This is a genomic window from Pseudomonas sp. KBN10P06128 (assembly GCF_037574945.1).
Lineage (GTDB): Bacteria > Pseudomonadota > Gammaproteobacteria > Pseudomonadales > Pseudomonadaceae > Pseudomonas > Pseudomonas aeruginosa.
This window is the reverse complement of sequence record NZ_JBBELR010000001.1, coordinates 6,377,337-6,590,000: the sequence shown is the minus strand read 5'-3', so window position 1 is coordinate 6,590,000 and position 212,664 is coordinate 6,377,337. Positions and strand designations below refer to the sequence as shown.

At 66.4% G+C, this 212,664-nt stretch carries 198 protein-coding genes, 2 rRNA genes and 1 other RNA gene (2 of these 201 running past the window's edge); 116 read left to right on the top strand and 85 right to left on the bottom strand.

The window, feature by feature from the left end:
- From VQ065_RS30735 to VQ065_RS30695, 9 genes are all read left to right on the top strand, one after another.
- Positions 1-1,890 (top strand): 23S ribosomal RNA (locus VQ065_RS30735); it begins 1,001 nt to the left of the window's first position.
- A gap of 143 nt (positions 1,891-2,033) precedes the next feature.
- Positions 2,034-2,149 (top strand): 5S ribosomal RNA (gene rrf, locus VQ065_RS30730).
- 403 nt (positions 2,150-2,552) lie between these two features.
- Positions 2,553-3,524, top strand: a complete 972-nt coding sequence (pstS, locus tag VQ065_RS30725; protein ID WP_003096673.1) for a phosphate ABC transporter substrate-binding protein PstS — start codon at positions 2,553-2,555, stop codon at positions 3,522-3,524.
- A gap of 422 nt (positions 3,525-3,946) precedes the next feature.
- The gene (locus VQ065_RS30720) at positions 3,947-5,980 is read left to right on the top strand and encodes an ABC transporter permease subunit (RefSeq protein ID WP_003123734.1); all 2,034 of its coding nucleotides are present in this window, start codon (positions 3,947-3,949) and stop codon (positions 5,978-5,980) included.
- Positions 5,981-5,999: 19 nt separating this feature from the next.
- A complete protein-coding gene (gene pstA / locus VQ065_RS30715) occupies positions 6,000-7,676 on the top strand; it encodes a phosphate ABC transporter permease PstA (protein ID WP_003096667.1) in 1,677 nt (558 codons plus the stop codon).
- A gap of 15 nt (positions 7,677-7,691) precedes the next feature.
- Positions 7,692-8,525, top strand: a complete 834-nt coding sequence (gene pstB / locus VQ065_RS30710; RefSeq protein WP_003096663.1) for a phosphate ABC transporter ATP-binding protein PstB — start codon at positions 7,692-7,694, stop codon at positions 8,523-8,525.
- Positions 8,526-8,620: 95 nt separating this feature from the next.
- Complete coding sequence (gene phoU / locus VQ065_RS30705; RefSeq protein ID WP_003096661.1) at positions 8,621-9,349, top strand: phosphate signaling complex protein PhoU; 729 nt, start codon at positions 8,621-8,623, stop codon at positions 9,347-9,349.
- Positions 9,350-9,467: 118 nt separating this feature from the next.
- On the top strand, positions 9,468-10,370 hold the full coding sequence (locus VQ065_RS30700; RefSeq protein WP_003096657.1) for a response regulator: 903 nt from the start codon (positions 9,468-9,470) through the stop codon (positions 10,368-10,370).
- Between the two features lie 116 nt (positions 10,371-10,486).
- Positions 10,487-11,386, top strand: a complete 900-nt coding sequence (locus VQ065_RS30695) for a peptidoglycan DD-metalloendopeptidase family protein (protein ID WP_003096656.1) — start codon at positions 10,487-10,489, stop codon at positions 11,384-11,386.
- A gap of 34 nt (positions 11,387-11,420) precedes the next feature.
- Here VQ065_RS30695 and VQ065_RS30690 read toward each other — a convergent pair whose 3' ends face one another.
- From VQ065_RS30690 to phoB, 3 genes are all read right to left on the bottom strand, one after another.
- Positions 11,421-12,761, bottom strand: a complete 1,341-nt coding sequence (locus VQ065_RS30690) for a hemolysin family protein (RefSeq protein ID WP_003096655.1) — start codon at positions 12,759-12,761, stop codon at positions 11,421-11,423.
- Positions 12,762-12,863: 102 nt separating this feature from the next.
- Positions 12,864-14,195, bottom strand: coding sequence for a phosphate regulon sensor histidine kinase PhoR (gene phoR / locus VQ065_RS30685; RefSeq protein WP_003121316.1), 1,332 nt, complete (start codon positions 14,193-14,195; stop codon positions 12,864-12,866).
- 72 nt (positions 14,196-14,267) lie between these two features.
- Positions 14,268-14,957 (bottom strand): phosphate regulon transcriptional regulator PhoB, encoded by a 690-nt coding sequence (gene phoB / locus VQ065_RS30680; RefSeq protein ID WP_003096653.1) that lies wholly within the window; start codon positions 14,955-14,957, stop codon positions 14,268-14,270.
- Between the two features lie 176 nt (positions 14,958-15,133).
- Between phoB and VQ065_RS30675 the strand changes: the two genes are divergently transcribed.
- A complete protein-coding gene (locus VQ065_RS30675; RefSeq protein ID WP_003096652.1) occupies positions 15,134-15,517 on the top strand; it encodes a COG4315 family predicted lipoprotein in 384 nt (127 codons plus the stop codon).
- Between the two features lie 23 nt (positions 15,518-15,540).
- Here the strand turns inward: VQ065_RS30675 and ubiA are convergent, their stop codons facing one another.
- From ubiA to glcC, 3 genes are all read right to left on the bottom strand, one after another.
- A complete protein-coding gene (gene ubiA, locus VQ065_RS30670; RefSeq protein ID WP_003096650.1) occupies positions 15,541-16,431 on the bottom strand; it encodes a 4-hydroxybenzoate octaprenyltransferase in 891 nt (296 codons plus the stop codon).
- Positions 16,432-16,457: 26 nt separating this feature from the next.
- Positions 16,458-16,994, bottom strand: coding sequence for a chorismate lyase (locus tag VQ065_RS30665; RefSeq protein WP_003096645.1), 537 nt, complete (start codon positions 16,992-16,994; stop codon positions 16,458-16,460).
- A 79-nt stretch (positions 16,995-17,073) separates the two neighbouring features.
- On the bottom strand, positions 17,074-17,829 hold the full coding sequence (gene glcC, locus VQ065_RS30660; RefSeq protein WP_003096643.1) for a transcriptional regulator GlcC: 756 nt from the start codon (positions 17,827-17,829) through the stop codon (positions 17,074-17,076).
- 204 nt (positions 17,830-18,033) lie between these two features.
- Between glcC and glcD the strand changes: the two genes are divergently transcribed.
- From glcD to VQ065_RS30615, 9 genes are all read left to right on the top strand, one after another.
- Positions 18,034-19,533: a glycolate oxidase subunit GlcD gene (gene glcD / locus VQ065_RS30655; protein ID WP_003096641.1), complete on the top strand. Its 1,500-nt coding sequence runs from the start codon at positions 18,034-18,036 to the stop codon at positions 19,531-19,533.
- On the top strand, positions 19,533-20,612 hold the full coding sequence (glcE, locus tag VQ065_RS30650) for a glycolate oxidase subunit GlcE (protein ID WP_003136272.1): 1,080 nt from the start codon (positions 19,533-19,535) through the stop codon (positions 20,610-20,612). Before glcD ends, glcE begins: the two co-directional genes overlap by 1 nt.
- 9 nt (positions 20,613-20,621) lie before the next feature.
- The gene (gene glcF, locus VQ065_RS30645; RefSeq protein ID WP_014604123.1) at positions 20,622-21,848 is read left to right on the top strand and encodes a glycolate oxidase subunit GlcF; all 1,227 of its coding nucleotides are present in this window, start codon (positions 20,622-20,624) and stop codon (positions 21,846-21,848) included.
- Between the two features lie 4 nt (positions 21,849-21,852).
- The gene (locus tag VQ065_RS30640; protein WP_003096637.1) at positions 21,853-22,254 is read left to right on the top strand and encodes a heme-binding protein; all 402 of its coding nucleotides are present in this window, start codon (positions 21,853-21,855) and stop codon (positions 22,252-22,254) included.
- A gap of 133 nt (positions 22,255-22,387) precedes the next feature.
- On the top strand, positions 22,388-22,555 hold the full coding sequence (locus VQ065_RS30635; RefSeq protein WP_003098330.1) for a rubredoxin: 168 nt from the start codon (positions 22,388-22,390) through the stop codon (positions 22,553-22,555).
- Between the two features lie 183 nt (positions 22,556-22,738).
- A complete protein-coding gene (locus VQ065_RS30630; RefSeq protein WP_003098329.1) occupies positions 22,739-22,906 on the top strand; it encodes a rubredoxin in 168 nt (55 codons plus the stop codon).
- A gap of 51 nt (positions 22,907-22,957) precedes the next feature.
- Positions 22,958-24,112 carry a rubredoxin-NAD(+) reductase AlkT gene (gene alkT, locus VQ065_RS30625; RefSeq protein WP_003096635.1) on the top strand — a complete coding sequence of 385 codons (1,155 nt, stop codon included), beginning with the start codon at positions 22,958-22,960 and terminating at the stop codon, positions 24,110-24,112.
- A 201-nt stretch (positions 24,113-24,313) separates the two neighbouring features.
- Positions 24,314-24,586 carry an HU family DNA-binding protein gene (locus VQ065_RS30620; RefSeq protein WP_003096630.1) on the top strand — a complete coding sequence of 91 codons (273 nt, stop codon included), beginning with the start codon at positions 24,314-24,316 and terminating at the stop codon, positions 24,584-24,586.
- 135 nt (positions 24,587-24,721) lie between these two features.
- Complete coding sequence (locus VQ065_RS30615; protein ID WP_003096629.1) at positions 24,722-25,114, top strand: hypothetical protein; 393 nt, start codon at positions 24,722-24,724, stop codon at positions 25,112-25,114.
- A 71-nt stretch (positions 25,115-25,185) separates the two neighbouring features.
- Here the strand turns inward: VQ065_RS30615 and VQ065_RS30610 are convergent, their stop codons facing one another.
- From VQ065_RS30610 to oxyR, 3 genes are all read right to left on the bottom strand, one after another.
- A complete protein-coding gene (locus VQ065_RS30610; RefSeq protein WP_003096626.1) occupies positions 25,186-26,595 on the bottom strand; it encodes an aminoacyl-tRNA deacylase and HDOD domain-containing protein in 1,410 nt (469 codons plus the stop codon).
- A gap of 89 nt (positions 26,596-26,684) precedes the next feature.
- Positions 26,685-28,760 carry an ATP-dependent DNA helicase RecG gene (gene recG / locus VQ065_RS30605; RefSeq protein WP_003096624.1) on the bottom strand — a complete coding sequence of 692 codons (2,076 nt, stop codon included), beginning with the start codon at positions 28,758-28,760 and terminating at the stop codon, positions 26,685-26,687.
- The gene (oxyR, locus tag VQ065_RS30600; RefSeq protein WP_003096622.1) at positions 28,757-29,689 is read right to left on the bottom strand and encodes an oxidative stress transcriptional regulator OxyR; all 933 of its coding nucleotides are present in this window, start codon (positions 29,687-29,689) and stop codon (positions 28,757-28,759) included. Before oxyR ends, recG begins: the two co-directional genes overlap by 4 nt.
- 137 nt (positions 29,690-29,826) lie before the next feature.
- On the opposite strand from oxyR, the gene VQ065_RS30595 reads away from it, so the two are divergent.
- The 3 genes from VQ065_RS30595 to VQ065_RS30585 all read left to right on the top strand — a co-directional run bounded on the left by VQ065_RS30595 (position 29,827) and on the right by VQ065_RS30585 (position 32,165).
- Entirely contained in the window at positions 29,827-30,678 is an 852-nt protein-coding gene (locus VQ065_RS30595) for an NAD-dependent epimerase/dehydratase family protein (protein WP_340080516.1), read from the top strand.
- The gene (locus tag VQ065_RS30590) at positions 30,678-31,478 is read left to right on the top strand and encodes an AraC family transcriptional regulator (RefSeq protein ID WP_003096615.1); all 801 of its coding nucleotides are present in this window, start codon (positions 30,678-30,680) and stop codon (positions 31,476-31,478) included. Before VQ065_RS30595 ends, VQ065_RS30590 begins: the two co-directional genes overlap by 1 nt.
- 66 nt (positions 31,479-31,544) lie before the next feature.
- Entirely contained in the window at positions 31,545-32,165 is a 621-nt protein-coding gene (locus tag VQ065_RS30585) for a LysE family translocator (protein ID WP_003096613.1), read from the top strand.
- A 6-nt stretch (positions 32,166-32,171) separates the two neighbouring features.
- On the opposite strand, the gene VQ065_RS30580 is transcribed toward VQ065_RS30585, so the two are convergent.
- The 6 genes from VQ065_RS30580 to VQ065_RS30555 all read right to left on the bottom strand — a co-directional run bounded on the left by VQ065_RS30580 (position 32,172) and on the right by VQ065_RS30555 (position 37,459).
- Positions 32,172-32,903, bottom strand: coding sequence for a hypothetical protein (locus VQ065_RS30580; protein ID WP_003096611.1), 732 nt, complete (start codon positions 32,901-32,903; stop codon positions 32,172-32,174).
- Between the two features lie 54 nt (positions 32,904-32,957).
- Positions 32,958-33,338 (bottom strand): RidA family protein, encoded by a 381-nt coding sequence (locus VQ065_RS30575; protein WP_003096609.1) that lies wholly within the window; start codon positions 33,336-33,338, stop codon positions 32,958-32,960.
- Positions 33,339-33,399: 61 nt separating this feature from the next.
- Positions 33,400-35,505, bottom strand: coding sequence for a bifunctional GTP diphosphokinase/guanosine-3',5'-bis pyrophosphate 3'-pyrophosphohydrolase (spoT, locus tag VQ065_RS30570; RefSeq protein WP_340080514.1), 2,106 nt, complete (start codon positions 35,503-35,505; stop codon positions 33,400-33,402).
- A gap of 65 nt (positions 35,506-35,570) precedes the next feature.
- Positions 35,571-35,837, bottom strand: coding sequence for a DNA-directed RNA polymerase subunit omega (rpoZ, locus tag VQ065_RS30565; protein WP_003096602.1), 267 nt, complete (start codon positions 35,835-35,837; stop codon positions 35,571-35,573).
- 88 nt (positions 35,838-35,925) lie between these two features.
- Positions 35,926-36,537 carry a guanylate kinase gene (gene gmk / locus VQ065_RS30560; RefSeq protein WP_003096601.1) on the bottom strand — a complete coding sequence of 204 codons (612 nt, stop codon included), beginning with the start codon at positions 36,535-36,537 and terminating at the stop codon, positions 35,926-35,928.
- Positions 36,538-36,595: 58 nt separating this feature from the next.
- Positions 36,596-37,459 (bottom strand): YicC/YloC family endoribonuclease, encoded by an 864-nt coding sequence (locus VQ065_RS30555; RefSeq protein ID WP_003096599.1) that lies wholly within the window; start codon positions 37,457-37,459, stop codon positions 36,596-36,598.
- Between the two features lie 180 nt (positions 37,460-37,639).
- Between VQ065_RS30555 and rph the strand changes: the two genes are divergently transcribed.
- Both rph and VQ065_RS30545 read left to right on the top strand, forming a co-directional pair.
- Complete coding sequence (rph, locus tag VQ065_RS30550; protein WP_003096595.1) at positions 37,640-38,359, top strand: ribonuclease PH; 720 nt, start codon at positions 37,640-37,642, stop codon at positions 38,357-38,359.
- Between the two features lie 46 nt (positions 38,360-38,405).
- A complete protein-coding gene (locus tag VQ065_RS30545; RefSeq protein ID WP_003096590.1) occupies positions 38,406-38,777 on the top strand; it encodes a DUF4870 domain-containing protein in 372 nt (123 codons plus the stop codon).
- A gap of 58 nt (positions 38,778-38,835) precedes the next feature.
- Here VQ065_RS30545 and VQ065_RS30540 read toward each other — a convergent pair whose 3' ends face one another.
- A complete protein-coding gene (locus tag VQ065_RS30540) occupies positions 38,836-39,615 on the bottom strand; it encodes an exodeoxyribonuclease III (RefSeq protein WP_003098313.1) in 780 nt (259 codons plus the stop codon).
- An 80-nt stretch (positions 39,616-39,695) separates the two neighbouring features.
- Here VQ065_RS30540 and pyrE point away from each other — a divergent pair, with 80 nt between their 5' ends.
- Both pyrE and VQ065_RS30530 read left to right on the top strand, forming a co-directional pair.
- On the top strand, positions 39,696-40,337 hold the full coding sequence (pyrE, locus tag VQ065_RS30535; RefSeq protein WP_003096586.1) for an orotate phosphoribosyltransferase: 642 nt from the start codon (positions 39,696-39,698) through the stop codon (positions 40,335-40,337).
- A 20-nt stretch (positions 40,338-40,357) separates the two neighbouring features.
- Entirely contained in the window at positions 40,358-40,975 is a 618-nt protein-coding gene (locus VQ065_RS30530) for a hypothetical protein (protein WP_003136264.1), read from the top strand.
- Here VQ065_RS30530 and VQ065_RS30525 read toward each other — a convergent pair.
- On the bottom strand, positions 40,955-41,419 hold the full coding sequence (locus VQ065_RS30525) for an acyl-CoA thioesterase (RefSeq protein WP_003096582.1): 465 nt from the start codon (positions 41,417-41,419) through the stop codon (positions 40,955-40,957). The two genes, VQ065_RS30530 and VQ065_RS30525, sit on opposite strands and share 21 nt — an antisense overlap.
- Before the next feature lie 173 nt (positions 41,420-41,592).
- Between VQ065_RS30525 and VQ065_RS30520 the strand changes: the two genes are divergently transcribed.
- The 3 genes from VQ065_RS30520 to VQ065_RS30510 all read left to right on the top strand — a co-directional run bounded on the left by VQ065_RS30520 (position 41,593) and on the right by VQ065_RS30510 (position 44,679).
- Entirely contained in the window at positions 41,593-41,982 is a 390-nt protein-coding gene (locus VQ065_RS30520; protein WP_003142009.1) for a c-type cytochrome, read from the top strand.
- A 77-nt stretch (positions 41,983-42,059) separates the two neighbouring features.
- Entirely contained in the window at positions 42,060-43,388 is a 1,329-nt protein-coding gene (locus tag VQ065_RS30515) for a D-arabinono-1,4-lactone oxidase (protein WP_003142007.1), read from the top strand.
- Between the two features lie 82 nt (positions 43,389-43,470).
- Positions 43,471-44,679 (top strand): DSD1 family PLP-dependent enzyme, encoded by a 1,209-nt coding sequence (locus VQ065_RS30510; protein WP_003125846.1) that lies wholly within the window; start codon positions 43,471-43,473, stop codon positions 44,677-44,679.
- A gap of 70 nt (positions 44,680-44,749) precedes the next feature.
- On the opposite strand, the gene VQ065_RS30505 is transcribed toward VQ065_RS30510, so the two are convergent.
- Positions 44,750-45,700: a SphA family protein gene (locus VQ065_RS30505; protein ID WP_003096575.1), complete on the bottom strand. Its 951-nt coding sequence runs from the start codon at positions 45,698-45,700 to the stop codon at positions 44,750-44,752.
- A gap of 225 nt (positions 45,701-45,925) precedes the next feature.
- On the opposite strand from VQ065_RS30505, the gene sphR reads away from it, so the two are divergent.
- Positions 45,926-46,996, top strand: a complete 1,071-nt coding sequence (sphR, locus tag VQ065_RS30500) for an AraC family transcriptional regulator SphR (RefSeq protein WP_003096573.1) — start codon at positions 45,926-45,928, stop codon at positions 46,994-46,996.
- A gap of 44 nt (positions 46,997-47,040) precedes the next feature.
- Here sphR and argB read toward each other — a convergent pair whose 3' ends face one another.
- Genes argB through coaBC form a run of 4 tightly spaced genes read right to left on the bottom strand, consistent with a single transcriptional unit; the run spans position 47,041 to position 52,277 of the window.
- Positions 47,041-47,946: an acetylglutamate kinase gene (argB, locus tag VQ065_RS30495; RefSeq protein WP_003096572.1), complete on the bottom strand. Its 906-nt coding sequence runs from the start codon at positions 47,944-47,946 to the stop codon at positions 47,041-47,043.
- A 16-nt stretch (positions 47,947-47,962) separates the two neighbouring features.
- Entirely contained in the window at positions 47,963-50,569 is a 2,607-nt protein-coding gene (locus tag VQ065_RS30490; protein ID WP_003114359.1) for a phosphomannomutase/phosphoglucomutase, read from the bottom strand.
- A gap of 36 nt (positions 50,570-50,605) precedes the next feature.
- Positions 50,606-51,061 carry a dUTP diphosphatase gene (gene dut, locus VQ065_RS30485; protein WP_003096567.1) on the bottom strand — a complete coding sequence of 152 codons (456 nt, stop codon included), beginning with the start codon at positions 51,059-51,061 and terminating at the stop codon, positions 50,606-50,608.
- A gap of 7 nt (positions 51,062-51,068) precedes the next feature.
- Complete coding sequence (coaBC, locus tag VQ065_RS30480) at positions 51,069-52,277, bottom strand: bifunctional phosphopantothenoylcysteine decarboxylase/phosphopantothenate--cysteine ligase CoaBC (protein WP_003096565.1); 1,209 nt, start codon at positions 52,275-52,277, stop codon at positions 51,069-51,071.
- A 139-nt stretch (positions 52,278-52,416) separates the two neighbouring features.
- Here coaBC and radC point away from each other — a divergent pair, with 139 nt between their 5' ends.
- The gene (radC, locus tag VQ065_RS30475; RefSeq protein ID WP_003096559.1) at positions 52,417-53,091 is read left to right on the top strand and encodes a RadC family protein; all 675 of its coding nucleotides are present in this window, start codon (positions 52,417-52,419) and stop codon (positions 53,089-53,091) included.
- Between the two features lie 262 nt (positions 53,092-53,353).
- Here the strand turns inward: radC and VQ065_RS30470 are convergent, their stop codons facing one another.
- Positions 53,354-54,934: an ABC transporter substrate-binding protein gene (locus VQ065_RS30470; protein WP_003096557.1), complete on the bottom strand. Its 1,581-nt coding sequence runs from the start codon at positions 54,932-54,934 to the stop codon at positions 53,354-53,356.
- A gap of 355 nt (positions 54,935-55,289) precedes the next feature.
- On the opposite strand from VQ065_RS30470, the gene rpmB reads away from it, so the two are divergent.
- A complete protein-coding gene (gene rpmB / locus VQ065_RS30465; RefSeq protein WP_003096556.1) occupies positions 55,290-55,526 on the top strand; it encodes a 50S ribosomal protein L28 in 237 nt (78 codons plus the stop codon).
- Positions 55,527-55,537: 11 nt separating this feature from the next.
- The gene (rpmG, locus tag VQ065_RS30460) at positions 55,538-55,693 is read left to right on the top strand and encodes a 50S ribosomal protein L33 (protein WP_003096555.1); all 156 of its coding nucleotides are present in this window, start codon (positions 55,538-55,540) and stop codon (positions 55,691-55,693) included.
- A gap of 136 nt (positions 55,694-55,829) precedes the next feature.
- Here the strand turns inward: rpmG and VQ065_RS30455 are convergent, their stop codons facing one another.
- Both VQ065_RS30455 and VQ065_RS30450 read right to left on the bottom strand, forming a co-directional pair.
- Positions 55,830-56,192, bottom strand: a complete 363-nt coding sequence (locus VQ065_RS30455; RefSeq protein WP_003096551.1) for a cupin domain-containing protein — start codon at positions 56,190-56,192, stop codon at positions 55,830-55,832.
- 65 nt (positions 56,193-56,257) lie between these two features.
- Positions 56,258-57,592, bottom strand: a complete 1,335-nt coding sequence (locus VQ065_RS30450) for an aspartate aminotransferase family protein (protein ID WP_003096546.1) — start codon at positions 57,590-57,592, stop codon at positions 56,258-56,260.
- A gap of 229 nt (positions 57,593-57,821) precedes the next feature.
- Between VQ065_RS30450 and VQ065_RS30445 the strand changes: the two genes are divergently transcribed.
- Positions 57,822-59,315, top strand: a complete 1,494-nt coding sequence (locus VQ065_RS30445; RefSeq protein ID WP_003096543.1) for an aldehyde dehydrogenase — start codon at positions 57,822-57,824, stop codon at positions 59,313-59,315.
- Positions 59,316-59,461: 146 nt separating this feature from the next.
- Positions 59,462-60,625, top strand: a complete 1,164-nt coding sequence (locus VQ065_RS30440) for an MFS transporter (protein WP_003096541.1) — start codon at positions 59,462-59,464, stop codon at positions 60,623-60,625.
- 3 nt (positions 60,626-60,628) lie between these two features.
- Here VQ065_RS30440 and VQ065_RS30435 read toward each other — a convergent pair whose 3' ends face one another.
- The 3 genes from VQ065_RS30435 to dadR all read right to left on the bottom strand — a co-directional run bounded on the left by VQ065_RS30435 (position 60,629) and on the right by dadR (position 64,289).
- Positions 60,629-62,218: a phospholipase D family protein gene (locus VQ065_RS30435; protein WP_023098909.1), complete on the bottom strand. Its 1,590-nt coding sequence runs from the start codon at positions 62,216-62,218 to the stop codon at positions 60,629-60,631.
- Between the two features lie 85 nt (positions 62,219-62,303).
- A complete protein-coding gene (locus VQ065_RS30430; protein ID WP_003096537.1) occupies positions 62,304-63,623 on the bottom strand; it encodes an NAD(P)/FAD-dependent oxidoreductase in 1,320 nt (439 codons plus the stop codon).
- A 177-nt stretch (positions 63,624-63,800) separates the two neighbouring features.
- Positions 63,801-64,289: a transcriptional regulator DadR gene (gene dadR / locus VQ065_RS30425; RefSeq protein WP_003096535.1), complete on the bottom strand. Its 489-nt coding sequence runs from the start codon at positions 64,287-64,289 to the stop codon at positions 63,801-63,803.
- Positions 64,290-64,442: 153 nt separating this feature from the next.
- Here dadR and VQ065_RS30420 point away from each other — a divergent pair, with 153 nt between their 5' ends.
- The 9 genes from VQ065_RS30420 (at position 64,443) to VQ065_RS30380 (ending at position 74,126) form a co-directional block, all read left to right on the top strand.
- Positions 64,443-67,010, top strand: a complete 2,568-nt coding sequence (locus VQ065_RS30420) for a YdbH domain-containing protein (protein ID WP_023098908.1) — start codon at positions 64,443-64,445, stop codon at positions 67,008-67,010.
- Between the two features lie 20 nt (positions 67,011-67,030).
- On the top strand, positions 67,031-67,222 hold the full coding sequence (locus tag VQ065_RS30415) for a YnbE family lipoprotein (RefSeq protein ID WP_003096523.1): 192 nt from the start codon (positions 67,031-67,033) through the stop codon (positions 67,220-67,222).
- A 12-nt stretch (positions 67,223-67,234) separates the two neighbouring features.
- Positions 67,235-67,579 carry a YdbL family protein gene (locus VQ065_RS30410; RefSeq protein WP_003096521.1) on the top strand — a complete coding sequence of 115 codons (345 nt, stop codon included), beginning with the start codon at positions 67,235-67,237 and terminating at the stop codon, positions 67,577-67,579.
- A 356-nt stretch (positions 67,580-67,935) separates the two neighbouring features.
- Complete coding sequence (gene dadA, locus VQ065_RS30405) at positions 67,936-69,234, top strand: D-amino acid dehydrogenase (RefSeq protein WP_003096519.1); 1,299 nt, start codon at positions 67,936-67,938, stop codon at positions 69,232-69,234.
- The gene (locus tag VQ065_RS30400) at positions 69,209-69,562 is read left to right on the top strand and encodes a RidA family protein (RefSeq protein WP_023098907.1); all 354 of its coding nucleotides are present in this window, start codon (positions 69,209-69,211) and stop codon (positions 69,560-69,562) included. The genes dadA and VQ065_RS30400 overlap by 26 nt, the downstream gene beginning before the upstream one ends.
- A 90-nt stretch (positions 69,563-69,652) precedes the next feature.
- The gene (alr, locus tag VQ065_RS30395) at positions 69,653-70,726 is read left to right on the top strand and encodes an alanine racemase (protein WP_003096515.1); all 1,074 of its coding nucleotides are present in this window, start codon (positions 69,653-69,655) and stop codon (positions 70,724-70,726) included.
- 150 nt (positions 70,727-70,876) lie between these two features.
- Positions 70,877-71,425: a cupin domain-containing protein gene (locus tag VQ065_RS30390; protein ID WP_003096513.1), complete on the top strand. Its 549-nt coding sequence runs from the start codon at positions 70,877-70,879 to the stop codon at positions 71,423-71,425.
- Between the two features lie 203 nt (positions 71,426-71,628).
- Positions 71,629-72,057, top strand: coding sequence for a c-type cytochrome (locus tag VQ065_RS30385; RefSeq protein ID WP_003096511.1), 429 nt, complete (start codon positions 71,629-71,631; stop codon positions 72,055-72,057).
- A gap of 209 nt (positions 72,058-72,266) precedes the next feature.
- The gene (locus VQ065_RS30380; protein WP_073660206.1) at positions 72,267-74,126 is read left to right on the top strand and encodes an acetyl-CoA hydrolase/transferase C-terminal domain-containing protein; all 1,860 of its coding nucleotides are present in this window, start codon (positions 72,267-72,269) and stop codon (positions 74,124-74,126) included.
- A gap of 7 nt (positions 74,127-74,133) precedes the next feature.
- Here the strand turns inward: VQ065_RS30380 and VQ065_RS30375 are convergent, their stop codons facing one another.
- From VQ065_RS30375 to rep, 3 genes are all read right to left on the bottom strand, one after another.
- Positions 74,134-74,706 (bottom strand): xanthine phosphoribosyltransferase, encoded by a 573-nt coding sequence (locus tag VQ065_RS30375; RefSeq protein ID WP_003096508.1) that lies wholly within the window; start codon positions 74,704-74,706, stop codon positions 74,134-74,136.
- A gap of 163 nt (positions 74,707-74,869) precedes the next feature.
- Entirely contained in the window at positions 74,870-76,588 is a 1,719-nt protein-coding gene (locus VQ065_RS30370; RefSeq protein ID WP_003096506.1) for a ubiquinone-dependent pyruvate dehydrogenase, read from the bottom strand.
- Positions 76,589-76,721: 133 nt separating this feature from the next.
- Positions 76,722-78,731 carry a DNA helicase Rep gene (gene rep / locus VQ065_RS30365; RefSeq protein ID WP_003110454.1) on the bottom strand — a complete coding sequence of 670 codons (2,010 nt, stop codon included), beginning with the start codon at positions 78,729-78,731 and terminating at the stop codon, positions 76,722-76,724.
- 187 nt (positions 78,732-78,918) lie between these two features.
- On the opposite strand from rep, the gene VQ065_RS30360 reads away from it, so the two are divergent.
- Positions 78,919-80,595 (top strand): putative bifunctional diguanylate cyclase/phosphodiesterase, encoded by a 1,677-nt coding sequence (locus VQ065_RS30360; protein WP_003121292.1) that lies wholly within the window; start codon positions 78,919-78,921, stop codon positions 80,593-80,595.
- On the opposite strand, the gene VQ065_RS30355 is transcribed toward VQ065_RS30360, so the two are convergent.
- On the bottom strand, positions 80,507-81,973 hold the full coding sequence (locus VQ065_RS30355) for a NorM family multidrug efflux MATE transporter (protein ID WP_003096500.1): 1,467 nt from the start codon (positions 81,971-81,973) through the stop codon (positions 80,507-80,509). The genes VQ065_RS30360 and VQ065_RS30355 overlap by 89 nt on opposite strands.
- A 148-nt stretch (positions 81,974-82,121) precedes the next feature.
- Between VQ065_RS30355 and VQ065_RS30350 the strand changes: the two genes are divergently transcribed.
- Together VQ065_RS30350 and pchP are read left to right on the top strand one after the other, a co-directional pair.
- Entirely contained in the window at positions 82,122-83,039 is a 918-nt protein-coding gene (locus tag VQ065_RS30350) for a LysR substrate-binding domain-containing protein (RefSeq protein WP_014604122.1), read from the top strand.
- 150 nt (positions 83,040-83,189) lie between these two features.
- On the top strand, positions 83,190-84,239 hold the full coding sequence (gene pchP / locus VQ065_RS30345; RefSeq protein WP_003096497.1) for a phosphorylcholine phosphatase: 1,050 nt from the start codon (positions 83,190-83,192) through the stop codon (positions 84,237-84,239).
- A 42-nt stretch (positions 84,240-84,281) separates the two neighbouring features.
- Here the strand turns inward: pchP and betT are convergent, their stop codons facing one another.
- The 3 genes from betT to VQ065_RS30330 form a co-directional block, all read right to left on the bottom strand.
- Positions 84,282-86,267 carry a choline BCCT transporter BetT gene (betT, locus tag VQ065_RS30340; protein WP_003096496.1) on the bottom strand — a complete coding sequence of 662 codons (1,986 nt, stop codon included), beginning with the start codon at positions 86,265-86,267 and terminating at the stop codon, positions 84,282-84,284.
- A gap of 124 nt (positions 86,268-86,391) precedes the next feature.
- Complete coding sequence (locus VQ065_RS30335) at positions 86,392-87,885, bottom strand: YifB family Mg chelatase-like AAA ATPase (protein WP_014604121.1); 1,494 nt, start codon at positions 87,883-87,885, stop codon at positions 86,392-86,394.
- Between the two features lie 40 nt (positions 87,886-87,925).
- Positions 87,926-88,186 carry an accessory factor UbiK family protein gene (locus VQ065_RS30330; protein WP_003096478.1) on the bottom strand — a complete coding sequence of 87 codons (261 nt, stop codon included), beginning with the start codon at positions 88,184-88,186 and terminating at the stop codon, positions 87,926-87,928.
- A 439-nt stretch (positions 88,187-88,625) separates the two neighbouring features.
- Here VQ065_RS30330 and glnK point away from each other — a divergent pair, with 439 nt between their 5' ends.
- The 5 genes from glnK (at position 88,626) to VQ065_RS30305 (ending at position 92,764) form a co-directional block, all read left to right on the top strand.
- Positions 88,626-88,964 (top strand): P-II family nitrogen regulator, encoded by a 339-nt coding sequence (gene glnK / locus VQ065_RS30325; protein WP_003096476.1) that lies wholly within the window; start codon positions 88,626-88,628, stop codon positions 88,962-88,964.
- A 39-nt stretch (positions 88,965-89,003) separates the two neighbouring features.
- On the top strand, positions 89,004-90,332 hold the full coding sequence (locus VQ065_RS30320; protein WP_003109815.1) for an ammonium transporter: 1,329 nt from the start codon (positions 89,004-89,006) through the stop codon (positions 90,330-90,332).
- Between the two features lie 260 nt (positions 90,333-90,592).
- Positions 90,593-91,018: a secondary thiamine-phosphate synthase enzyme YjbQ gene (locus VQ065_RS30315; RefSeq protein WP_003096441.1), complete on the top strand. Its 426-nt coding sequence runs from the start codon at positions 90,593-90,595 to the stop codon at positions 91,016-91,018.
- A gap of 77 nt (positions 91,019-91,095) precedes the next feature.
- Entirely contained in the window at positions 91,096-91,413 is a 318-nt protein-coding gene (gene sutA, locus VQ065_RS30310; protein WP_003096440.1) for a transcriptional regulator SutA, read from the top strand.
- 436 nt (positions 91,414-91,849) lie between these two features.
- Positions 91,850-92,764 (top strand): fimbrial protein, encoded by a 915-nt coding sequence (locus VQ065_RS30305; protein WP_003096438.1) that lies wholly within the window; start codon positions 91,850-91,852, stop codon positions 92,762-92,764.
- 24 nt (positions 92,765-92,788) lie between these two features.
- On the opposite strand, the gene VQ065_RS30300 is transcribed toward VQ065_RS30305, so the two are convergent.
- Positions 92,789-94,165: an aminotransferase-like domain-containing protein gene (locus VQ065_RS30300; RefSeq protein WP_003096437.1), complete on the bottom strand. Its 1,377-nt coding sequence runs from the start codon at positions 94,163-94,165 to the stop codon at positions 92,789-92,791.
- Positions 94,166-94,327: 162 nt separating this feature from the next.
- Between VQ065_RS30300 and VQ065_RS30295 the strand changes: the two genes are divergently transcribed.
- Positions 94,328-95,497 carry an MFS transporter gene (locus tag VQ065_RS30295; RefSeq protein WP_003096436.1) on the top strand — a complete coding sequence of 390 codons (1,170 nt, stop codon included), beginning with the start codon at positions 94,328-94,330 and terminating at the stop codon, positions 95,495-95,497.
- A gap of 30 nt (positions 95,498-95,527) precedes the next feature.
- Here VQ065_RS30295 and VQ065_RS30290 read toward each other — a convergent pair whose 3' ends face one another.
- Genes VQ065_RS30290 through lptM form a run of 6 tightly spaced genes read right to left on the bottom strand, consistent with a single transcriptional unit; the run spans position 95,528 to position 100,125 of the window.
- Positions 95,528-96,226, bottom strand: coding sequence for an HAD family hydrolase (locus VQ065_RS30290; RefSeq protein ID WP_003096435.1), 699 nt, complete (start codon positions 96,224-96,226; stop codon positions 95,528-95,530).
- Positions 96,223-97,134 carry a tyrosine recombinase XerC gene (gene xerC / locus VQ065_RS30285; protein ID WP_003096434.1) on the bottom strand — a complete coding sequence of 304 codons (912 nt, stop codon included), beginning with the start codon at positions 97,132-97,134 and terminating at the stop codon, positions 96,223-96,225. The genes VQ065_RS30290 and xerC overlap by 4 nt, the downstream gene beginning before the upstream one ends.
- A gap of 19 nt (positions 97,135-97,153) precedes the next feature.
- Positions 97,154-97,855: a DUF484 family protein gene (locus VQ065_RS30280; RefSeq protein ID WP_003096433.1), complete on the bottom strand. Its 702-nt coding sequence runs from the start codon at positions 97,853-97,855 to the stop codon at positions 97,154-97,156.
- 30 nt (positions 97,856-97,885) lie between these two features.
- On the bottom strand, positions 97,886-98,716 hold the full coding sequence (gene dapF / locus VQ065_RS30275; protein WP_003096432.1) for a diaminopimelate epimerase: 831 nt from the start codon (positions 98,714-98,716) through the stop codon (positions 97,886-97,888).
- A 10-nt stretch (positions 98,717-98,726) separates the two neighbouring features.
- Entirely contained in the window at positions 98,727-99,974 is a 1,248-nt protein-coding gene (gene lysA / locus VQ065_RS30270) for a diaminopimelate decarboxylase (protein WP_003096431.1), read from the bottom strand.
- Positions 99,975-99,984: 10 nt separating this feature from the next.
- Positions 99,985-100,125 carry an LPS translocon maturation chaperone LptM gene (lptM, locus tag VQ065_RS30265; RefSeq protein ID WP_003096430.1) on the bottom strand — a complete coding sequence of 47 codons (141 nt, stop codon included), beginning with the start codon at positions 100,123-100,125 and terminating at the stop codon, positions 99,985-99,987.
- A 253-nt stretch (positions 100,126-100,378) separates the two neighbouring features.
- On the opposite strand from lptM, the gene cyaY reads away from it, so the two are divergent.
- From cyaY to rnk, 3 genes are all read left to right on the top strand, one after another.
- On the top strand, positions 100,379-100,714 hold the full coding sequence (gene cyaY, locus VQ065_RS30260; protein ID WP_003121284.1) for an iron donor protein CyaY: 336 nt from the start codon (positions 100,379-100,381) through the stop codon (positions 100,712-100,714).
- Entirely contained in the window at positions 100,692-100,901 is a 210-nt protein-coding gene (locus tag VQ065_RS30255; protein ID WP_023443579.1) for a DUF1289 domain-containing protein, read from the top strand. Before cyaY ends, VQ065_RS30255 begins: the two co-directional genes overlap by 23 nt.
- Before the next feature lie 135 nt (positions 100,902-101,036).
- Complete coding sequence (rnk, locus tag VQ065_RS30250; protein WP_003096424.1) at positions 101,037-101,441, top strand: nucleoside diphosphate kinase regulator; 405 nt, start codon at positions 101,037-101,039, stop codon at positions 101,439-101,441.
- 43 nt (positions 101,442-101,484) lie between these two features.
- On the opposite strand, the gene VQ065_RS30245 is transcribed toward rnk, so the two are convergent.
- The 5 genes from VQ065_RS30245 to VQ065_RS30225 all read right to left on the bottom strand — a co-directional run bounded on the left by VQ065_RS30245 (position 101,485) and on the right by VQ065_RS30225 (position 106,676).
- Entirely contained in the window at positions 101,485-102,183 is a 699-nt protein-coding gene (locus VQ065_RS30245; protein ID WP_003096422.1) for a glycine-rich domain-containing protein, read from the bottom strand.
- A gap of 40 nt (positions 102,184-102,223) precedes the next feature.
- Positions 102,224-105,076 carry a class I adenylate cyclase gene (locus VQ065_RS30240; protein WP_003096420.1) on the bottom strand — a complete coding sequence of 951 codons (2,853 nt, stop codon included), beginning with the start codon at positions 105,074-105,076 and terminating at the stop codon, positions 102,224-102,226.
- Between the two features lie 148 nt (positions 105,077-105,224).
- On the bottom strand, positions 105,225-105,458 hold the full coding sequence (locus tag VQ065_RS30235) for a TIGR02647 family protein (RefSeq protein ID WP_003096418.1): 234 nt from the start codon (positions 105,456-105,458) through the stop codon (positions 105,225-105,227).
- A gap of 42 nt (positions 105,459-105,500) precedes the next feature.
- A complete protein-coding gene (locus tag VQ065_RS30230) occupies positions 105,501-106,268 on the bottom strand; it encodes a substrate-binding periplasmic protein (RefSeq protein WP_003096415.1) in 768 nt (255 codons plus the stop codon).
- Between the two features lie 132 nt (positions 106,269-106,400).
- Complete coding sequence (locus VQ065_RS30225; RefSeq protein ID WP_003096413.1) at positions 106,401-106,676, bottom strand: hypothetical protein; 276 nt, start codon at positions 106,674-106,676, stop codon at positions 106,401-106,403.
- A 101-nt stretch (positions 106,677-106,777) separates the two neighbouring features.
- Between VQ065_RS30225 and VQ065_RS30220 the strand changes: the two genes are divergently transcribed.
- The 6 genes from VQ065_RS30220 to VQ065_RS30195 all read left to right on the top strand — a co-directional run bounded on the left by VQ065_RS30220 (position 106,778) and on the right by VQ065_RS30195 (position 115,308).
- The gene (locus tag VQ065_RS30220; RefSeq protein ID WP_003096411.1) at positions 106,778-107,758 is read left to right on the top strand and encodes a magnesium transporter CorA family protein; all 981 of its coding nucleotides are present in this window, start codon (positions 106,778-106,780) and stop codon (positions 107,756-107,758) included.
- A gap of 49 nt (positions 107,759-107,807) precedes the next feature.
- Positions 107,808-107,999, top strand: coding sequence for a hypothetical protein (locus tag VQ065_RS30215; protein WP_123788632.1), 192 nt, complete (start codon positions 107,808-107,810; stop codon positions 107,997-107,999).
- Positions 108,000-108,050: 51 nt separating this feature from the next.
- Positions 108,051-108,569, top strand: coding sequence for an Hcp family type VI secretion system effector (locus VQ065_RS30210; RefSeq protein ID WP_003083317.1), 519 nt, complete (start codon positions 108,051-108,053; stop codon positions 108,567-108,569).
- A gap of 195 nt (positions 108,570-108,764) precedes the next feature.
- Positions 108,765-110,840, top strand: a complete 2,076-nt coding sequence (locus VQ065_RS30205; protein ID WP_003096409.1) for a type VI secretion system Vgr family protein — start codon at positions 108,765-108,767, stop codon at positions 110,838-110,840.
- Complete coding sequence (locus tag VQ065_RS30200) at positions 110,837-114,106, top strand: hypothetical protein (protein ID WP_003096407.1); 3,270 nt, start codon at positions 110,837-110,839, stop codon at positions 114,104-114,106. Before VQ065_RS30205 ends, VQ065_RS30200 begins: the two co-directional genes overlap by 4 nt.
- A 578-nt stretch (positions 114,107-114,684) precedes the next feature.
- The gene (locus VQ065_RS30195) at positions 114,685-115,308 is read left to right on the top strand and encodes a hypothetical protein (protein ID WP_019485038.1); all 624 of its coding nucleotides are present in this window, start codon (positions 114,685-114,687) and stop codon (positions 115,306-115,308) included.
- 143 nt (positions 115,309-115,451) lie between these two features.
- Here the strand turns inward: VQ065_RS30195 and argH are convergent, their stop codons facing one another.
- Positions 115,452-116,846 (bottom strand): argininosuccinate lyase, encoded by a 1,395-nt coding sequence (argH, locus tag VQ065_RS30190; protein WP_003096405.1) that lies wholly within the window; start codon positions 116,844-116,846, stop codon positions 115,452-115,454.
- 224 nt (positions 116,847-117,070) lie between these two features.
- Here argH and algZ point away from each other — a divergent pair, with 224 nt between their 5' ends.
- The 8 genes from algZ to rsd all read left to right on the top strand — a co-directional run bounded on the left by algZ (position 117,071) and on the right by rsd (position 124,524).
- Positions 117,071-118,147, top strand: a complete 1,077-nt coding sequence (algZ, locus tag VQ065_RS30185) for an alginate biosynthesis two-component system sensor histidine kinase AlgZ (protein WP_003096404.1) — start codon at positions 117,071-117,073, stop codon at positions 118,145-118,147.
- 4 nt (positions 118,148-118,151) lie between these two features.
- Positions 118,152-118,898: an alginate biosynthesis regulator AlgR gene (algR, locus tag VQ065_RS30180; RefSeq protein ID WP_003096397.1), complete on the top strand. Its 747-nt coding sequence runs from the start codon at positions 118,152-118,154 to the stop codon at positions 118,896-118,898.
- Positions 118,899-119,006: 108 nt separating this feature from the next.
- Entirely contained in the window at positions 119,007-119,948 is a 942-nt protein-coding gene (hemC, locus tag VQ065_RS30175) for a hydroxymethylbilane synthase (protein ID WP_003096396.1), read from the top strand.
- Positions 119,945-120,700, top strand: a complete 756-nt coding sequence (locus VQ065_RS30170) for a uroporphyrinogen-III synthase (protein WP_003096395.1) — start codon at positions 119,945-119,947, stop codon at positions 120,698-120,700. The genes hemC and VQ065_RS30170 overlap by 4 nt, the downstream gene beginning before the upstream one ends.
- 26 nt (positions 120,701-120,726) lie before the next feature.
- Positions 120,727-121,857, top strand: a complete 1,131-nt coding sequence (locus tag VQ065_RS30165) for a uroporphyrinogen-III C-methyltransferase (RefSeq protein WP_003096392.1) — start codon at positions 120,727-120,729, stop codon at positions 121,855-121,857.
- The gene (locus VQ065_RS30160; protein WP_003096390.1) at positions 121,854-123,092 is read left to right on the top strand and encodes a heme biosynthesis protein HemY; all 1,239 of its coding nucleotides are present in this window, start codon (positions 121,854-121,856) and stop codon (positions 123,090-123,092) included. Before VQ065_RS30165 ends, VQ065_RS30160 begins: the two co-directional genes overlap by 4 nt.
- A gap of 178 nt (positions 123,093-123,270) precedes the next feature.
- Complete coding sequence (locus VQ065_RS30155) at positions 123,271-123,762, top strand: disulfide bond formation protein B (protein WP_003096387.1); 492 nt, start codon at positions 123,271-123,273, stop codon at positions 123,760-123,762.
- Between the two features lie 279 nt (positions 123,763-124,041).
- Complete coding sequence (gene rsd / locus VQ065_RS30150) at positions 124,042-124,524, top strand: sigma D regulator (RefSeq protein WP_003120370.1); 483 nt, start codon at positions 124,042-124,044, stop codon at positions 124,522-124,524.
- A gap of 61 nt (positions 124,525-124,585) precedes the next feature.
- Here the strand turns inward: rsd and VQ065_RS30145 are convergent, their stop codons facing one another.
- Positions 124,586-125,215: an FKBP-type peptidyl-prolyl cis-trans isomerase gene (locus VQ065_RS30145; RefSeq protein ID WP_003096380.1), complete on the bottom strand. Its 630-nt coding sequence runs from the start codon at positions 125,213-125,215 to the stop codon at positions 124,586-124,588.
- A gap of 125 nt (positions 125,216-125,340) precedes the next feature.
- On the opposite strand from VQ065_RS30145, the gene algP reads away from it, so the two are divergent.
- Positions 125,341-126,387 carry an alginate regulator AlgP gene (gene algP, locus VQ065_RS30140; RefSeq protein WP_014604118.1) on the top strand — a complete coding sequence of 349 codons (1,047 nt, stop codon included), beginning with the start codon at positions 125,341-125,343 and terminating at the stop codon, positions 126,385-126,387.
- On the opposite strand, the gene VQ065_RS30135 is transcribed toward algP, so the two are convergent.
- Positions 126,384-126,863, bottom strand: a complete 480-nt coding sequence (locus VQ065_RS30135; RefSeq protein ID WP_003096377.1) for a TIGR02444 family protein — start codon at positions 126,861-126,863, stop codon at positions 126,384-126,386. The two genes, algP and VQ065_RS30135, sit on opposite strands and share 4 nt — an antisense overlap.
- 45 nt (positions 126,864-126,908) lie before the next feature.
- Between VQ065_RS30135 and VQ065_RS30130 the strand changes: the two genes are divergently transcribed.
- From VQ065_RS30130 to VQ065_RS30105, 6 genes are all read left to right on the top strand, one after another.
- The gene (locus tag VQ065_RS30130) at positions 126,909-128,825 is read left to right on the top strand and encodes an ATP-binding cassette domain-containing protein (protein WP_009314490.1); all 1,917 of its coding nucleotides are present in this window, start codon (positions 126,909-126,911) and stop codon (positions 128,823-128,825) included.
- Positions 128,825-129,403 carry a mechanosensitive ion channel family protein gene (locus tag VQ065_RS30125; protein ID WP_003123700.1) on the top strand — a complete coding sequence of 193 codons (579 nt, stop codon included), beginning with the start codon at positions 128,825-128,827 and terminating at the stop codon, positions 129,401-129,403. The genes VQ065_RS30130 and VQ065_RS30125 overlap by 1 nt, the downstream gene beginning before the upstream one ends.
- A 6-nt stretch (positions 129,404-129,409) precedes the next feature.
- Positions 129,410-130,168: a TerC family protein gene (locus tag VQ065_RS30120; protein ID WP_003096367.1), complete on the top strand. Its 759-nt coding sequence runs from the start codon at positions 129,410-129,412 to the stop codon at positions 130,166-130,168.
- 229 nt (positions 130,169-130,397) lie between these two features.
- Entirely contained in the window at positions 130,398-131,027 is a 630-nt protein-coding gene (locus tag VQ065_RS30115; protein WP_003096365.1) for a LysE family transporter, read from the top strand.
- A gap of 104 nt (positions 131,028-131,131) precedes the next feature.
- Positions 131,132-133,033, top strand: a complete 1,902-nt coding sequence (locus VQ065_RS30110; protein WP_023980291.1) for a cytochrome c/FTR1 family iron permease — start codon at positions 131,132-131,134, stop codon at positions 133,031-133,033.
- A 66-nt stretch (positions 133,034-133,099) separates the two neighbouring features.
- Positions 133,100-133,582, top strand: coding sequence for a YaiI/YqxD family protein (locus tag VQ065_RS30105; protein WP_003096362.1), 483 nt, complete (start codon positions 133,100-133,102; stop codon positions 133,580-133,582).
- Here the strand turns inward: VQ065_RS30105 and VQ065_RS30100 are convergent.
- The 3 genes from VQ065_RS30100 to VQ065_RS30090 all read right to left on the bottom strand — a co-directional run bounded on the left by VQ065_RS30100 (position 133,567) and on the right by VQ065_RS30090 (position 135,559).
- The gene (locus tag VQ065_RS30100) at positions 133,567-134,040 is read right to left on the bottom strand and encodes a thioesterase family protein (RefSeq protein WP_003096359.1); all 474 of its coding nucleotides are present in this window, start codon (positions 134,038-134,040) and stop codon (positions 133,567-133,569) included. The genes VQ065_RS30105 and VQ065_RS30100 overlap by 16 nt on opposite strands.
- 95 nt (positions 134,041-134,135) lie before the next feature.
- Positions 134,136-134,804 (bottom strand): isoprenoid biosynthesis glyoxalase ElbB, encoded by a 669-nt coding sequence (gene elbB / locus VQ065_RS30095; RefSeq protein ID WP_003096356.1) that lies wholly within the window; start codon positions 134,802-134,804, stop codon positions 134,136-134,138.
- Positions 134,805-134,968: 164 nt separating this feature from the next.
- Entirely contained in the window at positions 134,969-135,559 is a 591-nt protein-coding gene (locus VQ065_RS30090; RefSeq protein WP_003096354.1) for a DedA family protein, read from the bottom strand.
- A 243-nt stretch (positions 135,560-135,802) separates the two neighbouring features.
- Between VQ065_RS30090 and hemB the strand changes: the two genes are divergently transcribed.
- Both hemB and ppk1 read left to right on the top strand, forming a co-directional pair.
- Positions 135,803-136,816 carry a porphobilinogen synthase gene (hemB, locus tag VQ065_RS30085; RefSeq protein ID WP_003096352.1) on the top strand — a complete coding sequence of 338 codons (1,014 nt, stop codon included), beginning with the start codon at positions 135,803-135,805 and terminating at the stop codon, positions 136,814-136,816.
- 17 nt (positions 136,817-136,833) lie between these two features.
- On the top strand, positions 136,834-139,044 hold the full coding sequence (gene ppk1, locus VQ065_RS30080) for a polyphosphate kinase 1 (protein WP_003096343.1): 2,211 nt from the start codon (positions 136,834-136,836) through the stop codon (positions 139,042-139,044).
- On the opposite strand, the gene ppx is transcribed toward ppk1, so the two are convergent.
- The gene (ppx, locus tag VQ065_RS30075) at positions 139,031-140,536 is read right to left on the bottom strand and encodes an exopolyphosphatase (RefSeq protein ID WP_003099207.1); all 1,506 of its coding nucleotides are present in this window, start codon (positions 140,534-140,536) and stop codon (positions 139,031-139,033) included. The genes ppk1 and ppx overlap by 14 nt on opposite strands.
- Positions 140,537-140,734: 198 nt before the next feature.
- On the opposite strand from ppx, the gene trxA reads away from it, so the two are divergent.
- The 5 genes from trxA (at position 140,735) to VQ065_RS30050 (ending at position 147,136) form a co-directional block, all read left to right on the top strand.
- A complete protein-coding gene (gene trxA, locus VQ065_RS30070; protein WP_003096336.1) occupies positions 140,735-141,061 on the top strand; it encodes a thioredoxin TrxA in 327 nt (108 codons plus the stop codon).
- A 244-nt stretch (positions 141,062-141,305) separates the two neighbouring features.
- A complete protein-coding gene (rho, locus tag VQ065_RS30065; RefSeq protein ID WP_003096334.1) occupies positions 141,306-142,565 on the top strand; it encodes a transcription termination factor Rho in 1,260 nt (419 codons plus the stop codon).
- 69 nt (positions 142,566-142,634) lie between these two features.
- Positions 142,635-144,623: an acyltransferase family protein gene (locus tag VQ065_RS30060; protein ID WP_003096333.1), complete on the top strand. Its 1,989-nt coding sequence runs from the start codon at positions 142,635-142,637 to the stop codon at positions 144,621-144,623.
- A gap of 78 nt (positions 144,624-144,701) precedes the next feature.
- Positions 144,702-146,168, top strand: a complete 1,467-nt coding sequence (gene ubiD / locus VQ065_RS30055) for a 4-hydroxy-3-polyprenylbenzoate decarboxylase (RefSeq protein ID WP_003096332.1) — start codon at positions 144,702-144,704, stop codon at positions 146,166-146,168.
- A complete protein-coding gene (locus VQ065_RS30050; RefSeq protein ID WP_003096331.1) occupies positions 146,168-147,136 on the top strand; it encodes a CDP-6-deoxy-delta-3,4-glucoseen reductase in 969 nt (322 codons plus the stop codon). The genes ubiD and VQ065_RS30050 overlap by 1 nt, the downstream gene beginning before the upstream one ends.
- Positions 147,137-147,172: 36 nt before the next feature.
- Here the strand turns inward: VQ065_RS30050 and glpT are convergent, their stop codons facing one another.
- Together glpT and VQ065_RS30040 are read right to left on the bottom strand one after the other, a co-directional pair.
- Positions 147,173-148,519 carry a glycerol-3-phosphate transporter gene (gene glpT / locus VQ065_RS30045; RefSeq protein ID WP_003096330.1) on the bottom strand — a complete coding sequence of 449 codons (1,347 nt, stop codon included), beginning with the start codon at positions 148,517-148,519 and terminating at the stop codon, positions 147,173-147,175.
- 249 nt (positions 148,520-148,768) lie between these two features.
- Positions 148,769-149,746 carry an NADPH:quinone oxidoreductase family protein gene (locus VQ065_RS30040; RefSeq protein WP_003096329.1) on the bottom strand — a complete coding sequence of 326 codons (978 nt, stop codon included), beginning with the start codon at positions 149,744-149,746 and terminating at the stop codon, positions 148,769-148,771.
- 154 nt (positions 149,747-149,900) lie between these two features.
- Here VQ065_RS30040 and VQ065_RS30035 point away from each other — a divergent pair, with 154 nt between their 5' ends.
- From VQ065_RS30035 to VQ065_RS30020, 4 genes are all read left to right on the top strand, one after another.
- Entirely contained in the window at positions 149,901-150,320 is a 420-nt protein-coding gene (locus VQ065_RS30035; protein WP_003096328.1) for a flagellar basal body-associated protein FliL, read from the top strand.
- A 206-nt stretch (positions 150,321-150,526) separates the two neighbouring features.
- Positions 150,527-151,600 (top strand): HlyD family secretion protein, encoded by a 1,074-nt coding sequence (locus VQ065_RS30030; RefSeq protein WP_003136086.1) that lies wholly within the window; start codon positions 150,527-150,529, stop codon positions 151,598-151,600.
- Complete coding sequence (gene rbbA, locus VQ065_RS30025) at positions 151,597-154,347, top strand: ribosome-associated ATPase/putative transporter RbbA (protein WP_003110670.1); 2,751 nt, start codon at positions 151,597-151,599, stop codon at positions 154,345-154,347. Before VQ065_RS30030 ends, rbbA begins: the two co-directional genes overlap by 4 nt.
- Before the next feature lie 3 nt (positions 154,348-154,350).
- Positions 154,351-155,475, top strand: coding sequence for an ABC transporter permease (locus VQ065_RS30020; RefSeq protein WP_003110669.1), 1,125 nt, complete (start codon positions 154,351-154,353; stop codon positions 155,473-155,475).
- 9 nt (positions 155,476-155,484) lie between these two features.
- On the opposite strand, the gene VQ065_RS30015 is transcribed toward VQ065_RS30020, so the two are convergent.
- Positions 155,485-155,943: an EVE domain-containing protein gene (locus tag VQ065_RS30015; RefSeq protein ID WP_003096326.1), complete on the bottom strand. Its 459-nt coding sequence runs from the start codon at positions 155,941-155,943 to the stop codon at positions 155,485-155,487.
- A 184-nt stretch (positions 155,944-156,127) separates the two neighbouring features.
- Between VQ065_RS30015 and VQ065_RS30010 the strand changes: the two genes are divergently transcribed.
- Positions 156,128-156,259: a hypothetical protein gene (locus tag VQ065_RS30010; RefSeq protein ID WP_003096323.1), complete on the top strand. Its 132-nt coding sequence runs from the start codon at positions 156,128-156,130 to the stop codon at positions 156,257-156,259.
- Positions 156,260-156,309: 50 nt separating this feature from the next.
- Here the strand turns inward: VQ065_RS30010 and VQ065_RS30005 are convergent, their stop codons facing one another.
- From VQ065_RS30005 to VQ065_RS29990, 4 genes are all read right to left on the bottom strand, one after another.
- Positions 156,310-156,921: a 5-formyltetrahydrofolate cyclo-ligase gene (locus VQ065_RS30005; RefSeq protein ID WP_003096321.1), complete on the bottom strand. Its 612-nt coding sequence runs from the start codon at positions 156,919-156,921 to the stop codon at positions 156,310-156,312.
- Positions 156,922-156,930: 9 nt separating this feature from the next.
- Positions 156,931-157,109, bottom strand: a non-coding RNA gene (gene ssrS, locus VQ065_RS30000) — 6S RNA.
- A 33-nt stretch (positions 157,110-157,142) separates the two neighbouring features.
- Complete coding sequence (locus VQ065_RS29995; protein WP_003096316.1) at positions 157,143-157,457, bottom strand: cell division protein ZapA; 315 nt, start codon at positions 157,455-157,457, stop codon at positions 157,143-157,145.
- Entirely contained in the window at positions 157,454-157,663 is a 210-nt protein-coding gene (locus VQ065_RS29990) for a TIGR02449 family protein (protein ID WP_003096314.1), read from the bottom strand. Before VQ065_RS29990 ends, VQ065_RS29995 begins: the two co-directional genes overlap by 4 nt.
- A gap of 188 nt (positions 157,664-157,851) precedes the next feature.
- Here VQ065_RS29990 and VQ065_RS29985 point away from each other — a divergent pair, with 188 nt between their 5' ends.
- From VQ065_RS29985 to VQ065_RS29965, 5 genes are read left to right on the top strand one after another with little or no spacing between them, the layout of a single operon-like run.
- Positions 157,852-158,406, top strand: a complete 555-nt coding sequence (locus VQ065_RS29985) for a YecA/YgfB family protein (RefSeq protein WP_003099193.1) — start codon at positions 157,852-157,854, stop codon at positions 158,404-158,406.
- Between the two features lie 9 nt (positions 158,407-158,415).
- Positions 158,416-159,750 (top strand): Xaa-Pro aminopeptidase, encoded by a 1,335-nt coding sequence (pepP, locus tag VQ065_RS29980; protein ID WP_003096308.1) that lies wholly within the window; start codon positions 158,416-158,418, stop codon positions 159,748-159,750.
- 7 nt (positions 159,751-159,757) lie between these two features.
- Entirely contained in the window at positions 159,758-160,942 is a 1,185-nt protein-coding gene (gene ubiH / locus VQ065_RS29975; protein ID WP_003096305.1) for a 2-octaprenyl-6-methoxyphenyl hydroxylase, read from the top strand.
- A gap of 4 nt (positions 160,943-160,946) precedes the next feature.
- Complete coding sequence (locus VQ065_RS29970) at positions 160,947-161,429, top strand: hotdog fold domain-containing protein (protein WP_003096300.1); 483 nt, start codon at positions 160,947-160,949, stop codon at positions 161,427-161,429.
- Between the two features lie 28 nt (positions 161,430-161,457).
- Positions 161,458-162,675, top strand: coding sequence for a 2-octaprenyl-3-methyl-6-methoxy-1,4-benzoquinol hydroxylase (locus VQ065_RS29965; protein ID WP_003110667.1), 1,218 nt, complete (start codon positions 161,458-161,460; stop codon positions 162,673-162,675).
- 36 nt (positions 162,676-162,711) lie between these two features.
- Here VQ065_RS29965 and VQ065_RS29960 read toward each other — a convergent pair whose 3' ends face one another.
- Both VQ065_RS29960 and VQ065_RS29955 read right to left on the bottom strand, forming a co-directional pair.
- Positions 162,712-163,533: a hypothetical protein gene (locus VQ065_RS29960; RefSeq protein WP_003096295.1), complete on the bottom strand. Its 822-nt coding sequence runs from the start codon at positions 163,531-163,533 to the stop codon at positions 162,712-162,714.
- Positions 163,534-163,571: 38 nt separating this feature from the next.
- On the bottom strand, positions 163,572-164,765 hold the full coding sequence (locus tag VQ065_RS29955) for an MFS transporter (RefSeq protein WP_003096293.1): 1,194 nt from the start codon (positions 164,763-164,765) through the stop codon (positions 163,572-163,574).
- A gap of 96 nt (positions 164,766-164,861) precedes the next feature.
- Between VQ065_RS29955 and VQ065_RS29950 the strand changes: the two genes are divergently transcribed.
- The 6 genes from VQ065_RS29950 to gcvP all read left to right on the top strand — a co-directional run bounded on the left by VQ065_RS29950 (position 164,862) and on the right by gcvP (position 173,248).
- A complete protein-coding gene (locus VQ065_RS29950) occupies positions 164,862-165,776 on the top strand; it encodes a LysR family transcriptional regulator (RefSeq protein ID WP_003096291.1) in 915 nt (304 codons plus the stop codon).
- 67 nt (positions 165,777-165,843) lie between these two features.
- Complete coding sequence (locus tag VQ065_RS29945) at positions 165,844-166,842, top strand: extracellular solute-binding protein (protein ID WP_003096289.1); 999 nt, start codon at positions 165,844-165,846, stop codon at positions 166,840-166,842.
- A 67-nt stretch (positions 166,843-166,909) separates the two neighbouring features.
- Entirely contained in the window at positions 166,910-168,529 is a 1,620-nt protein-coding gene (locus tag VQ065_RS29940) for an ABC transporter permease (protein WP_014604115.1), read from the top strand.
- Between the two features lie 150 nt (positions 168,530-168,679).
- Entirely contained in the window at positions 168,680-169,762 is a 1,083-nt protein-coding gene (gene gcvT, locus VQ065_RS29935; protein WP_003096286.1) for a glycine cleavage system aminomethyltransferase GcvT, read from the top strand.
- A gap of 46 nt (positions 169,763-169,808) precedes the next feature.
- A complete protein-coding gene (gene gcvH / locus VQ065_RS29930) occupies positions 169,809-170,198 on the top strand; it encodes a glycine cleavage system protein GcvH (RefSeq protein WP_003107397.1) in 390 nt (129 codons plus the stop codon).
- 173 nt (positions 170,199-170,371) lie between these two features.
- Positions 170,372-173,248, top strand: a complete 2,877-nt coding sequence (gene gcvP, locus VQ065_RS29925) for an aminomethyl-transferring glycine dehydrogenase (RefSeq protein ID WP_023098871.1) — start codon at positions 170,372-170,374, stop codon at positions 173,246-173,248.
- A gap of 34 nt (positions 173,249-173,282) precedes the next feature.
- Here the strand turns inward: gcvP and VQ065_RS29920 are convergent, their stop codons facing one another.
- The 4 genes from VQ065_RS29920 to VQ065_RS29905 form a co-directional block, all read right to left on the bottom strand.
- Complete coding sequence (locus tag VQ065_RS29920; RefSeq protein WP_003096280.1) at positions 173,283-173,612, bottom strand: DUF2388 domain-containing protein; 330 nt, start codon at positions 173,610-173,612, stop codon at positions 173,283-173,285.
- Between the two features lie 131 nt (positions 173,613-173,743).
- Positions 173,744-174,196, bottom strand: a complete 453-nt coding sequence (locus VQ065_RS29915; RefSeq protein WP_003096278.1) for an NfeD family protein — start codon at positions 174,194-174,196, stop codon at positions 173,744-173,746.
- A 221-nt stretch (positions 174,197-174,417) separates the two neighbouring features.
- Positions 174,418-176,202, bottom strand: coding sequence for a GspE/PulE family protein (locus VQ065_RS29910; protein WP_003096276.1), 1,785 nt, complete (start codon positions 176,200-176,202; stop codon positions 174,418-174,420).
- Between the two features lie 37 nt (positions 176,203-176,239).
- On the bottom strand, positions 176,240-177,604 hold the full coding sequence (locus tag VQ065_RS29905) for a CYTH domain-containing protein (protein WP_003096273.1): 1,365 nt from the start codon (positions 177,602-177,604) through the stop codon (positions 176,240-176,242).
- A gap of 113 nt (positions 177,605-177,717) precedes the next feature.
- On the opposite strand from VQ065_RS29905, the gene VQ065_RS29900 reads away from it, so the two are divergent.
- The 3 genes from VQ065_RS29900 (at position 177,718) to argE (ending at position 180,964) form a co-directional block, all read left to right on the top strand.
- Positions 177,718-178,395: a TIGR00153 family protein gene (locus VQ065_RS29900; protein ID WP_003096272.1), complete on the top strand. Its 678-nt coding sequence runs from the start codon at positions 177,718-177,720 to the stop codon at positions 178,393-178,395.
- A 46-nt stretch (positions 178,396-178,441) separates the two neighbouring features.
- Positions 178,442-179,710 carry an inorganic phosphate transporter gene (locus tag VQ065_RS29895; protein ID WP_003096269.1) on the top strand — a complete coding sequence of 423 codons (1,269 nt, stop codon included), beginning with the start codon at positions 178,442-178,444 and terminating at the stop codon, positions 179,708-179,710.
- 99 nt (positions 179,711-179,809) lie between these two features.
- The gene (gene argE / locus VQ065_RS29890) at positions 179,810-180,964 is read left to right on the top strand and encodes an acetylornithine deacetylase (RefSeq protein ID WP_003096268.1); all 1,155 of its coding nucleotides are present in this window, start codon (positions 179,810-179,812) and stop codon (positions 180,962-180,964) included.
- On the opposite strand, the gene VQ065_RS29885 is transcribed toward argE, so the two are convergent.
- On the bottom strand, positions 180,937-181,638 hold the full coding sequence (locus tag VQ065_RS29885; protein ID WP_003096266.1) for a MarC family NAAT transporter: 702 nt from the start codon (positions 181,636-181,638) through the stop codon (positions 180,937-180,939). The two genes, argE and VQ065_RS29885, sit on opposite strands and share 28 nt — an antisense overlap.
- Before the next feature lie 336 nt (positions 181,639-181,974).
- Here VQ065_RS29885 and argA point away from each other — a divergent pair, with 336 nt between their 5' ends.
- Positions 181,975-183,273 (top strand): amino-acid N-acetyltransferase, encoded by a 1,299-nt coding sequence (gene argA / locus VQ065_RS29880; RefSeq protein WP_003096265.1) that lies wholly within the window; start codon positions 181,975-181,977, stop codon positions 183,271-183,273.
- A 42-nt stretch (positions 183,274-183,315) separates the two neighbouring features.
- On the opposite strand, the gene gshA is transcribed toward argA, so the two are convergent.
- The 3 genes from gshA to VQ065_RS29865 all read right to left on the bottom strand — a co-directional run bounded on the left by gshA (position 183,316) and on the right by VQ065_RS29865 (position 187,846).
- Positions 183,316-184,899, bottom strand: coding sequence for a glutamate--cysteine ligase (gene gshA, locus VQ065_RS29875; protein ID WP_003096264.1), 1,584 nt, complete (start codon positions 184,897-184,899; stop codon positions 183,316-183,318).
- A 206-nt stretch (positions 184,900-185,105) separates the two neighbouring features.
- Positions 185,106-185,468: a PaaI family thioesterase gene (locus VQ065_RS29870; RefSeq protein WP_042115369.1), complete on the bottom strand. Its 363-nt coding sequence runs from the start codon at positions 185,466-185,468 to the stop codon at positions 185,106-185,108.
- Between the two features lie 38 nt (positions 185,469-185,506).
- The gene (locus VQ065_RS29865) at positions 185,507-187,846 is read right to left on the bottom strand and encodes a Tex family protein (RefSeq protein ID WP_003109989.1); all 2,340 of its coding nucleotides are present in this window, start codon (positions 187,844-187,846) and stop codon (positions 185,507-185,509) included.
- Between the two features lie 188 nt (positions 187,847-188,034).
- Here VQ065_RS29865 and amgR point away from each other — a divergent pair, with 188 nt between their 5' ends.
- Entirely contained in the window at positions 188,035-188,778 is a 744-nt protein-coding gene (gene amgR / locus VQ065_RS29860) for a two-component system response regulator AmgR (protein WP_003096259.1), read from the top strand.
- Between the two features lie 94 nt (positions 188,779-188,872).
- The gene (gene amgS / locus VQ065_RS29855; RefSeq protein ID WP_003096258.1) at positions 188,873-190,192 is read left to right on the top strand and encodes a two-component system sensor histidine kinase AmgS; all 1,320 of its coding nucleotides are present in this window, start codon (positions 188,873-188,875) and stop codon (positions 190,190-190,192) included.
- 75 nt (positions 190,193-190,267) lie between these two features.
- Here the strand turns inward: amgS and VQ065_RS29850 are convergent, their stop codons facing one another.
- The 3 genes from VQ065_RS29850 to rimB all read right to left on the bottom strand — a co-directional run bounded on the left by VQ065_RS29850 (position 190,268) and on the right by rimB (position 192,919).
- Entirely contained in the window at positions 190,268-191,191 is a 924-nt protein-coding gene (locus VQ065_RS29850; protein ID WP_003096257.1) for an LD-carboxypeptidase, read from the bottom strand.
- A gap of 190 nt (positions 191,192-191,381) precedes the next feature.
- A complete protein-coding gene (gene rimK, locus VQ065_RS29845; protein ID WP_003096254.1) occupies positions 191,382-192,287 on the bottom strand; it encodes a 30S ribosomal protein S6--L-glutamate ligase in 906 nt (301 codons plus the stop codon).
- Between the two features lie 131 nt (positions 192,288-192,418).
- The gene (rimB, locus tag VQ065_RS29840) at positions 192,419-192,919 is read right to left on the bottom strand and encodes a retropepsin-like aspartic endopeptidase RimB (protein ID WP_003096250.1); all 501 of its coding nucleotides are present in this window, start codon (positions 192,917-192,919) and stop codon (positions 192,419-192,421) included.
- A 143-nt stretch (positions 192,920-193,062) separates the two neighbouring features.
- Between rimB and VQ065_RS29835 the strand changes: the two genes are divergently transcribed.
- A complete protein-coding gene (locus VQ065_RS29835) occupies positions 193,063-193,458 on the top strand; it encodes an RNA-binding S4 domain-containing protein (RefSeq protein ID WP_003120401.1) in 396 nt (131 codons plus the stop codon).
- A gap of 37 nt (positions 193,459-193,495) precedes the next feature.
- Here VQ065_RS29835 and VQ065_RS29830 read toward each other — a convergent pair whose 3' ends face one another.
- Positions 193,496-194,299 (bottom strand): phosphatase PAP2 family protein, encoded by an 804-nt coding sequence (locus tag VQ065_RS29830; protein WP_003096247.1) that lies wholly within the window; start codon positions 194,297-194,299, stop codon positions 193,496-193,498.
- A gap of 112 nt (positions 194,300-194,411) precedes the next feature.
- Between VQ065_RS29830 and hslO the strand changes: the two genes are divergently transcribed.
- Together hslO and VQ065_RS29820 are read left to right on the top strand one after the other, a co-directional pair.
- Positions 194,412-195,305, top strand: coding sequence for an Hsp33 family molecular chaperone HslO (hslO, locus tag VQ065_RS29825; protein WP_003096245.1), 894 nt, complete (start codon positions 194,412-194,414; stop codon positions 195,303-195,305).
- 115 nt (positions 195,306-195,420) lie between these two features.
- Positions 195,421-196,962 (top strand): phosphoenolpyruvate carboxykinase, encoded by a 1,542-nt coding sequence (locus VQ065_RS29820; RefSeq protein ID WP_003096242.1) that lies wholly within the window; start codon positions 195,421-195,423, stop codon positions 196,960-196,962.
- 106 nt (positions 196,963-197,068) lie between these two features.
- On the opposite strand, the gene VQ065_RS29815 is transcribed toward VQ065_RS29820, so the two are convergent.
- Positions 197,069-198,231 (bottom strand): IS3-like element IS222 family transposase gene (locus VQ065_RS29815; RefSeq protein ID WP_086937300.1). Its coding sequence is split into 2 segments (ribosomal slippage): positions 197,069-197,976 and positions 197,976-198,231, totalling 1,164 coding nucleotides; the frame shifts between segments, so codons are not numbered across the junction.
- Positions 198,232-198,291: 60 nt separating this feature from the next.
- Positions 198,292-198,615 (bottom strand): hypothetical protein, encoded by a 324-nt coding sequence (locus tag VQ065_RS29810; RefSeq protein ID WP_014604114.1) that lies wholly within the window; start codon positions 198,613-198,615, stop codon positions 198,292-198,294.
- A gap of 252 nt (positions 198,616-198,867) precedes the next feature.
- On the opposite strand from VQ065_RS29810, the gene VQ065_RS29805 reads away from it, so the two are divergent.
- Complete coding sequence (locus VQ065_RS29805; RefSeq protein ID WP_003096241.1) at positions 198,868-199,470, top strand: nitroreductase family protein; 603 nt, start codon at positions 198,868-198,870, stop codon at positions 199,468-199,470.
- Positions 199,471-199,484: 14 nt separating this feature from the next.
- Here the strand turns inward: VQ065_RS29805 and VQ065_RS29800 are convergent, their stop codons facing one another.
- Positions 199,485-200,393, bottom strand: a complete 909-nt coding sequence (locus tag VQ065_RS29800; RefSeq protein ID WP_003096239.1) for a LysR family transcriptional regulator — start codon at positions 200,391-200,393, stop codon at positions 199,485-199,487.
- A 142-nt stretch (positions 200,394-200,535) separates the two neighbouring features.
- Here VQ065_RS29800 and VQ065_RS29795 point away from each other — a divergent pair, with 142 nt between their 5' ends.
- Genes VQ065_RS29795 through VQ065_RS29780 form a run of 4 tightly spaced genes read left to right on the top strand, consistent with a single transcriptional unit; the run spans position 200,536 to position 205,219 of the window.
- Complete coding sequence (locus tag VQ065_RS29795; RefSeq protein ID WP_023098870.1) at positions 200,536-201,771, top strand: 3-hydroxyacyl-CoA dehydrogenase; 1,236 nt, start codon at positions 200,536-200,538, stop codon at positions 201,769-201,771.
- 1 nt (position 201,772) lies between these two features.
- The gene (locus VQ065_RS29790) at positions 201,773-203,563 is read left to right on the top strand and encodes an acyl-CoA dehydrogenase C-terminal domain-containing protein (protein ID WP_003096235.1); all 1,791 of its coding nucleotides are present in this window, start codon (positions 201,773-201,775) and stop codon (positions 203,561-203,563) included.
- A gap of 26 nt (positions 203,564-203,589) precedes the next feature.
- Complete coding sequence (locus VQ065_RS29785; RefSeq protein WP_003096233.1) at positions 203,590-204,753, top strand: iron-containing alcohol dehydrogenase; 1,164 nt, start codon at positions 203,590-203,592, stop codon at positions 204,751-204,753.
- Between the two features lie 22 nt (positions 204,754-204,775).
- Positions 204,776-205,219: an acyl-CoA thioesterase gene (locus VQ065_RS29780; protein WP_003096230.1), complete on the top strand. Its 444-nt coding sequence runs from the start codon at positions 204,776-204,778 to the stop codon at positions 205,217-205,219.
- Here the strand turns inward: VQ065_RS29780 and VQ065_RS29775 are convergent.
- A complete protein-coding gene (locus VQ065_RS29775; RefSeq protein ID WP_003096224.1) occupies positions 205,201-205,758 on the bottom strand; it encodes a chorismate mutase in 558 nt (185 codons plus the stop codon). The two genes, VQ065_RS29780 and VQ065_RS29775, sit on opposite strands and share 19 nt — an antisense overlap.
- A gap of 223 nt (positions 205,759-205,981) precedes the next feature.
- Between VQ065_RS29775 and VQ065_RS29770 the strand changes: the two genes are divergently transcribed.
- Positions 205,982-206,197, top strand: a complete 216-nt coding sequence (locus tag VQ065_RS29770) for a carbon storage regulator (RefSeq protein ID WP_003096222.1) — start codon at positions 205,982-205,984, stop codon at positions 206,195-206,197.
- A gap of 68 nt (positions 206,198-206,265) precedes the next feature.
- Here the strand turns inward: VQ065_RS29770 and VQ065_RS29765 are convergent, their stop codons facing one another.
- The 5 genes from VQ065_RS29765 to VQ065_RS29745 form a co-directional block, all read right to left on the bottom strand.
- Positions 206,266-206,673 (bottom strand): glycine zipper domain-containing protein, encoded by a 408-nt coding sequence (locus tag VQ065_RS29765; RefSeq protein ID WP_003096219.1) that lies wholly within the window; start codon positions 206,671-206,673, stop codon positions 206,266-206,268.
- Positions 206,674-206,770: 97 nt separating this feature from the next.
- Entirely contained in the window at positions 206,771-207,286 is a 516-nt protein-coding gene (locus VQ065_RS29760; RefSeq protein WP_003096217.1) for a hypothetical protein, read from the bottom strand.
- 309 nt (positions 207,287-207,595) lie between these two features.
- Entirely contained in the window at positions 207,596-209,917 is a 2,322-nt protein-coding gene (locus VQ065_RS29755) for an FdhF/YdeP family oxidoreductase (RefSeq protein ID WP_003096215.1), read from the bottom strand.
- Positions 209,918-209,924: 7 nt separating this feature from the next.
- On the bottom strand, positions 209,925-210,764 hold the full coding sequence (fdhD, locus tag VQ065_RS29750) for a formate dehydrogenase accessory sulfurtransferase FdhD (RefSeq protein ID WP_003096213.1): 840 nt from the start codon (positions 210,762-210,764) through the stop codon (positions 209,925-209,927).
- Positions 210,765-210,822: 58 nt separating this feature from the next.
- On the bottom strand, positions 210,823-211,743 hold the full coding sequence (locus VQ065_RS29745; RefSeq protein ID WP_003096212.1) for a LysR family transcriptional regulator: 921 nt from the start codon (positions 211,741-211,743) through the stop codon (positions 210,823-210,825).
- 173 nt (positions 211,744-211,916) lie between these two features.
- On the opposite strand from VQ065_RS29745, the gene lysM reads away from it, so the two are divergent.
- Positions 211,917-212,354: a peptidoglycan-binding protein LysM gene (gene lysM / locus VQ065_RS29740; RefSeq protein ID WP_003096210.1), complete on the top strand. Its 438-nt coding sequence runs from the start codon at positions 211,917-211,919 to the stop codon at positions 212,352-212,354.
- Between the two features lie 51 nt (positions 212,355-212,405).
- Here the strand turns inward: lysM and yrfG are convergent, their stop codons facing one another.
- On the bottom strand, positions 212,406-212,664 hold the final stretch of the coding sequence (yrfG, locus tag VQ065_RS29735) for a GMP/IMP nucleotidase (protein ID WP_003096208.1). Its footprint extends 407 nt past the window's final position; the window shows 259 of its 666 coding nt (coding positions 408-666); the start codon falls outside the window, past its right edge — the gene reads right to left on this strand; its stop codon occupies positions 212,406-212,408.

The following is a 212,664-nucleotide window of genomic DNA, read 5'->3' as shown; positions in this document are numbered from 1 at the left end:
TTGTGGTTAAGTGGTAAACGATGTGGGAAGGCTTAGACAGCTAGGAGGTTGGCTTAGAAGCAGCCACCCTTTAAAGAAAGCGTAATAGCTCACTAGTCGAGTCGGCCTGCGCGGAAGATGTAACGGGGCTCAAACCACACACCGAAGCTGCGGGTGTCACGTAAGTGACGCGGTAGAGGAGCGTTCTGTAAGCCTGTGAAGGTGAGTTGAGAAGCTTGCTGGAGGTATCAGAAGTGCGAATGCTGACATGAGTAACGACAATGGGTGTGAAAAACACCCACGCCGAAAGACCAAGGGTTCCTGCGCAACGTTAATCGACGCAGGGTTAGTCGGTTCCTAAGGCGAGGCTGAAAAGCGTAGTCGATGGGAAACAGGTTAATATTCCTGTACTTCTGGTTACTGCGATGGAGGGACGGAGAAGGCTAGGCCAGCTTGGCGTTGGTTGTCCAAGTTTAAGGTGGTAGGCTGAAATCTTAGGTAAATCCGGGGTTTCAAGGCCGAGAGCTGATGACGAGTCGTCTTTTAGATGACGAAGTGGTTGATGCCATGCTTCCAAGAAAAGCTTCTAAGCTTCAGGTAACCAGGAACCGTACCCCAAACCGACACAGGTGGTCGGGTAGAGAATACCAAGGCGCTTGAGAGAACTCGGGTGAAGGAACTAGGCAAAATGGCACCGTAACTTCGGGAGAAGGTGCGCCGGCTAGGGTGAAGGATTTACTCCGTAAGCTCTGGCTGGTCGAAGATACCAGGCCGCTGCGACTGTTTATTAAAAACACAGCACTCTGCAAACACGAAAGTGGACGTATAGGGTGTGACGCCTGCCCGGTGCCGGAAGGTTAATTGATGGGGTTAGCGCAAGCGAAGCTCTTGATCGAAGCCCCGGTAAACGGCGGCCGTAACTATAACGGTCCTAAGGTAGCGAAATTCCTTGTCGGGTAAGTTCCGACCTGCACGAATGGCGTAACGATGGCGGCGCTGTCTCCACCCGAGACTCAGTGAAATTGAAATCGCTGTGAAGATGCAGTGTATCCGCGGCTAGACGGAAAGACCCCGTGAACCTTTACTGTAGCTTTGCACTGGACTTTGAGCCTGCTTGTGTAGGATAGGTGGGAGGCTTTGAAGCGTGGACGCCAGTTCGCGTGGAGCCATCCTTGAAATACCACCCTGGCATGCTTGAGGTTCTAACTCTGGTCCGTAATCCGGATCGAGGACAGTGTATGGTGGGCAGTTTGACTGGGGCGGTCTCCTCCTAAAGAGTAACGGAGGAGTACGAAGGTGCGCTCAGACCGGTCGGAAATCGGTCGTAGAGTATAAAGGCAAAAGCGCGCTTGACTGCGAGACAGACACGTCGAGCAGGTACGAAAGTAGGTCTTAGTGATCCGGTGGTTCTGTATGGAAGGGCCATCGCTCAACGGATAAAAGGTACTCCGGGGATAACAGGCTGATACCGCCCAAGAGTTCATATCGACGGCGGTGTTTGGCACCTCGATGTCGGCTCATCACATCCTGGGGCTGAAGCCGGTCCCAAGGGTATGGCTGTTCGCCATTTAAAGTGGTACGCGAGCTGGGTTTAGAACGTCGTGAGACAGTTCGGTCCCTATCTGCCGTGGACGTTTGAGATTTGAGAGGGGCTGCTCCTAGTACGAGAGGACCGGAGTGGACGAACCTCTGGTGTTCCGGTTGTCACGCCAGTGGCATTGCCGGGTAGCTATGTTCGGAAAAGATAACCGCTGAAAGCATCTAAGCGGGAAACTTGCCTCAAGATGAGATCTCACTGGGAACTTGATTCCCCTGAAGGGCCGTCGAAGACTACGACGTTGATAGGCTGGGTGTGTAAGCGTTGTGAGGCGTTGAGCTAACCAGTACTAATTGCCCGTGAGGCTTGACCATATAACACCCAAACAATCTGATGATTGTGTGTTGTAAGGTGAAGTCGACGAACCGAAAGTTCGCATGAACCGCAAACACCTTGAAATCACATACCTGAATTCGGATAAACGTAAGCCCAAGCGAACGGATATCCAACCGAATTGCTTGACGATCATAGAGCGTTGGAACCACCTGATCCCTTCCCGAACTCAGAAGTGAAACGACGCATCGCCGATGGTAGTGTGGGGTCTCCCCATGTGAGAGTAGGTCATCGTCAAGCTCCTATCCCAAAACTCCTGGTTAGCGATGACCAGGGGTTTTGCTTTTGCGCGCGGAAAAAGGCGTGCTTCCTCGCTTCTTTTCTCGACTGCGAATGCCGGCGGCGACTGTCACAATTGCCCTGGAAACTACCCATCCTGCATGAGACGGATGGACGGCTACCTCCCCCAGGCGGATCGAAAACGCGCTCCAGAGGGCCTCCCGGGCCCCTCCGTGAAAGGCTGGAGCCCTTGTGTTTCCAGGCTTTTAGGGGTGTGGCAGGGCTTCTCCCAAGGCTTGCGGAAAAATGTCGGAAGGCTGATGGCATTTCATCCAACTGTCACATTCCTTTCATAGAGTCTTCATGCGGCCTGACGATACTGGCCCCCGTTCCATCCAACCCCATCCTGTCCAAGGAGCAAGGCATGAAACTCAAGCGTTTGATGGCGGCCCTGACGTTCGTCGCCGCAGGCGTAGGCGCCGCTTCCGCGGTAGCCGCGATCGACCCGGCGCTGCCGGAATATCAGAAAGCCAGCGGTGTGTCGGGCAACCTGTCGAGCGTCGGCTCCGACACTCTGGCCAACCTGATGACCATGTGGGCCGAGGAGTACAAGCGCCTCTATCCGAACGTGAACATCCAGATCCAGGCTGCCGGCTCTTCTACCGCGCCGCCGGCCCTGACCGAAGGCACCGCCAACCTGGGCCCGATGAGCCGCAAGATGAAGGACGTCGAGCTGCAGGCTTTCGAGCAGAAGTACGGCTATAAGCCGACCGCCGTCCCGGTCGCTGTCGACGCCCTGGCGATCTTCGTGCACAAGGACAACCCGATCAAAGGCCTGACCATGCAGCAGGTCGATGCGATCTTCTCCGCTACCCGCCTGTGCGGCAGCAAGCAGGACGTGAAGACCTGGGGCGACCTGGGCCTGACCGGTGACTGGGCGAAGAAGCCGGTGCAACTGTTCGGCCGCAACTCGGTTTCCGGCACCTACGGCTACTTCAAGGAAGAAGCCCTGTGCAAAGGCGACTTCCGTCCGAACGTCAACGAGCAGCCGGGTTCGGCTTCCGTGGTGCAGTCGGTCAGCCAGTCGCTGAACGGCATCGGCTACTCCGGTATCGGCTACAAGACCGCCAGCGTGAAGACCGTGGCCCTGGCCAAGAAGGAAGGCGCTGCCTTCGTCGAGGACAACGAGCAGAACGCCCTGAACGGCACCTACCCGCTGTCGCGCTTCCTCTACGTCTACGTGAACAAGGCGCCGAACAAGCCGCTGGATCCGCTGGAGGCTCAGTTCCTCAAGCTGGTTCTGTCCAAGACCGGCCAGCAGGTCGTGGTCAAGGACGGCTACATCCCGCTGCCGGCCAAGGTGGCCGAGAAGGCGATCAAGGAACTGGGCCTGTAATCCAGTGACTTGAGCGGATGGCCCAGCGATGGGCCGTCCAGGCATGAAGGCTCTGCCGGCGGGCGCTAGGACCCGCCGGCCTTTCCCGCCAGCGAGGCTCTGCTGGCGGGCTTTGTTGCGTCATGTTGCTGTCATCTGTCTGTCATACAGAGCCTTTAGGGTGTCACCCCATGAACGACATGGCCAACTCCCCGATGAACTCCTCCCTTGCTCCCGAGCGGATTGACTTCAATACGCCAGCCCTGCAACGCAAGCGCCGCATCCGTGCCCTCAAGGACCGCCTGACCCGCTGGTACGTGCTGGTCGGCGGCCTGGCCGTGCTGGCGGCGATCACCCTGATCTTCTTCTACCTGGCCTACGTCGTGCTCCCGCTGTTCCGCGGCGCCGACCTGGAGACCCGCGAAGCGCTGACTCCGGCCTGGATGCAGCAGGCGCAGGTGCCCCTGCTGCTCAGCATCGAGGAGCAGAACCAGGTGGCCATGCGCGTTGGCGGCCAGGGCGAGATCCTCTTCTTCAACGCCAAGACCGGCGTCGAACTGAAGCGTGTCGCTCTGCCGCTTCCGGCGGGCAGCGAGATCCGCTCGATCGCCCAGGACCAGCCGGGCAGCCCGACGGTCGCCCTGGGCCTGTCCAACGGACAGGTGCTGGTGTTCCAGCACACCTACAAGGTCACCTACCCGGACAACAAGAAGACCATCACCCCGGAGATCGCCTTCCCCTACGGCGAGACCCCGATCGGTCTCGATCCGCAGGGCCGCCCGCTGGAGCATGTGAGCATCAATGCCGGCGACGACAGCCTGCTGCTGGCTGGCTCCGTCGACAAGCAACTGCTGCTGTTGAGCATGACTCGCGAAGAGAACATGCTGACCGGCGAAAGCACGCTGGACGAGGAGCGCATCGAACTCCCGCAGATCGCCGAACCGGTGAAAGCCATCTACCTCGACCCGCGCAAGCAGTGGCTGTACGTGATCAACGGACGTGCCACCGCCGATGTGTTCGACCTGCACAGCCGCCAGTTGAACGGTCGCTACAAGCTGCTGGAAGACCCCAACGCCGAGGTCACCGCGAGCACCCAGCTGTTGGGCGGCATCTCGCTGCTGGTGGGCGATTCCAAGGGTGGCATCGCCCAGTGGTTCATGGCTCGCGATACCGACGGCGAACCGCGCCTGTCGCACGTTCGCGACTTCAACCTGGATGGCGCGCCGATCAGCGCCATCGCTCCGGAACAACGGCGCAAGGGCTTCATCGCCCTGGACGAGAAGGGCAACCTCGGCGTCTTCCACAGCACGGCGCACCGTACCCTGCTGGTCCAGCCGGTCGCCGACTCTTCCGGGGTCATCACCCTGTCGCCGCGGGCCAACCGCCTGCTGCTGGAGCAGGGTGGCAAGATCCACCGCTTCGCCCTGAGCAACCCGCACCCGGAAATCTCCTGGAGCGCGCTCTGGGGCAAGGTCTGGTACGAGAGCTACGACAAGCCGGCCTACGTCTGGCAGTCCACCGCCGCGACCACCGACTTCGAACCGAAGCTGAGCCTCTCGCCGCTGACCTTCGGCACGCTCAAGGCCGCCTTCTACGCGATGATCCTGGCAGCTCCGCTGGCCATCGCGGCCGCCGTCTACACCGCCTATTTCATGGCTCCGGCGATGCGCCGCAAGGTCAAGCCGGTGATCGAGCTGATGGAGGCGCTGCCGACGGTGATCCTCGGCTTCTTCGCCGGCCTGTTCCTGGCACCCTACGTCGAAGGCCACCTGCCGGGAGTATTCAGCCTGCTGTTGCTGACGCCGCTGGGCATCCTTCTCGCCGGCCTGCTCTGGAGCCGCCTGCCCGAGCGTATCCGCCTGAGCCTGCCGGCCGGCTGGGAAGCCGCGCTGCTGATCCCGGTGGTGCTCGCCGTCGGCGCCTTCGCCCTGTGGCTGAGCCCGCACCTGGAGACCACCTTCTTCGGCGGCGACATGCGCCTCTGGTTGAGCCACGACCTGGGCATCACCTACGACCAGCGAAATGCCCTGATCGTCGGGCTGGCAATGGGCTTCGCGGTGATCCCGAATATCTTCTCGATCGCCGAAGACGCCATCTTCAGCGTGCCGCGCAGCCTTACCTACGGCTCCCTGGCCCTGGGCGCCACGCCCTGGCAGACGCTGACCCGCGTGGTGATCCTGACCGCCAGCCCAGGCATCTTCTCGGCGCTGATGATCGGCATGGGCCGCGCCGTCGGCGAGACCATGATCGTGCTGATGGCGACCGGCAATACCCCGGTGATGGAACTGAACATCTTCGAAGGCATGCGCACCCTGGCAGCCAACGTCGCGGTGGAGATGCCCGAGTCGGAGGTCGGCGGCAGCCACTACCGCGTGCTGTTCCTCTCGGCGCTGGTACTGCTGACGTTCACCTTCGTGATGAACACCCTGGCAGAGCTGATCCGTCAGCGTCTGCGCAAGAAATACGCGTCGTTGTAAGCGGCGGAGGTATAGCTCTGTGAAACAGAAACAGGAAACCGTCAAAGCCTGGTTCGGCAGCGGCTCGCCCTGGGTGTGGATGAACGCCGGCGCGGTGTCGATCGCGGTGATCATGACCATCGGCCTGCTGGCGGTGATCGCGGTACGCGGCCTCGGCCACTTCTGGCCGGCGAACGTCATCGAGGCGACTTACCAGATCCCTGGCGAAGCCGCCAAGACCGTGATCGGCGAGGTGGTCCAGGCCGAGGAAGTGCCGCGCGCGCGCCTGCGCAGCGCCGGCATGCCGGTCCCGGAGGCCGGCCCCGAATTCATGACCCGCGAGCTGCTCAAGCTGGGCAACCGCGAGCTTTACGGCAGCGATTTCTCCTGGGTCGTCGGCGAGTGGCTGCAGGACATCAAGCGTCCCGAAGCGCTGATGGTTCTCGAACGCCGCGAGTGGGGCAACTTCTACGGCTACCTGCTGAGCGTCAAGGAGAACGGCCAGGTGGTCGCCGAAGGCGACGCCGCGGTAGGCGAACTGCAAAAGCGCATGCAGCGGGTGGATGACCTCTACGCCAAGCTCTACAAGCTGGAGAAGGGCGACATCGGCGGGATCAACCACGGTCTTGAGCGCCTGCGCCTGAAAGAGCGCAAGTTGCAGTTGGACGGCAAGCTGGACGCCGCCGCCCAGGCCGACCTGGCCGCCGAGCGCAGCGAGTTGCAGGCGCGCTACAAGGTCCTGGAAGAGCAGCTCAACGGCCTGCACCAGGAGTTCAACCGCGACAGCGTGGTAATGCGCGACGCCAGCGGCCGCGAGAGCGAAATCACCCTTGGCAAGCTGGTGCATGCCTACCAGCCCAACGCCATGGGCCTGGGCACCAAGATGACGGTGTACTTCAAGAAGCTCTGGGAGTTCCTCAGCGACGATCCGCGCGAGGCCAATACCGAGGGCGGTATCTTCCCGGCGATCTTCGGCACCGTGATGATGACCCTGGTGATGGCGCTGATCGTCACCCCGTTCGGCGTGATCGCTGCGGTCTACCTGCGCGAGTACGCCAAGCAGGGGCCGCTGACCCGCGTGATCCGCATCGCCGTGAACAACCTCGCCGGCGTACCGGCGATCGTCTACGGCGTGTTCGGCCTGGGCTTCTTCGTCTACGTGCTGGGCGGTTCCATCGACCGGCTGTTCTTCCCCGAGGCCCTGCCGGCGCCGACCTTCGGTACCCCCGGACTGTTCTGGGCCTCGCTGACCCTGGCGATCCTCGCCGTGCCGGTGGTGATCGTCGCCACCGAGGAAGGCCTGGCGCGGATTCCGCGCGCGGTCCGCGAAGGCTCCCTGGCGCTCGGCGCGACCAAGGCGGAAACGCTGTGGAAGATCGTCCTGCCGATGGCCAGCCCGGCGATGATGACCGGCCTGATCCTCGCCGTGGCTCGTGCCGCCGGCGAAGTGGCGCCGCTGATGCTGGTCGGCGTGGTGAAACTGGCACCGTCGCTGCCGGTCGACGGTAACTATCCGTACGTGCATCTCGACCAGAAGATCATGCACCTCGGTTTCCATATCTACGACGTCGGTTTCCAGAGCCCCAACGTCGAGGCCGCACGGCCGCTGGTATACGCTACGGCGTTGCTGCTGGTCGTGGTGATCGCCCTGCTGAACTTCTCCGCCATCGCGATCCGCAATCGCCTGCGCGAGAAGTACAAGGCCCTGGAAAACTGATTGAGGGAGCTTCCCATGCAAAACGAGACCGCCAGCCACGGCATCAACTTCGATGCGCTCGGCCGCGACCGCCAGAGCCTCGACCTGGCTTCCGAAAGTGTCGAACTGGAAGTGCCCGGGCTGAACCTGTTCTACGGCGCCAAGCAGGCCCTGTTCGACGTCCGGATGAACATTCCGAAGCAGCGCGTGACCGCCTTCATCGGCCCGTCCGGCTGCGGCAAGTCGACCCTGCTGCGCTGCTTCAACCGGATGAACGACCTGGTGGACGGCTGCCGCGTCGAAGGCGAGATCCGCCTCGATGGCCACAACATCTTCGCCAAGGGCGTCGACGTCGCCGAGCTGCGCCGTCGCGTCGGCATGGTGTTCCAGAAGCCCAACCCGTTCCCCAAGAGCATCTACGAGAACGTGGTCTACGGCCTGCGTATCCAGGGCATCAACAAGAAGCGCGTACTTGACGAGGCCGTCGAGTGGGCGCTGAAGGGGGCTGCGCTGTGGGAGGAGGTGAAGGATCGCCTGCACGAGTCCGCCCTCGGCCTGTCCGGTGGCCAGCAGCAGCGCCTGGTGATCGCCCGGACCATCGCGGTGGAACCGGAAGTGCTGCTGCTCGACGAGCCGTGCTCGGCGCTGGACCCGATCTCCACGCTGAAGATCGAAGAGCTGATCTACGAGTTGAAGTCGAAGTTCACCATCGTCATCGTTACCCACAACATGCAGCAGGCCGCGCGGGTTTCCGACTATACGGCGTTCATGTACATGGGCAAGCTGATCGAGTTCGGCGACACCGATACGCTGTTCACCAACCCGGCGAAGAAGCAGACCGAAGACTACATCACCGGCCGCTACGGCTAGCGGCGCGTCCGGAGGCGCGGCGATACCGCTGCCTCCGGCGCTCTCCGTAGCTCGTTGATGTCACCGGTCGCAGCGGCTCCAGAAGGATTCCCCACATGATCAACAAAGACAGTCTCACCCATCACATCTCCCAGCAGTTCAACGCCGAGCTGGAGGATGTGCGCAGCCACCTCCTGGCCATGGGCGGGCTGGTGGAAAAGCAGGTCAACGACGCGGTCAACGCGCTGATCGACGCCGACTCCGGCCTCGCCCAGCAGGTCCGCGAGATCGACGACCAGATCAACCAGATGGAGCGCAACATCGACGAGGAGTGCGTGCGTATCCTCGCCCGGCGTCAGCCGGCGGCCTCCGACCTGCGCCTGATCATCAGCATCTCGAAGTCGGTGATCGACCTCGAGCGGATCGGCGACGAGGCCTCCAAGGTCGCCCGCCGCGCCATCCAGCTGTGCGAGGAAGGCGAGTCGCCGCGCGGCTACGTCGAGGTTCGGCACATCGGCAGCCAGGTACAGAAGATGGTGCAGGAGGCACTGGACGCCTTCGCCCGCTTCGATGCCGACCTGGCGCTGTCCGTGGCGCAGTACGACAAGACCGTCGATCGCGAATACAAGACCGCCCTGCGCGAGCTGGTCACCTACATGATGGAAGACCCGCGGGCGATATCCCGCGTGCTCAACATCATCTGGGCCCTGCGCTCGCTGGAGCGCATCGGCGACCATGCGCGCAACATCGCCGAGCTGGTGATCTACCTGGTTCGCGGCACCGACGTTCGTCACATCGGCCTGACCCGCATGAAGGAAGAGGTCGAGAACAACCGCGGCGAGTGATCTTCCGCAGGCAAGGCTCCCTTGACCTGGAGCCTTGTTTCTTCGCGCGACTGCAGCAAGGCTTGGCATCCTGCCAGCAGGGGAGGCTATCCTAGGCGAACCTGTCCAGGAGAAGTCGATGAGCAAAGTCAGCGCGCTAGTGGTGGATGACGCCCCCTTCATCCGAGATCTGATGAAGAAAGGGTTGCGCGACAACTTCCCCGGCCTTCATATCGAGGAGGCCGTGAACGGCCGCAAGGCCCAGCAATTGCTCAGTCGGCAGAACGTCGACCTGATCCTCTGCGACTGGGAGATGCCGGAGATGTCCGGCCTCGAACTGCTGACCTGGTGCCGTGCCCAGGAAAACCTCAAGACTACCCCGTTCATCATGGTCACCAGTCGCGGCGACAAGGAGAACGTGGTCCAGGCGATCCAGGCCGGGGTGTCGGACTACATCGGCAAGCCATTCTCCAATGACCAGTTGGTGGCCAAGATCAAGAAGGCCCTGAGCCGCAGCGGCAAGCTGGAAGCCCTGGCGGCCCACGCGCCGCGCCGGGAGATCGCCAGCGGCATGGCCAACGATTCGCTGGCCGCCCTGACCGGCGGTCGCGCCGAGGTGATCAAGCCCGCCGCCAGTCCGGCAAAACCGGCTCCCGCGCCGAAGCCGGCTTCGGCTCCCCAGGCCAGCGCGCGTCCCGCCGGCAGCGGCAACCCGCTGGGCCAGGCGCAATTGCGCCTGCCGCAGAGCAGCATGCCCTGCGTGATCAAGGCGGTCAGCCTGAAGGAAGCGCAACTGGTGGTGAAGCGCGCCGACCCGCTGCCGCAGGTGCTGGAAAGCGCGGTGCTGGACCTCGAGGAAAACAGCGACGTGGCGCGCCTGAACGGCTACCTGCACGCCATCGCCGCGCTGGAGCCGAAGCCGGATAGCGATTGGCTGCTGCTGACCCTGCGTTTCGTCGACCGCGACCCGCAGAAGCTCGACTACCTGTCGCGCCTGATCGCCCGCGGAAGTACCCAGAAGCACTACGTTCCCGGCGCCTGAGCGGGTTTTTTCCCGACGATCCGTTCACAGCCCGCTCGCTGTCGTCTCGCCCTGGCAATAAAGCGCTGCTAGTCTTGCCGATTCGGGATAACCAGAACGACACGATCCGTGCAGTCATGCTAGGGCGCCTTCTCCTTCTCTGTGGCCTGTTCGCCGCGGCAGCTCCGGCTGCGGCCCTGACCATCTACAAGTACACCGACGCCAATGGCGTGGTGACCTACTCCGACCGCGCCGTGGCCGGGGCGCAGGTGTTCGTCTTCCGCGACCGGATGGTCGAGCACCTGGAACGGGAAGTGAAGCTGGAGACGAAGAAGCACGCGGGTGGCGAGACCCTGCAGGTGCGCAACGACCTCTACGCGCCGGTCGAGGTCGAGTTGCGGATCCGCAACCCGCGCAATGCCGTTGGGGTGCCCGACGGGCCGATTCGCTGGGTGGTCCCGGCGCGCAGCCAGGTGCGCCTGGCGACCCTGGCGCCGCGCAAGGCCGGCAAGCCGATGAGCTACACGCCGAAGCTGCGCTATGCGCTCGGCGACCCGCGCCAGCAGCCGCTGCTCTATCGCTATCCGCTGCCCTGGCGCGGCGGGCCGTTCCGCCTGTCCCAGGGCGCCAATGGCAAGTACAGCCACTTCACCCCCAAGGGCCGCTACGCGATGGACATCGCCATGCCCGAGGGCACGCCGATCATCGCCGCCCGCGGCGGCACCGTGGTGAAGATCGAGAACAACCAGAGCGGGCGCGGCAACAATCCCTCGGGCAACTTCGTCCGCATCCTGCACGACGACGGCACCATGGGCGTCTACCTGCACCTGATGCGCCATTCGGTGCTGGTCGCCGAGGGCCAGCGGGTCCAGGTCGGCACGCCGCTGGCGCGCTCCGGCAACACCGGCAACAGCAGCGGGCCGCACCTGCACTTCGTGATCCAGCGCAACGTCGGCCTGGCGCTGGAGTCGATTCCCTACGACTTCGCCCAGCCGGTCGACAGCCTGCCGAACTTCGCTATCGTCCGCGAGCCTTGAAAAGTCACCGGCGCCGTGGCGGCGCCGGCTCGTCTCAGTCGAGCTTGACCACCTTGGCCAGGACGATCTTCGGACCGCGCATCTTCTTCACGATGATCCGCAGGCCCTCGGTGTCGAGGACTTCCTCTTCCTCCGGCACCCGCTTCAGGGTGTCGTAGACCAGCCCGGCGAGAGTGTCCGCCTCGACATGATCGAGGTCGATGCCGAGCAGGCGCTCGAGCTTGAACAGCGGTGTGTCGCCGCGCACCAGCAGCTTGCCCGGCTGGTAGGCGAGGATGCCGCGCTCGGTCTTGCGGTGTTCGTCCTGGATGTCGCCGACCAGCACTTCCAGCACGTCCTCCATGGTCAGGAAGCCGACCACCTTGTGATCGGCCTCTTCCACCACGGCGAAGTGCGCGCCGCCCTTGCGGAACTGCTCCAGCAGGCGCGACAGCGGGGTGTGCTTGGTGACGATCTCCAGCGGGCGCACCAGTTCGTCGAGGTCGAAGGTCTCCGGCAGGCTGTCCAGGGCGGACAGCGCCAGCAGCAGGTCCTTGATGTGCAGCAGGCCGATGAACTCGCCCTTGTGGCTGTCCCAGACCGGGTAGCGGCTGTACTTATGGCGGCGGATCACCGCGAGGATGTCCGCCAGCGGCGCGTCGTGCTCGAGGTAGACCAGGTCTTCGCGGGAGTTGGCCCAGTCGACCACCTCCAGCTCGCCCAGCTCCACCGCCGAGGCCAGCACGCGCATGCCCTGGTCGCTGGGGTCCTGGGCGCGGCTGGAGTGGAGGATCAGCTTCAGTTCGTCGCGGCTGTAGTGATGCTCGTGGTGCGGGCCGGGCTCGCCCTGGCCGGCGATCTTGAGGATGGCGTTGGCGCTGGCGTTGAGCAGCCAGATCGCCGGGTACATCAGCCAGTAGAAGAGGTACAGCGGCACCGCCGTCCACAGCGACAGCAGTTCCGGTTTGCGGATCGCCCAGGACTTGGGCGCCAGCTCGCCGACCACGATGTGCAGGTAGGAAATGATGAAGAACGCGGTGAAGAAGGAGATCCCGCGGATCAGTTCGTCGGAATGCACGCCGATCATCGCCAGCAGCGGTTCCAGGAGTTCGGCGAAGGCCGGCTCGCCGACCCAGCCCAGGCCCAGGGAGGCCAGGGTGATGCCCAGCTGGCAGGCGGACAGGTAGGCGTCCAGCTGGTTGTGAACCTTGCGCAGGATGGCGCCGCGCCAGCCGTGCTGCTTGGCGATGGTTTCCACGCGGGTGGCGCGGAGCTTGACCATGGCGAACTCGGCGGCGACGAAGAAGCCATTGAGCAGGACGAGGAAAAGCGCGAAGAGGATCAGGCCGGCATCGGCGAAATAGGTGGCGATGCTGGTACTAGGAGAAGGGTCCATGGGGGTGTGCGGTAGCCAAAAGGCCCTTAAGAATGAGGGGCTGTGTCGTCGCTTGCAAGCCTTGGCCGTGCCGACGCCGGCGGCGCGGCACTGCGACGATGTTCACTTCGGCGCCTTGCGCTCGGCCTCGGCGACCTGCGCCGGGGCGAAATGGCAGGTGAAGGTGCTGCCCTTGCCGGGCACGCTGCTGATTTCCAGGCGCGCGCGGTGGCGGATCAGCACGTGCTTGACGATGGCCAGGCCGAGGCCGGTGCCGCCGGTGTTGGAGGCGCGGCTGGAGTCCACCCGGTAGAAGCGCTCGGTCAGGCGCGGCAGGTGCTTGGGGTCGACGCCGATACCTGTGTCCTGCACCGACAGGTGCGCGCCCTGTTCGTCGGCCCACCAGCGGATGCGGATCTCGCCTTCGTCGGGGGTGTACTTCACCGCGTTGAATACCAGGTTGGAGAAGGCGCTGCGCAGTTCCGCCTCGCTGCCCTTGAGCTGCACAGCGGGGGCGGCGTCCAGGCTGATGCGGTGGTTGCGCCCGGCGGACAGGGCCTGGGCGTCGTTACGGATGCTGGCGAGGAGAGCGTCCACCGCCACCGGCTTGTTGTCGCCGGGGTAGTCGGTGGCCTCCAGCTTGGCCAGCAGGAGCAGGTCGTTGAGCAGGTTCTGCATGCGTCCGGCCTGCTGCTGCATCTGCTGCAGGGCGCGCAGCCAGCGCGGGTTCACATCCTCGACGTTGTCGAGGAGGGTCTCCAGGTAGCCGGCGATCACCGTCAGCGGCGTGCGCAGCTCGTGGGAGACGTTGGCCACGAAATCCTTGCGCATCTGCTCCAGCTGGTGGACGCGGGTGACGTCGCGGACCAGCATCAGGTGCTCGCGGTTGCCGTAGAGGGTGATGTGGAATTGCAGGCGCAGGCGCTCGTTGATCGGCGAGGGGATTTCCAGCGGCTCGCGGTAATCCTCCTGGTCGAAGTATTCCTTGAAGCGCGGATGGCGGATCAGGTTGCTCACCGGCTGGCCACCGTCCTGCGGGGTCTTCAGGCCGAGCAGGTTTTCCGCGGCGAGGTTCCACCATTCCAGGTTGCCGTCGCTGTCGAGCATGATCACCGCGTCACGCAGGGCCGCGGTGGACTCCTGGATCCGGTCGATCACCGCCTGCAGGCGGCCACGGGCGCGCTGGTTGCGGCGTTGCAGGTGGTAGATATTGTCGAAGACTTCGCCCCAGAGGCCGTAGCTGTCCGGCGGTGGCTCGTCTGGCTGGTGGTTGCGCAGCCACTGGTGCAGGCGCAGTAGCTGCCAGAGGGTCCAGCCGAGGTAGAGAGCCAGGCCGAGGGCCAGGGCCCAGCCGTAATGGCCGCTGACCACGCCGAGCACGAGGCTGGCGGCCAGCACGAGAAGCAGGTGGCGGATCAGCGCTCCACGCCAGTCTTGGTTCACGACGGATTGCATCCTGTCCAGTGGCGGTCCGTCACGGACCGTCCAGGGGAAACGACTCCGGCCGCCGGGCGGCCGGGCGCGGGGTCAGCTCTTGGTGGAGAAACGATAGCCGGTCCCGCGGACAGTCTGAACCAGATTTTCGTAGACCTCGCCGAGCGCCTTGCGCAGGCGGCGGATATGCACGTCGACGGTGCGCTCCTCGACATAGACGTTGCCGCCCCAGACCTGGTCCAGCAGTTGGCCGCGGGTATAGGCGCGTTCCTGGTGAGTCATGAAGAACTGCAGCAGGCGGTACTCGGTGGGGCCCATCTCGGCCGGCTTGCCGTCGATGGTCACGCGGTGGCTGATCGGGTCCAGCAGCAGGCCGCCAACCTCGATCGGCGCCTCGCTGTCGCCAGGCCCGGTGCGGCGCAGCACGGCCTTCAGGCGGGCGACCAGCTCGCGGGGCGAGAACGGCTTGGTGATGTAGTCGTCGGCGCCGACCTCCAGGCCCTGGATCTTGTTGTCCTCCTCGCCCTTGGCGGTGAGCATGATGATCGGGATGTCGACGGTCAGTTCGTCACGCTTCAGGCGTCGCGCCAGTTCGATGCCGGAAGTGCCGGGGAGCATCCAGTCGAGCAGGATCAGGTCCGGCTTGCGGTCGACGATCACCGCGTGCGCCTGCTGGGTATTTTCCGCCTCCAGGCACTCGTAGCCGGCCATCTCCAGGGCCACGGCGATCATCTCGCGAATCGGTGCTTCGTCATCAACGATGAGGATTGTCTTGCCAACCATGGTCTTGCCTCGGGTCGATCTGTCTTGCGCCGCATTAGATAACGAAATTGTGTCAGGTATGTGACACAACGGCGTAGTTTCCGCCGACTGCCCGCGGCGGGGCTATGCTCAACAGGTTCCGGTGCCGTCCCTGCGGGCGGCGAACGCTCCACCTGAAGACACAGGAGAGAGACGCGATGAACAGAATCCACCTGGCGCTGGGTCTGGCGCTGGCCCTGCCGGCGTTCGCCGCGCTGGCCCAGGAAACGGTGGCGCCGGCCACCGAGAAGGACGGCGTGCTGGTCGATGGCAAGGGCATGACGCTCTATACCTACGACAAGGACAGCGAAGGGCAATCCGCCTGTTCCGGGCAGTGCGCGAAGAACTGGCCGCCGCTGGCAGCGGCCCAGGGAGCGCAGGCCAGCGGCGACTGGAGCCTGGTCGCTCGCGAGGACGGCACCCAGCAGTGGGCCTACTACGGCAAGCCCCTTTATACCTTCATCCAGGACAAGAAGCCTGGCGACAAGAACGGTGACGGCAAGATGGGCGCCTGGCACGTCGCCCAGCCGGACATGGACTAGACGGTCGCCGGCCTGCGCGCCGCTCAACGCAGCGCGTAGTCGGCGACCGTGCCGAGGAAGATCGCCAGGCCAGCCCAGTGGTTGTGCAGGAAGGCGCGGAAGCAGGCCTGCGGGTCGCGGTCGCGGGTCGACCAGGCTTCCCAGACGAAGCAGGCCGCCGCCACCGCCAGGCCGAGGTAGAAGCACAGGCCCAGTTCGAAGCGGTTGCCGGCCAGCGCCAGCAGGAGCAAGGTCAGGCCCTGCAGGCTGCCGATGATCAGGCGGTCGGCATCGCCGAAGAGGATTGCGGTGGACTTGATGCCGATCTTCAGGTCGTCCTCGCGGTCGGTCATCGCGTAGTAGGAGTCATAGGCGACCGTCCACAGCACGTTGGCCAGGAACAGCAGCCAGGCGCTGGCCGGCAGTTCGCCGCGCTCGGCGGTGAAGGCCATCAGGATGCCCCAGGAATAGGCGGCGCCCAGCACCACCTGCGGATAGTAGGTGTAGCGCTTCATGAAGGGGTAGAGCGAGGCCACGGCTACCGCGCCGAACGACAGCCAGACGGTCGTTGCGTTGGTCAGCAGGACCAGGCCGAAGCTCAGCGCGACCAGGACGGCGAAGGTGATCCAGGCCTCGCGCACGCTGATCTTGCCGGTGGCCAGCGGGCGCGCCTTGGTGCGTGCGACGTGGCCGTCGAAATTGCGGTCGGCGAAATCGTTGATCACGCAGCCGGCGGCGCGCATCAGGATGACGCCGAGGACGAAGATCAGCAGGTTCTTCAGCTCCGGCACGCCGTCCGCGGCGATCCACAGCGACCAGAGGGTCGGCCAGAGCAGCAGGTAGATGCCGATCGGCCGGTCCAGCCGCACCAGTTGGACGAAGTCCCAGGCGCGGGGGTGCAGGCGGGCCAGCGGCTTGATCAGGGTGACGAACATGGGGACCTCCGGAGTCGACCGGGGGATTATACGTCGGCGATTCCCGCCTGGTCCCACAGGCTCGGTAGGAACACCTCCGCCACCAGCACCCCGAGCGCGCCGCGGGAAAACCGTGAGCGACGGCCCCAGAGACCCTCGGCGCGGACCTCGGCGGGCAGACCGGCCGCCGGATAGCGGCAGACTTCGATGGGCCCGCGCTCGAAGGCGCTGTCGCTGAACAGCAACTCGCCCAGCGAGCGGGTGCCGAGCAGCGCCAGGTCGAAGCCCGAGCCTTCCAGGGCGCTGCGCGCCGCCACGCTGCGGGCGAACACCCAGGGACGGTCGTGGCCATGCAGGTAGACCTCGCGGACCCAGCCGCTACTGCCGGGAGGGACGTCGAGCCCCTGGCATTCGTCGTCGCGCAGGGTCTGCCAGCCTTCCAGCAGGGGTTCGACGCGGAACGCGCCGTCGGCGAGGGCGGTCAGGCGCCGGGTCAGCGACCCTTCGTCGAACAGCCAGTCGAGGACGGTGGGGGAGACGCTGGACAGTTGGTCGGCGCGAAGCCAGAGCGCATTGCTGGGCATGACGGGACTACGAGACGGCGGCAGAAGGCGGCGAGGGTAGCACGTTCGGTCGGCGGCCGGTCTGCGACGCGGTGGCGCGTCACCCCCAGCCGTTCAGGCGCAGGGTGGCGCGGACCAGGCGCTGTTCTTCCTGCTCGATCTCCCGCAGGTTGTCGCGGATGCTGTGGATATGTTCACGCGCCGCCCGTTGCGCCTGGTCCGGCTGGCGCTCGCGGAGGGCCGCGTAGAGGCGCGCGTGCTGGCGGTCGATCTGGCGTTTCTGCGGCGGCCGGTGATAGAGGTTGTTCACTGAGGCGAACACCGTGCTCAGCAGCAGTTCGTTGAGCGATTGCAGGGTATGCACCAGCACCGGATTGTGCGATGCCTCGCTGATCGCCCGGTGGAACGCGTGGTCGCGGCGGGCGTGCTCGCGGGGATCGATCGGCTGGGTTTCCTCGTGGCTGGCGAGCATCTCTTCGTAGCGCCGGGCGAGCAGGACGAAGTCTGCCTCGGTGCCGCGTAGCGCTGCCAGGCGGGCCGCCTCGCCCTCCAGCAGGGCGCGGACTTCGAGCAGGTCGTAGAGGGTGCGCGGCTGGGAGCCGAACAGGTGCATCAGCGGGCTGGCGTCGGCGTTGCGGTCGAGATCGGCGACGAACGACCCACGGCCATGCTCGGTATCGATGATGCCGCGCCCGCGCAGCGCCCGCAGGCCCTCGCGCAGGGCCGAGCGCGAGCAGCCGAGCTTGGCCACCAGGCGCCGCTCGGACGGCAGTGCCTGGCCGACCTTGAGCACGCCGTCGACGATCAGCCGCTCGATACGCTCTGCGACCTGGTCGGCCACCCGCTGTTTCTGCATGGAAGCTCCCGTTGCACTGGTAGGACCAGTTGGCTGTCGTTACTCACTATAGAAGCTCAGGGACTTTCTAGCATGCGCCTCATGCCCATGGCTCCTGGTGATACTGGTAGGACCAGTTAGACGCCTGCTGGACCCCGGCGTCCGCGCGGTACAGGCTGTGGACGCTTGCTGATCCCGCCGACAACCACAACAAGGACAGCCGCCATGAACATCCTCTACGACGAGCGTCTGGACGGTCCGCTGCCGCAGGTGGACAAGGATGGCCTGCTGGCCGAGTTGCGCCTCCGCCTGCCCGACCTCGAACTGCTGCACGCCGCGGAAGACCTGCGTCCCTACGAGTGCGACGGACTCTCGGCGTATCGCTGCACGCCGTTGCTGGTGGCATTGCCGGAACGCATCGAACAGGTTCAGGGCCTGCTCGCCCTCTGCCATCGGCTGAAGGTGCCGGTCGTGGCGCGCGGTGCCGGCACCGGCCTGTCCGGCGGCGCGCTGCCGCTGGAGAACGGCGTGCTGCTGGTGATGGCGCGTTTCCGGCGGATCCTCGAGATCGATCCGCTGGGTCGTTTCGCCCGGGTCCAGCCTGGCGTGCGCAACCTGGCGATCTCCCAGGCCGCTGCCCCTCATGGTCTGTACTACGCACCGGACCCGTCCTCGCAGATCGCCTGCTCCATCGGCGGCAATGTCGCGGAGAACGCCGGCGGCGTGCATTGCCTGAAGTACGGCCTGACCGTGCACAACCTGTTGCAGGTGGACATCGTGACCCTGGAAGGCGAGCGCCTGAGCCTGGGGTCCAGCGCCCTGGACAGCGCCGGCTTCGACCTGCTGGCGCTGTTCACCGGCTCCGAAGGGCTGCTCGGCGTGGTGGTGGAGGTCACCGTCAGGCTGTTGCCGCGCCCGCCGGTGGCGAAGGTCCTGCTGGCCAGCTTCGACGATGTGGAAAGCGCCGGGCGGGCGGTGGCCGACCTGATCGGTGCCGGCATCGTCCCGGCCGGGCTGGAAATGATGGACAACCTGTCGATCCGCGCCGCCGAGGACTTCATCCATGCCGGCTATCCGGTCGACGCGGCGGCGATCCTGCTCTGCGAACTGGATGGCGTGGAAGCCGACGTGCACGAGGATTGCGAGCGGGTCCGCGAGCTGTTCGAGGCGGCTGGCTCCATCTCGGTGCGACAGGCCCAAGACGAGGCCGAGCGCCAGCGCTTCTGGGCCGGGCGCAAGAATGCGTTTCCGGCGGTCGGGCGGATTTCCCCCGATTACTACTGCATGGACGGCAGCATCCCGCGCCGCGAGCTGCCGCGGGTGCTGCATGGCATCGCCGAGCTTTCGCGCGAATACGGCCTGCGGGTGGCCAACGTATTCCACGCCGGCGACGGCAACATGCACCCGCTGATCCTCTTCGACGCCAACCTGCCGGGCGAGCTGGAGCGCGCCGAAGCGCTGGGCGGCAGGATCCTCGAGTTGTGCGTGGCGGTAGGCGGCAGCATCACCGGCGAACATGGCGTCGGCCGCGAGAAGATCAACCAGATGTGCGCTCAGTTCAATGCCGACGAGCTGACCCTGTTCCACGCCGTGAAGGCGGCGTTCGACCCGGCCGGGCTGCTCAATCCCGGCAAGAACGTGCCCACCCTGCATCGCTGCGCCGAGTTCGGCGCCATGCACGTCCACCACGGTCGACTGCCGTTCCCCGAACTGGAGCGTTTCTGATGAGCCAGCCGTATTTCGATCCGGACGCTGGCGCCGACCATGCCGGCGCGCTGCTCGAGCGGGTCCGCGACGCCCTGGCGCGGCGCGCGCCGCTGCGCATCGTCGGCGGCGATAGCAAGGCGTTCCTCGGCAGGCCGGTCGCGGGCGAACCGCTGGCGCTCGCCGAACACCGCGGGATCGTCGCCTACGATCCCTGCGAACTGGTGATCACCGCCCGTGCCGGTACGCCGCTGGACGAGCTACAGGCCGTGCTGGCGCGCGGCGGGCAGATGCTTGCCTGCGAGGCGCCGGGTTTCGGCGGCCGGGCGACGGTCGGCGGGGTGCTCGCCAGCGGCCTGTCCGGACCGCGCCGGCCCTGGGCGGGAGCGGTACGCGATTTCGTCCTCGGCACGCGGCTGATCAGTGGCCTGGGCACCCACCTGCGCTTCGGCGGCGAGGTGATGAAGAACGTCGCCGGCTACGACCTGTCGCGGTTGCTGGCGGGCAGCTTCGGTTGCCTCGGGGTGGTCACCGAAGTGTCCTTCAAGGTGCTGCCCATGCCGCGCTGCCAGGCCGGCCTGAGCCTGGACCTGCCGGTGGCGACGGCGTTGCGCAAGCTGGCCGAGTGGGGAGGCCAGCCATTGCCGATCAGTGCGGCCTGCCACGACGGCGAAGCCCTGCGCCTGCGCCTGGAGGGCGGCGAGGGCTCGGTACGCTCGGCGCGCGACCGCCTCGGTGGCGAAGCGCTCGAGGACGGCTTCTGGGCCGACCTGCGCGAGCAGCGCCTGCCGTTCTTCGACGACCCGCGACCGCTCTGGCGCCTGTCGCTGCCGGCGCTGGCGCCGGAGACGCCGTTGCCCGGTCGTCAGTTGCTGGACTGGGGCGGGGCGCTGCGCTGGCTGAAGAGCGACGCGCCGGCCGCGGACATCCGCGCGTGGGCCGCCGCCCATGGCGGTCACGCCACCTGCTACCGCGCCGGCCATCTCGATGCGCCGTTCCAGCCGCTACCGCCTGGACTGCTCGGTCTGCACCGGGCACTCAAACGCCAGCTCGACCCGCAGGGCATCTTCAATCCCGGGCGGATGTACGCCGAACTCTGAGGAGGCGCGATGCAAACCAACCTCTGCGATTCCGCCCGGCAACGCGCCGAGGCCGCCGAAGCCGAGCGCATCCTGCGCAGCTGCGTGCACTGCGGTTTCTGCAACGCCACCTGCCCGACCTACCAGGAGCTGGGCGACGAACTCGACGGCCCGCGCGGACGGATCTACCTGATCAAGCAGTTCCTCGAGCGCGACGAGGCCAGCGAGCGCACCCGCCTGCACCTCGATCGCTGCCTGAGCTGCCGCAACTGCGAAACCACCTGCCCGTCCGGAGTCGAGTACCACAAGCTGCTGGATATCGGCCGCGACCTCCTCGCCGAACGCCTGCCGCGCGGCTTCCGGCAACGCCTGCTGCGCGACGGGCTGCGCCTGCTGGCCCCGCGCCCGGGGTTGTTCGGCGTGCTGGCCGGCGCTGCCGGGCGGCTGAGGCCTCTGCTGCCTGAGGCGATGCAGGGCAAGCTGCCACGTCGGGTCGCGGCGCCGGGCAGGCGGCCGCAGCCCCGGCATGCGCGGCGCGTGCTGCTGCTCGAAGGTTGCGTGCAGCCGGCGCTGTCGCCGAATACCAACGCCGCCGCCGCGCGGGTTCTGGACCGCCTGGGAATCAGCGTGACGCCGGCGGCCGCGGCCGGCTGCTGCGGCGCGCTGGATTTCCACCTGGATGCGCAGGAGCGCGGCCGCCAGCGCGCGCGGCGCAATATCGACGCCTGGTGGCCGTTGCTGCGCGAGGGTGCCGAGGCCATCGTGCAGACCGCCAGCGGCTGCGGCGCCTTCGTCAAGGACTACGCCTACCTGCTGCGCGACGACCCACGGTACGCGGACAAGGCGCGCGAGGTCGCCGCCGCTGCCCGCGACCTGGTGGAAGTGCTTCGCGACGAGCCGCTGGAGTCCCTCGGCCTGCGCTGCGACCAGCGCCTGGCATTCCACTGCCCATGCACACTGCAGCACGCGCAACGACTGGGCGGGGCCGTGGAGGCGGTGCTGCGGCGACTGGGCTTCCATCTCACCGAGGTGGCCGACGGTCATCTCTGCTGCGGGTCCGCCGGCACCTACTCGCTGACCCAGCCGGCGCTGTCCCGGCGTCTGCGCGACAACCGCCTGGACGCCCTGGAAAGCGGCGCGCCGGATGTCATCGCCACGGCCAACGTCGGTTGCCAGGCCCATCTCGACGGGGCCGGACGGACCCCGGTACGCCACTGGATCGAGCTGCTCGACCAGGCCTTGCCCGGAGGAGAGTGAAACCATGCACAGCAAGCCGGTACTCGGCCGCGAGGAGGTCGCCCGCGTCCTTGGCGCGGCCCGCGAGGAGGCACAGCGCCAAGGCTGGGCGGTGAGCATCGCGGTGGTCGACGACGGCGGCCACCCGCTGGCGCTGGAGCGCCTCGACGGCTGCGCGCCGATCGGTGCCTACATCGCGACGGAAAAGGCCCGCAGCGCCGCCCTCGGGCGCCGGGAAACGAAGCGCTACGAGGACATGATCAACGGCGGACGCAGTGCCTTCCTCTCGGTGCCGCTGCTGCAGGCCACCCTGGAGGGCGGCGTGCCGATCCTGGTGGACGGACAGGTGGTCGGCGCGGTCGGGGTTTCCGGTGTACGCGCCGAAGAGGACGCCCAGGTGGCGCGGATCGGAGCCGAGGGGCTGTGAGGCGACCGGTGGGCACCACCCATCTTTGGTTGGCCCGTTCGGCACCACCTTGCCTTTCGGGCAGGTTGGCGGACAGGGTGGATTTGTTATAGGTTGCCGGCGCTGAACCGTGGTAACCCGCCCGAGGTAAACAATGAAGAAGTGGCAATGCGTGGTGTGTGGACTGATCTATGACGAGGCCAAAGGCTGGCCGGAAGAAGGCATCGAGGCGGGAACGCGCTGGGAAGACGTGCCTGAAGACTGGCTGTGCCCCGACTGCGGCGTCGGCAAGCTGGACTTCGAGATGATCGAAATCGGCTGAGCCCCGCTCGCCGGCGAAGAAGGCGGCCCTGGCCGCCTTTTTTCATGCCTGGCCAGCGGCCGTCCAGGGGTTATCCTTGGGGCTTGGGTCCGGTCATTGACTGTCCTGCCGGGAACGCCCGGCAGCCTTGCCGTTGGCCGGCCACCGACGCTGAGCTAGGTTCGACGAACGAGGAGGGTGGCTATGCGCAAGTGGCAATGCGTGGTCTGCGGCTTCATCTACGACGAAGCCCTGGGCCTGCCCGAAGAAGGCATTCCGGCGGGAACCCGTTGGGAGGACATCCCGGCGGACTGGGTCTGCCCGGACTGCGGTGTCGGCAAGATCGATTTCGAGATGATCGAGATCGCCTGAGCGAAATCCACAGAAGCGGCGCCCGGCGCCGGCAATCACAGAGGAACGGAAATGAGCGAGCGTGCGCCCCTGGTAATCATCGGAACCGGCCTGGCGGGCTACAACCTGGCCCGCGAGTGGCGGAAGCTGGACGGCGAGACGCCGCTGCTGATGATCACCGCCGACGACGGCCGTTCCTATTCCAAGCCGATGCTCTCCACCGGCTTCTCGAAGAACAAGGACGCCGACGGCCTGGCCATGGCCGAACCGGGCGCCATGGCCGAGCAACTGAACGCGCGCATCCTGACCCATACCCGGGTCACCGGTATCGATCCGGGCCATCAGCGGATCTGGATCGGCGAGGAAGAGGTGCGTTATCGCGACCTGGTCCTGGCCTGGGGCGCGGAGCCGATCCGGGTGCCGGTCGAGGGCGATGCCCAGGACGCGCTCTACCCGATCAACGACCTGGAAGACTACGCGCGCCTCCGCCAGGCGGCTGCCGGCAAGCGCCGGGTACTGCTGCTCGGTGCGGGGCTGATCGGTTGCGAATTCGCCAACGACCTCTCCAGCGGCGGCTACCAGCTCGACGTGGTGGCGCCTTGCGAGCAGGTCATGCCGGGCCTGCTCCACCCGGCCGCGGCAAAGGCCGTGCAGGCCGGCCTGGAAGGCCTCGGCGTGCGCTTCCACCTGGGGCCGGTGCTGGCCAGCCTGAAGAAGGCCGGCGAGGGGCTGGAAGCGCATCTTTCGGATGGCGAGGTGATTCCCTGCGACCTGGTGGTCTCCGCCGTCGGCCTGCGTCCGCGCACCGAACTGGCCTTCGCCGCCGGGCTGGCGGTCAACCGCGGGATCGTCGTCGACCGCTCGCTGCGCACCTCCCACGCCAACATCTACGCGCTGGGCGACTGCGCCGAAGTGGACGGCCTCAACCTGCTCTATGTGATGCCGCTGATGGCTTGCGCACGCGCGCTGGCGCAGACCCTCGCCGGCAACCCCAGCCAGGTGGCCTACGGTCCCATGCCGGTGACGGTGAAGACCCCGGCCTGCCCGCTGGTGGTGTCGCCGCCGCCGCGCGGAATGGATGGCCAATGGCTAGTGGAAGGCTCTGGAACGGACCTCAAGGTCCTGTGCCGGGATACCGCTGGTCGAGTGATCGGTTATGCCCTGACCGGAGCGGCGGTGAACGAAAAATTGGCCCTGAACAAAGAGTTACCCGGCCTCATGGCTTGAATGCCATTGGTTCCGGCCGTTATGCCGTCGAGACTTGCGGCAAAATTGTCGGACGATACTGGCGCAGTCCTCGGGAGCATGCCATCCTCCATCGCGTCTACCGCAGTCTAGAGCCTATGGTTCCGGTGGACTGCGGTGCCTTTGAGCGCTGCTGGGAAGACAGCACGGACACAAAAACAACAAACCGTCAAAGAGGCAACTATGCGTAAACCAGAACTAGCCGCCGCTATCGCCGAAAAGGCCGATCTCACCAAGGAACAGGCCAATCGCGTTCTCAACGCCCTGTTGGATGAAATCACCGGCGCGCTGAACCGCAAGGACAGCGTGACCCTGGTCGGTTTCGGCACCTTCCTGCAACGCCATCGCGGAGCCCGCACGGGGAAGAACCCGCAGACCGGCCAGCCGGTGAAGATCAAGGCCAGCAACACCGTCGCCTTCAAGCCGGGCAAGGCCCTGCGCGACGCGGTCAACTGACCGCCGAGAGCCCGGAGTCAGAGCGGCTCCGGGCTTCGTCGAAGACGCTTCCGCGCTCATCGAAAGGACAGCTGTAGTCCTCCTCGCGAACAGCTACAATGCGCCGCTCATCTCCCCGGATATCGAGGCGCGTGCATGAAATTTCGTCTTCTCCTGTGGATGCTTGGTCGCCTGATGGCCAAGGCCAGCCGCGACAATCCCGCTTTCCAGAAGCAGCTCGAGGGCAAGGACCTGGTGTTCCAGTTGCATACCCTCGACGGCAAGGTGGCGCGCCACTACCTGGTCAGGGACCTGCGCGTCAGCAGCAAGCGCGGTACCCATCCGCAACCGGCATTTTCCCTGGGGTTCAAGGACGGAGCCTACGGTTTCGCCGCGATGACTTCGAAGAACCCGCAGTTGGCCTTCATGCAGGGCATCCAGAACAAGGACATCCAGATACAGGGCAATCCGGCGCTGGTGATCTGGTTCCAGGGTCTGGTGAAGTACCTCAAGCCGAAGAAGAAGGCTCCGGAGAAGAAAGCCGCCTGAGGGCGGCTTTCGATCTCCTCCGGGCTGCGGCCGCAGCCTTTCGGTAGTGCGTTTCGCAGCGGACTACCCGGTCACCCCGGCAAGCGATTGAACTGGGCCGCCAGTTCGCGCAGGGCCGCTTCCGCTTCCAGCACCTTTTTCACGGCGTCCCCGGCCTTCTCCGGGGTGATCCCCAGGCGCTCGTACAATGCCGCCGGAATCGCTTGCTGGGGGCCATCGCCGATGCCGCTGTTGCGCAGCAACCGGTTGGTCAGGCAGATCAGGTTGGCGTAGACCGCGTTCGGCCCGGTGTAGCTGGGGTCCTGCTGGAAGCGCAGGGCGCAATAGAGGTCGTCAGGCATGTCCCAGACGCGCATCAGCCAGGCGCCGATCTGCTCGCGGGTGATCCCCAGCAGGTGCTGTTCGATATAGGCATGGCCGAGGTGCGGGTTGACCTCCAGGTGCCGGCAGATCAGCGAGAAATGCGGGGGGAAGACATGCGCCAGGACCAGGTAGCCGAAATTGTGCAGCAGGCCGCCCAGGTAGCTCAGGCCGGACTCCGGGCGCAGTTCGCGCGGCATGGCGCGGGTCAGGCCCTCGATCACCGCGGCGGTGTAGATCGCTTGCTGCCAGTAGGGCGTGGCCTGCTGCGGCTGGTCCTTGGGCAGGCTCAGGCTCTTGCCCAGGGCGAGGCCGAGAGCCAGGTTGATCACCAGGTCGAAACCGAGGACGCGGACGATCGCGTCTTCCACCGAGCGGATCTTGCCCGGCGCGGCGTAGTAGGGCGAGGCCGCCCAACTGACCACCTGGGCGGCGAGCGCCGGATCGGTTTCCACCAGGCCGGTGATGTCGTCGACGCTGGCGTTGGGGTCGACCCGCAGCTTGATGATCTTCTGCGCCGTCTGCGGCAGCGGTGGAATCTCGATGGTCTGCTCCAGGCGCTGCTGGATGCGCCGGGCGGTGAAGGCCTGCACGGCCTGGCTGATTTCCGCGCGGTCGTCGTCCGGGCGGTCAAGGTTCAGGTTGATGTTTTCCAGCGGTTCGCCGAAGCGCGCGGCGCTGGCCTTGCCCAGCAGGCCGCGGAAGTCGTTGCTGGCGATCTCCAGGAGGATGCCGGGCTGGCCGGACTCGATCAGCAGGCGCGGTTCCTGCAACAGGCGCTCGTCGTATAGGCAGGGCGAACTGGTCAGGGGCGGCAACGCCGGCAGGCGGTGCAACTCGTGCTTGCCGAGCATTCGTTCCAGGCGCTCGGGCTCGATCGCCAGCAGCTTGCGGCCGGTCAGTTCGGTGAGCCGGGCGAGGTCCAGCAACTGGCTCTGCGGGAACAGCACCAGCAGGGTGCCGACGGCGTCGTCCAGCAGCACCGCCTGGACCCGGCGGGCGGCAGGCAGCTCCGCGCTGTCGCTGACCTCGCGGCAGGCGATGCCTAGCTTGGCGAGCAGCTGGAGGATGACCTGGGGGGCGTGAGGAGCATCGGCGGAGGCCTGGGCGGCTTCTGTCATGACGAGACCATGCGAGCTGGATTTTCCCTCAGTATAACCAGAGCTGCTTCAAGACTGAGACCTACGCCGGTCAGCGAGAGCGAAATAGATCACACTTGACCGTATTGCTGGCCGTGGCGCAACCACCGTTCGAGCAGCGGGCTGACATGCTGCGGCCAGTGCGCCAGGAGGGATTGGGCGGCATCGCGGACCGCCGGCAGCAGGTCTGCGTCGCGCATCAGGTCGGCGACCTTGAATTGCAGCAGGCCGGTCTGGCGGGTGCCGAGCATTTCGCCGGGGCCGCGCAATTCCAGGTCCTTCTCGGCGATGACGAAGCCGTCGCTGGTTTCGCGCATGATGCCCAGCCGCTCGCGGCCGATCTGCGACAGCGGTGGGTGGTAGAGCAGCACGCAGTGGCTGGCGGCGCTGCCCCGGCCAACCCGGCCGCGCAACTGGTGCAGTTGGGCCAGGCCAAGGCGCTCAGGGTTCTCGATGATCATCAGGCTGGCGTTGGGCACGTCGACGCCGACCTCGATCACCGTGGTCGCCACCAGCAGTTGCAACATGCCTTCCTTGAAGGCCTCCATCACCACAGCCTTGTCCGCCGGCTTCATGCGCCCGTGGATCAGGCCGACGCGCAGTTCGCCCAGCGCCGAGGAAAGCTCTTCGTAGGTGGTCTCGGCGGCCTGGCAGGTAAGTTCCTCGGACTCTTCGATCAGGGTGCACACCCAGTAGGCCTGGCGCCCTTCGCGGCAAGCCGCGCGGACTCGCTCGATCACCTCGATACGGCGGCTGTCGGCCACCAGCACGGTATTCACCGGGGTACGCCCGGGCGGCAGCTCGTCGAGGATCGAGGTGTCGAGGTCGGCATAGGCGCTCATCGCCAGGGTCCGCGGGATCGGCGTGGCGGTCATGATCAACTGGTGCGGGCAGAGCCTGCCGTCCACGCCCTTCTGGCGCAGGGCCAGGCGCTGCTGCACGCCGAAGCGGTGCTGTTCGTCGATGATCGCCAGTGCAAGGCGCTTGAATTTCACTTCATCCTGGAACAGCGCGTGGGTGCCGACCACCATCGGCGCGCCGTCGCCGATGCGTTCCAGTGCCGCCGCGCGGGCCTTGCCCTTGAGCTTGCCGGCCAGCCAGGCGACTTCGATGTCCAGCGGCTGGAGCCACTTGCTGAAGTTGAGGAAATGCTGCTCGGCGAGGATCTCGGTCGGCGCCATCAGCGCCACCTGGTAGCCGGCCTCTATGGCTTGCAGGGCGGCGAGGGCGGCGACCACGGTCTTGCCGGCGCCGACGTCGCCTTGCACCAGGCGCAGCATCGGTTCGTCCTGGGCCAGGTCGTAGGCGATCTCCGCGCCGACCCGGCGTTGCGCGCCGGTCGGCTGGAAGCCGAGGTTGGCAAGGAAGCGTTTCGGCAAGCGGCTGGCCGCCGGCAAGCGCGGCGCTGCCTGCGAACGCACGGCTTCGCGCAGGCGCTGCAGGGATAACTGGTGGGTCAGCAGTTCTTCGAAGGCCAGGCGCAACTGCGCCCAGTGCCGGCCTTCGGCCAGTTCCTCGATGTCGGCATCCGGCGGCGGCCGGTGCAGGTAGCGGATCGCCTGGTCGAGCGGGCCAAGTTGGTAATCGCGGGCCAGTTCCGCCGGCAGCCAGTCGGGCAGGCTGCTGGGACCGAGCATGGCCAGGGCCTGTTGGCTCAACTGGCGCAGGCGCTGCTGGGTGAGGCCCTCGGTAGTCGGGTAGATCGGCGTCAGGGTCTGCTCCACCGGAATCGGCTCGTCGCCGTTCAGCGCGCGGTATTCCGGATGGTAGATCTCCAGGCCCGAGGCGCCCGGCCGGACTTCGCCGTAGCAGCGCAGGTGGGTGCCGCGCTTGAGACCGTCCTTCTGCGCCTGGCTGAAATGGTAGAAGCGCAGGCTCAGGGTGCCGCTGCCGTCCTGCAGGCGCACCAGCAGGCTGCGGCGGCGCCCCATCACCACGTCGGCGCCGGCCACCACGCCCTCGACCACCGCGTCGGCCCCTGGCCGCAGGGCGCCGATGGCGGTGACGCGGGTACGGTCCTGGTAGCGCAGGGGCAGGTGGAACAGGATGTCCTGCAGGGTTTCCAGGCCTACCCGAGCGAGCTTCTCCGCCAGCGCGGCGCCTACGCCCTTTAGCGCGGTGACCGGGACCCTGGACAGCTCGGTCATGCGATTTGCGGTTGTTCCTGGGTTTGCGGGCGGGCCACCGAGCACAGGCGGATCGAGTCGGCCAGCACTTCGATGGCGCGTGGACGCGGGAAGCTGGCGCGCCAGGCGATGGCAACGGTACGGAACGGCACCGGCGCGCTGAACGGGCGCACTTCGATGACGCCCGGGGCGTAGTGGTGGCTGTCCACCGCGGAGAACGGCAGCACCGAGACGCCCAGTCCGGAGGCGACCATGTGGCGGATGGTCTCCAGCGACGAGGACTCCACCGTGGTGTGCTTGTTCTCGTCGCCCTTGCGCACGGTCGGGCAGGCTTCCAGCACCTGGTCGCGGAAGCAGTGGCCTTCGCCGAGCAGGAGCAGGCTCTTGTCGTTGAGCAGCTCGGAATCGATGCTGGCCTTGGCGGTCCAGGGGTGGTCGGCCGGCATCAGCACATAGAAAGGCTCGTCGAACAGCGGCTTGGTCAGGACGTCGGCTTCCTGGAACGGCAGGGCGATGATGATCGCGTCGAGTTCGCCGGTGCGCAGCTTGTCGCGGAGGATATGGGTGAAGTTCTCCTCGATGTACAGCGGCATCTGCGGCGCGACCCGGTGCAGCTGGGGAATCAGGTGCGGGAACAGGTACGGTCCGATGGTGTAGATGGCGCCGACCTTCAGCGGCGCGGCCAGCTGGTTCTTGCCGGCCTGGGCCAGCTCGCGGATGCCCTGGGCCTGTTCGAGGACCTTCTGCGCCTGGGCGACGATGCCTTCGCCCACTGGCGTCAGGCGCACGGCGCTCTTGCTGCGCTCGAAGATCAGCACCCCCAGCTCGTCCTCGAGCTTCTTCACGCCGACCGAGAGGGTCGGTTGGCTGACGTGGCAACGCTCGGCGGCGCGGCCGAAGTGTTGTTCCTGGGCGAGGGTGACGATGTAGCGCAGTTCGGTGAGGGTCATGGCTGCTCATCCGTTAAGATCGGCCAAGCATAGCGGCTGCACCGCCGCGAACCAACCTCCGGGGGCATGATCGGGCGTGCATTGCAGACGATTCGACGCCTACACTGCCCGCCTTGTTGTAGGAAGGAGACGGCTTCATGTCGCAAACAGTGATGATCGCCGGCTGCGGCGATGTCGGCGGGCGCCTCGGCGAGGCACTGCTGGCCGATGGCTGGCGGGTCCATGGCCTGCGTCGCTCGGTGGACGCCTTGCCGCAGGGGATCCTGCCGGTGGCTGGCGATCTGCAGGCTCCGGAGTGTCCCGCGCAGTGGCCGAGCGAGCCGCTCGACTACCTGGTGTACAGCGCCGCCGCCAGTCAGCACGACGAGGCTGGCTACCGTGCCGCCTACGTCGACGGCCTGCGCCATGTGCTGGGCTGGTTGCAGGCCCACGGCCAGCGGCCCAGGCGCCTGCTGTTCGTCTCCAGCACCGGGGTCTACGCGCAGACCGATGGCGGCTGGATCGACGAGGAGTCGCCGGCGCTTTCCCAGGCCTATTCCGGACGGATCATGCTCGACGCCGAGCAGGTCGCGCTGGACAGCGGGATACCGGCTACCCGCGTGCGCCTGGCCGGCATCTACGGTCCGGGGCGGGAATGGCTGCTCAACCAGGTGCGCCAGGGTTACCGGGTGGTCAGCGAGCCGCCGCTGTATGCCAACCGGATCCGCGCCGACGATGCGGCCGGGCTGCTGGCCTTCCTGTTGCGCGCCGATGCCGGCGGCCAGGCGCTGGAGGACTGCTACATCGGTGTCGACGACGCGCCCGTGGCGATGCACGAGGTGGTCGACTACCTGCGCCAGCGCCTGGGCGTCAGCCAATGGGCCGACGAACATTCGGTACGCCGCGCCGGCAGCAAGCGTTGCAGCAACCGCCGCGCCCGGGCGCTCGGCTGGGTGCCGCGCTATCCCAGCTACCGCGAGGGCTATGCGGCGGTGCTCGGGGACGCCTGATGGCTGCCAACCGGTTGTTGGCGCGTCCCTGGCTGCCTGGCGTGGAGCTGTTCCATGCGGACTTCTCCGGCCAGGCGTTCGGCCGCCACAGCCATTCGGCCTTCGCCATCGGCTCGATCCTCCACGGCGTCGGCGGCTACCAGTGCCGCGGGCGGCGCCATGCGCTGCCGGCCGGCACCCTGTCGCTGATGAACCCGGAAGAGCCGCATACCGGGCACGCCGAATCCGAGCGGCTGGTCTACCGGATGCTCTATGTCGAGGAAACGCGCCTGCTCGGCCTGCTCGGCCGCAAACAGTTGCCGCGCGGCTTCGGCGAACTGAACCCGGCCGACGACGGCAGCGTGGCGGTTGGCCTGGCGCGACTGGCCGAGGACTTCCAGCGCAGCGACGCATTGGGGTTGGAAAGCCGCCTGCTGGCCTTGCTCGAACAGGTCTTCGTGCGCCACGGCGGCTTGCGCCCGGCGGCCGCGGCGCCCCGCGACGGCGGAACCACCGCACGCCTGCGCGATTACCTGGAAGCGCATGCCACCGAGGCACTCGGTCTGGACCAACTGGCGCAGTTGCTGCAGCGCCATCCGCGCCACCTGATCGAGGCTTTCCGGCGTGCCTACGGCGTGCCGCCGCATACCTACCAACTGCAATGCCGGGTGCGCCAGGCCAAGCGCCTGTTGCTGGAAGAACGGCCGCTGGCGGAACTCGCCCAGCACCTCGGCTTCTACGACCAGGCGCACTTCTCCACGACCTTCCGGCGTTTCACCGGGGTCACTCCGGGGCAGTTCCGGCGCAGCGCCAAGACCTGAGTTTTTTCCAATACGGCGCCCGCCGCGCTGCACAGACTGGAGGCCTTCGCGTTTCGAGGGGCCTTCATGTTCGCCGCGTTCGTCCTTGTCGCCAGTACCCATTTCGCTGCCCTGCTGTCGCCGGGGCCGGACTTCTTCCTGTTGGTGCGCGCCGCCCTGCTGCGCGGCCGGCGCCAGGCCGACGGGGTGGCCGCCGGCATCGCCCTGGCCAACCTCCTGAGCATGCTGCTGGTGCTCGGCCTGCTGGCCAGCGTGCCGGACTCGGCGCACAGCGCCTTGCGCTGGCTGCAGGCGCTCGGCGGACTGTACTTCCTCTGGCTGGCGGGCCAGGCGCTGCTTGCGCAGAGGCGACTGGAAATGCCGGCGCAGCGCGACGTCCCGTCCCGCGGCGGCTATCTGCGCGGGCTGCGCGACGGCCTGCTGGCGAGCAGCCTGAATCCCAAGCTGCCGATCTTCTATGCGGGGCTGTTCGGCGTGCTGGCGCGCTTCAGCCTGCCGGGCTGGGCGCTGGCCCTGTGCCTGGCGTGGATGAGCCTGGCGGTGCTGTGCTGGGACATGGCGCTGGTGCGCCTGCTGGACAGGCCGCGCTGGCGCGGCTGGTTGCAACGGCGGGTAGGTGCGCTGGACCGGCTGTGCGGCGTCCTGCTGCTGGCGCTGGGCGGCTGGCTGGTGCTGGCCGCCCTCTGAGAGGCGTCAGCGCTCCAGCAGCCAGACGCGCTTGCCGGGCACGTAGCTGGGCATCTCGTTGGCGCCGGCGGTATTGACCGCTTCGAACAGTTGCAGCTCGTCGTCGTCGAGGCTGAACAGCAATTCGCGGCCGCGGTTGCCTTGTTGCAGCCAGATGCTGTCGTTGTCGCCGCTCATCGCTGCGCAATCGCCGGCCAGGCACAGCGCGTAGCGTTCGGCGCCGGGCAGACCGCTGACCAGGCCATTGGCCTGGAACTCGACCTTGCCGCCCTGGCCCTGGCCTTCGCGGATCTTCCAGCTGCCCTTCAGATAGCTGCCGTACAAGGCCCGCTCGAAACCGCTGCCGGCAGGGCTGTTGGCCGCGGGTTGCGGGTCGAGACGGCGGAAACGCTGTTCCGGGCCGTTGGCGCTGGCCTGCTGGATCAGCTCCTTGCCGTCCAGTTCGAGGCTCTCCTGGTTGTCGTCGCCATAGAAGGCAACCTTCCAGTGCTCGTCATCGCTCTTGCTCAGGGTCCCTTCGCCCAGTTCGAAGCCGTTGCTGAAGGTGGCTTCGCCTGCCTTGCTGTCGAGCTTCCATTCCAGGTTCGGGCCATAGGCGAGCAGGGCCTCGCGCAGCTTGCCGTCCTTGCTCGCGGCGTCGATCGCGGCCTGGTTGATCCAGGTGCCGGACGGATCGGCCGTGCCGGCGCAGCCGGCCAGCAGGGTGGCGGCTGCGGCGAGGAAAATCACGCGGCGCATCGTGCTACTCCATGCAGAGCGACGGGGCCTTGGGCCCCGTCGCGAACATCCGGCTTACTCGAGGACGACGATGGCGTCCATTTCCACCTGTGCGCCCTTCGGCAGGGCGGCCACGCCGATGGCGGCGCGCGCCGGGTAGGGCTGGGTGAAGTAGCGGCCCATGATCTCGTTGACCTTGGCGAAGTGCGACAGGTCGGTGAGGAAGATGTTCAGCTTGGCAACGTCGTGCAGGTAGCCGCCGGAAGCCTCGATCACCGCCTTGAGGTTCTCGAACACCTGGACGGTCTGCTCCTCGAAGCCTTCCACCAGTTCCATGGTCTTCGGGTCCAGCGGGATCTGCCCGGACACGTAGACGGTATTGCCGGCCTTGATGGCCTGGGAGTAGGTGCCGATGGCGGCCGGGGCGTTGTCGGTGTGGATAACGGTCTTGGTCATGGGAACTCCTTGCTGAAATCGAGTGGGCGCGGGGGCGCCGGATGACACAGGAAAAAGCGGGTCAGCTGCGCAGGCGGGTGATCCGGATCACTCCCTTGAGGGCGCGCAGCTTCTTGATGACGCGGGCCAGGTGGACGCGATCGTGCACGCTGACGACCAGCTGGACCACGCTGATGCGACCGTCGCGCTCGTCCATGCTGATCTTCTCGATGTTGCCGTCGGCCGCGTTGACGCTGGTGGCGAGCAGGGCGATCAGGCCACGCTGGTGCTCCAGCTCGACGCGCAGTTCGACATTGAATTCGCCGGTGACATCCTTGGCCCAGCTGAGCTGGATGCATTTTTCCGGGTTGTGGCGTACTTCGCTGATGTTCTTGCAGCTTTCCAGGTGCACCACCATGCCCTTGCCGGCGGACAGGTGGCCGACGATCGGGTCGCCGGGAATCGGCGTGCAGCACTTGGCGTAGCTCAGGACCAGGCCTTCGGTGCCACGGATCGCCAGCGGACCCTCGGCGCTCGGCGCTTCCTCGCCCTCGCTGGACAGCAGGCGGCGGGCAACCACGTAGGCCATGCGGTTGCCCAGGCCGATCTCTTCCAGCAGGTCCTCGAAGACTTCCATGCGGTACTCGGCGAGCACGGCCTGGATGCGTTCCTGGGGAATCTTCTCGAGGTGGCTGTCGAAGCCGGTGAGGGTCTTGTTCAGCAGGCGCTCGCCGAGGTTGATCGACTCGGAGCGGCGTTGCAGCTTGAGCGCATGGCGGATATGGGTGCGCGCCTTGCCGGTGACCACGAAGCTCAGCCAGGCCGGGTTCGGCCGGGCGCCCGGGGCGGTGACGATTTCCACCGTCTGGCCGCTCTGCAACGGCTCGGAGAGCGGCGCCAGGCGGCGGTTGATGCGGCAGGCGATGCAACTGTTGCCGACGTCGGTGTGCACCGCGTAGGCGAAGTCGACCGCGGTGGAACCCTTGGGCAGTTCCATGATGCGGCCCTTGGGCGTGAACACGTAGACCTCGTCCGGGAACAGGTCGATCTTCACGTTCTCGATGAATTCCAGCGAGTTGCCGGCGCGCTGCTGCAGTTCCAGCACGCCCTTCACCCATTGCCGGGCGCGGGCATGGGTGCCCTTGGGCGTCTCGTCGTTGGACTTGTACAGCCAGTGCGCGGCGATCCCGTGGTTGGCCATCTCCTCCATCTCGCGGGTACGGATCTGGATCTCGATGGGCACCCCGTGCATGCCGAACAGGGTGGTATGCAGCGACTGGTAGCCGTTGGCCTTGGGAATCGCGATGTAGTCCTTGAAGCGTCCGGGGAACGGCTTGTACAGGCTGTGCACGGCGCCCAGTACGCGATAGCAGGTATCGACCTTGTCGACGATGATGCGGAAGGCGTAGACGTCCATGATCTCGTTGAACGCCTTACGCTTGCCGCGCATCTTCTGGTAGATGCTGTAGAGGTGCTTCTCGCGGCCGATCACCTGGCCTTCCATGCCTTCGCGGGCGAGGCAGTTGACCAGCGACTCCTGGATCTTGCCGACGATCTCGCGGCGGTTGCCGCGGGCCTTCTTCACCGCCTGGCGGATGCGCTCGGCGCGCATCGGGTGCATGGCCTTGAAACCGAGGTCCTCGAACTCCACGCGCATGGTGTGCATGCCCAGGCGGTTGGCGATGGGCGCGTAGATTTCCAGGGTTTCCTTGGCGATGCGCCGGCGCTTCTCGCCGGACAGCACCTCGAGGGTGCGCATGTTGTGCAGGCGGTCGGCCAGCTTGACCAGGATCACGCGGATATCGCGGGCCATGGCCATGGCCATCTTCTGGAAGTTCTCGGCCTGGGCCTCGGCCTTGGTCTCGAAGTTCATCTGGGTCAGCTTGCTGACCCCGTCGACCAGTTCCGAAACCGTCTCGCCGAACTGCGCGGTGAGCGCTTCCTTGGCGATGCCGGTGTCCTCGATCACGTCGTGCAGCATCGCGGCCATCAGGCTCTGATGGTCCATGTGCATGTCGGCGAGGATGTTGGAGACCGCCAGCGGGTGGGTCACGTACGGTTCGCCGCTGCGGCGGCGTTGCCCGTCGTGGGCCTGCTCGGCGTAGTAGTAGGCGCTGCGGACCAGGTTGACCTGGTCCGGCCCGAGGTAGCTCGACAGTCTGTCGGCGAAGGCGTCTATGCCCGGCAAGGGTTCACCCCCTGCCCGTAGGCGGGTTGCGGCGCTCGCAGGCGACGTCGAGCCGAGGCCATGGCTTACAGGGCCTCGGTGTTGGCCTCGTCGTCGAACGCTGCGAACAGCGGTTCGTCCTCGACGATGTCTTCCTGCTGGACGACGTTCTCATCGACCAGGCCGGAAGCGATCTCGCGCAGGGCGACGACGGTCGGCTTGTCGTTTTCCCAGGCCACTTTCGGCTCCTTGCCGCCGGTAGCCAGCTGACGGGCGCGCTTGGTGGCGAGCATGACCAGCTCGAAACGGTTATCGACGTTGTCCAGGCAGTCTTCAACGGTGACGCGGGCCATGGTGTTCCTCGTAACGAAAAGTGAGCCCGACGTTTGCCGGGCGGACTGAATAGTCTAAAAAATCGCCAATCTTTATGGAAGAGCCGATTTAGGCAAGCAGACGACCGAGCAGTTCGGCGTGGCGTTGCTGCTGGGCGTCCTGGCGCAACTGGCGGGCGCGGAAGATCGCCTTGAGGTCGTCCAGGGCGTGGGCGAAATCGTCGTTGATCACCAGGTGATCGTACTCCACGTAGTGGCTCATTTCGCTGACGGCTTCGCGCATGCGCCGCTCGATCACCTCGTCGCTGTCCTGGCCGCGGTTGGTCAGGCGCTGGCGCAGGGCTTCCTGGCTCGGCGGGAGGATGAAGATCGATTGGGCCTCGGGCATCAGCCGGCGCACCTGCTGGGCGCCCTGCCAGTCGATCTCGAGGATCAGGTCGAGGCCTTCGGCGAGGGCTTTCTCGACCCAGCGCTGCGAGGTGCCGTAGAGGTTGCCGAAGACTTCGGCGTGCTCGAGGAACTCGTTGCGTTCGAGCATGGCGAGGAATTCCTCGCGGCTGGTGAAGTGGTAGTTGACCCCGTCCACCTCGCCCGGACGCATGCCGCGGGTGGTATGGGAGACGGACACGCGGACCTCGGGGGCGGCGTCGAGCAGGGCCTTCACCAGGCTGGTCTTGCCGGCGCCGGAGGGAGCGGAAACGATGTACAGGGTGCCGGACATGAGGTGTTCCTGGTGCTTCGTACGGGTTGGAAAGAGATCGGGCGGAGGCGCCCGCCGGTCATTCGATGTTCTGGACCTGCTCGCGCATCTGCTCGATCAGGACCTTGAGGTTGACCGCCGCCTGGGTCGAGCGCGGGTCGAACGCCTTGGAGCCTAGAGTGTTGGCTTCCCGGTTGAGTTCCTGCATCAGGAAGTCCAGGCGCCGACCGGCGGCGCCGCCGGCCTTGAGGACCCGGCGGACCTCGCCGACGTGGGTGGCGAGGCGGTCCAGTTCCTCGGCGACATCGCTCTTCTGCGCCAGCAGGACCAGTTCCTGCTCCAGGCGCTGCGGATCGAGTTCGGCCTTGAGTTCGGCGAAGCGGTCGAGGATCTTCTGCCGCTGGTTGGCCAGCATGGTTGGCACCAGTTCGCGCAGGTTGCCGACTTCCACCAGCATCGCGTCGAGCCGATCGTTGAGCAGCTTCGCCAGCTCCTGGCCTTCGCGCGAGCGGCCGGCCTTGAGTTGCTCCAGGGCCTGGCCGAAGGCTTCCAGGGCGGCGGCGTTGAGCGCCTGCGGATCGGCCGAGTCGGCCACCAGTACGCCGGGCCAGGCCAGCACGGCGAGCGGATCGAGAGGCGCCGGCTGGCGGATCAGGGCGGCTACGCCTTCGGCGGCGGCGACCAGTTGGCGGGCGCGCTCCTGGTCGACCTGCAGGCTCTTGCCGGCGGTTTCCTCGGCGAAGCGCAGGGTGCATTCCACCTTGCCACGCGACAGGCCCTGGCGCAGCGCCTCGCGCACCGCGCCTTCGAGGTCGCGGAAGGCGTCGGGCAGGCGCAGGTGGGGCTCCAGGTAACGGTGGTTGACCGAGCGCAGCTCCCAGCTCAGGGTGCCGTGGGTACCGGCCTGCTCGACGCGGGCGAAGGCGGTCATGCTGTGCACCATGGGTCTACCTCGATAGTCGTGTGGGGAGTGCGTTCGGCGCCGGACGCGCGCGGCTGCCGTGATTCGAGCCGGGCATTGTAACCCACGTCCGGCGGGGCCCGCACGCCGACGGTGGTTGAGAGCCCGGGCTGGCCTCTATAATGGCGGCCAATTCCGCTTTCTCAGTACAGGATATCCACGATGAATCGTCCCAGTGGCCGTGCCGCCGACCAGCTGCGCCCGATCCGCATCACCCGCCATTACACCAAGCACGCAGAAGGTTCGGTGCTGGTCGAGTTCGGCGATACCAAGGTGATCTGCACCGTCAGCGCCGAGTCCGGGGTGCCGCGCTTCCTCAAGGGCCAGGGCCAGGGTTGGCTGACCGCCGAGTACGGCATGCTGCCGCGCTCCACCGGCGAGCGTAACCAGCGCGAGGCCAGCCGCGGCAAGCAGGGCGGTCGTACCCTGGAGATCCAGCGCCTGATCGGCCGTTCCCTGCGAGCGGCGCTGGACCTCAGCAAGCTCGGCGAGAACACCCTGTACATCGACTGCGACGTGATCCAGGCCGACGGCGGCACCCGCACCGCCTCGATCACCGGCGCCACCGTGGCGCTGATCGACGCCCTGGCGGTGCTGAAGAAGCGTGGCGCGCTCAAGGGCAATCCGCTGAAGCAGATGGTCGCCGCCGTTTCCGTGGGCATCTACCAGGGCGTGCCGGTCCTCGACCTGGACTACCTGGAGGATTCCGCCGCGGAAACCGACCTGAACGTAGTGATGACCGATGCCGGCGGCTTCATCGAGGTGCAGGGAACCGCCGAAGGCGCGCCGTTCCGTCCCGCCGAGCTGAACGCCATGCTCGAACTGGCCCAGCAGGGCATGCAGGAGCTGTTCGAACTTCAGCGCGCCGCGCTGGCCGAATGAGCAGACGCCCGGCACTGCCTGCCGGGCCCCGGAGAAGGAGCGCTACATGAACGATGTATCCGAAGAGGTCGCCGCGACCCCCGGCCAGGAAGCCCGGCAATGGGCGATGTTCTGCCATTTCGCGGCGTTCATCGGCCTGGTGTTTCCCTTCGGCAGCCTGCTCGGGCCGCTGATCGTCTGGCAACTCAAGCGCGAGAGCGATCCGTTCGTCGACGCCCAGGGCAAGGAAGCGCTGAACTTCCAGATCACCGTGGCGCTGGCGATGTTCGTCAGCTTCCTGCTGATGCTGGTGGTGATCGGCTTCTTCCTGCTCGGCCTGGTCTGCCTGGCGGCGCTGGTGTTGACCATCATCGCCGGCATCAAGGCCAACGAAGGCAAGGCCTATCGCTATCCGTTCTGCCTGCGGCTGATCAAGTAGGTCGCACGTGGAATAGAAAAGCCGGCGCATGCGCCGGCTTTTTCGTATCTGACAGGGCTCAGATGCTCAATTGCCAGTCGTAGTCGACGATCAGCGGCGCATGCTGGGAGAAGCGCGGCTGGCGCGGCAGCTTGGCGTTGCGCACGAAGCGGCGCAGGCCGGGGGTCAGCACCTGGTAGTCGAAGCGCCAGCCGAGGTTGAGCATCTCGGCCTGTTCGCTGTCCGGCCACCAGCTGAACTGGTCGCCTTCGCGGCTGACTTCGCGCAGGGCGTCGGCATAGCCGAGGTTGCCGAACACTTCGTCCAGCCAGGCCCGTTCGGGCGCGAGGAAGCCCGGCATCTGCTGGCATTCGCGCCAGTTCTTCACGTCCATCTTCTGATGGGCGACGTACAGCGAGCCGCAATAGATGTATTCGCGGCGCTTGCGACGCTGCTTGCTCAAGTAATGGGTGAAGTCGTCCATGAACTTGAATTTCTGGTTCAAGCTCTCGTCTCCGCTCTGCCCGGAAGGCAGCAGCAGGGTGGCGATACTCACCTTGTCGAAGTCGGCTTGCAGGTAGCGCCCGTAACGATCGGCCGTTTCGAAACCTAAGCCGCTGATCACAGCTTTGGGCTGCAAACGGCTGTAGAGTGCGACACCGCCCTGTTCGGGTAGCTCGGCATCGCAGGCATAAAGGAAGTAGCCGTCCAGTTGGAAGGACGGGTCATCCAGATCGAAGGCGGAGGCTCGGGTGTCCTGCAAGCAGATCACGTCGGCATTCTGTGCTTGCAGCCAACTGAGCAAACCGCGCTCGGCCGCAGCCTGAATACCATTCACGTTCACACTGATGATCCGCATAAATGGCCCCCAAAATCACGTGCGTGTATGATACCCGAGCTCAAACGGTTTAGCTAAATTCATGCGGCTTGGTGTCATTCATGCAGGCGTATCAGCGCGATTTCATTCGTTTCGCCATCGAGCGCGGGGTTCTGCGCTTCGGTGAGTTCACCCTCAAGTCCGGGCGCACCAGCCCCTATTTCTTCAATGCCGGCCTGTTCGACAGCGGCCTGGCTCTGGCCCGCCTGGGACGCTTCTACGCCGAGGCGGTGATCGACAGCGGAATCGACTTCGACGTCCTGTTCGGCCCGGCCTACAAGGGCATTCCCCTGGCCGCCACCACCGCGGTGGCCCTCGCCGAGCAGCACCAGCGCGACCTGCCCTGGTGCTTCAACCGCAAGGAAGCCAAGGACCACGGCGAAGGCGGCACGCTGGTCGGCGCGCCGCTGAGCGGCCGGGTGCTGATCATCGACGACGTGATCACCGCCGGCACCGCGATCCGCGAAGTGATGCAGATCATCGACGCCCAGGGCGCCAGGGCCGCGGGCGTGCTGATCGCGCTGAACCGCCAGGAGCGCGGCAAGGGCGAGCTGTCGGCGATCCAGGAGGTCGAGCGCGACTTCGGCATGCCGGTGGTGAGCATCGTTTCCCTGGAGCAGGTGCTGGAATATCTTGCCGAAGATGCTGAACTGAAGAAGCATCTGCCGGCGGTAGAGGCCTATCGCGCCCAATACGGTATCTGAACCTTTCACAAGGGACTGGCATGGTCGGACAGGATGTAATGCGTTGCCTGATGGCCCTGGGGCTGGTGCTCCAGGGGCTTTCCTTCGGCGCCCAGGCGGCGCCGGGCGGAGCGGTGGAGCTTTACCGCTACGTCAACGACAAGGGCGTGGTGGTGCTCGACCGCCAGGGTGTGCCGCCGCAGTACATCGGCAAGGGCTACCAGGTCCTCAACGACCAGGGCCGGGTGATCCGCACCGTACCGCCGGCGCCGACCGCCGAGGAGCTGCGGCAGCGCAAGGCGGCCCAGGCCCAGGCCAGTTCCGATGCGCAGTTGCTGCGCCTGTATTCCAGCCTCGAGGACGTCGACCGCGCTCGCGAACGGCGCCTGGCGGAACTGGACGGGCTGAGCAGCGTGGCGCGCGGCAACCTGCAGTCGCTCAAGCTGCAACAGGCCAACCTGCAAGGCCAGGCGGCCAACCAGGAGCGTGCCGGACGTCCGGTGGCGCAGGCGCTGGTGGACCAGCTGGACGATCTCAAGCAGGAGGAAAAGCGCCTGCAGGGTGAGATCGGGCGCTTCCAGAAGGCCCGCGAAGAGGCGGAAAGAACCTATGCCGCCGACCGCGCGCGGCTCTCCCAGCTACTCGGCGTGAGTCCCTGACTCCACTGGCGACTGTCGCTCGAACGCCCTGATCTTCTCGCGCAGCCAGTCCGGTACGGGCTGGCTCTGTCGCTCGTTCGCATCCGCATAGACGTAGACCAGCTCGCCGACGGTGAGCAGCTGCTCGTCGCGCCAGATGCCCAGCTCGAAAACCAGGCTGCTGCGCCCCAGCCGCGCCACGCGGGTGCCGATGTCCAGCCAGTCGTCGAAATGCGCCGGGGCGCGGTATTCCAGGGTGCTCTTCACCGCGAACAGGTCGCCTCCGCCGCGCAGCAGGTCGGCCGGGTAGGACATGCCGAGCTGGCGGTAGTACTCGGTGGTGGCGACGTCTAGATAGGTCAGGTAGTTGCCGTTGAAGACGATGCCCTGCGGATCGACCTCCGCCCAGCGAACCCGCAGGGAATGGAAGAAGGTGTAGTTCTGGCGCTGTGCTGCGCTGCTCATGCCGGCTCCTCGACGCTGCTGCAGACATCGACTCTAGACCGCCATCGCGCGGTGCGAAAGGGCTGGCCGCAGAACCCCCCGTCGCTGGCCCGCATTGCCCTCATCCTCGGGGCGTCGCGGCCTTAGTGTTGTTCGACGAGAACGCACGCCGTGCGCAACGAGAGAGGAACACCATGTCGTCCACGCTCCGCCCCGGACCGGACAACTCGCGCCTTTGCCGCCCGGGGTTGCTGCTTGCCCTGGGCCTGATGCTGGTGGCCTGCGGAGAATCCACGGAGCCACCGGCGCGGGCCGCCGATTCCCAGCGTGTCCCTGCGGACCCTGCGTTGGCGCAGGTGTATTCCGCCAGTTGCAAGCTCTGTCACGCCAATCCCGCCTCCGGCGCGCCGCTGACCGGCGATGCCGCTGCCTGGGCGCCACGCCTGGCGCAGGGCATCGACACCCTGCTGGACCACAGCATCAACGGCTACAAGGGCATGCCGCCCATGGGCATGTGCATGCAGTGCTCGGAAGAGCAGTTCCGGGCTTTGATCGATTTCATGTCCGCAGCGCAGGACCGATAGGGGATACCGGCATGCCAAGTCATCTGTCGCGACGCCAGCTCCTGCAACGGGCGGGAGCGCTCGGTGCGTTCGCCGCCATGGTGGGAAACCCCGCGCTGGCGGAGTTGCTCCGCGCACCGCGCCTGATTCCCTGGCGCAACTGGTCCGGCGCGCAAAGCTGCCTGCCCCTGGCGCGGGAGGCACCGAAAGACCTCGACGAACTGGTCCGGGTCATCCGCCAGGCGTCCGGCAGGATCCGCCCGGTGGGCTCCGGCCATTCGTTCAGCGCGTTGGTCCCGACCGACGGCACCCTGCTCTCACTCGCCTACTTCAGCGGCTTGCTCAGCCACGACAGCGCGACCCTCCAGGCCGAGTTCGGCGGCGGTACGCCGATGTCGCAGATGGGCGCTCCGCTCAAGGAGATCGGCCAGGCGCTGGTGAACATGGCCGATATCGATTACCAGACCCTGGCCGGCGCCATCGCTACTTCCACCCATGGCACCGGGGTCGGCTTCGGTTCCTATTCCGCCCAGGTTCGCGGTCTGCAACTGGTCACCGCGAGCGGCGAGGTGCTCGAGTGCGACGCCAAGCGCAACGTGGAGGTGTTCGATGCCGCGCGGGTCTCGCTGGGGGCGCTGGGCGTCGTGACCCGGGTGCGCCTGCAGAACCGCGCGGCCTACCGCCTGCGTGAACGGCAGTGGATCGCCCGGACCGAGGAATTGCTGGAGGACGTGGAGAAGAACACGCGCGAGAACCAGCACTGGGAGATGCTGGTGGTGACCCACTCCGACTACGCCCTGTCGATCGCCCTCAACGAGACCGACGAGCCGAAGACCCCGCCCCTGGACCCGGCGAAGGAAGGCGGCAACGAGTTCGTCGGACTGATCGAAGGTCTCGACAAGTACCTCAGCGACTTCCCGGAGACCCGCCGTACCCTGCTCAACAGCCTGCGCCACTTCGCCCGCTTCGACGAGCGGGTCGACGATTCCTATGCGGTCTACGCCAACGTGCGCAACGTGCGCTTCAACGAGATGGAGTATTCGGTCCCCGCCGAGCATGGTCCCGCCTGCCTGCGGGAGATCCTCGCGCTGATCCGCGACAAGGACCTGCGCACCTGGTTTCCCATCGAGTACCGCTACGTGAAGGCCGACGACATTCCCCTGAGCATGTTCGAGGGCCGCGACAGTTGTTCCATTTCCGTGCATCAGCACTACAGCATGGACCACCACAACTTCTTCGCCGCGGTGGAACCGATCTTCTGGAAATACGCCGGGCGTCCGCACTGGGGCAAGCTGCATGGCCTCAACGCGCACCAGTTGCAGGGGCTCTATCCGCGCTGGAAGGCGTTCGCCGAGGTGCGCCAGGCGCTGGATCCCCGCGGGCGGTTCCTCAATGCGCACCTCTCTTCCATCCTGGGCGTGACCTGAAAGGAGCGACGCCGTGAATCGACGCAAGTTCATGTTCGCCGGCCTCGGGGCCGGCGCGCTGCTGGCGGGAGCTGCCGCCTGGATGCGTCCCGCCGACCGTGGCGGGCCGTACGACGACTATTTCCGCGCGCTGAACCGCGAACTCAAGGCCAATGGCCCGATGTGCCCGGTGCTGCTCATCGACCTCGATCGCCTGGACCACAACATCGATGTGGTGATGCGTTCGGTCCGCCGCGGCGGCAAGCATCTGCGGCTGGTGGAGAAGTCGCTGCCCTCGCCCGGCCTGCTGGCGTACATCGCCAGGCGCGCCGGCACCCGGCGGCTGATGTCCTTCCACCAACCGTTCCTCAACCACGACGCGGTCGCTTTTGCGGATGCCGACATCCTCCTTGGCAAGCCGTTGCCGGTGCGTTCGGCGGAACTGTTCTACCGCGAGCACAAGGGTGCGTTCGACCCGGCGCGGCAGCTGCAATGGCTGATCGATACGCCGCAGCGCTTGCGTCAGTACCTGGCGCTGGCCCAGGGGCTGGGTACCCGGATGCGCGTCAACATCGAACTGGACGTCGGCCTGCATCGCGGCGGGGTGGCCGACCAGGCCGCGCTGGGTGAATTGCTGGCGCTGATCGCGGCGCATCCGCAGCACCTGGAGTTCGCCGGCTTCATGGGCTACGACCCCTTCGTCGGAATGGGTGTGCCGGGCATCCTCGGTTCGCCCGAAGAGCTGTTCGCCAAGGTCATGGCGCTCTACCAGGGACATGTCGACTTCGCCCGCCAGCGCTTCGCCGCGCTGTGGACGCCACAGCTGACCTTGAATACCGCCGGCAGCCCCAGCTATCGCATGCACGAGAAGGAAACGCTGAGCAGCGAGGTCTCGGTGGGCACCGCCATGCTCAAGCCGAGCCACTACGACCTGGCGTCCCTGGCCGAGCATGTGCCGGCCGTCTACATCGCCACGCCGGTACTCAAGAGCACCGGCGCGGTGCAGATCCCGGCGCTGGACGGCAAGTCGCGGCTGTTTTCCTGGTGGGACCCCAACCAGCGCGGCACCTTCTTCATCTACGGCGGCAACTGGATGGCCGACTTCGCCTCGCCCGAGGGACTGCGCAGCAACGGCATCTACGGGCGCAGCTCGAACCAGGAAATGGTCAACGGCTCGCCTTCGGTGGGCCTGGAGGTGGACGACCAGGTCTTCCTGCGGCCGACCCAGAGCGAGTCGGTGCTGCTGCAATTCGGCGACCTGCTGGCGCTGCGCGGCGGGCGGATCGTCGAGCGCTGGCCGGTTTACGCCTAGGACGCCTGGCGCTTTTCCTAGTCGATGGCGGCAGCCCGCGGATACCGGGCTGCCGCTTCGTTCCGATGCCTCAGAGTTCGAACGGAATGGTCAGCTTGGCCCAGAGCATGTCGCCTTCGGGGCGGTTCTCCACGTCGAATTCCTTGGCCCAGCGGATCTCCGCGCTGGCGTACTTGAGGAAGGTCAGGTGCACGGCCGGGCCGATGGCGAAGACCTGGCCGCGTACGCCGTCGTCGACTTCCTCGCCGAAACCGAACACCCGTACGGTCTCGCCGTTCTGTTTGTCGTCGGTGGTCTGCTTGAGGTAGTAGCCGTTCAGGCCGAGGCGCAGGTTGTCGGTCACCCGATAGCTGGCGGAATAGTCGAAATGGAAGATCTGCCCCGAGCGATAGTCGGTGTCGTGGTTTTCCATGTTGAAGCTGTAGGTGGCCTTCAGCGACAGCTCGGTGCGTTCGGTGGGCAGCCAGGTGAAGGAGAACAGCGGCTTGTAGGTGTAGAAGTTGTTGCTGGTGTTGGCCAGCCGCTCGGCATCGTACTTGCCGGTGGGCACGGTGACCTCCACGGCGGCGGCCAGGGTCAGGTCCTTGCCCATGTCCCAGAGGATGATCGGCGCGAAGGTGGTGTCACCCATGCTTTCCCGTTCGTCGCTCAGGCCGAACGCGGCCACCCGTTGGCGGATATAGGGCTGGGCGATGTAGCCGCCCAGGCGCCCGCCGAAGATCCGCAGCGGGCTCAGGTAGTCCAGGCGAGGGATGATCGCATCCGAGCTGATCTTCACGTCGGACACCTTGCCGCCGAAGGAGCTGATGTTCAGCTTCCTGGCTTCGTAGTGGTTGTAGTAGACGTTGAAGGCGAACATGTGGTCGGGGAGGTTGTCGACGTCCAGTGGCAGGGTGAAGAAACCGTCGGTTCCTGGACCTATGTTGTCCACGCCGCCTTCGCTGGCATGGGTGCAGCAGCTGAAGGCGAGGGTGACGCAGGCGGCCAGGCGCAGGGGCCTGCGGGGGTGGGTCGGATTCATGGGCGGGCTCTTATTATTGTTTGGCGTGGCTCGGGGTACGGCATAGGAATAAGCCCTATCGACAGGCCGAGGCAGGGCATTGACGGTCAGCGAGGGGGGGATTTGCGGACACCGTGCAATGCTTTGTTACATCTGTGCGGAACGCTATATGATGGGACGCTCATCCCATGTCGCGATCCACCGCCAGAACAAGAACGAAGCCGAGACCGGCTCAGGATTTCGCCCATGCACAACAATGCCGCCGATGCGCGCTACGAACTCGCCCAGGTATCCACCTTCCTGCTGCAGACGCTGGCCGAGGTGGTCGAAGGCCATGGTGTCGATCCCGCGCGGCTGTGCCGGGGCCTGGGCTTCACCGTCGAAGACCTGCAGGACCCTACCCAGCGCATCTCCTACCGCCAGGCCGTGAGCATGATCCAGCGTGCCCTCCAGGCCCTGCCGGAGCGGGGACTGGGGCTGTGGGTCGGACACCAGAACGTGCTCGGCACCCTTGGCCTGCTGGGCCATGTGCTGTCGCTGTGCCGGACCCTGCGCGACGCGTTCGACATCGGCGTGCGCTACCAGCACAGCTCGGGCGGGATCGTCACCTCCAGCGTCTACCAGCAGGGCGAAACCTTCTTCGTCGAGGTCGAATGCCACCTGCCCAGCAGTGAGGTGCAGGTGTTTGCCATCGAGGAGTTCTTCGCCAGCCTGCTGGTGTATGGGCGTGCCCTGGTCAGCCCGGCGTTCGAACCGCTGGGCATCGAACTCATCCATGCCGCTCCGCCCTACGCGGGCGAGTACCTGCGCCTGCTGGGCCCCCAGGTACGCTTCGGCTGCCTGCACAACCGCATGGCGATCGCCAGCCACTGGCTGGACATGCGCCTGCCCAACCACAACCTGCCGGCGTTGCGCCAGGCGCTGGCCCTGCTGGAGCAGGAAAGCACCCAGGTGCACCGGAAACTCGACCTGGTCCAGGCGGTGGAACGGGCCATCGCCCGCGACCTCAGCCTGGGCAGCCAGATCGAAAGGATTTCCGCCGAACTGAACATGAGCAGCCGCACCCTGCGGCGCCGGCTGGCCGAACACGGGCTGACCTTCGAGGCGTTGCTGGAGCAGGTGCGACGAGGGCGGGCGATGAGCCTGCTGGGCAACCCCGGGATGTCCATCGAACGTATCACCGAGGAAGTGGGATACCGTGACATCCGCAGTTTCAGGCGCGCTTTCAAGCGTTGGACGGGAGTGAGCCCGGCGACCTTCCGCAGCGAGGGCGCGAGCCCGCTGGAGCAGGCCTTCGCGCTGGCCGCGCGACGCTAAGGGAGAACCGCCATGGCGCGCCGGAGCGCGCCATGGCCGGACGATCAGTGACGCTTGCGGTTGCTGATCAGGGTGCCGACGCCGCTGTCGGTGAAGATTTCCAGCAGCACGGCATTCGGCACCCGGCCATCGATGATGTGCGCGCTGGTCACGCCGCCCTGTACCGCTTCCAGGGCGCAGCGGATCTTCGGCAGCATGCCGCCGTAGATGGTGCCGTCGGCGATCAGCTCGTTGACCTGTTCGGTGGACAGCCCAGTCAGCACCTGGCCCTGCTTGTCCATCAGGCCGGCGATGTTGGTCAGCAGCATCAGTTTCTCGGCCTTCAGCGCTTCCGCCACCTTGCCGGCCACCAGGTCGGCGTTGATGTTGTAGGACTCGCCGTTGCTGCCCACGCCGATCGGCGCGATCACCGGAATGAAGTCGCCCTTGACCAGCATGTTCAGCAGCCCGACGTTGACCCCGGTGACTTCGCCCACATGGCCGATGTCGATGATCTCCGGCTTGGTCATCTCCGGGGTCTGGCGGGTCACGGTGAGCTTCTTCGCACGGATCAGCTCGGCGTCCTTGCCGGTCAGGCCGATGGCGCTGCCGCCGTGGCGGTTGATCAGGTTGACGATGTCCTTGTTCACCTGGCCGCCGAGGACCATCTCCACCACGTCCATGGTCGCCGCATCGGTGACGCGCATGCCGTCGATGAAGTGGCTCTCGATCGACAGGCGCTTGAGCAGGTCGCCGATCTGCGGGCCGCCGCCATGCACCACCACCGGGTTGATGCCGACCGCTTTCATCAGCACCACGTCGCGGGCGAAGCCGGCCTTCAGCTCCTCGCTCTCCATGGCGTTGCCGCCGTACTTGATCACCAGCGTCTTGCCGACGAAGCGGCGGATGTAGGGCAGGGCCTCGGAAAGGACCTTGGCAACCTGGGCGGCGTCATCGCGACTCAGGGTCATGGGGAGCTCCGACATGTCAGAAGGGCACGGGCAGCGAGGAATCCACTGCCTTCAGTTGGTTACGGAAGACGGTCTTGATGCGCTCCAGCTCTTCCTCGGTGTCCGCTTCGAAGCGCAGGACCAGCACGGGAGTGGTGTTGGAGGCGCGTACCAGGCCCCAGCCTTTGGGGTAGTCGACCCGCACGCCGTCGAGGGTGGTGATGTTGCCTTCGCCCCATTGGGCGTCGCGTTGCAGCGCCTCGATGATGGCGAACTTGCTGTCCTCGGTGACGGTGATGTTGATTTCCGGGGTGGAAATGTCGCTCGGGAAGGCCGAGAACACGTGCTCGCTGTCACGCTGATCCTGGCTGAGGATTTCCAGCAGGCGGGCGGCGCTGTAGATGCCATCGTCGAAGCCGAACCAGCGCTCCTTGAAGAACACGTGGCCGCTCATCTCGCCAGCCAGCAGGGCGCCGGTTTCCTTCATCTTCTTCTTGATCAGCGAGTGGCCGGTCTTCCACATCACCGGACGGCCGCCGTAGCCGCTGATCAGGGCGATCAGACGGCGGGTGCACTTGACGTCGAAGATGATGTCGGCCCCCGGGTTGCGCGAGACCACGTCCTTGGCGAACAGCATCAGCAGACGGTCCGGATAGATGATGGTACCGGTATTGGTGACCACGCCGACGCGATCGCCGTCGCCGTCGAAGGCCAGGCCCAGGTCGGCGTTCTCGGCCTTGACCTTGGCGATCAGGTCCTTCAGGTTCTCCGGCTTGCCCGGGTCCGGATGGTGGTTCGGGAAGTTGCCGTCGACCTCGCAGTACAGCGGGATCACGCTGCAGCCCAGGGCCTCGATCAACTGCGGGGCGATCACCCCGGCCACGCCGTTGCCGCAGTCGACCACCACCTTCATCGGCTTGGCCATGGCGATGTCGTCGCGGATCTGCTTGAAGTAGCGCGGCAGGATGTCGACCTGCTCTACGCTGCCGACGCCGGATGCCAGGTCGTTTTTCTCGATGCGCTCGCGCAGGGCCTGGATCTGCTCGTTGGCCAGGGTCTCGCCGGCGACCACGATCTTGAAGCCGTTGTAGTCCGGCGGGTTGTGGCTGCCGGTCAGCATCACCCCGGACTTGCCCTCGAGCACGTTGGCCGCGTAGTACAGCACCGGGGTAGGCACCATGCCCACGTCGCTGACCTGGCAACCGCAGTCCACCAGGCCCTGGATCAGCTGCTTGACCAGCTCGGGACCGGACAGGCGGCCATCGCGGCCGACAGCGACGCACGGTTCGCCGCGGGCGAGGCTTTCCGAGCCGATGGCGCGACCGATCCAGTAGGCGGTCTCGGCGGTGAGGGTATCGCCTACCACGCCACGGATGTCGTAGGCGCGGAAGATGCTGGCGGGCAGCGTCGGTGCTTTTGCAGTGCTCATGATGGGGGTTTGCTCCAATCCCAGGAGGTCCTGGTCTTCATCGAGAATGTCGATATCCAGAATGTCGGTGTTCTGGAACAACGGATCTGCCAATGCCGGCTCCTCGCGAGGAGGCGCTTTCGCCACCGCCACCGGCGCCACCGGCGCTGCCTTGGCAGGGCTGGGCACGCTGGTCGGCTCCGGCTTGCGCCGCGGCTGGCGGGCCAATGCCTGGATCAGCGGGGCGAAGCCCGGCAGGCTAGGCACAGGGGGTTTGGCAGTGCGTTGCCCGCCGAGTTCCTGAAGATACTGACCGAGGGTCAGGACATCCTGATGCAGGCGGCGCAACAGCGACGAACGGGTGAGGTAGGTGCCGAGGATGCCGCCGAGCAGCGCCAGCAGCGCCGCGAGTGCCAGCAGCAGCGGCGAGGCCTGGGTCGAAGCGACGCTGCCGGGCGTGTAGTTCAGTTTCCAGTTCGGATTGCCGCTGTCCAGCGCTTGCGCACCCTTGCCCGGCGCCGGCGTACCGCGTTGCAGCAGCACCTGGGCCGGTGCGCCGGAGAACTGCTGGACCAGTTGTACCTGGCCGGCATCGCCCGGCAAGGGCGGCAGGGCGCGCAGCAGCCGTTGCAGGTCGACCGCCAGCAGCAGCGTGCCTTGCAGGCTCTGGTCGGCGCCGCGCACCGGCGCGGCGCTGTACAGCAACCAGCGCTGGCCGACCTTGTAGGCTTCGGCGGCGACGTTCTGGCCACTTTCCACCCGGTGCAGGATATCCAGGGCGGCGAAGCTGACCGGGCCGGGGCTGTCGTTGTCCTGGGCGGCCTGGCCGGGCGCGTTCAGGTGGGCATCGACCACGCCGTCCCAGGCCAGCAGGCTGCGCTGGGCGGCCTCGATGCGGGTGGCGTCGCCGCTTTGCAGGGCTTCGAGGGCGAGGGGGCTGGCCGCGGCGGCGCGGGTGTCGGCGGCGAGTTGCTGCAAGGCCTGGCGCAAGGCGCCGGCCTGGCCTTCGGCCCAGGCCGCGTCCAACTGGCGCTGCTGCGCCTCACCGGCGCCGCCGAAGACGCCGAACCAGAGCAGGGCGCCGGCGGCCGCCACGCCCAGCAGGCTGGCGCCTATGCCGGGCAGCAGGTCCTTGCCGTCAGCGCGTTCGGACGCTGCCTTGCGCGGCTTCTTTTCCGGTTCGAGCAGGTCGCCCAACTCGTTCCCATCCTTGGCGGTGCGCTGGAAAAGCTTCATGCCGCGTCTCCTCGGCGTCTCGTCCTGTGTTCGGGGTCAGTGGCTGCCGGAATGGCCGAAGCCGCCGGCGCCGCGCTGGCTTTCGTCGAACTGCTCGACCAGCTCGAAATGCGCCTGCACCACCGGCACCAGTACCAACTGCGCGATGCGCTCGCCGACGGCGATGGTGAACGGCGACTCGCCGCGGTTCCAGCAGGACACCATCAGCTCGCCCTGGTAGTCCGAGTCGATCAGGCCGACCAGGTTGCCCAGCACGATGCCGTGCTTGTGGCCCAGACCGGAGCGCGGCAGGACCAGGGCGGCGAGGCCGGGATCGGCGATGTAGATGGACAGGCCGGTGGGAATCAGCAGGGTCTGGCCCGGGCCGAGGACGGTGTCTTCCTTGAGCATGGCGCGCAGGTCGAGGCCGGCCGAGCCCGGCGTGGCGTACTGCGGGAGCGGGAAGTCGGAGCCCAGGCGGGGGTCGAGGATCTTGGCTTGGAGAGAGTGCATCAGTAACTCATTGCTGGTTGAGGCGGTCGGCGATGAAGGCGATCAGCTGGCGAGCGATCTTGCCCTTGCTGGTCTGGGCGAAGGTGCTCGGATGCAGGTCGCGGTCGATCACCGTGATCGCGTTCTCGTCGCTGTTGAAGCCGATCGAGGGGTTGGCCACGTCGTTGGCGACGATCAGGTCGAGGTTCTTGTCCTTCAGCTTGCGTGCAGCATAGTCCAGCAGGTTTTCGGTTTCTGCGGCGAAGCCCACGCTGAAGGGACGATCCTCGCGCTGTGCGAGGGTGGCGAGAATGTCGGGATTGCGCACCAGCTGCAAGAGCAAGCCCTCGCCGCTGGTAGGGTCTTTCTTCAGTTTGTGCGCGGCGACCACTTCCGGGCGGTAGTCGGCGACCGCCGCGGAGGCGATCAGCAGGTCGCAGGGCATTGCCGCCTCGCAGGCGGCCAGCATGTCGCGGGCGCTGACCACGTCGACGCGCTGCACCCGGTCGGGCGTCGGCAGGTGCACCGGGCCGGTGACCAGGGTCACCCGTGCGCCGGCTTCCACCGCCGCCTCGGCGAGGGCGAAGCCCATCTTTCCGGAACTGTGGTTGGTGATGTAGCGCACCGGATCGATGTTTTCCTGGGTCGGGCCGGCGGTGATCAGCACATGCACGCCGGTCAGCGCCTGGCGCTGGAAGCAGTCGGCGGTGCGCTGCGCCAGTTCCTCGGCTTCGAGCATGCGCCCGAGGCCGACGTCGCCGCAGGCCTGGCTGCCCGCTGCCGGACCGAACAGGTGGAAGCCGCGCTGGCGCAGCAGCTCGGCGTTGGCCTGGGTGGCGGTGTCGCGCCACATGGCCTGGTTCATCGCCGGTGCCAGGGCGATTTGCGCGTCGGTGGCCAGCACCAGGGTGGTCAGCAGGTCGTTGGCCACGCCCTGGACCAGGCGCGCCATGAGGTCGGCGGTGGCCGGTGCGATCAGCACCAGATCGGCCCAGCGGGCTAGTTCGATGTGGCCCATCGCGGCTTCCGCCGCCGGGTCCAGCAGATCGGTGTGCACCGGATGGCCGGACAACGCCTGGAGGGTCAGGGGCGTGATGAACTCGCGGCCGCCCTGGGTCATCACCACTCGGACTTCAGCGCCCTGGTCGCGCAGGCGGCGGACCAGTTCGGCGCTCTTGTAGGCGGCAATGCCGCCGCCCACGCCGAGGACGATGCGTTTCCGATAGAGCCGCTGCATAGGCTTGCCTTAATAAGGAAATGGATGACATGCGCTTCGGCAAACGCGCCTCCCCAGGTCGTCTGCCGCGCAAAAAGGATGGGCTAAGATAGCACAGCGTCCGCACGGGAACAGCGGGCGGGCTCGATGGGGAAAGCGAATGAGCATCCGCGATTGGCCCGAAGCCGAACGGCCTCGGGAGAAGCTTCTGGAGCAGGGCGCGGCGGCCCTTTCCGATGCCGAGCTGTTGGCGATCTTCCTGCGCACGGGAGTGACCGGTTGCAGTGCGGTCGAGCTGTCGCGGCGGCTGTTGAGCGAGTTCGGCGGGCTGCGTGCCCTGCTCGAGGCGGACCTCGCCTCGTTCTGCGGCCATCTCGGGCTCGGCGTGGCCAAGTATGCGCAATTGCAGGCCGTGCTGGAGATGGGCCGGCGCCACCTGGCCGAGCGCCTGCGTCGCGATTCGATACTGGAGAGCCCGCAGGCGGTGCGCGACTATCTCAAGGCGCGCCTGCGCCACGAGCAGCACGAGGTGTTCGCCTGCCTGTTCCTCGACACGAGGCACCGGGTCCTGGCGTTCGAGGTGCTGTTCCAGGGCAGCATCGATGGCGCCAGCGTCTACCCGCGCCAGGTGGTCAAGCGCACCCTGGCGCACAACGCGGCGGCGCTGATCCTGACCCATAACCACCCTTCCGGCGACGCCCGTCCGAGTCTCGCCGACCGCCAGCTCACTGCGCGCCTCAAGGAAGCCCTGGCGCTCATCGACGTGCGGGTGCTCGACCACTTCATCATCGGCGACGGCGAGCCGCTGTCGCTGGCCGAATACGGTTGGCTGTGAGCGTTCGACGAAGGGCTCAGCCCAGGCGCCGCTCGATGCCCGCCAGCAGGCGCCGGCGGATCAGTCCGCTGACCGGGCGGATCGCCAACCAGTAGGGGGTGAAGCGCAGGCGGCTGGCGCGATCGGGGCAGAACACCCGGGTTTCCGTGTGCAGCAGGGTAGCGCCGGCGCGTCGATCAGCCGCTGATGGCGCTCGCTGAACTGCCAATGCGGCAGGTAGAGACGGTCGAGATCCATCGCTGGGTTCTCCCGGGCGTGGCCTTCAGCGTTTCACGGCGACCCGCGAGAAATCCTGGCGACCGAACGGATTGACCTGGTAGCCCTGCACCTCCTGGCGGGTCAGGGCGAAGGCGGTCGGGTGGGCCAGGGGCAGCCAGAGCGCCTGTTCGTGGATCAGTTTCTGCGCCTGGTGGTACAGGCCGGTGCGTTGTTCCTGGCTGCTGGCGGCCTTGCCGTCGGCAATCAGCTTGTCCAGGCCGGGGTCGCAATAGCGCGCGAAGTTGAGCCCCGACTTGACGCTGGCGCAGCTGAATTGCGGAGTGAGGAAGTTGTCCGGATCGCCGTTGTCGCCGGCCCAACCCATGAACAGCAGGTCGTGTTCGCCGTTCTTGGCGCGACGGATCAACTCGCCCCATTCGATGACGCGGATGTTGGCCTTGATCCCGGCCTCCGCCAGGTCGGCCTGGAGCAGTTGGGCGCCGAGGCTCGGGTTGGGGTTGAGCAGGCTGCCGGACGGGCGGGTCCAGATGTTCAGCTCGGGAAGCTGCTTGCCAGCCAGCAGCTTGCGCGCCTGTTCGGGGTCGTGCGGGTAGGCGGGAATATCCCTGGCATAGCTCCAGGTGTTTGGCGGATAGATGCCGGTGGCGGCACTGGCGCTGCCTTCGAATACCGCCTGCAGGTAGCTGGTGCGGTCGAAGGCCAGGTTGATCGCCTGGCGCACCTTGGGATCGTCCAGCGGCGGATGCTGGGTATTGAGGGCGACGAAGGCGGTCATGAAGGCCGGCGTCTGCTCGACCTTCAGGCTGGCGTCCTTGCGCGCGCTCTCCACGTCCAGCGGCTTCGGCGACAGGGCGATCTGGCATTCGCCGCGGCGCAACTTCTGCAGGCGCACGTTGGCGTCCGGGGTAATGGCGAAGATCAGCGCGTCGACCGCCGGCTTGCCGGCGAAGTACTCGGGGTTGGCGGCGTAGCGCACCACCGCGTCCTTCTGGAAGCGCTTGAACACGAACGGCCCGCTGCCGATCGGCGCGGTGTTGAGCTTTTCCGGGGTTCCGGCCTTCATCAACTGGTCGGCGTACTCCGCCGAATAGATGGAGGCGAAGCCCATGCTCAGCATCGGCAGGAAGGTCGCGTCGGGGTGGTCGAGAACGATCAGCACCTGGTGGTCGCCGCTTTTCTCCACCCGCTTGATCAGCTCCGGCAGTTGCATCGACTGGGCGTGCGGGAAGCCGTTCTGCGCCACCTTGTGCCAGGGATTGGCCGGATCGAGCATGCGCTGGAAGCTGAACACCACGTCGTCGGCGTCGAGCGTACGGCTCGGCTTGAAGTAGGCGGTGCTGTGGAAGTGCACGCCCTGGCGCAGGTCGAAGCGATAGCTCAGGCCGTCGTCGGACACCGACCAGCGCTCGGCCAGCGAGGGCACCACCGTCCCCTTGCCGGCGTCGAACTCGACCAGGCGATTCATCAGCACATCGGCCGAGGCGTTGGTGGTGGTCAGCGAGTTGTACTGGACCACGTCGAAGCCCTCGGGGCTGGCCTCGGTACACACACTCAAGGTGGCAGCGGCGGCGGGCTGGGCGAGCAGCAGAGGGGCGAGGAACAGGGAGAAAGCGGCGAGGCGCATGACGGGCTCCATTCGAACGGTTAACATGCCCATCCGCAGCGGTTGGGCGCAGTCATGCAAGGCCGTTGGCGACCTTGAATCGCTACCCTAGACCATGCGGCGGGCAGCGACAACGAGGCAAGGCGACGAACGGCCACGGTGCGAAGCCCGCAGCGAGGCGGGCCGCGGCTGCGCCATGGGCCTTCGCCCTTGCGGCGCGGGGCGCCTTTCTGATATAAAGCTGCGCTCTTTTCTGGGGCCACGCTCTCCTTCGTCGGGATGCAGCGGGTAAGACCCCGGTGAAACTGAGTATCGAACTTGAGTTAAAGCAGCCAACCCATGCCGGGTTGGGCATGAGGTTATAGAGGGCTGAGGCATGTCTAGAGTCTGTCAAGTAACCGGTAAGGGTCCGGTTACCGGGAATAACATTTCCCACGCACACAACAAAACCCGCCGCCGTTTCCTGCCGAACCTGCAGCACCACCGTTTCTGGGTCGAGTCCGAGAAGCGCTTCGTACGTCTGCGCGTTTCCGCCAAGGGCATGCGTATCATCGACAAGCGTGGCATCGAGGCCGTCCTGGCTGACCTGCGTGCCCGCGGCGAAAAATTCTAAGGAGCTGAATCATGCGTGAATTGATTCGTCTGGTGTCCAGCGCCGGTACCGGCCACTTCTACACCACCGACAAGAACAAGCGTACCAAGCCTGAGAAGATCGAGATCAAGAAGTACGATCCGGTCGTTCGTCAGCACGTGATCTACAAGGAAGCCAAGATCAAGTAATTGATCCGGCACCTTGCGAAAAGCCCGCCATCCGGCGGGCTTTTTCATTTCCGGCGTACGAACTCCCGGGCTGGCGCACAAAAAAGCCCGCCAGGTGGCGGGCAAGGGTAACAAGCATTCGGGATGAAGCCGGGGCTCAGGCCTTGGCTTCGAAGATCACATAGACCTTGCGACAGGCTTCGAGCACTTCCCAGGTGCCCTGGAAGCCGGCGGGGATCACGAAGCGGTCGCCGGCGCGCACGGTCTTGGCGTTGCCGTGCCGGTCGCGCAGCACCGAGACGCCCTGGATGATCTCGCAGTACTCGTGTTCGGTGTAGTTCACCGTCCACTGGCCCACGGCGCCTTCCCAGATACCGGCGTTGAACTGCCCGCAGGGGCTGCCGTAGTGGTTGCGCACGCTCTGTTTCGGGTCGCCCTTGAGGATTTTCTCCGGCGCCGGGCTGTAGTGTTCCGGAGCGCTGTTGGCCTGGGCGAAGTCGACGATCTGTTCGATGTTCATGCTGACTCTCGGTTCTTGTGGTTCTGGCCAGTTGGAGGCAGGGCGGCGCCAGCCGCCCGCCTGGATCAGACGCTGGCGCGGATGGCCTGGGCCAGGCGCTCGACGATCTGGTCGATGTGGGGCTTGTCGATGATCAGCGGCGGCGACATGGCGATGATGTCGCCGGTCACCCGGACCATCAGGTCGTGCTCCCAGAAGCAGCGCTCGAAGACGTCGTAGCCGCGCTTGCCGGGGCCGTCCGCGTGCGGCGCCAGTTGCACGCCGCCGACCAGGCCGACGGCGCGGATGTCGACCACGTTGGGCAGGTCGCGCAGGCTGAACAGCGCGTCCTGCCAGTAGCCTTCCAGTTCGACGGCCCGCTGGAACAGGTCGTCGCGACGGTAGATGTCCAGGGTCGCCAGGGCGGCGGCGCAGGCTACCGGATGGCCGGAATAGGTATAGCCGTGGAAGAACTCGATGGCGCCCTGCGGGCCTTGCATGAAGGCGGCGTGGATCTTCTCGTCGACGAATACGGCGCCCATCGGGATGCTGCCGTTGGTCAGCCCCTTGGCGCAGGTCAGCAGGTCCGGGACGACGCCCCAGCGCTGCGCGGCGAAGGCTTCGCCGACGCGGCCGAAACCGGTGATCACTTCGTCGAAGATCAGCAGGATGCCATGCTTGCGGGTGATCTCGCGCAGCCGCTGAAGGTAGCCCTTGGGCGGCAGCACCACGCCGGCCGAGCCGGACATCGGCTCGACGATCACCGCGGCGATATTCTCGGCGCCGTGCAGGGTCACCAGGCGTTCCAGCTCCTCGGCCTTTTCCGCGCCATGCTCGGGCAGGCCGACAGTGAAGGCGTTGCGGGCGACGTCCAGGGTGTGCGGCAGGTGGTCGACCCCCGGCAGCAGGTTGGCGGAGAAGGCCTTGCGGTTGTTGACCATGCCGCCTACCGACAGGCCGCCGAAGCCGACCCCGTGGTAGCCCAGTTCGCGGCCGATCAGGCGGGTGCGGGTGCCCTGGCCGATGGCGCGCTGGTAGGCAAGGGCGATCTTCAGCGCGGTGTCCGCCGATTCCGAGCCGGAGTTGGTGAAGAACACTTTGTTCAGGCCCGGCGGGGCGATTTCCGCCAGCCGCGCGGCGAGTTCGAACGGCAGCGGGTGACCCATCTGGAACGGCGGGGCGTAGTCGAGGGTGGCGATCTGCCGGGCCACCGCTTCGCTGATCTCGCGCCGGCCGTGGCCGGCATTGCAGCACCAGAGGCCGGCGGTGCCGTCGAGGATGCGGCGCCCGCCCTGGGCGATATAGTGGATACCTTCGGCGCTTTCCAGCAGGCGCGGCCGCGCCTTGAACTGGCGGTTGGCGGTGAAGGGCATCCAGAAGTTGTCGAGGCTGCTCGACTGCGGCTCGTTATTCATTGTCATAGGGCCACCCAGGTTGCACGCGAGGGATGAAGACGCTAGTCCGGGCGAGTCTATGTTTAAAATAATGAACGTGACAAGGGAGTTAGAGGGGTTCCTGTCAAATATATTGAAAACAGGCGCTGCTCTGGTTTAGGGTGGCGGACACCACGGGCCGCGCGCCCGCCTTGCAGAATCTGACAGCGCGCCTGTCTCCCAGGCGCCCAGAACACCAATAAGAGGACACGTTGTCATGACCACCCTGACCCGCGCCGACTGGGAAGCCCGCGCCAAAGACCTGAAGATCGAAGGCCGCGCCTTCGTCAACGGCGAATACAGCAACGCCGCCTCCGGCGAGACCTTCGATTGCCTGAGCCCGGTGGATGGCCGCTTCCTGGCCAAGGTCGCCAGTTGCGACCTGGCCGATGCCGAGCAGGCGGTCAAGGTCGCTCGCAATGCCTTCGATTCCGGCGCCTGGTCGCGCCTGTCGCCGGCCAAGCGCAAGCAGACGATGATCCGCTTCGCCGATCTGCTGCTGGAGAACGCCGAGGAGCTGGCCCTGCTGGAAACCCTGGACATGGGCAAGCCGATCAGCGACTCGCTGCACATCGATGTCGCCAGCGCCGCCAACAGCCTGCGCTGGAGCGCCGAGGCGATCGACAAGATCTATGACGAAGTCGCCGCCACTCCCCATGCCGAGCTGGGCCTGGTGACCCGCGAGCCGGTCGGCGTGGTCGCCGCCATCGTGCCGTGGAACTTCCCGCTGCTGATGTCCTGCTGGAAACTCGGTCCGGCCCTGGCCACCGGCAACTCGGTGATCCTCAAGCCCTCCGAGAAGTCGCCGCTGACCGCCATCCGCATCGCCCAGCTGGCCGTCGAGGCCGGCATTCCGAAAGGCGTGTTCAACGTGCTGCCGGGCTACGGCCATACGGTAGGCAAGGCGCTGGCACTGCACATGGATGTCGACACCCTGGTGTTCACCGGTTCGACCAAGATCGCCAAGCAACTGATGGTCTATGCCGGCGAGTCGAACATGAAACGCGTCTGGCTGGAGGCCGGCGGCAAGAGCCCGAACATCGTCTTCGCCGACGCCCCGGACCTGAAGGCCGCCGCCGAAGCCGCTGCCGGCGCCATCGCCTTCAACCAGGGCGAAGTCTGCACCGCCGGTTCGCGCCTGCTGGTGGAGCGCTCCATCAAGGACAAGTTCCTGCCCCTGGTGATCGAGGCCCTCAAGGGCTGGAAGCCGGGCAACCCGCTGGATCCGGAAACCAACGTCGGCGCGCTGGTGGACACCCAGCAGATGAACACCGTGCTGTCCTACATCGAGGCCGGTCACAACGACGGTGCCAAGCTGGTTGCCGGCGGCAAGCGGACCCTGGAAGAAACCGGCGGCACCTACGTCGAGCCGACCATCTTCGACGGCGTGACCAATGCGATGAAGATCGCCCGTGAGGAAATCTTCGGCCCGGTGCTCTCGGTGATCGAGTTCGAGGATGCCGAGGAGGCCGTGCGCATCGCCAACGACACGCCCTATGGGCTGGCGGCGGCGGTCTGGACCAGCAACCTGTCCAAGGCGCACCTGACTGCCAAGGCCCTGCGCGCCGGCAGCGTCTGGGTCAACCAGTACGACGGCGGCGACATGACCGCTCCGTTCGGCGGCTTCAAGCAGTCGGGCAACGGTCGCGACAAGTCGCTGCACGCCTTCGACAAGTACACCGAGCTGAAGGCGACCTGGATCAAGCTCTGATCGCCTAGGTCGGCCCTTCCGGGCCGGCTCTCTCGAGCCACACCCGCGGCCGGGTTTCCTTCTGGAAGCCCGGCCGCTGTGCTTCGTGCGCCGGATATATCCGCTCGCCCCGGCAAGGCTTCCGGGGTGCCAACGGGAGAATCGCAATGCGTTGGGGAAGCTATTTCGCCGTCTGTTCCGCAGTCATCAGCATCGGCCTCGCCCTTGGCCTGACCATGCCGCTGGTCTCGTTGCGCCTGGAGAGCTGGGGCTACGGCAGTTTCGCCATCGGCGTGATGGCCAGCACGCCGGCAGTGGGCGTGCTGCTCGGCGCGATGATCGCCGGGCGCCTCGCCGCGCGCGTCGGTACGCCGCGGCTGATGCAGTTGTGCCTGCTCACCGGGGCAGCCTCCATCGGCCTGCTGGCACTGCTGCAGAGCTACCCGGTATGGCTGTTGCTGCGCCTTCTGATCGGCGTGCAGCTCACCGTGGTGTTCATCCTCGGGGAAAGCTGGATCAACCAGTTGGCGGTGGAGAAGTGGCGTGGCCGGCTGGTCGCGCTGTACGGCACCGGCTACGCCCTCAGCCAACTGTCCGGGCCGGTACTGCTGACCTTCATCGGTACCGCCGACGACCGTGGCTTCTGGTTCGGCGTCTGCCTGCTGATTGCTGGCTCGTTGCTGCTGCTGGGCCGCGGCGGTGCGCCCAGGGTCGATCCGCACAGCGCCTCCGGGCGCGGTTTGTGGGCCTTCTGCCGGGGCCTGCCGGCGATCGCCTGGGCGGTGGTGTTGTTCGCTGCCTTCGAGGCGATGATCCTCACCCTGCTGCCGGTCTACGGGTTGCGCCAGGGCTTTCCGCAAGCGGTGGCGCTGGCCATGGTCAGTACCGTGGTGGTGGGCGATGCATTGTTGCAGCTGCCGATCGGCTGGCTCGCCGACCGGGTCTCGCGCAGCGGCCTGTTCGGCGGCTGCGGCCTGGTGCTGCTGCTGAGCAGCCTGGCGATTCCCCTGCTGCTGCAGACGCCGTTGATCTGGCCGCTGCTGGTGCTGTTCGGGGCCAGCGCCGGCGGGTTGTTCACCCTGGCGCTGATCCTGATCGGCGAGCGCTACCGAGACGATGCCCTGGTCCGGGCCAATGCCCATGTCGCGCAGCTATGGGGGATCGGCTGCCTGCTCGGCCCGCTGGCCACCGGCGCCGCCAGCCAGTGGATCAGCGGTCACGCCCTGCCGTTGATGATGGCGCTCGGCGCGGCGGGCTTCGTGGTGCTGGTGCGGCTGCGCGGGGCGATTCCGGCGGACGAGGAGGCGACCGGCCTGGAAGCCTCCGAGTGACCCTCAGAGCATCTTTTCCAGTCCGATCATTCCCGCGACCCAGGCGTTCAGGCGTCGCCACAGGCTACCCGGCTCGTGGCGCAGGACCTGGGCCCGGCCGTCGCGTTCGTCGATCCAGACCAGCTTCGGCCGGCTGCCGCTGCGGTCGATGCGAACCTGGTAGCTGACGCTCGGCGCCATGCCCTCCAGCGCCAGTTGGCGGACCTGCTCGGCCAGCAGCGGACTGTCGACGATGACCCCGACTTCGGTGTTCCACAGGATCGAGCGCGGATCGAAGTTGAACGAACCGATGAATACCTTGCGCCGGTCGAAGACCATCGCCTTGCTGTGCAGGCTGGCGCTGCTCGATCCGTGCAGGCGCCAGGGCGCGCCGCTCAGCGGCTGGTCGGGATTGGCGCGCAGCTCGTAGAGCTTCACGCCATGTTCCAGCAGCGCCATCCGATAGGGTGCGTAGCCGGCATGCACGGCGGGCACGTCGGTGGCTTCCAGGGAGTTGGTCAGCAGGCGCACGTGGACGCCGCTGTCGGCCTTGCCGGTGAGATAGTTGAGACCGTCCTTGGCCGGAACGAAATACGCCGAGACCAGGATCAGTTCCTTCTGCACGCCCTTGAACAGGCCCGCCAGGTGCGGACTGAGCAATAGGTGCGGGTCGGGCTCGCCGCGGCTCAATACCTTCAGCGGCGCATCCCAGATCGCCTCGGCGCGTGCCCAGGTGAGATTCTCCAGCCAGTTGCCCAGGCGTGGCTGGTCGCCGCGGTCGAACAGGTGGCGGATGTAGCCGGACTCCTTCACCGACTCCTTGCGCAGGTAGCGCTGCAACTTACGTCGGGCCGACTCCAGTTCGCCGGGATAGGGCGCGCGCCAGAGGAAATCCTCGATCGGCCGGCTGATGGCGCTGTTCCAGTACTGGTCGAAGCTGTGCGAGAGCTGGTTGGCGATGGGGCCGACGCCGAGCAGGTCGAGGTCGGTGAAGTTCATCTCCGGCTTGGCGTTGAAATACTCGTCGCCGAGGTTGCGTCCGCCGACGATGGCCGCCGTGCCGTCGGCCAGCCACAGCTTGTTGTGCATGCGCCGGTGCTGCTGGGACAGGTTGAACAGGCGGCCGACGCCTCGCGTGATGCCGGTGGCGCGGCCCAGGTGCAACGGGTTGAACAGGCGCACCTGGATGTTCGGATGGGCGGAGAGCACACCGATCTCGTAGTCCCAGCCATCGCTGGCGGTGTCGTCGATGAGGATGCGTACCCGCACGCCACGGTCGGCTGCCTTGAGCAACTCGTAGGCGAGGGCGCGCGTGGTCAGTCCGTCGTGGACGATGTAGTACTGGATGTCGAGGCTGCGCTGGGCTGCGCGAATCAGCGCCGCGCGGGCGACGAAGGCATCCTCGCTGGCGCCCAGGAGGTGGAAGCCGGACTGGCCGGGGTGGTCGCGTCCCTGGATTTCGGCCTGCCTGGCCAGCCAGGTACCCTCGGCGGGCAGTGCCGACGACGGTTGCGGCGGAGGAGTGCTGGCGCAGCCGGAGAGGGCCAGGAGGGCCAGCAGGAGGAATCGGCGAAGCAAGGACATCTCCCGTGGAAACTCGAACGACCGGCTCATCCCGGTCGTGCGAATTCTAGGAGTTTTCCTCGGAAGAGCGATGCCCCGCCTGATTTTTTCAGAATCCGCCGAGCCTCGGATGGGCTCAGCTACCGAGTTTTTCCTTCAGCCGGTACCAGGCCATGCCCAGCGCCAGCAGTGGCGAGCGCAGCAGCTTGCCGCCGGGGAAGGTGATGTGCGGCACCTTGGCGAACAGGTCGAAGCCGTCGCTCTGCTGGCCGCCGATGGCTTCGGCGAGCAACTGCCCGGCGAGGTGCGTGGCGTTCACCCCGTGTCCGGAATAGGCCTGGGCGAAGTACACGTTGGGCTGCCCCGGCAGGCGGCCGATCTGTGGCAGGCGATTGGCGCCGATGCCGATCATGCCGCCCCATTGGTAGTCGATGCGGACGTTCGCCAGTTGCGGGAATACCTCCAGCATCTTCGGCCGCATGTAGGCGGCGATGTCGCTGGGGTCGCGGCCGGAATAATGGCAGGCGCCACCGAACAGCAGGCGGTTGTCGGCGGAGAGCCGGTAGTAGTCGAGGGCCACGCGCTGGTCGCACACCGCCATGTTCTGCGGCAGCAGTTGGCGGGCCAGTTGCTCGTCCAGCGGTTCGGTGGCGATCACGTAGCTGCCGGCCGGCAGTACCTTGCCGCCGAGCAGCGGGTTGAGGTCGTTCATGTAGGCGTTGCAGCCCAGCACCAGGGTCTTCGCCCGCACCTTGCCGGTGGCGGTATGCACCTGGACTTCCGCGCCGTAGTCGATGCGCGTCACCGGCGAGCGCTCGAACAGGCGGACGCCCAGCGACTGGGCAGCGGCGGCTTCGCCGAGGACCAGGTTGAGCGGATGCAGGTGGCCGGAGCCCATGTCCACCAGGCCGCCGACGTAGCGATCGGAGCCGACCACGCTGCGCATCTCCGCGGCCGGCACCAGGCGCATCTCGTGGCGATAGCCGAGGGCCTGGAGTTCCTCCATGTCCTCGCGGAAGCCCTGGTAGTCGCCGGGCTTGTTCGCCAGGTCGCAGTAGCCCCAGCGCAGATCGCAGTCGATGGCGTACTGCTCGACCCGGCGACGGACGATCTCCACCGCCTCCAGGCCCATCAGCTTGAGTGCCTTCACGCCGTCGGCGCCGATCACCGGGAGGAACTGCTCGACGTCATGGCCGACGCCGCGGATCAACTGGCCGCCATTGCGTCCACTGGCGCCCCAGCCGATCCGGTGCGCTTCCAGCAGGACCACGGAGAAGCCGCGCTGCGCCAGTTCCAACGCCGTGTTCACTCCCGAGAAGCCGCCGCCGACGACGCACACGTCGGCCTGTTCTTCGCCGGCCAGGGGAGGGCACTCGATGCGTCGGTTGAGCGTGGCGGCGTAGTAGGAGGGGGCGTGTTGGGCGGTATGCACCGGCTGGTGAACGCGGGCGTTCATGTGTGAAATCCTGATTATTATGTGTGGAAAATTTGACGGAGCATAAACGTCAGTCGAGGCGCTCGCCAAGGGCGAAAAAGGAAAAAACTGCGAGGTGTTGCGGGGATCGTGTACAGAAAAGACGGTGTTTCCCGTCTATGCCGGGAGTCCTGGCGGACTCCCGGAGCGCGTCATGGGTCAATCCGGAACCGGTAGGTCGAGCGACTCCTTGACCTCTTCCATGACGATATAGCTCTTCGACTCGCGTACGTGCGGCAGTTTCAGCAGGATGTCGCCGAGCAGCTTGCGGTAGGACGCCATTTCCGAGATGCGAGCCTTCACCAGGTAGTCGAAGTGGCCGGACACCAGGTGGCATTCCAGCACATGGGGCAGCTTGAGCACCGCCCGGCGAAACTCTTCGAAGGTATCGCCGGACTTGTAGTCCAGGCTGATCTCGACGAACACCAGCAGGCTGGCCTTCAGATGCTGCGGATTGAGCCGGGCGTGATAGCCCATGATCAGGCCTTCGCGCTCCAGGCGGCGCACGCGTTCGGTGCAGGGTGTGGTCGAGAGGCCGACGCGTTCGCCCAGCTCGGTGAAGGAAATGCGACCTTCCTCCTGCAGGATGCGGAGGATGTTGCGGTCGATCTTGTCCAGCTCGCGCTTGCTCTGATGCTGGGTACGCATGGATGGAGGCTCCCCGTCTGGCTCGGAAAATCCGGAAATTTTCCGCCAATATAACGTCGAAAGCAGGGAAAAACACTGGCCAGGGAAAACGCCTTGATCTTGCACGAGGGCCCCGCCACCCTTGGCCGGGTCGGCAACGGACAGAGGTAGGACATGCGTTTGCGCAGAAGGACGACGTTGCTGCTGGTATTTGCAGTGCTGTTGCTGCTGGCGTTCGGCTACGGCTGGCATGCCTGGCGCAGCCTGTTGCGCGAGCAGGGTGTCGAGCGCCTGGAGTGGCAAGGCCTGGGCCTGTCCGCCGAAGGCATCGGGCTGCGACGGCTGGCGCTGGAGCGGCGCGGCGCGGATGGCGCCAGCCTGCGACTGGACGTGGAACACGCGCTGCTGCGCTGGCCCGGGCTGTCGGGCTGGCGTCCGCGTCTACCCGGCCTGCGCGTGGAGCAAGTGGCGCTCGCCTGGCAACCGGCTGCCGCGAGTTCCGACGACGACTCCGCTGCGCTGGACTGGACGTCCCTGCGCGAGACCCTCGCCTGGCTGCCGGAACAGATCCACCTCGAACGCTTCCATCTCGACCTGCCTTGTCCCGCCGGCCGCTGCGAGCAGGAAGGCGGACTGGACATCGGCCGCCCGTCGGGAGCGCTGTTTCCGCTGGCTGCGCAACTGCGCCTGCAACAGGAGGCGCAGCAGGCCCAGCTCGACGCCCAGCTCTTCGAGGAGCCTACCGGCTGGCGCCTGCGTGCGCGCGCGCAACTCGACCGGCAGGCGCTGCTGACGCTGGACAGCCAGCTCGCGCCGTCCGATGGCGACGGCCTCTGGCAGGGGCGCCTGGAGGCGCCCGGCCTGCCGGACACCCGTGGCCTGGTGGTCTGGCTCAATCGCTGGCTGCCGGAAGCGCAGCGCCTGCCCGACGCACCGCAAGCCCTGCGTCTGCAAGCGGACTGGACGATCCGCCTGGCGCCTGGCCGCGACTGGCTGGAGCCGCGCCGGGTGCTCGACGGCGGTGGCTCGGCGGCGCTGCTGGTGCAGGCTCCGCAAGCCTGGCCGCTGCCCGGTCTGGGTAATGTACAGGGCGAACTGCAAGTCCAACTGGATGGAGACGAGGGCGCCTGGTTGCCACGCCAGCTGCGCAGCGACTTGCGCCTGAGCCAGTTGCACGGCGAGTGGTTGCAGGCGCTGCCGGCCGAGTTGCGGCCGAGCGCGCTGGGCTTGCGCAGCGAGCCGCTGGAGCGCGATGCCGATAGCGTCACCGCGTTGCGCCTGGCGTTCACCAGTGAGGGCGCGAGTACGCTGAAGCTGGAGACGCGGCTCGACCTGCTGGGCATCTCGCCGTGGGCCGCGAGGCTGGTGGAGGGTCGCTTGCAGGTGGACGCGCCGCGCCTGCAATACCTGGGCTGGAAAGCCGAGCGACTGGTCGCGGAGATTCCCCTGGAGGGCCGGCTGGACGGGCAGCGCGCCAACCTCTCCTTCGGCAGGGGCGCGCGGTTGCAGGCGGCGTCCCTGGCCGAGCCGTCGACGCTGCACCTTGGCCAGCCCCGCCTCAATCTCGCCGGGACCGCTCTCGAACTGGCCTACCAGCCGCTGGCGCTGCATTTCGCCGGGCCGCTGCAGGCGCAGGTCGGACAACTCCGCCAGGCCAACCTCAAGCCGTTGGCCTGGACCTTCGAGGGGCCGCTCGACACCACCCTCGAGCGCACCAGCCTGAAGGGACGGCTGAGCAACGGTGCGGGGCTGGCGGCGGACATCCAGCTGCAGCGCGATGCGAAGACGCCCCTGGCACTCTCCGCCAAGCTGGCCGAGGTGTTCTTCCGTACCGGCAATCCGCTGGCCGCGACCCTCGCCGACTGGCCGGGGCTGCTCGAACTGGGCAATGGGCGCGCGACCGCCGCGGCCGGCTGGAAGCTCGACGCGGCGGGTGGCTCGTCCCTCGACCTGGACCTGACCCTGAAAGGCCTCGACGGTATCTACGACCGCAGCGAGCTGAAGGGGCTGGGCGGCAGCCTGGCCTTGCGCCTGCGCGGCGGTCAGTTGAGCCTGGACAGCCCCGGCCTGAGCCTGGCCGAGGCCAATCCCGGCCTGCCGCTGGGGCCGGTGAGTTTCCGCGGGCGCTACGAGGCCCCGCTTTCCGCGCCGGGCAGCGGCCGCCTGAGCTGGCAGACGTTGCAGAGCGGCCTGTTCGGCGGGCAGGCCTCGGTCCCCGCGGGGAGCATCCGCCTGGGTCAGGCCGAGCAGAAGTTCGCCTTGCGTATCCAGGGCATACAACTTGGCGAGATTTTCCGGGTCTATCCGGCGGAGGGCCTGGCCGGCGAAGGCACCCTGGACGGCGAGCTGCCGCTGATGCTGAACCGCTGGAAGCCCAGCGTCTCCGGCGGCCAGGTCAAGGCCCGCGAGCCCGGCTACCTGCGCTTCCGCTCGGCGAAAATCGAGGCGCTGGGGCGCAGTAACCCGGGGATGAAGCTGGTCGCCGATGCCCTCGACGATTTCCACTACGACGTCCTGCAAAGCAGCGTCGATTATCATGAGAACGGCAAGCTGTTGCTCGGCCTGCGCTTGCAGGGCAGCAACCCGGACCTGGAGAAGGGGCGCCCGGTCAACCTCAACGTCAACCTGGAGGAGGATATCCCGGCACTGCTGACCAGCCTGCAACTGAGCGACCGGGTCAGCGAAACCATTCGCCAACGTGTGCAGGAGCGCATGCAGAAACGCAAGGCTTCGGCGCCATGAGCCATACAGGAGAACCCCCGATGCGCCTCTGCGCTCTATTCGCTGTCCTGCTGCTGGGCAGCCTGACGATGGCCTGCACGCCCACCGTGCAACTGGCGGCTCCCAGCGAGCCGATCAACATCAATCTCAACGTGAAAATCGAGCACGAGATCTACATCAAGGTCGACAAGGCTCTGGACGGCATCATCAACGAGAACAGCGGCCTGTTCTAAAGGAGCGGATCCATGACAACCCGTAGCAAACTCGGTATCGCCCTGCTGGCCCTCGGCATCAGCCTTTCCGCCATGGCGATGGACCTCGGCCAGGCCATGTCGGCCCTTGGCGGCGCCAAGGCCCAGGGCCTGGTCGGCGAGCAGGCGGACGGTTACCTTGGCGTGGTCAGCAACAGCGGCCAGGCGGCGGACATCGCCGCGCAGATCAATGCCGCGCGGCGCGCCGAATACCAGAAGGTGGCCAACAGCAGCGGCGCTTCGCTGGCCGACGTGGAGGCCATGGCCGGCAAGAAGGCGATGGAGAAAACCCCTGCCGGGCAGTACGTCCAGGTCGGCGGCAAGTGGGTGAAGAAATAGCGCGAAGGCTCCGCGAGCGCTCTGGGACGCTGCTCCGGTCGCAAGGGCCGGGCAGTGTCCGCGGAATTTTTCCTGTCGTGAGCGGTTCCTTCAGGGACTCCTGCCGTTTTCCATGGGTTCTGCGACAGGCTTTCCCGAAAAAGCGGCTCCCGGCCTGAGTTCGATCATTTAAATATGCGGTATTTTTCCAGTTTTATGGTGGATGCGCCTCGGTAAAACCCCTACTTGTCCGGTTTTTTACCTGAGTAACCGCCTAAAATTGGTGATTATTTCTGCCTGCCTCTTCCTATACTGCGCGCATCTACACGCTCAAAATAACAAACGTCCGCGGTTCCTCCGCGACGTGGGAGGCGACAATGCGAGTTCTGGTCCTTGGCAGCGGTGTCATCGGTACCGCCAGTGCGTATTACCTGGCCCGTGCCGGGTTCGAGGTGGTGGTGGTCGACCGTCAGGACGGTCCCGCGCTGGAAACCAGCTTCGCCAACGCCGGCCAGGTGTCTCCCGGCTACGCTTCGCCCTGGGCAGCCCCGGGCATTCCTCTGAAGGCCATGAAGTGGCTGCTGGAAAAGCACGCGCCGCTGGCCATCAAGCTCACCTCCGATCCCAGCCAGTACGCCTGGATGCTGCAGATGCTGCGCAACTGCACCGCCGAGCGCTACGCGGTGAACAAGGAGCGCATGGTCCGCCTGTCCGAGTACAGCCGCGATTGCCTCGACGAACTGCGCGCCGAGACCGGCATCGCCTACGAGGGCCGCACCCTCGGCACCACCCAACTGTTCCGCACCCAGGCGCAGCTGGACGCCGCCGGCAAGGACATCGCCGTGCTCGAGCGCTCCGGCGTGCCCTACGAGGTTCTCGACCGCGACGGCATCGCCCGCGTCGAGCCGGCCCTGGCCAAGGTCGCCGACAAGCTGGTCGGTGCCCTGCGCCTGCCCAACGACCAGACTGGCGACTGCCAGCTGTTCACCACCCGCCTGGCGGAAATGGCCAAGGGCCTGGGCGTGGAGTTCCGCTTCGGCCAGAACATCGAACGCCTGGACTTCGCCGGCGACCGCATCAACGGCGTGCTGATCAACGGCGAATTGCTCACCGCCGACCACTACGTGCTGGCCCTGGGCAGCTACTCGCCGCAACTGCTCAAGCCGCTGGGTATCAAGGCTCCGGTCTATCCGCTGAAGGGCTACTCGCTGACCGTGCCGATCACCAACCCGGAGATGGCGCCGACCTCGACCATCCTCGACGAGACCTACAAGGTGGCGATCACCCGCTTCGACCAGCGCATCCGCGTCGGCGGCATGGCGGAAATCGCCGGCTTCGACCTGTCGCTGAACCCGCGTCGCCGCGAAACCCTGGAAATGATCACCACCGACCTCTATCCCGAGGGCGGCGACATCAGCCAGGCGACCTTCTGGACCGGCCTGCGCCCGGCGACCCCGGATGGCACCCCGATCGTCGGCGCCACCCGCTACCGCAACCTGTTCCTCAATACCGGCCACGGCACCCTGGGTTGGACCATGGCCTGCGGGTCGGGTCGCTACCTGGCCGACCTGATGGCGAAGAAGCGCCCGCAGATCAGCACCGAAGGCCTGGATATTTCCCGCTACAGCAATTCCCCGGAGAACGCCAAGAATGCCCATCCAGCGCCAGCACACTAACGAGCGTATGAGCCAGATCGTCGTCCACAACGGCACCGTCTACCTGGCGGGCCAGGTGGGCGAGGACATGTCCGCGGGCGTCGAGCAGCAGACCCGCGAGACCCTGGCGGCCATCGAGCATCTGCTGGAAGAGGCCGGCACCGACAAGACCCGGATCCTCTCGGTGACCATCTACCTGAAGGACATCGACGCCGACTTCGAAGGCATGAACCGCGTCTGGGACCAGTGGCTGCCGCGCGGCGTCGCGCCGGCGCGCGCCACCGTCGAAGCCAAGCTCTGCGAGCCGGAGATCCTGGTAGAGATGTCGGTGGTCGCTGCGCTGCCCTGAGTTTTGTCTGGCCCGGCCGGAGAGCCGGGCTTTTTTTCGCCTGATGAAAGGTGCGCGATGCCGCACCTCGCTGAAGAGAGACCCGTCGCCATGCGCCCCGCCCGTGCCCTGATCGACCTGCAAGCCCTTCGTCACAACTATCGGCTGGCCCGCGAGGCCACCGGCGCCCGTGCGCTCGCGGTGATCAAGGCGGACGCATACGGCCACGGCGCGGTGCGCTGTGCCGAAGCGCTGGCGGCCGAGGCCGATGGCTTCGCCGTGGCCTGCATCGAGGAGGGCCTGGAGCTGCGCGAGGCCGGTATCCGCCAGCCGATCCTGCTGCTGGAGGGCTTCTTCGAGGCGTCCGAGCTGGAGCTGATCGTTGCCCACGACTTCTGGTGCGTGGTGCATTGCGCCTGGCAATTGGAGGCGATCGAACGCGCCAGCCTGGCCCGCCCGCTGAACGTCTGGCTGAAGATGGATTCGGGCATGCACCGCGTCGGCTTCTTCCCCGAGGACTTCCGCGCCGCCCACGAGCGCCTGCGGGCCAGCGGCAAGGTGGCGAAGATCGTGATGATGAGTCACTTCTCCCGCGCCGACGAACTGGATTGCCCGCGCACCGAGGAACAGCTCGCCGCCTTCGCGGCCGCGAGCCAGGGCCTGGAAGGCGAGATCAGCCTGCGCAATTCGCCAGCCGTGCTCGGCTGGCCGAAGGTGCCCAGCGATTGGGTACGTCCGGGCATCCTGCTCTACGGAGCCACGCCGTTCGAGCGCGCACATCCGCTGGCCGACCGCTTGCGCCCGGTGATGACCCTGGAATCGAAGGTGATCAGCGTCCGCGACCTGCCGGCCGGCGAACCGGTCGGCTACGGCGCGCGCTACAGCACCGAGCGTAGCCAGCGCATCGGCGTGGTCGCCATGGGCTACGCCGATGGCTATCCGCGGCACGCCGCCGACGGCACCCTGGTGTTCATCGACGGCAAGCCGGGGCGCCTGGTTGGCCGGGTATCGATGGACATGCTCACCGTCGACCTTACCGACCATCCCCAGGCCGGGCTGGGCAGCCGGGTCGAACTATGGGGCCCGAACGTGCCGGTCGGCGCCCTGGCGGCGCAGTTCGGCAGCATTCCCTACCAACTGCTGTGCAACCTGAAAAGGGTGCCGCGCGTCTATTCCGGGGCTTGAGAAAAACTTTCCGAATTCTTTGCGCAGGCATGTCGACCGATCTGTTGTAAATACTGAACAGTGTTGCCATGATACGGCCGACTTGAGGTCGCCAGCCGTGTGCGGCCTCGTTTTGCCTTGCCTGCCAGAAGAATAAGGAGGACTCCACCCTTGGACGTCGGTGCTCGTCTGCAAACCATCCGAAAGCTCAAAGGTCTTTCCCAGCGCGAACTCGCCAAACGGGCGGGTGTCACCAACAGCACTATCTCGATGATCGAGAAAAACAGCGTGAGCCCTTCCATCAGTTCGCTGAAGAAGGTGCTGGGCGGTATCCCCATGTCCCTGGTGGAGTTCTTCTCCCTGGACCTGGAGCAGGACAGCCATACCCAGGTTGTCTACAAGGCAGACGAACTGATCGACATTTCCAGCGGCGCGGTGTCCATGCGCCTGGTGGGCAAGGCGCACCCGAGCCGGGCGATCGCCTTCCTCGACGAAACCTACCCGCCGGGCTCCGACACCGGCGAGGAAATGCTCAACCACGAAGGCGAGGAGGCCGGCGTGCTGGTCGACGGGCGCCTGGAACTGACCGTCGGCAGCGAGACCTATGTGCTCGAGCGCGGCGACAGCTACTATTTCGAGAGCAACAAGCCGCACCGTTTTCGCAATCCCTACGATGTGCCGGCACGCTTGATCAGCGCCACCACGCCCGCAAATTTCTGACCTGAAGCACAAGACCCCGCCGGGCCCGAAGGGCGCCGGCCGACAAGGGGCATGCGGGGCTGCGACCTAATGCCGCAAGGCTTTGCGAGGGTGTGCAATTGTTTCTGCCGGGCTTTCTTTGCCGTTATACTTGCGCCCGCCCGCGCGGCCCGCAGTGATCGGTATCGTGCCCGGGTGTGATAAGCCACGATGAGGGTGTAAGGGTGAACCTGATTAAAAAAATGCTGGCGGCCCAAGCTGCCGTGTTGGCCCTGTGGGCTGTAAGCGCTCAGGCTACGACCACTGACGATGCGATCGCCAAGCGCCTCGAGCCGGTAGGCAAGGTCTGCGTACAAGGCAAGGAATGCGAAGGCGTCGGCGCCGTCGCGGCAGCCGCCGGTGGCGGCGGTGCGCGTTCCGGCGAAGACATCGTCGGCAAGACCTGCAACACCTGCCACGGCACTGGCCTGCTGGGCGCGCCGAAGGTTGGCGACAAGGCCGAGTGGGGCAAGCGCGCCAAGGAGCAGGGCGGCCTCGATGGCCTGCTGGCCAAGGCGATTTCCGGTATCAACGCCATGCCGCCGAAAGGCACCTGCGCCGATTGCTCGGACGACGAGCTGAAAGCCGCGATCAAGCATATGTCCGGTCTGTAACAACGCCGGGACAGTGTCGCGAAAAGCCGCCTCCTGGCGGCTTTTTCGTATCCGCGGTGCGGGTTTTTCCCGCTGGCGGATCGTCCCGCCGGCAAACAGGGTCCAAACTTCCGGCTACCCATTCGCCGGAGGGCATCGTCTTGAGCCGAACCTGTTCCATCGACGCCGCAGTCGATCACTTGCTGCAGACCATTGAGGGCCCGATCCGCATGGGCCTGCCCCTCGGGCTGGGTAAGCCCAACCGACTGGTCAATGCGTTGTACCAGCGCCTGCGGACCCTGCCGGAGCGCCAGCTGACGCTGTATACCGCGCTTTCCCTGGGGCGTCCCGCCGCTGGCGGCGACCTGCAACGGCGTTTCCTCGAGCCTTTCGCCGAACGGGTCTTCGCCGACTACCCGGAGCTGGATTACCTGCACGCCCTGCGCCGCGACGAACTGCCGGCGAACATCCGCGTCGAGGAGTTCTACCTGCAGCCCGGCAGCCTGCTGGACAGTGCGCCGGCGCAGCAGCACTACATCAGTTGCAACTACAGCCACGTCGCCCGCGACATCAACGCCAAGGGCGTCAACGCGGTGGCCCAACTGGTGGCGCGGCATCCCGAGCGGCCGGGCAAGCTGAGCCTGGCCTGCAACCCGGATATCACCCTGGACCTCCTGCCGATGCTGGAGAAGCGTCGCGCCGCCGGCGAGACCATCGTCGCCATCGGCATGGTCCACGATGACCTGCCCTACCTGCCGGGCGACGCCGAGGTCGAGGAGTCGGTATTTGACCTGCTGATCGACGCGCCGGCGGAAAGCAGCCGGCTGTTCTCCACGCCGAACATGCCGGTCAACCTGCAGGATCACTGCATCGGTCTCCACGCCAGCGCGCTGGTGCGCGACGGCGGCACCCTGCAGATCGGCATCGGCTCGATGGGCGACGCGCTGACCGCCGCCCTGCTGCTGCGCCAGCGCGACAACGCCACCTACCGGGCGTTGATCGACGAGCTGGGGGTGCGTGCGCGCTGGGCCGAGACGGTCGAGCGCGACGGCGGCCTGGAGCCGTTCCGCCGGGGGCTCTACGGTTGCAGCGAGATGTTCGTGCCGGGTCTGCTGGCGCTGGCCGAGGCCGGCGTGCTGAGCCGCCGGGTCTACCCCGACGAAGCGCGACAGCGTGCCGCCGAGCGCGGTGAGGCGCCGGTGGAGGGCGGGGTGTGGTTGCACGGCGGCTTCTTCCTCGGTCCGTTGGCGTTCTACCGGCGCCTGCGCGAGATGTCGCTGGAAGAGCGCGCCGGGATCGGCATGACCGGCATCGGCTTCGTCAACAACCTGTACCGCCAGGAAGAGCTGAAGCGCCTGCAGCGGCGCGACGCGCGCTTCATCAACAGCGCCTTCACCGTGACCTTGCTCGGCGCCGGGGTCGCCGACCAGCTGGAGGACGGCCGGGTGCTCAGTGGCGTCGGCGGGCAGTACAACTTCGTCGCCCAGGCCCACGAGCTGGAGGGCGCACGTTCGATCCTGATGCTGCGTAGCTGGCGCGAATCCGGCGGGGAAGTCAGTTCGAACATCGTCTGGCAGTACGCCCACACCACCATTCCCCGGCACTTGCGTGACATGGTGGTGACCGAGTATGGGATCGCCGACCTGCGCGGCAAGAACGACGCGGAAGTGATCGCCGCGCTGCTGGCCATCGCCGACTCGCGTTTCCAGCAGGCGCTGGCCGAGCAGGCCCGGGCGGCCGGCAAGCTGCCGAAGGATTTCGTCCTGCCCGAACGCTATCGCAACAATACCCCGGAGCGCCTGCAGGCCTTGCACCAGGCCCACGCAGCGGCGCTGCCGGAGTTTCCCCTGGGCAGCGATTTCGACGAGGTCGAGCAGGACCTGCTGCGGGCGTTGGGTTGGCTCAAGCGCAAGCTGAAGCTGAGCGAGATCCTCGAACTGGGCAAGGCGACCCTGGACGCGCCGGAGCCAGAAGCCTACCCGGCGCATCTGCGGCGCATGGACCTGGACGATCCGCAGGGGCTTCGCGAGGAACTCTACCAGCGCTTGTTGCTGGCCGGCCTGCGGGCCAGCCAGGAAGAGCGGGGCTGAGTGGCGCTCAGTCGAGGAACTCGACCTGGCCGCCGGCCAGCGATTTCACCCGGGCCAGGGACTCGACCCGGTAGCCTTCGCTTTCCAGCAGGGCGCGGCCATCCTGGAAGGATTTCTCGATGACGATGCCGAGCCCGGCGATGCTCGCGCCGGCCTGGCCGATCAGGTCGATCAGCGCCTTGGCGGCATGGCCGTTGGCGAGGAAGTCGTCGATCACCAGCACGTGGTCGTGGGCGTTCAGGTGCTTGGCCGAGATGGCGATGGTGCTCTCGGTCTGCTTGGTGAAGGAGAACACCTTGGAGATGTACAGGTTGTCCTTCAGGGTCAGCGACTGGTACTTGCGGGCGAAGATCACCGGGACGCCCAGCTCCAGGCCGGCCATGACCGCCGGGGCGATGCCGGAAGCCTCGATGGTGACGATCTTGGTGATGCCCTGGTCGCGGAAGCGCATGGCGAACGCGTGACCGACCTGCTGCATCAGCTGCGGGTCGATCTGGTGGTTGAGAAAGGCGTCGACCTTGAGTACATGCTCGGAAAGGACGATGCCTTCCGAGCGGATTTTGTCTTTGAGAATGTCCACGGGTGGCTTCCTGCGAAGCGGCTGTCGCTGATGAAGCGCGGCATTGTACCGCCAGCCGGCACCGCGCGCGACGTTCTCTCGGACGAGCGAACATGATCGAGCGGTCAGGAATCCGCGCCTGCCCGGCGCGGCCCCGTGGCAGGCGGGCCGCGCCGCTGCCGGCTCATTTCAGCAGGTTGTTCACCAGTAGCGTCTCGACGTCCTTGAAGCGCCCGCTGAGCACGGCCTTGGCGGCGTAGAGCGCGGTGTCGGCGACCTGGCCGAACTCGATCTTCGGCGGCATCACCAGCTCCGCAGGGTTGGTATGCACGTCCAGCAGCGCCGGACCGGGCTGGGCGAGGAACTCCTGCACCGCCGCCTCGAGATCCTCGGAGCGCGTCACCTTGCGTCCGTGGAAGCCGATCACCTCGGCGAGCCGGGCGAAGTCCGGGTTGAGCAGGTCGGTGTAGTTGTCCAGCAGGCCCTCGACCTTCTGTTCCAGCTCGACGAAGTTCAGCGAGGCATTGTTCAGCACCACTACCTTGATCGGCAGTTTTTCCTGGATGGCCGTCAGCAGGTCGCCGAGCAGCATGGCCAGACCGCCGTCGCCGGAGATCGAGATCACCTGGCGCTCGGGGTAGGCCTTCTTCAGTCCCAGCGCCTGGGGCATGGCGTTGGCCATGGTGCCGTGGACCAGGCTGGTGAGGGTGCGGCGCTTGCCGTTGCTGTGGATGTGACGCAACAGCCAGACCATCGCCGAGCCGCCGTCGGCGGTGAACAGGGCGTCCTCGCTGGCGTGCTGGTCGAGCAGGCTGACCAGGTGCTGGGGGTGGATCAGCTCGCCCTTGCCGGCTTGCTCCTCTTTTTCCAGCGTCCGCAGCGAGCGCTCGCGGTGCTCCAGGCATTCGTCGAGGAAGCTGCGTTCCTCGCGGACTTCGAGCAGCGGCAGGAGCGCCTCGAGGGTGGGGATCACGTCGCCGACCACGCCGAGATCGACGGGGTGGCGGCGACCCAGGTGGCTGCCGTCGCGGTCGACCTGGATCAGGGTGGCCTTCTGCGGATAGAACTGCGCCCAGGCGAAGTCGGCGCCGAGCAGCAGGAGGGTGTCGCACTCGGTCATCATGTGGAAGCCGGACTCGATCCCGAGCATACCGGTCATGCCCATGTTGAAGGGGTTGTCGTACTCGACGAAGTCCTTGGCCCGCGACGTGTGCGCGATGGGCGCCTTGAGGCGGTCGGCGAGGGCCACCAGCAGGTCGTGGGCGCCCTGGCAGCCGGAGCCGGCGTAGATGCCGATCTTCTTGCCGTGGGCCAGCAGGCGGGCGATGTCCTGCAGTTCGGCGTCGCTGGGGCGCAGCACCGGTTGCGGGAAATGCACCGAGAACGGCAGGTCGTCCTTCACCGTGGCCTGGCTGATGTCGGCCGGCAGGATCACCACCGCCACGCCGCGCCGGTTGAGCGCCGCCTGGCAGGCCAGGGCCACCACCCGGCGCGCCTGTTCCGGGCTGTGCACCTGCTCGCAGAACACCGAGCAACTGGCGTAGACCGCCTTGAAGTCGACCTCTTGGGGAAACTCCATGCCCAGTTGCGGGGTGACGATCTGGCTGGCGATCAGCACCATCGGCGCGCGGTTGCGCTGGGCCTCGTAGACGCCGTTGATGAAGTGCAGGCTGCCCGGTCCGCAGGAGCCGGCGCAGGCGGTCAGGCGTCCGCTGATGTAGGACTCGGCGCCCGCGGCGAAGGCCGCCGCCTCTTCGTGGCGCACGTGGACCCACTGGATCTGGCTGCGATGGATGGCGTCGGTGACATGGTTGAGGGTGTCGCCGACGATGCCATAGCAATGGCGGACGCCGGCGGCTTCCAGGGTTTCCACGACGATCTCGGCGACTTTCTTGCTCGACATGAAGCTGTCCTCGAATGGAATTCGTTAGCTAGCTAATTTTGGTCGCGCGTGGAGCGGCAAAAGTTCCTCGCCCGAGGCTAGGCATCGGGCAAGACACTTTTGTGAAAATCGAGACAGTCGAGGCGCGGCGGGCTCAGCGCTTGAGCATGGCGCGGATGTCGGCGAGGGCGGCGTTGCCCTTGGCCGCCTTGACCTCTTGCGGGGCGTCTTCCATGCCTTCCCATTCGAGGTCTTCGGGGGGCAGTTCGTCGAGGAAGCGGCTCGGCGAGCAGTCGATGATCTCGCCGTATTGCTTACGCTTGGCGGCGAAGGTCATCGCCAGGTTCTGCCGCGCGCGGGTGATGCCGACGTAGGCCAGGCGGCGCTCCTCTTCCACCGTGTCGGCCTCGATGCTGGAACGGTGGGGCAGGATCTCTTCCTCCATGCCCATGATGAACACGTAGGGGAACTCCAGCCCCTTCGACGCGTGCAGGGTCATCATCTGCACGCCTTCGGCGCCTTCCTCTTCTTCCTGCTGGCGCTCCAGCATGTCGCGCAGGACCAGCTTGGCGATGGCCTGCTCGATGGTCATGTCGCCTTCCTCGTCGCGCTCGAGGGTGTTCTTCAGTGCCTCGATGAGGAACCAGACGTTGCTCATGCGGAATTCGGCGACCTTGTCGCTGGAGGCGTTCTGCCGCAGCCAGTTCTCGTAGTCGATGTCCATCACCATGCTGCGCAGCACGGCGATCGGCTCGTTCTCCGCGCACTGTCGGCGGATACCGTCCATCCAGCGCTTGAAGCGTTGCAGGCGTTCGTGGAAACGGCTGTCGAGGTGCTCGGCCAGGCCCATCTCGTCGCAGGCGGCGTACATCGAGATCTTGCGCTGGGTGGCGTAGTTGCCGAGCTTCTCCAGGGTCGCCGAACCGATTTCCCGGCGCGGCACGTTGATCACCCTGAGGAAGGCGTTGTCGTCGTCGGGGTTCACCAGCAGGCGGAAGTAGGACATCAGGTCCTTCACTTCCTGGCGCCCGAAGAAGCTGGTGCCGCCAGAGAGCCGATAGGGAATCTGGTGGTGCTGGAGCTTCAGCTCCATCAGCTTGGCCTGGTGGTTGCCACGGTAGAGGATGGCGAACTCGCTGTACGGCCGCTCGGTGCGCAGGTGCAGGGTGAGGATCTCCATGGCGATGCGCTCGGCTTCGGCGTCCTCGTTGCGGCAGCGGATCACCCGGATCGGATCGCCGTGGCCCATCTCGCTCCACAACTGCTTCTCGAATACGTGCGGGTTGTTGGCGATGAGGACGTTCGCGCACTTGAGGATGCGGCTGGTGGAGCGGTAGTTCTGCTCCAGCATCACCACCTTCAGCGAAGGGAAGTCTTCCTTCAGCTGCATCAGGTTTTCCGGGCGCGCGCCGCGCCAGGCGTAGATCGACTGGTCGTCGTCGCCGACCACGGTGAACTGGGCGCGGTCCTTCACCAGCAGCTTGACCAGCAGGTACTGGCTGGCGTTGGTGTCCTGGTACTCGTCCACCAGCATGTAGCGCACCTTGTTCTGCCACTTCTGGAGGACGTCCGGATGTTCCTGGAACAGCTTCACCGGTTGCAGGATCAGGTCGTCGAAGTCCACCGCGTTGTAGGCACGCAGGGTGCGCTGGTAATGCAGGTAGACGATCGCGGCGGTCTGCTCCTTGGGGTTGCGGGCCTTTTCCAGCGCCTCCTCCGGAAGGATCAGGTCGTTCTTCCAGGCGCCGATGTAGTTCTTGATCTCGTCGACGCCGTCGTCCCCGGAATACTCCTTCTGCATGATGTCGGTCAGCAGCGCCTTGATGTCCGACTCGTCGAAGATCGAGAAACCGGGCTTGTAGCCGAGCCGCTCGTGTTCCTTGCGGATGATGTTCAGGCCGAGGTTGTGGAAGGTCGAGACGGTCAGGCCCTTGCCCTCGCCGCCGCGCAGCAGGGTGCCGACGCGCTCCTTCATCTCCCGCGCGGCCTTGTTGGTGAAGGTCACGGCGACGATGTACTGGGCGCGGATACCGCACTGCTGGACGAGATAGGCGATCTTGCGGGTGATCACGCTGGTCTTGCCGGAGCCGGCGCCAGCCAGGACCAGCAGGGGACCGCCGACGTAGTTCACGGCTTCTTGCTGCCGGGGATTGAGTCGGGACATAGGAACAGGCCGGAAGAGAGGGTTGAAGCGGGGGCGTATTCTAACAGGCTGGCTGGCATCCGCGAGAATTAGCGTGCAAGCTGTGACCGATCCCGAGATCGTTCACGCCATTTTGCTGTAGATTCCCTACCGCATTAGGATGATGCCGTTCGTTCTTTACGAAGATTCTTAAAACTTTGGAGGTTGCTTGTCAGCGCCCGCAGAACCCTTGCGCCTGCTCCTTCTGGCGGATACGCCGGACTGGGCGCCACTGCTAGGTGAACGCCTGAGAGCGCTGGGGCCTGCCTTTTCGCTGAGCATCGTCACCACCTGGGAGGGCGCGGCCACCCTGTTCGCCGCCGAGCCCCGCGGGCTGCTCCTGGCCACGCCGGCCTGCCTGCCGCTGGGGACTCCCTGCCCCTGGCCGGTGATCCTGCTGTTGCAGCAGGAGCCGGCGCAGGCGCCGGTCGGGGTGGTCGACTGGCTGGCCGCCGAACAGCTCTCCGAGGACAGCCTGCGCCGCTGCCTGCGCTACGCGCGCGAGCGCCTGGGTTTGCAGGCGACCCTGCAACTGCTCGCCGAGCAGGATCCGCTGACCGGCATCGCCAACCGCCAGGGCTTCCAGACCCTGCTCGCGGCGCGCCTCAGCGAATTCGACGGGCGTGGCCTGGTACTCGGCCATCTCGACCTGGACAACTTCCGTCACGTCAACGATTCCCTCGGCCACCAGGGCGGCGACCGCCTGATCCTGCAGGTGGTCAACCGCCTGCGCGGCTTCATGGAGAACGGTGACAGCCTGGCGCGCCTGGGCAGCGACGAGTTCGCCCTGCTGCTGGACACCCGTCGCGATCCGCAACGCGCCGAGCGGGTCGCCGAACGCATCGTCGAATGCCTCGGCGAGCCCTACTGGATCGATGGCGAGAGCCTGTTGCTGGGTTGCAGCCTGGGCCTCGCCCACGCCCGTGCCGACGAAGGCGCCGACCCGCTGATGTGGCATGCGCACATCGCCATGCAGCAGGCCAAGAGCCGCCAGGGTTGCACCTTCCATGTCTTCGACGAACGCATCAACCGTGGCGTGCGCAGCCTCGCCGACCTCGAAGCCGAACTGCGCCGGGCGCTGCGTCGCGACGAGCTGGAGCTGCACTACCAGCCGCGACTGTGCCTGGACAGCGGGCGTATCGTCGGCCTGGAGGCGCTGGTGCGCTGGCGCCACGGCGAGCGGGGCCTGCTCACGCCCAGCGAGTTCGTCCCGCTGGCCGAGGAAAGCGGGCTGATCGTGCCGCTCGGCTACTGGGTCATCGCCCGCGCCCTGCGCGACATGCAGTGGCTCAACGGGCGCGGCCTGGAGCCGTTGCACATGGCGGTGAACCTGTCGTTCCGCCAGTTCCAGGACAGCCAGTTGCTGCCGACCCTGCAACGGTTGATCGAAGAGCACGGCGTCGACGCGCGCTGGCTCGAGTTCGAACTGACCGAGACCGCCGTGATGCGGCGTAGCGACCAGGTGCTGCAGACCATGCAGGCGCTCGGCCAACTGGGCGTGCGCTTTTCGCTGGACGACTTCGGCACCGGTTTCTCGTCCTTCGTCCACCTCAATAGCCTGCCGATCACCCTGTTGAAGATCGACCGCAGCTTCGTCGGCGGCATGGACCAGCGGGCGGAAAACTTCCAACTGGTGCGGGCGATGATCAACCTGGCGCACAACCTCAACCTGGAAGTGGTTGCCGAAGGCGTGGAGACCCTGCGCCAGCAGGAGCAGTTGCGCGATTTCGGTTGCGACCAGGTGCAGGGCTACTGGATCAGTCCGCCGCTGCCGCTGGCGGAACTGGCGCGTTTCCTGGGCATAGGCGAGCGCTCGGCGCACCGCGGCCAGCCGCTCGGCAATTGAGCGCCGACGTCTCGCTGGCCGTGGCTTTCGGCAGCAACCGCGCGGTCTTCCACTCGAAGGCCAGGGTCAGGCCGATGGCTGCGCAGGCCAGGCCGCCGGCCAGCCCCCACCAGACGCCCGCGGCGCCCCAGCCGGCCGCGAACGCCAGCAGGCAGGCCAGCGGCACGCCGACCAGCCAGTAGCAGGCCAGGCCGACCAGGAAGGTGGTGCGGGCGTCCTTGAGACCGCGGATCGCGCCCATGGCGACGTTCTGGGTGCCGTCGAACAGCTCGAACCAGGCGGCGATCGCCAGCAGCGAGACGGCCATCGCGGCCACCTCCCGGTTGGCCGGGGCGTCGCGGTCGAGGAACAGGCCGATGATGGCCTCCGGCATCCACCAGAAGAGCCCGGCGAAGAGCAGCATGCACAGCGCGCCGAAGCCGATGCCGACACGCCCGGCGCGGCGTGCTTCGAGCAGGCGGCCGGCGCCGAAATGCTGGCCGATGCGGTAGGTGGTGGCGTACGACAACCCCACCGGCACCATGAACGCCACGTATACCGCCTGGATGGCGATCTGGTGCGCGGCCAGGGCGTGATCGCCGATGATGCCCATGCACAGGGTGGCGACCGTGAACATCCCCGACTCCACCGCGTAGGTGCCGCCGATGGGCAGCCCCAGGCGCAGGATCTCCTCGACCATCGCCCGCTGCGGCCGTCCCAGTCCGCGCAGCAGCGAGTACTCGGCATAGGCCGGCTGCAGGCGGATATACAGGGCCAGCAGCAGCGGCATGCAGTTCATGACGAGGGCGGTGACCAGGCCGATACCGGCCAGGCCCAGGCGCGGCAGGCCGAACAGGCCTTCTATGAAGGAATAGTTGAGAGCCAGGTTGGCCAGCGCGCCGAGCACGCTGATCGCCATCACCGGGCCGGCGCGGTCGATGGCGCTGGTGAAGCCGCGCAGGACCATGAAGGCCATGTAGCCGGGCAGGGCGAATGTCAGGCTGTGGAGGAACTGCATGGCGCCGTCCACCGTCTGCGGCGCCTGGCCGAAGAGCAGCAGCAGCGGCCGCAGGTTCCATAGCAGCAGGCCGGCGGCCAGGGCCAGCGCGGCGCCGACCCAGAGTCCGGAGCGAGCGGCCGCGGCGGCGCCAGCGGCGTCGTCGCAGCCGTGACGGATCGCCACCAGGTTGCCGACCGCTGCCACCACGCCGACACAGAACGTCGAGACGAAGGCGTAGCTGACCGCGCCCAGGCCGCCGGCGGCCAGCGCGTCGGGGCCGAGCTTGCCCATCATCACGGTGTCGGTGAAGACCATGGCGACATAGGCCAGCTGGGCGGCGATCAACGGGCCCGCCAGGCGCAGGATGGCTTTGAGTTCGACGAGGGATGGTGAGGACATGGATGAGTAAGGCTCAGGAGGAGATGGTTGCCGCGATGGCCTGTCGGCGTTGAGAATGCGGCTATTCTCGGTGCGGCTGGCATGGCTCCACAAAAGGAAAAACAAGATGCCAGGCATGAGTAAAAGTCATGAAAGAGGTAATTCCCCAATGACCCGTCGCCTGCCCCCGCTGTATGCCCTGCGCGCCTTCGAGGCTGCCGCCCGGCACGCCTCTTTCACCCGCGCCGGCGAGGAACTGGCGATAACCCAGAGCGCGGTGAGCCGGCACATCCGTACCCTGGAAGAGCTCTTCGGTTGTCGTCTGTTCGAGCGCCATGGCCGCCAGTTGCGGCTGACCGAGCCGGCACGCCTGCTGCTGCCCGGGCTGCGCGACGGCTTCGATGCGCTGGAACGGGCCTGCACCGCCCTGCGCGTGGACGACGCCACCCTGCGCCTGAAGGCGCCTTCCACCCTTACCCTGCGCTGGCTGCTACCGCGCCTGAGCCGCTTCCGCCACCTGAACCCGGATATCGAGGTGCAGCTCACCAGTGCCTGGATGGATGTGGACTCGGTGGATTTCCAGCGCGAGCCTTTCGACTGCGCGGTGTTGCTGGGCAGCGGCCAGTTCAGCCCGGAATGGGAAACGGCAGCGCTGTTCGCCGAATGGCTGGTACCGGTCTGCGAACCCGACGAGGCCGTGGAGCCCTGGACCCTCCAACGCCTGCGTGACAGCGAGTTGCTGCACCCCACGCCGGATCGTCGCGACTGGCGACGCTGGCTGCAGCGGACCGGGCTGGGGGACGAGGTGTCGCTCAAGGGCGGCCAGGTGTTCGACACGCTGGAGCTGGGCATCGTCGCCGCCGCGCGAGGCTATGGCGTGTCCATCGGCGACCTGGTGATGGTCGCCGAGGATGTCGCCCAGGGCCGCATCGGCCTGCCCTGGCCGGTGGCGGTGGCCAGCGGTGAAAGCTATCACCTGGTCTGGCCTCGCGCCCGCAGGGGACAGGAACGCTTCCAGCGATTGCGCGACTTCCTCCTCGCGGAGGTGGCGGCGATGCGTCTGCCCGTCGTCGAGCGGCTGGCGTGACGCCGCCGGACAACTCCTGGCGCTGACGCGACGTTACAGGTCGCTGCCGTCGCTGGGCCGGGCGCAGGGTTTGCGCTAGGGTCGTTGGTCGTTGCCTGTCGGGAGCGGCAGGGGACGGAGCTTCCTTCCAACCGCCCAAAGGAACCCGCCATGACCTTCGCCAAAGGAATACTCGCCGCGCTGGCGCTCGCCGCCGCAGTCGGCCAGGCCAGCGCCACCGAACTCGAGCACTGGCCGGCCCCCGCCGCCAGGCAACTGAATGCACTGATCGAGGCCAACGCGAACAAGGGCGCCTACGCCGTGTTCGACATGGACAACACCAGCTATCGCTACGACCTGGAAGAATCGCTGCTGCCCTATCTGGAAATGAAGGGCGTGCTGACCCGCGACAGGCTCGACCCTTCGCTGAAACTGATCCCGTTCAAGGACCAGGCCGGGCACAAGGAGAGCCTGTTCAGCTACTACTACCGGCTTTGCGAGATCGACGACATGGTCTGCTATCCCTGGGTCGCCCAGGTGTTCTCAGGCTTCACCCTCAGGGAACTGAAGGGCTATGTCGACGAACTGATGGCCTACGGCAAGCCGATCCCCGCCACCTATTACGACGGCGACAAGCTCGCCACGCTCGACGTCGAGCCGCCGCGCGTGTTCAGCGGCCAGCGCGAGCTGTACAACAAGCTGATGGAAAACGGCATCGAGGTCTACGTGATCAGCGCGGCCCACGAGGAACTGGTGCGGATGGTCGCGGCGGACCCCAGGTATGGCTACAACGCCAAGCCGGAGAACGTCATCGGCGTCACCACCCTGCTGAAGAACCGCAAGACCGGCGAGCTGAGCACCGCGCGCAAGCAGATCGCCGAGGGCAAGTACGATCCCAAGGCCAACCTCGACCTGGAGGTGACCCCCTACCTGTGGACCCCGGCGACCTGGATGGCCGGCAAGCAGGCTGCGATCCTCACCTACATCGACCGTTGGAAGCGGCCGATCCTGGTCGCCGGCGATACCCCGGACAGCGACGGTTACATGCTGTTCAACGGCACCGCGGAAAACGGCGTGCACCTGTGGGTCAACCGCAAGGCCAAGTACATGGAGCAGATCAACGGCATGATCAAGCAGCATTCCGCCGCCCAGGCCAAGGCCGGCCTGCCGGTGACGGCGGACAGGAACTGGGTGATCGTCACCCCGGAGCAGATCCAGTAGGCGAAACGGCGAGGGGCCGGCATTGGCCGGCCCCCGCATCCCTCAGCGCACCACGTGCAGGAAGTGCATGTGCCGCTCGTACTGATCGAGGATGTCGCCGATCACGCCGTCGCGGCTCCAGCCCATGATGTCGTAGTCCTGGCCGCCTTCCTGGAGATGGACCTCGGCGCGGAAATACTTGCGCGACTCGCTGCTGTCCTCGGTGTCGCGCATCACGAAGCTCGGCGTGGTGAAGGCGCGCGGACGCACCTCGTAGATGAAATCGACCTCGCCGCCGTGGCTGACTTCCAGCCGAACCCGGCCGTCCTCGCCGTCCTGCACTTGGACTTCGTAGCCCTGCTTGCGCAGTTCGGCGGCGACGTCCTCGCAGGCCGGTCGCGCCACATCGGTGATGAAGCGGTTGACGTGGCTGCGCCTCGGGAACATGGCGATGTTGCGCAGGCGGCGCTGCCAACCGTCGCCCTCGCTTGCGCCGCTGCGCGTGGTGGGGCGGGAGAAGGTCAGCGCCTGGTAGCGGATGCCGCGCTTGGTGGCATCCAGGTGCAGCGCCTTGAACAGGCCCCAGATCGACGCCAGGAGCACGATGGAGAATGGCAGCGCGCTGGCGATGGTCGCGGTTTGCAGCGCCTTGAGGCCATCGGCGAGGAGCAGGGCGATGGCCACCACGCCCATCAGCACCGACCAAAATATCCGCTGCCAGAGCGGCGAGTGGTCCTTGCCGCTGGAGGCCAGCATGTCCACCACCAGCGCGCCGGAGTCGGCCGAGGTGACGAAGAACACCACCACCATCAGCACCGCCACCAGCGAAATCACGCTGCCCAGCGGGAAGTGCTCGAGGAAGGCGAACAGCGCCACCGAACTGTCCTGGTTGACCACTTCGGCCAACTGGGTGAAGCCCTCCTGCAGGACCATGTGGATGGCGGTATCGCCGAACACCGTCATCCACAGCAGGGTGAAGCCGGCCGGGACGAACAGCACGCCGCAGACGAACTCGCGGATGGTGCGGCCGCGCGAGATACGGGCGATGAACAGGCCGACGAAGGGCGACCAGGACAGCCACCAGCCCCAGTACAGCAGGGTCCAGCCGCCGATCCAGTCGGTGGGCTCGTAGGCGTACAGGTTGAAGGTCTTGTTGACGATGTCGGACAGGTAGGCCCCGGTGTTCTGCACGTAGGTTTGCAGGAGGAACACGGTCGGCCCGAGGACCAGCACGAAGAGCAGCAGGATCACCGCCAGGCTCAGGTTCAGCTCGGACAGGATGCGGATGCCGCGGTCCAGTCCGCTGGCCACCGAGAGCGTGGCGAGGCCGCAGGTGGCGGCGATCAGGGCGATCTGCACGGTCTGGTTCACCGGCCAGCCGAACAGGTGGTGCAGGCCGCTGTTGATCTGCAGCACGCCGTAGCCGAGCGAAGTCGCCACGCCGAACACGGTGCCGATGATCGCGAAGATATCCACCGCGTGGCCGATGGGGCCGTAGATACGTTCGCCGATCAGCGGATACAGCGCCGAGCGCAGGGTCAGCGGCAGGCCGTGGCGATAGCTGAAGAAGGCCAGGATCAGCGCGACGATGGCGTAGATCGCCCAGGCATGCAGGCCCCAGTGGAAGAAGGTCAGCTTCATCGCTTCCTTCGCCGCCTGCACGGTGTTCGGCTCGCCTACCGGTGGGGTGGTGAAGTGCATCACCGGTTCGGCAACGCCGAAGAACATCAGACCGATGCCCATGCCGGCGGAGAACAGCATGGCGAACCAGGTGGTGTTGCGGTAGTCGGGACGACTGTGGTCGGGGCCGAGCTTGATGTCGCCGTAGCGGCTGACGGCGAGGAACACCACGCTGATCAGGATCAGCGCCACGGCCAGTACGTAGAACCAGCTGGCGTTGGTGATGATCCATTGCTGGACGTGGTTGAACAGCGATTGCGCTTCTTCCTGGAGGAGCACGGTGAACAGCACCAGGGCCAGGATCAGGGCGGCGGAGGTATAGAAGACCGGAGGATTCAGGGTGCTCCGGGGGGTAGTGGGTGTCTCCATGTAAGCTAGCTCTCCTTGTGATCGGATTGCCCGCCGAAGGCGGAAGACGAAACAGCCTAACACATCGTGATAGCTAATTTGATTCGAAAAGCCTTAATCGATAGCTTTGCTGAATTATTACGCTTCACGTGGAGGTCGTTGCCCGATACTGCAGGGCTTCCGCCAGGTGCCGGCGTTCGATGGCATCGATGCGCTCCAGGTCGGCCAGCGTCCGGGCCACCTTGAGTATGCGATGCAAGGCGCGCAAGGAAAGTTCCAGGCGCTCTCCGGCAGCCTCCAGCCAGCGGCGGTCCGCTTCGGCGAGTGCACAATTGCGGTGCATCGCCTGGAGGTCGAGATGGGCATTGGCGCAGCCCTGGCGGGCCAGTTGCCGTTGCCGTGCGGCGCCAACCCGTTCGCTGATCTCGGCGGTAGCGGTTTCGCCGTGTCCTGGCTGCAGGCTGGTGCTTTCGCGGAGCACGCTGACGTGCAGGTCGATGCGATCGAGCAGCGGTCCGGACAGCTTGCCCCGGTAGCGCTGGACCTGTTCCGGGGTGCAGCGGCAGCGGCCGCTGGGATCGCCGAGGTAGCCACAGGGACAGGGATTCATCGCCGCCACCAGTTGGAAGCGCGCCGGGAAACGTACCCGGCCGTTGGCCCGGGCAATGACGATCTCGCCGCTTTCCAGCGGCTCGCGCAGGACCTCCAGGACCTTGCGCTCGAACTCCGGCAGTTCGTCGAGGAACAGCACGCCCTGGTGCGCCAGGGTGATCTCGCCCGGCTGCGGGCGGCTGCCGCCGCCGACCAGGGCCGGCGCGGAGGCGGAGTGGTGCGGCTGGCGGAACGGTCGCTGCGGCCAGTGCCTGAGGGGGACGTGGCTGGCCACCGAATGGATCGCTGCGACCTCCAGGGCCTCGTCCTCGTCGAGCGCCGGCAGCAGGCCGGGCAGGCGGCTGGCCAGGAGGGTCTTGCCGGTGCCCGGCGGGCCGCTGAGCAACAGGTTGTGCGCGCCGGCGGCGGCCACCAGCAGGGCGCGCTTGGCGGCGGCCTGGCCCTGGACCTCGGCCAGGTCTGGATAAGGGAAGGGCGCGCGGAGCAGGCCGCGGGCCTGGTAGGGCAGCAGCGGGGCCTGGCCGGAGAGGTGTCCGGCGATCTCCAGCAGGTGGTCCACGGCGAACACCGTCAGCCCGCTGGCCAGGCTGGCCTCTTCGGCATTTTCCTTCGGTACCACCAGAACGCGCCTTGCGTCGCGCGCCGCCAGCGCGGCCGGCAATACGCCTCGCACTGGCCGGATCGCCCCGGACAGGGCCAGTTCGCCAAGGCACTCCAGGCCGTCGAGGGTGGTGCCGGGCAACTGGCCGCTGGCGGCGAGGATGCCGAGTGCGATGGCCAGGTCGAAGCGACCGCCGTCCTTGGGCAGGTCGGCGGGGGCGAGGTTGAGGGTGATGCGCCGCGCGGGGAAGTCGAAACCGGCATTGAGCAGGGCGCTGCGCACGCGGTCCTTGCTCTCGCGCACCGCGGTTTCCGGCAGGCCGACCAGGGTCAGCGAAGGCAGGCCGTTGGCCAGGTGCGCCTCGACGCTGACGCAGGGGGCTTCGACGCCGACCTGGGCTCGGCTGTGGACAATCGCCAGGGACATGGATCGCTCCTTGATCTCACGCCGCTCGCAGGGGGAAGGATCAGTCGGCGGGCGGCGTCAGCTTGCTTTCGAGTTCCGCCACCTTGGCCTCCAGGGCTTCCAGCCGTGCGCGGGTGCGGGCGAGGACCAGCATCTGGCTGTCGAATTCCTCGCGGCTGACCAGGTCGAGCTTGCTGAAAGCGCTCTGCATCAGGGCGCGGAACTGCGACTCCAGTTCGGCCTTGGGCAACGGCGATTCGCCGGCGAACAGGCGGCTGGCTTGTTGGCTGAGGGCTTCGAAGACGGCTTTGGGCGGCAGCATGGCGAGGGTTCCGGTAACGAGTGGGCGGCAGTCTAGCACGATGTCGGCGGCGCTCGCGGGAGGGCCATTGCACACTTTTTGCGCAACTGTCGGAGCGCGTCTGCGCCTATTTGGTGCGCCGCCCGGAGGCCGGCGTTCCGCACTATCCCCGGGTTGGCGGCTAAGGGCTTGAAATCCGGCGGATTTGCCGGAGCTGGCAAGCTTTCTGCTTTGGCCGGGGTGAGGCGTGCACTGAAGCAGTACCGGTGCGGCAGATGAGGCGGTTGCGGGAGGCCGGCAGGTTGCGGCATCGAACGGCCGCAGCAGGGCCAGGTCGGGGCGGAGGGTCCCGATCATGCTTCCCAGAGGGACCGGCGCGTTACAAAGCCAGACACTGCGCTTAGACTGTCCTCGGGTTCGTTTTCCTGGGGCGAGTCCACCAAACACGGGAGAGAGTTTCATGAAGCTAGTCACTGCCATCATCAAGCCGTTCAAGTTGGACGACGTCCGCGAGTCGTTGTCCGAGATCGGTGTGCAGGGCATCACGGTGACCGAGGTCAAGGGTTTCGGCCGGCAAAAGGGCCACACCGAGCTGTATCGCGGCGCCGAGTACGTCGTCGACTTCCTGCCCAAGGTGAAGATCGACGTGGCGATCGCCGACGACCAGCTGGACCGCGTCATCGAGGCGATCACCAAGGCGGCCAATACCGGCAAGATCGGTGACGGCAAGATCTTCGTGGTGAACCTGGAACAGGCCATCCGCATCCGTACCGGCGAAACCGATACCGACGCGATCTAAGCCCAACCGAACCCCCAAAAGCCCCAGGAGAATACCAACATGACTCTGCGTAAGATCGCAGGGCTAGGAGCCCTATTGTCCCTCGCTTTGCCGGGCGTCGCCCTGGCCGCTGAGGAACCCGTCCTGAACAGCGGCGACACCGCCTGGATGCTGATCTCCACTGCGCTCGTCCTGCTCATGACCATCCCCGGTCTGGCGCTGTTCTACGGCGGCATGGTGCGAGCGAAGAACGTGCTGTCGATCATGATGCAGTGCTTCGCCATCACCGGCCTGATCACCATTCTCTGGGTGGTCTATGGCTACAGCCTGGCGTTCGATACCGCCGGGATGGAGAAGGGCGTCCTCAACTTCAATTCCTTCGTCGGCGGGCTGGACAAGGCCTTCCTCAGCGGTCTCACCGCCGACGGCCTGACTTCCGCCACCGCGCTGTTCCCGGAAAGCGTGTTCATCACCTTCCAGATGACCTTCGCGATCATCACTCCGGCGCTGATCGTCGGCGCCTTCGCCGAGCGCATGAAGTTCTCGGCGATGCTGATCTTCATGGCGGTCTGGTTCACCGTGGTCTACGCGCCGATCGCGCACATGGTCTGGAGCGGTGACGGCGCCCTGATGTGGGACTGGGGCGTGCTGGACTTCGCCGGCGGCACCGTGGTGCACATCAACGCCGGTATCGCCGGCCTGGTCGCCTGCCTGGTGCTGGGCAAGCGCAAGGGCTACCCGACCACGCCGATGGCGCCGCACAACCTCGGCTACACCCTGGTCGGGGCGGCCATGCTGTGGATCGGCTGGTTCGGTTTCAACGCCGGTTCCGCCGCCGCCGCCAACGGCACCGCCGGGATGGCCATGCTGGTGACCCAGATCGCTACCGCCGCCGCGGCCCTGGCCTGGATGTTCGCCGAGTGGATCACCCACGGCAAGCCGAGCGCCCTGGGCATCGCGTCCGGCGTGGTCGCCGGTCTGGTGGCGATCACCCCGGCCGCCGGCACCGCCGGTCCGATGGGCGCGCTGGTGATCGGCCTGGCCTCCGGGGTGATCTGCTTCTTCGCCGCCACCAGTCTCAAGCGCGCGCTGAAATACGACGATTCCCTCGACGCCTTCGGCGTACATGCGGTCGGCGGTATCGTCGGTGCGCTGCTCACCGGGATCTTCGCGGCGCCGTCGCTGGGCGGCTTCGGCAGCGTGGAGGACATCGGCGCGCAGTTCTTCGTGCAGTTCAAGGGCGTGGCCTTCACCGTGGTCTACACCGCCGTGGTGACCTTCGTGATCCTCAAGGTGCTGGACCTGGTCATGGGCCTGCGGGTCACCGAGGAAGAGGAAGCGGTCGGCCTCGACCTGGCGCTGCACAACGAGCGCGGCTACAACCTGTAATACGTGCCGGCGCCCGGCTTTCCGCCGGGCGTCGGCTTGCCTCCCGCGCTCGCCTTCGCCGAACGCCATGCCCTTGTGCGTCGAAAGTCCTGGGCACTTCCCGCGACCGCCACGACCTCTCCGCAACCGGTCTTTCAGCGACTGCCGGCGGACTGCGCAACCCTCAGCTTTCACAGGTCTGTCTCTTACGCTCTTTGCTTTTTCAAATGCCGCGCTAGAATGCGCGGCGCGACGGATCGGAGCCGATTTGGAACAGCAGCATGTGGCAGCAGACCCTGATCACCTTGCGCCCGCGTCCGCGGGGCTTTCACCTCGTCACCGAGGAGATACTCGACGCCTTGCCGGAGCTTCGGCGGTGCCGGGTCGGCCTGCTGCACCTGCTTTTGCAACATACGTCGGCTTCACTGACCCTGAATGAAAATGCCGATCCTGCCGTACGCCGGGATTTCGAGCGTTTTTTCGAGCGGCTGGCGCCACGCGGCGAAGTCGGCTATGAACACAACGACGAAGGTCCGGACGACCTTCCGGCGCATTTCAAGGCCAGCCTGCTGGGCTGCCAACTGACCCTGCCGATACAGTCGGGAGGGTTGGCACTGGGCACCTGGCAGGGGATCTATCTCGGTGAACACCGGGACAGGGGCGGGGCACGGCGCGTGCTCGCCACCTGGCAGGGCGAGTCAGTATGAATTTTTTCCGGCGGCGCTCATCAAAACGCGCGGCTGGGCTATAACTAACCTGCTTTTGCAGCACCGAGAGGTTGACCATGAGCGAAGAAGAACTGGAACAGGACGAGCTGGACGGCGCTGACGAGGACGACGGCGAAGAGCTGGCCGCGGCCGACGACGGCGAAGCGGACAGCAGTGACGGCGACGAGGCCCCCGCCCCCGGCAAGAAGGCGAAAGCCGCCGTGGTGGAAGAGGAACTGCCCTCGGTCGAAGCCAAGCAGAAAGAGCGTGACGCCCTCGCCAAGGCGATGGAGGAATTCCTTTCCCGCGGTGGAAAGGTGCAGGAGATCGAACCCAACGTGGTGGCCGATCCGCCGAAGAAGCCGGACAGCAAGTACGGCAGCCGCCCCATCTGATTTCGCGTCATCCCAAGGCCCGCCACCCGTGAGGGAGTGGCGGGCCTTGTGCTATGGCGCCTGCTATCTTGGCGGGCATCTCGCCCCGCCGCATCCCGGTTGGCGAGCCGATCTTTCGCCTGTTCAGGCACGGCTGGCGACGGGCCAAGGCCTTTTCCTTTCCGGTGGCAGCGCTACCGTTCCACATCGTCAACCGAAGCTGCTTGCCATCCAGGCGCTCCAAGCGGCGTCCGGGGCCGATCCTGCACTTGCCGGAGAGCGAGCTGTAGAGCTTGCTTAAGAATTTTCCTAGCGATTCTTAGGTGGATTCGCGGAGCCGTGTAGGTCCTGTCTTATGGCTCTTTTCCAGGCGTTCTGAAAAGATTCGCCACCCATCAAGTTCGCGCCGGTTCCGCCGGATTTTCCCGGACATGCCGGACACATCGGTTGTCATCCCATGGAGTTCAAGACGTTCCGTCGAACCCTGCTGATCGCGGCAGTCCTGTTCGTTCCCGCCGGCACCAGCATGGCTGCCAATCTGTACGCTTTCGGCGGCCGCGATATCGCCGTCCCCTCGATCCTTCCCGAGGGAAACGTCACGTCGCGCTACACGTTCACTCCCATGCAACTGTGCGGCAAGCCCAGCTGCGATCTCATCGGCGTCTCTCTGTACAACAAGGGAAGTGTCTGGGACCCGGTCGATGGTCCGGACCTGAATACCAACGTGCCGGGCCTTTCGGTGCGCCTGCTGCTGGATGGCATACCGGCGAGCAGCCGTTTCAAGGGCACTTTCTCGCAAATCGCGGAGGTCCAGTTGTTCCGCAACTCGACGCCGCTCTCCGACGGCCAGTTCGCGAGCGGAGCGTTCAACTCGTACTTCCTCATTACCTACAAGGACGGGCTTGTCGCGTCTGGCACCTCTTCCGTCAGGTTGACCGGGAGCGTCACCACGATCAATGCGACCTGCCAGGTCGCCGACCAGACCGTGAAGCTGCAGTCGATCGCTGCCGCCCGGCTGAACGGCGTCGGCACCTACGCGGCCGTTACCCCGTTCAATCTCGTAGTGGCCGGCTGTCCTCGCGGGTACAACCGCGTCGGCTACAGCCTTCAAGCGGTGGGGGGGGCGGTGGCCGAAGGCTCGGGTGTGCTGCCGCGCCTGGCGGGCAGCACCGCGACCGGCGTATCGATCCGGGTCACCGACGAGGCCGGCGTGCCGCTACGGATGGGACTCTCGTTGCCGGTGACCGCGTACGACAAGAACACCGGCGGGGCGTACTGGATCCCGATGAAAGCGTCCTATGTGCAGACCGCCGAGAAAATCACGCCCGGCTCGGTCCTGGCCGCGATGGTGATCCTGCTCGACTACCAGTGAGGCAGGGGAGGGCAAGAGCGCGCCTCACCCGAACGCCTCGAAGAACGCCAGGGCCCGCGGGTCGCTGGCATAGGCGATGTTGATACGCAGCCAGTCGCTCTCCTCGCCTTCCGGGCTGAAGCCGCTGCCCGGCGACAGCAGCACGTCCAGGCGTGTCGCCACGGCCTGCAATTCGGCGAACGGGTAATCGCCGATACGGGCCCAGACGAACATCCCGCCGACCGGTTCGGCGAACACCTCCCAGCCGTTGTCCCCAAGCACCCGCAGGGTCGTCGCCATCTGCCGGGTCAGGCGCTGGCGCAGGCGTTGCACCAGCTTGCGGTAACTGCCGTTGGCGAGCATGGTCGAGACCACGCATTCGGCGAAGCGCTGGCTGCCGATGCTGGTGTACATCTTCACATCCGCCAGGCGCCGGATCAGCTCGGGGCCGGCGATCAGGTAGCCGACCCGTAGCGAGCAACTGAGGGTCTTCGAAAAGCTCGCCAGGTAGATCACCCGGCGCAGCGAATCGAGGGTTGCCAGGCGGGTGCTGGGGCCGTTCTGGAAGTCGGCGTAGATGTCATCCTCGACGATGTGGAAGTCATGCTGCTCGGCCAGTTGCAGCACGCGGTGGGCCACCGAGGGGCTGAGGCTGGTACCGGTGGGGTTGTGGTACATGCTGTTGGTGAAAAGGAACTTCGGCTTGTGTGCGAGGAGGATCGCCTCCAGCGCGGCGGTGTCCGGGCCGTGGCGGGTGCGCGGCACGCCGAGCATCTTCACCCCGTGGAATTTCAGCAGGTTGAACAGGTTGTAGTAGCCGGGGTTCTCCACCACTACCACGTCGCCCGGCTTGAGCAGCGTGCGTACCAACAGGTCGAGGGCATGGCTGGCGCCGGTGGTGGTGAGGATCTGCTCCGGGTCGACATGGATATCGATCAGCCGCAGACGTTTCTGGATGTGCTGGCGCAGCGCCGGCAGGCCCAGTGGAGTGCTGTAGTCGAACAGCCCGGCGAGTTCGCTGCGGGCGACCTGGCGGATCGCGTAGCTGAGTTCCTCGACTTCCCGCCAGCTGTCCGGAATCCAGCCGCAGCCGAGCTTGAGTTTCGTCGAGCTGCCGCTGAACTGGCCCCATGCGCTTTCCGCGCCTTCGTGCCATTCGCTGTCGAGGTCGGTAGTGGCGGCGGGCGCCTCGGCGACGAAGAACCCCGAGCCGTGCCGCGATTCCAGCATCCCCAGGGCGACCAGGCGGTCGTAGGCCTCGATCACGCTGGACTGGCTGAGCTGGTTTTCCCTGGCCAACTGGCGTATCGACGGAATCCGCGTGCCGGCGCGGACGCGATTGCCGCGGATCCAGCCGCTGACCCCTGCGACGATCTGCTGCACCAGCGGCTCGCTGGCATTGCGGTCGATCCGGAGATGCATGCCTGACTCACTGTTCGGTCTTTTCAGGCGAACAGTTAAGCACAAATCCGAACAGCTGTTACTTGTTCCGTAGCGCCGTCGCGCCGGATAGTCGACGCCTCTTCTCGCGGGCTAGCCAATGCCCATCGCTCTGCCGCGACAGGCCCTTGAACGGAGAACCGCATGAGCAATACCCGTCGCCACGCCGCATGCCTGGCTTTCGGCCTGTGCCTGATCACCTTGGCGGTGAACCTCCAGGCGCCGCTGTACACCGCCTACGCGGAGCTTTCCGGCTACGGCGCGGCAGCCACCGCCAGCGCTTTCTCCGGCTATGTGCTCGGCGTACTGCCGGTGCTGCTGGTACTCGGCGGATTGTCCGATCGGATCGGGCGCAAGCAGCCGATCGTCGTCGCGCTGCTGCTGTCGATGGTGGCCACCCTGGTGATGGCGCTCTGGCCGCGCCTGGAGGCGCTCGGCGTGGCGCGCCTGTTGCTCGGCGTCGGCACGGCCCTGGCATCGGCCACCGGGACGGCCTACATGAGCGAACTGATGGCAGGCGGGGATTCCCGCACCTCGGCCAACTGGGTGACCGCCAGCACCTCGCTCGGCTTCGGCCTCGGCGCGGCACTGACCAGTCTGTTCCTGCTGTTCCGGGAGAGCCTGGTGCCCGGCAGCTTCTGGGTCCAGCTGGGACTGGCCTGCATGGCCCTGGCGGCGGTGGCGGGCCTGCCGGACGAGGCGCCGCGCGGGCGCGATACGCCGATGCTGCGGCTGCCGTTCTTTCCCGCCGGCAGCCTGCCGTACGGCTTCTCGATCCTGCTGGCATGGGCCACTGTGGGCCTGGTCATCGCGGTCCTGCCTTCGCTGCTGGCGGCCCACGGGCTGGCGCGCTGGTCGGGCTTCTCGACCTTCACCGTGATCAGCTGCGGCCTGCTGTTCCAGCCGCTGGCGCGGCGGATGGCGCCGGCCTCGGCGACCTGCCTGGGGCTGGTGATCCTGCCGCCGAGCTATGCCCTGCTGGCCTGGGGCGCGATCCACGGCTCACTGGCTGCGGTGCTGTTCGGTGCGCTGGGCGCGAGCAGTTCCTGCTACGGCTTCACCTACCTGGGCGGGCTGTCGGCGGTGAATGTCCTGGCCGGTGCGGAAAAGCCGCGGGCCAGCGCGGGCTACTTCCTGTTGGCCTACCTCGGCTTCAGCCTGCCGGTGATCTTCACCGGGTTGATCGCGGATCGCTTCGGTGCGTCGACGGCGTTGCTGCTTTTCGGCGTGTCGCTGACGTTGGCTGCCGTTGCGGTGGCGTTTTCCATCTTGCGCGGGGTCGGGCGCTTCAAGGCCAGCGCTTCGCGTGCCTAGGGCGCTACCCGCGACCGGGGGCCCGGTTCGTCATTGCAGGCGGGCGAGCAGGGCCGGCAGCTCGGCGAGGCTGCGGATCTCCGCGCTCGGCTCTTCCTCCCCGGCCCAGGGCTTGCCGTTTGGGTTGAACCAGATGGCACGCATGCCGGCGCGGCGCGCTCCGGCGATGTCGTCGTTGGGGTGGTCGCCGATGTGTACCGCTGCCGAGGCCTCGACGCCGGCGCGCTTCAGGGCTTCGCGGAATGGCGTCGGGTCGGGCTTGCCGACGCCCAGTTCCTCGGCGCAGAGGGCGAACCGGAAGTAGTCGGCCAGGCCCAGGCGGCGCACGTCGGCGTTACCGTTGGTGAGCACGCCGAGGGTGAAGCGGTCGGCGAGGATCTCCAGGGTCGGGTGAACTTCGGGAAACAGGGTGACCCGGTGGCGCGCTTCGAGGAATACCTGGAAACCGGCCTCGGCCAGGCTTTCCGCCTCCGCCTGTGGATAACCGGCGTCGAGCAGGGCATGGAACAGGATGCGCCGGCGCAGCTCGCTGAGACGGTGGCGCAGCATCGGTTCGCGATCCAGCAGGCGGGTGCGGATCGCCCACAGGTGCTCGATGGGCACCGGACCCAGGCGCGCCGCGTTGCTCGCCAGCCATTCGCGGAGCAGGGCCTCGGCGTTGTTCATCACCGGGGCGACGTCCCACAGGGTGTCGTCGAGGTCGAAGGTGATCAGTCGCAGGCTGCTCATGGGTCGTTGCCTCCATCGGCGTTGCCCTTGCGCTTGGCGCGGGGATGGGCGCGGTCGTAGACCGAGGCCAGGTGCTGGAAGTCCAGGTGGGTATAGATCTGGGTCGTGGCGATGTCGGCGTGGCCGAGCAGTTCCTGCACGGCGCGCAGGTCGCCGGACGACTCCAGCAGATGGCTGGCGAAGGAGTGCCGCAGCATGTGCGGGTGCAGGTGCTGGCCCAGCTCGCGGACGCCGGCCTGGCGCACTCGCAGTTGGATCGCCCGTGGCGTCAGGCGCTTGCCGCCGCGGCCGATGAACACCGCTCCGTCTTCCGGAGCGGCCTGGGCGCGCAGCGGCAGCCAGGCTTCGAGCGCCTGGCGCGCGGCCTTGCCGACCGGCAGCTCGCGGACCTTGTTGCCCTTGCCGCGCACTCGCACCAGGCCTTCCTTGAGGTCCAGCCATTCGAGATCGAGGCCGACCAGTTCCGAGAGGCGCAGCCCGGAGGAATAGAACAGCTCCAGCAGGGCCTGGTCGCGGCGGGCGATGAAGTCATCCTCCACGGCACCGTCGAGCAATTGCAGGGCGCGGTCGGCGTCGAGGGTCCTGGGCAGCTTGCGCGGACTCTTCGGCGCGCTCAGGCCGTTGGCAGGGTCGTGCCGGCAGCGCCCTTCGCGTAGCAGGTACTGGTAGAGGCCGCGCGTCGCCGAGAGCAGCCGTGCCAGGCTGCGGCTGGATTGGCCCTGCTGGTGCAGGCGGGCGACGAAGGTGCGCAGGCTGCGGGTGTCGAGGGCGTTCCAGTCGGAGAGCCCGGCCTTTTCGGCGAGGGCGAGGATCTTCAGCAGGTCGCGGCGGTAGCCGTCGAGGGTGTGCGCGGAGACCTGGCGCTCGCTGCGCAGATGTTCGAGGAAGGCATCCAGGTCGGCGCGCATCTCGGACCGCCCGCCGCGCTCAGCGGACCGAGCGCAGCGGCGAGGAGAAGCGCGGCAGCACGCGGGCCAGGACCTCGGCGACGTAGCCGAGGAACAGGGTGCCGAGGGAACTCTTGTAATGCTGCGGATCGGGACTGCCGATGGCGAGCACGCCGTGCAGGCCCTGGAAACTCAGGGAGACCACCGCTGCGGAGCCGATCTCGTCGCGGTCGCTCTCGCCGAAGAGGAACGCCAGTTCGTGTGGACGCAGCACGCCGCAGACGGTCTTGCCGCCGGAGAGCAGGCCGCCGATGGCCTGGTGCGCCTCCGCGCTGCTCACCGAGCGGCCCACCGAGACGCTACTGTCGCTGAACAGGATCAGGCTCACGTAGGGCACCTGGAACTCGTGGCGCAGGCTGTCCTCGACGGTACTGACCACGTCTTCCAGGCTGGTGGCGTCGAGCAGGTCGAGGACCAGGCGGCGGGTCTTGTCGAACAGGCGGTCGTTCTCGCGGGCCACGTCCATCAGTTGCGAGAGCCGGTGGCGCATCTCGATGTTGCGCTCGCGCAGCAGGCGTACCTGGCGCTCTACCAGCGACACGGCGTCGCCGGGCTGGTGCGGGATGCGCAACTCGGGGATCAGCTCGTCATGCTCGACGAAGAACTCCGGGTGCTGGCTCAGATAGGCGGCCACCTGCTCGGCGTCCAGCGCTGCTGTCGGTTCCTGGCTTTTCTCGGTCATAAGCGTCTCGGTTCTCGCGGGCGACGGCCCTTACAGGCGGACCTGGCCTTCATACACGCGGACGGCAGGCCCGGTCATCATAACGGGCTGGCCGGGACCTGCCCACTCGATGTGCAGGCGGCCGCCGGGGAGGTCGATCTGCACCGGCGATTGCAGCCAGCCCTGGCGAATCCCGGCAACCGCCGCGGCGCAGGCGCCGGTGCCGCAGGCCTGGGTCTCGCCGACGCCGCGCTCCCAGACGCGCAGGCGCGCATGGTGCGGATCGAGCACCTGGAGGAAGCCGATGTTGGCCTTCTTCGGGAAGCGCGGATGGACTTCCAGTTGCGGACCGAGGCTGTGTACCGGTGCGCTGTCGACGTTCTCGACGCGCAGCACGCCATGGGGATTGCCCATGGATACCGCGGCCAGTTCGACGAGCTGGCCATTCACCTCTATCTCATAGGACAAGGCTTCGCGCTCGGCCTGGAACGGTATCTCAGCCGGGGCCAGGCGCGGCGGACCCATGTCCACCGTGACCTGGCCGTCCGGGCGGATATTCAGCTCGATGATGCCGCCCTTGGTTTCTACGCGGATGCTCTTCTTCACCGTCAGGCGCTTGTCCTGAACGAAGCGGGCGAAGCAGCGGGCGCCGTTGCCGCACTGCTCGACCTCGGAGCCGTCGGCGTTGAAGATCCGGTAGCGGAAGTCGACGTCGGGGCTGCTCGGGGCTTCGACGATCAGCAACTGGTCGAAGCCGACCCCGGTGTTGCGGTCGCCCCAGAGCTTGACGTGCTTGGGCTGCACATGGGCGTGCTGGCTGACCAGGTCGAGGACCATGAAGTCGTTGCCCAGGCCATGCATCTTGGTGAAGCGCAAAAGCATGGTCTGGGCCTCACTGCGGCAGCAGGCTTTCGCCGGCGTAGAGCTCTTGGACGGTCTCGCGGCGACGGACCTCGTGGGTCTGCTCGCCATCCACCAGCACCTCGGCGGCGCGACCGCGGGTGTTGTAGTTCGAGCTCATGACGAAGCCGTAGGCGCCGGCCGAGCGCACCGCCAGGAGGTCGCCTTCGGCGAGCGCCAGGTCGCGATCCTTGGCGAGGAAGTCGCCGGTCTCGCAGATCGGCCCGACCAGGTCGTAGCGGCGCGGCACGGCATCGCGCGGGCGTACCGCCTGCACGTCCATCCAGGCCTGGTAGAGAGCCGGGCGGATCAGGTCGTTCATCGCCGCGTCGACGATGGCGAAATCCTTGTGCTCGGTGTGCTTGAGGTACTCGACGCGGGTCAGCAGCACGCCGGCGTTAGCGACGATGGACCGGCCCGGCTCGAACACCAGGGTCAGGTCGCGGCCATGCAGGCGCTCGCGGATGGCGCGGATGTAGTCGCCGGCCAGCGGCGGCTGTTCGTCGCGGTAGCGCACCCCGAGGCCGCCGCCGAGGTCCAGGTGGCGAATGCCGATGCCTTTGCCGGCCAGGCGGTCGACCAGCCCGAGCAGGCGCTCGAGGGCGTCGAGGAAGGGCTCCAGCTGGGTCAATTGCGAGCCGATGTGGCAGTCGACGCCGATCACCTCCAGGTGGTCAAGCTCGGCGGCGCGGGCGTAGACCGCCTCGGCCTCGTCGATGGCGATGCCGAACTTGTTCTCTTTCAGGCCGGTGGAGATATAGGGGTGGGTCTGGGCATCCACGTCCGGGTTGACCCGCAGCGACACCGGCGCTTTCACGCCGAGTTCCGCGGCCACCCGTTGCAGGCGCTCCAGCTCTTCGCCGGACTCGACGTTGAAGCAGTGCACACCGACTTCCAGGGCGCGGCGCATGTCGTCGCGGGTCTTGCCGACGCCGGAGAACACCACCTTGGCCGGATCGCCGCCGGCGGCCAGGACACGCTCCAGCTCACCGCGGGAAACGATGTCGAAACCGGCGCCGAGGCGCGCCAGCACATTCAGCACCCCGAGGTTGGAGTTGGCCTTGACCGCGAAGCAGACCAGGTGCGGCATGCCGGCGAGGGCGTCGGCATAGGCGCGGTACTGGGCCTCGATGTGCGCGCGGGAGTAGACGTAGGTGGGCGTGCCGAAACGCTCGGCGATGCGGGAAAGCGCCACCCCTTCCGCGAACAGCTCACCGTCGCGGTAACTGAATGTGTCCATGGGCGCTCTCTCAGAAACCGTAGCGGTCTTTGCTGTGTTCTTTCTTGGCTTTTTCGTCGTCCGGCAGGTACAGCGGGCCTTTCTGGCCGCAGGCGGCGATGGAGCCGGCGAGGAGGGCGAGCGCGACGAAGGACAGGAACAGCCGCTTCATGACGGAATCCTTGTAGAAAACGTGAATTGTTCCGGAGTATACCGACCCCCCGGCGCCTTGCCTATGCGAGCCGGATCAGGTGTGCCGGGGCTTGCAGGGGAATGGCCTGAGGCAGAGGGGGCGCCGGCGTTTTCCGCGAGCGTCGCGGCAAAACAGCGCGGACTACGGCAATACCAGCGTAGAATTGTCGGAATAGGGCAAGACGAAGGTAGTCGCCCGCCTTTTTTCCCGTTAGCGAATGCCGAGGCAATGCATGAGTACGATGAATGAAGCGCGTTTCCACGACCTGGTCGATGCGCTCCAGCAGCAGGTGGAAGACGCCTTCGATGACAGCGACCTGGATCTCGACCTGGAGAACGCCGGCGGCGTGCTCACCGTACGCTTCGAGAACGGCTCGCAGCTGATCCTCAGCCGCCAGGCGCCGTTGCGCCAGCTGTGGGTGGCGGCGAAGTCGGGCGGCTTCCACTTCGATTACGACGAGGCCAGCGGTCTCTGGCGCCACGATGGCAGCCAGGAACCGCTGGGCGCGCTGCTCAACCGGGCGACCCTGGAGCAGGGGGGCGAGGATGTCGAGTTCCCCGGTCTCTGAGGCTTCGCCGCCGGTGGTGGCTTCGCCTTGCCGGCGCCTGTGCTGCCTCGACGATGCGGACGTTTGCGTCGGCTGCGGACGTTCCCTGGCGGAAATCCGCGAGTGGGGCAAGGCCGACGATTCCCGCCGCTTGCAGATCAGGTCACAGGCCGCTCGACGCCAGTCGCTGGCGGGCCGTCTCTCCTGATAGGGGGGATGTTGCTAATTCCTGCGACTGTGTTAGTGTCCGGGAAAACCCCGCCTTCGGGCGGGGTTTTTGCTTTTTTGCGATTCCTGCTTTTCATCGATCAACCGAACCGGACCAAGGAGCACGCCTGCGATCATGAGCACGCCGCCGATCACCATCACTCGTCTGGACCTGCAGCGCCTGGAGCGCCTGCTGGATGGCCTGGACGAATTCGGACCCGCCGCCGAGGCGCTGGAGGCCGAACTGTCGCGCGCCCAGGTGGTGGGGCATGACGAGATTCCGCCGGGCGTCGTGACCATGAACTCCACCGTGCGTTGCCGCGAGGAAAGCAGCGGCAAGGAGTACACCCTGACCCTGGTCTATCCCGAAGACGTGGCCGGCGAAGGCAAGGTCTCGATCCTCGCGCCGGTGGGCACCGCGCTGCTGGGTCTGACCATCGGCCAGACCATCGACTGGCCGGCGCCGAGCGGCAAGACGCTGAAGCTGACCCTGCTGGAAATCGAATACCAGCCGGAAGCCGCCGGCGACTACGCGCGCTGATCGGTTTTCGCCCGTCGCCTCCCGGCGACGGGCTTCGCGACCCTCAGTCGCCCCCACCGCCCCCGCAACCGCTGCCGCCGTCCCCACCGCTATCGCCGCCGCAGCCGTGGCGCGAATCCTGTCCGTCCGAACCGAAGGTACTGCCGCTATCGCTGGCGCAGCCGCTGCTGCAACCGATATGGCTGGCGCAATACACCGCTGCGCCGCCGTCTTGCCGCTGCGCGCAGTTCAGGGTGTAGCGGAAGCCGTCGGCGATCGCCAGTTCCGTGTCGAGAGCGAACAGCAGCGGTAGGCGCGTGGGGTTCTGGGGGTCGATGCCTTCGCGGCGACAAGCCAGCTTCCAGGCGCGCCGAATGCCTTCCTGGGCCTGTCGGGGGCTGCGCATCGCCTGCGCCGGCGTATGGTGGAGGAAGCGCCCGAGTCCCTTGCGGCAGACGTGCTGGTAGAGCCGGGTATGCAGGATCAACTCGTGCCAGGCGACATCCACCACCTGTGATGGCATCGCGACCATCCGCTTGCCGGCGGCGCGGCATAGCAGCAGGTATTCGCGCAGGCCGCCGAGCACCCGTTGGACCTGTTCCTCGCTGAGCTGCGGATAGCGCTCGCGGACCGCCTGGGCGACCCGCGGCGGCAGGCGGAATTGCTGGATGAAGCGGTAGCGCCGGCGATCCAGGCCGCGGCGGTAGAGATAGCCGCCCACGAATGCGGCGCCAGCGAGCAGGGTAATACCGAGGAGTGCCATCCGTACGTCCTTGTCGAGCCCCGCGCGGTGCGGCGCTGGGTCATTGTTCCAGCAGCGCCTGGTTCAGCGCCGTTTCCAGGACGCTTTTATAACGCAGATAGTGCAGCGTTTGCGGCTGTTCGTCGGCGAACAGCCGCGACAGGTCGAGGTCGGTCAGGTAGCAGGGGTAGGGTTCGCTTTCCGCGCGATGCGCCAGGATATGCCGGGCGACCGCCTTGAACAGGCCGGCGCCGTACTCCAGTTCGGAAAACTCCTGGTGGTCGCAGTACAGGGTGACCTGCACGCGCTTGCGTTCGCCGCGTTCGAGTAGCGCCTGTAGCTCGTACAACGCGGGTCCGGCCAGGGCCTCCGGCGCTTCGCGAGGCTCGACGTGCAATCTGCCGTCGTTGGAGAGCAACTCGTAGTAGCGGATATCCAGCGAGGCCGGCACCTGTTCCGCCAGCGACAGGGCGTTGCGCCGGTACAGCAGCGATTGCAGGAAGCGCTGCAGCGGTGCGAGCAGGCTGCGTTCGTCACGCAACGCCTGGCGCTGGCGCCAGAGCGCGTTGCGTTCGTCGAGCAGGCTGATCTCGGCGCTGTCGAAGTCGCGCCGGTAGAACACCTGGATGCAGTCCGGCCGCCCCATGGACAGGATCAGCCCGAGGTCCTCGCCTTCCAGGGCGTGGCGATCCAGCTTCAGGGCGCTGTAACCATCGCGCTCGCGGCCCAGGTGCTGGAGCAGGCTCGGCAGGTCGGGCAGGCTCTCGTGGCTGACCGCTTCCGGCGACATTTCCAGCAGGTGGTACTGCTGGCGGATCTGCAGCAGGTAGCGGCTCGGCTGGCCGCCAAGCAGTTGCCCGTAGGTTTCGCGGAACAGCTCTTCGACCCGCACGGCGATGGCGGCGGCCCGGTTGCGACAGAAGCAGCGCACCATCAGTTCGGGCGGCTGCGGCAGGCTTCCGGGCTTTTCGCGGACGGCGTCGAGGAACTCGGCAAGGCACTCGGGCAGCGCCTGAGGGCCTGCGTAATGGCGCACCGTCAGTTCGTTCCAGCTGTTGAGGCTGAGCTGGTCGAGGGTCAGCACCAGGTTGTCGCGCACCCCGGCATAACCGAGCACGTCGGTACGCCCGGTAGCCATGTGCAGGTTCATCTGGCTGTGGTGGCGCAGCGGGTCGACACCGACGTTGACCAGCAGCAGGACGCTCTTGAGCCGACGCGGTTGCAGCAGGTCGGCGTCGTCCACGGTCGCCAGGGGGACCGGCAGGAACTGCCGCAGGCTGCCCAGGAGATTGTCCAGTTCGGCATCGCCGAGGTCGCTCTGGCCGGGATGCAGGGACAGCCGGGTGGCGCTGTCGATGACGCCGTTGCGATGGCACCAGGCGAGCAGCTCGACCAGCCTGAGGCTGCGTTTCAGCGGCGCGTAGTCAGGCCACTGGTGAGCGCCCAGGGCACCGGGGAAGATCGCCCACTGCGCCTGCTCGCGGTCGTCGTCGGCGGGCAGCTGAACCAGGGTCAGGACGTCTTCGCCGAGATCCGGGGCGATCCCCGGGTTGATGTTCTCCACCTTGCCTGCCTTGCGCTCGAAGGCGGCATACAGGCGGCGGCCGAGCAGGCCCAGGTCGCGGCTGTCGATGCCGCTGTCAGCGCCTTGCAGGCGGGCGATCTGGAACAGCAGGCGGTAGCTGTAGGTCAGTTCGTTGACCACCGTGCGACGCTCTTCCATCACCTGGCGCATCTTCCACTGGCTGCGGCTGTCGAGCAGGGCCAAGCGGCGAGGCTCCCATTGCCATTCCGCGACGAGCCGCTCCATCGACAGGTGCTGCCAGCCCTTCTGCGCCTGGCGCTGGCGACCGCCGAGCTTGCGCCCGACCTTGAGGTACAGGCAGCGCCGCACGAGTTCCAGGCGTTCCGGCGCCTGCTGTTCCCGCAGGTAGCGTTCGAGATGGCGATAGACCAGGACGTAGGGGTCCAGTTCGTCGAGATCGAGCTGGCCGGCGAATACCTGCTCCTTGAAGCGCAGGGCGACGCAGCGGACCCGCGGGTGCTCGCTGGCGTAGGCCTCGGTGAGCAGCAGCTTGAGCAGCGACTTGTAGGGCGAATCGATGGCCTTGGACAACTGCCAGAGGCCGGCGCCGATGAACTCCCGGGCGGGGATGTGCGCCAGGTGGCCGAGGTCGAGCACCTCTTCGGCGCGGATGAAGCGTTTGCCGAGCAGGGTCCGGCAGTATTCGTCGTAGCGCCGTTCATGGGCCGGCGGCACCAGCCACCACAGAGGGGTGCGTCCGCCGAGCCAGATCGCGCTGCGGTAGAACTCGTCGAGCAGCAGGAAGTGCTGGGTATTGCCGTCGCCGCCGGGCTCCTTCCGGTCTTCGCGTTCGTCCTGGCCGAAGCGGGCGACGTCGATCAGGAAACAGTGCACCTCGCTGCCCTGGCTGCGCGCCCAGTCCTCGATCAACGCGCACTTGCGGCGCAGCTCCTGGCGCGCGCCGGGCTCCAGTTCTGGGGCATGGCAGACCCAGAGGTCGAGATCGCTCTGTTCCTCCTGGGCCAGGCTCCCCAGGCTGCCCATCAGGAACAGGCCGTGGATCGGCTGCTGTGCGGGTTCTTGCCTGCGTGGCTTGTAGACAAACGAGCGGGCCAGGCGCTGGGCTTCGGCGAGTACTTCGTCGTCCGCTTCGAAACCGCTCAGGCCCGCTGGCGTGCTGGCCGACAGGTAGCCCGGCAGCAGCGGATGGTTGATGTGGAACAGCAGCGGTAGCAGGCGCAGGACCCGCTCCTGGCGGCTGGACAACGCCTGCCGGGCGCGTTGCAGGCGACCGGCGTTGACCGCCAGGAAGCGTTGGCGCAACTGGCCGAGGACCTTGCGGTCGATGCCATCGTCGAGATCGAGGCTGAGTGCGGGGTGTCGGTTCATGGGCGTCCGGGCACAGGCAAGGCCAGGCGCCGTGCCTGGCTCCGGTCATGCCATTGTATCGCCCGGAAGCGCGGCGGCTTGAGCGCCGCACCGCGAACCGGGGCAACCGTCGCGGCCTGTCGGGAGCAGGTCGCGATGGCCGCTTCCGTCAACCCTTGAGGATGGTCAGCAGGCCCTGTGCCTGCTCCGCGGCGTCCAGCCCGAGACTAGTCAGGTAGCCGCCGTCGGGCTGGTCGATCAGCCCCTTGTCGTGCAGGCGTCGGGCGGCGGCGACGGCCTTGCCGTCGGCGGTGTGATGGACCTTGAGTCCTTCCTGGGTGTTGTTCAGGTTGAAGAGCGCCAGCAGTTCCAGTTCGTCGATCAGCTCGGGAGTGAAGGCCATGTCGGCTCCTTGCGGTGTTGAGCACCGGTGAGTGTAGTTGGACTAGGGCGTAGCGTCGGCGGCCTGGCTCCAGCCGTCGAGGATCTTCTGGTACTCGCCGCTGGCGAGGATGCGCTGCATGCCGAGGTCGAAGCGTTCGAGCAGATGCTCGGCCTGCGGGTGGCGGCGCGAGAACGACAGGTACAGCTCCGGGCGGTGGACCGTGGCCACCGGCTGGAACTGGCCTTCCAGTTCGGGATGTTCGCTGAACAACTGGCGAGCCGTATTGCGGTAGGCCAGGGCGTAGTCGACGCGGCCTCGCTGGAGCATGAGGAAACCGTAGTAGTCCTTGCGCACCGGGATGCGCACCAGGTCGTGGCGGCGATCGAAGCCGTCGCCGTATTCATAGCCGAGGGTCACCGCGACTTTCCGTCCGCTCAGCGCCTGCTCCGCATTCACCGGCCGCGCTTCGTCGCGTCGCGCCCAGAGCTGGATCTCCGCGCGGAACAACGGATGCCGGGGCAGACGGTAGTCGGCGAGGATGTGCGGGTTCGGCGAGGTGTTGAAGCAGCCGGCGATCAAGCCTTTCAGGGCCAGCTTCATGCAGCGGGAGTAGGGGTAGGGATTGAGCTGGACCGGCGTGTCCGCAGCCCTGAAGGCGGCCCGCACGATGTCCGCGCTCATGCCCTGGATGCGGCCGTCCTTGTAGGCGGTATAGGGATACCAGTCGTCTTCGGCGCCGAGCACCAGGGGTTCTGTCGGGACGGCCGCTGCCGGGCCGGAAAGGGCCAGCAGCAGGCAGATGGGCAGGAAGTGGAACCAGGATCGCATCCGGTATCGCTCCGCGAAAGCAGGTGGCACGGAGAGTGGGCGCCACCTTTCTACCAGAGCGGCAGGCGTTTGGCGAAACAAAACCGTATGGATACGAGGGGCATTCGCCGACACCAGTCGGCCCGGCTCCGCTCATTCGTCGTCCGGCAACGTCGGCAGGGCACGCAGCGCATGCTCGTAGCCGGCGCTGTCGAAAGCGCGGTCGGCGGCGAGCATGGCGTTGATCTCGTGGGCCAGCACGTAGGCCATCATGCTCAGTGCCTCGTCGCGCTCGTAGCCGACCAGGGTCAGCTTGTTGAACACGGCGCGCGCCGCCGGCGGATTCTCGCTTTCGATCTGGTTCTCGATGGCCTGGATCAGTTTTTCCTCGGCGAAGCCGTCTTCCTGGTTGTCGTCCTGTTCGCTCATCGGGCGTTCCTCGTTCTGGCGCAAAGTACCGCTTGTGCGGCGGCGGGAAGTTGTCCACCCTGCTTGGCCAACGGATGGCCGCGAAGGTAGCGATACCCGACATGATCACCTATTACATCCTTTCCGGCGACCGCCTGGAGCGACGCCAGCACGACGATGCCCAGCGGGGGTTGCCGCCGGGCACCCTGTGGATCGACCTGCATCACCCGACCCCCGAAGAGGAGCGCCTGCTCGAATCCCACCTGCAGGTGAACATCCCGACCCGCGAGGAGATGGCCGAGATCGAGGATTCGTCGCGCTTCTACGAGGACGGCAACGTCCTCTACATGACCACTTCGGTGGTCGGCGGGATCACCGAGCACCGGCCGAGCACAGAGGAAGTGACCTTCGTCCTCAGCGAGAAATGGCTGATTACCGTGCGCTACGCCGACCTGCGTTCGTTCCGCGAGTTCGAGAACCGCTGCATCCGCCAGCTCGACGCCAACCGCAGCAGCACCCAGTTATTCGCCCTGATGATGGACAGCCTGGTGGACCGCATCGCCGACGTGTTGGAGGCCGTACAGGGGCAACTGAGCAGCATGTCGCGGGAGATCTTCGCCGAGTCCACCGCCCAGACCCGCAAGCCGAAGACCGACCTGCAGCAGATCATCAAGCACCTCGGGCGCAGCAGCTCGCTGCTGTCCAAGCTCAACGACAGCCTGCTCAGCATCAATCGGATGAACAGCTATTTCCGCCAGGGTTGCAACGGCTGGCTTTCCGAGCCGGCGAAGGTGCTGGCGAAGACCGTGGAGCGCGACGTGCGCTCGCTGGACGAGTACCTGGCGAAGATGTCCACCGAGATCAACTTCCTCCTCGACGCGACCCTTGGCCTGATCAACATCGAGCAGAACAGCATCATCAAGGTGTTCTCCATCGCCGCCGTACTGTTCCTGCCGCCGACCCTGGTGGGCACCGTCTACGGCATGAACTTCAAGGACATGCCCGAGCTGGACTGGTCCATCGGCTATCCGATGGCGCTGGGGATGATGGTGGTATCGGCGATCCTTCCGTACCTCTGGTTCAAGTTCAAGAACTGGCTCTGAGGCAGTCGGCAGGTGTGCAACTTTTTGCTGGATAACTTCGGGAAAAGCTGTGGATACCACGCTGGGGCCAAGGCCTGACGGGGTCTTCGATGAAGTGAGCAAGTTCTTGCATAGCACTGTGCAACAACTTGCTCACTTTTTCGGGGTAAACCCAGGGGAAAGCGTTCGTGCGGGCCGGGAGATTCTTCAAGAGTTTGATTTAAAAGGTAAATATTTTATTGGCACGAAGCTTGTTGGGTAGCTGCCGCACCAGGACATGTCGTCCCGGCTACCACTGACAAGGAATGCATCCATGGCAACACCCGCCTATATGTCCATCACCGGCACCAAGCAGGGCCTGATCACCGCCGGCGCCTTCACCGAGGATTCGGTCGGCAACACCTACCAGGAAGGCCACGAGGACCAGGTGATGGTCCAGGGCTTCAACCACGAAGTGATCATCCCGCGCGATCCGCAGTCCGGCCAGCCGACCGGCCAGCGCGTGCACAAGCCGGTGGTCATCACCAAGGTCTTCGACAAGGCCTCGCCGCTGCTGCTGGCCGCCCTGACCTCCGGTGAGCGCCTGACCAAGGTCGAGATCCAGTGGTACCGCACCTCCGCCGCCGGCACCCAGGAGCACTACTACACCACCGTCCTGGAAGACGCGATCATCGTCGACATCAAGGACTACATGCACAACTGCCAGGACCCGGGCAACGCCCACTTCACCCACCTGGAAGACGTGCACTTCACCTACCGCAAGATCACCTGGACCCACGAAGTCTCCGGCACCTCCGGCTCCGACGACTGGCGCTCCCCGGTCGCCGGCTGAGCCGCGACCGCCGCACGCGGCCAGCCTCGCTGGCCGTCGTGCCCTCGATGACCCATAGCGCCGTGGCCAGGAAAGCCCGCGCCGGGTCGATGCCGCTTTGTTGTAGGCAGCTTCCGATCGAGCCTGCGCGCCCTTGTCTCGCCCGCGCCAGGCAGGACAATCGAATCGGTCGCTTGCGCCAGTGAGGGACAACGGATGTTCGCAGCAGCCAACCAGACCCATTTCAGCCTCGCCATCGACGGCCTCGCCCTCGACCTGCAGGTGCTCTCCTTCAGCGGCCGCGAAGCCATCAGCCAGCCGTTCGCCTTCGACCTGGAGCTGGTCGGCGAACGCCCCGTGCCGGACCTCGAAAGCCTGCTGCACAAACCCGCCTTCCTTACCCTCGGGCCCGCCGGCAACGGTATCCACGGCCTGGTGCGCAGCGCCGGACAGGGCGACTCGGGCAAGCGCCTGACCCGCTACCGCATCACCCTCGTCCCGCAACTGGCCTACCTCGCCCAACGCACCAACCAGCGCATCTTCCAGCATCTCACGGTGCCGCAGATCGTCGGCCGGGTGCTGGAGGAACACGGCATCCTCGCCGACGCCTACCGCTTCCAGCTCGGCACCCGCTACCCCGAGCGCGAATACTGCGTGCAGTACGACGAGAGCGACCTGCAGTTCGTCCAGCGCCTGTGCTGCGAGGAGGGCATCCACTTTCATTTCCAGCACAGCGCCACGGCGCACCTGCTGGTGTTCGGCGACGACCAGACGGTGTTCCCGCGGCTCGCGCCGGTGGCCTACCAGCAGGACTCCGGCCTGGTCGCCGACCGGCCGGCGGTCAAGCGCTTCGGCGTACGCCTGGAAACCCGCACCAGCCGCGTCACCCGCCGCGACTACGACTTCGAGAAACCGCGCCTGACGCTGGAAAGCGCCGCCCGCGGCGAAGCCCGGCCGGACCTCGAGGACTACGACTATCCCGGTCGCTTCGTCGACCGCGAGCGCGGCAAGCACCTGGCCAGGCGTGCCCTCGAACGGCAGCGCAGCGACTACCGCCTGGCCGAGGGCCGCAGCGACCAACCGTTGCTGCTCAGCGGCCACTTCCTGCCGCTGGCCGCCCATCCCCAGGCGGGCTGGAACGACCTCTGGCTGCTCACCGAGGTGATTCACGAGGGGCGGCAGCCGCAGGTGCTGGAAGAAAGCATCGTCTCCGACACCTCGGCGAGCCCGGACGACTTCCGGCAGGGTTACCGCAACCGCTTCCAGGCCACGCCCTGGGAGGCGTTCTTCCGTCCTCCGCTGACACCGCCGAAGCCGCGCATCCTCGGCACGCAGAGCGCGGTGGTGACCGGTCCGAAGGGCGAGGAAATCCACTGCGACCGCTACGGTCGGGTGAAGGTGCAATTCCACTGGGATCGCGAGGGCCAGGCCGACGACAGCAGCAGTTGCTGGTTACGCGTTGCCTCCGGCTGGGCGGGAAGGAACTACGGCGCCATCGCCATCCCGCGGGTCGGCATGGAGGTGCTGGTGACCTTCCTCGAAGGCGACCCCGACCAGCCGCTGGTCACCGGCTGCCTGTTCCACAGGGAACATCCGGTGCCCTACGAACTGCCGGGGCACAAGACCCGCAGCGTCTTCAAGAGCCTCAGCAGCCCTGGCGGCGGTGGCTACAACGAGCTGCGCATCGAGGACCGCAAGGGCCAGGAGCAGATCTTCGTCCATGCCCAGCGCGACTGGGACGAAAACATCGAGCACGACCAGAAGATCCGCGTCGGTCACCAACGCCACGACACCGTGAAGGCGAACAGCTACAGCGAGTTCAAGGCCGAGGAACACCGCACCACCCACGCCGAGCGCAAGGTGGAGGTCCGCGCCAGCGACCACCTCACCGTAGCCAACGACCAGCACCTGAAGATCGCCAGCGGCCAGTTTGTCGAGGCCGGCCAGGAGATCCACCTGAGCAGCGGCCTGAAGGTGGTGCTGGAGGCCGGCGCCGAACTGACCCTCAAGGGCGGTGGCAGCTTCCTCAAGCTCGACGCCAGCGGCGTGACCCTCTCCGGGGCCAACGTCCGGGTCAACTCCGGCGGCAGCCCGGGCAGCGGCAGCGGCGCGGCGCCGCTGTTGCCGGGGCCGCCGCTCGACGCGGATGCGGCGACAGTGGGCCAGGTACTGGACAACCCGGCGCGTAGCCGTTCCGAGCGGAAGGGGCCGGAACAACTGATCGTCGATGTCTGGGGAGACCCGGCGCAAGGAAGCCAGGTCGTACTGTTGCCACCGGAGAGCGAGGCATGAGCGGATTCCAGGACCAGAGTATCGACGAAGGCGTGCGCAAGCGCACCGCCTACCAGAACGATCGGCGTGCACGACTGGCATTGAACGTCGAGCGACAGGACGGCGGTATCCTGCAGATTCCGGTGGCCAGCGATATGCTCGGCCATGAGGAGCACGAGCGTATCCAGCAGAACACCTTCCTGGCCGTGATGCCGCTGGTGCGCCTGCCAACGCTGGGCAAGGCCGGTTATGGCGACCAGCTGCCCGCCGGCGCGCTACCGCGGGCGGGACGGATCTACCTGTTCCAGGACGGCAAGCTGTGGCGCGAACTGGAGTGTGATGGCAAGGGCAACCTGTTTGAAGTCGACCTCCTGCAGGGGCGCAGCCAGCGTGCGGACAAGCGTCCGGCCGTAGGCAAGACACAAGCGCTGATCCTGGTGCCGGTGCTGGTCAAGGGGCAGTTCGTGATCCCACGCTACACCATGGCCTATAGCGAAACTCCCTGGCCTTGGTCGTACATCGACTGGCTGGAGGAGGACCCGCAGCGGGTCAACCGGCGCTGCCAGCAGATGGCGTCCGCTTGGAACGCCTCGGTGGCCAACCAGCACTGGAAAGCCTCCATCCATCATCCCGCGCTGGTCATTGATCATCACGCCCAGGGTTTGCGACCTCGCGACTTCAACGTCGAGAGCGCGCTGGAAGACCCGGCGGAATTCACACCTGCGTTCGCCGCCTTTCGCGAAGAGTCGCTGGTGTGCCAGTTGCAGCGACGCCAGCAGGAATTGGCGCCCCTGCTGAAGCAGGCTCCGCCCTCTGCGCTACCTACTCTGGAGGCCGGAGAGGACGTACTGGAAACCCTCAAGCTGCGTGGCCATCCCAACCTCATCGGGCTGATGCTCGACGACTCGCTGTTCGCCTTGCGCCACGCTGCGGCGCAGGCGCGCCACTGCGCTGCCTACTTGCGCAGCCTCAATGCACTGCTGCCGCACCGTCCCAACGGACGCTATGCACAGGTGCTGAGCAACATGCTCGACGGCCCGCTCGCCAAGCTCAGGGGCGAGGTCGATCAGGCCGAACTGGACGAGGCGATCTTCGCCGAGGAGCGACAGTCTTGCCGGATCCACCTGACGCATCAGGTCGAGCATCTGGTCGCCCTGCTTGAAGGCCCCTTGCACCCGGTGTTGCAGGACTGGACCCACCAGTGCGACGAAGCCCTGCTGGAGCCCTACAGCCTGATGAGCGAGGCACTGGCTGCGCTGAACCAGCTTCCCGACCGCTGCGACGCACTGTACAGCGGTACCGCCTACCGGGCGCTGGCGGCCCATGTCGAGCGGGTGGTCAGCACGGTTCTGCAGGCCAGCCACCCGCTTGGTGCCATGCTCCTGGCCAAGGACGAAGGACAACTTCCCGAGCCGGTTCGGCGCCTGCAGGCGTTGCGCGATAGCCCACGGACACCGGACCCCGACGCGATGGGCCTCAGCACGCTGATGCTGGGAGCCAGTCTGCTGGGCGAGGTCGACCAGCCCAGCGCCGGCAAGAGCCTCGCCTACTTCCTCGGCGACCTGCTGGACGTGTTCGGCGCCAGCGTAGTCGAGCAACTCGGCCGGCTGTCCCAGGGCGCCACCCAGATCCAGCTCGACCGCTTGTTCGCACCGACCTTCAATACTCTCAGCGCCCTCTCGGTGAAGATGAAAGGTATCCGCCTGCTGCCCGACGGTCAGGTACCGCTCGACATGGTTGTCGTCGGCGTGCGCGGAGCCGGCCTGCGCAACGGTCTGACCGAGGTCGAGCGCCAGGAACTGAGGCGCAAGAGCTATCGGCGCGCCATCGTCCAGGACGGTGCCGGCAATCCCCTGGCCGGCACCAGTCCCCGCGGCACCGGCATGAGTCGCGCCAACCTGCGCAACGTCATGGTGGTGGCGGTACCCAAGGATCACCCGGACCTGCTTGCCTACACGAAATTCCGTACGCAGTTAGGCACGTTGACCCAGGTGATGGAGAACACTCGCATCGTGCCGACGATGATGCTGGGGTTTGCGATTTATAACTTGAATGTGCAGGTGCAGGCACACAGTGGCTTTATAGACAGTGGAGAAAAGCACAGAGGAACGATCGGGGCTGTCGGTGCAGTAATCGATTTAACAGCCGCTGGAGGAAGCCATGCAAAGCTGCTTTTCGGACCATCTACTGCAAAGTATCTAGAAACCCCACGTATATCGGTAGCCCAAATATCCCCTCGGTGGGCCAGGAATCTAGAAGTTCAAACCGGCAGCCCTAAGTTAGGGTTGCTACGTGGGCTTGGTGGCGCAGCCACACTATTTGGTGCAGGCATCAGTGTATGGGATGGCTACCGAGCTTTGAGGCAGGGAGATAGCGATGCGGCTGCAGCCTACGGTGTGGCCGCAGTGGGTGGGGGCCTGTGGGGTGCCTACGTCCTAGGATGGATAGTAAACCCTTATGCTTTGCTGGCTGGTGCGGTTTTGGCGATCGGAGGCACTGTGGTCGCTAATCTACTGACTGACAGCGATGCGGAAACCATCGTCAAGAAAGGCCCCTTCGGCCGGCAATTCGCCGAGGCTGGCCTGCTCGATTCGCTGATGGGCCAGGACCAGCGCTTCGTCCATCTGAAAGACCCGCAAACGGCCTATCGCCAATTGCTGGGAGTCCTCGGCCATCCGCGGGTCTTTGTCCATCGCCTGGAAGACTGGCGCAAATTGGCGCCGGCGGCGCATCGATCTGTCTTGCAGGAAGCGGAACGGGGTCGCCAAGCGGTCAGCCGCACTGCGCTATCCTGCATCGACCCCAAGTTGCAGGCGCTGGAGGCAAACGATTGGGCCGTGGTGCTGAGTTCCCCGCTCCTGGCCATGTTCGAGAATGGCCAGCAGGCGTTCCGCCTGGTGGCCCAGGAGTTTCTCAGCAGCTTGCCGATCGATCCGGGCACCCTGTTCGGCGTCAAGCGCTACCATCGGGTCCCCGCGGGCCCCGCCAAGCTCGAAGCCTTGCCGTTGGATGCTGCCAGCGTGCTCTACGTGCTGCCGGCCAGCCTACCGATTCCGCAGTTGTCTCCTCGGGCCCGCTATAGCGTGCGCATGACCCAGGGTTTGAAGATCAGCGCACAGTTCGAACTCAATGCCGACCAGCCTGAGGAGCGGCTTGTCCTGCCTCAACCCAGCCCGAAGAGTTGGAGTGCATTCACATCCGCCAATCGGTACCTTCCCCCGGATGACTTGGGCCCACATGCTGCGCCACCTTATTGGTTGATAGAGAACAGTGAGTTCAACGTATGACCGTACACATGGATGCCACGTACTCAGCCAGTGCTTATCGCAGTGAAGTCAACGACTCTTTACCGCCGCCAAGGTGGAAGGAGGAGTCTAACCGTAATGGTATTTTTGACACCCATCTTGCCTTTGGGAACTATGCCAATCTAGATCCGGAAATGGAGATTGTAGGGCAGCTTTCGATCGGGACTGAGGATAAGTCAGAGGTTGGAGGTGCTAAGGCATATTGCAACTCTATGCGTTGGCAGTTTCAGAATTCCAGCAGAATTCCTTATATAATATTCACGCTTAGGATGCTGTGCTATTTTTTTGTATGGATTGCTTTGGGGGTTGGCATAATGGGAGAAGCCACCGGAGAGTGGAGGAGGGACATGCAGCAACTCTACACCTTGGTTTGCTCATTCTTTGTGGTGGCTGTTTCAGTAATATCCATGGTCGCCTTTCTTTCGAATAAAAAGTATCTTCACGTTATTCAGATTTCGGGTTTTTTATTCTCAATCCCATTGGCTTTGTACCAGTATGGAACAATATTTGGAACCAATGGTTTGCAAATAGCAATTTGGATAGGCGTATCTACTTATTTTATGGGTGCAGTCGGCTTCAACGCCATCCTTTGGCTCTACAGCAAAGTCTTCAAGCACGATGGCAGTGAATTCAATCGCCTGGACGGCATGCTCCGCTTCAAGCGTCGCTTTCGCCGCCTGTTCGTCGCTCCCTTCGACGAGTTCGATCCGGTGCTGCAATTGCTCCCCAGTGGCTACGGCAGCCACGACTATGCGCTCTGGCTGCATCACCGCTATACCGACAACAAGGTCTGTCTGGCCACCCGCGTCCACTCCCTCGGTCTCGACAAGGCCAATGCCCTGGCCTTCTGGGACTGCCTGCAACGCTACATGGACGTGACCCAGCCGTTGCCCGACCTGCCGGTCCTGGAGCCGAGCCGCCCCTTAGATCCGGTCACCGCCGAGCATGATCGGCATACCGGACGCGATCCCCATTACTGGCGCAAGCGCACCTACCAGGGCTGGCCAGCCAAGGAGCGCAAGGAGCTGGACCGACGCCTGCATGGGTATCCCTGGCAACAGCAGCCCTGCATCGTCAGGGCGCGCATCGATCCCGGGCTAAGCATCGAAGCCTATTACCGGCGCCAGGAAGCCAAGGGCATTTTTGCCACGCCCAGGGCCGATGATTTCAATGATGAGCACTGATGCTGAGTTATTCCGCCATTGCGACCGGTTAGCGAAGAAGGACTTTCACTAGAGTGGCTGTCGACCTACAAGGGCGTTCCTGTCCCGCCGTGCGATCAAGTCTCGGGTAGGACAGGGAGGTCTGCCGGGCACTGGGCGCGACTTCAGCGCTGTGCCAGCAGTTTTCTGCCGCGGGCGACGGCGGCACGGACCTGGTTCGGCGCGGTGCCGCCGATATGGTCGCGGGCGTTGACCGAGCCTTCCAGGGTCAGCACGTCGAAGACGTCGGCGTCGATCTGCTCGCTGAAGCGGCGCAGTTCGTCGAGGCTCATCTCGGCGAGGTCCTTGCCGCTGTCCACGCCGTACTTCACTGCGTGGCCGACGATCTCGTGGCAGTCGCGGAACGGCAGGCCCTTGCGCACCAGGTAGTCGGCCAGGTCGGTGGCGGTGGAGAAACCGCGGCGTGCCGCCTCGCGCATGATCTCGCGCCGGGGCCGGATCGCCGGGACCATGTCGGCGAAGGCGCGCAGGCTGTCGCGCAGGGTGTCGGCGGCGTCGAACAGCGGTTCCTTGTCTTCCTGGTTGTCCTTGTTGTAGGCCAGCGGCTGGCCCTTCATCAGGGTCAGCAAGCCGGTGAGGGCGCCGAACACCCGGCCGGACTTGCCGCGTACCAGCTCCGGCACGTCGGGGTTCTTCTTCTGCGGCATGATCGAGGAGCCGGTGCAGAAGCGGTCGGGCAGGTCGATGAACTGGAACTGCGCGCTGGTCCACAGCACCAGCTCTTCCGAGAAGCGCGACAGGTGCATCATCGCCAGGCTGGCGGCGGCGCAGAATTCGATGGCGAAGTCGCGGTCGGAGACGCCGTCCAGGGAGTTGCCGCCAACCGCGTCGAAGCCCAGCAACTGGCAGGTGATCTCGCGCTGGATCGGGTAGGTGGTGCCGGCCAGGGCCGCCGAGCCGAGCGGCATGCGGTTGACCCGCTTGCGGCAGTCGACCAGGCGCTCGTAGTCGCGGCCGAGCATCTCGAACCAGGCCAGCAGGTGGTGGCCGAAGGTCACCGGCTGGGCGGTCTGCAGGTGGGTGAAACCGGGCATGATGGTGTCGGCTTCCGCTTCGGCCAGGCCCAGCAGGCCCTCCTGCAGGCGGGTGATCTCGGCGAGGATGATGTCGATCTCGTCGCGTAGCCAGAGGCGGATGTCGGTGGCCACCTGGTCGTTGCGCGAGCGGCCGGTGTGGAGCTTCTTGCCGGTGACGCCGATGCGGTCGGTCAGGCGCGCCTCGATGTTCATGTGCACGTCTTCCAGGTCGACGCGCCAGTCGAAGCTGCCGGCTTCGATTTCCGCCTGGATCTGTTGCAGGCCGTCGACGATCGCATCGCGCTCGGCGTCGCTCAGCACGCCGACCTTGGCCAGCATCGTGGCGTGGGCGATGGAACCCATGATGTCGTGGCGGTAGAGACGCTTGTCGAAGTCGACGGAGGCGGTGAAACGGGCGACGAAGGCGTCGACGGGCTCGCTGAAGCGGCCGCCCCAGGACTGGTTGGTCTTCTCTACGCTCATGGTATCTCTCGCTGCAACAAGAAACGGACAGGCCGCGCGGCCTGCGTGACGGGCAAAGTGCGACGATGATAGCAGGCCGGGAGGAAAAACCGGCGGCTCGTCGACGAAGCCGGAACGAGCGCTGTTTCGCGGTTTTTTGCGGCAGATGGCATTTCGGTGCTTTATTTCGCCCGTACGCCCGCGGCTGTCTTGCGGGCGCCACGGGCCTTGCGGAAACTCTGTCGATGCCTATCCGATTCAAGCCCGGCCGCTCGACCCGGCCGGCCGTCCAAGACGACTTCTTCATTCCCGAGCTCTGCGAAGCCGAAGCCCTGTTCACCCTGGTGCTGCTGGCGGAGCTGCTGGTGCTGGTGCTGGTGCTGGCGGAGCCGATGACGCCGAGCTTCAACTGGGTGCGCCTGGCCCTGGCGTCGCTGTTCGTGCAGTGGATCGTACTGCTCTCGGCGGCGCTGTTCTGCCGCCTGCGGCCATTGCTCGCGCGCCTGCCGGTGGCGCTGGCGGGGAGTGCCTGCTGCCTGTTGGTGGTGGCCCTCACCCTGGGCTGCACGGCGGTCGCCGAGCACTATCAGCTGGGCGGAGAACTGACGCGTGCCGGCGAGGTCAATCTGTATCTGCGGCACGCGCTGATCGCGCTGATCATGTCCGCCCTGGTGCTGCGCTACTTTTACCTGCAGAGCCAGTGGCGCCGGCAGCAGCAGGCCGAGTTGCAGGCGCGCCTGGAGTCGCTGCAGGCGCGGATTCGCCCGCACTTCCTGTTCAACAGCCTGAACAGCATCGCCAGCCTGATCGAGCTGGACCCGCTGAAGGCCGAGCATGCGGTGCTGGACCTGTCCGACCTGTTCCGGGCCAGCCTGGCGAAGCCCGGCACTTTAGTTTCCTGGGAGGAGGAACTGGCGCTGGCAAGGCGCTATCTTTCCATTGAGCAGTATCGTCTTGGCGATCGCCTGCAACTGGACTGGCAGGTGCACGGGGTGCCGGCCAACCTGCCGATCCCCCAACTGACCTTGCAGCCGCTGCTGGAAAATGCGCTTATCTATGGCATCCAGCCGCGGGTCGAAGGTGGCCTGGTGCAGGTCGAGGCGGTTTATCGTGAAGGAGTGTTCCAGCTATGTGTGAGCAACCCCTACGACGAGGCGCTCGAGTCGCCCCCGTCGAAAGGCACGCGACAGGCGTTACACAATATCGATGCACGACTTGGGGCACTTTTCGGGCCTAAAGCGAGTCTCAGCGTCGAGCGCCGTGACGGACGGCACTACACCTGTCTACGCTATCCATGTGCGCGACTCATGCAGGAAGCCTGAGCTTATGAATGTCCTGATTGTCGATGACGAACCTCTGGCGCGAGAGCGCCTGGCCCGATTGGTAGGGCAACTGGACGGCTATCGCGTCCTCGAGCCCTCGGCCAGCAATGGCGAAGAAGCGCTGACGCTGATCGACAGCCTCAAGCCCGATATCGTCCTGCTGGATATCCGCATGCCCGGTCTGGACGGCCTCCAGGTCGCGGCCAGACTCTGCGAGCGGGAAGCGCCGCCGGCTGTGATCTTCTGCACGGCCCATGACGAATTCGCCCTGGAAGCCTTCCAGGTCAGCGCCGTGGGCTACCTGGTCAAGCCGGTGCGCAGCGAAGACCTGGCCGAGGCGTTGAAGAAAGCCTCGCGACCGAACCGCGTGCAACTGGCCGCGCTGACCAAGCCCCCAGCCTCCGGCGGCAGCGGTCCGCGCAGCCACATCAGTGCGCGGACCCGCAAGGGGATCGAGCTGATCCCGCTGGAAGAGGTGATCTTCTTCATTGCCGACCACAAGTACGTGACCTTGCGTCATGCGCAGGGCGAGGTGCTGCTGGACGAGCCGTTGAAGGCGCTGGAAGACGAGTTCGGCGAGCGCTTCGTGCGCATCCACCGCAACGCGCTGGTCGCCCGCGAACGGATCGAACGCCTGCAGCGTACGCCGCTGGGGCATTTCCAGCTCTACCTGAAAGGCCTCGACGGCGATGCACTGACCGTCAGCCGGCGGCACGTGGCCGGGGTCAGGCGTCTGATGCATCAGCTCTGACGGCGGTCGGCGGTTCGCCAGCGACCCGGGTGCGGCTATCGGGCCCAGCGTCCGCGCACTCGGGTTCGAACTGTTATCATGGGCGCATCCCTGTGCACGGAATATCCCATGTCGTCCCGCGAAATCCGCATCGCCACTCGCCAGAGCGCCCTCGCCTTGTGGCAGGCCGAATACGTCAAGGCGCGCCTGGAGCAGGCTCATCCTGGCCTGACCGTCACCCTGCTGCCGATGACCAGTCGCGGCGACAAGCTGCTCGACGCACCGCTGGCGAAGATCGGCGGCAAGGGCCTGTTCGTCAAGGAACTGGAAACCGCCCTGCTCGAAGGCGCCGCCGACATCGCGGTGCATTCGATGAAGGACGTGCCGATGGACTTTCCCGAGGGGCTCGGCCTCTACACCATCTGCGAGCGCGAAGACCCGCGTGACGCTTTCGTCTCGAACACCTACGCCAGCCTCGAGCAACTGCCCGCCGGCAGCGTGGTCGGCACCTCCAGCCTGCGCCGCCAGGCGCAGCTGCTGGCGCGCCGGCCGGACCTGCAGATCCGTTTCCTGCGGGGCAACGTCAATACCCGCCTGGCCAAGCTGGATGCCGGCGAATACGACGCGATCATCCTCGCCGCCGCCGGCCTGATCCGCCTCGGCTTCGAGTCGCGCATCCGCTCCTCGATCAATGTCGACGACAGCCTGCCCGCCGGCGGACAAGGCGCCGTCGGCATCGAATGCCGTACTGCCGACAGCGACCTGCATGCCTTGCTGGAACCCTTGCACCATACCGACACGGCTCTGCGGGTCACTGCCGAGCGCGCGCTGAACAAGCGGCTCAACGGCGGTTGCCAGGTGCCGATCGCCTGCTACGCCATCCGCGAGGGCGACCAGCTGTGGCTGCGCGGCCTGGTCGGCCAGCCTGATGGCACCCAGTTGCTGCGCGCCGAGGGGCGGGCGCCACTGGCGGAAGCCGAGGCGCTGGGCGTGCGGGTGGCCGAGGACCTGCTGGAGCAGGGCGCCGAAGCGATTCTCGAAGCCGTCTACGGCGAGGCCGGACATCCGTGAGCGGCTGGCGGCTCCTGCTGACGCGCCCCGACGAGGAGTGCGCGGCCCTGGCCGCCAGCCTCGGCGAGGCGGGCGTCCATAGCAGTAGCCTGCCGCTGTTGGCGATCGATCCGCTGGAAGAAACCCCGGAGCAGCGTACGCTGATGCTCGACCTGGACCGCTACTGCGCGGTGGTGGTGGTCAGCAAGCCGGCGGCGCGCCTGGGGCTGGAGCGGCTCGACCGCTACTGGCCGCAGCCGCCGCAGCAGACCTGGTGCAGCGTCGGCGCGGCGACCGCGGCGATCCTCGAGGCCTACGGCCTCGACGTAACCTACCCTGAACAGGGCGACGACAGCGAAGCGTTGCTGGCGCTGCCGGCGCTCCAGGATTCCCTGCGCGTGCACGATCCGAAAGTGCTGATCATGCGCGGCGAAGGTGGCCGAGAATTCCTCGCCGAGCGCCTGCGCGGCCAAGGCGTGCAGGTGGACTACCTGCCACTCTACCGGCGCCGGGCTCCGGACTATCCGGCCGGAGAGCTGCTGGCAAGGGTGCGGGCGGAACGCCTGAACGGCCTGGTGGTCAGCAGTGGACAGGGTTTGCAAAATCTGTATCAGTTGGCGGCAGCCGATTGGCCCGAGATAGGCCGGTTGCCGCTGTTCGTACCCAGCCCGCGGGTCGCCGAGATGGCGCGCGAACTGGGTGCGCAACGGGTGATTGATTGCCGGGGCGCGAGCGCGCCGGCCTTGCTGGCGGCCCTGACGAGCGCCGCCTAGAACTTTCTTGACCAAAGGATGGACCTGTGAGCGAAGCAGTCACTCCCCAAGACGACGCAAGAACTTCCACTTCCACCCCTTCTCCCGTTGCACCCGATGCATCCAGGCGTTCCGGTACCGCCACCGGCCTGGCGTTGCTCGCCCTGCTGGTTGGCGTGGCGGGACTCGGCGCGGGTGGCTGGAGCTTCTGGCAGGTCCAGCAGTTGCAGGGCACCGAGCGTGACCAACTGGCGCAGCTGGAAGATGCCCGTGGCAAGACCGAATCCCTGGCCCAGCGCAACCAGCAACTGGCTGCCCGCCTGGACGCTTTGCCCACCGCGGACGAACTGGAGGCCCGGCGACGCCTTGTGGTGGAGCTGCAGGGCGACCAGCAGCATCTCAGCGAGCAACTGAAGAAGGTCCTCGGCCAGAGCCGCCAGCAATGGCGACTGGCCGAGGCCGAACACCTGCTGCGCCTGGCCAGCCTGCGCCTGTCCGCCTTGCAGGACGTGGGCAGCGCCACCGAACTGGTGCAGGGCGCCGATGACATCCTGCGCGCGCAGAACGATCCCGGCGCCTATGCCGCCCGCGCCAAGCTGGCGGCCAGCCTCGAGGCCCTGCGCGCGTTGCCGGAGCCGGACCGTACCGGGCTGTTCGTGCAACTGGCGGCGTTGCGCGAGCAGGTCAACCAGTTGCAACCGCTCACGCCGACCTTCAAGGAAGGCGAAAGCGGTGCCAGCAATGTCGCCTGGGGCGACGGCAACAGCACCTGGGAGCTGTGGTGGGAGAAGATCTCGCGCTACATCCGCATCGATTTCAATGCCGGCCAGGACATTCGTCCGCTGCTGGCCGGCGAGCAATTGGCGCAGGTGCGCCTGACCATCGGCCTGGCCCTGGAGCAAGCCCAGTGGGCGGCGCTGAATGGCAAGCAGGAAGTCTACGAGCAGGCGCTGAAGCAGGCCCAGGACGTGCTGGACGGCTATTTCAACGTAGAGCTGGCCGACAGCCGCGCGTTGAAGTTGCGTATCGATGAGTTGGCGAAGCAGCCGGTCACCGTGCAGGTCCCTGACCTCGCACCGGCCCTGAGCGCCTTGCAGGCCTACGTGTCGCGCCGCGAGGCCGCTGGCAACCTGGTGCCCGAGGCGCAGGCGGCTCCGGCCACGGAGGGCCGTCCATGAGACGCATCTACCTCCTGGTCCTGGCGGTGGTGCTGGTCGCCACGCTGGTTGGGCTGGCTATCTCCGAGCAGGCCGGCTATGTGCTGATCGCCTACAAGAGCTTCCGTTACGAATCCAGCCTGTGGTCGTTCCTCGCCCTGCTGGCGGTGGTCTGGCTGCTGGTGGTGCTGGTGCGCCTGGTCCTGCGCCTGCTCGGCAGCTCGGGGCGGGTGGTCAACCCCTGGTCGCGCTACAACCGCCGGCGTCGCGTGCAGATGGCCGAGCACAGCGGCCTGCGCGATCTCGGCGAAGGCAACTGGCCGCAGGCACTGCGTCACTTGCGGCGGGCGGCGGAGATGGGCGAGCGGCCGCTGATGCATTACCTCGGCGCGGCGCGGGCCGCCAACGAACTCGAACGCTACGACGAGGCCGACGACCTGCTGAACCGGGCTCGCGAGCGCGAGCCGGACGCCCAATTGCTGGTCGGCCTGACCCGTGCGCAACTGCTGATCAATCGCGGCGACTACCCGCAGGCACGCAATACCCTCGAAGAGCTGCACGGGCTCCAGCCGCAGCACCGCACGGTATTGCGGCTGATGCAGCAGCTGTACGTCACCCAGCACGACTGGCAGGCCCTTTGCGTCCTGCTGCCGGAGCTGCGCAAGGAGCGTGTGCTGAAGGATTCCGAACTGCGCGACCTCGAACGCCGTGCCTGGGTGGCTTCCTTGCAGGAAGCCGGCGAGCGTGGACTGAACGAGGGCGAGACGGCGTTGCAGCCGCTGACCCAGCGCTGGCAGAACGTGCCTTCGGCGCTGCGTGCAGACCCGGCGATCGTCGCGGGCTATGCCGCCCAACTGCTTCGCCTGGGCGCCGAGGAAGAGGCTGAAGAAGTCCTCCGCCATGCGCTCAAGCAAGGCTTCGACGCGACCCTGGTGCAACTCTACGGGCAGGTGCGCGGGCGCGATCCGGGCAAGCAATTGCAGGCCGCGGAAGGTTGGCTCAAGGAACATCCGAACGATCCCGGCCTGCTGCTGACCCTGGGGCGCCTGTGCCTGATCAACAAGCTCTGGGGCAAGGCCCGGGAATACCTGGAGGCCAGTCTGAGCTTCCAGCGCAGTGCCGAGACCTGCGCCGAGCTGGGACGCCTGCTGGCGCAGCTCGGCGAGGTCGAGCGCAGCAACCAGTTGTTCCAGGAGGGCCTGGTCCTGCTCGATCGGCGTACTCCGGGGCTGCCCGTGGTGGTGGCGGGCATTTGAGCATGGGGAACGCCCCCGGCGTTCCCCGTTCGGCTCCATCGGCAGGACTGTGGCGGCTTGTCGCGGGCGCCTGGCATGATTCGGGATGTCTTGCCGCAGAGCTGCCTTGCGGCTTGAAACGGCCGGAGGCTTTCCACTACCGTAGGCGGCCTTTCCCCTGTGTACCTGTGGATCCGCCATGCCCCTGGCCAGCCCCCATCAGCTTTTCCTTCTCGCGTTCCTGGCCTGCGTCGCCATCATGGGCGGGGCGCTGTACCTGGAACATGTGGTTGGCCTGGAGGCCTGCCCGCTGTGCGTCGTGCAGCGGATCTTCTTCATCCTGATCGGCCTGACCTGCCTCGCTGGCGCGATCCAGGGGCCCGGCCTGCGTGGGCGGCGTATCTACTCCGTGCTGGTGTTCCTGCTCGCTCTCGGCGGCGGGGCCACGGCCGCCCGCCAGGTATGGTTGCAGACCGTTCCGCTGGACCAACTGCCGGCCTGCCTGCCCAGCCTCGACTACATGATGCAGGCGCTTCCCTTCCAGGAAGTGATCCGCCTGGTTCTGCATGGCACCGCGGATTGTGCCCAGGTGAGCTGGACGCTGTTCACCCTGAGCATTCCGGAATGGAGCCTGCTGGCGTTCGTTGCCTATCTCGGTTTCTCCATCGTGCAGTTCCTCCGACGTGCCTGACGCGGGCTGTCCCGTGGCCTTTCGTCAGCTCTCGAGCGTCGGCCGTATCGATTTGGCGAAAACCAGAGCGGATGCGGGATACCGATCAAACATCCGTATGAATTTTTCTGTGCGGGCGTCTTGATGGGGTCATCCCGGGGGCATAATCTGGCTTTCCGTAGCGCCGGAGTCCGCCCCTTGCACAGGCGTTCTCCCACAGAGCGCAGAGAGTGCGTCAGCAATGCGTCTCGGAGCGGACGATGATTCTCCGGGACGTCCGAAGAGGGAAGCGAGGACAACATGCTCGAAAGCTGCCGTAATGCCCAAGAGCGGTGGGGGGGCGTGCACCAACTGATCGATCGCTGGCTGCATGAGCGCCAGCAACTGGTGCAGGCCTTCGATGCCCTGAGCGGTATTCAGGCACCGGCGCCCAACGCCGAAGAACTCCAGCATTTTTGCCAATTGCTGCTGGACTACGTATCTGCCGGACACTTCGAGGTCTACGAGCAACTGACGGCGGAAGGCAAAGCCTTCGGCGATCAGCGCGGCCTGGAGCTGGCCAAGCAGATCTTCCCCCGGCTGGAAGCCATCACCGAATCCGCGCTGAACTTCAACGATCGCTGCGACAACGGCGATTGCCGTGAAGGAGCTTGCCTCATCGCGGAGCTGAAGGTCCTGCGGCAACAGTTGCACGAACGCTTCGAGCTGGAGGACTGCCTCATCGAAGTCCTGCACAACGCCCACAGCCAGAGCGGCGCAGAGGGTTCGGCAGTACCGGTCTGATTCACCGGCGAGTCGTTACGAAACGGCGCGTCTCCATGCGGGAGAGCGCCGTTTTTGCATTTTAGCGGACGCCCAGCAGGTCGATCTCGAAGACCAGCGGAGCGTCGGGCGGGATCAGGTCGCCAGCGCCTTCGTGGCCATAGGCTTGCGCCGAAGGAATCACCACTCGCCAGCACGCGCCGACAGGCATCGCTCGCAACGCTGTGCGCCATCCCTCTATCACACTGTCCAGGGCGAACCACTCGGCGCTTTCGCTCTGGTCGAACACTTGACCGTCGGCGAGCAGGCCGCGGTAACGGACGTGTACCTGGGTTGCCGCGCCGATGCCGTTACCTTGGCCACGACGTAATTCGCTGACGAGGACGCCGCCGGTCAATTCGCGGACGCCGAAGCGGGCTTTTTCGTTGGCCAGGAAGCGGGCCTCGGCGGGTGTGATCCGCGGTGTTTCCGTCGTGGCGTTCTCGTGTTGCAGCAGAAGTTTTTCGATGCGTTCGGGGGGGATTTCAAGTGCCTCGCCGCGATAGGCCTGGCGCAGTCCGAGAAGTAGTTCGGATAGCTCTAGGTCGGGCATTTCCTGCTGTAGGCGCGTGCCCAGGCGGGCGCCTACAGCATAGGCCAGTTCGTCCTTGGGGGGCGCGGCGAAAAGCGGCAGCGGCAGTAGAAAAAGACCGATGAAAAGGCGGCGTGGCATGCGGTTTCTCCAGACGAATCGGCGGGCAATCCTGGCGCACGTCGCTTGTAGCACATCGAACCCGTTGGCGAGAGGGGGGTTGCGGGTCTAGTATGGGCGCAACCACGTCCGCCTGGAGGCACGTCATGTCGGCCAACAAGAAGCCCGTCACCACCCCCTTGCACCTGTTGCAGCAACTTTCCCACAGCCTTGTCGAGCACCTGGAAGGTGCGTGCAAACAAGCGCTGGTCGATTCGGAAAAGCTCCTGGCCAAACTTGAAAAGCAACGTGGCAAAGCCCAGGAAAAACTGCACAAGGCTCGCACCAAGCTGCAGGATGCTGCCAAGGCCGGCAAGACCAAGGCACAGGCCAAGGCGCGCGAGACCATCAGCGACCTGGAAGAAGCGTTGGATACCCTGAAGGCCCGGCAGGCGGACACCCGTACCTACATCGTCGGCCTCAAGCGTGACGTACAGGAAAGCCTCAAGCTGGCGCAGGGTGTCGGCAAGGTGAAGGAAGCTGCTGGCAAGGCTTTGGAGAGCCGCAAGGCGAAACCCGCGACCAAACCTGCTGCGAAGGCGGCAGCCAAGCCTGCGGTGAAAACCGTAGCGGCGAAGCCTGCGGCCAAGCCGGCTGCGAAACCGGCGGCCAAGCCTGCGGCGAAAACCGCGGCAGCGAAGCCCGCAGCCAAGCCGGCTGCGAAACCGGCTGCGAAACCGGCGGCCAAGCCTGCGGCGAAAACCGCAGCCGCGAAGCCCGCAGCCAAGCCGGTGGCGAAGCCTGCTGCGAAACCGGCGGCCAAGCCCGCGGCGAAAACCGCAGCCGCGAAGCCCGCAGCCAAGCCGGCGGTGAAGCCTGTGGCGAAACCGGCGGCCAAGCCCGCGGCGAAAACCGCAGCCGCGAAGCCCGCAGCCAAGCCGGCGGCGAAGCCTGTGGCGAAACCGGCGGCCAAGCCTGTGGCGAAACCCGCGGCCGCGAAGCCTGCAGCCAAGCCGGCTGCGAAGCCTGCGGCGAAACCGGTGGCCAAGCCTGCGGCGAAACCCGTAGCCGCGAAACCTGCCGCAGCCAAGCCCGCCACCGCTCCTGCTGCGAAGCCTGCGGCGACTCCCAGCGCCCCGGCAGCCGCCTCCAGCGCTGCTTCGGCAACGCCTGCCGCGGGCAGCAACGGCGCCGCCCCGACCAGCGCCTCCTAAGGCGCTGTCTGCAAAGCCGCCGAGCCAAGCACCAGCAAAGCCCGGCGCTCTGCTTCCGTGCAGATGTCCCGGCTGCAGGCTTGCAGCCAGGCATCCGCATTACGATTCGCCTCCTGGCCCTCCAGCCAGGCTGTGGCCAGGTCGGCCAGGCGTTGCAGGTGTTCCCGTTCCGCTCGTAGTTCCTGGGCCTTCATTTCCTCGCGGAGTTCGGCCAGGCAGGCATCGTGGGTTGCCGCTTCGCGCCAGGCGCAACGCAATCTGCGCAGGGGTTCGATGACCGTTTCGCGCCAGGGGCGCGCGGCGTTCTCCAGGATCTGGGCGCGTTCTTTCGAGCAGCTCACACCGCGCCTTCCAAGCCAGGCGGCGACCAGCAACAGGCAGACGTCCGCACCTTGCTCCTGAAGCGCGAGGCAAGCCGTTTCCACGCCCGGCTGGGCATAGACGTCCACCGCGAATTTCCAGACATTTCCAGTCATACAGCCTCACGCTCCGCAAGGGCGAAACTGATAAACTCCGCCGCCATGATCCGACTCCTCAATCTTACGCTACAGCGCGGGCCGCAGCGCCTCCTGGAAGCTGCTGAACTGACCCTGCACGCCGGCCAGAAAGCCGGTCTCATCGGGGCCAATGGCGCTGGCAAGTCCAGCTTGTTCGCGCTGTTGCGCGGCCAGCTCGGCCAGGATGCCGGCGACTGCCTGTTGCCCGCCGACTGGCGCATCGCGCACATGCGCCAGGAGGTCGATACCCTGGATCGCCTGGCGGTGGATTACGTGCTCGACGGCGACAGTCGCCTGCGCGAGATCCAGGCGGCACTGGCCGCCGCCGAAGCGGCGCACGACGGTTCTGCCCTGGCGCGCCTGCATACCGAACTGGACAACGCCGACGGTTACACCGCCGATGCACGGGCGCGCAAGCTGCTGGCCGGACTCGGCTTCAGCAGCGAGCAGATGGAGCGCCGGGTCGGTGATTTCTCCGGCGGTTGGAGGATGCGCCTGAACCTGGCGCAGGCGCTGATGTGCCCGTCCGACCTGCTGTTGCTCGACGAGCCGACCAACCACCTCGACCTGGACGCCATCCTCTGGCTGGAAGAGTGGCTCAAGGGTTATCCCGGCACTCTGGTGCTGATCTCCCACGACCGCGACTTCCTCGATGCGGTGGTGGACCATGTGGTGCATCTGGAAAACCGCAAGCTGACCCTCTATCGCGGCGGCTATTCCGCTTTCGAGCGGACCCGCGCCGAGCGGCTGGCTCAGCAACAGCAGGCCTACGAGAAACAGCAGGCGCAGCGTGCGCACATGGAAAGCTTCATCGCCCGCTTCAAGGCCAAGGCCACCAAGGCGCGCCAGGCGCAGAGCCGGATCAAGGCGCTGGAGCGTCTCGAGGAACTGGCGCCGGCACATGTCGATTCGCCGTTCAATTTCAGTTTCCGCGAGTCGGACAAGATCTCCCGGCCGTTGCTGGATCTCGGCGAAGGCCGTCTCGGCTATGGCGACAAGGCGGTGCTGGAGAAGGTCAAGCTGCAACTGGTGCCCGGTGCGCGGATCGGCCTGCTCGGTCCCAACGGCGCCGGCAAGTCGACCCTGATCAAGACCCTGGCCGGGGACCTGCCCGAATTGGGCGGCCGCCTGCTGCGCGGCGAGAACCTGGCCATCGGATACTTCGCCCAGCACCAGCTCGATTCGCTGGACCCACAGGCCAGCCCGTTGCTGCATCTGCAGCGTATCGCCCCCGGCGAGCGCGAACAGACCCTCAAGGACTTCCTTGGCGGCTTCGACTTCCGCGGCGTTCGGGTGGACGAGCCGGTATTGAACTTCTCCGGTGGCGAGAAAGCGCGCCTGGCCCTGGCGCTGATCGCCTGGCAGAAGCCCAACCTGCTGCTGCTCGACGAGCCGACCAACCACCTCGACCTGGAAATGCGCCTGGCCCTGACCTTGGCTCTACAGGAGTTTTCCGGGGCGGTCCTGGTGGTTTCCCACGACCGGCACCTGCTCAAAAGCACCACCGACGAATTCCTTCTGGTCGCCGATGGGCGCGTGGTGCCGTTCGATGGCGATCTCGACGATTACGCCCGCTGGCTGGTCGACTATCGCGCGCGCAAGGCGCCGCAGGCCGAGACCGCGCCGGGCGCGCCGTCCGAACGCACCGACAAGCGCGCCCAGCGCCAGGCAGCGGCCGCGCTGCGCCAGCAGCTGGCGCCGCACAAGCGCGAGGCCGACAAGCTGGAGCGCGAACTCGGCGGCCTGCACGAAAAGCTAGCCGCTATCGAGGCGCGGCTGGGCGACAGCGCCCTGTACGACGTATCACGAAAGGACGAATTGCGCGAGTTGCTGTCCGAACAATCGAGCCTGAAGGTTCGCGAAGGCGAGCTGGAGGAACGTTGGCTGGAGGCCCTGGAAACCCTCGAAGCCTTGCAGAAAGAACTGGAGGCCAGTGAGTGATGGATAACCTGCAGATGTTGACGCAGACCTGGAGCGGGCCGCTGGTGGTGGCGCTGCAGATCCTGCTCATCCTGCTGGTCGCCTGGCTGCTCCAGCGCTTGGTCCGACGCACGGTGACCCGTATCGGCGAGCGTTATCCGGTGCCGCCGGAGCTGCTCCTGCCGCTGCGTGGCGGCCTGCGCTGGCTGATCATGGTCAGCGCACTGATCATGGTGCTGGAGCGCCTGGGCGTATCCGCCGAAGTGCTGTGGACCGCGCTGACCGGTTTCGCCGCGGTGGCGGCGGTAGCCTTCTTCGCCATTTGGAGCGTGCTCTCCAACCTGTTCTGTGCGTTGCTGATCTTCACCGTCGGGCCGTTCCGCATCGGCGACCGCGTGGAGCTGATCGATAGCGCCGACAAACCGGGCGTCACCGGACGCGTGGTTGCCATCAATCTCTTGTATACGACACTGGAAGAAACCCTCGAGGATGGCTCGCCGGGCCCGCTGCTGCAGGTTCCCAACAGCCTGTTCTTCCAGAAAGCCGTGCGTCGCTGGCGTGGGCCAGGTTTTTCAACTCCAACAAAAAACGGGAAATAACCATCTATGGAATGGCTCGCCAGTCCTGAAATCTGGGTCGCGTTCCTGACCCTGACCGCCCTGGAAATCGTCCTCGGCATCGACAACATCATCTTCATCTCGATCCTGGTCGGGCGCCTGCCGCCGGCCCAGCAACCGAAGGCGCGCTTCTTCGGCCTGGCCCTGGCCATGGGCACGCGGATCCTGCTGTTGCTCTCGATCACCTGGGTCATGCGCCTGACCACCGACCTGTTCCACCTGTTCGGCCAGGGCATCTCCGGGCGTGACCTGATCCTCTTCTTCGGCGGCCTGTTCCTGCTGTTCAAGAGCACCATGGAGATCTACCACAGCCTGGAAGGCGCGGAAGAAGAGCAGAAGAGCGGCGGCAAGGCCCACGGTTTCATGGGCATCATCGTCCAGATCGCGATCATCGACATCATCTTCTCCCTGGACTCGGTGATCACCGCCGTCGGTCTGGTGCAGAACGTGCCGGTGATGGTCGCGGCGATCGTCATCTCGGTCGGCGTGATGATGCTGGCGGCAGGCACCATCAGCGACTTCATCGAGAAACACCCATCGCTGAAGATGCTCGCCCTGTCGTTCCTCATCGTGGTCGGCACCGTGCTGGTGGCCGAGTCCTTCGAAGTGCACGTGCCGAAAGGCTACGTCTACTTCGCCATGGCCTTCTCCCTGGCGGTGGAGGCGCTGAACATCCGCTTGCGCGGGGCCATGGCGCGCAAGCGCGGCGAAGAGCCGGTGAAGCTGCGCAAGGGTTCGCCGGACTGAGAGCGTTCGGGGCCAGGGCGAATAGCCGCATCGCGGTGGTCCGCCCAACATGGCTGAGCGCGTATCCTCGGGAAAGCCCGGCATCTGCCGGGTTTTTTCTGTCCGCCAGGTTGCGCCCGCAAAGGTTGGGCGAGGCGCGTGGTCGGAAAACCTGTGCGGCTGCTCCGCCTTGGTGCACACTGGCTTTTTCGTTCCCGCCGCCAGCCGCGTTCGCTTTCCGAGGTGTGCAATGCTCGTCAGTACCTGGTTCGCCTTCTTTCTCGCCTGCTGGGCCATCAGCCTGTCGCCGGGCGCCGGAGCCATCGCCTCGATGTCCTGCGGGTTGCAGTACGGCTTTGCGCGAGGCTACTGGAACGCGCTGGGCCTGCAGATCGGCCTGGCCCTGCAGATCGCCATCGTCGCCGCCGGCGTCGGTGCGTTGCTGGCGACCTCGGCATTGGCTTTCAGCCTGATCAAGTGGTTCGGCGTGGCCTACCTGGTGTACCTGGCGGTGCGCCAGTGGCAGGCGCCGCCACAGGCCTTGAGCACCGATGGCGAACGGCCTCTGGGGCGACCGTTGACCCTGGTGCTGCGTGGTTTCCTGGTCAACGCCAGCAATCCCAAGGCGGTAATCTTCATGCTCGCGGTGCTGCCGCAGTTCATCGACCCGCACCAGCCGCTGCTGGCGCAGTACCTGATCATGGGCGGCACCATGATCGTCGTCGACCTGATCGTCATGGCCGGCTACACCGGACTGGCTGCGCGCGTGCTACGCGTACTGCGTTCGCCGCGCCAGCAGAAGCTGGTGAACCGTACCTTCGCCAGCCTGTTCGTCGGCGCCGCGGGGCTGCTGGCGACGGTACGCCGAGCGCCGCTCTGAGCCGCCCGACACGCCGACGGGCGTGATTGTTACAGAGTATTTCTTGCATGGGCGGGAAGGCGAAGGGACAATTTAATCTCTTCCATTCTCACTTCGTCTTCGCCATGCACCCTCCGAAAATCCTGCTGTGGCTGCTGCCGCTGGTCTGCGTGTTCAGCCTTGGAGCTATTGCCGACACGGCCGTCGACCCCTCCCAAGCCTTGCATCTGTTGAGTTACCTGGCGGCCGACTATCCGCCGACCGTGGCTGACGGCAAGATCGTCGACCCCAGCGAATACCAGGAACAGGTGGAATTCGTCGGCAACCTGCAGGCATTGGTCCTGACCCTGCCGATGCGCCCCGAGCGCGCCGAGCTGGAGAGGGGCGTCGCCAGCCTGCGCCAGGCCATCGAGCAGCGCTTGCCGGGAAGGGACGTGGCCCTCCAGGCGCGCAACCTCGAGGCACGGGTGGCGGATATCTACCAGGTGGTGCAGACCCCCGCGATCACCCCCGACCCGAGCCGCGCAGCGCCGATCTATGCCCAGCAGTGCGCGATCTGCCATGGCGATGCGGGCAAGGGCGACGGCCCCGCCGGCATCGGCTTGGAACCGCCGCCGGCGAACCTCACCGATCGCCAGCGCCTCGACCACCTGAGCCTCTACGACCTGCGTAACGTCATCGGCCTGGGCGTGGCTGGCACTGACATGCCGGCGTTCGCCGACCAGCTCGACGAACGCCAGCGCTGGGACCTGGCCAGCTATGTGGCCGGCCTGAGCGCCGGCAGTGCGCAGCCGGACAAGGCCCATGCCTACCCGCTGGCGACCCTGGCCACGCAGACTCCGGCCGAAGTCGCCGAGCACGACGGCGAGGCCGCTGCGGAGAGCTTCCGCGCCTTGCGTGCGCATCCGCCGCTGGAGCAGCGCGGTCCTGGGCAGTTGATCGACTATACCGCCGCCACCCTGGACAAGAGTTTCGCGGTCTATCGCGAAGGTGACCGCGACCAGGCCTACGACCTGTCGGTGGCGGCCTACCTGGAAGGCTTCGAGCTGGTGGAAAGCTCGCTGGACAACGTCGACGCCGATTTGCGCCGCTCCACCGAGAAGCAACTGATGGCCTACCGCCAGGCGTTGCGCGATGGCCTTCCGGAAACTCAGGTGGCGCAACAGCTGGAGCTGGCCAAGGGCAAGCTGGCGGAGGCCGCCAAGCAGCTTGGCGGCGACTCGCTGAGTTTCTCCATCAGTTTCGTTTCCGCCCTGTTGATCCTGTTGCGCGAAGGGGTAGAGGCAATCCTGGTGCTTGCCGCCATCCTCGCCTTCCTGCGCAATACCGGGCAGGAAAGTGCCGTGCGTGGCGTGCACGTCGGCTGGGGGCTGGCCTTCGTCGCCGGCTTCGCCACCTGGGCGTTGGCCGCCTATGTGATCGATATCGGCGGTGCCCAGCGCGAGCTGATGGAGGGCTTCACCTCGCTGTTCGCCTGCGTGATGGTGCTCTGGCTCGGCGTCTGGATGCACGACCGCCGCCACGCGGCAGCCTGGCAGGACTACATCCGCAGCAGCCTGGTGGGCGGTGGTGGACGCTTCGGCTTCGCAGTGCTGGCGTTCTTCTCGGTCTACCGCGAGTTGTTCGAGGTCATCCTGTTCTACGAAACCCTCTGGTTGCAGGCCGGACCGGCCGGGCACAATGCCGTGATCGGCGGCGCGGCGACCGCCGTGGTCCTGCTGATCGGCCTGGCCTGGGTGATCCTGCGTGGCTCGGCGAAACTGCCGCTGGGGTTGTTCTTCAGCATCAACGCGGCGTTGCTCTGTGCGCTCTCGGTGGTGTTCGCCGGACATGGCGTCATCGCCTTGCAGGAAGCCGGGGTGATCGGCACCCGTCCGGTGCCGTTCTTCGACTTCGACTGGCTGGGGATCAAGGCCGACGCCTATTCGCTGTCGGCCCAGGCCATGGCGCTGGTGGCCATCGCGCTGCTCTACGGACGTAGCCGGATCGTCGAGCGCCGGCGTGCGGCGGCCAACGCGGCCGACTGAGCGGGTTCGCGCAACCACGACGGCCAGTGCGATACTGGCCGTCGTCATTTCTACGGAAGTCCGTTCATGCGTATCTGGATCGATGCCGACGCCTGCCCCAAGGCGGCCAAGGAACTGGTCTGCAAGTTCGCCCTCAAGCGCAAGCTGGAAGCCTGGATGGTCGCCGGCCAGCCGCAGGTCAAGCCGCCGTTCGCCTGCGTGCGTCTGGTGGTGGTGGAAAGCGGGATGGATGCGGCTGACGATTACCTGGTGGAGCAGGCCGAGCCGGGCGACCTGGCGATCTGCAGCGACGTACCGCTGGCCGATCGGCTGATCAAGAAACAGGTTGCCGCCCTCGATCCTCGCGGCCGCGAGTTCGACGCGCGGAACATGGGCGATAAGCTGGCCATGCGCAACCTGATGGCCGACCTGCGTGACCAGGGGCAGATGGGCGGCGGCCAGGCGCCCTACGGTGAGCGTGACCGCCAGGCGTTCGCCAACGCCCTGGACCGCCTGCTCACCCGCCTGCAGCGGGAAGCCGATCTACGCGCGAGTCAGCCGCACAGATAGGTACCGGTACCGACGGCGACCAGCGTGCCGTCGTCGCTATGCAGTTCCGAGCGCACCACTGCGACCTTGTTGCCCGAGCGAAGCGGCACCGCATGGGCGGTGAACGTCCGGCCGCGTCCCGGGCGCAGGTAGTCGACGCGCAAGTCGATGGTGCCGAGCTTCGACAGCCGCGCCATGCGCTCGTGGCCTGGCAGTTCGCGATGCCGTTCGAGGGCGCCGATCAGGGCCATCGCACCGCCGGTGACGTCGAGCAGGCTGGAGATCACCCCGCCGTGGAGAATGCCCTGGACGAAGTTGCCGATCAGTTCGTCCTTCATCGGCAGGTCGAGGACTACCCGCTCGCGGCCGAGGCTCGCCACGCGGATCCCGAGCATGCGGTTGAAGGGGATGCGCTGGAAGAAATCCGCCACCAGTTGGTGGACGTCGTCAGGCAGGGCGGGGGAGGGCGTTTCGCTCATCGCGGCGTCTCGATTCGATGGTTTCGAGACGCACGCTGGCGTAGCGGCACGGATTTGAAAAGGGCGGCGGCGCGACCGCCCTTGTGCTTGGCCGATCAGGCCTTGTCCTGGTCCACCAGTTCGAGCACCCGGTCGACCAGCTTGTTGATCCCGGAAGCGGCTTCGGCGATCGACTGGGCGAGCATGTAGGCCGGGGTGGTCACCAGCTTGCGCGCGCTGTCTTCGACGATCTCGTCCACCGGCGCGTCGATGTGCTCGGCACCCATCTGCTTCAGCGAGTCGGCGGTGTCGGCGTCGTTGCCGATGGTGCATTGGACGCCGGCACCGTAGATCTTCGCCGCCATCGCCGGAGCGATGCAGATCAGCCCGACTGGCTTGCCGGCTTCGGCGAAAGCCTTGGCCAGCGCCAGCACGTCCGGCTGCACCTGGCATTGCGCGCCGTTGATGGCAAAGTCGCTGAGGTTCTTCGCAGCGCCGAAGCCACCGGGCACGATCAGCGCGTCGTAGTCCTCGGCGCGGGCTTCGCGCAGATCCTTGACTTCGCCGCGGGCGATACGCGCGGACTCGACCAGGACATTGCGGCTTTCCGGCATTTCCTCGCCGGTCAGGTGGTTGACCACATGGTGCTGGGCGATGTTCGGCGCGAAGCATTGTGCCTCGGCGCCGCGCTGGCTGAGGCGGAGCAGGGTGATCACGCTTTCGTGGATTTCCGCGCCATCGTAGACGCCACAACCGGAGAGGATGACGGCAACTTTCTTGTGCATGAGGCTTACTCCTTGGGAACGCAGGATCCGGACCGGACGGGCCTGGCCGGGGTCGGTATCGCGCAAGCATAGCGAGCCGCCGGCCCCGGCGGCCAGCCGGAGCGGAGGGTACAAGGAGTTGGAGTGTGCGAAGGGGCCGGCTGTTCAGTCGCGCCGGCGCGGGTTCACTCGGATTTGTCGGCGTTGCCGCCCGCGCCGTTGCCGCGCGGTGTCTTGAAACGCCGCCATAGCCAGAGCAGCAGGCCCAGCACGATCAGGCCGCCGAGGACCATGAGTTCGTATTTCTTGATGTTGCCGAGCATGCCTTCCAGTACGCTGCCGAAATAGTAGGCGGCGGAGCCCAGCGCGGCGGCCCAGACGATGGCGCCGATGCCGTTGAGAAGAAGATAGCGGGCCGGTGGATAGCCGGACAGGCCGATGGCCACCGGCATCACCGTACGCAGGCCGTAGACGAAGCGGAAACTCAGCACCCACAGGTCAGGATGGCGGCGCACATGGTCCAGCGCCTTGTCGCCGAGCTTCTGCCAGCGCGGCTTGCGCGCCAGCAACCGGCGTCCGTGGCGGCGTCCGAGGAAGTACCAGAGTTGGTCACCGGCGTAGCTGCCGAGGAAGGCGGTGAGAATCACGGTATCCAGCTGCATGTAGCCGCGGAAGGCAAGGAACCCGGCCAGCACGAGAATGGTTTCGCCCTCGAAGAAAGTACCGAGAAAAAGGGCGAAATAGCCGAAGTCCTGCAGGAATTGTTGGAGCATCATCGGGGCAGCGAAGCGAAATGAACGCGCAGCCTAACTCGGTTGAGGGCGTGGGGAAAGCGCGATCGTCACGGCCCAGGTCATTGATTGTGCAATGAATGGCCTTTGCCGCTGGCTTTTTGCGATGATTGGCGGTGCGGCAGGATGCCGCGACCTTGAGTCACTGTCGTCGCTTGTTGCCAATCCGTCATAATCAGGGACTATAACTGTCACACTGTGCCCGTTATCTGGGCCCTGGAGTAAACCGTGAGCTTCACTCCCGCCAACCGCGCCTATCCCTACACCCGCCTGCGGCGCAATCGCCGCGATGACTTCTCCCGCCGCCTGGTCCGCGAGAATGTCCTCACCGTCGACGACCTGATCCTGCCGGTGTTCGTCCTCGATGGGGTCAACCAGCGTGAAAGCATTCCGTCGATGCCCGGCGTCGAGCGCCTGTCCATCGACCAGTTGCTGATCGAGGCGGAAGAGTGGGTGGCCCTGGGCATTCCGGCGCTGGCGCTGTTCCCGGTGACCCCGGTGGAGAAGAAGTCCCTGGACGCCGCCGAGGCATACAACCCGGAAGGCATCGCCCAGCGCGCCACCCGCGCCCTGCGCGAGCGCTTTCCGGAGCTGGGCATCATCACCGACGTGGCGCTCGACCCGTTCACCACCCATGGCCAGGACGGCATCCTGGATGACGACGGTTACGTCCTCAACGACGTCAGCATCGACGTGCTGGTACGGCAGGCGCTGTCCCACGCCGAGGCCGGCGCCCAGGTGGTAGCGCCCTCGGACATGATGGACGGTCGCATCGGTGCGATCCGCGAGGCCCTGGAGTCTGCCGGTCACACCAATGTGCGGATCATGGCCTACTCGGCCAAGTACGCCAGCGCCTACTACGGTCCGTTCCGCGATGCGGTCGGCTCGGCTTCGAACCTCGGCAAGGGCAACAAGGCCACCTACCAGATGGATCCGGCGAACAGCGACGAGGCACTTCACGAAGTGGCCGCCGACCTGGCCGAAGGCGCCGACATGGTGATGGTCAAGCCGGGCATGCCCTACCTCGACATCGTGCGTCGGGTGAAGGATGAATTCCGCGCCCCGACCTTTGTCTACCAGGTCAGCGGCGAGTATGCGATGCACATGGGCGCCATCCAGAACGGCTGGCTGGCCGAATCGGTGATCCTCGAATCCCTTACCGCCTTCAAACGTGCCGGCGCCGATGGCATTCTGACCTACTTCGCCAAGCAGGCCGCAGAACAATTAAGACGGGGGCGTTGACCCCCTCGGGAAGATGAATGAATACGCAGCAAGGACTTGATGAGATCGAACGTATCGCCGCCGACGAAACCGTAGTGGCGAACGTGGAAAGCGAAGCAGAAGTGAAGATGGCCGAAACGATCCCGGTGGAAACGCCACCTGCGGTGGTTCCCAGCGTGGATGACAGCAGCCTGTACATTCATCGCGAGCTCTCCCAGTTGCAGTTCAACATCCGCGTGCTGGAACAGGCGCTGGACGAGTCCTACCCGCTCCTGGAGCGGCTGAAGTTCCTCCTCATCTTCTCGAGCAACCTCGACGAATTCTTCGAGATCCGCATCGCCGGCCTGAAGAAGCAGATCACCTTCGCCCGCGAGCAGGCCGGCGCCGACGGCCTGCTGCCGCACCAGGCCCTGGCGCGGATCAGCGAGCTGGTCCACGAGCAGGTATCGCGGCAGTACCGGATCCTCAACGAGACCCTGTTGCCGGAGCTGGCCAAGCACCAGATCCGCTTCATCCGCCGGCGTCACTGGACGCTGAAGATCAAGACCTGGGTGCGGCGCTTCTTCCGCGACGAGATCGCGCCGATCATCACCCCGATCGGCCTCGACCCGACCCACCCGTTCCCGCTGCTGGTGAACAAGAGCCTCAACTTCATCGTCGAGCTGGAGGGGATGGATGCCTTCGGCCGCGACTCCGGCCTGGCGATCATCCCGGCGCCGCGCCTGCTGCCACGGATCATCAAGCTGCCGGAAGACGTTGGCGGCGAGGGCGACAACTACGTGTTCCTGTCGTCGATGATCCACGCCCACGCCGACGACCTGTTCCCCGGCATGAAGGTGAAGGGCTGCTACCAGTTCCGCCTGACCCGCAACGCCGACCTGTCGGTGGACACCGAGGATGTCGAGGACCTGGCCCGCGCGCTGCGCGGCGAGCTGTTCTCGCGTCGCTACGGGGACGCGGTACGCCTGGAGGTGGTGGATACCTGCCCGCAGAACCTGACCAACTACCTGCTCAAGCAGTTCGGCCTGTCCGAAAGCGAGTTGTACAAGGTCAGCGGCCCGGTCAACCTGACCCGCCTGTTCAGCGTCACCGGCCTGGAAAGCCATCCGGAGCTGCAGTACCCGCCCTTCACCCCGGCGATCCCGCGTCTTTTGCAGAAGAAGGAAAACCTCTTCAACGTCCTCAGCAAGCTCGATGTGTTGCTGATGCACCCGTTCGAGTCCTTCACCCCGGTGATCGACCTGCTGCGCCAGGCCGCCAAGGATCCGAACGTGCTGGCGATCAAGCAGACCCTGTACCGCAGCGGCGCCAACTCGGAGATCGTCGACGCCCTGGTCGAGGCGGCACGCAACGGCAAGGAGGTCACCGCGGTGATCGAGCTGCGCGCCCGCTTCGACGAAGAGTCCAACCTGCAACTGGCCAGCCGCCTGCAACAGGCCGGCGCGGTAGTGATCTACGGCGTGGTCGGCTTCAAGACCCACGCCAAGATGATGCTGATCCTCCGTCGCGAGGACGGCGAACTGCGCCGCTACGCGCACCTGGGCACCGGCAACTACCATGCCGGCAACGCTCGCCTGTACACCGACTACAGCCTGCTGACCGCCGACGTGGCGCTCTGCGAGGACCTGCACAAGCTGTTCAACCAACTGATCGGGATGGGCAAGACGCTGCGCATGAAGAAGCTGTTGCATGCGCCGTTCACCCTGAAGAAGAACCTGCTGGAAATGATCAACCGCGAGGCGGCCCAGGCGGCGCTCGGCCAGCCGGCGCACATCATGGCCAAGGTCAACTCGCTGACCGATCCGAAGGTCATCCGCGCCCTGTACAAGGCCAGCCAGGCCGGGGTCAGGATCGACCTGGTGGTGCGTGGCATGTGCTGCCTGCGGCCAGGCATCCCGGGGGTCTCGCACAATATCCACGTGCGCTCGATCATCGGACGCTTCCTCGAGCACAGCCGCATCTACTACTTCCTCAACGGCGGCGACGAGAAGCTCTATCTCTCCAGCGCCGACTGGATGGAGCGCAACCTCGACATGCGCGTCGAGACCTGCTTCCCGGTGGAAGGCAAGAAGCTGGTGCAGCGGGTCAAGAAGGAACTGGAAACGTACCTGACCGACAACACCCAGGCCTGGGTGTTGCAGGCCGACGGTAGCTACCAGCGGCTCAGCCCCACCGGTAACCAGAACCCCCGCAATACCCAGGCGACCCTGCTGGAGAAGCTGGCCGCGCCGGTGCTTACCGCACGTTGAGGCTGTAGCCGACCCGCTTGAGCCATTCGGCTTCCTGGGCGAAGTCGGCCTGGGTCAGCGGGTTGGCTTCCAGCCAGCCCTCGGGGAAGGTCACCGAAAGGCTCTTGGGCTCTGCCTTCAGGCGCACCGAGGGCATTTCCTGGGTGCCGCGAATGTGGTGGAAGAGGATCGCGAAGCGCAGCACGATGCACAGGCGCACCAACTTGTCGCCTTCCGCGGCGAACTCCGCCAGCTTATCCGCCGGAATGTTGCGGCGGTGGCCGCGTACCAGTAGCGACAGCATCTGCTGGTCCTGGCGCGAGAAGCCAGCCAGGTCGGAGTGCTCGATCAGGTAGGCGCCGTGCTTGTGGTAGTGGTAATGGGCGATGTCCAGGCCGATCTCGTGGACCCGTGCGCCCCAGCTCAGCAGGTCGCGGTGCAGTTCGTCGTTCAGCTCCCAGGCGTCGCCGACTTCGGCAAGCACCTTGAGGGCCTTGGCCTCCACCCGCGAAGCCTGCTCCGGATCGACGTGGTAGCGCTGCATCAGCGAACTGATGGTGCGTTCGCGCACGTCCTCGTGCTGGTGACGGCCGACCAGGTCGTAGAGAACGCCTTCGCGCAGGGCGCCCTCGGAGTGAACCATCTGTTCCAGTTCCAGCGCGTCGAAGATCGCTTCGAGAATGGCCAGTCCGGCCGGGAAGATGGTCCGGCGGTCCGGCTTGATCCCTTCCAGATCGAGCTTCTCCACGTCGCCGAGCTTGAGCACCTTGCGCTTCAGCCAGGCCAGTCCGTCCGGGCTGATCTCGCCGTTGCCGTGGCCGCCGGCCTTGATCGCCAGCGCCACTGCGCGGATGGTGCCGGAGGCGCCGACCGCCTGTTGCCAGCCGAGGCGCCGCAGGCTGTTTTCGATGCCCATCAGTTCCAGGCGTGCGGCGGTGTACGCCTGGGCGTAGCGGGCCGGGGTGATCTTGCCGTCGCGGAAGTAGCGTTGGGTGTAGCTGACGCAACCCATCTGCAGGCTTTCCCGCAGCTCGGACTCGAAACCCTGGCCGATGATGAACTCGGTGCTGCCGCCGCCGATGTCGCTGACCAGCCGGCGACCGCCGCTGTCGGGCATGCTGTTGGCGACGCCGAGGTAGATCAGGCGGGCTTCCTCGCGGCCGGAGATGACTTCCACGGGATGGCCGAGAACCTCTTCCGCACGACGGATGAAATCGCTGCGGTTGCGCGCCTCGCGCAAGGCGTTGGTCGCGACCACGCGTACGGAACCCTGGGGCATGCCGCTGATGAACTGGGCGAAGCGGCGCAGGCAGTCGAGGCCGCGCTGGGTGGCCTCCTCGCTGAGATTGCGCTCCTCGTCGAGGCCGGCGGCCAGTTGGACCTTCTCGCCCAGCCGTTCGAGGATGCGGACTTCGCCGTGGATATTGGCCTTGGCCAGACAGAGGTGGAAACTGTTGGAACCCAGGTCCAGGGCGGCAATCAGCGGGAATGCCTCGGCAGGTTTTTGCGGCATGCTTTGCAAGTCCATTGGAAAACTGCGCCATCCTGCCACGATAGGGCGAGGGTCGCCAATGCGGCAGCCGATCAATCGGGAATCAGCCGACCAACGATAGAGACTCTCAATCGGCTGCGCCTTCCGGCGAGGGTCAAGGCGGGATATGATGGTCGGCACTTTCGCGTTTCAATTCGCGTCCGACTACGGAGAGATTTCATGAGCGAACATATCGTCAACGTTACTGATGCCAGCTTCGAGCAGGACGTGCTGAAGGCCGACGGCCCTGTGCTGGTGGACTACTGGGCCGAGTGGTGCGGTCCGTGCAAGATGATCGCGCCGGTGCTGGACGAAGTCGCCAGGGACTATCAGGGCAAGCTGAAGGTCTGCAAGCTGAACATCGACGAGAACCAGGACACCCCGCCGAAGTACGGCGTGCGTGGCATCCCTACCCTGATGCTGTTCAAGGACGGCAATGTCGAGGCGACCAAGGTCGGCGCACTGTCCAAGTCGCAGCTGGCGGCCTTCCTCGACGCCAATATCTGAGCCGGGCCCAGGCCTCGCTGGAAAGCCCCGCGATTCGCGGGGCTTTTTTTTGCGTTTCTATAGACGCCACGCGGCCACGGTGTTAAATTCGGGTTCGCGACGTTTTTTCCGTCGCCTTCTGCATGCCGTCCCGGACGCACTTCCTACTCGAACTTTCTAGCGCTCCTGTCGCCCCCTTGCGACACGGCTTTCCCAAGCTCGACGCTTTCTCCAATTCCTCTTTCTGCGTACCTATCTCTTTCCTATGAATCTGACCGAACTCAAGCAAAAGCCGATTGCCGAACTGCTGGAAATGTCCGATGCCATGGGCCTGGAAAACATGGCCCGTTCGCGCAAGCAGGACATCATCTTCGCCCTGCTGAAGAAGCACGCGAAAAGTGGTGAAGAGATCTCCGGCGATGGCGTGCTGGAGATTCTTCAGGACGGCTTCGGCTTCCTGCGCTCCGCCGACTCTTCCTACCTGGCCGGCCCCGACGACATCTATGTCTCGCCGAGCCAGATCCGGCGCTTCAACCTGCGCACGGGCGACACCATCATCGGCAAGATCCGGCCGCCGAAAGAGGGCGAACGCTACTTCGCCCTGCTCAAGGTCGACTCGATCAACTTCGATCGTCCGGAGAATGCGAAGAACAAGATTCTCTTCGAGAACCTGACGCCGTTGTTCCCCAACGAGCGGATGAAGATGGAAGCCGGCAACGGCTCCACCGAAGACCTGACCGGCCGCGTCATCGACCTCTGCGCGCCGATCGGCAAGGGCCAGCGCGGCCTGATCGTGGCGCCGCCGAAGGCGGGCAAGACCATCATGCTGCAGAACATCGCCAGCAACATCACCCGCAACAACCCCGAATGCCACCTGATCGTCCTGCTGATCGACGAGCGCCCTGAGGAAGTGACCGAAATGCAGCGCACCGTGCGCGGCGAAGTGGTCGCCTCGACCTTTGACGAACCGCCGACCCGTCACGTACAGGTCGCCGAGATGGTGATCGAGAAGGCCAAGCGCCTGGTCGAGCACAAGAAGGACGTGGTCATCCTGCTCGACTCCATCACCCGTCTGGCGCGGGCCTACAACACCGTGATCCCCAGCTCCGGCAAGGTGCTCACCGGCGGTGTCGACGCCCATGCCCTGGAGAAGCCGAAGCGCTTCTTCGGCGCCGCGCGGAACATCGAAGAGGGCGGTTCTCTTACGATTCTCGCCACGGCGTTGGTGGAAACCGGCTCGAAGATGGACGAGGTGATCTACGAGGAATTCAAGGGTACCGGCAACATGGAACTCCCATTGGATCGCAAGATCGCCGAGAAGCGCGTGTTCCCGGCCATCAACATCAACCGTTCGGGTACCCGCCGCGAAGAGCTGCTGACCAGCGAGGACGAGCTCCAGCGCATGTGGATCCTGCGCAAGATCCTGCACCCGATGGACGAGATCTCCGCGATCGAATTCCTCATCGACAAGCTCAAGCAGACCAAGACCAACGATGAGTTCTTCGATTCGATGAAACGAAAGTAGTCTTCGAGAGTACCAAACAAAGGCGCTCCGGTTGACCGGGGCGCCTTTTGCATATCTGGAGGGACGTGGATGCCGAGCCTGGCCTATCGAAGGGACATCGATGGTTTGCGAGCGTTGGCCATTCTGCCGGTGGTGTTCTACCACCTTGGCTTGGGGGGCATCACCGGCGGCTATGTGGGCGTCGATGTTTTCCTGGTCATTTCCGGCTACCTGATCACTTCGATCATCCGGCGCGAGCAGCAGGCCGGACGTTTCAGCTTCGTCGACTTCTGGGCGCGCCGGGCACGCCGCATTCTCCCCGCGCTGTTCGTGATGATGGCGGCGAGCCTGGTGATCGGCTGGTTCCTCATGGCGCCGCGCGACTACGAAGAGTTAGGGCGTTCGGTTCGCTACCAGACGATGTTCGCCTCGAACATCCTGTTCTGGAAGCAGGATGGCTATTTCGACGCCGCGTCCGAATTCAAGCCGCTATTGCATACCTGGTCGTTGTCGGTGGAAGAGCAGTTCTACATTCTCTTCCCGCTACTGCTGGCCGCGATCTCCGGGCGCCTGCTGCGCTGGCGGCTCGCCATCCTCCTCGCGGTCCTGGCGCTATCGCTGGCGGCCAGCGTCTGGGCGGTGAGCCAGCGACCTGGCAGTGCATTCTTCCTCCTGCCGATGCGCGCCTGGGAACTCCTGGCGGGTGCCGCGCTGGCGTTGCTGCCGGGCGCTAGCCGCGGTCATTCGCAATGGTCCCTGCAACTGGCGGCCACCCTCGGCATAGCGGCGATTCTCCTGCCGGTGTTCTTCTACGACAGCGACACTCTTTTCCCCGGCCTCGCGGCGCTGCCGGCGGTGCTTGGCACCGCCCTGCTGATCTGGGCCAACGGCGCCGGCGACACCTGGGCTCGCCGCCTGCTGGGCTGGCAACCGCTGGTCTGGTTCGGTCTGATCTCCTATTCGCTGTACCTCTGGCACTGGCCGCTGTACGTCTTCGTCCAGTACCACGCACTGGAAACCCTGGGCCTGCCGGCACGCCTGGGGTTGCTGGCGGCGAGCATCGGCCTGGCGGCACTGTCGCTGTACTACGTCGAGGCACCGTTCCGCGAGCGCAAGCTGTTCGCCGGGCGCCAGCAGATGCTTGGCGCGGCGCTGTGCAGCTTGCTGCTGCTGGGAGTCGTCGGCCAGTTGGTGCGGCATTACGACGGCGTGCCGTCGCGTCTTTCCGAGGAAGCCTTGCGTTATGCCAAGGCGTCCAAATGGCGCGATGGGCAGACCGACTGCATGTTCGACAAGAAGGCGCTCAGTCAGGAAAGCATCTGCCGCTTCCCGGCGGAACTGGCTGCCGAACGACCGCTGCTGGTCAGTTGGGGCGACAGCCATTCCGCGGCGTTGAGCCCGCTGCTGCGCGAACTGGCTGCCAGTCGCCGGGTGCCGATCTGGCAGGCTTCGCTGGCGGGCTGTCCGCCGTTGCTGGGGATGCTGGAAAAGGACAATTGCCTGCGTTTCAACCAGCAGATGCTCGAGTTCGTCGAACAGCAGCGGCCGGGCGGGGTGATCCTCGCCGGACGCTGGGACATGTATGTCTACGGCGACTCGCAGGACGGCACCCGCAACATTCTCCGCGAGCCGGACGACACGCCGGACAGCTCGATCGCCGAGGCGCTGCTGCGGCAACGCCTGAGCGGGATGATCGAAAGGCTGAACGCGGCCGACGTACATGTCTGGCTGGTCAAGGACGTACCGCTGCTGCCATTCAAGGCACCGGCGCGGCTGGTGCGGCTGAGTCTGAGCGGGGAGGATGTCGGGCGCGCACGTTTTCCCTTCGCTGAGCACGCCGCGCGCGTCGCCTACGTGAATGCGCTGTTCGATGCGCTGGCCGAAGGCAACCCGCGGGTGAGCGTGCTCGACCCCTCCAGCGTGCTCTGCGATGGCCTGGATTGTTTCGCCGAACGTGATGGCTGGTCGCTGTACATGGATAACAACCACCTTTCGACCCAGGGGGCCCATGAACTCGGGCCTTTGTTCGAGCCGATGCTACAGAGCCTCGACGACTCGCGGATCGCCAGCCAGCAGTGACCGAATGCCGCGTTTGCCTGCTGCCGGATGGGCCGGGAGCAGGTAGGATGTGGGGTCTTGCAGTGAATGGTTAGGCCAATGACGTTCAAGGATCTCCGCGATTTCATCGCCCAGCTGGAGCAGCGCGGTGCGTTGAAGCGCATCCAGGTGCCGATTTCCCCCGTGCTCGAGATGACCGAGGTGTGCGACCGCACGTTGCGCGCCAAGGGCCCGGCATTGCTGTTCGAAAAGCCGACCGGCTTCGACATGCCGGTGCTCGGCAACCTGTTCGGTACGCCGGAGCGCGTGGCGCTGGGCATGGGCGCCGAGGACGTCGGCGCGCTGCGCGAGATCGGCAAGCTGCTGGCGCAACTCAAGGAGCCCGAGCCGCCGAAGGGCCTCAAGGACGCCTGGGCCAAGCTGCCGATGTACAGGAAGGTCCTGTCCATGGCGCCGAAGGTGCTCAAGGATGCCCCCTGCCAGGAAGTGGTCGAGGAGGGCGAGGACGTCGACCTCGGCCGGCTGCCGGTCCAGACCTGCTGGCCGGGCGATGTCGGGCCGCTGATCACCTGGGGCCTGACCGTTACCCGCGGGCCGAACAAGGAACGGCAGAACCTGGGCATCTACCGCCAGCAGGTGATCGGCCGCAACAAGGTGATCATGCGCTGGCTCAGCCATCGCGGCGGCGCACTGGACTACCGCGAGTGGTGCCAGAAGCATCCGGGCCAGCCCTATCCGGTAGCCGTGGCGCTGGGCGCCGATCCGGCGACCATCCTCGGTGCGGTGACGCCGGTGCCGGACACCCTTTCCGAATACGCTTTCGCCGGCCTGTTGCGCGGGCATCGTACCGAGCTGGTCAAGTGTCGCGGTAGCGACTTGCAGGTGCCGGCCAGCGCCGAGATCGTCCTCGAAGGGGTGATCCACCCCGGCGAGATGGCCGACGAAGGTCCCTATGGCGATCACACCGGCTACTACAACGAGGTCGATCGCTTCCCGGTGTTCACCGTCGAGCGCGTCACCCGCCGGCAGAAACCGATCTACCACAGCACCTACACCGGGCGTCCGCCGGACGAGCCGGCGATCCTCGGGGTGGCACTGAACGAAGTGTTCGTGCCGATCCTGCAGAAGCAGTTCCCGGAAATCGTCGATTTCTACCTGCCGCCGGAAGGTTGTTCCTACCGGATGGCGGTGGTGACCATGAAGAAGCAGTATCCAGGGCACGCCAAGCGCGTGATGCTCGGGGTCTGGTCGTTCCTGCGGCAGTTCATGTACACCAAGTTCGTCATCGTCACCGACGATGACATCGATGCGCGCGACTGGAACGATGTGATCTGGGCCATCACCACGCGGATGGACCCCAAGCGCGACACGGTGATGATCGACAACACGCCCATCGACTACCTCGACTTCGCCTCGCCGGTCTCCGGCCTCGGCTCGAAGATGGGGCTTGATGCCACCCACAAGTGGCCGGGCGAGACCAGCCGCGAATGGGGGCGCGCCATCGTCAAGGACGAAGCGGTGACACGGCGCATCGACGCGCTCTGGTCGAGCCTCGGGATCGACTGATGCGTATCGTCCTGCAACCGTCCGGCGCCTGCCTCGAGCTGCTGCCGGGGGAACGCATCCTCGATGGCGCCCGGCGGCTTGGCTACGACTGTCCGCAGAGCTGCCGCAACGGCAACTGCCATATCTGCGCGGCGCTGCTGGTGGAGGGGCGGGTACGCCAAAACGGCGAGGTACGCGATCATGGCGAACTCTTCACCTGCCTCGCCGAGCCGCTGGAAGACTGCGTGCTGCATTGGGACGGGGTGCTGGCGCCGGGTGAACTGCCTCTGCGCAAGCTGACCTGCCAGTTGAGCTTCTGCGAAGAGGTCGGCGGCGACGTCTACCGGGTCGGCCTGCGCGCGCCGGCCGGCAAGCCGCCACGCTATCACGCCGGGCAGTACCTGTTGCTGGAGCGTGACGGCGGCGACAGCGCGGCGTTTTCCCTGGCCTCCGCGCCGCATGCGGGACGCGACCTTGAGTTGCACATCCTGGCCAAGGAAGACAGTGCCGTCGCGCTGATCGCGCAGTTGCAGCGCGAGCGCCTGGCACGGATCCAGCTGCCGTTCGGCGACGCGCACCTGGCGGAACTGCCCGACGGTCCGCTGGTGCTGATCGCCGCGGGAACCGGCATGTCTCAGATGCACAGCCTGATCGAGCACTGCCGCGCCGCCGGCTTCGCCCATCCTGTACATCTCTACTGGGGCGTTCGGCGTCCGGAGGATTTCTACCGACTGCCGCACTGGACGGAGTGGGAAGGCCTGCCGAACCTGTTCCTGCACCGGGTGGTCAGCGACCTCTGTGGCTGGGAGGGGCGTTGCGGCTTGCTGCACGAGGCGGTGCGCGAGGATTTCGCCGACCTGTCGAGCCTGCATGTGTATGCCAGCGGCTCGCCGGCGATGGTCTACGCGACCCTGGATGCCCTGGTCGAAGCAGGGATGGACGCGCACCAGATGCGCGCCGACGTGTTCGCCTACGCGCCGCGGGACTGAACGCGGCTCCGGCCTGGCGCCGGAGCCGCCGCGTCATCAGCCGGCTTGCTGCGGCGCGGCCTGGACCGCGGGTTTGCGCAGGGTCAGGCAGAGGAACAGGATGGCCAGCAGGCAGGCGCCGATCAGCAGCTTGAAGCCACCGTCCCAGCCGAAGTGGTCCACCGTGTAGCCGACCAGGGCGTTGGCTGCCACCGAGCCGCCGAGGTAGCCGAACAGACCGGTGAAGCCGGCGGCGGTGCCGGCCGCTTTCTTCGGCGCCAGCTCCAGGGCCTGCAAGCCGATCAGCATCACCGGGCCGTAGATCAGGAAGCCGATCATGATCAGCGCGGCCATGTCGATCGCCGGGTTGCCGGCCGGGTTCAGCCAGTAGATCAGGGTGCCGACGGTCACCAGGATCATGAACACCACGCCGGTGGCGCCGCGATTGCCCTTGAACAGCTTGTCCGACAGCCAGCCGCAGAGCAGGGTGCCGGGAATCCCCGCCCATTCGTAGAAGAAGTACGCCCAGGACGACTTGTCGACGTTGAAGTGCTTGGCCTCCTTGAGGTAGGTCGGCGCCCAGTCGAGCACACCGTAGCGCAGCAGGTAGACGAACACGTTGGCCAGGGCGATGTACCAGAGCAGCTTGTTGCGCAGCACGTAGGTGACGAAGATCTCCTTGGTCGACAGCTCGCGCTCGTGGTGTTCGTCGTAGCCTTCGGGGTAGTCGTCCTTATGCTTCTCGATCGGCGGCAGGCCGCAGGATTGCGGGGTGTCGCGCATGGCGAAATAGGCGAACACGGCTACGCCCACGGCGACGATGGCCGGCACGTAGAAGGCCGAGCGCCAGTCGCCGAACAGCGCCAGGCCGAGCAGGAACAGCGGGCCGATCAGGCCGCCGCCGACATTGTGGGCGACGTTCCACACCGAGACCACGCTGCCGCGCTCCTTCTGCGACCACCAGTGGACCATGGTCCGTCCGCTCGGCGGCCAGCCCATGCCCTGGGCCCAGCCGTTGATGAAGAGCAGGACGAACATGATGGCGACGCTGGAGGTAGCCCAGTGCGCGAATCCGAAAATGAACATCACCGCCGCCGACACCAACAGGCCGAACGGCAGGAAGACCCGTGGGTTGGAACGGTCCGAGACCAGGCCCATGATGAATTTCGACAGGCCGTAGGCGATGGCGATGGCCGACATCGCGACGCCCAGCTGGCCGCGACTGTAGCCGTCCTCGATGAGGTAGGGCATGGCCAGGGAGAAGTTCTTGCGCAGCAGGTAGTAACCCGCGTAGCCGATGAAGATACCGGCGAAGATCTGCCAGCGCAGGCGCCGGTAGGTGCTGTCCACCTCGGCATCGGGCAGTGGCGCCTGGTGTGGCGCGGGACGAAAGATTCCGAACATCGCGAGCTCCGCTTGTTGTTGTGTCGCGCCTTTTTACGCGGTTGCGAACACTACATTTTTCGTAAATGAAAAAATAGCGGAAATGTTACAGGTTGAGTGCATTGGTCGGAAATAAGAAAGCCCCGGTCGGAAACCGGGGCCTTCATAGGGGAAAAACATCTGACAGCGTGGGCCTCGGCCGGTGTATCGCTCCGGCCCGCCATGCCTTTCTCCGCAGGGGCGGGAGGCAATACTCGCCGCCTTCGTGGCTCAGCGAACCTCCACCACCACCTTGCCGACCGCCTTGCGCTGGCCGAGGGCGTCGATGGCGTCACCGGCCCGTTCCAGCGGGAAGCGCTGCGACACCAGCGGTTTCAGCTTGCCTTCGGCGTGCCAGGCGAACAGCTGGCGGAAGTTGTCAGCGTTGTCCTGCGGCTGGCGTTGGGCGAACGATCCCCAGAACACGCCGACCAGCGAGGCGCCCTTGAGCAGGGTCAGGTTGGCCGGCAGCGAAGGGATGCTGCCGCTGGCGAAGCCGACCACCAGCATCCGTCCGTTCCAGGCGATGCTGCGGAAGGCCTCCTCGAACAGTTCGCCGCCCACCGGATCGTAGATCACATCGACGCCCTGGCCGCCGGTCAAGGCCTTGAGCTGCTCGCGCAGGCTACCTTCGCTGTAGTTGATCAGTTCGTCGGCGCCGGCGGCCTTGGCCACGGCGAGCTTGTCGGGGGTACTGGCGGCAGCGATCACCCGGGCGCCCATGGCCTTGCCGATCTCCACGGCAGCCAGCCCGACCCCGCCGGAAGCGCCGAGCACCAGCAGGGTCTCGCCGGGTTGCAGGTTGGCGCGCTGTTTCAGGGCGTGCATCGAGGTGCCGTAGGTCATGCCGAAGGCGGCGGCGCTGGCGAAGTCCATGCCTTCGGGTATCGGCATCACGTTATAGCCGGGCACCTTGACCTGCTCGGCGAAGCTGCCCCAGCCGGTCAGGGCCATGACCCGGTCGCCGGGCCTGACGTGGGCGACCTTTTCGCCGACCGCGGCGACCACTCCGGCCGCCTCGCCGCCCGGGGAGAAGGGGAAGGGCGGCTTGAACTGGTACTTGCCCTCGATGATCAGGGTGTCTGGGAAGTTGACCCCGGCGGCGTGCACATCGAGGAGGATTTCGTTCTTCGCCGGGCTCGGGCTGGCGATTTCTTCCAGGACCAGGCTGCTGGCCGGGCCGAAGGCTTTGCAGAGGACGGCTTTCATCGGGGACGCTCCAGTTTGCGGTCCGGCCAGTGTAGGAGGGAGACGCCGGGGGTCAATCAGCATCGCCGCAACTGATGGTTGTCCATAAACCCCGGGCTTGGGCCCGGCCGAGAGTCTGGCTATGCTTGCCGGCATTCGTCGAGGAGATGCGCCCGTGAGAACCCCCATTGCCCTGTCGCTGGCCCTGTGCCTGAGTCTGTTCCCGTCGTTCGCCTCGGCCGAGGAGGCCGCGCCGGAAGGCGAGGGCGCGAACAAGCCGGTCTACGTCGACCTGACCCCGGCGCTGGTCGGCAACTACGGCAGCGGGCCGCGCCTGCAGTACTACAAGGCCGACATCGCCCTGCAGGTGGCCGACAAGGACGCGGCGACCAAGGTCGAGCATCACGAGCCCTTGATCCGCAACCAGTTGATCATGCTGTTCGCCCAGCAGACCGACCAGAGCCTGGGTACGGTCGAGGCCAAGGAAAGCCTGCGCCAGGAGGCGCTGAAGCAGGTCCAGCAGACCCTCGAGCAGGAAGAGGGCAAGCCGCTGGTGACCGACCTGCTGTTCAACAACCTCATCGTCCAGCCCTGAGGTCAACTATCCGTTCTGTCCCGCGCTCCCGGATGCGAGGCACCGGGGATTCTGCTTTCCTGTGAGGTTCGGTCGGGCGCGTCTGACGTGCATCAACACCTGCGCGCCGCCCTGGAGGGACAATCGAGCCAGTGAAGTCCGCGGCGGCCGCGCTTTCCAGCGTGAGCGTCATCGCCGCGGCCTGGCCGAACGTGCGAGGAGAAGGGATGAAACAGGAAAGCAAACGGTGGCTGAGCCGTGCCCTGGTCGTGGCGGCGCTGCTCGGCGTAGGCGTGCTGGTCTGGCAGGTATCGCGACCGACCGGCCTGGGCGAGGGATTCGCCAGCGGCAACGGACGCATCGAGGCCACCGAGGTGGACGTGGCGGCCAAGCTTCCCGGGCGGGTCGCCGAGATCAAGGTCGACGAGGGCGACTTCGTCAAGGCCGGCGAAATCGTCGCGCGGATGGATACCCAGGTGCTCGAGGCGCAGTTGGCCCAGGCCCAGGCCCAGGTGCGCCAGGCGGAGAACGCCAAGCTCACCGCGACCTCGCTGGTGGCCCAGCGCGAGAGCGAGAAGAGCACCGCCCAGGCCGTGGTGGCGCAGCGCCAGGCCGAGCTGACAGCGGCGCAGAAGCGCTTCACCCGTACCGAGGCGCTGGTCAAGCGCAATGCCCTGCCGCAACAGCAACTCGATGACGATCGGGCGACCCTGCAGAGCGCCCAGGCGGCGTTGTCCGCGGCACGCTCGCAAGTGATTTCGGCGCAGGCGGCGATCGAGGCCGGGCGTTCCCAGGTAATCGAGGCGCAGTCGGCCATCGAGGCGGCCAAGGCCAGCGTCGCCCGGCTCCAGGCGGATATCGACGATAGCCTTCTCAAGGCGCCGCGCAACGGCCGCGTGCAGTACCGCGTGGCACAGCCGGGGGAAGTACTGCCGGCCGGTGGCAAGCTGCTCAACATGGTCGACCTGGCCGACGTCTACATGACTTTCTTCCTGCCATCCATGCAGGCCGGCAGGGTCGGACTGGGCCAGGAAGTGCGCTTGGTGATCGACGCGGTGCCGGACTACGTGATCCCGGCCAAGGTTTCCTATGTCGCCAGCGTCGCCCAGTTCACCCCGAAAACGGTGGAAACCGCCAACGAGCGGGAGAAGCTGATGTTCCGGGTCAAGGCGCGGCTCGATCCGGCGCTGCTGGAAAAATACATCACCTACGTCAAGACCGGCGTGCCCGGAATGGCCTACCTGCGACTGGACCCTGAGGTCGAGTGGCCGGCCAACCTGCAGATCAAGGTTCCGCAATGACCGCTGGCGGGAGCGGCGTGGCGAGCCTCCGGGGCGTTTCGCTGCGCTACGGCGAGACGCGCGCGGTGGACGACGTCAGCCTGGAGATCCCGGCCAACCGCATGGTCGGCCTGATCGGTCCGGACGGGGTCGGCAAGTCCAGCCTGCTGGCGCTGTTGGCCGGCGCACGGAAGATGCAGGATGGCGAGATCCGCGTGCTCGATGGCGACATGCGCGACCGCCGCCACCGCCGGGCGGTCTGCCCGCGCATCGCCTACATGCCCCAGGGGCTGGGCAAGAACCTCTACCCGACGCTCTCGGTGTTCGAGAACGTCGACTTCTTCGGTCGGCTGTTCGGCCACGACAAGGCCGAGCGCGAGCGGCGCATCGCCGATCTGCTGCAAAGCACCGGATTGGCGCCGTTCGCCGAGCGTCCTGCGGGCAAGCTGTCCGGCGGCATGAAGCAGAAGCTCGGGCTGTGCTGCGCGCTGATCCACGATCCCGACCTGCTGATCCTCGACGAGCCGACCACCGGCGTCGACCCGCTGTCGCGCAACCAGTTCTGGGAGCTGATCGGCCGTATCCGCGCGGGCCGCGAAGGCATGAGCGTGCTGGTCGCCACCGCCTACATGGAGGAAGCCGAGCGCTTCGACTGGCTGGTGGCGATGGATGACGGAAAGGTCCTGGCCACCGGTACGCCGCAGGAGCTGCGCGAGCGTACCGGGACGCAGAGCCTCGAGTCGGCGTTCATCGCCCTGCTGCCGGAAAGCAAGCGCGCCGGCCACCATCGATTGGTGATCCCGCCGCGACCGCAGAGCGAAGGCGCGCCGCGGATCGCCATCGAGGCCGAGGGCCTGACCTGTCGTTTCGGCGACTTCGTCGCGGTCGATCACGTCAGCTTCCGTATCGAGCGTGGGGAAATCTTCGGCTTCCTCGGCTCCAACGGCTGCGGCAAGTCCACCACCATGAAGATGCTCACCGGCCTGCTGCCGGCCAGCGAAGGCACGTGCGCGCTGTTCGGCCAGGCGGTGGACGCCAGCGACATGGCGACCCGTCGCCGGGTCGGCTACATGTCCCAGGCCTTTTCCCTGTATGCCGAGCTGAGCGTGCGGCAGAACCTGGTGCTGCACGCCCGGCTGTTCCACCTACCGGCGGATGGTATCCCGGCACGGGTCGGCGAAATGCTCCGGCGCTTCGACCTGGAGAAGGTGGCCGACGAGCTGCCCGACGACCTGCCGCTGGGCATCCGCCAGCGTCTGTCGCTGGCGGTGGCGGTGATCCACAAGCCGGAGATCCTGATCCTCGACGAGCCCACTTCGGGGGTCGACCCGGTGGCTCGCGACGGCTTCTGGGAACTGATGGTCGAGCTGTCGCGCCGCGACGGGGTGACCATCTTCATTTCCACCCACTTCATGAACGAGGCCCAGCGCTGCGATCGCATCTCGCTGATGCATGCCGGCAAGGTACTGGCCAGCGATACTCCCGATGAGCTGGTGCGCCAGCGTGGCCTGCCGACCCTGGAAGCGACCTTCATCGCGTACCTGGAAGAAGCCGCCGGTGCCGCCGCGCCAGCGCAACCAGCCGAGGCGCCGGCCGTCGCGGAGCAGCCCGGCGATGGCCAGGGGCGCCAGGCGCAACGCCAACGCTTCAGCCCCCTGCGGCTGTTCAGCTATGCGCGCCGCGAAGCCATGGAACTGCGCCGCGACCCGATCCGCCTGACCCTGGCCCTGCTCGGCACCGCGCTGCTGATGTTCATCATCGGCTACGGCATCAACATGGACGTCGAGGACCTCTCCTGGGCGGTCCTCGACCGTGACCAGACCACCACCAGCCAGGCCTACGCGCTGAATATCGCCGGCTCGCGCTATTTCGTCGAACATGCGCCGATCACCGACCCGGACGACCTCGACCGGCGCCTGCGCAGCGGCGAGCTGAGCCTGGCGGTGGAGATCCCGCCGAACTTCGGGCGCGATCTCAAGCGTGGCTCCGATCCGGCCATCGGCGTGTGGATCGACGGAGCGATGCCGACCCGTGCCAACACCGTGCTGGGCTACGTGCAGGGCCTGCACACCAGCTACCTGGCGGACCTCTCGCGGCAGGTGGGTGGGGCCGAGGCCAGCGCGGCGGCCAGCACCGAGGTGCGCTATCGCTACAACCCCGACGTGGAAAGCCTGAAGGCGATGGTGCCGGCGGTGATCCCGCTGCTGCTGATCATGATCCCGGCCATGCTCACCGCCCTCGGCGTGGTGCGCGAAAAGGAACTGGGTTCGATCACCAACCTCTATGTCACCCCGGTGACGCGCCTGGAGTTCCTGGTCGGCAAGCAGTTGCCTTACGTCGCCATGGGCATGATCAACTTCCTGCTGATGCTGGTCCTGGCCATCGTGGTATTTCGCGTGCCGCTCAAGGGCAGCTTCCTGGCGTTGACCATCGGCGCTTTCCTCTATGTGGTCACCAGCACCGGCCTCGGGCTGTTCCTCTCGACGTTCATGCGCAGCCAGATCGCCGCTGTATTCGGCGTGGCGATCGCCACCATGATCCCGGCGATCCAGTTCTCCGGGCTGATCCACCCGGTGTCCTCGCTGGAAGGTGCGGCGGCCTGGATCGGCAAGCTCTATCCGACCTCGCATTTCCTGGTGGTCAGCCGCGGCGCCTTTTCCAAATCGCTGGGCCTGCCCGATCTCTGGGCCTACTACCTGCCGCTTGCCGCTTCCATCGTGGTGCTGACCCTGCTCAGCGTGGCCTGCCTGAAGAAGCAGGAGGACTGAGCGATGCGCAGCCTGGCCAACATCTTCAACCTGGGCATCAAGGAGTTCCGCAGCCTCGGCCGCGACTACGCGATGCTGGCACTGATCGTCTGGGCCTTCACCCTGGGCGTCTACAGTTCCGCTACCGGTATTCCGGAAACCTTGCATCACGCGCCGATCGCGGTGGTCGACGAGGACCGCTCGCAACTCTCGTCGCGTATCGTCAATGCCTTCCAGCCCCCGTACTTCCGGCCGCCGGAAATGATCGGGCATGCCGAGATGGATCGCGGCATGGACGTCGGCCTGTATACCTTCACCCTCGATATCCCGCCGGACTTCCAGCGCGACGTGCTGGCCGGGCGCAAGCCCTCGATCCAGGTCAACGTCGACGCGACCCAGACCGGGCAGGCGTTCTCCGGCGCGGGCTACATCCAGAACATCGTCGCCACCGAGGTGCGCGAGTTCGTCAGCCGCTACCGCGCGGAGCCGAGCATGCCGGCGCAGATCGAGGTGCGCATGGAGTTCAACCCGAACCTGACCCAGGCCTGGTTCGGCGGGGTGATGGAAGTGATCAACCAGATCACCATGCTGTCGATCATCCTCACCGGCGCCGCGCTGATCCGCGAGCGCGAGCACGGCACCGTCGAGCACCTGCTGGTGATGCCGCTGTCGGCCTTCGAGATCATGATGGCCAAGGTCTGGTCGATGGGGCTGGTGGTGCTGGTGGCGGCGGGGCTCTCGTTGCAGTGGGTGGTGCGTGGCTGGCTGGACGTGCCGATCAGCGGCTCGGTGGGGCTGTTCCTGCTCGGCGCCGGATTGCATCTGTTCGCCACCACCTCCATGGGCATATTCCTCGGCACGGTGGCGCGCTCGATGCCGCAGCTCGGGCTGCTGACCATCCTCGTGCTGCTGCCGCTGAACATCCTTTCGGGCGGCAGCACGCCACGGGAAAGCATGCCGGAACTGGTGCAGAACATCATGCTGGCGGCTCCGACCACGCATTTCGTCAGCCTGGCCCAGGCGATCCTGTTCCGCGGCGCCGGTTTCGACATCGTCTGGCCGCAGTTCGCCGGCATCGTGGCGATCGGTTCGGCGTTCTTCTTCGGCGCGCTCTGGCGTTTCCGCCGGACCATCTCGCAGATGGCCTGAGCGATGGCTTCAGCGTTTCGCCAGCGGCAGGATCGCCTGCCATTCCTCGGCGCTGACCGGCATCACCGAGAGACGGCTGCCCTTCTGCACCAGGGCGAGGTTGGCCAGGGCGTCCTGCGCCTTCAGCCGGGCCAGTGGAACGACCTCGGCGAAGGCTTCGACGAAGCTGACGTCGCGGGCGCTCCAGGGATTCTTCTCGGCGCTGGCCTTGGGGTCGTGGTAAGGGCTGGCGGGATCCAGGGCCGTGGGATCGGGATAGGCTTCGCCCTCGATGCGGGCGATACCGGCGATGCCGGGCTGCGGGCAACTGGAGTGGTAGAAGAAGAACAGGTCGCCGGGGTTCATGCTGCGGATGAAGTTGCGTGCCTGGTAGTTGCGCACGCCATCCCAGCGGGCGGTTCCGAGGCGCTGCAGGTCGCGGATCGAGAGTTCGTCCGGCTCGGATTTCATCAGCCAGTAGGCAGGCATGAACTTTGCTCCTCTTTCGTAGATGTACGTAGGAAACGTCTGCGCGTGACCACCGGTCGCCGGTGTAATTGCGTATGACTTCAGCTTATCGGAAAATGCCGTTTTTCAGCGGGGCAGGGTGCTCAGGCGATAAGATAATCGCAAGGACCGGCCTCGAAAATTGCCTGGAAGGGGGAGGCAATCGATGAAGCGCAAGCCAGACTTGCTGTGGGTTTTGGTCATCATCTTCGGACTTGGGGTCGTCACCACCGGTTATACCCAGAGCCTCTGGGAACGACAGGCCAGTACGCCCGCCCAGGTGACGCAACAGCCGTAAGACTCGCCGGGTATCGCATGGAACGCGGTACCCAGGGTTCTCCCTCCTTCCTAGCGTTTCCCTGCCACGTACCAGCCCGCATCGGTCACCGTTCCCGCCAGGGGAATGTCCCAGCTGGCCAGCGCCAGTCGATCCACCTTCTGACATTCATGGGCCAGGCCGATCAGCGTCGGTTTGTGACCATTTTTGCGCCTCGCCAGGTAGGCCAGGCTGCGGTCGTAGAAGCCGCCGCCCATGCCCAGGCGCCCGCCCTGTTCGTCGAACCCCACCAGCGGCAGCAGTACCAGGTCCAGCGCCCAGGCCTTGCGCTGGCGGCCGGCGTCGGCCAGCGGTTCGCTGATGCGGAAGCGGTTGCGGGTCCAGCGTTCGCCGCTGCCGACCCGCTGGAACACCATGCGCGTCCGCGGCCAGGGCGCCAGCACCGGCAGGTAGGTGGCCTTGCCGCGCTTCTGCGCCGCACGCAGCAGCGGACGCGGGTCGATCTCGCCGTCGTTGGGCAGGTACAGGGCGATATGGCGGGCACGGCGAAAAAGGGGATGCTGCGCCAGTTGTCGATAGAGGGCGCGGGCGGCGAGGCGTTGCTGCAGGGGGGAGAGCGCGCGGCGCGCCTGGCGGAGCTTGCGGCGCAGGGCCGGGCGGCTGAGGTCTTGCGATTCGATCATGTGGAAAGGTAGCTCCCCGGTCGTGCCGCTGTCGGGTTAGCCCTTGAACCCGAAAGTTCAAGGTGGCGGTTGCAGTAGACCTTAAGGCTTTCCGTCGTGCGGACATGCACACCGGTCCAACTGGCAACCTCCGTTGTTGCAGTTATCGGCTCAGGGACATCACCGACTGGCCAACACACCAGGGAGCGGAGGCCAGTATACCCGAATTGGCCGTGCCCGGGTCAGGCTTCGCCGGCATCGGCCGGATTCGCCAGGGCGCGGTCGACGCGATCGAGCAGTTCGCGCACGCGCTCGCGGGTCGAACTGCTTTCCTGGTCCAGGCGCTCCTTGCGGTGCAGCAGGTCGTGGGTGATGTTGAGGGCGGCCATCACGGCAACCCGGTCGGCGCCGATGACTTTGCCGCTGGAGCGGATCTCGCGCATCTTGCCGTCCAGGTAACGGGCGGCGCTTTCCAGGTTGGCGCGCTCGTCGTCCGGGCAATTGATGCAGTATTCCTTGTCGAGAATCTGCACGGTGAGGGTATTCGACTGGCTCATGTGTCCTGCTCCAAGGCTTTCAGACGCAAAATCATCGCTTCGACCTTGTGTCTCGCCATTTCGTTCTTTTCGATCAGATGAGCGCGCTCTTCGCGCCAGGACTTTTCGTTCGCCCGCAGCAGCCGGTTCTCCGCCTTGAGCTGTTCCAGCTTCTGGAGCAGCTGGTCGAACTTGGCCGTCAACAATTGCAGATCGGCGTCTTCCATGGGCTCTCGCTTGGGAATTGGGGTGATTGGACAACTATATAGGATCGTCCCCGGTCGGGGCCAATGCCCCGGCCGGGCCGGCGCGCCGGCAACCGGTCGCATGGTCTTGCCGGGGCGGGCGGTGCTAGGATAACCATCTTCATTTCACGTGTAGCGCCCCAATGGCGCCCAGCCGTCAGGGTCCCGAGATGTCCACTCAGAATTCCGCCTACAGCGCCTTTTCCTCCCTTCTCGCCGAGGCGGCCATGCCGGTCTCGCCGGCCGAACTGCACGGCCATCTGCTGGGTCGGGTCTGCGCCGGCGCCGGCTTCGACGAGGCCGCCTGGCAACACGCCGCCGCCGAACTGCTCGGCGGCGCGCCGGGCGAACGACTCAAGGCCGCGTTGTCCGGCCTGCTCGGCATGGTCCGGCAGGACTTTTCCGCCGGCGAGGTCGCCGTCGTCATGCTCCTGCCCGACGACGAAACCCCGCTCGCCCAGCGCACCGAGGCGCTCGGCCAATGGTGCCAGGGTTTCCTCGCCGGCTTCGGCCTCACCGCCCGCGAAGGCAGCCTGACCGGCGAAGCCGAGGAAGTGCTGCAGGACATGGCCGCCATCGCCCAGGTCCAGGGCCAACTGGAAGACAGCGAGGACGGCGAGACGGACTATATGGAAGTCATGGAATACCTGCGGGTCGCTCCGTTGCTGCTGTTCGCCGAGTGCGGCAAGCCGCTGGAGCCCGCTCCCAAGCCTTCACTGCACTGAGGTTTCTGCATGATCCGTATCCCCAAGTCGGAGTACGCCCGTCGGCGCAAGGCGCTGATGGCGCAGATGGAACCCAACAGCATCGCTATCCTGCCGGCGGCGCCGATGTACATCCGCAATCGCGACGTCGAGCATGTCTACCGCCAGGACAGCGACTTCCAGTACCTCACCGGCTTCCCCGAGCCGGAGGCGGTGATGGCGCTGATTCCCGGCCGTGCCCACGGCGAATACGTGCTTTTCTGCCGCGAGCGGGATCCGGAGCGTGAACTGTGGGACGGCCTGCGCGCCGGCCAGGACGGTGCGATCGGCCAGTACGGCGCCGACGACGCCTTTCCCATCGGCGATATCGACGACATCCTGCCCGGCCTGATCGAAGGCCGCGACCGGGTCTACTACGCCCTTGGCGCCAATCCCGACTTCGACCGCCGGCTGATGGACTGGATCAACGTGATCCGCTCCAAGGCCCGCCAGGGCGCGCAGCCGCCGAACGAGTTCGTTGCCCTCGACCACCTGCTGCACGACCAGCGGCTGTACAAGAGCGCCAACGAAGTGAAGGTCATGCGCTACGCCGCCGAGGTCTCCGCCCGGGCGCACATCCGGGCGATGGAGGTGTGCCGGCCGGGGCTGTTCGAGTACCACCTGGAAGCCGAGCTGGAATACGAGTTCCGCAAGGGCGGGGCGAAGATGCCGGCCTACGGCTCGATCGTCGCCGCCGGACGCAACGCCTGCATCCTGCACTACCGCGAGAACGATGCGGCGATCAAGGACGGCGACCTGATCCTGATCGATGCCGGCTGCGAGATCGACTGCTACGCCAGCGACATCACCCGTACCTTCCCCGCCAATGGCCGCTTCAGCCCCGAGCAGAAGGCGATCTACGAACTGGTGCTGGAAGCCAACATGGCGGCGTTCGACTACATCGCCCCCGGTCGCCACTGGAACGAGGCCCATGAGGCCACCGTACGGGTCATCACCGCCGGGCTGGTGCGCCTGGGCCTGCTGGAGGGCGACGTCGACGAGCTGATCGCCCACGAGGCCTACAAGGCTTTCTACATGCACCGCGCCGGCCACTGGCTGGGGATGGACGTGCACGACGTCGGCGAGTACCGCGTCGGCGGCGAATGGCGGGTGCTCGAACCGGGCATGGCGATGACCGTCGAGCCGGGCATCTACATCGCCCCGGACAATACCTCGGTGGCGAAGAAGTGGCGCGGTATCGGCGTACGCATCGAGGACGACGTGGTGGTCACCCGCAATGGCTGCGAAGTGCTGACCAACGGCGTGCCGAAGACCGTCGCCGAGATCGAGGCGCTGATGGCCGCGGCCAAGAGCGAGGCAGCCTGAGGTGACGATGAGCAAGGTCAACCTGGCGATCATCGGCGGGGGCCTGGTCGGCGCCTCGCTGGCGCTGGCCCTGCAGGCCGGCGCTCGGGAGCGCGGCTGGTCGATCGTGCTGATCGAACCCTTCGCCCCCGGCAATGCCTACCAGCCCAGCTACGACGCCCGCTCTTCGGCGCTGTCTTACGGCAGCCGGCAGATCTACGAGCGACTCGGCCTGTGGCCGGCGATCGCCGAGCGCGCCGAGCCGATCCTGCATATCCATGTTTCCGACCGCGGCCGCTTCGGCGCCACCCGCCTGACCGCCATCGAGGAAGGCGTGCCGGCGCTGGGCTACGTGGTGGAGAACGCCTGGCTCGGCCAGTGCCTGTGGAAGGCGCTCGACCCCGAGGTGGTGCGCTGGCACTGCCCGGCCGAAGTGAAGACCCTGGAAGCCCGGGAGGGCGGTTACCGGCTTACCCTCGACGACGAGACGCAACTCGATTGCGAGCTGGCGATCCTCGCCGATGGCGGTCGTTCCGGGCTGCGCGAACAACTCGGCATCGCCGTGGAGCAGACGCCGTACCGGCAGACTGCGCTGATCGCCAACGTATCGCCCTCCGAGGCGCACCTCGGGCAGGCCTTCGAGCGCTTCACCCCCAGCGGTCCGATGGCCCTGCTGCCGTTGCCGGAGAACCGTTGCGCGCTGATCTGGACCCGCCCAGGCAAGGACGCCGAACGTCTGCGTGGCCTCGATGACGCGGCCTTCCTCGGCGAGCTGCAGGCTGCCTTCGGCTACCGCCTCGGCGCCTTCCGCCAGGTCGGCGCACGGCACTGCTACCCCTTGCACCTGGTCGAGGCCCGCGAGCAGGTGCGTCCGCACCTGGTGGTGCTGGGCAACGCTGCGCACAGTCTGCACCCCATCGCCGGCCAGGGCTTCAACCTGTCGTTGCGCGACACCCTGGCGCTGGTCGACGCCCTGCTCCACGACGACGCGCCGCTGGGCGAGTTCGCCGTGCTGCAGCGCTACCTCGATGGGCAGCGCCTGGACCAGCAGATGACCGTCGGCTTCTCCGACCGGGTGACCCGGCTGTTCTCCAACGACCGCGCGCTGCTCGGCGCCGGGCGCAACCTCGGCCTGCTCGGGCTCGACCTGCTGCCGCCGGCCAAGCGCTGGTTCGCCCGCCAGGCCATGGGCCTCGGCGCGCGGCCGCTGTAGCGCCATGCCGGTCTGGTCGAGGGCGCGCAAGGCCCGCCTGCTGCGCTTCGCCATGAACCTCTACCCGCCCTTCCTGGGGGCGGGCATCCGTGTGCGGCACATCGCCGGCGATTTCCGCGAGGTTCGGGTGCACATGGGCCTGAACCGGCTCAATCGCAACTATGTAGGCACCCAGTTCGGTGGCAGCCTCTACGCGATGACCGACCCGTTCTTCATGCTGATGCTGATGGAGAACCTGGGCCGCGACTACGTGGTCTGGGACAAGGCGGCCAACATCGAGTTCGTCAGCCCGGGCAAGGGCCCGGTGCATGCGCATTTCAGCATCGACCAGAAGCTGCTCGACGAGGTCCGTGAGCGGACCGCCGGCGGCGAGAAGTACCTGCCCCGGCTGCACGCCGAAGTGCGCGACGACGCCGGCACCCTGGTGGCGCGGGTTCAGAAAACCCTGTACGTGCGGCTCAAGCCGCGCCTGCGGAACGCGGCCTGAAGAGGGCCCACGAGTGGAGAACGAGGATATGCACGCGGATCTGGTCATCGTCGGCGCCGGCATGGTCGGTAGCGCCCTGGCCCTGGCCCTGGAGGGCAGCGGCCTGGAGGTGCTGCTGGTGGACGGCGGCTCGCTCGACGTGGCGCCGTTCAAGCCGGAGGCGCCCTACGAGCCGCGGGTCAGCGCGCTGTCCGAAGCCAGCCGGCGGATTCTCCAGCGCCTGCACGCCTGGGACGGCATCGTCGCGCGCCGCGCCGAGCCCTATCGCGAGATGCAGGTGTGGGATGGCTCCGGCACCGGGCGGATCGGCTTCAGCGCCGCCAGCGTGCACGCCGAGGTGCTCGGCCATATCGTCGAGAACCGGGTGGTGCAGGACGCCCTGCTGGAACGCCTGCACGATTCCACCACCGGCCTGCTGGCCAACGCGCGCCTGGAACAGATGCGCCACTCCGGTGACGACTGGCTGCTGACCCTGGCCGACGGCCGTCAGTTGCGCGCGCCGCTGGTGGTCGCCGCCGACGGCGCCAACTCGGCGGTACGCCGCCTGGCCGGCTGCGCCACCCGCGAATGGGATTACCTGCACCACGCCATCGTCACCAGCGTGCGCTGCGAGAACGCGCACCGCGCAACCGCCTGGCAGCGCTTCACCGACGACGGCCCGCTGGCCTTCCTGCCCCTGCCGGACCGCGGCGACGAACACTGGTGCTCGATCGTCTGGTCGACCACCCCGGAACAGGCAGAACGGCTGATGGCGCTGGACGAGGATGGCTTCCGCGCTGCCCTCGGCGAAGCTTTCGAACGGCGCCTGGGCGCCATCCTGCATGCCGACCGGCGCCTGTGCATCCCGCTGCGCCAGCGGCACGCCAAGCGTTACGTCGAGCCGGGCCTGGCGCTGGTCGGCGACGCTGCGCACACCATCCACCCGCTGGCCGGACAGGGCGTGAACCTGGGTTTCCTCGATGCGGCGGTGCTGTCCGAGGTCCTGTTGCATGCCCTGGAGCGCGGCGAACGGCTTGCCGACGAACGCGTGCTGAGTCGCTTCGAGCGGCGGCGGATGCCGCACAACCTGGGCATGATGACGGCGATGGAAGGCTTCGAACGCCTGTTCCAGGCCGACCGGTTGCCGCTGCGCTGGCTGCGCAACGCCGGCCTGCGCCTGGTCGACGGCCATCACGAGGCCAAGGCGCTGTTCGTCCGCCAGGCGCTTGGCCTCAGCGGCGACCTGCCGGCGCTGGCACGAGTCTGAGCGGGGCGGCTCCCCTGACGGGAGGGCCGCCAGTCCTCAGAACAGCGCCGCGCAGTCACGCATGACCTGCGCCTTGTTGCGCAGGTAGAGCCCGAACAGGTTGCGCGCGGCTTCTTCGTTCACCTCGATTTCCATCGCCTCGACGAAGGCGTTCACCGCCGCCGTGGCGTGGGCGAAGTGATTGCTCTCGGTGCCGCCGGTGTGCACCGTTACCCAGGCCACGGTGGCGCGGGCGCGTTCGGCGGGTACGCCCATGTCGCGGCTGAACCATTCCTTGTACAGCGGGTGGATGTACTCCACCTCGCCGTGGGTATAGACCTCGTGTACCAGCGTGGTCAGCAGTCCCTGCATCAGGTCGCGCTCGCGCAGGCGCTGGCGGTCGGTCCAGTCCTTGAACGCCTGCGCCGAAGGCAGGCAGTTCTCGCGCAGCAGCCAGCGGTCGTCGCCGCAAAGGGTGGTGGCCATGGTGTAGAAAAGATCGGCATGCACGGTGTTGCCGAGGGCGCCGAGGTCTTCGTCGGTGATCCGTTGCAGGCTGCCGCAGGCTCGATAGAGCTGGTCTGCCGCTGCCGAACCCTGTTCCGAACGGGCCAGTAGGGTCAGGCGATTGGCCAGCCCGGAAACGCTGGCCGCCGAGTTGTTGGTCTTCGACCAGCTGGCGAAGAACTTGCGCAGCGGCTCGACCGCCTGGCGCCGGGCGGTGACCCGGGCGAAGGCGTCCTCGATGTCCAGCAACGACGCCGTTTCGTCCCAGAAGGCCCGGAACAGCGCATGGCGCAGGGGTCCGGCGGGCATGTCGTTGAGGACTGGCTCGATGACGCCGAGCAGCTTGCTGTGGGGGGTGATGACATGGTTCATGGCTAACCTCCTGTCGGTTCTTGTTGTTCTTGCGATGGTTACGGTCTTCCTTGCGACGCGCGCAGGGCCGCGCGTTCGGCCTGTGGTGCGGACCAGCCGTAGCGGGTCAGCAGCAACGGCAGCAACTGGGCCAGGAGGATCAGGCCCAGGCAGCCCGGCCAGCCCCAGCGGTCCCAGAATGGCGCCGGCAGCACCGCGCCGAGGCTGCCGCCGGCGTAGTAGCAGGCCAGGTAGAGGCCGACGGCGCCGGCCTTGTCGGTGCCGGCGTTGCTGGCGGTGAAGGCGTTGACCGTGGACTGTGCGAGGAACACGCCGGTGGCGCTGAGAGCCAGGCCGACGAGAATCGTCGGCAGGCCCGGCGCCAGGGTCAGCAGCGAGCCGCAGACGCCCAGCAGCGATGCGCCCAGCAGCAACTGGCGGTGCGGGCGGGCGCGGGCCAGGCGGCCGCTGGCGGGAATCACCAGCAGGGCGAGGAGGAACACCGCGTAGATCGAGCCGAGCTGAGCGGTGTCCAGGCTGTACGGCGGACGGCTGAGATGGATGCCGATATAGGTGAACATGGCGACCTGGGAAAAGAGGACACAGAACCCCACCGCGTAGGACGACAGCAGCGGAGCCCGGAACAGTTCACGGGATACTAAGGGGCGTTTCCCGGGTGCGGGCGAGTGCCTGCCAGAATTGGCAGGGAGCAGCGCGCGGATGGCGACGGCGATGAGCAGGGTCAGCCCGGCGAGGATCCGGAAGGCGACGCGCCAATCCCACTCCTCGGTCAGCAGGCCGGTGAGGAAGCGTCCGGCGAAGCCGCCGAGGATGGTCCCGGCGACATAGAGGCTGGTCAGCTCGATGACCGCGCCGCCGCTCCAGCGCTCGCCGATGTAGGCCACGCTGCTGGCGAACAGCAGGGGAATCAGCATCCCCTCGGCGAAGCGCCAGAGCAGGAAGGCGGCGAAGCTGCCGGCATGGGCGGCCAGCAGCATGGGCACGCAGAGCAGGCTGGCGGCGAAGGCGATCACCCGGCTGCGCTCGCGGCCGCCGCTGAGCCGGCCGACGAAGGGCGCGGCGAGGGCCACCGCCAGGGTGGTGGCGGTGATGCTCCAGTTCGATTGATGGGCGCTGATGTGGAAGCTCGCCGCCAGTTCGTCGAAGATGCCCTGGGTGGTATAGAGATTGAGGAACGCAGCGCAACCGCAGAGAAACAGCGCGAGGCGGGGGAAACCCTGGGACGAATTCATGGAACGCTCTGCCTGGACGAGAAACCCCCTGTTATAGGGGCGCTCCCGACGGGCTGGCCAATACCGATTCAGGACCGATCGATACCGAGGAACCGCATGCTCGACCTACGCCGCCTGCGCTGCTTCGCAGCCGTTGCCGAAACCCTGCATTTCGGCCGCGCCGCCCAGCGCCTGCACATGGCGCAGCCGCCCTTGACCCGGCAGATATCCGCGCTGGAGGAAGAGCTGGGCTTTCGCCTGTTCGACCGCTCCAGCCGGGCGGTGACCCTCACCGCCGAGGGCAGCCTGTTCCTGCCTTACGCACGCGGCCTGCTGGACCAACTGGAGCGCACCGCCGGCTTCGCCCGCAAGCTGGCGCAGGGGCTGGCCGGCCACCTGACCCTCGGCTACGCCAGCTCCATCGCCCTGTCGGACCTGTTCACCGAGGCGATCCGACTGTTCCGCGAGCGCCATCCGGAGGTGCAACTGGAGCTGCTCGAAGGCGCTTCGGCAGCGCAATGGGCGCAGATCGCCGAAGGCGGCATCGATGTGGGGCTGGGGCGCCTGCCGCCGCCGGAAGGCCAGGTTGGCATCGAGGTGCTGGCCCTGGGCGGCGAGCCGCTGGTGGTGGCCGTGCCCAACGGCGATCCGCTGGCGCGGCAAGAGCGGATCGGCCTGTACGATCTGCGTGATCGGCCGCTGATCCTGTTTCCGCTGGACTACGGCTCCGGCCTCAACGAACTGATCGAGCGCCTCTACCGGAAGGCCGGGCTGGCGCTGACGAGGGGACCGGCCGGACGCCAGATCACCTCGATCATCGCCCTGGTCGCGGCCGGCCAGGGCGTTGCCCTGGTGCCGCGTTGCAGCACCGCGCTGGCCCGGGCCGGAGTCGTCTATCGCCCGCTGGCCGAGCCCGAGGCGCTGGCCGATTTCCTCGTCTTCACCCGCTGCCATGGCCGCAGCGCCGCGGTGGAGGCGTTTCTCGCCATCCTCGGCGGCCTGGACGCAGGCGAAACACCCCGACACATTTAGTCGCGCGGGTTCGCAAGCGAGATTTCTTATCATTCGTGCCTACGTTCCGCTGACGAGGCTGTTCTTCATGCAGGCAAGCAAAGCTCTACTCGCCGCCCTGGCTCTGGGCATCACCGGCCTGGCCCAGGCCGCCGACGAAGTGGTGGTGTATTCCTCGCGCATCGACGAGCTGATCAAGCCGGTGTTCGATGCCTACACCAGCAAGACCGGCGTGAAGGTCAAGTTCATCACCGACAAGGAAGCGCCGCTGATGGCGCGGATCAAGGCCGAAGGCGCGAACACCCCGGCCGACCTGCTGCTCACCGTGGACGCCGGCAACCTCTGGCAGGCCGAGCAGATGGGCCTGCTGCAACCGTTCAAGTCGGCCACCATCGAACGGAACATTCCCTCGCAGTATCGTTCCAGCACCGATAGCTGGACCGGACTGTCGCTGCGCGCGCGGACCATCGTCTACTCCACCGAGCGGGTCAAGCCGGAAGAGCTGAGCACCTACGAAGCCCTGGCCGACAAGCAATGGGAAGGCCGCCTGTGCCTGCGCACGGCGAAGAAGGTCTACAACCAGTCGCTGACCGGGACCCTGATCGAGACCCACGGGGCGCAGAAGACCGAGGAAATCCTCCAGGGCTGGGTGAACAACCTGGCCACCGACGTATTCGCCGACGACAACGCGGTGATCCAGGCGGTGGACGCCGGCCAGTGCGACGTCGGCATCGTCAATACCTACTACTACGGACGCCTGCACAAGCAGAACCCGAACCTGCGGGTCAAGCTGTTCTGGCCGAACCAGGCCGACCGCGGCGTCCACGTCAACCTGTCGGGCATCGGCCTGACTCGCCACGCGCCGCATCCCGAGGCAGCCAAGGCGCTGGTGGAATGGATGACCGGGCCCGACGCCCAGGCGCTGTTCGCCGGGATCAACCAGGAATTCCCGGCCAACCCGCAGGTCGCGCCGTCAGCCGAAGTCGCCAGCTGGGGCAGCTTCAAGGCCGACAGCATCCCGGTGGAAGTCGCCGGCAAGCGCCAGGCCGAGGCGATTCGCCTGATGGACCGCGCCGGCTGGAACTGACCGCCGGTTATACTCGGCGCCCCGGCTCGTCCGAGCGGGGCGTCGTTCGTTCCGCACCGAGGATTTCGTGGCCCATCCCGCTCCCCGCCGCTGGTACCCCATCACCTTCACCGTTGCCGCGCTGGTGCTGCTGCCGCTCAGCGTGCTGCTGCTGAGCTGGCTGGAGATCGACCGGGAAATCTGGAGCCACCTGTGGGATACCCAGTTGCCGCGCCTGCTCGGCAACACCCTGACCCTGGTGCTCGGCGTCGGCATCGGCGTGACTCTGCTCGGGGTCAGCCTGGCCTGGCTCACCAGTCTCTGCGAATTCCCCGGGCGGCGCTGGCTGGACTGGGCGCTGATGTTGCCGTTCGCGATCCCGGCCTACGTCCTGGCGTTCGTCTTCGTCGGCCTGCTGGATTTCGCCGGACCGGTGCAGAGCCTGCTGCGCGAGTGGTTCGGCAGCGGCCTGCGGTTGCCGCGCGTACGCTCCACCGGCGGGGTGATCCTGGTACTGGTGCTGGTGTTCTATCCCTATGTCTACCTGCTCGCGCGCAGCGCCTTCATCGCCCAGGGCAAGGGCCTGATGGAAGCCGCGCGGGTCCTCGGCCTGTCGCCCTGGCAGGCGTTCCTGCGGGTCGCCCTGCCGATGGCGCGGCCGGCGATCGGCGCCGGCCTGGCGCTGGCGGTGATGGAAACCCTGGCCGACTTCGGCGCGGTATCGGTGTTCAACTTCGATACCTTCACCACCGCTATCTACAAGACCTGGTACGGCTTCTACAGCCTCTCCAGCGCCGCCCAGCTGGCCAGCCTGTTGTTGCTCGGGGTATGCCTGGTGCTGCTCGGCGAGCGCCACACGCGAGGCCGGGCCAAGGCCGCCAGCGAGCGTCCGCGCGGCGCGCCGCTGTACCGCCTGCGCGGCGCCAGGGCGCTGGCGGCGAGCGCCTGGTGCGGGCTGGTGTTCCTCTGCGCCTTCGTGATTCCCGTGGCGCAACTGGTTGTCTGGTTCTGGCGCCAGGGCCGTTTCGACCTCGACGAGCGCTACTGGGACCTGATCGGCCATACCCTGACGCTGGGCGGCATCGCCGCACTGGCGACGGTCGCCGTGGCCCTGCTGCTGGCCTTCGCCGTGCGCCTGGCGCCGACCCGCGCTATCCGCGGCGCGGTGGGCCTGGGCAACCTCGGTTATGCGCTGCCGGGCTCGGTCCTGGCGGTTTCGATCATGCTGGCCTTCAGTTGGCTGGACAATCACTGGGTGATCCCGCTTTCCAGCGCCCTCGGCGGCGCCGGCAAGCCGCTGCTGCTGGGCAGTCTGTTCGCCCTGCTGCTGGCCTACCTGATCCGTTTCATGGCGGTGGCCTACGGGCCGCTGGAAAGCGGGCTGGCGCGGATCCGCCCGTCGCTGCCGGAAGCCTCGCGCAGCCTCGGCGTGGGCGGCCCGCTGCTGTTCCTGCGGGTCTACCTGCCGCTGTTGCTGCCGGCCTCGCTGAGCGCCGGGCTGCTGGTCTTCGTCGACGTGCTCAAGGAGATGCCGGCGACCCTGCTGATGCGTCCCTTCGGTTGGGACACCCTGGCCGTACGGATCTTCGAGATGACCAGCGAGGGCGAATGGGCGCGCGCCTCGCTGCCGGCCCTGACCCTGGTGCTGGTCGGCCTGCTACCGGTGGTCGGGTTGATTCGTCGTTCTGCCCATCATTCCGATCGCTGAGCCTAGTATCCATGCAGGCCGTAGGGTCTATGCACAGATCGCGGCACGCTTCCATGGTGTCCTGCTCCGGGGCTTGCGGCTACAATGCGCGCGATTTCGTGCCGGCGGTCCCTGCCGACGGCACCCGCTACGCCCGGAAGGAGAATACCCATGGGATTGCGCACCCCGCTTTACGAGCTGCACGTCGCGCTCGGCGCCAAGATGGTCGATTTCGGCGGTTGGGACATGCCGCTGCACTACGGTTCGCAGGTCGAGGAGCACCATCAGGTCCGGCGTGACTGCGGCGTCTTCGACGTGTCCCACATGACCGTGGTCGACGTCGCCGGCGAGCAGGCCACGGCCTATCTGCAGCATCTCCTGGCGAACGACGTGGCGCGCCTCGGCGAGACCGGCAAGGCGCTCTACAGCGCGATGCTCAACGAAGAGGGCGGGGTGGTCGACGACCTGATCGTCTACCTGACCGAGAACGGCTACCGGGTGGTGGTCAACGCCTCCACCCGCGACAAGGACATCGCCTGGATGCAGGCGCAGGCCGCCGGCTTCAAGGTCGACCTGCAGGAACGCGGCGACCTGGCGATGCTCGCCATCCAGGGCCCCAACGCCCGCGTGCACAGCTCCGAACTGGTATCCCCGGCACGCGCCGCGCTGATACGCGAACTCAAGCCGTTCCAGGGCCGTGCCGAGGGCGACTGGTTCATCGCCCGCACCGGCTACACCGGCGAGGACGGCCTGGAAATCATGCTGCCGGCCGCCGAGGCGCCAGGCTTCCTCAACGAGCTGGTTGGCGCCGGGATCTCCCCGGCGGGCCTGGGGGCGCGCGATACGCTGCGCCTGGAGGCCGGGCTCAATCTCTACGGCCAGGACATGGACGAAAGCGTTTCCCCGCTTGCCGCCAACATGGGCTGGACCGTAGCCTGGGAGCCGGTTGCGCGGGACTTCGTCGGCCGCCGCGCGCTGGATGCGCAGAAGGCCGCCGGCGACCAGCCGAAGCTGGTCGGCCTGGTTCTGGAGGAGCGCGGCGTGCTGCGCGCCCACCAGGTGGTGCGGGTAGCTGGCATTGGTGAGGGGGAGATCACCAGCGGCAGCTTTTCGCCTACCCTGAACAAGTCCATCGCGCTGGCCCGCGTGCCGGCCGCCACCGGCGACCGCGCCGAGGTGGAAATCCGCGGCAAGTGGTACCCGGTACGGGTGGTCCAGCCCAGTTTCGTGCGTCACGGCAAGCCCCTGATCTAACCTGGCAATGGCGACCGCCGTCGCCCCCGACTTCGAGGAAAACAAGATGAGCAATATTCCCGCCGAACTGCGTTACGCCCAGAGCCACGAATGGGCGCGTCTGGAAGCCGACGGCAGCGTTACCGTGGGCATTTCCGACCATGCCCAGGAAGCCCTTGGCGATGTGGTCTTCATCGAGCTGCCGGAGCTGGGCAAGACCCTCGCCGCCGGTCAGGAAGCGGGCGTGGTCGAGTCGGTGAAGGCCGCCTCCGACATCTATTCGCCGATCGGCGGCGAAGTCATCGCTATCAACGAAGCCCTGGCCGACACCCCGGAAGACGTCAACAACGACCCGTACGCGTCCTGGTTCTTCAAGCTCAAGCCGAGCAATCCGGCCGAGCTGGACAAGCTGCTCGACGCCGCTGGCTACCAGGCCGCCGTCGACGCGGAAGGCTGAGCCGCCGCGTAGTCGCGACAAAACCCGCTATCCTTGGACAAGGCCTCGATCATTCGAGGCTTTGTTCTTTTTGCAGCGGCGAAATGCGTTTTCGCCGTCGTTGCTTTCTCATTCGATATCCGTTCGGCGACGATCGCTGGCAGGGCGATGCCGCCCCCAACGAGACCGAAGCCATGTCGCAGACGCCGTCCCTCGCCCAGCTCCAGCCCGCCGATGCCTTCCTGCGCCGCCACCTCGGCCCCGATCCGGCGGAACAGCAGGCCATGCTGGATTTCCTCGGAGTTTCCACTCGCGCCGAACTGATCGTGCAGACGGTGCCGCCGGCGATCCGCCTCAACCGGCCGCTGGAACTGCCCGCCGCGCTCGACGAACAGGCCGCCCTGGCGCGCCTGCGCGGCTACGCCGGGCTCAACCAGCGCTGGACCAGCCTGATCGGCATGGGCTACTACGGCACCGTGACGCCGCCGGTGATCCTCCGCAACGTGCTGGAGAATCCCGGCTGGTACACCGCCTATACGCCCTACCAGCCGGAAATCGCCCAGGGCCGCCTGGAAGCGCTGCTGAATTTCCAGCAACTGACCATCGACCTCACCGGACTCGACCTGGCCAGCGCCTCGCTGCTCGACGAAGCCACCGCCGCCGCCGAGGCCATGGCCCTGGCCAGGCGGGTGGCGAAGGCCAGGAGCAACCGGTTCTTCGTCGATGCGCATTGCCATCCGCAGACCGTTTCGGTGTTGCGCACCCGCGCCGAGGCGTTCGGTTTCGAACTGGTCGTCGACGAGCCGGACAATCTTGCCGCCCACGCGGTGTTCGGCGCCTTGCTGCAATACCCGGACAGTCGTGGCGAGATCCGCGACCTGCGCCCGCTTATCGAGGCGTTGCACGGCCAACAGGCGCTGGCCTGCGTCGCCAGCGACCTGCTCGCCCTGTTGGTGCTGACCCCGCCGGGGGAACTCGGTGCCGACGTGGTGCTCGGCAGCGCCCAGCGCTTTGGCGTACCGATGGGCTACGGCGGGCCGCACGCGGCGTTCTTCGCCACCCGCGAAGGGTACAAGCGGGCAATGCCGGGGCGGATCATCGGCGTTTCCCGCGACGCCCGCGGCAACCCGGCGTTGCGCATGGCCCTGCAAACCCGCGAGCAGCACATCCGTCGGGAAAAAGCCAACTCGAACATCTGCACCGCCCAGGTGCTGCTGGCCAACATTGCTTCGCTGTATGCCGTCTACCATGGGCCGCAGGAGCTGAAACGCATCGCCCAACGCGTCCAGCGCCTGACCGCGCTGCTGGCGGCGGGCCTGGAAAGCAAGGGACTGCGGCGGCTCAACCGGCACTTCTTCGACACCCTGACCTACGAGGTCGGCGAGCGTCAGGCGGCGATCCTCGAGCGGGCGCGGGCGGCGCGGGTCAACCTGCGCGTGGTCGACGACCGGCGGCTGGCCCTGAGCCTCGACGAAACCTGTGACGCGGCGACCCTGGCGACCCTGTTCGAGATCTTCCTCGGTGCCGGCCACGGGCTGGATGTCGCGCACCTGGATGGCGGGGCGGTGGACGACGGCATTCCGGCGGTCCTGCAACGCACTTCGGCCTACCTGCAGCATCCGGTGTTCAACGCCCACCACAGCGAGACCGAGATGCTTCGCTACCTGCGCCAGCTGGAAGGCAAGGACCTGGCGCTGAACCAGGCGATGATCCCGCTCGGCTCCTGCACCATGAAGCTCAACGCCAGCAGCGAGATGATCCCCATCACCTGGCCGGAATTCGCCGAACTGCATCCGTTCGTGCCGCGCGAGCAGGCCGAGGGCTATCGCCGGATGATCGACGAACTGGAAGCCTGGCTGCGGGCGATCACCGGCTTCGACGCCATCTGCATGCAGCCGAACTCGGGAGCACAGGGCGAATATGCCGGGTTGCTGGCGATCCGCCGCTACCACCAGAGCCGCGGCGATAGCCAGCGCGACATCTGCCTGATTCCCGCATCGGCGCATGGCACCAACCCGGCCTCGGCGATCATGGCCAGCATGCGGGTGGTGATCGTCGAGTGCGATCCCCGCGGCAACGTCGACCTCGACGACCTGCGCCTCAAGGCGGCCGAGGCGGGCGACCGGCTGTCCTGCCTGATGATCACCTATCCCTCGACCCACGGCGTCTACGAGGAGGGGATAGGCGAGATCTGCGAAGTGGTCCACCGCCACGGCGGCCAGGTCTACATGGACGGCGCCAACCTCAACGCCCAGGTCGGCCTGGCGCGACCGGCGGACATCGGCGCGGACGTCTCGCACATGAACCTGCACAAGACCTTCTGCATCCCCCATGGTGGTGGCGGACCGGGCATGGGGCCGATCGGGGTCAAGCGGCACCTGGCGCCGTTCGTCGCCAACCACCCGGTGATCCGCGTCGAAGGGCCGAACCCGCTGAACGACGCGGTCAGCGCGGCGCCCTGGGGCAGCGCCAGCATCCTGCCGATCAGTTGGATGTACATCGCCATGATGGGCCCGCAGTTGGCCGACGCCAGCGAGGTGGCGATCCTCTCCGCCAACTACCTGGCGAACCGCCTGGACGGGGCGTTCCCGGTGCTCTACCGCGGGCGCAACGAGCGCGTCGCCCACGAATGCATCCTCGACCTGCGACCGCTCAAGGCGCAGACCGGGATCACCGAGGAAGACGTGGCCAAGCGCCTGATGGACTACGGCTTCCACGCCCCGACCATGTCCTTCCCGGTGCCGGGCACGCTGATGGTGGAGCCGACCGAGAGCGAGTCGAAGGCGGAGCTGGATCGCTTCGTCGAGGCGATGCTGAGCATCAGGGCCGAGATCGGCAAGGTGGAAAGCGGCGACTGGCCGGCGGAGGACAACCCGCTGAAACGGGCGCCGCATACCCTGGCCGACGTTACCGGGATCTGGCAGAGACCCTACGAGATCGCCGAGGCGGTGACCCCGAGCGAACATGCGCGGGCGTTCAAGTACTGGCCGGCGGTTAACCGGGTGGACAACGTCTACGGCGACCGCAACCTGTTCTGCGCCTGCGTGCCGCTGGACGACTACCGCGAGTGACCTCGCCTCCGGGCGGAGGCGAGGTCGCCGGGGCCTACTGCTGGACGGCGGACTGCTCGCCGCCGGCGAGGATCGCGCTGGCCAGTTCCATGTCGCTGGCCTGCAGGTCCGGGTTGTCGTTGCGCAGCTTCTGCAGGGCGGCTTCCAGGTACGGCCCGCGGATCGCGCCGTCGCTGGCGATGTAGCTGCCGGCGTCGTCCTGCGCGGCGACGATCAGCTTGTGGTCGTGGCGGAAGGTCAGGTAGGTGGAGGCCGTGGTGGCACCCGAGGAAATGATGTTGCGCCAGAAGGTATCGGCCATGGCCGAGCCCAGCGGCAGGGCGGCGATGACCAGGGTGGCGGCGGCGAGTTTGACGGAACGCATGGGGGAACTCCTGATAGGGGGCTGCGTGTTACATCAGATCGCGTTTGCCGTCGCGGAGTTCCAGCGGGGATGACCGTCCGGTCGCTTTTTCCGCTGCCGTACAGCCCCCGCCGGCCGGGAGCTACAGCGATTCAGGGCGCGGCAGGCTCGACGTGCAGCAGGGCGCCGTCCTGGCCGGTGACCCGGACCAGGGCGCCGCGCGGCAGGTCGGGACCGCTGACCAGCCATAACGCGTCCTCGACGCGCAGCTCGCCGAGCCCGCCGACGATCGCCCGGTGCAAGGGAAAGGTGCGGCCGAACAGGTCGTCGCCGCGTCGCTGCAACCCTGGCGTTTCCTCGACGCTACCGGCCTTGCGGCGACGGCGTCGATGCAAGGTGGCGACCAGCCCGGAGAGCAGGACGAACAGCCCTACCTGCCAGGGCCAGGCCAGTCCCGGCAGGAGCGCGCCGAGCGCACCGACACAAGCGGCGGTGAGGCCGACCCGCAGCAGATAGCCGCCGGCACCGAAGATTTCCAGGAGCAGGAGGACGGTACCGAAGGCCAGCCAGTCCCAGAAGTCCAGGCGTAGCAGCAGGATTTCCATCGGCCGGCCCTCAGCGCCGGCTCGGCGGCCGGCCGAGCCACATCGGGCCAGGGACGCCGCTCGCGGCTCGCCGCAGGTGCGGTGCGCCGGGGCTGGGGAGCGTCGGCGCGGGGACGGCGGGGGGAGCGCTCGTCATCGTCTACACCCTTGTCTGTGGGCCTGGCAGGCCCGTCCGGCGTTGTGCCGTGCAACCGTCGGAACTCCGCCGACGGGATGTGCCGCTACTTCTGTTCGCTCTGCGGGGTCACCCGCAGTACTTCCTCCAGCGTACTGATACCCGCGGCGACCTTCTGCGCGCCGGACAGGCGCAGGCTGCGGGTGCCTTCTTTGTACGCCTGGCGGCGCAGGGCGACCAGGTCGGTGTCGGCGGTGATCAGTTCTTTCAGGCTATCGCTGAGCAGCATGATTTCATAGACGCCGGCGCGCCCGCGATAGCCGGTGTCGCGGCACTCCAGGCAACCCACGGCCTGGTGCGCGCCGCTGGGCGGCGGGGCGCTCCAGGGGCGGGTCAGTTCGTGCCAGTCGCTGTCCGCCAGTTGCATCGGCGCCTTGCAGTGCGGGCAGAGTGTGCGCACCAGGCGCTGGGCCATGACCCCGAGCACCGTGGCGCGGATCAGGTAGTAGGGCACGCCCAGTTCGAGCAGGCGGGTGATCGCCGTGGGCGAGTCGTTGGTGTGCAGGGTGGAGAGCACCAGGTGCCCGGTGAGCGCCGCCTGGATCGCCATCTCGGCGGTCTCCAGGTCGCGGATCTCGCCGACCATGATGATGTCCGGGTCCTGCCGCAGCAGGGCGCGTACGCCGCTGGCGAAGGTCAGGTCGATGTTGTGCTGGACCTGCATCTGGTTGAACGAGGGCTCGATCATCTCGATCGGGTCCTCGATGGTGCAGACGTTCACCTCGTCGGTGGCCAGTTGCTTGAGCGTGGTGTAGAGCGTGGTGGTCTTGCCCGAGCCGGTGGGGCCGGTGACCAGGATGATGCCGTTGGGCTGGCTGGTCATGCTCTGCCAGCGGCGCAGGTCGTCGGCGGAGAAGCCGAGCTGGTCGAAGCTCTTGAGCAGCACCTCGGGGTCGAAGATGCGCATCACCATCTTCTCGCCGAAGGCGGTGGGCAGGGTCGACAGGCGCAGCTCCACCTCGGCGCCGTCCGGGGTCTTGGTCTTGACCCGGCCGTCCTGCGGCTTGCGTTTCTCCGCCACGTTCATCCGTCCCAGCGACTTCAGGCGGCTGACCACCGCCATGGTCACCTGCGGCGGGAACTGGTAGACGTTGTGCAGCACGCCGTCGATACGGAAGCGCACGGTGCCCTGCTCGCGGCGCGGCTCGATGTGGATGTCGCTGGCGCGCTGCTGGAAGGCGTACTGGAACAGCCAGTCGACGATGGTGACGATGTGCGCGTCGTTGGCGTCCGGCTCCTGGTCGGCGGCGCCGAGGTTGAGCAACTGCTCGAAGTTGCCGACGCCGCTGATCTTCTGGTCCGGCGAGGTGGCGCCGCTGACCGAGCGGGCCAGGCGGAAGAACTCGACGGTGTAGCGCTGGATGTCCGCCGGGTTCGCCACCACCCGCTTGATCGGTCGCTTGAGCACATGCACCAGGTTGCTTTCCCAGCCCTGTACGAAGGGCTGGGCGCTGGCGATGGTGACTTCCTCCGGACTCAGCGCGACGGCGAGGATGCCATGGCGCTGGGCGAAGGCGTAGGACATCAGCGGAGTCACCGCGGCGACGTCGATCTTCAGCGGGTCGATGCGCAGGTAGGGCTGGCCGGCGTACTCGGCCAGCCACTGGGTGAGGGTCTCCAGGTCGAGCTTGCGTCCGGGGCGCTTGAGATCCTCGACCTGCTGCGCGGCGAGGAACTCCAGCGGATGCTGCTGGTTGCGCACCGCGCTGCGGCGGATCGCCAGGCACTGTTCGGCCTGCTCCTGCCCGACCCGGCCCTGGGCGACCAGCTCGCGGAGCAGGTCGCCGAGGTCCAGCAGGCGGTCCTGGGCGGCGGTGGCGAACACGGACATGCAGACTCCCTTCGGATGATGGCGGTAGCGGCGAAGCTTATTTCATCAGCGCCTTCCAGGGTTTGAGCGTCAGCACAGTATGGGCCTGCGTGGCGCGGGCAGCCAGGCGCTCGGCATCGACAGGTTGCCGCAGCAGCTCCAGCAACTTGGCCAGTTCGCCGTAGAGGCGGTCGGCTTCCGGCAGGTCGAGCACGCCGCGCGCCAGGCGCAACCAGGTAAGCATGCGCTGCAGGCGCGGCGCTTGGTCGGGGAGCAGCTCGGGATGCTGATGGGCGCGCGCCAGCGGCGTGGCCTGGGCTTCTTCGGCAAGGCTGCGCAGCAGCCACTTGCCCAGCGCGGCAGAGCCCTGGCGGTTGCCGCGCTCGTTGCGCGACTCGGTCCAGGCCTTGGCCAGCAGCCAGCGCGAGGCATTCAGGGAGAACAGGCCCCAGCGGGTCTCGTCGAGTTCGCCGCGGAACAGTTGCGGCGCCTGCTGGCGTAGCATCTCGTCGTCACGGCCGCGCTCGATGCGCGGCGCCCAGTCGGCGAGGAGAGCGTCCAGCGCTTCGCGCAGCTCGCGACTGCTGGCGCGTGGCACCGCCTGGCCGAGGCTGCCGAGCAGGGTACGCAGGTCCTGCAGGTGTTGCAGCCAGTCCTCCAGCAGGCGCCAGTGGCCGTTGAAGCGATACTGTTCGGCCAGTCGCTGGCTGCTGCCGAGCAGGTACCAGGCGATGGCGGCGAAGGCACCGTCCAGCGGGGTTTCCGCCAGCAGTTTCTGCGCCGGGGGATCGACCTCGTAGCTGTTCGGGTCGAACAGGCGGTAGCCGCGCTCGGCCTTGCTGATGTCGCAGGGCATCAGCGGCAGGTCGGCGGCCAGTTCCGCGGCCAGCTCCAGCAGCGCGGCGGCATCGCCCTGGCGCAGTTCCAGCTCCAGTTCGCAGATTTCCTCCTGGTTGTCGCCGGCGACCACCTTGCCCAGGTCGAGCGCCGCCTCCACGACTACCCTGGCCTTGCCGCGGCCCCAGGCGATCTCGGCGCGCTGGCGGACGAAGTCGGTGCTGAAGATCGGCTTGAGCTGCTTCTTGTCGAGGTCCTTGAGGGCCGCCGGCCAGCACTTGTCGTCGAGTTTCTTCAGGTCGAGCTTGTTCTTTTCCAGGTACCAGTCCCACTCGTTGCGTTCGGACAGCCCGGCCACGCTCTGCCCGCGGCTCTTCAGCGTCTGGATGTACTGCTCGCCGTCGCGGCGCATGCGCAGCGCGACCTTGGCCCGGGCCAGCTCGCGGCCGGGGGTGTCGTAGTACTGGTTGTACAGTTCGCGGCGCTCCCAGCCCGATTTGTTGCGTTTCTTCAGCAACGGGTGCTCCTGCAAGGCTTCCAGGGTGGCGCGGCTGACGCGGAGTTTGATTTCGGTTTCTTTCTGCATGGGGCGATGTCCGGCTCGGGACGCCAGGCGTCCGCGGGTGAAGGTGTTCCAGATCAAAGGCGCGCGGGGTGGGTGGCCTATACTTTTCGGCATTTCCACCAGGGAGGCGTTCCATGCCGACCAATCCGTTCATCAGCCTGTTCGGCCGTTCGCCGATCGGGCCGATGCAGCAGCACATCGCCAAGGCCCACGAATGCGCGGCCGGCCTGTTGCCGTTCTTCCGCGCGGTGATCGCCGAGGACTGGGCGCAGGTCGAACAGGTTCAGCAGGACATGGTGCGACTGGAGCAGGAAGCCGATCGGCTGAAGAAGAACGTCCGGATGCACCTGCCCAAGAGCCTGTTCCTTCCGGTGCCGCGCTCCGATCTGTTGGAGCTGCTCAGTGTACAGGACAAAGTCGCCAATCGCGCCAAGGACATCGCCGGGCTGATGCTGGGCCGGCGCATGCGCATCCCGCTGCCGCTGCAGGGCCAGATGCTCGCCTACGTGCAGCGCTCGGTGGACGCCAGCGCCCAGGCGTTGCGGGTAGTCAACGAACTCAACGAACTGCTCGAGACCGGCTTCGGCGGGCGCGAGACCAGTCTGGTGGAGAGCATGGTGGAGGAACTCGAGGCGATCGAGAACGACACCGACCGCATCCAGGTCGAGGTGCGCCGCGAGCTGTTCCGCCTGGAAAGCGAGCTGCCGCCGGTGGACGTGATGTTCCTCTACCAGATCATCGAATGGATCGGCGATGTCGCCGACCGCGCCCAGCGGGTCGGCAACCGCCTGGAGCAATTGCTGGCGCGTTGAGCGCCAGGTTTCTTTCCGCCTTCTGCCCGCATACGGATCCCCGCCCATGTCCCTGATCGCCGACCACGGCTTCGCCTTCCTCGTACTCGCCTGCCTGTTCGGTTTCTTCATGGCCTGGGGCGTCGGCGCCAACGACGTCGCCAACGCCATGGGCACCTCGGTGGGCTCACGGGCGCTGACCATCCGCCAGGCGATCCTGGTGGCGATGGTCTTCGAGTTCTGCGGTGCCTACTTCGCCGGCGGCGAGGTCACCGAAACGATCAGGAGCGGCATCGTCGACCCGCAGTACATGACCCCCGACCTGCTGGTCTTCGGCATGCTCTCGGCCTTGCTGGCCGCCGGGGTCTGGCTGTTGCTGGCGACGATCAAGGGCTGGCCGGTGTCGACCACCCACTCCATCGTCGGCGCGATCATCGGCTTCGCCTCGGTCGGTGTCTCGGTGCACGCGGTGCACTGGGGCGCGATCGGCCCGATCGTCGCCAGTTGGGTGGTGACGCCGGTGCTGTCCGGGCTGCTCGCCTTCACCCTGTTCAGGAGCGTGCAGTGGCTGGTACTGCATGCCGAGGACCCGTTCCGCAGCGCGCGCCGCTACGTGCCGCTGTACATGTTCCTGGCGGGCTTCATGGTCGCGCTGATGACCGTCGGCAAGGGCCTGAAGCATGTCGGCCTGGAGCTTTCCGGCATCCAGACGCTGGGCCTGGCGTTGCTCGCCGGTGGCCTGGTAATGGGCCTGGGCATCGTCCTGCTGTTGCGCATCCGACCCACTGGCGGAGCCGATCCGCGTGGCGGCTTCGCCAGCGTCGAGCGGGTCTTCGCGGTGCTGATGATCTTCACCGCCTGCTCCATGGCTTTCGCCCATGGCGCCAACGACGTGGCCAACGCCATCGGCCCGGTGGCGGCGGTCGTCGCAGTGGTCCAGGCCGGCGGCGACCTGGAACTGGTGACCCGCTCACCGGTGCCGTCCTGGGTACTGCTGCTGGGTGCGGTGGGCATCGTCATCGGCCTGGCTACCTATGGCTACCGGGTGATCGCGACCATCGGCCGGGAGATCACCGAGCTGACCCCCAGCCGCGGCTTCGCCGCCGAGCTGGCGACCGCCTCCACGGTGGTTGGCGCCTCGGCCATCGGCCTGCCGGTGTCCACTACCCATACCCTGGTCGGCGCGGTGCTCGGCATCGGCATGGCGCGCGGTATCGGCGCGCTCAACCTGCGGGTGATCGGCTCGATCTTCCTGTCCTGGGTAGTGACCCTGCCGGCCGGCGCGGTGCTGGCGATCCTGTTCTTCCTGGTCCTGCGCGCGCTGTTCGGTGCCTGAGCGCGGTCTTCGTCGGCTGGCGCAGGCGGAACCGGAACGGACGGTTTTATCCACCGCCGCGATAGGCCATGATGGGGCTCGATCCGTGTGGAGAGTCCCATGCCGTTGCCGTCTCTGAAAGACCAGTTCGGCGCGCTGATCGCCGCGTCTTCCGTCAGTTGCACCCAGCCCGAGCTGGACCAGACCAACCGCCCGGTGGTCGACCTGCTGGCCTCCTGGTTGGGCGATCTAGGCTTCCGCTGCGAGATCCGGGAAGTCTCGCCGGGCAAGTTCAACCTGCTGGCCAGCTACGGCAGCGGTCCCGGCGGGCTGGTGCTGGCCGGCCACACCGATACCGTGCCCTACGACGAAGCGCTGTGGAGCAGCGATCCGCTGCGCCTGGACGAGCGCGACGGCCGCTGGTACGGCCTCGGCAGTTGCGACATGAAGGGCTTCTTCCCGCTGGTCATCGAGGCCCTGCTGCCGCTGCTCGACCAGCCGTTCCGCCAGCCGCTGATGATCCTCGCCACCTGCGACGAGGAAAGCTCGATGGCCGGCGCCCGTGCCCTCGCCGAAAGCGGGCGGCCGCTGGGGCGCGCCACGGTGATCGGCGAGCCGACCAACCTGCGGCCGATACGCCTGCACAAGGGGGTGATGATGGAGCGCATCGAGATTCTCGGGCAGAGCGGCCATTCGTCCGATCCGAACCTCGGGCGCAGCGCCCTGGAGGCGATGCACGCGACCATCGGTGAGCTGATGGCGCTGCGCGGGGAATGGCAGCAGGCCTGGAACAACCCGCAGTTCAGCGTGCCCCAGCCGACCCTGAACTTCGGTTGCATCCACGGCGGCGACAATCCCAACCGCATCTGCGGCCAGTGTTCGCTGGAATTCGACCTGCGCCCGCTACCCGGCATGCAGCCTGAGCAGTTGCGCGAGGCGATCCGCCAGCGCCTGCGGCCGCTGGCCGAACGGCACAAGGTGAGCATCGACTACCAGCCGCTGTTCCCTGCCGTGCCGCCGTTCGAACAGGCGCAGGACAGCGAACTGGTACGCGTCGCCGAACGCCTGACCGGGCATCGCGCCGAGGCCGTGGCGTTCGGTACCGAGGCGCCGTACTTCCAGCGCCTGGGCAGCGAGACCCTGGTCCTCGGTGCCGGCGACATCGCCTGTGCCCACCAGCCCGACGAGCACCTCGAACTGGCGCGTATCGAACCGATGGTCGGCGTGCTGCGCCGGCTGATCCAGCATTACTGCCTGACGCCCGCCGCCGACTGAAGCGCGGCGTGGCCGGCGACCAGCTCGAAGCCGCCGTTGATGACGAACTGCACGCCCATCGCCACCAGCAGGAAGCCGACCACTCGCGAGATGGCGTCGATCCCGGATTCGCCGAGGAACTTCATGATGCGCCCGGAGCTTTGCAGGGCGATCCAGAAGATCAGCGCGGTGAGCAGGGTGACGGTGATCGCCGCGAGGTGGATGAACAGCGGAATGCTTCCGTAGGTGGATTGCAGCGTCGACGCCGAGCTGACCACCAGGGCGATGGTCCCCGGCCCCGCGGTACCCGGCAGGGCCAGCGGAACGAAGGACAGGTCGCGGAAGTGCGGGGTGATCTTTTCCTCGTCCGACAGCAGGTCGTGCTGGACTTCGGTCTCGTCCGGCGTGGTGGCGGGGAACAGCATGGTGAAGCCGATATAGGCGACGATCAGCCCGCCGGCGATGCGCAGGCCGGGAATGGAGATGCCGAACACCTGCATCACCAGGCTGCCGCCGTAGAAGCTGACCAGCATGATCAGCGCCACGTAGAGGCTGGCCTTGAATATCTGCCGGTTGCGCTCCGCCGGCGGCAGGCTGCCGCCGAGGCCGAGCAGCAGCGAGACGCTGGTCAGCGGGTTGGCTACCGGGAGCACGGCGAGCAGGCCGACCAGGACGTGATGGAAGTATTCGCTCATGGATTTTCCTCGTTCGCGTGGGTGCGCGCCGGACGGCACGGCGAACGAGGCAGCCTAGCGAAAAAGCGCTGCGCGAGTTAACCGGGGTTTTCGGATAGTTTTTTTCAGAAATAGTGGTAAAACGGTTCGGTCCGGCCCCAAGCCCCGTACCATGGTCGAATCCCGCCGCTGCGGGGCCGCCGAGGGTTTAAACTCGCGCGTGATCCATCCGTCTCGTTAACCAGAAAGTGAGGAGAAGCCTGTCGATGTTGCTGCGACGACGATAACGGCGCCCTTCGGGCCGTCCCGGCCGCTCACGCTTTGCTCTCGCTCACGAAACGACAGGCTTTCCCCACCATGCCCGACTACGTCAACTGGTTACGTCACGCTTCGCCCTACATCAACTCGCACCGGGACCGCACCTTCGTGGTCATGCTCCCCGGCGAAGGGGTGGAGCATCCCAATTTCGGCAATATCGTCCACGACCTGGTCCTTCTCCACAGCCTCGGCGCGCGCCTGGTGCTGGTGCACGGTTCGCGCCCGCAGATCGAGGCGCGCCTGGCCGCGCGCGGCCTGGCTCCGCGCTATCACCGCGACCTGCGAGTGACCGATGCGCCGACCCTGGAATGCGTCATCGACGCCGTGGGTAGTCTGCGCATCGCCATCGAGGCGCGGCTGTCGATGGACATGGCCGCCTCGCCGATGCAGGGCGCGCGCCTGCGGGTCGCTGGCGGCAACCTGGTCACCGCGCGGCCGATCGGCGTGGTCGAGGGTGTCGACTACCACCATACCGGTGAGGTCCGTCGCATCGACCGCAAGGGCATTGGCCGCCTTCTCGACGAGCGCAGCATCGTCCTGCTCTCGCCGCTGGGCTACTCGCCGACCGGGGAAATCTTCAACCTGGCCTGCGAAGACGTGGCCATGCGCGCCGCCATCGACCTGGAAGCGGAAAAGCTGATTCTCTACGGCGCCGAACAGGGCCTGCTGGACGCATCCGGCAAGCTGGTCCGCGAACTGCGCCCGCAGCAGGTGCCCGCGCACCTGCAACGGCTGGGCAACAGCTACCAGGCCGAGCTGCTGGACGCCGCGGCGCAGGCCTGCCGGGCCGGGGTCAAGCGCAGCCATATCGTCAGCTACACCGAGGACGGCGCGCTGCTCAGCGAGCTGTTCACCCGCACCGGCAACGGCACCCTGGTCGCCCAGGAGCAGTTCGAGCAGTTGCGCGAGGCGGGCATCGAGGACGTTGGCGGGCTGATCGAGCTGATCCGCCCGCTGGAAGAGCAGGGCATCCTGGTACGCCGTTCCCGCGAGGTGCTGGAACGCGAGATCGAACAGTTCAGCATCGTCGAGCGCGAAGGGCTGATCATCGCCTGCGCCGCGCTCTACCCGATCGCCGATTCCGAGGCGGGCGAGCTGGCCTGTCTGGCGGTCAACCCGGAGTACCGCCACGGCGGGCGTGGCGACGAACTGCTGGAGCGGATCGAGGAGCGCGCGCGCGGACTCGGCCTGAAGACCCTGTTCGTGCTCACCACGCGGACCGCGCACTGGTTCCGCGAGCGCGGCTTCCAGCCCAGCAGCGTAGAGCGGCTACCGGCGGCGCGGGCCTCGCTGTACAACTTCCAGCGCAATTCGCAGGTATTCGAGAAGAGCCTGTGATCCGCCGGCGCGTCCCTGGGCGCAGGGGCGCGCCGGCTTCGCTCAGTTGCTGATCAGGCCGAGGATGCTCGCCTGGTAGGCGGCGACGAAGGTATCGAAGTCGCCATCCTGGTCGCGTTCCAGCTCCGTCTGTTCGGCCAGGGAGTCGCTGGCCATCTTCTCGAAGCGTGCCTGCTCTTCGGCGGCCAGCGGATGCTGGCGGAAATACTCCGCGTGTTCGCGGCTCTGGCGCAGGGAGAACGCTTCGAAGCTCTCGCCGCGCTCGCGCATGACCTTCAGCACCTGCGCCGAAGGCGTCAGTTCGGCATCGGCCACCTTAGCCCGCTGCGCTGCCAGCGCCGCCGCGTGGGCTTCGCCGCCGCGTGCGCGGTCGAGCAGCGCCGCGGTGTCGGCGATTCGTTCGAGCAGCTCGTTGGCCCAGACCTGCAATTCCACCGGTTGGCCGCGACGTTGCAATTGCAGGCCCGGCCGCCTGCCTTCCTTGACCACGGCGAGGAAGTTGTCGGTGGCGTCGCTGCACTCGCCGTTCAGCAGCGGGCTGTCGCTGAACGCGCAGAACAGCAGGAAGGCGTCGAGGAAGCGCGCCTCGTCCAGGTCGATGCCCAGCGGCAGGAACGGGTTGATGTCCAGGCAGCGCACTTCCACGTACTGCACGCCGCGAGCGGCCAGGGCCTGCACCGGACGCTCGCCGGTGTAGGTGACGCGCTTTGGCCGGATGCTCGAGTAGTACTCGTTCTCGATCTGCAGGATGTTGGTGTTCAGCTGCACCCATTCGCCATCCTGCTTGGTGCCGACCTTCTCGTAGGGCGGGTAGGGCGTGCTGACCGCCTGGCGCAGGCTGTCGATGTAGCTCTGCAGGTCGTTGTAGCAGGGCGTCAGGCCGGCCTGGGCGTTGTTCTGGTAGCCCAGGTCGCTCATCCGCAGGCTGGTGGCGTAGGGCAGGTAGAGCGTGTGTTCGTCGAGGCGCTCCAACTGGCTCGGGCGGCCACGCAGGAAGCCGGCGTCGAGGGCCGGCGAGGCGCCGAACAGGTACATCAGCAGCCAGCTGTAGCGGCGGAAATTGCGAATCAGGGCGATGTAGGCGGCGGACTGGTAGTCGCGTTCCGATAGCTCGCTGCCTTCGGCCTGGCGCAGCAGCGGCCAGAGCCTCTCCGGCAGGGAGAAGTTGTAGTGGATGCCGGCGATGCACTGCATGGTCTTGCCGTAGCGCAGCGCCAGGCCCTTGCGGTAGACGTACTTCAGGCGGCCGATCATCGAGCTGCCGTAGCGGGCGATCGGGATGCTCTCCTCGTCCGGCAGCTCGCAGGGCATCGATGGGCTCCACAGGTATTCGCCGTCCAGCTTCGAACTGGCGAAGCGGTGGATGCGCTCGAGATCGGCCAGAGTGTCGGCGACGTCGGTTTCCGTGGGCGTGATGAACTCCAGCAAGGCCTCGGAGTAGTCGGTAGTGATCTGTGGATGGGTCAGGGTCGAACCCAGGGCCCGGGGGTGGGGGGTGAGCGCCAGCTTGCCGTCGCTATCGACTCGCAGGCATTCGCGCTCGATGCCATGCAGGCACTCGGTCAGCAGGGGCAGGTTGGCTGCGGCGCCGAGCAGAGCCAGGCGGCGGGAGAGAAGATCGCTCAAGTCGGGATTCCTTGTGATCGCGTCCCAGATCGGTCGCCCCAATATGAGGGTGGACCGAGCGGTCTACAAGAGGGAGGACGTAAATGCGTTTTCGCTTCGTCCTGGGGCCGGTCGCCGCGCCTTCGGCAGGAGCCGTCGAGGCGGGCACCCGGCACGGATCGGGATCGCCGTTGCGCGCCATTCTGCCGCATGGCGGCCGCGCCGGTTTACAACTGGGCGAAGGTACCTTGTCCTTTCGCGACCAGTTTGTCGCCTTGCCGCACCTCGGCTTCCACCACCAGGCTGCGGCGCCCGGCATGGAGGACGCGGGCGACGCAGCGCACCTCGCCGTCGGCGACGGCGCGGATGTAGTTGATCTTGCATTCCAGGGTGACGCTCTGGCGGTCGAAACCATGGGAACTGGAGCAGGCCAGCCCCATGGTCACGTCCATCAGCGAGAACAGCGCGCCGCCGTGCATGACCCCGCCGCGGTTGCGCAGGTGCGCGGCCATCGGCAGGCGTACCTCGGCGACTCCGTCGCCGAGGCTGACCGGGTCCAGGCCGACCAGTTCGCTGTAGGCGCTGATCATCTGCTCGCGGGCGGGCATCTCGCTCATGGACGGCTCCGTCACTTCTTCTTCAGTTGCTTGGCGTTGGCGAACAGCGCGGCCATGGCGTTGTTCGCCGGCGGCGCGCTCTGTCCGCGCGGGGCGCCACGCTCCTGGCGCGGCTGGCCGCCGCCGGCGGGACGCCCGCCGCGCTGGCCTTCGACCTTCTCGCCGGGGGTGTCGCTCATGCGCATGGACAGGCCGACACGGTTGCGCGGAATGTCCACTTCCATGACCTTGACCTTGACGATGTCGCCGGCCTTGACCACTTCGTACGGATCCTTGACGAACTTCTCGGACAGCGCCGAGATGTGCACCAGGCCGTCCTGGTGGACGCCGATGTCGACGAATGCGCCGAAGTTGGTGACGTTGGTCACCACGCCCTCCAGGACCATGCCCGGCTTGAGGTCCTTGAGGCTCTCGACGCCTTCCTGGAACTCTGCGGTCTTGAACTCCGGACGCGGGTCGCGGCCGGGCTTGTCGAGTTCCTTGAGGATGTCGGTGACGGTCGGCAGGCCGAAGGTCTCGTCGGTGAACTTCTTCGGGTCGAGGCGCTTGAGGAACGCCGAGTCGCCGATCAGCGAGCGGATGTCGCGCTCGGTGTCGGCGGCGATGCGCTGCACCAGCGGATAGGTCTCCGGGTGCACCGCCGAGGCGTCCAGCGGGTTGTCGCCGTTCATCACGCGGAGGAAGCCGGCGGCTTGCTCGAAGGTCTTCTCGCCCAGGCGGCTGACCTTCTTCAGCTCGTCGCGGGTGCGGAACGCGCCGTTGGCGTCGCGGTGCGCGACGATGTTCTGCGCCAGCGTCGAGTTGAGGCCGGAGATGCGTGCCAGCAGGGCGGCGGAGGCGGTGTTGACGTCGACGCCGACGGCGTTCACGCAATCCTCGACCACCGCGTCCAGGCTACGCGCCAGCTTCAGCTGGGACACGTCGTGCTGGTACTGGCCGACGCCGATCGACTTGGGCTCGATCTTCACCAGCTCCGCCAGCGGGTCCTGCAGGCGGCGGGCGATGGACACGGCGCCGCGCAGGGACACGTCCAGCTCGGGGAACTCCTTCGCCGCCAGTTCGGAGGCGGAATACACCGATGCGCCGGCCTCGCTGACCATGATCTTGGTCAGCTTCATGCCCGGATACTTCTTGATCAGTTCGCCGGCCAGCTTGTCGGTCTCGCGGCTGGCGGTGCCGTTGCCGATGGCGATCAGCTCGACCTGGTGCTTGGCGCAGAGCGCGGCGAGCACGGCGAGGGTCTGGTCCCACTGGTTCTTCGGCGCATGCGGGTAGACGGTGGCGGTGTCCAGCAGCTTGCCGGTGGCGTCGACCACCGCGACCTTGACCCCGGTGCGCAGGCCCGGGTCGAGGCCGAGGGTGGCGCGCGGGCCGGCCGGGGCGGCCAGCAGCAGGTCGTGCAGGTTGCGCGCGAACACGCTGATCGCCTCGTCCTCGGCGCCGTCGCGGAGCTCGCCGAACAGGTCGGTTTCCAGGTGGGTATAGAGCTTGACCTTCCATGTCCAGCGCACCACCTCGGCCAGCCACTTGTCGGCGGCGCGGCCCTGGTTGGACAGGCCGAAGCGCTCGGCGATCATGACCTCGCATGGGTGCAGGGTGCCCGGCGCTTCCTCGCCGACCTTCAGCGAAGCGCTGAGGACGCCTTCGTTGCGTCCGCGGAAGATTGCCAGGGCGCGGTGCGACGGGGCGCTTTTCAGCGGCTCGTCGTGTTCGAAGTAGTCGCTGAACTTGGCGCCTTCCTGTTCCTTGCCGGGGACCACGCGGGCGGTCAGGGTCGCTTCGTTCTTCATGAACACGCGCAGCTTGTCGAGCAGCGTGGCGTCTTCGGCGAAGCGCTCCATGAGGATGTACTTGGCGCCTTCCAGCACCGCCTTGACGTCGGCGAAGCCTTTCTCGGCGTCGACGAAACGCGCGGCCTCGCTTTCCGGGACCAGGGTCGGGTCGTCGAACAGTGCGTCGGCCAGCGCGCCGAGGCCGGCTTCCAGGGCGATCTGGCCCTTGGTGCGGCGCTTCTGCTTATAAGGCAGGTAGAGGTCTTCGAGACGGGTCTTGGTGTCGGCAAGCTTGATGTCGCGGGCCAGTTCGGGGGTCAGCTTGCCCTGTTCCTCGATGCTGGCGAGGATCGCGCCGCGGCGTTCTTCCAGTTCGCGCAGATAGCGCAGGCGCTCTTCCAGCATGCGCAACTGGGTATCGTCGAGGCTGCCGGTGACCTCTTTGCGGTAACGGGCGATGAAGGGAACGGTGGAGCCTTCGTCGAGCAGGGCGACGGCAGCGGCGACTTGCTGCGGTTGAACGCGGCCGGAGGGCAGTGCGGAGAGCTCTTCGGCGATACGGGTGTTGATGCTGTCCATTGATCCACCTGGTAAAACGAACGAAAACGGGCCGTGTAGACAACGCCCCGCCGCAAAAGCGCCGCATTATACCTGCCAAGTTTCGCCTTGGAGGGCGGCTGGTCGGGGAAAAATCTGCTAACAATGGACAGTCCGGCCCAGCCGCTACCTGGGCGATAATGCCCGCCTGACTCATTCTGGGAGTTTCTATGTCGAACCCTGCCGCCCTGGCCGAAGGTGAAAAGATCCTCGTCGTCGACGACGACGCCCGCCTGCGCCGCCTGCTCGAACGTTTCCTCGACGAGCAGGGCTACCGCGTCCGTGCGGTGGAGAACACCGAGCAGATGGATCGCCTTCTATCCCGCGAACTGTTCCAGCTGGTTGTGCTCGACCTGATGCTTCCCGGCGAGGACGGCCTCACTGCCTGCCGCCGCCTGCGCGAACAGAACAACCAGGTGCCGATCATCATGCTCACCGCCAAGGGCGACGAGGGCAGCCGCATCCAGGGCCTGGAACTGGGCGCCGACGACTACCTGGCCAAGCCGTTCAACCCGCGCGAACTGCTGGCGCGGATCAAGGCCGTGCTGCGCCGCCAGGCACCGCTGGTGCCCGGCGCGCCTGCCGGTGCCGACGAGGTGGTGACCTTCGGCGACTACCAGCTGTTCCTCGCCACCCGCGAACTGAAGAAGGGCGACGAGGTACACATGCTGACCACCGGCGAGTTCGCCGTGCTCAAGGCCCTGGTGCAGCACGCCCGCGAACCGCTGACCCGGGACAAGCTGATGAACCTCGCCCGTGGCCGCGAGTGGGATGCCCTGGAGCGTTCCATCGACGTGCAGATCTCGCGCCTGCGCCGGCTGATCGAGCCGGACCCGTCCAAGCCGCGCTATATCCAGACGGTCTGGGGCGTCGGCTACGTGTTCGTGCCGGACGGCAACGCGCGCAAGGCCTGAGTCTCCGCGCGGCCGGTGCAGCGATGCACCGGCCGCGTCGTCTTACCCGCAACAGGCGTCGGCCCCGTCCGCCGGCGCGCAACCGGTCCGATCGATGAAAACGCCGCTCTGGTTCCCGCAAAGCTTCTTCGCCCGCACCCTCTGGCTGGTGCTGATCGTCGTGCTGTTCTCCAAGGCGCTGACCCTGGTCTACCTGCTGATGAACGAGGACGTGATCGTCGACCGCCAGTACAGCCACGGCGCGGCGCTGACCATCCGCGCGTTCTGGGCTGCCGACGAGGAGTCGCGCGCGGCCATCGCCAAGGCTTCCGGCCTGCGCTGGGTGCCGAGCAGCGCCGACCAGCCCGGCGAGCAGCACTGGCCGTACACGGAAATCTTCCAGCGGCAGATGCAGATGGAGCTGGGGCCGGATACCGAGACCCGCCTGCGTATCCACCAGCCGTCGCAGCTCTGGGTGCGCGCACCGAGCCTCGGCGAAGGCTGGCTGGCGGTGCCGCTGTATCCGCATCCCTTGCGTGGCCAACGGATCTGGAGCGTGCTCGGCTGGTTCCTCGGCATCGGCCTGCTCTCCACCGCCGCCGCCTGGATCTTCGTCCGCCAGCTCAGCCAGCCGCTCAAGCGCCTGGTGGTCGCCGCACGCCAGTTCGGCCAGGGGCGCAGCGTGCGCCTGCCGCTGGGACCGGAGACGCCGAGTGAAATGGCCGAGGTGTATCGCGCCTTCAACCAGATGGCCGAGGACATCGAGCAGGGCGGGCGCGAACGCGAATTGATGTTGGCCGGTGTCTCCCACGACCTGCGCACCCCGCTGACGCGCCTGCGCCTGTCGCTGGAGTTGCTGCCGGAGAGCGAACGGGAGATGGTCGAGGACATGATCCGCGACATCGAGGACATGGACGCGATCCTCGACCAGTTCCTCGCCTTCATCCGCGACGGCCGCGACGAGCCGGTGGAGGAGGGCGACCTGACCGACCTGGTGCGCGAGGTCGTGGCGCCGTTCAACCAGACTCGCGAGCAGGTGCGCATGGCCTTGCAACCGGTACCGGCGATGCCGTTGCGGCGTGTGTCGATGAAGCGTCTGCTGGGCAACCTGATCGACAATGCCCTGAACCACGGCGGCGGTTCGGTGGAGGTGGCCAGCTACGTGGCCGGCGAAAGCGCGGCGCCCTACGTGGTGCTGAGCGTGCTCGATCGCGGCCAGGGCATCGATCCCGCGGAAGTGGACAGCATCTTCAATCCCTTCATCCGTGGCGACAAGGCGCGTGGCGGCAAGGGCACCGGCCTCGGCCTGGCGATCGTCAAGCGCATCGCCGCCCAGCACGGCGGCAGCGTCGAACTGCGCAACCGCGATGGCGGCGGCCTGGAAGCGCGGGTCTGCCTGCCGCTGGGGTTGCTGCTGCCGCGCGGCGCGGCCTGATACCCGACGGGTTTGTGCCGTTCCAGCGGCACTTCCCGCCCCTCTCGCGCTTACGGAGAAGGGCGCGCCCCGTCCCTACCAGCGCAACCGGTTTCCCTCGAGCACCGCGGTCTTCCCGTAAGGCCAGGCTCGGTTCTGCGCACCATGCCCGCTGGGCAGGTGGTGGTAGAGCGGCACCTCGATGGCGGCGGCGTATTCGCCGAAGATCCGCTCCAGGCTGTGGGCGACTTCCTTGCGCGGGCAATCGGTGAACGAGCCCAGGCAGATCGCGCCGAGCTGGCGCGCGTCGATGCTTTCGAGCAATTGCCAGAGGCTGCGCTCCAGGCGGTAGTAGGGTTCGCCGACGTCCTCCAGGACCAGGATCGACCCCGCCGGGGCGTGCAGGCCGCCGAGTGTGCCGGCCATGCAGGCCAGGGCGGTGAGGTTGCCGCCGATCAGCGCGCCTTCGACGCGTTGCTTGTGTCCGCCGAGGTGCTGCACCGGGAGTTCATGGTCGATTCCGGCCAGCAAGCGGCTGACCGAGGCCAGAGAGGCTAGCCGCTCCTGCTGCTCGCGGGGGGCGCTCAGCGGCGACAGACCGAGTCCGGTGGCCACCGGGCCGTGGATCGCAGGCAGGCCGTGGCGGTGGAAAGCGCTGAGCAACACCGAGATGTCGGAGAAACCGATCAGTGGTCGCGGAGAGGCCGCCTGCAGGCGCCCCCAGTCCAGGCCCGGCAGCAACTGGCCGCAGCCGTAGCCGCCGCGCAGGCACCAGACCGCGGTGATGTCCGGCATGTCGAAGGCGTTGTGCAGGTCTTCCAGGCGCTGCTCGACCGTCCCGGCGAGGTAGCGGTAGCGGGCTTCGACGTGGCGGCCGAGATGGTAGTCCACGCCGTGCACTTCCAGTTGCCGCAGGGTCGCCTCCAGCACCTCGGTGGCGATGGCCGAGGCTGGCGCGATCAGCGCCACCCGGCCGTCGATGGGCTGCCAGGTCTGGTCGGAGGAAGGACGAGAGGTCATGCGGCGATTCCGTGAAGCGTCAGGAAAGGATTCGAGTGCCGGAAGAGCTCAGGGTTCGGCGGGGTTTCCGGCATCGGTTGCGGCGGTGCTTCATTCAAGCGTGGCATGGACCTTCTGTCGAGGCCGGGATCGCCAGCGTAATGCGGTGCGTCCGATGGGCTGGGACAACGCATGCGTTGTCTGGTCCGGCTCACCCCTTTCCCTTCGTCCTGGCCAGGTGGGGGCCGCCGTTCTTTTCCAGGTACTGGATGATGATCCCGGCGATGTCCTTGCCGGTGGTGGATTCGATACCTTCCAGGCCCGGCGAGGAGTTCACCTCCATTACCAGCGGACCATGGTTGGAGCGCAGGATGTCCACCCCGGCGACGTTCAGGCCCATCACGCGGGCGGCGCGGATGGCGGTCATGCGTTCTTCCGGGGTGATCTTGATCAGGCTGGCGCTGCCGCCTCGGTGCAGGTTGGAGCGGAACTCGCCGGGCGCTGCCTGGCGCTTCATCGAGGCGATCACCTTGTCGCCGACCACGAAGCAGCGGATGTCGGCGCCGCCGGCTTCCTTTATGTACTCCTGGACCATGATGTTGTGCTTGAGCCCCATGAAAGCCTCGAGCACCGATTCGGCGGCCTTCTCGGTTTCGCAGAGGACCACGCCGATGCCCTGGGTGCCCTCCAGCAGCTTGATCACCAGCGGTGCGCCACCGACCATCTCGATCAGGTCCGGGACATCGTCCGGGGAGTGGGCGAAGCCGGTCACCGGCAGGCCGATGCCCTTGCGCGAGAGCAGTTGCAGCGAGCGCAGCTTGTCCCGCGAGCGAGCGATGGCGACCGACTCGTTGAGCGGGAACACGCCCATCATCTCGAACTGGCGCAATACCGCGCAGCCGTAGAAGGTCACCGAGGCGCCGATGCGCGGGATCACCGCGTCGAAGCCTTCCAGCGGTTGTCCCCGGTAGTGGATCTGCGGCTTGTGGCTGGCGATGTTCATGTAGGCGCGCAGCGTATCGATGACCACCATTTCATGGCCGCGCTCCCGCCCGGCCTCCACCAGGCGACGGGTCGAGTAGAGCCGGGGATTGCGCGACAGCACGGCGATTTTCATTCAGCACCTGTGGATGGGTTGGACCGGCTGGCGGGCAGCGGCGGCGAGGCTGTGGGTTGTCGTCGCGGCAGGCATCGGACCGGCCGTTTCGGGAATGGATGGAGGTTGGACAGGTGCTGCCGGCGAATGGCTCAAACCGGGCTCCCGTCGAGCAGGTCGATGCTCGTCGCCGCGGGCAGGGCGGCCGGCGACTCGGGACGATCCTGGACGTAGGCCAGGGCCGGGTTGACCACCAGTTGCCCGGCGATCAGCGCCTTGGAGCCGAGCAGCACGCGATAGCGCATGGACTTGCGGCAGGCCAGGGTGAACTCTACCGGCCACATGCGATCGCCCAGCGCCAGGGTGGTGCGGATCACGTAGCGGGTCTGGGCCTGGCCGTTGGAGCTGCGAATGCTCTTGCGCGCGACCATCGGCGCTTCGCAACGGTGCCGGCGCTGCACCAGCGTGCCGAGGTGGGCGGTGAAGCGCACCCACTTCTCGCCGTCGCGCTCGAAGGGAACGATGTCCGAGGCATGCAGGCTGGAGGTGCTGGCGCCGGTGTCGATCTTCGCGCGCAGCCCGACCATGCCCAGTTCGGGAAAGGCGATCCACTCGCGCAGACCGATGACGGAAAGCTGGTCGAATGTCTTCACGGGTAGGCATTCCAGGCGTTTTGCCGGCATTCTAGCAGGGCTATGGGCGGCCGCCAGACGGCTGCCCGAGGATGCCGAAGACGAACCTAGCGGCTGTCGATGACAGTCGCGAGACAGCGGCGGAACGAATACGGGAAATGCCAGTGAGCGAGAAAGACGACGACAAGGTGCGCCTGGACAAGTGGCTCTGGGCGGCGCGCTTCTTCAAGACCCGGGCGCTGGCCAAGGCCGCGATAGAGGGCGGCAAGGTGCATTGCCGGGGCGAGCGGTGCAAGCCGAGCAAGGAACCCAGGGTAGGGGAGGAGTTGACCATTCGTACGGGCTTCGACGAGCGAACCGTGACCATTCGCGCGCTTTCCGTAGTCCGGCGTGGCGCGCCGGAGGCCCAGGCTCTCTACGAGGAAACCGCGGACAGCGTGGCAAGCCGCGAGCGCGCGGCGGCCATGCGCAAGGCCGGGGCGCTGGGCGTACAGACAGAGGGGCGGCCGAGCAAGAAGCAGCGGCGGCAGATCCACCAGTTGCGCGGCGGCCAGGACTGAGAAGCGCCGGTCTCCCGCAGGGGAGACCGGGATGGCCTCAGGCCGAGTCGCGGACCACGCCGAGGCGGCCGATCAGCGGCAATTTCGCCAGCAGGCGGAACAGCGGTTCGGTCACCTGCACCAGCCAGCCGCTGGCCTTCGCCGCCAGCGGTGTGTAGCAGCCCCAGGCGAGGGCCAGCAGGGCCATCTGCAGGCCGCCGATGTAGTCGTCCTGGCCCCAGTGCGCGCCGGCTACCAGGCGCGGCATCATGAACAGCACGGCCAGGGTCCAGATCAGCAGGAACTGCCCGGCGCGGCGAGCGAACAGCGACATGAACAGCGCCCAGACCAGCAGCACCGAGGCGTGGTCGCCGGGGAAGCTGCGCTTGGAGCGGTCCTTGATTTCCCACACGCGTTCCCAGTCCGGGAAGTGGTCGCTGAGGTGGATGGCCTTGTCCATCAGCATCGACAGGCTGGCGTGCTGCCAGTGCAGATGGTGGGCGATCTTCGCGTAGAGCACGCGGATCACCACCAGGATCAGCAGGGTCACGATGAAGCCGAAGGTCAGCCGCCGTACCTGGTTCGCCGGCAGCAGCCAGTCGCCGCGAATCAGCAGGCAGAGCAGGATCACTCCGACCACCGCGTCGAACGGTCGGGTACTGAGCAGGCCCCAGAGTTTCAGCCAGGTTTCGTTGAGGGCGAGGGAGCCGTTGAGCTTGTCGAAGAGCCAGAAGTCGAAGCCGTTCATCAGCTCGCGGGTGGGGCCCCAGAGCCACAGGATCAGCAGCAGGAGCGCCAGAAGATGACAGGTGGCGAACTTGCGCCATTGCCAGGCCGCTTGGAACGGAGAGGCATTATCCATAAAATCGTTTCCCCCTATCGGCGCCGGGTCGGCGTACGACTGTCACGAAGCGCGCTTTTATAGGCCTTTGTCACTCACTTGTCATTCCCTCATTCGTAGCGTTGTGTCCCGCATGTCCCATTCAGATCAGAGCCAGCGTTTCCTTTTCGACGATACCGACGTGCGCGGCGAGATGGTCGATCTCGAGCGCAGCTACAGCGAAGTGCTGGCCAAACATCCCTATCCGGAACCGGTCGCGCAGCTGCTCGGGGAGATGCTCGCGGCGGCCTCGCTGCTCTGCGGCACGCTCAAGTTCGACGGCCTGCTGGTATTGCAGGCGCGCTCCAGCGGCGCGGTTCCGCTGTTGATGGTGGAGTGTTCCAGCGACCGCCAGGTGCGTGGCCTGGCCCGCTATTCGGCGGAGTCCATCGGCGCCGACGCCGGCATGCAGGAACTGATGCCCGAAGGCGTGCTGACCCTCACCGTGGACCCGGTCAAGGGCCAGCGCTACCAGGGGATCGTCGCCCTGGAGGGGGTGAACCTGGCGGAATGCCTGTCCAACTACTTCGCCAGCTCGGAACAGCTGCCGACCCGTTTCTGGCTCAACGCCAACGGCCGCCGCGCCCGCGGCCTGCTGCTGCAGCAGCTTCCCGCCGACCGCCTGAAGGACCCCGAGGCCCGCGAGGCCAGTTGGCAGCACCTGACCACCCTGGCCGACACGCTGACCGCCGAAGAGCTGCTGGCGCTGGACAACGAGACCGTCCTGCACCGCCTCTACCACGAGGAAACCGTGCGCCTGTTCGAGCCGCAACCGCTGGTCTTCCATTGCAGTTGCTCGCGGGAACGTTCGGCCAACGCCCTGGTCAGTCTCGGGCAGGCCGACTGCGAGCGGCTGCTCGAGGAGGAAGAAGGCTCGATCAGCATCGACTGCCAGTTCTGCAACCAGCGCTACCTGTTCGACGCCTCCGACGTCGCCCAGTTGTTCGCTGGCGCTGGCAGCCAGGGGCCTTCCGAGACCCGCCACTGACGATTTTTCATCCAGCGGGCTTTTCTGGCATAATCCCGCCACTTTTTTCCTGTAGTGAGTTTTTTGAAGCGCTACGAAGTTTGGAGGACTCGGCCTCTGGCCGACGGGGAACCACATGACGCAAGCCAACAACGCCGTGTACACCGATATCAGCGCCGCCCAACTGGTAGAAGAAGCCATTCGCCGCGGTGAGGGCGAACTGGCCGCCAACGGCTCGCTGGTCGTACGCACCGGCCATCGTACCGGCCGTTCGCCGGTCGACCGTTTCATCGTCGAAGAGCCGAGCACCAAGGACGCGATCGCCTGGGGCAACATCAACCGTCCGTTCCCGGCCGACAAGTTCGATGCGCTGTGGGCCCGCGTGGAAGCGTTCAACAACGCCCAGGACCATTTCGTTTCCCATGTTCATGTAGGTTCCGCCGAGGCTTACTACCTGCCGGTGAAGATGACCACCGCTACCGCCTGGCAGAATCTGTTCGGCCGTTGCCTGTTCATCGAGCCGGAGCAGTACAACCCGGCCGGCAAGGACGAGTGGCAGGTCCTCAATGTCGCCAACTTCGAATGCGTGCCCGAGCGCGACGGCACCAACTCCGACGGTTGCGTGATCCTCAATTTCGCCCAGAAGAAAGTGCTGATCGCAGGCATGCGCTATGCCGGCGAGATGAAGAAAGCCATGTTCTCCGTGCAGAACTTCCTGCTGCCCGAGCGCGACGTGCTGCCGATGCACTGCGCTGCCAACATCGGCGAAGCGGGCGATGTGACCCTGTTCTTCGGCCTGTCCGGCACCGGCAAGACCACCCTGTCCGCCGATGAAAGCCGTTACCTGATCGGTGACGACGAGCACGGCTGGGGCGAGGGCGTGGTGTTCAACGTCGAAGGCGGTTGCTATGCCAAGTGCATCGACCTGTCCGAGAAGAACGAGCCGGTCATCTGGAAAGCCATCAAGTTCGGCGCCGTGCTGGAGAACGTGGTTCTCGACGAAGAGCGTGTGCCCGACTACGCCGACGACAGCCTGACCCAGAACAGCCGCGCCGCCTACCCGCTGGAGCACGTCGAGAAGCGTTCGGAGAAGAACCTCGGCGGCGAGCCCAACGCGGTGATCTTCCTGACCTGCGACCTGACCGGCGTACTGCCGCCGGTATCGATCCTGAACAACGAGCAGGCAGCCTACCACTTCCTGTCCGGCTACACCGCGCTGGTCGGCTCCACCGAGATGGGTTCCGGCGGCGGCATCAAGTCGACCTTCTCCACCTGCTTCGGCGCTCCCTTCTTCCCGCGTCCGGCCGGTGTCTACGCCGAGCTGCTGATCAAGCGTATCAAGGCCTTCGGCTCCAAGGTCTACCTGGTCAACACCGGCTGGACCGGCGGTGGCTACGGCGTCGGCAAGCGCTTCAACATCCCGACCACCCGTGGCGTGATCGCGGCGATCCAGAGCGGCGCGCTGATCGGCGCGGAAACCGAGCACCTGGACATCATCAACCTGGACGTGCCGAAGGCCGTTCCGGGCGTCGAGACCAATCTGCTCAACCCGCGCAACACCTGGGCTGACAAGGCTGCCTACGACGAGGCGGCGAAGGGCCTGGCCAAGCAGTTCATCGAAAACTTCAAGAAATTCGAGGTTTCCGATGCGATCAAGGCCGCCGGCCCGCAGCTGTAAGCACGTTTCGGCACCATGAAAAAAACCGCCTTCGGGCGGTTTTTTCATGGGCGAACGTCAGGGGTAGGTGACGGTGATCAGGTAGTTGCCGGAGCGACTGTAGTGGTCAACCCATCCCGGACAGTGGGTTGAGTTTTTCTTCGGCCACCGCAGGTGGTAACCCGTCGTTGAATTGATGCGGCCTGATCCAGTTGTAGCGGTGCATCAAGTAATGACTGATGTCCCGTTGGGCCTCCTGCGCCGTCAGGTAACCCGTTGACGGGACCCACTCCGACTTCAGACTGCGGAACAGGCGCTCCATCGGCGAGTTATCCCAGCAATTCCCTCGGCGACTCATGCTCTGCTGCATCCGATAGCGCCAGAGCCGTTGCCGAAACAGGCGGCTGGCGTACTGGCTGCCCTGGTCTGAATGGAACAGCACCTGCTGTGGCTTGCCGCGCTGTTCGTAGGCCATGTCCAGGGCCTTGATCACCAGTTCGGCATCCGGCTTGGCCGAGAACGCCCAGCCGATCACCCGCCGGGTATGCAGATCCAGCACCGCGGCCAGGTAGTGCCAACGGCCTTGCGCCCAGACGTAGGTGATGTCGCCACACCACACCTGATTGGGATGCTCGGTCGCGAATTCGCGGTTCAGCCGATTCGGGATATCCGGCCGCTCAACCGTGGCCTGTTTGTAGGCGTGCGAGCCCGGTTGCTTGCTGACCAGGCCCAGCTCACGCATCAACCGACGCACTCGGAAACGGCCGATGGTCACGCCCTCTTCGCGCAGCATGCCCAGAATGCTGCGGCTGCCGGCCGAGCCCCGACTCTGGCTGAACAACTGGTTGACTTGGCTGCGTAGCGCCACGCGGCGAGCATCGACACGCCGCCGTCGAAGACGGTGGACGTAGTAGCAAGACCGCGCCACATCGAAAGCTGAACAGACCACTTCCACCGACTCCTGCTCACTCAACTGGTCTATCAGCGCGTACGATCGAGTTCGTCCGACATCAAGAGAGCGGTAGCCTTTTTTAATATCGCTTTCTCCCGCTCCAATCGGTTGATCCGGGCTTCCAGCTCCTGGATCTTTTGCTGCTCAGGCGTCAACGCCTTGCTCTTCGGGGTCACACCCTGGCGCTCCGCCTCGAGCTGCTTCACCCAACGGCGCAAGGCCGAATCCACCACCCCCAGCGAACGGCAGGCGTCGATATGGCTGTAGCCTTGGTCCAACACCAGGGCCGCGGCCTCTCGTTTGAACTCGGCGGAAAACGTACGTCGTTGCTTGCTCATCAGACACCTCTCTCACGGCGAGGATTCTCGCCTAAATCGGTGTCCGGGATCAGTAGACCACTACAGACGACCGCTTCCGGCCAGCTCATAGCGCGCCGAGAAATCCCTTTCCCCGAGGACCAGGTCGCTGGGTTGCAGGTGTTGCACCTCGCCGGTCTTCATCGAGCGGATGCTGACTTCCGCGGTGCGCGCCTGCATGGGACAGCCACTGAGGTGGAAGCTGCCCTTGCTTTCGTCTTGGCGGGGAGCGCTCATCGAGCATGGTGGCTCGACAATGGCGCCGGTGAAGCGGATGACGCCGCTGATGCTGCCGGGGGCGGCGAACAGGTTGCTGGAGGTTCCTACAAGAAGACCGAACAAAGCCAGTTGGCCCATCCTGTTCATGAGCTTACTCCTACGTGAGTTCATCCTTATTTTTCTGCGTTCGTGCGTCCCGGGAGGGGCCCTCTCCCAGGCGCTGGCATTGGAGTGGAATATAGGACAATTCCTTAGGAAAATTCCTTCCTAGGAATAGTCCTAGTCCTGATTCTGTAAGTAGCTGCTGTGGGGCTGCGTCGGATTTATTGAAGTCTGGTTTATCTTCTCGCCAATGCCCTAGAGTGGGCGCCCCTTTGTTCCCTCGCAGTGGATCTCCCCATGCATATCGAAGACGCCGTTCGGAGTCGCCGTGCCATCAAGGGCTACGACTCATCCTTCAGCCTGACTCGCGAAGAGAAGGACCATCTCCTGGACCTGGCGCTGCATGCGCCTTCCGCCTTCAACCTGCAACACGTGCGGCTGGTCGAGGTCAGCGATCTGCAATTGCGCACGCAGTTGCGTGAAGTGGCCTGGGACCAGGCGCAGGTCACCGACGCGGCGATGCTGGTGGTGGTGTGCGCCCAGCTCGACAGTTGGGAGCGCAACGCGCAGCGGGTCTGGGACGGTGCTCCCGAGGCGGTACAGGCGTTCATGGCAGGCGCCATCGACACCTACTACCGCGGCAAGCCCCAGGTACAGCGCGACGAAGCCATGCGCAGTTGCGGCCTGCTGGCGCAGACCCTGATGCTGGTCGCCCGCGGCCAGGGCCTGGATTCGTGTCCGATGGATGGTTTCGACTTCGATGCCGTGGCCCGGCTGATCAACCTGCCGGACAACCATGTGATCGGCCTGATGGTCGCGGTCGGGAAAAAGGCCGTTGAACCCTGGCCGCGCAGCGGCAAGCTGCCGCGGGAAGAACTGGTCATCCGCGACCGCTTCTGACTGCCCGGATTCCCCTAGTCCGGTCCGGCGGCCCCGACCTGGCGGATCTGTTCGACCAGCCATTGCAGGGCGATGTCGCGTTCGCGCTGGGCCAGAAACACCAGTTCCAGGTGGAACGGGCCGAGGTCGAACGGCAGGTCGAACGATTGCAGGGGCAGCAATCGTTCGAAGTAGTGCGCCAGTTGTCGCGGCAGGACGCCGACCAGGTCGCTGTACGCGGCGATGTGCGCTGCCTGCAGGTAGTTCGGTGTGGTGTAGGCCACTTGCCGCTTGAGCCCCTGGCTGCCCAGCCACTGGTCGACCATCCCCTTGGTCTGCCCGCCGTGCACCCACAGGTGCTGTAGCTCCAGAAAGGTGGCCAGGTCGGGAGCCTGCGCCAGCAGCGGGTGCTGACGTCGGGCGACCAGTTGCAGGGTCTCGCTGGCCCAATGGCGGCGCTGGAAGCGCGCCGGGACGTTTTCGAAGCGGCCTAGCACCAGGTCCAGTTCGCCTTTGTCCAGCGCCTCGGCCGGCAAGGTCGGGGTCAGGTGCTGGATGGCGATGGAGATTCCCGGCGCCCGCTCACTCAGGCGGCGCATCAGGGCGGGCATGCAGATCAGTTCGACGTAGTCGGTCACCGCTACGGTGAAGCGCTGCCGGCTGCGCCCGGGATCGAAGCCCTCGCCGTCGCCCAGGCTCTGTTCGATCTGCCGCAGCGCCGCGCGGATCGGCGCTTCCAGCGCCAGCGCCCGGGGCGTCGGCTGCATCGCACGACCGGCGCGGACCAGCAGCGGGTCGTCGAGCAGCTCGCGCAGGCGGTTCAGTGCATTGCTCACTGCCGGCTGGCTCAGCGCCAGGCGCTCCGCCGCGCGCGAGACGTTGCGTTCGCGCAGCAGGGCGTCAAGGACGCGTAGCAGGTTGAGGTCGAAGGTTTGGATATTCACTGCCTGAATTCCAGCTATCACAAGACTAAATTTCAAAAATAGTACGACCTTCCCCTAAGGTAGTGGTCGCTTTTTGTGCGGTCGGACTGCCCCAGGTTTCGTCCACCGTTCCTACTGCGCTCGCTACAACGAGGACAAGACCATGAGCCAGAACTTTTCCTTCCGCCAGGCCGCGGTGATCGGCGCCGGCACCATGGGTCGCGGTATCGTCATGTGCCTGGCCAACGCCGGTCTCGACGTGCAGTGGCTGGACAGCAACCCGCAGATGCTCAACCAGGCGCTCGGCGCCGTGGCCGACACCTACGCGCACAACGTGCGCCAGGGGCGCATCGGCGAAGAGGAAGCGGCCGCGCGCCGCGCCCGCATCACGCCGGTCCAGCACCTCGCCGCGATGCGCGAGGCGGACCTGGTGATCGAGGCGGTCTACGAGAACCTGGAACTCAAGCAATCGATCTTCCGCGAGCTGGACGCGGCGCTGAAGCCCTCCGCGGTGCTGGCCAGCAATACTTCCTACCTGGACATCGACGCCATCGCCGCGGTTACCGCGCGTCCGGGCCAGGTGCTCGGCCTGCACTTCTTCAGCCCGGCGCACATCATGCGGCTGCTTGAGATCGTGCGCGGCGCGCAGACCGCGCCGGCGGTGCTGGGGGCGGCCCTGGCGCTGGGCGAGCGGATGGGCAAGGTCAGCGTAGTGGCCGGCAACTGCCACGGCTTCATCGGCAACCGCATGCTCGAACCCTACGCCACCGAGGCCCGCCTGATGCTGCTGGAAGGCGCCCTGCCGTACCAGGTGGACCGGGCTCTCCAGGCGTTCGGTTTCGCCATGGGGCCGTTCCGCATGTACGACGTGGTCGGTATCGACCTGGAGTGGCGCGCCCGCGAGTTGGCCGGGGTCGGCCAGGACCAGCCGGCCGTGCAGGTGGACAACCGCCTTTGCGAGCTGGGCCGCTTCGGCCAGAAGAGCGGTGCCGGTTACTACCGCTACGCGCCGGGCAGCCGCCAGGCGGAGCACGATACCGAGGTGGATGCCCTGGTGCTCCGGGTTGCCGAGACGCTGGGCTACCCGCGGCGCGATTTCGCCGACGAGGAAATCCTCGAGCGTTGCCTGCTGGCGCTGGTCAACGAGGGCGCGAAGATCCTCGACGAGGGTATCGCCGCCCGTAGCGCCGACATCGACACTGTCTACCTGAACGGCTACGGCTTCCCCGCCGCGGAGGGCGGTCCCATGGCCTGGGCCGATCGTCTCGGCGCGGCCGAGCTGCTGCAACGCCTGCGTTTCCTCGAACAGCGCCACGGCGCGCGCTGGAAGCCGGCGTCCCTGGTCGAGCGCCTGGCCGCCGAGGGCGGAGCCTTCGCCGACCTGCAGGAGGCGCGCTGAGATGGATTACCAGGCCCCCTTGCGCGACATGCGCTTCGTTCTCCATGAACTGTTCGATGTCGGCGCGCATTGCGAACTGCTGGGCAACGGCATCGATCGCGAACTGATCGACGGCGTGCTCGAGGAAGGCGCGCGCTACACCGGCCAGGTGGTGGCGCCGCTCAATCGCAACAGCGACGAGGAAGGCGCGAAGCTGAAGGATGGCGTGGTGACCACCCCCACCGGCTTTCGCGAAGCCTACCGGCAGTACAGCGAGAACGGCTGGGCGAGCATGACCGGACCCACCGAGTACGGCGGCCAGGGCTTCCCGCAGATGGTCTCCGCGTGCTTCCACGAGATGTTGATGGCCGCCAGCCTGTCCTTCCGCGTCTATTCGGGGCTGACCGAGGGCGCCGTGCTGGCCCTGTACAAGCATGGCGACGAGGCGTTGCGGCGCGACTACCTGGCCAAGCTGGTGAGCGGTGAATGGGCCGGCACCATGTGCCTGACCGAACCCCAGGCCGGCACCGACCTCGCTCTCCTGCGCACCCGCGCCGAGGCGCAGGCCGACGGCAGCTACGCGATCAGCGGCAGCAAGATCTTCATCAGCGGTGGCGAGCAGGACCTCACCGAGAACATCGTCCACCTGGTGCTGGCGCGCCTGGCGGACGCGCCGGCCGGGGTGAAGGGCATCAGTCTGTTCCTGGTGCCGAAGTTCGTCGCCAATCCCGATGGCTCCCTGGGCGAGCGCAACAGCCTGGGGTGCGGCGCCATCGAGCACAAGATGGGGATCAAGGGCGCTTCCACCTGCGTGATGAACTTCGACGGCGCCAGGGGCTGGCTGCTGGGCCAGGCGAACCAGGGCCTGGCCTGCATGTTCACGATGATGAACGATGCGCGCTTCCAGGTCGGCCTGCAGGGCCTGGGTATCGCCGAACGGGCCTTCCAGGGCGCCCTCGGCTACGCCCGCGAGCGCCTGCAGTCGCGCGCCCTGGTCGGCCCGCAGGCACCGGACAAGGCCGCCGACCCGATCATCGTGCACCCCGACGTACGGCGCATGCTGCTGACCCAGAAGACCCTGGTCGAAGGCTGCCGCATGCTGGCGGCCTGCTGTGCACGCCAGCTCGACCTGGAACACGGCCATCCGGATGCCGACGGCCGGCGCGCGGCGACGCGCCGTGCAGCGCTGCTGATCCCCATCGTCAAGGCCTTCCTTACCGATGTCGGCCAGGAAGTCGCCAGCCTCGGCGTACAGGTCTATGGCGGTCACGGCTTCATCCGCGAATGGGGCATGGAGCAATTGATGCGCGACAGTCGCATCACCCAGATCTACGAAGGCACCAATGGCATCCAGGCGCTCGATCTGATCCGCCGCAAGCTGCTCGGCGACCAGGGCGGCGAACTGCTGGCGCTGCAAGGCGAACTGGCGGTGGCCAGCGAGGCGCTGCAAGGGCGTGCTGCGCTGGCGCCGCTGGTCGAGCCGGTGCTGCAACGCCTGGAAGAGTGGCGGCAGCTCACCGGCCAGGTACTCGAGGCCTGCGCCCGCGATCCCCAGGAGATCGGCGCCACTTCCGTGGACTTCCTCCAGTACAGCGCCTACGTATTGCTCGCGGCCCTCTGGTTGCAAGCCGCGGCACGAGCCCAGGAAGCGCTGGACGGCGGCTCCGGCGAGGGCGATTTCTATCGGGCCAAGCTGCGCAGCGCCGATTTCTACCTGCGGCGCATCCTGCCGCGGGCGAGCATGCACCGCGAAGCCTTGCTCGGTGGCGCCGACTGCCTGATGGCCCTGCCCGAAGAGCATTTCTCGTTCTGACGGGCGTCTCGCCCAAGGAGACCGATATGCAAGCTTTCAGTTTCGCCACTACCGCGCAGATCCTCTGCGAGGTCGGCTCCGCCATCCGCCTGGCTGAACTCTGCCGCGAGCGAAGGGCGCGCCGCGTGTTGATCGTGACCGACCCGGGGATCACCCGGCTCGGCTTGCTGGATGCGATCCTGCCCGGCTTCCCGCGCCTGGGCCTGGCCGTCGAGGTGTACGACCAGGTGCTCGCCGATCCGCCTGAATCGGTGGTCGAGGCCGCGCTCGGGCGGGCGCGGGGCATGGCTGCCGAGCTGGTGGTCGGTTTCGGCGGTGGCAGTTCCATGGACGTGGCCAAGCTGGTCGCGCTGCTCGCCCATCCAGAGGCAGGGCAGGGGCTCGGCGAGGTCTTCGGGGTCGGCAACGCACGCGGGCCGCGCCTGCCGCTGATCCAGGTGCCGACCACCGCCGGGACCGGCTCCGAGGTGACGCCGATCGCCATCGTCACCACTGGCGAGACCACCAAGATGGGTGTGGTCTCGCCCTACCTGCTGCCCGATCTGGCGTTGCTCGATGCCGACCTGACCCTCGGGCTGCCGCCGGCGGTCACCGCGGCGACCGGTATCGACGCGATGGTGCATGCGATCGAGAGCTATACCAGCAAGCTGAAGAAGAATCCGCTGTCCGATCTGCTGGCGCGGGAGGCGTTGCGCCTGCTGGCGGCCAACCTGGAACGCGCGGTAGGCGACGGCGGCGACCGCGAGGCGCGCCAGGCCATGCTGCTGGGCGCCTGCCTGGCCGGGCAGGCCTTCGCCAATGCGCCGGTGGCGGCGGTGCATGCCCTGGCCTATCCGCTGGGAGGGCATTTCCACATTCCCCACGGCCTGAGCAATGCGCTGGTGCTACCGGAGGTGATTCGTTTCAACGCTCCCGCTGCCGCTGGACTCTATGCCGAGCTGGCGCCGCTGCTGCTGGGCGACCGCTTGCGTCCGGGCGATCGCGACGCGCTTACCGCGCAGCTGATCGACGAACTGACCCAGCTCAGTCCGCGCAACGGCCTGCCGAGCCGCTTGCGCGACGCCGGGGTGGACGAGGCGATGCTGCCGCGCCTGGCCGCCGACGCGATGCTCCAGCAGCGTCTGCTGGTCAACAACCCGCGCGAGGTCGGCGAGGCGGACGCCCTGGCGATCTATCGCGCGGCATACTGAATCCCTTCTACGAGGACCGGGCATGGCGACCGCCCCGCGACCGCTGCGCGAGCAGTACCTTCATTTCCAGCCGATCACCACGCGCTGGCACGACAACGATATCTACGGACACGTGAACAACGTGACCTACTATGCGTTCTTCGACACGGCGGTGAATACCTACCTGATCGAGCGCGGCGGCCTGGATATCCAGGGCGGCGAAGTGATCGGCCTGGTGGTCAGTTCCAGCTGCGACTATTTCGCGCCGGTGGCCTTCCCCCAGCGGATCGAGATGGGCTTGCGGGTGGCGCGCCTGGGCAACAGCTCGGTGCAGTACGAACTGGCCTTGTTCCTCGAAGGGCAGCGGGAGGCCTGCGCGGCCGGGCGTTTCGTGCATGTCTTCGTGGAGCGCCGAAGCAGCCGCCCGGTGGCCATTCCGCAGGGACTACGCGATGCGCTGGCCGCGCTTCAGAGCGCGGCCCAGTGACAGAGATCGCCCGCCGCCCGTGACAGGGCGATGGCGTGCAGTTCGTCCAGGCGATCGTCGCGTACCTGCCGTTGCAGCGCCTGGTTGAGCCTCGGCCGGCAGTCGTCGACGCGCAGTTCGGCGAGCGCCGGGGCGTAGCCGCGCAGCAGCTCCAGGTTGAGCTGATTGAGGCGGTTGCGGATGCGCTCCAGGTCGACCGCCTGGCCAGCGTCCGGTAGCGGCCGGCTGAGCAGGCGGTACTGGACCAGCTTGTTCGCCTCGATCTGCGCGGCGAACAGCAGGCGCACCTGCTCGGCGCCGACCCCGTGGCTCCCGGCTTGTCCGGCGAGCATCTGCAACTGTTGTTCTTCCCGCGGGCTGTCCTGTACCGCCTTGCCCGACTGGGCCTTGCTCTGGGCTACCTGATCGGCTAGTTGCAAACGCTGGCTGCTCAGGCTCAACAGTTGCTGGAGAGCCGGCGACAGCGGCTGGGCCTGGAGCAGCGGGCCTTGCAGGAGCAGGAGGGCAAGCAGGCCCCAACTGGCGAACGACGGGCGCATCTGGAAATCTCGATTGAATTGATGCCGGGCACGCTAGCAAAGCGAGCCCGGTGCGACAATCCATGACATGGCGTGAGGCGATGAGGAAGCGCTGGATGGGACATTTCTGATTGAACGTTTGCAGTCTCGACGCTGGAGCAATGTTCTGTGACCATCCCTCCACACCATTTCATTCACCAAAGGGGCCGGTTTGCCCCTGCTATGACTGGCAAGGACGCGGAACATGGGTTTCCTGATACTCTCCCGCCGAGAAGGCGAAGGCATCACCCTGTCCCTCAAGGCCGACTACCCGGCGGAGGAACTGATTCGGCAATTGCGCGAAGGCGGCATCCGGATCCTGGTCACCGATATCATCGGCAACCAGGCCCGGGTCGGGATCGAGGCGCCGCGTGGCGTCCTGATCGTTCGCGACGAGTTGAAGACGGCACCGAAAGGCTGACGAACGGTAGAAAGTAAAAGCCCCGCGGTCGCGGGGCTTTTCCACATCGGCTTCGGCAAGCATGCCGATCAACGATGCTTGTGCTTGCGGTGTTTCTTGCCGCGGTGACCGCTGTCGTTGTCCTTGCCCAGGTTGTTACCGACCGCGCCACCCGCTGCGCCGCCGAGGCCTGCACCTATGGTCGCGCCGGTGCTGCCGCCCAGCTTGTTGCCGATCACCGAACCGCCGGCCGCGCCTAGCCCGCCACCCAGGGCTGCTTCGGTCTTGCGCCCGTCCTTGGCGGTCATCGCGCCGCCGGCCGCGCCACCTAGGCCGGCACCTATGGCCGCACCGGTGCTACCGCCGATGGCGTTGCCCACGACGTTGCCCAGGGCGCCGCCCACGCCGCCGCCCACGGCGGTCTTGGTGGAGTCGCCGGCGAACGCGGCTTGTGCGCCCAGCAGGCCGAACGCGATTACCAGGAGAGATTTACGCATCGTGCGTGCCTCATCGTTGAATCAGGAGGGAAATACGGTCGTTCGCACAAAGGCCGGACCATCAGGCCCGGCCTTTGCGTCGTGGGGAGCGGAGGAATCAGTCGTCGTAGTAGCGACGATGATGCTTATGGCGCTTCCACTTCTTGTACCGGCCATAGTGATGGCCGTTGTCATGCCGGTAATAGCCATCGCGATAGCCGGCGCGGCGGTAGTAGCGACGGTCGCGGTAGTCGTCATCGTCGTCGTAGCGGCGGTTGCCGTCGCCATAATGGTTGCCCAGCGCGCCGCCGCCGGCGCCGCCGAGGGCCGCGCCGATCAGGCCACCGGTGCTGCCACCGATCTGCCGGCCGATGACGTTACCGCCTGCGGCACCGAGGCCGCCGCCGATCGCCGCTTCGGTCTTGTTACCGCGTCCGGCGCCGACTGCACCGCCCGCAGCGCCACCGATGCCGCTACCGATCGCGGCGCCAGTGCTGCCGCCGACCGCATCGCCGACGACCGAACCCAACACCCCGCCCAAGGCGCCGCCGATGGCCGCGCGGGTGTTGTCGCCTGCGAAGGCGGTACCACCGACCAGACTCAGGGACAACAGGAGTATCGAGGAATACTTCATAGAGAGTTTCTCTCTGTGGGGATGACGGCTGCGATGCTGGGGTTGGCCCAAACCGCTGACAAGCGTCAGCCGACGATTGGTAGAACAAACTCGAAATATTCCAAGTGCTTGTTTTTTATGGGGAACTTTCTTCGGCGGAGGCGGTCTTAAACCGAATGCGAAACGCGATTTCAGGGTCGAAATCGGTATTTTTGCTGGCGGGATGCTGGCCATTCTAACGCCGACGAGCGGCCTGCCTTCAAGGCCTTTCATCGACTTTTTCCTTAAGACGCCGCCTCCTGTTGCAGGAGGCGGCGTTTTTCGTGGGCTTCAGATAATGCGCCCGTCGCCCGTGGCCTTTTCCAGGCGTACCGCGATGAACTTCGAAGTCGGCGTATGGCTGCCGACGCCGACGCTCTCCAGCGGCACCAGGGGATTGGTTTCCGGGTAGTAGGCGGCTGCCTGGCCGGCCGGGATGTCGAAGGCGAGCAGGGTGAAGCGGCGTACCCGGCGTTCGATGCCATCGCTCCACAGCGAGATCAGGTCGACCTTGTCGCCCGGCTGGTAGCCCAGGCGGCGGATATCCGCCTCGTTGGCGAATACCACTTCGCGCTGGCCCTTCACTCCGCGATAGCGATCGTCCAGGCCGTAGATGGTGGTGTTGTACTGGTCATGGGAGCGCAGGGTCTGCAGGATCAGGTCGGGTTCGAGGCCACTGTCGCGCACCTGTGCCGGCAACAGGTCGCGGGGCAGCGGGTTGGCGACGAAGTTGGCCTTGCCGCTGGCGGTGTTCCAGCGTCGTTCGCCGGCGGCGTTGCCGAGGTAGAAGCCGCCGGGATGCCGGACGCGGCGGTTGAAGTCGGCGAAACCGGGGATGGTGTCGGCGATCAGCTCGCGGATGCGCTCGTAGTTGGCGATCAGCGCGTCCCAGTCCACCGGATGGTTGCCCAGGGTTGCCTTGGCGATGCCGGCGATGATCGCCGGTTCCGAACGCATCTGCTGCGAGAGCGGCTCCAGTTGTCCGTAGGACGCGTGGATCATGCTGAACGAGTCTTCCACCGTGACCGCCTGCGGGCCTTCGGCCTGGCGGTCGATGTCGGTGCGCCCCAGGCAGGGCAGGATCAGTGCGTCGCGGCCGGTGGTCAGGTGGCTGCGGTTGAGCTTGGTGCTGATGTGCACGGTCAGGTCGCATGACGCCAGGGCGGCGTGGGTGCGCGGACTGTCCGGGGTGGCCTGGGCGAAATTGCCGCCCAGGCCGATGAAGACCTTCGACTTGCCCGCGAGCATCGCGGCGATTGCCTCGACGGCGTTGTGCCCGTTGTGGCGTGGCACTTCGAAGCCGAAGCGCCGTTCCAGTGCGTCGAGCAGCGCCGCCGGCGGCCGCTCGTTGATGCCCATGGTGCGGTCGCCCTGCACGTTGCTGTGGCCGCGGACCGGGCAGAGACCGGCGCCCGGGCGGCCCAGGTTGCCGCGCAGGAGTTGCAGGTTGACGATTTCCTGGATGATCGCCACCGAATGATGGTGTTGGGTGATGCCCATCGCCCAGCAGACGATGACCCTGTTCGCCCGCCGGTACATCCGCGCAGCCTGTTCGATTTCCGCCAGGCTCAGCCCGGACTGGCGCTCCAGGTGTTCCCAGGGGGTGGCATCCAGTTCGGCCAGGTAGGCCTCGAGGCCGTCGGTGTGCTCGGCGATGAAGGCGTGGTCGAATACCGGCTCGCCACCCTCGGCCTGGGCTTCGCGCTCCCAGGCGAGGAGGAACTTGGCGATCCCGCGGATCGCCGCCATGTCGCCGCCCAGTGCCGGACGGAAGAACGCGGTGTTCAGCGGCGAGGACCCGTTGGTCAGCATTTCCAGCGCGTTCTGCGGATGCTGGAAACGCTCCAGGCCGCGCTCCTTGAGAGGGTTGAAGCAGACCACCTGGGCACCGCGCTTCACTGCCTCGCGCAGCGGCTCGAGCATGCGCGGGTGGTTGGTGCCGGGGTTCTGCCCAAGGATGAAGATCGCGTCGGCGTGTTCGAAGTCGTCGAAGGTCACGCTGCCCTTGCCGACCCCGACGCTGCGGCCCAGTGCCACGCCGCTGGCCTCGTGGCACATGTTCGAGCAGTCGGGGAAGTTGTTGGTGCCGAACGCGCGGACGAACAACTGGTAGAGGTAGGCCGCCTCGTTGCTGGCCCGCCCGGAGGTATAGAACTCCGCCTGGTCGGGGCTATCCAGGCGTCGCAGGTGCTCGGCGACCAGGGCGAAGGCGGCGTCCCAGGTGATCGGCTGGTAGTGGTCGCTGAGCGGGTCGTAGCGCATCGGTCCGGTGAGGCGGCCCTGGTATTCCAGCCAGTAGTCGCTCTGTTCGCGCAGGGCGCTGACGCTGTAGCGGGCGAAGAACGCCGTGTCGACGCGGCGCTTGGTGGCTTCCCAGTTGACTGCCTTGGCACCGTTCTCGCAGAACTTCACCCGGCCGTCTTCCGGCGAGTCGCCCCAGGCGCAGCCGGGGCAGTCGAAACCGCCGTTCTGGTTGGTCTTGAGCAGGGCGCGGAGGTTCTTGAACGGCTGTTTGCTGTCCAGCCAGAAGTGCGCCACGCTGCGCAGCGCGCCCCAGCCGGCGGCGGCACCGGCGTAGGGCTTGTAGCGGGGTTGGAGAGGTTGCAGGCTCATGACGGACTCACTCGGTTGCGGCCGGCGCCGGGCTGTAGACCCGCGGGGCACTGTGATGGGGCTGGTGGATCAGGTTCAGCTGGTGGCGGCGCGCCCATTGCACGGTCAGGGCGGTTGGCGCGGAGAGGCTGACCAGGGTGCCGATCCCGGCGCGTACGGCCTTGTGGATAAGCTCCAGGCTGCAGCGGCTGGTGACCACGGCGAAGCCCTGCGCAGCGTCCAGTCCCTGTCCATGCAGGGCGCCGATCAGCTTGTCGAGGGCGTTGTGGCGGCCGATGTCCTCGCGACACAGGCGCAGCTCGCCATGCCCGTCGAAATACAGCGCGGCATGCAGGGCGCCGCTATGGCGCGCCAGTCGCTGGGCCTGCTCGATACGCTGGCGCAGGGCGCCGAGATGGACGGCGGGAGGCAGCGCCTGCGACGACCGCTCCGGCAGTTGCGGCAGCGCCTGCTCCAGGGCTTCGACGCCGCACAGGCCGCAGCCTGACGTGCCGGCCAGTTGCCGGCGTTGGCGCTTGAGGTTCCAGAATGCGCGGCTGCTGATCTCGACCTCGGCGTGGAGGGATTCGCCCTGGCCGCTGACGCGGATTTCATAGATTTCGTCGATGGCCTGTACGAAGCCACTGCTGAGGCTGAAGCCGCGGACGAAATCCTCGATGTCCTCGGGCGAGGCCATCATCACCGCCTGGTTCAGTCCGTTGTAACTGATCGCCAGGGCACACTCGGCGGCAAGGGAGGCCTGGCCGATCTGCTGCGGCAGGTGCAGGTCGGCGTAGCGGTAAACGTCGGGAACGGCGGAAGGCGCCCAGGTATCGGCGGATACCGGGCATGCAGGCTGGCAAGGCATGGGCTGGGCCCTATCGTTCTAGGTGTGGAGCCAGCCTAGGCCTGTCGCGGAGCGGCGTCTAATCGGTTGTGCCGATACCCTGATCGACAGGGTCTATCAAGCCGGCGGGCGCCAGCCAGGTCCGGGCCTCCTCGAAGCAGGCTTCGGCCAGCGCCGAGCGCGGCTGTCCGCTGCGAATGATCAGGCCGAGCGCTGCCAGGGTATGGGCGTCCTCGATGGGGACCAGGCGCAACTCGTCGTCGACTTCGCTGCCCAACGGCATGATCGCGCAGCACAAGCCACGCTGCACCGCCTGCAGCAGTTGCTGCACCGAGTCGGTTTCCAGGCGCGCGATGGGGCTCAGCCCGCGGCTGCGGAAGTTGTGGTCGATGGATTGGCGGAAGTGCATGCCCGCCGAGAGCAGGCCCAGCGGCAGGCCAGCCAGCGCATCCCAGTTCAGCAGCGCGGCGTCGAGCGGGAAATGGCTGGGGTGATGGAGCAGGCCCATGCGGGTCTCCGCCAGTTCGATGCCCTCGAAATGGCTGCGGTCCAGACGGTCCAGATAAGAGACGCCGAGATCGAACTGGTTGCGCGCCAGGCCTTCGAGTACTTGTTCCGAACTCAGGGAATAGAGCTGGAAACGCAACTCCGGGTGGCGCCCGGCCATGTGCTGGACCAGGCGCATCGGGTCGAAGCTGGCCAGCGGCACCACACCCAGGCGCAGGGTCCCGACCAGTTGCCCGCGGCAAGCGGCGGCTTCCGCGTACAGCCCTTCCTGGGCCGCCAGCAGGCTGCGTGCCCAGGCCAGTACGCGCTCGCCGGCCTCGGTGAAGCCTTCGAAGCGCTGGCTGCGTCGCACCAGTTCCAGGCCGAGTTCTTCCTCCAGGCTGCGCAGGCGCATGGACAGGGTCGGCTGGGTGACGTGGCAGCGTGCGGCGGCCTGGCCGAAGTGGCGGGTTTCGTCGAGGGCGCAGAGGAATTTCAGTTGCTTGATGTCCATCGGCGCTTCCGTGGCGGGGGTGTCGCCGAATCTTAACGCGAATGGGCGCAGTGTTATGGGGTGGCGAAGGAGGCTAGGGATATTTCGCCGGTTTTTGCAGTCTAGACTTGGCTAGTCGCGGATCGGGATTGCGCCGGCCGCTTGCAACCGTAACCGTAAAGGGAGAACCAAAGATGGGTATTTTCGCGTTCGTGAAGGAAGCCGGTGAAAAGCTGTGGGATACGCTGACGGGGCATGAGGCACAGGCGGCCGAGTCGCTGAAGGAGCACGTCGCCAAGGTCGGCCTGGGCAACCCGAACATCCAGGTTTCGGTGGAAGGCGACAAGGTCATCGCCTCGGGCGAGGTGGCCAGCCAGGAGGAGAAAGAGAAGATCCTGCTGGCGCTGGGCAACGTCGCCGGCGTCTCCTCGGTGGAAGACAAGATCACCGTGGCCCAGGCCGCTCCGGAGGCGCGCTTCGTCACCGTGAAGAAAGGCGACACCCTGAGCGCCATCGCCAAGGCCGAATACGGCAATGCCAACGCCTACATGAAGATCTTCGAGGCCAACAAGCCGATGCTCAGCCATCCGGACAAGATCTACCCCGGCCAGGTCCTGCGCATTCCCGAGTGATCCCGGCGTTTCGCCAACCCCGCCCGCGTGGCGGGGTTTTCGTTTCCGCGGCTACGGCAGTCCTTCGAGCAGCCGCCGGTAGTCCTCCTGGGCAGCGAACTCCTCGGTGTCCCGGACCTGGCCACGGCTGTCCGGGTGGCGTACCGCCAACAGGTGGGCGACACCATAGGCGCGGGCGCTGCGCAGGATCGGCAGGCTGTCGTCGATGAACAGGCTGCGCTGCGGGTCGAAGCCGAAATCGGCTTGCAGGGCGCTCCAGAAGCGCGCGTCCTCCTTCGGGTAGCCGTAGTCGTGGGAGCTGATCAGTCGG

Excerpts from the sequence above, each read along its gene's own strand:
- VQ065_RS30505 (WP_003096575.1), bottom strand. The coding sequence starts at position 45,700 with ATGAATCCGACCCACCCCCGCAGGCCCCTGCGCCTGGCCGCCTGCGTC.
- VQ065_RS30540 (WP_003098313.1), bottom strand. The coding sequence starts at position 39,615 with ATGCGGATCATCAGTGTGAACGTGAATGGTATTCAGGCTGCGGCCGAG.
- VQ065_RS30585 (WP_003096613.1), top strand. The coding sequence starts at position 31,545 with ATGTTCGCCGCGTTCGTCCTTGTCGCCAGTACCCATTTCGCTGCCCTG.
- VQ065_RS30555 (WP_003096599.1), bottom strand. The coding sequence starts at position 37,459 with ATGGTGCACAGCATGACCGCCTTCGCCCGCGTCGAGCAGGCCGGTACC.
- VQ065_RS30635 (WP_003098330.1), top strand. The coding sequence starts at position 22,388 with ATGAAGAAGTGGCAATGCGTGGTGTGTGGACTGATCTATGACGAGGCC.
- elbB (WP_003096356.1), bottom strand. The coding sequence starts at position 134,804 with ATGCACAAGAAAGTTGCCGTCATCCTCTCCGGTTGTGGCGTCTACGAT.
- VQ065_RS29795 (WP_023098870.1), top strand. The coding sequence starts at position 200,536 with ATGAGCCAGAACTTTTCCTTCCGCCAGGCCGCGGTGATCGGCGCCGGC.
- betT (WP_003096496.1), bottom strand. The coding sequence starts at position 86,267 with ATGGAGACACCCACTACCCCCCGGAGCACCCTGAATCCTCCGGTCTTC.
- VQ065_RS30580 (WP_003096611.1), bottom strand. The coding sequence starts at position 32,903 with ATGCGCCGCGTGATTTTCCTCGCCGCAGCCGCCACCCTGCTGGCCGGC.
- gmk (WP_003096601.1), bottom strand. The coding sequence starts at position 36,537 with ATGTCCGGCACCCTGTACATCGTTTCCGCTCCCTCCGGCGCCGGCAAG.
- sutA (WP_003096440.1), top strand. The coding sequence starts at position 91,096 with ATGAGCGAAGAAGAACTGGAACAGGACGAGCTGGACGGCGCTGACGAG.
- fdhD (WP_003096213.1), bottom strand. The coding sequence starts at position 210,764 with ATGCCTTGCCAGCCTGCATGCCCGGTATCCGCCGATACCTGGGCGCCT.
- rph (WP_003096595.1), top strand. The coding sequence starts at position 37,640 with ATGAATCGTCCCAGTGGCCGTGCCGCCGACCAGCTGCGCCCGATCCGC.
- VQ065_RS30225 (WP_003096413.1), bottom strand. The coding sequence starts at position 106,676 with ATGAGCGAACAGGACGACAACCAGGAAGACGGCTTCGCCGAGGAAAAA.
- ubiH (WP_003096305.1), top strand. The coding sequence starts at position 159,758 with ATGAGCAAGGTCAACCTGGCGATCATCGGCGGGGGCCTGGTCGGCGCC.
- VQ065_RS29915 (WP_003096278.1), bottom strand. The coding sequence starts at position 174,196 with ATGGAAATCCTGCTGCTACGCCTGGACTTCTGGGACTGGCTGGCCTTC.
- rpoZ (WP_003096602.1), bottom strand. The coding sequence starts at position 35,837 with ATGGCCCGCGTCACCGTTGAAGACTGCCTGGACAACGTCGATAACCGT.
- VQ065_RS30590 (WP_003096615.1), top strand. The coding sequence starts at position 30,678 with ATGGCTGCCAACCGGTTGTTGGCGCGTCCCTGGCTGCCTGGCGTGGAG.
- VQ065_RS30400 (WP_023098907.1), top strand. The coding sequence starts at position 69,209 with ATGCCCATCCAGCGCCAGCACACTAACGAGCGTATGAGCCAGATCGTC.
- lysM (WP_003096210.1), top strand. The coding sequence starts at position 211,917 with ATGGGTATTTTCGCGTTCGTGAAGGAAGCCGGTGAAAAGCTGTGGGAT.
- VQ065_RS29755 (WP_003096215.1), bottom strand. The coding sequence starts at position 209,917 with ATGAGCCTGCAACCTCTCCAACCCCGCTACAAGCCCTACGCCGGTGCC.
- VQ065_RS30510 (WP_003125846.1), top strand. The coding sequence starts at position 43,471 with ATGCGTCCCGCCGACCGTGGCGGGCCGTACGACGACTATTTCCGCGCG.
- amgR (WP_003096259.1), top strand. The coding sequence starts at position 188,035 with ATGTCGAACCCTGCCGCCCTGGCCGAAGGTGAAAAGATCCTCGTCGTC.
- VQ065_RS30060 (WP_003096333.1), top strand. The coding sequence starts at position 142,635 with ATGCCGAGCCTGGCCTATCGAAGGGACATCGATGGTTTGCGAGCGTTG.
- VQ065_RS30440 (WP_003096541.1), top strand. The coding sequence starts at position 59,462 with ATGCGTTGGGGAAGCTATTTCGCCGTCTGTTCCGCAGTCATCAGCATC.
- sphR (WP_003096573.1), top strand. The coding sequence starts at position 45,926 with ATGCACAACAATGCCGCCGATGCGCGCTACGAACTCGCCCAGGTATCC.
- VQ065_RS30115 (WP_003096365.1), top strand. The coding sequence starts at position 130,398 with ATGCTCGTCAGTACCTGGTTCGCCTTCTTTCTCGCCTGCTGGGCCATC.
- algR (WP_003096397.1), top strand. The coding sequence starts at position 118,152 with ATGAATGTCCTGATTGTCGATGACGAACCTCTGGCGCGAGAGCGCCTG.
- recG (WP_003096624.1), bottom strand. The coding sequence starts at position 28,760 with ATGACCGAGCTGTCCAGGGTCCCGGTCACCGCGCTAAAGGGCGTAGGC.
- VQ065_RS30700 (WP_003096657.1), top strand. The coding sequence starts at position 9,468 with ATGAGCAAAGTCAGCGCGCTAGTGGTGGATGACGCCCCCTTCATCCGA.
- VQ065_RS30335 (WP_014604121.1), bottom strand. The coding sequence starts at position 87,885 with ATGTCCCTGGCGATTGTCCACAGCCGAGCCCAGGTCGGCGTCGAAGCC.
- argB (WP_003096572.1), bottom strand. The coding sequence starts at position 47,946 with ATGACCCTGAGTCGCGATGACGCCGCCCAGGTTGCCAAGGTCCTTTCC.
- VQ065_RS30315 (WP_003096441.1), top strand. The coding sequence starts at position 90,593 with ATGTGGCAGCAGACCCTGATCACCTTGCGCCCGCGTCCGCGGGGCTTT.
- hemC (WP_003096396.1), top strand. The coding sequence starts at position 119,007 with ATGTCGTCCCGCGAAATCCGCATCGCCACTCGCCAGAGCGCCCTCGCC.
- trxA (WP_003096336.1), top strand. The coding sequence starts at position 140,735 with ATGAGCGAACATATCGTCAACGTTACTGATGCCAGCTTCGAGCAGGAC.
- oxyR (WP_003096622.1), bottom strand. The coding sequence starts at position 29,689 with ATGACCCTCACCGAACTGCGCTACATCGTCACCCTCGCCCAGGAACAA.
- VQ065_RS29805 (WP_003096241.1), top strand. The coding sequence starts at position 198,868 with ATGCATATCGAAGACGCCGTTCGGAGTCGCCGTGCCATCAAGGGCTAC.
- VQ065_RS30155 (WP_003096387.1), top strand. The coding sequence starts at position 123,271 with ATGCCCCTGGCCAGCCCCCATCAGCTTTTCCTTCTCGCGTTCCTGGCC.
- VQ065_RS30195 (WP_019485038.1), top strand. The coding sequence starts at position 114,685 with ATGGGTGCAGTCGGCTTCAACGCCATCCTTTGGCTCTACAGCAAAGTC.
- VQ065_RS29765 (WP_003096219.1), bottom strand. The coding sequence starts at position 206,673 with ATGCGTAAATCTCTCCTGGTAATCGCGTTCGGCCTGCTGGGCGCACAA.
- VQ065_RS29920 (WP_003096280.1), bottom strand. The coding sequence starts at position 173,612 with ATGCGTTCCGTCAAACTCGCCGCCGCCACCCTGGTCATCGCCGCCCTG.
- argH (WP_003096405.1), bottom strand. The coding sequence starts at position 116,846 with ATGAGCGTAGAGAAGACCAACCAGTCCTGGGGCGGCCGCTTCAGCGAG.
- VQ065_RS30210 (WP_003083317.1), top strand. The coding sequence starts at position 108,051 with ATGGCAACACCCGCCTATATGTCCATCACCGGCACCAAGCAGGGCCTG.
- VQ065_RS30610 (WP_003096626.1), bottom strand. The coding sequence starts at position 26,595 with ATGACAGAAGCCGCCCAGGCCTCCGCCGATGCTCCTCACGCCCCCCAG.
- gcvT (WP_003096286.1), top strand. The coding sequence starts at position 168,680 with ATGGGATTGCGCACCCCGCTTTACGAGCTGCACGTCGCGCTCGGCGCC.
- dadA (WP_003096519.1), top strand. The coding sequence starts at position 67,936 with ATGCGAGTTCTGGTCCTTGGCAGCGGTGTCATCGGTACCGCCAGTGCG.
- VQ065_RS30030 (WP_003136086.1), top strand. The coding sequence starts at position 150,527 with ATGAAACAGGAAAGCAAACGGTGGCTGAGCCGTGCCCTGGTCGTGGCG.
- VQ065_RS30120 (WP_003096367.1), top strand. The coding sequence starts at position 129,410 with ATGGAATGGCTCGCCAGTCCTGAAATCTGGGTCGCGTTCCTGACCCTG.
- VQ065_RS29830 (WP_003096247.1), bottom strand. The coding sequence starts at position 194,299 with ATGGATAATGCCTCTCCGTTCCAAGCGGCCTGGCAATGGCGCAAGTTC.
- VQ065_RS29910 (WP_003096276.1), bottom strand. The coding sequence starts at position 176,202 with ATGTCCGTGTTCGCCACCGCCGCCCAGGACCGCCTGCTGGACCTCGGC.
- VQ065_RS29810 (WP_014604114.1), bottom strand. The coding sequence starts at position 198,615 with ATGAACAGGATGGGCCAACTGGCTTTGTTCGGTCTTCTTGTAGGAACC.
- VQ065_RS30005 (WP_003096321.1), bottom strand. The coding sequence starts at position 156,921 with ATGATCGAATCGCAAGACCTCAGCCGCCCGGCCCTGCGCCGCAAGCTC.
- argE (WP_003096268.1), top strand. The coding sequence starts at position 179,810 with ATGCCGTTGCCGTCTCTGAAAGACCAGTTCGGCGCGCTGATCGCCGCG.
- VQ065_RS29870 (WP_042115369.1), bottom strand. The coding sequence starts at position 185,468 with ATGATCAGCGCCTACAGCGAACTGGTCGGCCTGGACCCGGTCAGCCTC.
- VQ065_RS30255 (WP_023443579.1), top strand. The coding sequence starts at position 100,692 with ATGTCGAGTTCCCCGGTCTCTGAGGCTTCGCCGCCGGTGGTGGCTTCG.
- VQ065_RS30220 (WP_003096411.1), top strand. The coding sequence starts at position 106,778 with ATGATCACCTATTACATCCTTTCCGGCGACCGCCTGGAGCGACGCCAG.
- alr (WP_003096515.1), top strand. The coding sequence starts at position 69,653 with ATGCGCCCCGCCCGTGCCCTGATCGACCTGCAAGCCCTTCGTCACAAC.
- dapF (WP_003096432.1), bottom strand. The coding sequence starts at position 98,716 with ATGCTTTTGCGCTTCACCAAGATGCATGGCCTGGGCAACGACTTCATG.
- lptM (WP_003096430.1), bottom strand. The coding sequence starts at position 100,125 with ATGAAGCGGCTGTTCCTGTCCTTCGTCGCGCTCGCCCTCCTCGCCGGC.
- VQ065_RS30040 (WP_003096329.1), bottom strand. The coding sequence starts at position 149,746 with ATGAAAGCCGTCCTCTGCAAAGCCTTCGGCCCGGCCAGCAGCCTGGTC.
- VQ065_RS30455 (WP_003096551.1), bottom strand. The coding sequence starts at position 56,192 with ATGAACATCGAACAGATCGTCGACTTCGCCCAGGCCAACAGCGCTCCG.
- VQ065_RS30100 (WP_003096359.1), bottom strand. The coding sequence starts at position 134,040 with ATGAGCGAAACGCCCTCCCCCGCCCTGCCTGACGACGTCCACCAACTG.
- dadR (WP_003096535.1), bottom strand. The coding sequence starts at position 64,289 with ATGCGTACCCAGCATCAGAGCAAGCGCGAGCTGGACAAGATCGACCGC.
- VQ065_RS30305 (WP_003096438.1), top strand. The coding sequence starts at position 91,850 with ATGGAGTTCAAGACGTTCCGTCGAACCCTGCTGATCGCGGCAGTCCTG.
- cyaY (WP_003121284.1), top strand. The coding sequence starts at position 100,379 with ATGAGTACGATGAATGAAGCGCGTTTCCACGACCTGGTCGATGCGCTC.
- rbbA (WP_003110670.1), top strand. The coding sequence starts at position 151,597 with ATGACCGCTGGCGGGAGCGGCGTGGCGAGCCTCCGGGGCGTTTCGCTG.
- VQ065_RS29895 (WP_003096269.1), top strand. The coding sequence starts at position 178,442 with ATGTCCCTGATCGCCGACCACGGCTTCGCCTTCCTCGTACTCGCCTGC.
- VQ065_RS30295 (WP_003096436.1), top strand. The coding sequence starts at position 94,328 with ATGAGCAATACCCGTCGCCACGCCGCATGCCTGGCTTTCGGCCTGTGC.
- VQ065_RS30690 (WP_003096655.1), bottom strand. The coding sequence starts at position 12,761 with ATGGACCCTTCTCCTAGTACCAGCATCGCCACCTATTTCGCCGATGCC.
- glpT (WP_003096330.1), bottom strand. The coding sequence starts at position 148,519 with ATGTTCGGAATCTTTCGTCCCGCGCCACACCAGGCGCCACTGCCCGAT.
- coaBC (WP_003096565.1), bottom strand. The coding sequence starts at position 52,277 with ATGCAGCGGCTCTATCGGAAACGCATCGTCCTCGGCGTGGGCGGCGGC.
- ppk1 (WP_003096343.1), top strand. The coding sequence starts at position 136,834 with ATGAATACGCAGCAAGGACTTGATGAGATCGAACGTATCGCCGCCGAC.
- pchP (WP_003096497.1), top strand. The coding sequence starts at position 83,190 with ATGACCTTCGCCAAAGGAATACTCGCCGCGCTGGCGCTCGCCGCCGCA.
- VQ065_RS29900 (WP_003096272.1), top strand. The coding sequence starts at position 177,718 with ATGCCGACCAATCCGTTCATCAGCCTGTTCGGCCGTTCGCCGATCGGG.
- VQ065_RS30280 (WP_003096433.1), bottom strand. The coding sequence starts at position 97,855 with ATGACCGAGAAAAGCCAGGAACCGACAGCAGCGCTGGACGCCGAGCAG.
- VQ065_RS29945 (WP_003096289.1), top strand. The coding sequence starts at position 165,844 with ATGCAGGCAAGCAAAGCTCTACTCGCCGCCCTGGCTCTGGGCATCACC.
- rpmB (WP_003096556.1), top strand. The coding sequence starts at position 55,290 with ATGTCTAGAGTCTGTCAAGTAACCGGTAAGGGTCCGGTTACCGGGAAT.
- phoR (WP_003121316.1), bottom strand. The coding sequence starts at position 14,195 with ATGCAATCCGTCGTGAACCAAGACTGGCGTGGAGCGCTGATCCGCCAC.
- VQ065_RS30020 (WP_003110669.1), top strand. The coding sequence starts at position 154,351 with ATGCGCAGCCTGGCCAACATCTTCAACCTGGGCATCAAGGAGTTCCGC.
- amgS (WP_003096258.1), top strand. The coding sequence starts at position 188,873 with ATGAAAACGCCGCTCTGGTTCCCGCAAAGCTTCTTCGCCCGCACCCTC.
- alkT (WP_003096635.1), top strand. The coding sequence starts at position 22,958 with ATGAGCGAGCGTGCGCCCCTGGTAATCATCGGAACCGGCCTGGCGGGC.
- VQ065_RS30445 (WP_003096543.1), top strand. The coding sequence starts at position 57,822 with ATGACCACCCTGACCCGCGCCGACTGGGAAGCCCGCGCCAAAGACCTG.
- VQ065_RS30675 (WP_003096652.1), top strand. The coding sequence starts at position 15,134 with ATGAACAGAATCCACCTGGCGCTGGGTCTGGCGCTGGCCCTGCCGGCG.
- glcF (WP_014604123.1), top strand. The coding sequence starts at position 20,622 with ATGCAAACCAACCTCTGCGATTCCGCCCGGCAACGCGCCGAGGCCGCC.
- VQ065_RS30125 (WP_003123700.1), top strand. The coding sequence starts at position 128,825 with ATGGATAACCTGCAGATGTTGACGCAGACCTGGAGCGGGCCGCTGGTG.
- VQ065_RS30230 (WP_003096415.1), bottom strand. The coding sequence starts at position 106,268 with ATGCGATCCTGGTTCCACTTCCTGCCCATCTGCCTGCTGCTGGCCCTT.
- VQ065_RS29950 (WP_003096291.1), top strand. The coding sequence starts at position 164,862 with ATGCTCGACCTACGCCGCCTGCGCTGCTTCGCAGCCGTTGCCGAAACC.
- VQ065_RS29865 (WP_003109989.1), bottom strand. The coding sequence starts at position 187,846 with ATGGACAGCATCAACACCCGTATCGCCGAAGAGCTCTCCGCACTGCCC.
- VQ065_RS30010 (WP_003096323.1), top strand. The coding sequence starts at position 156,128 with ATGAAGCGCAAGCCAGACTTGCTGTGGGTTTTGGTCATCATCTTCGGA.
- ubiD (WP_003096332.1), top strand. The coding sequence starts at position 144,702 with ATGACGTTCAAGGATCTCCGCGATTTCATCGCCCAGCTGGAGCAGCGC.
- rnk (WP_003096424.1), top strand. The coding sequence starts at position 101,037 with ATGAGCACGCCGCCGATCACCATCACTCGTCTGGACCTGCAGCGCCTG.
- VQ065_RS30200 (WP_003096407.1), top strand. The coding sequence starts at position 110,837 with ATGAGCGGATTCCAGGACCAGAGTATCGACGAAGGCGTGCGCAAGCGC.
- VQ065_RS30110 (WP_023980291.1), top strand. The coding sequence starts at position 131,132 with ATGCACCCTCCGAAAATCCTGCTGTGGCTGCTGCCGCTGGTCTGCGTG.
- VQ065_RS30630 (WP_003098329.1), top strand. The coding sequence starts at position 22,739 with ATGCGCAAGTGGCAATGCGTGGTCTGCGGCTTCATCTACGACGAAGCC.
- VQ065_RS30050 (WP_003096331.1), top strand. The coding sequence starts at position 146,168 with ATGCGTATCGTCCTGCAACCGTCCGGCGCCTGCCTCGAGCTGCTGCCG.
- VQ065_RS29775 (WP_003096224.1), bottom strand. The coding sequence starts at position 205,758 with ATGCGCCCGTCGTTCGCCAGTTGGGGCCTGCTTGCCCTCCTGCTCCTG.
- VQ065_RS29745 (WP_003096212.1), bottom strand. The coding sequence starts at position 211,743 with ATGGACATCAAGCAACTGAAATTCCTCTGCGCCCTCGACGAAACCCGC.
- VQ065_RS30615 (WP_003096629.1), top strand. The coding sequence starts at position 24,722 with ATGAAATTTCGTCTTCTCCTGTGGATGCTTGGTCGCCTGATGGCCAAG.
- VQ065_RS29785 (WP_003096233.1), top strand. The coding sequence starts at position 203,590 with ATGCAAGCTTTCAGTTTCGCCACTACCGCGCAGATCCTCTGCGAGGTC.
- VQ065_RS30380 (WP_073660206.1), top strand. The coding sequence starts at position 72,267 with ATGGGCCTGCCCCTCGGGCTGGGTAAGCCCAACCGACTGGTCAATGCG.
- VQ065_RS30320 (WP_003109815.1), top strand. The coding sequence starts at position 89,004 with ATGACTCTGCGTAAGATCGCAGGGCTAGGAGCCCTATTGTCCCTCGCT.
- VQ065_RS29850 (WP_003096257.1), bottom strand. The coding sequence starts at position 191,191 with ATGACCTCTCGTCCTTCCTCCGACCAGACCTGGCAGCCCATCGACGGC.
- VQ065_RS30575 (WP_003096609.1), bottom strand. The coding sequence starts at position 33,338 with ATGACCAAGACCGTTATCCACACCGACAACGCCCCGGCCGCCATCGGC.
- VQ065_RS30415 (WP_003096523.1), top strand. The coding sequence starts at position 67,031 with ATGCGCCTCTGCGCTCTATTCGCTGTCCTGCTGCTGGGCAGCCTGACG.
- VQ065_RS30135 (WP_003096377.1), bottom strand. The coding sequence starts at position 126,863 with ATGACTGGAAATGTCTGGAAATTCGCGGTGGACGTCTATGCCCAGCCG.
- glnK (WP_003096476.1), top strand. The coding sequence starts at position 88,626 with ATGAAGCTAGTCACTGCCATCATCAAGCCGTTCAAGTTGGACGACGTC.
- VQ065_RS29905 (WP_003096273.1), bottom strand. The coding sequence starts at position 177,604 with ATGCAGAAAGAAACCGAAATCAAACTCCGCGTCAGCCGCGCCACCCTG.
- glcD (WP_003096641.1), top strand. The coding sequence starts at position 18,034 with ATGAACATCCTCTACGACGAGCGTCTGGACGGTCCGCTGCCGCAGGTG.
- VQ065_RS30520 (WP_003142009.1), top strand. The coding sequence starts at position 41,593 with ATGTCGTCCACGCTCCGCCCCGGACCGGACAACTCGCGCCTTTGCCGC.
- radC (WP_003096559.1), top strand. The coding sequence starts at position 52,417 with ATGAGCATCCGCGATTGGCCCGAAGCCGAACGGCCTCGGGAGAAGCTT.
- VQ065_RS30410 (WP_003096521.1), top strand. The coding sequence starts at position 67,235 with ATGACAACCCGTAGCAAACTCGGTATCGCCCTGCTGGCCCTCGGCATC.
- VQ065_RS30290 (WP_003096435.1), bottom strand. The coding sequence starts at position 96,226 with ATGAGCAGCCTGCGACTGATCACCTTCGACCTCGACGACACCCTGTGG.
- VQ065_RS29885 (WP_003096266.1), bottom strand. The coding sequence starts at position 181,638 with ATGAGCGAATACTTCCATCACGTCCTGGTCGGCCTGCTCGCCGTGCTC.
- VQ065_RS29820 (WP_003096242.1), top strand. The coding sequence starts at position 195,421 with ATGACGCAAGCCAACAACGCCGTGTACACCGATATCAGCGCCGCCCAA.
- VQ065_RS30695 (WP_003096656.1), top strand. The coding sequence starts at position 10,487 with ATGCTAGGGCGCCTTCTCCTTCTCTGTGGCCTGTTCGCCGCGGCAGCT.
- glcC (WP_003096643.1), bottom strand. The coding sequence starts at position 17,829 with ATGCAGAAACAGCGGGTGGCCGACCAGGTCGCAGAGCGTATCGAGCGG.
- VQ065_RS30545 (WP_003096590.1), top strand. The coding sequence starts at position 38,406 with ATGAACGATGTATCCGAAGAGGTCGCCGCGACCCCCGGCCAGGAAGCC.
- VQ065_RS30245 (WP_003096422.1), bottom strand. The coding sequence starts at position 102,183 with ATGGCACTCCTCGGTATTACCCTGCTCGCTGGCGCCGCATTCGTGGGC.
- phoB (WP_003096653.1), bottom strand. The coding sequence starts at position 14,957 with ATGGTTGGCAAGACAATCCTCATCGTTGATGACGAAGCACCGATTCGC.
- VQ065_RS29960 (WP_003096295.1), bottom strand. The coding sequence starts at position 163,533 with ATGAACCATGTCATCACCCCCCACAGCAAGCTGCTCGGCGTCATCGAG.
- VQ065_RS30620 (WP_003096630.1), top strand. The coding sequence starts at position 24,314 with ATGCGTAAACCAGAACTAGCCGCCGCTATCGCCGAAAAGGCCGATCTC.
- VQ065_RS30235 (WP_003096418.1), bottom strand. The coding sequence starts at position 105,458 with ATGGCCTTCACTCCCGAGCTGATCGACGAACTGGAACTGCTGGCGCTC.
- VQ065_RS30160 (WP_003096390.1), top strand. The coding sequence starts at position 121,854 with ATGAGACGCATCTACCTCCTGGTCCTGGCGGTGGTGCTGGTCGCCACG.
- VQ065_RS30105 (WP_003096362.1), top strand. The coding sequence starts at position 133,100 with ATGCGTATCTGGATCGATGCCGACGCCTGCCCCAAGGCGGCCAAGGAA.
- lysA (WP_003096431.1), bottom strand. The coding sequence starts at position 99,974 with ATGGACACATTCAGTTACCGCGACGGTGAGCTGTTCGCGGAAGGGGTG.
- VQ065_RS30240 (WP_003096420.1), bottom strand. The coding sequence starts at position 105,076 with ATGAACCGACACCCCGCACTCAGCCTCGATCTCGACGATGGCATCGAC.
- pyrE (WP_003096586.1), top strand. The coding sequence starts at position 39,696 with ATGCAGGCGTATCAGCGCGATTTCATTCGTTTCGCCATCGAGCGCGGG.
- VQ065_RS29770 (WP_003096222.1), top strand. The coding sequence starts at position 205,982 with ATGGGTTTCCTGATACTCTCCCGCCGAGAAGGCGAAGGCATCACCCTG.
- glcE (WP_003136272.1), top strand. The coding sequence starts at position 19,533 with ATGAGCCAGCCGTATTTCGATCCGGACGCTGGCGCCGACCATGCCGGC.
- hslO (WP_003096245.1), top strand. The coding sequence starts at position 194,412 with ATGTCCCATTCAGATCAGAGCCAGCGTTTCCTTTTCGACGATACCGAC.
- xerC (WP_003096434.1), bottom strand. The coding sequence starts at position 97,134 with ATGCGCGCCGACCTGGATGCCTTCCTCGAACATCTGCGCAGCGAGCGC.
- ppx (WP_003099207.1), bottom strand. The coding sequence starts at position 140,536 with ATGCCGCAAAAACCTGCCGAGGCATTCCCGCTGATTGCCGCCCTGGAC.
- VQ065_RS30145 (WP_003096380.1), bottom strand. The coding sequence starts at position 125,215 with ATGCCACGCCGCCTTTTCATCGGTCTTTTTCTACTGCCGCTGCCGCTT.
- VQ065_RS30490 (WP_003114359.1), bottom strand. The coding sequence starts at position 50,569 with ATGAAGCTTTTCCAGCGCACCGCCAAGGATGGGAACGAGTTGGGCGAC.
- VQ065_RS29985 (WP_003099193.1), top strand. The coding sequence starts at position 157,852 with ATGTCCACTCAGAATTCCGCCTACAGCGCCTTTTCCTCCCTTCTCGCC.
- VQ065_RS29965 (WP_003110667.1), top strand. The coding sequence starts at position 161,458 with ATGCACGCGGATCTGGTCATCGTCGGCGCCGGCATGGTCGGTAGCGCC.
- VQ065_RS29790 (WP_003096235.1), top strand. The coding sequence starts at position 201,773 with ATGGATTACCAGGCCCCCTTGCGCGACATGCGCTTCGTTCTCCATGAA.
- VQ065_RS29970 (WP_003096300.1), top strand. The coding sequence starts at position 160,947 with ATGCCGGTCTGGTCGAGGGCGCGCAAGGCCCGCCTGCTGCGCTTCGCC.
- VQ065_RS30435 (WP_023098909.1), bottom strand. The coding sequence starts at position 62,218 with ATGAGCCGGTCGTTCGAGTTTCCACGGGAGATGTCCTTGCTTCGCCGA.
- VQ065_RS29780 (WP_003096230.1), top strand. The coding sequence starts at position 204,776 with ATGGCGACCGCCCCGCGACCGCTGCGCGAGCAGTACCTTCATTTCCAG.
- VQ065_RS30450 (WP_003096546.1), bottom strand. The coding sequence starts at position 57,592 with ATGACAATGAATAACGAGCCGCAGTCGAGCAGCCTCGACAACTTCTGG.
- VQ065_RS30720 (WP_003123734.1), top strand. The coding sequence starts at position 3,947 with ATGCAGCAGGCGCAGGTGCCCCTGCTGCTCAGCATCGAGGAGCAGAAC.
- VQ065_RS29990 (WP_003096314.1), bottom strand. The coding sequence starts at position 157,663 with ATGGAAGACGCCGATCTGCAATTGTTGACGGCCAAGTTCGACCAGCTG.
- VQ065_RS30530 (WP_003136264.1), top strand. The coding sequence starts at position 40,358 with ATGGTCGGACAGGATGTAATGCGTTGCCTGATGGCCCTGGGGCTGGTG.
- rho (WP_003096334.1), top strand. The coding sequence starts at position 141,306 with ATGAATCTGACCGAACTCAAGCAAAAGCCGATTGCCGAACTGCTGGAA.
- rsd (WP_003120370.1), top strand. The coding sequence starts at position 124,042 with ATGCTCGAAAGCTGCCGTAATGCCCAAGAGCGGTGGGGGGGCGTGCAC.
- gcvH (WP_003107397.1), top strand. The coding sequence starts at position 169,809 with ATGAGCAATATTCCCGCCGAACTGCGTTACGCCCAGAGCCACGAATGG.
- dut (WP_003096567.1), bottom strand. The coding sequence starts at position 51,061 with ATGCACTCTCTCCAAGCCAAGATCCTCGACCCCCGCCTGGGCTCCGAC.
- ubiA (WP_003096650.1), bottom strand. The coding sequence starts at position 16,431 with ATGTTCGTCACCCTGATCAAGCCGCTGGCCCGCCTGCACCCCCGCGCC.
- argA (WP_003096265.1), top strand. The coding sequence starts at position 181,975 with ATGCCCGACTACGTCAACTGGTTACGTCACGCTTCGCCCTACATCAAC.
- VQ065_RS30015 (WP_003096326.1), bottom strand. The coding sequence starts at position 155,943 with ATGCCTGCCTACTGGCTGATGAAATCCGAGCCGGACGAACTCTCGATC.
- VQ065_RS30515 (WP_003142007.1), top strand. The coding sequence starts at position 42,060 with ATGGTGGGAAACCCCGCGCTGGCGGAGTTGCTCCGCGCACCGCGCCTG.
- VQ065_RS30470 (WP_003096557.1), bottom strand. The coding sequence starts at position 54,934 with ATGCGCCTCGCCGCTTTCTCCCTGTTCCTCGCCCCTCTGCTGCTCGCC.
- VQ065_RS30130 (WP_009314490.1), top strand. The coding sequence starts at position 126,909 with ATGATCCGACTCCTCAATCTTACGCTACAGCGCGGGCCGCAGCGCCTC.
- VQ065_RS30420 (WP_023098908.1), top strand. The coding sequence starts at position 64,443 with ATGCGTTTGCGCAGAAGGACGACGTTGCTGCTGGTATTTGCAGTGCTG.
- rep (WP_003110454.1), bottom strand. The coding sequence starts at position 78,731 with ATGTCCCGACTCAATCCCCGGCAGCAAGAAGCCGTGAACTACGTCGGC.
- pstS (WP_003096673.1), top strand. The coding sequence starts at position 2,553 with ATGAAACTCAAGCGTTTGATGGCGGCCCTGACGTTCGTCGCCGCAGGC.
- VQ065_RS29955 (WP_003096293.1), bottom strand. The coding sequence starts at position 164,765 with ATGAATTCGTCCCAGGGTTTCCCCCGCCTCGCGCTGTTTCTCTGCGGT.
- VQ065_RS30090 (WP_003096354.1), bottom strand. The coding sequence starts at position 135,559 with ATGATGCTCCAACAATTCCTGCAGGACTTCGGCTATTTCGCCCTTTTT.
- VQ065_RS30330 (WP_003096478.1), bottom strand. The coding sequence starts at position 88,186 with ATGCTGCCGCCCAAAGCCGTCTTCGAAGCCCTCAGCCAACAAGCCAGC.
- VQ065_RS30665 (WP_003096645.1), bottom strand. The coding sequence starts at position 16,994 with ATGCCCAGCAATGCGCTCTGGCTTCGCGCCGACCAACTGTCCAGCGTC.
- VQ065_RS29760 (WP_003096217.1), bottom strand. The coding sequence starts at position 207,286 with ATGAAGTATTCCTCGATACTCCTGTTGTCCCTGAGTCTGGTCGGTGGT.
- VQ065_RS30355 (WP_003096500.1), bottom strand. The coding sequence starts at position 81,973 with ATGTCCTCACCATCCCTCGTCGAACTCAAAGCCATCCTGCGCCTGGCG.
- gcvP (WP_023098871.1), top strand. The coding sequence starts at position 170,372 with ATGTCGCAGACGCCGTCCCTCGCCCAGCTCCAGCCCGCCGATGCCTTC.
- VQ065_RS30430 (WP_003096537.1), bottom strand. The coding sequence starts at position 63,623 with ATGAACGCCCGCGTTCACCAGCCGGTGCATACCGCCCAACACGCCCCC.
- VQ065_RS30595 (WP_340080516.1), top strand. The coding sequence starts at position 29,827 with ATGTCGCAAACAGTGATGATCGCCGGCTGCGGCGATGTCGGCGGGCGC.
- phoU (WP_003096661.1), top strand. The coding sequence starts at position 8,621 with ATGATCAACAAAGACAGTCTCACCCATCACATCTCCCAGCAGTTCAAC.
- VQ065_RS30370 (WP_003096506.1), bottom strand. The coding sequence starts at position 76,588 with ATGTCGAGCAAGAAAGTCGCCGAGATCGTCGTGGAAACCCTGGAAGCC.
- VQ065_RS30350 (WP_014604122.1), top strand. The coding sequence starts at position 82,122 with ATGACCCGTCGCCTGCCCCCGCTGTATGCCCTGCGCGCCTTCGAGGCT.
- VQ065_RS29995 (WP_003096316.1), bottom strand. The coding sequence starts at position 157,457 with ATGAGCCAGTCGAATACCCTCACCGTGCAGATTCTCGACAAGGAATAC.
- VQ065_RS30525 (WP_003096582.1), bottom strand. The coding sequence starts at position 41,419 with ATGAGCAGCGCAGCACAGCGCCAGAACTACACCTTCTTCCATTCCCTG.
- rpmG (WP_003096555.1), top strand. The coding sequence starts at position 55,538 with ATGCGTGAATTGATTCGTCTGGTGTCCAGCGCCGGTACCGGCCACTTC.
- rimK (WP_003096254.1), bottom strand. The coding sequence starts at position 192,287 with ATGAAAATCGCCGTGCTGTCGCGCAATCCCCGGCTCTACTCGACCCGT.
- pepP (WP_003096308.1), top strand. The coding sequence starts at position 158,416 with ATGATCCGTATCCCCAAGTCGGAGTACGCCCGTCGGCGCAAGGCGCTG.
- algP (WP_014604118.1), top strand. The coding sequence starts at position 125,341 with ATGTCGGCCAACAAGAAGCCCGTCACCACCCCCTTGCACCTGTTGCAG.
- VQ065_RS30205 (WP_003096409.1), top strand. The coding sequence starts at position 108,765 with ATGTTCGCAGCAGCCAACCAGACCCATTTCAGCCTCGCCATCGACGGC.
- VQ065_RS30300 (WP_003096437.1), bottom strand. The coding sequence starts at position 94,165 with ATGCATCTCCGGATCGACCGCAATGCCAGCGAGCCGCTGGTGCAGCAG.
- VQ065_RS30640 (WP_003096637.1), top strand. The coding sequence starts at position 21,853 with ATGCACAGCAAGCCGGTACTCGGCCGCGAGGAGGTCGCCCGCGTCCTT.
- pstB (WP_003096663.1), top strand. The coding sequence starts at position 7,692 with ATGCAAAACGAGACCGCCAGCCACGGCATCAACTTCGATGCGCTCGGC.
- algZ (WP_003096404.1), top strand. The coding sequence starts at position 117,071 with ATGCCTATCCGATTCAAGCCCGGCCGCTCGACCCGGCCGGCCGTCCAA.